224 protein-coding genes, 5 tRNA genes and 1 other RNA gene (2 of these 230 running past the window's edge) are annotated in these 224,509 nt (G+C 57.2%); 121 read left to right on the top strand and 109 right to left on the bottom strand.

All coding sequences use genetic code 11. The features are described from left to right. Positions 1-399, bottom strand: the 5' portion of a protein-coding gene (locus tag ACR0A1_RS09150; protein ID WP_480867169.1) for a response regulator. 318 nt of this gene lie to the left of the window's left edge; the window shows 399 of its 717 coding nt (coding positions 1-399); it begins with the start codon at positions 397-399; its stop codon lies beyond the left edge, outside the window. Positions 400-533: 134 nt separating this feature from the next. Here ACR0A1_RS09150 and mce point away from each other — a divergent pair, with 134 nt between their 5' ends. Continuing rightward, positions 534-938, top strand: a complete 405-nt coding sequence (gene mce, locus ACR0A1_RS09145) for a methylmalonyl-CoA epimerase (protein ID WP_170420613.1) — start codon at positions 534-536, stop codon at positions 936-938. A 5-nt stretch (positions 939-943) separates the two neighbouring features. Continuing rightward, the gene (locus ACR0A1_RS09140) at positions 944-1,219 is read left to right on the top strand and encodes a DUF1467 family protein (protein ID WP_170392343.1); all 276 of its coding nucleotides are present in this window, start codon (positions 944-946) and stop codon (positions 1,217-1,219) included. 1 nt (position 1,220) lies between these two features. On the opposite strand, the gene ACR0A1_RS09135 is transcribed toward ACR0A1_RS09140, so the two are convergent. The 3 genes from ACR0A1_RS09135 to ACR0A1_RS09125 form a co-directional block, all read right to left on the bottom strand. Next, positions 1,221-1,919 (bottom strand): EI24 domain-containing protein, encoded by a 699-nt coding sequence (locus ACR0A1_RS09135; RefSeq protein ID WP_170401754.1) that lies wholly within the window; start codon positions 1,917-1,919, stop codon positions 1,221-1,223. Next, positions 1,916-2,494, bottom strand: coding sequence for a nitroreductase family protein (locus tag ACR0A1_RS09130; RefSeq protein ID WP_170512462.1), 579 nt, complete (start codon positions 2,492-2,494; stop codon positions 1,916-1,918). The genes ACR0A1_RS09135 and ACR0A1_RS09130 overlap by 4 nt, the downstream gene beginning before the upstream one ends. Before the next feature lie 136 nt (positions 2,495-2,630). After that, positions 2,631-2,879 (bottom strand): hypothetical protein, encoded by a 249-nt coding sequence (locus tag ACR0A1_RS09125; protein WP_170392337.1) that lies wholly within the window; start codon positions 2,877-2,879, stop codon positions 2,631-2,633. A 121-nt stretch (positions 2,880-3,000) separates the two neighbouring features. Between ACR0A1_RS09125 and ACR0A1_RS09120 the strand changes: the two genes are divergently transcribed. The 5 genes from ACR0A1_RS09120 (at position 3,001) to ACR0A1_RS09100 (ending at position 4,934) form a co-directional block, all read left to right on the top strand. After that, the gene (locus tag ACR0A1_RS09120; RefSeq protein WP_170420619.1) at positions 3,001-3,702 is read left to right on the top strand and encodes a M48 family metallopeptidase; all 702 of its coding nucleotides are present in this window, start codon (positions 3,001-3,003) and stop codon (positions 3,700-3,702) included. Continuing rightward, on the top strand, positions 3,702-4,070 hold the full coding sequence (locus tag ACR0A1_RS09115; RefSeq protein WP_480867165.1) for a YigZ family protein: 369 nt from the start codon (positions 3,702-3,704) through the stop codon (positions 4,068-4,070). Before ACR0A1_RS09120 ends, ACR0A1_RS09115 begins: the two co-directional genes overlap by 1 nt. Positions 4,071-4,138: 68 nt before the next feature. Continuing rightward, the gene (locus ACR0A1_RS09110) at positions 4,139-4,390 is read left to right on the top strand and encodes a DUF6455 family protein (RefSeq protein WP_170420623.1); all 252 of its coding nucleotides are present in this window, start codon (positions 4,139-4,141) and stop codon (positions 4,388-4,390) included. Between the two features lie 18 nt (positions 4,391-4,408). Further along, positions 4,409-4,672, top strand: a complete 264-nt coding sequence (locus ACR0A1_RS09105) for a DUF6455 family protein (protein ID WP_480586821.1) — start codon at positions 4,409-4,411, stop codon at positions 4,670-4,672. Between the two features lie 4 nt (positions 4,673-4,676). Beyond that, positions 4,677-4,934: a DUF6455 family protein gene (locus tag ACR0A1_RS09100; RefSeq protein WP_170512454.1), complete on the top strand. Its 258-nt coding sequence runs from the start codon at positions 4,677-4,679 to the stop codon at positions 4,932-4,934. A gap of 3 nt (positions 4,935-4,937) precedes the next feature. On the opposite strand, the gene ACR0A1_RS09095 is transcribed toward ACR0A1_RS09100, so the two are convergent. After that, the gene (locus ACR0A1_RS09095) at positions 4,938-5,180 is read right to left on the bottom strand and encodes a CDGSH iron-sulfur domain-containing protein (protein ID WP_480867162.1); all 243 of its coding nucleotides are present in this window, start codon (positions 5,178-5,180) and stop codon (positions 4,938-4,940) included. A 215-nt stretch (positions 5,181-5,395) separates the two neighbouring features. Between ACR0A1_RS09095 and ACR0A1_RS09090 the strand changes: the two genes are divergently transcribed. Beyond that, on the top strand, positions 5,396-5,584 hold the full coding sequence (locus ACR0A1_RS09090) for a hypothetical protein (protein WP_255611743.1): 189 nt from the start codon (positions 5,396-5,398) through the stop codon (positions 5,582-5,584). 135 nt (positions 5,585-5,719) lie between these two features. Beyond that, complete coding sequence (locus tag ACR0A1_RS09085) at positions 5,720-6,076, top strand: diacylglycerol kinase (protein ID WP_170420629.1); 357 nt, start codon at positions 5,720-5,722, stop codon at positions 6,074-6,076. 16 nt (positions 6,077-6,092) lie between these two features. Here the strand turns inward: ACR0A1_RS09085 and rimO are convergent, their stop codons facing one another. After that, on the bottom strand, positions 6,093-7,490 hold the full coding sequence (gene rimO, locus ACR0A1_RS09080; RefSeq protein WP_480867160.1) for a 30S ribosomal protein S12 methylthiotransferase RimO: 1,398 nt from the start codon (positions 7,488-7,490) through the stop codon (positions 6,093-6,095). Positions 7,491-7,583: 93 nt separating this feature from the next. On the opposite strand from rimO, the gene ACR0A1_RS09075 reads away from it, so the two are divergent. Next, entirely contained in the window at positions 7,584-9,512 is a 1,929-nt protein-coding gene (locus tag ACR0A1_RS09075) for an AsmA family protein (protein WP_480867158.1), read from the top strand. 51 nt (positions 9,513-9,563) lie between these two features. Here ACR0A1_RS09075 and ACR0A1_RS09070 read toward each other — a convergent pair whose 3' ends face one another. The 4 genes from ACR0A1_RS09070 to ACR0A1_RS09055 are packed head-to-tail and all read right to left on the bottom strand — an operon-like array spanning position 9,564 to position 14,138. After that, entirely contained in the window at positions 9,564-11,060 is a 1,497-nt protein-coding gene (locus ACR0A1_RS09070) for a phosphomannomutase/phosphoglucomutase (protein ID WP_480867157.1), read from the bottom strand. Positions 11,061-11,075: 15 nt separating this feature from the next. Further along, positions 11,076-11,909: a 3-deoxy-8-phosphooctulonate synthase gene (kdsA, locus tag ACR0A1_RS09065; protein ID WP_170564054.1), complete on the bottom strand. Its 834-nt coding sequence runs from the start codon at positions 11,907-11,909 to the stop codon at positions 11,076-11,078. Positions 11,910-11,914: 5 nt separating this feature from the next. Then, positions 11,915-13,501 carry a KpsE/RkpR family capsule polysaccharide export protein gene (locus tag ACR0A1_RS09060; RefSeq protein ID WP_480867155.1) on the bottom strand — a complete coding sequence of 529 codons (1,587 nt, stop codon included), beginning with the start codon at positions 13,499-13,501 and terminating at the stop codon, positions 11,915-11,917. Continuing rightward, positions 13,479-14,138 carry an ABC transporter ATP-binding protein gene (locus tag ACR0A1_RS09055; protein WP_170392311.1) on the bottom strand — a complete coding sequence of 220 codons (660 nt, stop codon included), beginning with the start codon at positions 14,136-14,138 and terminating at the stop codon, positions 13,479-13,481. The genes ACR0A1_RS09060 and ACR0A1_RS09055 overlap by 23 nt, the downstream gene beginning before the upstream one ends. 208 nt (positions 14,139-14,346) lie before the next feature. Here ACR0A1_RS09055 and ACR0A1_RS09050 point away from each other — a divergent pair, with 208 nt between their 5' ends. Both ACR0A1_RS09050 and ACR0A1_RS09045 read left to right on the top strand, forming a co-directional pair. Beyond that, positions 14,347-14,934 carry a uracil-DNA glycosylase family protein gene (locus ACR0A1_RS09050; protein ID WP_480867153.1) on the top strand — a complete coding sequence of 196 codons (588 nt, stop codon included), beginning with the start codon at positions 14,347-14,349 and terminating at the stop codon, positions 14,932-14,934. Continuing rightward, entirely contained in the window at positions 14,927-15,715 is a 789-nt protein-coding gene (locus ACR0A1_RS09045; RefSeq protein WP_480867151.1) for an SseB family protein, read from the top strand. Before ACR0A1_RS09050 ends, ACR0A1_RS09045 begins: the two co-directional genes overlap by 8 nt. 9 nt (positions 15,716-15,724) lie before the next feature. Here ACR0A1_RS09045 and yghU read toward each other — a convergent pair whose 3' ends face one another. Further along, the gene (gene yghU, locus ACR0A1_RS09040) at positions 15,725-16,600 is read right to left on the bottom strand and encodes a glutathione-dependent disulfide-bond oxidoreductase (protein WP_170625217.1); all 876 of its coding nucleotides are present in this window, start codon (positions 16,598-16,600) and stop codon (positions 15,725-15,727) included. Between the two features lie 242 nt (positions 16,601-16,842). Between yghU and ACR0A1_RS09035 the strand changes: the two genes are divergently transcribed. After that, on the top strand, positions 16,843-17,361 hold the full coding sequence (locus ACR0A1_RS09035) for a YHS domain-containing (seleno)protein (protein WP_170401708.1): 519 nt from the start codon (positions 16,843-16,845) through the stop codon (positions 17,359-17,361). A gap of 61 nt (positions 17,362-17,422) precedes the next feature. Here ACR0A1_RS09035 and ACR0A1_RS09030 read toward each other — a convergent pair whose 3' ends face one another. Beyond that, positions 17,423-18,085, bottom strand: coding sequence for a J domain-containing protein (locus ACR0A1_RS09030; protein WP_170401705.1), 663 nt, complete (start codon positions 18,083-18,085; stop codon positions 17,423-17,425). 203 nt (positions 18,086-18,288) lie between these two features. Then, complete coding sequence (gene metF / locus ACR0A1_RS09025; RefSeq protein ID WP_170401700.1) at positions 18,289-19,155, bottom strand: methylenetetrahydrofolate reductase [NAD(P)H]; 867 nt, start codon at positions 19,153-19,155, stop codon at positions 18,289-18,291. Positions 19,156-19,249: 94 nt separating this feature from the next. On the opposite strand from metF, the gene ACR0A1_RS09020 reads away from it, so the two are divergent. Beyond that, positions 19,250-20,155, top strand: a complete 906-nt coding sequence (locus tag ACR0A1_RS09020) for a LysR family transcriptional regulator (RefSeq protein ID WP_170420656.1) — start codon at positions 19,250-19,252, stop codon at positions 20,153-20,155. Positions 20,156-20,226: 71 nt separating this feature from the next. Here ACR0A1_RS09020 and ACR0A1_RS09015 read toward each other — a convergent pair whose 3' ends face one another. After that, positions 20,227-20,586 carry a hypothetical protein gene (locus tag ACR0A1_RS09015; RefSeq protein ID WP_170420658.1) on the bottom strand — a complete coding sequence of 120 codons (360 nt, stop codon included), beginning with the start codon at positions 20,584-20,586 and terminating at the stop codon, positions 20,227-20,229. A 215-nt stretch (positions 20,587-20,801) separates the two neighbouring features. Here ACR0A1_RS09015 and ACR0A1_RS09010 point away from each other — a divergent pair, with 215 nt between their 5' ends. Continuing rightward, entirely contained in the window at positions 20,802-21,587 is a 786-nt protein-coding gene (locus ACR0A1_RS09010) for an inositol monophosphatase family protein (RefSeq protein WP_170392295.1), read from the top strand. Between the two features lie 59 nt (positions 21,588-21,646). Here the strand turns inward: ACR0A1_RS09010 and bhcD are convergent, their stop codons facing one another. From bhcD to bhcA, 4 genes are all read right to left on the bottom strand, one after another. Continuing rightward, complete coding sequence (gene bhcD, locus ACR0A1_RS09005) at positions 21,647-22,612, bottom strand: iminosuccinate reductase BhcD (RefSeq protein WP_480867148.1); 966 nt, start codon at positions 22,610-22,612, stop codon at positions 21,647-21,649. A gap of 72 nt (positions 22,613-22,684) precedes the next feature. Next, positions 22,685-23,848: a 3-hydroxy-D-aspartate aldolase BhcC gene (gene bhcC, locus ACR0A1_RS09000; RefSeq protein ID WP_480867146.1), complete on the bottom strand. Its 1,164-nt coding sequence runs from the start codon at positions 23,846-23,848 to the stop codon at positions 22,685-22,687. Between the two features lie 11 nt (positions 23,849-23,859). Further along, positions 23,860-24,831 (bottom strand): beta-hydroxyaspartate dehydratase BhcB, encoded by a 972-nt coding sequence (gene bhcB, locus ACR0A1_RS08995; protein ID WP_480867144.1) that lies wholly within the window; start codon positions 24,829-24,831, stop codon positions 23,860-23,862. An 11-nt stretch (positions 24,832-24,842) separates the two neighbouring features. Continuing rightward, on the bottom strand, positions 24,843-26,033 hold the full coding sequence (gene bhcA, locus ACR0A1_RS08990; RefSeq protein WP_480867142.1) for an L-aspartate--glyoxylate aminotransferase BhcA: 1,191 nt from the start codon (positions 26,031-26,033) through the stop codon (positions 24,843-24,845). Positions 26,034-26,235: 202 nt separating this feature from the next. On the opposite strand from bhcA, the gene ACR0A1_RS08985 reads away from it, so the two are divergent. After that, entirely contained in the window at positions 26,236-27,057 is an 822-nt protein-coding gene (locus ACR0A1_RS08985; RefSeq protein WP_170625223.1) for an IclR family transcriptional regulator, read from the top strand. 7 nt (positions 27,058-27,064) lie between these two features. Here the strand turns inward: ACR0A1_RS08985 and ACR0A1_RS08980 are convergent, their stop codons facing one another. Both ACR0A1_RS08980 and putA read right to left on the bottom strand, forming a co-directional pair. Further along, positions 27,065-27,808 (bottom strand): rhomboid family intramembrane serine protease, encoded by a 744-nt coding sequence (locus ACR0A1_RS08980; RefSeq protein WP_170732976.1) that lies wholly within the window; start codon positions 27,806-27,808, stop codon positions 27,065-27,067. A gap of 42 nt (positions 27,809-27,850) precedes the next feature. Continuing rightward, a complete protein-coding gene (gene putA / locus ACR0A1_RS08975) occupies positions 27,851-31,249 on the bottom strand; it encodes a bifunctional proline dehydrogenase/L-glutamate gamma-semialdehyde dehydrogenase PutA (protein ID WP_480867139.1) in 3,399 nt (1,132 codons plus the stop codon). A gap of 103 nt (positions 31,250-31,352) precedes the next feature. Here putA and ACR0A1_RS08970 point away from each other — a divergent pair, with 103 nt between their 5' ends. Together ACR0A1_RS08970 and ACR0A1_RS08965 are read left to right on the top strand one after the other, a co-directional pair. After that, positions 31,353-31,829 (top strand): winged helix-turn-helix transcriptional regulator, encoded by a 477-nt coding sequence (locus ACR0A1_RS08970; protein WP_170401672.1) that lies wholly within the window; start codon positions 31,353-31,355, stop codon positions 31,827-31,829. Between the two features lie 40 nt (positions 31,830-31,869). Further along, positions 31,870-32,430, top strand: coding sequence for a tetratricopeptide repeat protein (locus tag ACR0A1_RS08965; RefSeq protein WP_170594629.1), 561 nt, complete (start codon positions 31,870-31,872; stop codon positions 32,428-32,430). 61 nt (positions 32,431-32,491) lie between these two features. Here ACR0A1_RS08965 and ACR0A1_RS08960 read toward each other — a convergent pair whose 3' ends face one another. After that, entirely contained in the window at positions 32,492-34,381 is a 1,890-nt protein-coding gene (locus tag ACR0A1_RS08960) for a PhoX family protein (protein ID WP_170392275.1), read from the bottom strand. A gap of 142 nt (positions 34,382-34,523) precedes the next feature. Continuing rightward, positions 34,524-36,056 (bottom strand): hypothetical protein, encoded by a 1,533-nt coding sequence (locus ACR0A1_RS08955; RefSeq protein ID WP_480867137.1) that lies wholly within the window; start codon positions 36,054-36,056, stop codon positions 34,524-34,526. 135 nt (positions 36,057-36,191) lie between these two features. Here ACR0A1_RS08955 and ACR0A1_RS08950 point away from each other — a divergent pair. Further along, a tRNA-Gly gene (locus ACR0A1_RS08950) sits at positions 36,192-36,265 on the top strand. Here ACR0A1_RS08950 and ACR0A1_RS08945 read toward each other — a convergent pair. After that, positions 36,234-36,428: a hypothetical protein gene (locus tag ACR0A1_RS08945; protein WP_170392271.1), complete on the bottom strand. Its 195-nt coding sequence runs from the start codon at positions 36,426-36,428 to the stop codon at positions 36,234-36,236. The genes ACR0A1_RS08950 and ACR0A1_RS08945 overlap by 32 nt on opposite strands. Between ACR0A1_RS08945 and ACR0A1_RS08940 the strand changes: the two genes are divergently transcribed. The 3 genes from ACR0A1_RS08940 (at position 36,422) to ACR0A1_RS08930 (ending at position 41,228) form a co-directional block, all read left to right on the top strand. Further along, the gene (locus ACR0A1_RS08940; protein ID WP_170392269.1) at positions 36,422-38,242 is read left to right on the top strand and encodes an ABC transporter transmembrane domain-containing protein; all 1,821 of its coding nucleotides are present in this window, start codon (positions 36,422-36,424) and stop codon (positions 38,240-38,242) included. The two genes, ACR0A1_RS08945 and ACR0A1_RS08940, sit on opposite strands and share 7 nt — an antisense overlap. 160 nt (positions 38,243-38,402) lie before the next feature. Beyond that, complete coding sequence (locus ACR0A1_RS08935; RefSeq protein WP_480867134.1) at positions 38,403-40,292, top strand: acyl-CoA synthetase; 1,890 nt, start codon at positions 38,403-38,405, stop codon at positions 40,290-40,292. A 12-nt stretch (positions 40,293-40,304) separates the two neighbouring features. Beyond that, positions 40,305-41,228, top strand: coding sequence for an alpha/beta hydrolase (locus ACR0A1_RS08930; RefSeq protein WP_480867132.1), 924 nt, complete (start codon positions 40,305-40,307; stop codon positions 41,226-41,228). A 6-nt stretch (positions 41,229-41,234) separates the two neighbouring features. On the opposite strand, the gene ACR0A1_RS08925 is transcribed toward ACR0A1_RS08930, so the two are convergent. The 14 genes from ACR0A1_RS08925 to ACR0A1_RS08860 all read right to left on the bottom strand — a co-directional run bounded on the left by ACR0A1_RS08925 (position 41,235) and on the right by ACR0A1_RS08860 (position 56,328). Beyond that, complete coding sequence (locus tag ACR0A1_RS08925) at positions 41,235-42,071, bottom strand: alkaline phosphatase family protein (RefSeq protein ID WP_480867130.1); 837 nt, start codon at positions 42,069-42,071, stop codon at positions 41,235-41,237. A gap of 162 nt (positions 42,072-42,233) precedes the next feature. Further along, entirely contained in the window at positions 42,234-43,871 is a 1,638-nt protein-coding gene (locus ACR0A1_RS08920; protein ID WP_480867128.1) for an ABC transporter ATP-binding protein, read from the bottom strand. After that, positions 43,868-44,683: an ABC transporter permease gene (locus tag ACR0A1_RS08915; protein ID WP_170402849.1), complete on the bottom strand. Its 816-nt coding sequence runs from the start codon at positions 44,681-44,683 to the stop codon at positions 43,868-43,870. The genes ACR0A1_RS08920 and ACR0A1_RS08915 overlap by 4 nt, the downstream gene beginning before the upstream one ends. Further along, entirely contained in the window at positions 44,683-45,639 is a 957-nt protein-coding gene (locus ACR0A1_RS08910) for an ABC transporter permease (RefSeq protein ID WP_170392259.1), read from the bottom strand. The genes ACR0A1_RS08915 and ACR0A1_RS08910 overlap by 1 nt, the downstream gene beginning before the upstream one ends. A gap of 15 nt (positions 45,640-45,654) precedes the next feature. After that, positions 45,655-47,241, bottom strand: coding sequence for an ABC transporter substrate-binding protein (locus ACR0A1_RS08905; RefSeq protein ID WP_170401652.1), 1,587 nt, complete (start codon positions 47,239-47,241; stop codon positions 45,655-45,657). A gap of 334 nt (positions 47,242-47,575) precedes the next feature. Further along, positions 47,576-48,679, bottom strand: a complete 1,104-nt coding sequence (locus tag ACR0A1_RS08900; protein ID WP_170732971.1) for a DUF4147 domain-containing protein — start codon at positions 48,677-48,679, stop codon at positions 47,576-47,578. Continuing rightward, positions 48,679-49,116, bottom strand: a complete 438-nt coding sequence (dtd, locus tag ACR0A1_RS08895) for a D-aminoacyl-tRNA deacylase (RefSeq protein ID WP_170512407.1) — start codon at positions 49,114-49,116, stop codon at positions 48,679-48,681. Before dtd ends, ACR0A1_RS08900 begins: the two co-directional genes overlap by 1 nt. Before the next feature lie 22 nt (positions 49,117-49,138). Then, positions 49,139-49,807 carry a nitroreductase gene (locus tag ACR0A1_RS08890; protein WP_480591941.1) on the bottom strand — a complete coding sequence of 223 codons (669 nt, stop codon included), beginning with the start codon at positions 49,805-49,807 and terminating at the stop codon, positions 49,139-49,141. 63 nt (positions 49,808-49,870) lie between these two features. Then, positions 49,871-50,962: a TFIIB-type zinc finger domain-containing protein gene (locus ACR0A1_RS08885; RefSeq protein WP_170392249.1), complete on the bottom strand. Its 1,092-nt coding sequence runs from the start codon at positions 50,960-50,962 to the stop codon at positions 49,871-49,873. 35 nt (positions 50,963-50,997) lie between these two features. Next, positions 50,998-52,146 (bottom strand): SPFH domain-containing protein, encoded by a 1,149-nt coding sequence (locus tag ACR0A1_RS08880; protein WP_480567274.1) that lies wholly within the window; start codon positions 52,144-52,146, stop codon positions 50,998-51,000. A 22-nt stretch (positions 52,147-52,168) separates the two neighbouring features. Next, positions 52,169-53,140 (bottom strand): DUF2927 domain-containing protein, encoded by a 972-nt coding sequence (locus ACR0A1_RS08875; RefSeq protein WP_170512426.1) that lies wholly within the window; start codon positions 53,138-53,140, stop codon positions 52,169-52,171. After that, the gene (locus ACR0A1_RS08870) at positions 53,140-54,330 is read right to left on the bottom strand and encodes a toxic anion resistance protein (protein ID WP_170392243.1); all 1,191 of its coding nucleotides are present in this window, start codon (positions 54,328-54,330) and stop codon (positions 53,140-53,142) included. Before ACR0A1_RS08870 ends, ACR0A1_RS08875 begins: the two co-directional genes overlap by 1 nt. A gap of 29 nt (positions 54,331-54,359) precedes the next feature. Then, a complete protein-coding gene (locus ACR0A1_RS08865; protein ID WP_170401630.1) occupies positions 54,360-55,274 on the bottom strand; it encodes a 5-bromo-4-chloroindolyl phosphate hydrolysis family protein in 915 nt (304 codons plus the stop codon). 175 nt (positions 55,275-55,449) lie between these two features. After that, complete coding sequence (locus ACR0A1_RS08860; protein WP_480867123.1) at positions 55,450-56,328, bottom strand: pseudouridine synthase; 879 nt, start codon at positions 56,326-56,328, stop codon at positions 55,450-55,452. Here ACR0A1_RS08860 and ACR0A1_RS08855 point away from each other — a divergent pair. Continuing rightward, entirely contained in the window at positions 56,327-56,779 is a 453-nt protein-coding gene (locus tag ACR0A1_RS08855) for a nucleoside deaminase (RefSeq protein ID WP_170420696.1), read from the top strand. The genes ACR0A1_RS08860 and ACR0A1_RS08855 overlap by 2 nt on opposite strands. Here the strand turns inward: ACR0A1_RS08855 and ACR0A1_RS08850 are convergent. After that, positions 56,776-57,942 carry a M24 family metallopeptidase gene (locus ACR0A1_RS08850; RefSeq protein ID WP_480867120.1) on the bottom strand — a complete coding sequence of 389 codons (1,167 nt, stop codon included), beginning with the start codon at positions 57,940-57,942 and terminating at the stop codon, positions 56,776-56,778. The genes ACR0A1_RS08855 and ACR0A1_RS08850 overlap by 4 nt on opposite strands. Continuing rightward, positions 57,942-58,634 (bottom strand): metal-dependent hydrolase, encoded by a 693-nt coding sequence (locus tag ACR0A1_RS08845; protein ID WP_170392232.1) that lies wholly within the window; start codon positions 58,632-58,634, stop codon positions 57,942-57,944. The genes ACR0A1_RS08850 and ACR0A1_RS08845 overlap by 1 nt, the downstream gene beginning before the upstream one ends. Before the next feature lie 57 nt (positions 58,635-58,691). Here ACR0A1_RS08845 and ACR0A1_RS08840 point away from each other — a divergent pair, with 57 nt between their 5' ends. After that, positions 58,692-59,375 (top strand): ceramidase domain-containing protein, encoded by a 684-nt coding sequence (locus tag ACR0A1_RS08840; RefSeq protein WP_170392230.1) that lies wholly within the window; start codon positions 58,692-58,694, stop codon positions 59,373-59,375. 30 nt (positions 59,376-59,405) lie between these two features. Here the strand turns inward: ACR0A1_RS08840 and ACR0A1_RS08835 are convergent, their stop codons facing one another. After that, positions 59,406-59,969, bottom strand: a complete 564-nt coding sequence (locus ACR0A1_RS08835; RefSeq protein ID WP_170512391.1) for a DUF4202 domain-containing protein — start codon at positions 59,967-59,969, stop codon at positions 59,406-59,408. Positions 59,970-60,123: 154 nt separating this feature from the next. After that, a complete protein-coding gene (locus ACR0A1_RS08830; RefSeq protein ID WP_170401611.1) occupies positions 60,124-60,282 on the bottom strand; it encodes a hypothetical protein in 159 nt (52 codons plus the stop codon). A 224-nt stretch (positions 60,283-60,506) separates the two neighbouring features. Here ACR0A1_RS08830 and gatC point away from each other — a divergent pair, with 224 nt between their 5' ends. The 5 genes from gatC (at position 60,507) to rnpB (ending at position 64,204) form a co-directional block, all read left to right on the top strand. Further along, positions 60,507-60,794 carry an Asp-tRNA(Asn)/Glu-tRNA(Gln) amidotransferase subunit GatC gene (gatC, locus tag ACR0A1_RS08825; RefSeq protein ID WP_170392224.1) on the top strand — a complete coding sequence of 96 codons (288 nt, stop codon included), beginning with the start codon at positions 60,507-60,509 and terminating at the stop codon, positions 60,792-60,794. Between the two features lie 3 nt (positions 60,795-60,797). Continuing rightward, positions 60,798-62,285 (top strand): Asp-tRNA(Asn)/Glu-tRNA(Gln) amidotransferase subunit GatA, encoded by a 1,488-nt coding sequence (gene gatA, locus ACR0A1_RS08820; RefSeq protein ID WP_480752401.1) that lies wholly within the window; start codon positions 60,798-60,800, stop codon positions 62,283-62,285. A gap of 41 nt (positions 62,286-62,326) precedes the next feature. Then, the gene (locus ACR0A1_RS08815) at positions 62,327-63,031 is read left to right on the top strand and encodes an excalibur calcium-binding domain-containing protein (protein ID WP_170512388.1); all 705 of its coding nucleotides are present in this window, start codon (positions 62,327-62,329) and stop codon (positions 63,029-63,031) included. Further along, on the top strand, positions 63,015-63,686 hold the full coding sequence (locus tag ACR0A1_RS08810; RefSeq protein WP_480503508.1) for an N-acetylmuramoyl-L-alanine amidase: 672 nt from the start codon (positions 63,015-63,017) through the stop codon (positions 63,684-63,686). Before ACR0A1_RS08815 ends, ACR0A1_RS08810 begins: the two co-directional genes overlap by 17 nt. A 124-nt stretch (positions 63,687-63,810) precedes the next feature. Next, an RNA gene (gene rnpB, locus ACR0A1_RS08805) (RNase P RNA component class A) lies at positions 63,811-64,204 on the top strand. Between the two features lie 6 nt (positions 64,205-64,210). Here the strand turns inward: rnpB and ACR0A1_RS08800 are convergent. Then, the gene (locus ACR0A1_RS08800; RefSeq protein WP_170392216.1) at positions 64,211-64,543 is read right to left on the bottom strand and encodes a GYD domain-containing protein; all 333 of its coding nucleotides are present in this window, start codon (positions 64,541-64,543) and stop codon (positions 64,211-64,213) included. 380 nt (positions 64,544-64,923) lie between these two features. On the opposite strand from ACR0A1_RS08800, the gene rpmG reads away from it, so the two are divergent. Continuing rightward, positions 64,924-65,091 (top strand): 50S ribosomal protein L33, encoded by a 168-nt coding sequence (gene rpmG, locus ACR0A1_RS08795; RefSeq protein WP_010441901.1) that lies wholly within the window; start codon positions 64,924-64,926, stop codon positions 65,089-65,091. A gap of 207 nt (positions 65,092-65,298) precedes the next feature. Next, entirely contained in the window at positions 65,299-65,805 is a 507-nt protein-coding gene (locus ACR0A1_RS08790) for a membrane lipoprotein lipid attachment site-containing protein (protein ID WP_170392214.1), read from the top strand. Between the two features lie 294 nt (positions 65,806-66,099). On the opposite strand, the gene ACR0A1_RS08785 is transcribed toward ACR0A1_RS08790, so the two are convergent. The 8 genes from ACR0A1_RS08785 to ACR0A1_RS08750 all read right to left on the bottom strand — a co-directional run bounded on the left by ACR0A1_RS08785 (position 66,100) and on the right by ACR0A1_RS08750 (position 75,008). Further along, positions 66,100-67,155: an ABC transporter ATP-binding protein gene (locus tag ACR0A1_RS08785; RefSeq protein WP_170392212.1), complete on the bottom strand. Its 1,056-nt coding sequence runs from the start codon at positions 67,153-67,155 to the stop codon at positions 66,100-66,102. Beyond that, complete coding sequence (locus tag ACR0A1_RS08780; protein WP_480867116.1) at positions 67,155-68,402, bottom strand: MGH1-like glycoside hydrolase domain-containing protein; 1,248 nt, start codon at positions 68,400-68,402, stop codon at positions 67,155-67,157. The genes ACR0A1_RS08785 and ACR0A1_RS08780 overlap by 1 nt, the downstream gene beginning before the upstream one ends. 5 nt (positions 68,403-68,407) lie before the next feature. After that, positions 68,408-69,616: a carbohydrate ABC transporter permease gene (locus ACR0A1_RS08775; protein WP_170512380.1), complete on the bottom strand. Its 1,209-nt coding sequence runs from the start codon at positions 69,614-69,616 to the stop codon at positions 68,408-68,410. Beyond that, complete coding sequence (locus ACR0A1_RS08770; RefSeq protein ID WP_480867114.1) at positions 69,616-70,848, bottom strand: carbohydrate ABC transporter permease; 1,233 nt, start codon at positions 70,846-70,848, stop codon at positions 69,616-69,618. Before ACR0A1_RS08770 ends, ACR0A1_RS08775 begins: the two co-directional genes overlap by 1 nt. A 57-nt stretch (positions 70,849-70,905) precedes the next feature. After that, complete coding sequence (locus ACR0A1_RS08765; RefSeq protein WP_170420724.1) at positions 70,906-72,261, bottom strand: extracellular solute-binding protein; 1,356 nt, start codon at positions 72,259-72,261, stop codon at positions 70,906-70,908. Then, the gene (locus ACR0A1_RS08760) at positions 72,258-73,415 is read right to left on the bottom strand and encodes a LacI family DNA-binding transcriptional regulator (RefSeq protein ID WP_480867112.1); all 1,158 of its coding nucleotides are present in this window, start codon (positions 73,413-73,415) and stop codon (positions 72,258-72,260) included. The genes ACR0A1_RS08765 and ACR0A1_RS08760 overlap by 4 nt, the downstream gene beginning before the upstream one ends. A gap of 441 nt (positions 73,416-73,856) precedes the next feature. Then, positions 73,857-74,594 (bottom strand): Bax inhibitor-1/YccA family protein, encoded by a 738-nt coding sequence (locus ACR0A1_RS08755; protein ID WP_010441904.1) that lies wholly within the window; start codon positions 74,592-74,594, stop codon positions 73,857-73,859. 195 nt (positions 74,595-74,789) lie between these two features. Further along, the gene (locus tag ACR0A1_RS08750; RefSeq protein WP_170512406.1) at positions 74,790-75,008 is read right to left on the bottom strand and encodes a YjiS-like domain-containing protein; all 219 of its coding nucleotides are present in this window, start codon (positions 75,006-75,008) and stop codon (positions 74,790-74,792) included. 127 nt (positions 75,009-75,135) lie between these two features. Between ACR0A1_RS08750 and ACR0A1_RS08745 the strand changes: the two genes are divergently transcribed. After that, positions 75,136-76,014 (top strand): LysR family transcriptional regulator, encoded by an 879-nt coding sequence (locus ACR0A1_RS08745; RefSeq protein WP_170392200.1) that lies wholly within the window; start codon positions 75,136-75,138, stop codon positions 76,012-76,014. Here ACR0A1_RS08745 and ACR0A1_RS08740 read toward each other — a convergent pair. Then, positions 75,998-76,966 (bottom strand): NADPH:quinone oxidoreductase family protein, encoded by a 969-nt coding sequence (locus ACR0A1_RS08740; protein WP_480867109.1) that lies wholly within the window; start codon positions 76,964-76,966, stop codon positions 75,998-76,000. The genes ACR0A1_RS08745 and ACR0A1_RS08740 overlap by 17 nt on opposite strands. 337 nt (positions 76,967-77,303) lie before the next feature. On the opposite strand from ACR0A1_RS08740, the gene ACR0A1_RS08735 reads away from it, so the two are divergent. The 3 genes from ACR0A1_RS08735 to ACR0A1_RS08725 all read left to right on the top strand — a co-directional run bounded on the left by ACR0A1_RS08735 (position 77,304) and on the right by ACR0A1_RS08725 (position 79,960). After that, on the top strand, positions 77,304-77,675 hold the full coding sequence (locus ACR0A1_RS08735; RefSeq protein WP_170343628.1) for a helix-turn-helix domain-containing protein: 372 nt from the start codon (positions 77,304-77,306) through the stop codon (positions 77,673-77,675). A 44-nt stretch (positions 77,676-77,719) separates the two neighbouring features. Further along, positions 77,720-78,511 (top strand): histidinol-phosphatase, encoded by a 792-nt coding sequence (hisN, locus tag ACR0A1_RS08730; protein ID WP_170401576.1) that lies wholly within the window; start codon positions 77,720-77,722, stop codon positions 78,509-78,511. A gap of 114 nt (positions 78,512-78,625) precedes the next feature. After that, the gene (locus ACR0A1_RS08725; RefSeq protein WP_480752409.1) at positions 78,626-79,960 is read left to right on the top strand and encodes an 8-oxoguanine deaminase; all 1,335 of its coding nucleotides are present in this window, start codon (positions 78,626-78,628) and stop codon (positions 79,958-79,960) included. Positions 79,961-80,022: 62 nt separating this feature from the next. Here ACR0A1_RS08725 and guaD read toward each other — a convergent pair whose 3' ends face one another. After that, entirely contained in the window at positions 80,023-81,315 is a 1,293-nt protein-coding gene (gene guaD, locus ACR0A1_RS08720; protein ID WP_480867107.1) for a guanine deaminase, read from the bottom strand. 138 nt (positions 81,316-81,453) lie between these two features. Between guaD and mgtE the strand changes: the two genes are divergently transcribed. From mgtE to ACR0A1_RS08695, 5 genes are all read left to right on the top strand, one after another. After that, positions 81,454-82,848 (top strand): magnesium transporter, encoded by a 1,395-nt coding sequence (mgtE, locus tag ACR0A1_RS08715; protein WP_170563935.1) that lies wholly within the window; start codon positions 81,454-81,456, stop codon positions 82,846-82,848. Then, positions 82,845-83,411 carry a 5-formyltetrahydrofolate cyclo-ligase gene (locus tag ACR0A1_RS08710; protein WP_480867105.1) on the top strand — a complete coding sequence of 189 codons (567 nt, stop codon included), beginning with the start codon at positions 82,845-82,847 and terminating at the stop codon, positions 83,409-83,411. Before mgtE ends, ACR0A1_RS08710 begins: the two co-directional genes overlap by 4 nt. 112 nt (positions 83,412-83,523) lie before the next feature. Continuing rightward, the gene (locus ACR0A1_RS08705; RefSeq protein ID WP_170512362.1) at positions 83,524-84,336 is read left to right on the top strand and encodes a TIGR00282 family metallophosphoesterase; all 813 of its coding nucleotides are present in this window, start codon (positions 83,524-83,526) and stop codon (positions 84,334-84,336) included. A 91-nt stretch (positions 84,337-84,427) separates the two neighbouring features. Further along, positions 84,428-86,206 (top strand): SLC13 family permease, encoded by a 1,779-nt coding sequence (locus tag ACR0A1_RS08700; protein ID WP_480867103.1) that lies wholly within the window; start codon positions 84,428-84,430, stop codon positions 86,204-86,206. Between the two features lie 96 nt (positions 86,207-86,302). Then, positions 86,303-87,049 carry a YbaY family lipoprotein gene (locus ACR0A1_RS08695; RefSeq protein WP_170625249.1) on the top strand — a complete coding sequence of 249 codons (747 nt, stop codon included), beginning with the start codon at positions 86,303-86,305 and terminating at the stop codon, positions 87,047-87,049. Here the strand turns inward: ACR0A1_RS08695 and ACR0A1_RS08690 are convergent, their stop codons facing one another. The 4 genes from ACR0A1_RS08690 to ACR0A1_RS08675 form a co-directional block, all read right to left on the bottom strand. Further along, positions 87,050-88,711 carry an FAD-binding dehydrogenase gene (locus ACR0A1_RS08690; RefSeq protein ID WP_480867101.1) on the bottom strand — a complete coding sequence of 554 codons (1,662 nt, stop codon included), beginning with the start codon at positions 88,709-88,711 and terminating at the stop codon, positions 87,050-87,052. A gap of 11 nt (positions 88,712-88,722) precedes the next feature. Beyond that, a complete protein-coding gene (locus ACR0A1_RS08685; RefSeq protein ID WP_480867099.1) occupies positions 88,723-89,580 on the bottom strand; it encodes a bile acid:sodium symporter family protein in 858 nt (285 codons plus the stop codon). Positions 89,581-89,652: 72 nt separating this feature from the next. Further along, positions 89,653-90,387 (bottom strand): glutamine amidotransferase, encoded by a 735-nt coding sequence (locus tag ACR0A1_RS08680; RefSeq protein WP_480867097.1) that lies wholly within the window; start codon positions 90,385-90,387, stop codon positions 89,653-89,655. A 16-nt stretch (positions 90,388-90,403) separates the two neighbouring features. Beyond that, positions 90,404-92,176, bottom strand: a complete 1,773-nt coding sequence (locus ACR0A1_RS08675) for an SLC13 family permease (RefSeq protein ID WP_480867635.1) — start codon at positions 92,174-92,176, stop codon at positions 90,404-90,406. A gap of 110 nt (positions 92,177-92,286) precedes the next feature. Here ACR0A1_RS08675 and ACR0A1_RS08670 point away from each other — a divergent pair, with 110 nt between their 5' ends. Both ACR0A1_RS08670 and ACR0A1_RS08665 read left to right on the top strand, forming a co-directional pair. Continuing rightward, a complete protein-coding gene (locus ACR0A1_RS08670) occupies positions 92,287-93,027 on the top strand; it encodes a YebC/PmpR family DNA-binding transcriptional regulator (protein WP_170392173.1) in 741 nt (246 codons plus the stop codon). Positions 93,028-93,199: 172 nt separating this feature from the next. Next, the gene (locus ACR0A1_RS08665; protein ID WP_480503498.1) at positions 93,200-94,474 is read left to right on the top strand and encodes an MFS transporter; all 1,275 of its coding nucleotides are present in this window, start codon (positions 93,200-93,202) and stop codon (positions 94,472-94,474) included. On the opposite strand, the gene ACR0A1_RS08660 is transcribed toward ACR0A1_RS08665, so the two are convergent. Then, positions 94,471-95,364, bottom strand: coding sequence for a LysR family transcriptional regulator ArgP (locus tag ACR0A1_RS08660; RefSeq protein ID WP_170392170.1), 894 nt, complete (start codon positions 95,362-95,364; stop codon positions 94,471-94,473). The genes ACR0A1_RS08665 and ACR0A1_RS08660 overlap by 4 nt on opposite strands. Positions 95,365-95,448: 84 nt before the next feature. On the opposite strand from ACR0A1_RS08660, the gene ACR0A1_RS08655 reads away from it, so the two are divergent. From ACR0A1_RS08655 to ACR0A1_RS08630, 6 genes are all read left to right on the top strand, one after another. Continuing rightward, positions 95,449-96,048 (top strand): LysE/ArgO family amino acid transporter, encoded by a 600-nt coding sequence (locus tag ACR0A1_RS08655; RefSeq protein WP_480562391.1) that lies wholly within the window; start codon positions 95,449-95,451, stop codon positions 96,046-96,048. Positions 96,049-96,088: 40 nt separating this feature from the next. After that, positions 96,089-97,021 (top strand): DMT family transporter, encoded by a 933-nt coding sequence (locus tag ACR0A1_RS08650; protein ID WP_170392166.1) that lies wholly within the window; start codon positions 96,089-96,091, stop codon positions 97,019-97,021. Positions 97,022-97,078: 57 nt separating this feature from the next. After that, entirely contained in the window at positions 97,079-97,651 is a 573-nt protein-coding gene (gene betI / locus ACR0A1_RS08645) for a choline-binding transcriptional repressor BetI (protein WP_170392164.1), read from the top strand. Next, positions 97,648-99,156: a choline-sulfatase gene (gene betC, locus ACR0A1_RS08640; RefSeq protein WP_480867093.1), complete on the top strand. Its 1,509-nt coding sequence runs from the start codon at positions 97,648-97,650 to the stop codon at positions 99,154-99,156. The genes betI and betC overlap by 4 nt, the downstream gene beginning before the upstream one ends. An 88-nt stretch (positions 99,157-99,244) precedes the next feature. Next, entirely contained in the window at positions 99,245-100,903 is a 1,659-nt protein-coding gene (gene betA, locus ACR0A1_RS08635) for a choline dehydrogenase (protein ID WP_480867091.1), read from the top strand. 133 nt (positions 100,904-101,036) lie between these two features. Continuing rightward, positions 101,037-101,276 (top strand): HP1242/YdcH family protein, encoded by a 240-nt coding sequence (locus ACR0A1_RS08630; protein WP_170392158.1) that lies wholly within the window; start codon positions 101,037-101,039, stop codon positions 101,274-101,276. 56 nt (positions 101,277-101,332) lie between these two features. Here ACR0A1_RS08630 and ACR0A1_RS08625 read toward each other — a convergent pair whose 3' ends face one another. Further along, the gene (locus ACR0A1_RS08625; protein WP_480867089.1) at positions 101,333-102,733 is read right to left on the bottom strand and encodes a helix-turn-helix domain-containing protein; all 1,401 of its coding nucleotides are present in this window, start codon (positions 102,731-102,733) and stop codon (positions 101,333-101,335) included. A gap of 64 nt (positions 102,734-102,797) precedes the next feature. Then, positions 102,798-104,003, bottom strand: a complete 1,206-nt coding sequence (locus ACR0A1_RS08620; RefSeq protein ID WP_170512337.1) for a multidrug effflux MFS transporter — start codon at positions 104,001-104,003, stop codon at positions 102,798-102,800. A 181-nt stretch (positions 104,004-104,184) separates the two neighbouring features. On the opposite strand from ACR0A1_RS08620, the gene ACR0A1_RS08615 reads away from it, so the two are divergent. The 3 genes from ACR0A1_RS08615 to ACR0A1_RS08605 all read left to right on the top strand — a co-directional run bounded on the left by ACR0A1_RS08615 (position 104,185) and on the right by ACR0A1_RS08605 (position 106,715). Next, positions 104,185-105,717 carry an acyl-CoA carboxylase subunit beta gene (locus ACR0A1_RS08615; protein WP_480867087.1) on the top strand — a complete coding sequence of 511 codons (1,533 nt, stop codon included), beginning with the start codon at positions 104,185-104,187 and terminating at the stop codon, positions 105,715-105,717. Positions 105,718-105,745: 28 nt separating this feature from the next. After that, complete coding sequence (locus ACR0A1_RS08610) at positions 105,746-106,225, top strand: DUF6497 family protein (RefSeq protein ID WP_480867085.1); 480 nt, start codon at positions 105,746-105,748, stop codon at positions 106,223-106,225. 136 nt (positions 106,226-106,361) lie between these two features. Further along, on the top strand, positions 106,362-106,715 hold the full coding sequence (locus tag ACR0A1_RS08605) for a hypothetical protein (protein ID WP_170512369.1): 354 nt from the start codon (positions 106,362-106,364) through the stop codon (positions 106,713-106,715). Positions 106,716-106,801: 86 nt separating this feature from the next. Here the strand turns inward: ACR0A1_RS08605 and ACR0A1_RS08600 are convergent, their stop codons facing one another. Next, entirely contained in the window at positions 106,802-107,953 is a 1,152-nt protein-coding gene (locus ACR0A1_RS08600; protein ID WP_170401530.1) for a DcaP family trimeric outer membrane transporter, read from the bottom strand. Positions 107,954-108,603: 650 nt separating this feature from the next. Here ACR0A1_RS08600 and ACR0A1_RS08595 point away from each other — a divergent pair. Together ACR0A1_RS08595 and ACR0A1_RS08590 are read left to right on the top strand one after the other, a co-directional pair. Then, positions 108,604-108,807 carry a hypothetical protein gene (locus ACR0A1_RS08595; RefSeq protein ID WP_170392147.1) on the top strand — a complete coding sequence of 68 codons (204 nt, stop codon included), beginning with the start codon at positions 108,604-108,606 and terminating at the stop codon, positions 108,805-108,807. Between the two features lie 117 nt (positions 108,808-108,924). After that, entirely contained in the window at positions 108,925-110,970 is a 2,046-nt protein-coding gene (locus tag ACR0A1_RS08590) for an ATP-binding protein (protein WP_480867082.1), read from the top strand. A 76-nt stretch (positions 110,971-111,046) separates the two neighbouring features. Here the strand turns inward: ACR0A1_RS08590 and ACR0A1_RS08585 are convergent, their stop codons facing one another. Further along, entirely contained in the window at positions 111,047-111,493 is a 447-nt protein-coding gene (locus ACR0A1_RS08585; protein ID WP_170392143.1) for a DUF4174 domain-containing protein, read from the bottom strand. A 170-nt stretch (positions 111,494-111,663) separates the two neighbouring features. Between ACR0A1_RS08585 and ACR0A1_RS08580 the strand changes: the two genes are divergently transcribed. The 7 genes from ACR0A1_RS08580 (at position 111,664) to ACR0A1_RS08550 (ending at position 117,930) form a co-directional block, all read left to right on the top strand. Continuing rightward, positions 111,664-112,479, top strand: coding sequence for a hypothetical protein (locus tag ACR0A1_RS08580; protein ID WP_480867080.1), 816 nt, complete (start codon positions 111,664-111,666; stop codon positions 112,477-112,479). Next, positions 112,476-114,602 (top strand): methylmalonyl-CoA mutase, encoded by a 2,127-nt coding sequence (scpA, locus tag ACR0A1_RS08575; protein WP_480867078.1) that lies wholly within the window; start codon positions 112,476-112,478, stop codon positions 114,600-114,602. Before ACR0A1_RS08580 ends, scpA begins: the two co-directional genes overlap by 4 nt. Positions 114,603-114,711: 109 nt before the next feature. Next, positions 114,712-115,314: a VOC family protein gene (locus ACR0A1_RS08570; protein ID WP_170401518.1), complete on the top strand. Its 603-nt coding sequence runs from the start codon at positions 114,712-114,714 to the stop codon at positions 115,312-115,314. Next, entirely contained in the window at positions 115,311-115,835 is a 525-nt protein-coding gene (locus ACR0A1_RS08565) for an N-acetyltransferase family protein (protein WP_480867076.1), read from the top strand. Before ACR0A1_RS08570 ends, ACR0A1_RS08565 begins: the two co-directional genes overlap by 4 nt. A gap of 9 nt (positions 115,836-115,844) precedes the next feature. Further along, positions 115,845-116,525 carry a molecular chaperone DjiA gene (locus tag ACR0A1_RS08560; RefSeq protein ID WP_170392133.1) on the top strand — a complete coding sequence of 227 codons (681 nt, stop codon included), beginning with the start codon at positions 115,845-115,847 and terminating at the stop codon, positions 116,523-116,525. A gap of 3 nt (positions 116,526-116,528) precedes the next feature. Next, a complete protein-coding gene (locus ACR0A1_RS08555; RefSeq protein WP_480867075.1) occupies positions 116,529-117,521 on the top strand; it encodes an endonuclease/exonuclease/phosphatase family protein in 993 nt (330 codons plus the stop codon). Between the two features lie 49 nt (positions 117,522-117,570). Next, complete coding sequence (locus ACR0A1_RS08550; protein WP_480867073.1) at positions 117,571-117,930, top strand: hypothetical protein; 360 nt, start codon at positions 117,571-117,573, stop codon at positions 117,928-117,930. Here ACR0A1_RS08550 and ACR0A1_RS08545 read toward each other — a convergent pair whose 3' ends face one another. From ACR0A1_RS08545 to ACR0A1_RS08525, 5 genes are all read right to left on the bottom strand, one after another. Next, a complete protein-coding gene (locus ACR0A1_RS08545) occupies positions 117,931-119,475 on the bottom strand; it encodes a Ppx/GppA family phosphatase (RefSeq protein WP_170732939.1) in 1,545 nt (514 codons plus the stop codon). A gap of 50 nt (positions 119,476-119,525) precedes the next feature. Next, positions 119,526-120,215 (bottom strand): HdaA/DnaA family protein, encoded by a 690-nt coding sequence (locus ACR0A1_RS08540; RefSeq protein ID WP_170392125.1) that lies wholly within the window; start codon positions 120,213-120,215, stop codon positions 119,526-119,528. After that, a complete protein-coding gene (locus ACR0A1_RS08535; protein ID WP_170392915.1) occupies positions 120,216-121,289 on the bottom strand; it encodes an AI-2E family transporter in 1,074 nt (357 codons plus the stop codon). 90 nt (positions 121,290-121,379) lie between these two features. Further along, the gene (locus tag ACR0A1_RS08530; RefSeq protein ID WP_480867071.1) at positions 121,380-122,354 is read right to left on the bottom strand and encodes an isopenicillin N synthase family dioxygenase; all 975 of its coding nucleotides are present in this window, start codon (positions 122,352-122,354) and stop codon (positions 121,380-121,382) included. Then, on the bottom strand, positions 122,354-123,751 hold the full coding sequence (locus ACR0A1_RS08525; protein WP_480867069.1) for an FAD-dependent oxidoreductase: 1,398 nt from the start codon (positions 123,749-123,751) through the stop codon (positions 122,354-122,356). Before ACR0A1_RS08525 ends, ACR0A1_RS08530 begins: the two co-directional genes overlap by 1 nt. Before the next feature lie 132 nt (positions 123,752-123,883). Here ACR0A1_RS08525 and proS point away from each other — a divergent pair, with 132 nt between their 5' ends. Continuing rightward, on the top strand, positions 123,884-125,224 hold the full coding sequence (proS, locus tag ACR0A1_RS08520) for a proline--tRNA ligase (protein WP_170609413.1): 1,341 nt from the start codon (positions 123,884-123,886) through the stop codon (positions 125,222-125,224). Between the two features lie 30 nt (positions 125,225-125,254). Here proS and ACR0A1_RS08515 read toward each other — a convergent pair whose 3' ends face one another. Then, positions 125,255-125,611 (bottom strand): hypothetical protein, encoded by a 357-nt coding sequence (locus tag ACR0A1_RS08515; protein WP_170563856.1) that lies wholly within the window; start codon positions 125,609-125,611, stop codon positions 125,255-125,257. Positions 125,612-126,003: 392 nt separating this feature from the next. Between ACR0A1_RS08515 and ACR0A1_RS08510 the strand changes: the two genes are divergently transcribed. Further along, positions 126,004-127,290 (top strand): lipoprotein-releasing ABC transporter permease subunit, encoded by a 1,287-nt coding sequence (locus tag ACR0A1_RS08510; RefSeq protein ID WP_170594717.1) that lies wholly within the window; start codon positions 126,004-126,006, stop codon positions 127,288-127,290. Continuing rightward, complete coding sequence (locus ACR0A1_RS08505) at positions 127,283-127,969, top strand: ABC transporter ATP-binding protein (RefSeq protein WP_170392116.1); 687 nt, start codon at positions 127,283-127,285, stop codon at positions 127,967-127,969. The genes ACR0A1_RS08510 and ACR0A1_RS08505 overlap by 8 nt, the downstream gene beginning before the upstream one ends. On the opposite strand, the gene ACR0A1_RS08500 is transcribed toward ACR0A1_RS08505, so the two are convergent. Continuing rightward, positions 127,953-128,390 carry a DMT family transporter gene (locus ACR0A1_RS08500; RefSeq protein WP_170818768.1) on the bottom strand — a complete coding sequence of 146 codons (438 nt, stop codon included), beginning with the start codon at positions 128,388-128,390 and terminating at the stop codon, positions 127,953-127,955. The two genes, ACR0A1_RS08505 and ACR0A1_RS08500, sit on opposite strands and share 17 nt — an antisense overlap. A 97-nt stretch (positions 128,391-128,487) precedes the next feature. On the opposite strand from ACR0A1_RS08500, the gene ACR0A1_RS08495 reads away from it, so the two are divergent. Beyond that, positions 128,488-128,895, top strand: coding sequence for a c-type cytochrome (locus ACR0A1_RS08495; RefSeq protein ID WP_170392112.1), 408 nt, complete (start codon positions 128,488-128,490; stop codon positions 128,893-128,895). Between the two features lie 5 nt (positions 128,896-128,900). Here ACR0A1_RS08495 and ACR0A1_RS08490 read toward each other — a convergent pair whose 3' ends face one another. Both ACR0A1_RS08490 and ACR0A1_RS08485 read right to left on the bottom strand, forming a co-directional pair. Beyond that, entirely contained in the window at positions 128,901-129,587 is a 687-nt protein-coding gene (locus tag ACR0A1_RS08490) for a hypothetical protein (RefSeq protein ID WP_223116794.1), read from the bottom strand. 42 nt (positions 129,588-129,629) lie between these two features. Further along, the gene (locus ACR0A1_RS08485; RefSeq protein WP_170512305.1) at positions 129,630-130,292 is read right to left on the bottom strand and encodes a DNA-3-methyladenine glycosylase I; all 663 of its coding nucleotides are present in this window, start codon (positions 130,290-130,292) and stop codon (positions 129,630-129,632) included. 334 nt (positions 130,293-130,626) lie between these two features. Between ACR0A1_RS08485 and ACR0A1_RS08480 the strand changes: the two genes are divergently transcribed. The 6 genes from ACR0A1_RS08480 (at position 130,627) to ACR0A1_RS08455 (ending at position 137,710) form a co-directional block, all read left to right on the top strand. Beyond that, positions 130,627-131,577, top strand: coding sequence for an ABC transporter substrate-binding protein (locus ACR0A1_RS08480; RefSeq protein WP_170392106.1), 951 nt, complete (start codon positions 130,627-130,629; stop codon positions 131,575-131,577). 10 nt (positions 131,578-131,587) lie between these two features. Further along, positions 131,588-132,637 (top strand): betaine/proline/choline family ABC transporter ATP-binding protein, encoded by a 1,050-nt coding sequence (locus ACR0A1_RS08475; protein WP_170401466.1) that lies wholly within the window; start codon positions 131,588-131,590, stop codon positions 132,635-132,637. Next, positions 132,634-134,697: an ABC transporter permease gene (locus tag ACR0A1_RS08470; RefSeq protein ID WP_480867065.1), complete on the top strand. Its 2,064-nt coding sequence runs from the start codon at positions 132,634-132,636 to the stop codon at positions 134,695-134,697. The genes ACR0A1_RS08475 and ACR0A1_RS08470 overlap by 4 nt, the downstream gene beginning before the upstream one ends. Positions 134,698-134,802: 105 nt before the next feature. Continuing rightward, the gene (locus tag ACR0A1_RS08465) at positions 134,803-135,468 is read left to right on the top strand and encodes an NnrU family protein (protein WP_480867063.1); all 666 of its coding nucleotides are present in this window, start codon (positions 134,803-134,805) and stop codon (positions 135,466-135,468) included. 72 nt (positions 135,469-135,540) lie between these two features. Further along, on the top strand, positions 135,541-136,077 hold the full coding sequence (locus ACR0A1_RS08460) for a DUF2478 domain-containing protein (RefSeq protein ID WP_170625269.1): 537 nt from the start codon (positions 135,541-135,543) through the stop codon (positions 136,075-136,077). 160 nt (positions 136,078-136,237) lie between these two features. Beyond that, complete coding sequence (locus ACR0A1_RS08455; RefSeq protein WP_170465084.1) at positions 136,238-137,710, top strand: glycosyltransferase family 39 protein; 1,473 nt, start codon at positions 136,238-136,240, stop codon at positions 137,708-137,710. A gap of 86 nt (positions 137,711-137,796) precedes the next feature. Here ACR0A1_RS08455 and ACR0A1_RS08450 read toward each other — a convergent pair. Further along, positions 137,797-137,880 (bottom strand) — tRNA-Tyr (locus ACR0A1_RS08450). 116 nt (positions 137,881-137,996) lie between these two features. Here ACR0A1_RS08450 and rlmB point away from each other — a divergent pair. The 5 genes from rlmB (at position 137,997) to ACR0A1_RS08425 (ending at position 140,904) form a co-directional block, all read left to right on the top strand. Further along, on the top strand, positions 137,997-138,770 hold the full coding sequence (rlmB, locus tag ACR0A1_RS08445; protein WP_170392093.1) for a 23S rRNA (guanosine(2251)-2'-O)-methyltransferase RlmB: 774 nt from the start codon (positions 137,997-137,999) through the stop codon (positions 138,768-138,770). A gap of 12 nt (positions 138,771-138,782) precedes the next feature. Further along, positions 138,783-139,058, top strand: a complete 276-nt coding sequence (locus ACR0A1_RS08440) for a hypothetical protein (protein ID WP_255612144.1) — start codon at positions 138,783-138,785, stop codon at positions 139,056-139,058. 175 nt (positions 139,059-139,233) lie between these two features. Beyond that, a complete protein-coding gene (locus tag ACR0A1_RS08435; protein WP_255611718.1) occupies positions 139,234-139,605 on the top strand; it encodes a YHS domain-containing (seleno)protein in 372 nt (123 codons plus the stop codon). A 291-nt stretch (positions 139,606-139,896) separates the two neighbouring features. Further along, a complete protein-coding gene (locus ACR0A1_RS08430) occupies positions 139,897-140,367 on the top strand; it encodes a CoA-binding protein (protein ID WP_480867060.1) in 471 nt (156 codons plus the stop codon). Between the two features lie 120 nt (positions 140,368-140,487). Next, a complete protein-coding gene (locus ACR0A1_RS08425; protein ID WP_170392087.1) occupies positions 140,488-140,904 on the top strand; it encodes a VOC family protein in 417 nt (138 codons plus the stop codon). A gap of 47 nt (positions 140,905-140,951) precedes the next feature. On the opposite strand, the gene ACR0A1_RS08420 is transcribed toward ACR0A1_RS08425, so the two are convergent. The 3 genes from ACR0A1_RS08420 to hisF form a co-directional block, all read right to left on the bottom strand. Further along, positions 140,952-141,506: a hypothetical protein gene (locus ACR0A1_RS08420; protein ID WP_170563819.1), complete on the bottom strand. Its 555-nt coding sequence runs from the start codon at positions 141,504-141,506 to the stop codon at positions 140,952-140,954. Between the two features lie 69 nt (positions 141,507-141,575). After that, positions 141,576-141,893 (bottom strand): phosphoribosyl-ATP diphosphatase, encoded by a 318-nt coding sequence (locus ACR0A1_RS08415; protein WP_170392083.1) that lies wholly within the window; start codon positions 141,891-141,893, stop codon positions 141,576-141,578. Beyond that, positions 141,890-142,651 (bottom strand): imidazole glycerol phosphate synthase subunit HisF, encoded by a 762-nt coding sequence (hisF, locus tag ACR0A1_RS08410; protein WP_170563816.1) that lies wholly within the window; start codon positions 142,649-142,651, stop codon positions 141,890-141,892. Before hisF ends, ACR0A1_RS08415 begins: the two co-directional genes overlap by 4 nt. Positions 142,652-142,771: 120 nt before the next feature. Between hisF and ACR0A1_RS08405 the strand changes: the two genes are divergently transcribed. Then, on the top strand, positions 142,772-143,218 hold the full coding sequence (locus ACR0A1_RS08405) for a DUF302 domain-containing protein (protein ID WP_480439179.1): 447 nt from the start codon (positions 142,772-142,774) through the stop codon (positions 143,216-143,218). A gap of 1 nt (position 143,219) precedes the next feature. Here ACR0A1_RS08405 and hisA read toward each other — a convergent pair whose 3' ends face one another. Beyond that, a complete protein-coding gene (gene hisA / locus ACR0A1_RS08400) occupies positions 143,220-143,939 on the bottom strand; it encodes a 1-(5-phosphoribosyl)-5-[(5-phosphoribosylamino)methylideneamino]imidazole-4-carboxamide isomerase (protein ID WP_170401433.1) in 720 nt (239 codons plus the stop codon). Between the two features lie 134 nt (positions 143,940-144,073). Here hisA and ACR0A1_RS08395 point away from each other — a divergent pair, with 134 nt between their 5' ends. Then, a complete protein-coding gene (locus ACR0A1_RS08395) occupies positions 144,074-144,475 on the top strand; it encodes a DUF2147 domain-containing protein (protein WP_170563813.1) in 402 nt (133 codons plus the stop codon). Between the two features lie 3 nt (positions 144,476-144,478). Here ACR0A1_RS08395 and hisH read toward each other — a convergent pair whose 3' ends face one another. Both hisH and hisB read right to left on the bottom strand, forming a co-directional pair. Then, positions 144,479-145,117 (bottom strand): imidazole glycerol phosphate synthase subunit HisH, encoded by a 639-nt coding sequence (gene hisH, locus ACR0A1_RS08390; protein ID WP_480867057.1) that lies wholly within the window; start codon positions 145,115-145,117, stop codon positions 144,479-144,481. Next, on the bottom strand, positions 145,118-145,705 hold the full coding sequence (hisB, locus tag ACR0A1_RS08385; protein ID WP_170563807.1) for an imidazoleglycerol-phosphate dehydratase HisB: 588 nt from the start codon (positions 145,703-145,705) through the stop codon (positions 145,118-145,120). A gap of 154 nt (positions 145,706-145,859) precedes the next feature. Between hisB and ACR0A1_RS08380 the strand changes: the two genes are divergently transcribed. Continuing rightward, positions 145,860-146,099: an Lrp/AsnC family transcriptional regulator gene (locus ACR0A1_RS08380; protein WP_170325761.1), complete on the top strand. Its 240-nt coding sequence runs from the start codon at positions 145,860-145,862 to the stop codon at positions 146,097-146,099. Here the strand turns inward: ACR0A1_RS08380 and ACR0A1_RS08375 are convergent. The 3 genes from ACR0A1_RS08375 to ACR0A1_RS08365 all read right to left on the bottom strand — a co-directional run bounded on the left by ACR0A1_RS08375 (position 146,096) and on the right by ACR0A1_RS08365 (position 147,230). Next, positions 146,096-146,962 carry a GNAT family N-acetyltransferase gene (locus ACR0A1_RS08375; protein ID WP_170512318.1) on the bottom strand — a complete coding sequence of 289 codons (867 nt, stop codon included), beginning with the start codon at positions 146,960-146,962 and terminating at the stop codon, positions 146,096-146,098. The genes ACR0A1_RS08380 and ACR0A1_RS08375 overlap by 4 nt on opposite strands. An 85-nt stretch (positions 146,963-147,047) precedes the next feature. Then, positions 147,048-147,122, bottom strand: a tRNA-Gly gene (locus ACR0A1_RS08370). Between the two features lie 33 nt (positions 147,123-147,155). After that, positions 147,156-147,230 (bottom strand) — tRNA-Gly (locus ACR0A1_RS08365). Positions 147,231-147,348: 118 nt separating this feature from the next. On the opposite strand from ACR0A1_RS08365, the gene ACR0A1_RS08360 reads away from it, so the two are divergent. Then, a complete protein-coding gene (locus tag ACR0A1_RS08360) occupies positions 147,349-147,531 on the top strand; it encodes a hypothetical protein (protein WP_480752436.1) in 183 nt (60 codons plus the stop codon). Positions 147,532-147,537: 6 nt separating this feature from the next. Here ACR0A1_RS08360 and ACR0A1_RS08355 read toward each other — a convergent pair whose 3' ends face one another. Further along, the gene (locus tag ACR0A1_RS08355; protein ID WP_480867054.1) at positions 147,538-147,921 is read right to left on the bottom strand and encodes an MAPEG family protein; all 384 of its coding nucleotides are present in this window, start codon (positions 147,919-147,921) and stop codon (positions 147,538-147,540) included. Between the two features lie 71 nt (positions 147,922-147,992). Then, positions 147,993-151,430, bottom strand: a complete 3,438-nt coding sequence (locus ACR0A1_RS08350) for a pyruvate carboxylase (RefSeq protein WP_480867052.1) — start codon at positions 151,428-151,430, stop codon at positions 147,993-147,995. Between the two features lie 293 nt (positions 151,431-151,723). Between ACR0A1_RS08350 and ACR0A1_RS08345 the strand changes: the two genes are divergently transcribed. Then, positions 151,724-154,180: an ATP-dependent helicase gene (locus ACR0A1_RS08345; protein WP_480867050.1), complete on the top strand. Its 2,457-nt coding sequence runs from the start codon at positions 151,724-151,726 to the stop codon at positions 154,178-154,180. Positions 154,181-154,183: 3 nt separating this feature from the next. On the opposite strand, the gene ACR0A1_RS08340 is transcribed toward ACR0A1_RS08345, so the two are convergent. Both ACR0A1_RS08340 and ACR0A1_RS08335 read right to left on the bottom strand, forming a co-directional pair. Continuing rightward, positions 154,184-154,474: a DUF1330 domain-containing protein gene (locus tag ACR0A1_RS08340; RefSeq protein WP_170401405.1), complete on the bottom strand. Its 291-nt coding sequence runs from the start codon at positions 154,472-154,474 to the stop codon at positions 154,184-154,186. Between the two features lie 374 nt (positions 154,475-154,848). Continuing rightward, the gene (locus ACR0A1_RS08335; protein WP_170563787.1) at positions 154,849-155,073 is read right to left on the bottom strand and encodes a DUF1127 domain-containing protein; all 225 of its coding nucleotides are present in this window, start codon (positions 155,071-155,073) and stop codon (positions 154,849-154,851) included. Positions 155,074-155,973: 900 nt separating this feature from the next. Here ACR0A1_RS08335 and mraZ point away from each other — a divergent pair. From mraZ to ACR0A1_RS08285, 10 genes are all read left to right on the top strand, one after another. Then, entirely contained in the window at positions 155,974-156,477 is a 504-nt protein-coding gene (gene mraZ, locus ACR0A1_RS08330; RefSeq protein ID WP_170401403.1) for a division/cell wall cluster transcriptional repressor MraZ, read from the top strand. 4 nt (positions 156,478-156,481) lie between these two features. Next, positions 156,482-157,474, top strand: a complete 993-nt coding sequence (rsmH, locus tag ACR0A1_RS08325) for a 16S rRNA (cytosine(1402)-N(4))-methyltransferase RsmH (RefSeq protein ID WP_480867633.1) — start codon at positions 156,482-156,484, stop codon at positions 157,472-157,474. Continuing rightward, entirely contained in the window at positions 157,471-157,839 is a 369-nt protein-coding gene (gene ftsL, locus ACR0A1_RS08320; protein WP_170591276.1) for a cell division protein FtsL, read from the top strand. Before rsmH ends, ftsL begins: the two co-directional genes overlap by 4 nt. Further along, a complete protein-coding gene (locus tag ACR0A1_RS08315) occupies positions 157,836-159,623 on the top strand; it encodes a peptidoglycan D,D-transpeptidase FtsI family protein (RefSeq protein WP_480867047.1) in 1,788 nt (595 codons plus the stop codon). The genes ftsL and ACR0A1_RS08315 overlap by 4 nt, the downstream gene beginning before the upstream one ends. Before the next feature lie 22 nt (positions 159,624-159,645). Beyond that, positions 159,646-161,127 (top strand): UDP-N-acetylmuramoyl-L-alanyl-D-glutamate--2,6-diaminopimelate ligase, encoded by a 1,482-nt coding sequence (locus ACR0A1_RS08310; RefSeq protein WP_480867045.1) that lies wholly within the window; start codon positions 159,646-159,648, stop codon positions 161,125-161,127. Beyond that, complete coding sequence (locus ACR0A1_RS08305; protein WP_480867044.1) at positions 161,124-162,542, top strand: UDP-N-acetylmuramoyl-tripeptide--D-alanyl-D-alanine ligase; 1,419 nt, start codon at positions 161,124-161,126, stop codon at positions 162,540-162,542. The genes ACR0A1_RS08310 and ACR0A1_RS08305 overlap by 4 nt, the downstream gene beginning before the upstream one ends. Beyond that, positions 162,542-163,624, top strand: a complete 1,083-nt coding sequence (gene mraY, locus ACR0A1_RS08300) for a phospho-N-acetylmuramoyl-pentapeptide-transferase (RefSeq protein WP_170392049.1) — start codon at positions 162,542-162,544, stop codon at positions 163,622-163,624. Before ACR0A1_RS08305 ends, mraY begins: the two co-directional genes overlap by 1 nt. Further along, a complete protein-coding gene (locus ACR0A1_RS08295) occupies positions 163,621-164,151 on the top strand; it encodes an AAA family ATPase (protein WP_170512270.1) in 531 nt (176 codons plus the stop codon). The genes mraY and ACR0A1_RS08295 overlap by 4 nt, the downstream gene beginning before the upstream one ends. A gap of 13 nt (positions 164,152-164,164) precedes the next feature. Then, positions 164,165-165,559 (top strand): UDP-N-acetylmuramoyl-L-alanine--D-glutamate ligase, encoded by a 1,395-nt coding sequence (gene murD, locus ACR0A1_RS08290; RefSeq protein WP_480867631.1) that lies wholly within the window; start codon positions 164,165-164,167, stop codon positions 165,557-165,559. 112 nt (positions 165,560-165,671) lie between these two features. Next, positions 165,672-166,046, top strand: coding sequence for a glycine zipper family protein (locus ACR0A1_RS08285; RefSeq protein ID WP_255611713.1), 375 nt, complete (start codon positions 165,672-165,674; stop codon positions 166,044-166,046). Here the strand turns inward: ACR0A1_RS08285 and ACR0A1_RS08280 are convergent. Beyond that, entirely contained in the window at positions 166,043-167,221 is a 1,179-nt protein-coding gene (locus ACR0A1_RS08280; RefSeq protein ID WP_170594759.1) for a BaiN/RdsA family NAD(P)/FAD-dependent oxidoreductase, read from the bottom strand. The two genes, ACR0A1_RS08285 and ACR0A1_RS08280, sit on opposite strands and share 4 nt — an antisense overlap. A gap of 193 nt (positions 167,222-167,414) precedes the next feature. Here ACR0A1_RS08280 and ACR0A1_RS08275 point away from each other — a divergent pair, with 193 nt between their 5' ends. From ACR0A1_RS08275 to ACR0A1_RS08195, 17 genes are all read left to right on the top strand, one after another. Then, positions 167,415-167,750 (top strand): cupin domain-containing protein, encoded by a 336-nt coding sequence (locus ACR0A1_RS08275; protein WP_170392042.1) that lies wholly within the window; start codon positions 167,415-167,417, stop codon positions 167,748-167,750. A gap of 252 nt (positions 167,751-168,002) precedes the next feature. Continuing rightward, positions 168,003-169,166, top strand: coding sequence for a putative lipid II flippase FtsW (gene ftsW / locus ACR0A1_RS08270; RefSeq protein ID WP_170392040.1), 1,164 nt, complete (start codon positions 168,003-168,005; stop codon positions 169,164-169,166). Continuing rightward, complete coding sequence (locus ACR0A1_RS08265; RefSeq protein ID WP_480867041.1) at positions 169,166-170,263, top strand: UDP-N-acetylglucosamine--N-acetylmuramyl-(pentapeptide) pyrophosphoryl-undecaprenol N-acetylglucosamine transferase; 1,098 nt, start codon at positions 169,166-169,168, stop codon at positions 170,261-170,263. The genes ftsW and ACR0A1_RS08265 overlap by 1 nt, the downstream gene beginning before the upstream one ends. Continuing rightward, entirely contained in the window at positions 170,260-171,666 is a 1,407-nt protein-coding gene (gene murC, locus ACR0A1_RS08260; protein ID WP_480867039.1) for a UDP-N-acetylmuramate--L-alanine ligase, read from the top strand. The genes ACR0A1_RS08265 and murC overlap by 4 nt, the downstream gene beginning before the upstream one ends. Positions 171,667-171,670: 4 nt before the next feature. After that, complete coding sequence (locus tag ACR0A1_RS08255) at positions 171,671-171,919, top strand: DUF2484 family protein (protein WP_170512262.1); 249 nt, start codon at positions 171,671-171,673, stop codon at positions 171,917-171,919. Further along, positions 171,916-172,182, top strand: a complete 267-nt coding sequence (locus tag ACR0A1_RS08250) for a DUF2484 family protein (protein WP_170392032.1) — start codon at positions 171,916-171,918, stop codon at positions 172,180-172,182. Before ACR0A1_RS08255 ends, ACR0A1_RS08250 begins: the two co-directional genes overlap by 4 nt. Positions 172,183-172,205: 23 nt before the next feature. Further along, on the top strand, positions 172,206-172,499 hold the full coding sequence (locus ACR0A1_RS08245; RefSeq protein ID WP_170392030.1) for a hypothetical protein: 294 nt from the start codon (positions 172,206-172,208) through the stop codon (positions 172,497-172,499). After that, on the top strand, positions 172,496-173,422 hold the full coding sequence (murB, locus tag ACR0A1_RS08240) for a UDP-N-acetylmuramate dehydrogenase (protein WP_480867036.1): 927 nt from the start codon (positions 172,496-172,498) through the stop codon (positions 173,420-173,422). The genes ACR0A1_RS08245 and murB overlap by 4 nt, the downstream gene beginning before the upstream one ends. A 102-nt stretch (positions 173,423-173,524) precedes the next feature. Next, the gene (locus tag ACR0A1_RS08235) at positions 173,525-174,448 is read left to right on the top strand and encodes a D-alanine--D-alanine ligase (RefSeq protein WP_480867628.1); all 924 of its coding nucleotides are present in this window, start codon (positions 173,525-173,527) and stop codon (positions 174,446-174,448) included. Then, positions 174,436-175,440, top strand: coding sequence for a cell division protein FtsQ/DivIB (locus ACR0A1_RS08230; RefSeq protein WP_170401363.1), 1,005 nt, complete (start codon positions 174,436-174,438; stop codon positions 175,438-175,440). Before ACR0A1_RS08235 ends, ACR0A1_RS08230 begins: the two co-directional genes overlap by 13 nt. An 8-nt stretch (positions 175,441-175,448) precedes the next feature. Continuing rightward, positions 175,449-176,783 (top strand): cell division protein FtsA, encoded by a 1,335-nt coding sequence (gene ftsA / locus ACR0A1_RS08225; RefSeq protein WP_480867627.1) that lies wholly within the window; start codon positions 175,449-175,451, stop codon positions 176,781-176,783. Further along, positions 176,770-177,189, top strand: a complete 420-nt coding sequence (locus ACR0A1_RS08220; protein ID WP_480867033.1) for a hypothetical protein — start codon at positions 176,770-176,772, stop codon at positions 177,187-177,189. Before ftsA ends, ACR0A1_RS08220 begins: the two co-directional genes overlap by 14 nt. A 348-nt stretch (positions 177,190-177,537) precedes the next feature. Beyond that, positions 177,538-179,139: a cell division protein FtsZ gene (ftsZ, locus tag ACR0A1_RS08215; RefSeq protein WP_480867031.1), complete on the top strand. Its 1,602-nt coding sequence runs from the start codon at positions 177,538-177,540 to the stop codon at positions 179,137-179,139. A 214-nt stretch (positions 179,140-179,353) separates the two neighbouring features. Further along, positions 179,354-180,274, top strand: coding sequence for a UDP-3-O-acyl-N-acetylglucosamine deacetylase (gene lpxC, locus ACR0A1_RS08210; protein ID WP_170420844.1), 921 nt, complete (start codon positions 179,354-179,356; stop codon positions 180,272-180,274). Positions 180,275-180,400: 126 nt separating this feature from the next. Beyond that, positions 180,401-181,264: an outer membrane protein assembly factor BamD gene (locus ACR0A1_RS08205; protein WP_170392015.1), complete on the top strand. Its 864-nt coding sequence runs from the start codon at positions 180,401-180,403 to the stop codon at positions 181,262-181,264. Positions 181,265-181,300: 36 nt separating this feature from the next. Further along, positions 181,301-182,950: a DNA repair protein RecN gene (recN, locus tag ACR0A1_RS08200; RefSeq protein WP_480867028.1), complete on the top strand. Its 1,650-nt coding sequence runs from the start codon at positions 181,301-181,303 to the stop codon at positions 182,948-182,950. Positions 182,951-183,042: 92 nt separating this feature from the next. Continuing rightward, complete coding sequence (locus tag ACR0A1_RS08195) at positions 183,043-184,728, top strand: chloride channel protein (RefSeq protein ID WP_170392011.1); 1,686 nt, start codon at positions 183,043-183,045, stop codon at positions 184,726-184,728. On the opposite strand, the gene ACR0A1_RS08190 is transcribed toward ACR0A1_RS08195, so the two are convergent. Continuing rightward, entirely contained in the window at positions 184,729-186,099 is a 1,371-nt protein-coding gene (locus ACR0A1_RS08190) for a DUF3179 domain-containing protein (protein WP_480867026.1), read from the bottom strand. Between the two features lie 190 nt (positions 186,100-186,289). On the opposite strand from ACR0A1_RS08190, the gene speB reads away from it, so the two are divergent. Further along, entirely contained in the window at positions 186,290-187,261 is a 972-nt protein-coding gene (gene speB / locus ACR0A1_RS08185) for an agmatinase (RefSeq protein ID WP_480867025.1), read from the top strand. Positions 187,262-187,291: 30 nt separating this feature from the next. Here speB and ACR0A1_RS08180 read toward each other — a convergent pair whose 3' ends face one another. The 8 genes from ACR0A1_RS08180 to ACR0A1_RS08145 form a co-directional block, all read right to left on the bottom strand. Then, positions 187,292-188,512 carry an aminopeptidase P family protein gene (locus ACR0A1_RS08180; protein ID WP_480867023.1) on the bottom strand — a complete coding sequence of 407 codons (1,221 nt, stop codon included), beginning with the start codon at positions 188,510-188,512 and terminating at the stop codon, positions 187,292-187,294. 160 nt (positions 188,513-188,672) lie between these two features. Next, entirely contained in the window at positions 188,673-189,884 is a 1,212-nt protein-coding gene (locus tag ACR0A1_RS08175; protein WP_170392003.1) for an ABC transporter permease, read from the bottom strand. Positions 189,885-189,889: 5 nt separating this feature from the next. Next, positions 189,890-191,164 carry an ABC transporter permease gene (locus ACR0A1_RS08170; protein ID WP_170392001.1) on the bottom strand — a complete coding sequence of 425 codons (1,275 nt, stop codon included), beginning with the start codon at positions 191,162-191,164 and terminating at the stop codon, positions 189,890-189,892. A gap of 70 nt (positions 191,165-191,234) precedes the next feature. Next, positions 191,235-192,326 carry an extracellular solute-binding protein gene (locus tag ACR0A1_RS08165; protein WP_170391999.1) on the bottom strand — a complete coding sequence of 364 codons (1,092 nt, stop codon included), beginning with the start codon at positions 192,324-192,326 and terminating at the stop codon, positions 191,235-191,237. 101 nt (positions 192,327-192,427) lie between these two features. Further along, the gene (locus tag ACR0A1_RS08160; RefSeq protein ID WP_170401347.1) at positions 192,428-193,528 is read right to left on the bottom strand and encodes an ABC transporter ATP-binding protein; all 1,101 of its coding nucleotides are present in this window, start codon (positions 193,526-193,528) and stop codon (positions 192,428-192,430) included. Between the two features lie 132 nt (positions 193,529-193,660). Beyond that, a complete protein-coding gene (locus tag ACR0A1_RS08155; protein ID WP_170594782.1) occupies positions 193,661-194,374 on the bottom strand; it encodes a maleate cis-trans isomerase family protein in 714 nt (237 codons plus the stop codon). Further along, on the bottom strand, positions 194,371-195,516 hold the full coding sequence (locus ACR0A1_RS08150; RefSeq protein ID WP_480867019.1) for a M24 family metallopeptidase: 1,146 nt from the start codon (positions 195,514-195,516) through the stop codon (positions 194,371-194,373). Before ACR0A1_RS08150 ends, ACR0A1_RS08155 begins: the two co-directional genes overlap by 4 nt. Further along, a complete protein-coding gene (locus ACR0A1_RS08145) occupies positions 195,513-196,556 on the bottom strand; it encodes a pyridoxal-phosphate dependent enzyme (RefSeq protein WP_480752458.1) in 1,044 nt (347 codons plus the stop codon). The genes ACR0A1_RS08150 and ACR0A1_RS08145 overlap by 4 nt, the downstream gene beginning before the upstream one ends. A gap of 329 nt (positions 196,557-196,885) precedes the next feature. Between ACR0A1_RS08145 and ACR0A1_RS08140 the strand changes: the two genes are divergently transcribed. Further along, positions 196,886-196,971 (top strand) — tRNA-Leu (locus tag ACR0A1_RS08140). A gap of 3 nt (positions 196,972-196,974) precedes the next feature. Here the strand turns inward: ACR0A1_RS08140 and ACR0A1_RS08135 are convergent. Together ACR0A1_RS08135 and ACR0A1_RS08130 are read right to left on the bottom strand one after the other, a co-directional pair. Continuing rightward, positions 196,975-197,982, bottom strand: coding sequence for a GmrSD restriction endonuclease domain-containing protein (locus ACR0A1_RS08135; protein WP_480867017.1), 1,008 nt, complete (start codon positions 197,980-197,982; stop codon positions 196,975-196,977). Then, positions 197,979-198,563: a hypothetical protein gene (locus ACR0A1_RS08130; RefSeq protein ID WP_480867016.1), complete on the bottom strand. Its 585-nt coding sequence runs from the start codon at positions 198,561-198,563 to the stop codon at positions 197,979-197,981. The genes ACR0A1_RS08135 and ACR0A1_RS08130 overlap by 4 nt, the downstream gene beginning before the upstream one ends. A 122-nt stretch (positions 198,564-198,685) precedes the next feature. Here ACR0A1_RS08130 and ACR0A1_RS08125 point away from each other — a divergent pair, with 122 nt between their 5' ends. Next, positions 198,686-199,780 carry a DNA cytosine methyltransferase gene (locus ACR0A1_RS08125; RefSeq protein ID WP_480867014.1) on the top strand — a complete coding sequence of 365 codons (1,095 nt, stop codon included), beginning with the start codon at positions 198,686-198,688 and terminating at the stop codon, positions 199,778-199,780. Here ACR0A1_RS08125 and ACR0A1_RS08120 read toward each other — a convergent pair. Both ACR0A1_RS08120 and ACR0A1_RS08115 read right to left on the bottom strand, forming a co-directional pair. Then, positions 199,777-200,544, bottom strand: a complete 768-nt coding sequence (locus ACR0A1_RS08120; RefSeq protein WP_480867012.1) for a hypothetical protein — start codon at positions 200,542-200,544, stop codon at positions 199,777-199,779. The two genes, ACR0A1_RS08125 and ACR0A1_RS08120, sit on opposite strands and share 4 nt — an antisense overlap. A 300-nt stretch (positions 200,545-200,844) precedes the next feature. Beyond that, the gene (locus ACR0A1_RS08115; protein WP_480867010.1) at positions 200,845-201,069 is read right to left on the bottom strand and encodes a helix-turn-helix domain-containing protein; all 225 of its coding nucleotides are present in this window, start codon (positions 201,067-201,069) and stop codon (positions 200,845-200,847) included. Positions 201,070-201,143: 74 nt separating this feature from the next. Here ACR0A1_RS08115 and ACR0A1_RS08110 point away from each other — a divergent pair, with 74 nt between their 5' ends. Continuing rightward, positions 201,144-201,635: a hypothetical protein gene (locus ACR0A1_RS08110; protein ID WP_480867008.1), complete on the top strand. Its 492-nt coding sequence runs from the start codon at positions 201,144-201,146 to the stop codon at positions 201,633-201,635. A 125-nt stretch (positions 201,636-201,760) separates the two neighbouring features. Here the strand turns inward: ACR0A1_RS08110 and ACR0A1_RS08105 are convergent, their stop codons facing one another. From ACR0A1_RS08105 to ACR0A1_RS08080, 6 genes are all read right to left on the bottom strand, one after another. Then, positions 201,761-202,195 (bottom strand): hypothetical protein, encoded by a 435-nt coding sequence (locus ACR0A1_RS08105; protein ID WP_299668175.1) that lies wholly within the window; start codon positions 202,193-202,195, stop codon positions 201,761-201,763. A 108-nt stretch (positions 202,196-202,303) separates the two neighbouring features. Next, positions 202,304-202,807: a hypothetical protein gene (locus ACR0A1_RS08100; protein ID WP_480867006.1), complete on the bottom strand. Its 504-nt coding sequence runs from the start codon at positions 202,805-202,807 to the stop codon at positions 202,304-202,306. A gap of 89 nt (positions 202,808-202,896) precedes the next feature. Then, positions 202,897-203,466, bottom strand: a complete 570-nt coding sequence (locus ACR0A1_RS08095) for a hypothetical protein (protein ID WP_480867004.1) — start codon at positions 203,464-203,466, stop codon at positions 202,897-202,899. Then, positions 203,456-204,016 carry a hypothetical protein gene (locus ACR0A1_RS08090; RefSeq protein ID WP_480867002.1) on the bottom strand — a complete coding sequence of 187 codons (561 nt, stop codon included), beginning with the start codon at positions 204,014-204,016 and terminating at the stop codon, positions 203,456-203,458. Before ACR0A1_RS08090 ends, ACR0A1_RS08095 begins: the two co-directional genes overlap by 11 nt. Before the next feature lie 543 nt (positions 204,017-204,559). Then, positions 204,560-206,449 (bottom strand): primase-helicase family protein, encoded by a 1,890-nt coding sequence (locus ACR0A1_RS08085; protein WP_480867000.1) that lies wholly within the window; start codon positions 206,447-206,449, stop codon positions 204,560-204,562. A 414-nt stretch (positions 206,450-206,863) separates the two neighbouring features. Continuing rightward, positions 206,864-207,115 (bottom strand): helix-turn-helix transcriptional regulator, encoded by a 252-nt coding sequence (locus tag ACR0A1_RS08080; protein WP_480866998.1) that lies wholly within the window; start codon positions 207,113-207,115, stop codon positions 206,864-206,866. A gap of 561 nt (positions 207,116-207,676) precedes the next feature. Here ACR0A1_RS08080 and ACR0A1_RS08075 point away from each other — a divergent pair. The 3 genes from ACR0A1_RS08075 to ACR0A1_RS08065 all read left to right on the top strand — a co-directional run bounded on the left by ACR0A1_RS08075 (position 207,677) and on the right by ACR0A1_RS08065 (position 210,160). Further along, positions 207,677-208,687: a class I SAM-dependent methyltransferase gene (locus ACR0A1_RS08075; protein WP_480866996.1), complete on the top strand. Its 1,011-nt coding sequence runs from the start codon at positions 207,677-207,679 to the stop codon at positions 208,685-208,687. Positions 208,688-209,001: 314 nt separating this feature from the next. Then, positions 209,002-209,592: a 2OG-Fe(II) oxygenase gene (locus ACR0A1_RS08070; RefSeq protein ID WP_480866994.1), complete on the top strand. Its 591-nt coding sequence runs from the start codon at positions 209,002-209,004 to the stop codon at positions 209,590-209,592. Between the two features lie 16 nt (positions 209,593-209,608). Next, entirely contained in the window at positions 209,609-210,160 is a 552-nt protein-coding gene (locus ACR0A1_RS08065; protein WP_480866993.1) for a 2OG-Fe(II) oxygenase, read from the top strand. A 382-nt stretch (positions 210,161-210,542) separates the two neighbouring features. Here ACR0A1_RS08065 and ACR0A1_RS08060 read toward each other — a convergent pair whose 3' ends face one another. From ACR0A1_RS08060 to ACR0A1_RS08050, 3 genes are all read right to left on the bottom strand, one after another. Next, positions 210,543-211,685, bottom strand: coding sequence for a tyrosine-type recombinase/integrase (locus tag ACR0A1_RS08060; protein WP_480866991.1), 1,143 nt, complete (start codon positions 211,683-211,685; stop codon positions 210,543-210,545). Positions 211,686-211,902: 217 nt separating this feature from the next. Next, a complete protein-coding gene (locus tag ACR0A1_RS08055) occupies positions 211,903-212,400 on the bottom strand; it encodes a hypothetical protein (RefSeq protein ID WP_480752459.1) in 498 nt (165 codons plus the stop codon). Then, positions 212,393-213,154 carry a response regulator transcription factor gene (locus ACR0A1_RS08050; protein ID WP_170391977.1) on the bottom strand — a complete coding sequence of 254 codons (762 nt, stop codon included), beginning with the start codon at positions 213,152-213,154 and terminating at the stop codon, positions 212,393-212,395. Before ACR0A1_RS08050 ends, ACR0A1_RS08055 begins: the two co-directional genes overlap by 8 nt. 613 nt (positions 213,155-213,767) lie before the next feature. On the opposite strand from ACR0A1_RS08050, the gene ACR0A1_RS08045 reads away from it, so the two are divergent. The 6 genes from ACR0A1_RS08045 to ACR0A1_RS08020 all read left to right on the top strand — a co-directional run bounded on the left by ACR0A1_RS08045 (position 213,768) and on the right by ACR0A1_RS08020 (position 222,711). Then, positions 213,768-216,215 (top strand): hypothetical protein, encoded by a 2,448-nt coding sequence (locus ACR0A1_RS08045; RefSeq protein ID WP_170391975.1) that lies wholly within the window; start codon positions 213,768-213,770, stop codon positions 216,213-216,215. Between the two features lie 128 nt (positions 216,216-216,343). Next, entirely contained in the window at positions 216,344-218,290 is a 1,947-nt protein-coding gene (locus tag ACR0A1_RS08040; protein ID WP_480866989.1) for a type I secretion protein, read from the top strand. A gap of 36 nt (positions 218,291-218,326) precedes the next feature. Further along, positions 218,327-220,633 carry a type I secretion system permease/ATPase gene (locus ACR0A1_RS08035; RefSeq protein WP_480614725.1) on the top strand — a complete coding sequence of 769 codons (2,307 nt, stop codon included), beginning with the start codon at positions 218,327-218,329 and terminating at the stop codon, positions 220,631-220,633. Between the two features lie 3 nt (positions 220,634-220,636). After that, positions 220,637-221,977 (top strand): HlyD family type I secretion periplasmic adaptor subunit, encoded by a 1,341-nt coding sequence (locus ACR0A1_RS08030; protein ID WP_170391969.1) that lies wholly within the window; start codon positions 220,637-220,639, stop codon positions 221,975-221,977. Positions 221,978-222,049: 72 nt separating this feature from the next. Then, on the top strand, positions 222,050-222,442 hold the full coding sequence (locus ACR0A1_RS08025) for a rhodanese-like domain-containing protein (RefSeq protein ID WP_170391967.1): 393 nt from the start codon (positions 222,050-222,052) through the stop codon (positions 222,440-222,442). 83 nt (positions 222,443-222,525) lie between these two features. Further along, positions 222,526-222,711 (top strand): hypothetical protein, encoded by a 186-nt coding sequence (locus tag ACR0A1_RS08020; protein WP_170391965.1) that lies wholly within the window; start codon positions 222,526-222,528, stop codon positions 222,709-222,711. Here the strand turns inward: ACR0A1_RS08020 and ACR0A1_RS08015 are convergent, their stop codons facing one another. Beyond that, the gene (locus ACR0A1_RS08015) at positions 222,712-223,470 is read right to left on the bottom strand and encodes an alpha/beta fold hydrolase (protein ID WP_170401328.1); all 759 of its coding nucleotides are present in this window, start codon (positions 223,468-223,470) and stop codon (positions 222,712-222,714) included. A gap of 89 nt (positions 223,471-223,559) precedes the next feature. Between ACR0A1_RS08015 and ACR0A1_RS08010 the strand changes: the two genes are divergently transcribed. Further along, the gene (locus ACR0A1_RS08010) at positions 223,560-223,934 is read left to right on the top strand and encodes a hypothetical protein (RefSeq protein WP_170391953.1); all 375 of its coding nucleotides are present in this window, start codon (positions 223,560-223,562) and stop codon (positions 223,932-223,934) included. 69 nt (positions 223,935-224,003) lie between these two features. Here the strand turns inward: ACR0A1_RS08010 and glyA are convergent, their stop codons facing one another. After that, positions 224,004-224,509 carry the final stretch of a serine hydroxymethyltransferase gene (gene glyA / locus ACR0A1_RS08005; protein WP_170594798.1) on the bottom strand. The gene runs 790 nt beyond the window's last position, so 506 of the gene's 1,296 nt are visible here — the last part of the coding sequence; its start codon lies off the right edge, out of view — the gene reads right to left on this strand; its stop codon occupies positions 224,004-224,006.

Below are 224,509 nucleotides of genomic sequence, written 5' to 3'. Positions count from 1 at the left end.
TATGGAGGTCTGGAAATAAGCGACCGAGGTCAGGGGTTTGGCCAGAAACCCATCTGCACCTGCGCGTCTGGCGATAACCTGCATGCTGTCATCGCCAGACAGCCCGAGAATGACACCGATGCGGGGTACAGCGTGGGTCATTTCGGCTATCAGGTCAGCGCCGGACCCGTCAGGAAGACCCATATCGACGATCAGGACCGAGGGACGATAGATTTGCAGATGGCGCCGCGCTGATTTCAGACAATCCGCACGACGGATACGCGCACCGCTATGCAAGCACATCAATCGTATTGCATCGCACGCATAGCGGCTGTCTTCGACCACAAGGATTGTTTGGCCCAGCAGCGGTCGCATCTTGGTGGCCAGCGCTGGAGAGGCGAAAGGTCCCGAATCGTCCATGGCAGAACTCCTGTTTAGCAGATGCCTCACGCTAGGAACTTCTGGCTAATACAGGGTTAACGACGATTTGGCGCACTTGTCCTTTGGGTATACTGCCCCCATAACCGCTGCAACGCAGAATGAAGGAGAGTCCCATGATTGGTCGCCTGAACCACGTAGCCATTGCTGTTCCCGACCTAGAGGCCGCATCGGCCCAGTATCGCAATGCGCTTGGCGCCAAAGTCGGCGCTCCACAGGATGAGCCGGATCATGGGGTCACCGTGGTCTTTATTGAACTACCCAACACCAAGATCGAATTGCTGTATCCGCTGGGTGAGAACAGCCCGATCAACGGGTTTCTGGAAAAGAACCCATCAGGCGGCATCCACCATGTCTGCTATGAGGTCGAGGATATCATCGTAGCACGCGATCATCTGAAAGAGACCGGCGCGCGCGTTCTGGGATCGGGTGAACCCAAGATCGGGGCGCATGGCAAACCGGTGTTGTTCCTGCACCCGAAGGATTTCAACGGCTGCCTCGTTGAGCTGGAGCAGGTCTGAAGTCGATGACCATTACCGCCGCTCTGGTTCTTTTCGCTGTAATTTGGTTTCTGACCTTGCTGATTGTTCTGCCTGTGCGCATCAAAACGCAGGGGGATCTGGGGGATATTGTTCCGGGCACTCATGCGGGTGCGCCGGAAGTCCATCACATGAAGAAGAAGCTGTGGATTACCACCGGGATATCGGTGGTGCTGTGGGCGATCATTGCAGGCATCATTATCTCCGGCGTAATCAGCGTACGCGATTTCGATTGGCTGAACCAACTGGAACCGCGCGAGTAGCTCAGGTTCGGCTACCCGACAGACCGTGATAAATATGCGTGAAAGTCGCCGCTCCTAGGATCGGGATCAACAGGTTGACCAATGGAACAGAGAGCGGGACCGCCATAAGAATACCGGCGACCCAAATGGTTGTCGCGTGCTTCGCGCGCAGCTTTCGCGCCCCCTCGCGCCCCAGTCGGCGCATCGCAGCCAGGGTGAAATATTCTCTCCCCAAAAGAAACCCGTTCATACCCCAAAAGATAAACAACGCGAATGGCGTGAAGAGTGCATAGAGGATCAATGCCAACAGGTTGGCAACGATCAGTACTCCCAGAAAACTGAGCGTATCCCTTAGCGCATCGCCAAAGGGGATGCGCTGAGCCGGCGGCAGACCGGGGTAATGCTTATCCTCAACCGCCTGTGCGACCTCATCCAGAAACATCGAGGTGATGGCTGACGCAACGGGGACCATCAGAAACACCGACAGCACCATCATCAGCAGGAATGATGACACGCTGAGCAGGTCGTTCAACCATGTCACCTCACCCAGTATTGGCAAGGTGGCCTGATCGCCGACCAGCGCGTTGATCAGCCACAAAAATCCGGCATAGGCAGCCACCAACAACGCGAATGTCAGGCCAACACCCAACAGAAGTACCTTGCGGAATCTTGGGTCGCCGATCTGTCCCAGCGCCTGTAGAAACGACTGGATGATGATCATTCGGAAACCCATTGGGTTAGTGCCGCCACATTGGGGCGCGGTCGTTCGGGAGGGGTCGTACCTTCGGTTGCGATATGGATAAAGCCTGCAATCTTCTCGTTTTCGGCCAAGCCAAGCCCCTGTTCGCAAAACTCGCGATCATGCGATTGCCAGCCGGACAACCAATTGGCCCCCCAACCTGCGGCCAGCGCTGCGTTCAGAAGAGCCAGACATACCGCACCCGCTGAATAGGTCTGTTCAATTGCCGGTATCTTGTCAGAAGGTTTCTGCACCTCAATAACAGCAACCGCCAAATGGCCCATTTCGAATTGGCTGCGCGCCTTGGCGATATCTTCGGGCGATTTTCCCAAGGCGAGACCACAAGTTTCTGTAAGATCTGCAAGGCGTTGCATGGCCCCATGCTCGACAACAACAAAACGCCAGGGTTCCAGCTTTCCATGGTCCGGGCTGCGCGCTGCAGCAGTTAGCAGCGGCCTCAGCTCTTCCCGGGTCGGGGCCGGGGATACTAGCGTTTTGGCCGGACGAGACCGGCGCGCGTGCAGAAAATCCAGCGCAGCTTGGTTCTTCAGGGTCATATGTTAACTTCCTTCACATGGCAGTCTGTATGTCGGAGGCATACTGTTCTCTTTCAAGGGCAAACTGCTCATCAAAAGGCGACAAATTCAATCTGAATTGCTGCTTGTGATCAGACGCAAGATCCAAAAGGAACCACTAGTCTTTGGTGCTCTCGGACTCACGTATCTGATAAACGCCCTCGGGCAAATCCAGCGCAGCGGCCAGATCGCGTACCTGCTCTGGTGACAGGGTAATCTTCTGAATCTGATCGGTCCGCGGGTCCAACTGCTCAAGTGTGACGCATTCAGCGAAGTTGTTGATGACGACATCCTCTTGCAAAGGCTTTGCGCCTTCGTCCACCAGCGTAATCACCGTCGAGTCGAATTCGTGTTCAATTGAAAACATGTGTGCAGAGTGCAGGGCATAAGATCGCAATGCAACCCGTTGCAAGCTGTAATCGGCTGTGGCCCGGCCTTAAATGCCGCGCTATGCTTGTCTGCCGACAGAGTGACCGAAAGGAATGTGAATGCGCCGTCTTGCCCTGTTGCTGGTGATGCTGTTGGCGGCTTGCGATATGTCGCCTGTTATCGCGATCCCGGCCGATCAATGGCAGCCATCGTCATCAGAACAAAAGGACAGGGCGCGCGTATTCGAGCAGGTCAGCCGGGCTGTCGGAACGACCGCAAGCCGGGAATGCCGCCGCCAATCGAGGACTGCCAATTGTGATTTTGTGATTTTGGTTGATCTCTCGTCAAAGGCCCCAGCGAATGCGTTTCAGACCTTGGACAAGGATGGGCGGCCGCTAGTCGTTTTTACACAGCCGATGATCGATGCAACGCAGAACGCGGACGAGATGGCCTTTGTCATGAGCCATGAGGCCGCCCACCATATTTTGGGTCACATCGCCCGGCAGGCGCAGAACGCCAAAGAGAGCGCGCGGATATTCGGTGAACTCGCGCGCAATCAGGGCGCGGACGATGCAGGTATTGAGCGCGCACAGGCGCTGGGCGCTGAGGTCGGGGTGCAGAACTACACGCGTGAGTTCGAATTGGAAGCGGATCGTCTGGGGACACAGATCACTTACGCGGCGGGGTATAACCCGCTGGCCGGGATGGCTTTCTTCCAACGCATTCCTGATCCGGGTGATCGTTTCCTTGCCACGCACCCTCCCAATGCCCAGCGGGTCGAAGTTGTGTTGCAAACGGCGCGGGAACTGGGATTACGATAATGGTCAACTTAACCCGATTGGGTGTCGTTCTCAGTGATCGCGGGTCGAAATATGCTGTGACGGGCGCGGGGGTCACCAGTCGTGCTGATGTCGATGCGGTACTGGCGAAACTGAAATCCGACAAGGCATATGCGAAGGCAACTCACAACACGTGGGCAGCCATCTTGCCAAACGGTGCGCTCAAGGCCGATGACGGAGAGTCTGGCGCGGCAATGGTCATTTTGCGGATGATGGAGCGGGCCGAGCTGACGGATCACGTAATCATCGTGACACGCTGGTACGGTGGCAAGAAGCTGGGCGGGGACCGCTTTCGCCGTGTGCAGGACGCCACGCGGGCCTATCTTGACCAGCTGGCAACCGGGCATTGACCTGAGTCAAGGGCACTGTGCGGGGCATGCGTTACCCTTTCCATAGAGTGAATGGAAAAGGAAACCGCATGTCTGATCGTGAAACGCTGCGACGTCACGCCGACCTTGTAGATCGGATGGCCACGACGCTGGGCGTAGATTTGCAAGAAGTTGCCATCGAAGGGGCCTTACAGTTCGACGAAATCTCGGACGCGGTATTGCGGTGCACGGAATGCCCGAATCCGGGCCATTGCAAGGCGTTTCTGGCCAAGAACCTGACAGCGCCCGACACACCTGAATACTGCCGCAATCACGAGCTGCTGAACAGGCTCAAGCCGTAACGCCAAAAGGGGGGTACCGTGCCACGACTTGGACGGATCATGACCCATTTTCGCCTTGTATTGCGAATGGCACAGGCGACGGGAGCCGACCTTGCCACCGCACATCGCGACGGGCACCTGAGCCAACAGGAATGGGCAGATATGGTTCAGCTCTGCCGCGGGTGCGAATGGGCGCGGGCATGCCCAGACTGGTTGAACGAGAACGAAACGGCGGAAAGCGCGCCCTGCACCTGCCCAAACCGGCACAGGTTCGCCACCTTGAGGGTCAGCAAGCAAAGGTGATCAAATGGATCGAACATCACTGGGCGAGATCGAAAAACACTTTTGGCTGACACGCTCGGTCGCGCGATCCTTAGGGATTTCTCTGACCGAAGCAATGGCCGAAGGGAAACTGACACCTGCCGACTACGCTCAGATGGTGACCCGATGCCGGGGCGCAATATGCGACGAACGTTGTCAGATATGGCTTGCCGCACAACAAGGAATGGCTGAGAAAGCACCTGATTTTTGTGCCAATGCTCAGGTTTTGAACGACTTGACCTGACTTTCAGAGCTTATTGTGCGTTCCGTCGCACAACGGCGGATTGGCGCAGTGCTTGCAGCCACAGAAGAAGACCTTCTTGCTGGCATCAGCAGTATATTTTACGGGTTCAAACGACGTATCTTTGTGCGAACCGTCGCAAAATGGTTGCCGCTTGGACTTGCCACAGGCGCACCAGAAATAGGTTTTTCCTTCGGTCACTTCGGCCGGATAGGGCGATTTCTGGGCGATGATCGGGGCGTCTGACATGTGGCTACTCCGTCTTTGGCTGATGTCGAATTCAAAGTTTAGGGCTCTTTGTCAAAAAAGGTAGACTGCGAATGAAAACCCGCCTTCCAGCGTGGTTTCGCCTTTATTCACGAATGCGTTATCGATTCGGTTGCCATATGAAATTCTTGGTCCTATTCTGATACCGGCCCCGAAAAACTGGGCAATATCAGAAAAGTAATAGAGGATTGATGGACATGAAACTGAAATTTGCTGCTATCTGCGCCACGGCCGTTGTATTGACTGCGTGCTCGCAGCAAGAGGAACCGACCCCGGTTTACATCCAGCCCGACTATGACAAGTTTGGTACACCCAGTTGCTCGGCAGGCTATGAACTGGCCACAACCGAAGCAGGCCAGACCGTATGTAACCCGGTCACCCAATAAGTATTAAGCAGGCGGTTCTGATCGCAGGGCCGCCTGCACACCTCTAAAAAGAACACCGCCCTCGAGGCGGTTTTTTCTTGCCTTTCTGCTGTGGGTCGCGGACGTCTTCTTGCAGGACGACTGATCGGAAACCCCATGCGCAAATTCTTTGACCACCTAAAGGATCGTACCCGCTGGAGCTGGCAGGGCCTGGCTGCAACCTGGCGGCAAGAGTATTCGTTTCGTGGGTGGGTTTGGGCCAACCTGATTTCGGCTTTATTGGCGCTTGCACTCCCTCTAGGTACGGCAGAACGGGCGCTGATCCTTGCTTTGGGCATTCTGGTCTTGGTGGCCGAGTTATTTAATACGGCCATCGAGCGTGCCGTCGATCACACCTCGACCGAGCACCACGCGTTGGCGGGGCAAGCCAAGGATGCAGCAAGTGCAGCGGTGGCGTTGTCTGCAGTCGCTGCCGGAGTGGCGTGGATTGTGATTTTGATCGGCTTGTTCTAGGGACAGACGCCTTTCGTTACGCCGAGGGGTGCAAACGCCCCCACAAGTCGTATTCTCCGGCTTCATCTACCTCGACCGTGACGATATCCCCGGGTTTCAGGCCTTCGAAGCCTTCGTCGATAAACAAGTTACCATCGATTTCTGGAGCATCGGCCTTGGTGCGGCAGGTCGCGGCCTCTTCATCCACCTCGTCTACGATGACATCGAGTTTTTGGCCAACCTTTGCTGCAAGCTTGGCCTCAGAAATGGCCTGAGCTTTCTCCATGAAACGCTCCCATCGCTCTTGCTTGACCTCGGCCGGGACATGATCCGGCAGGTCGTTCGAGCGGGCGCCATCGACATTTTCGTACTGGAAACAGCCGACACGATCCAACTGCGCTTCGTCCATCCAGTCCAGAAGCGTCTGGAACTCTGACTCGGTTTCTCCGGGGTAGCCGACGATGAACGTGGACCGCAAAGTGATATCCGGACAAATAGCGCGCCAGTTGGCAATCTCGTCCAGAGTTTTTGCCCCTGCGGCAGGGCGGGCCATGCGTTTCAGAACATCGGGATGCGCATGTTGGAATGGAATGTCGAGATACGGCAGCACATTGCTACCCGCATCTGCCATCAGCGGGATCAAATCGCGCACATGGGGGTAGGGATAGACGTAATGAAGCCTGACCCACGCATCGAACTGGCCCAGTTCACGCGCCAGATCGGTGATATGGCTGCGCACCTCCCGATCTTTCCATGGGTTCACGTCATACTTACGATCCAGCCCATAGGCCGAGGTATCCTGTGAGATCACAAGCAGTTCGCGCACGCCGCTGTCGACCAGTTTCTCGGCCTCGCGCAGCACTGCATGGGCCGGGCGGCTTGCGAGTTTACCGCGCATGTCGGGGATGATGCAAAACTTGCACTTATGATTACAGCCCTCGGAAATCTTGAGATAGCTATAGTGGCGCGGGGTAAGTTTGACGCCCGAAGCGGGCAGCAGATCGACATAAGGGTTTGGGTCGGGTGGTACGGCTGCATGTACTGCGTCCAGCACCTGTTCGTACTGATGCGGTCCTGTAACCGCCAGAATGCGCGGATGGTGTTCCCGGATATAGTCAGGCTCAGCCCCCAAACAGCCGGTCACAATGACCTTGCCGTTTTCAACCAATGCCTCGCCAATTGCGTCCAGCGACTCGGCCTTGGCGCTGTCCAGAAACCCGCAGGTATTCACAATAACGGCATCAGCACCCGTGTAGTCCGGCGAAATACCGTACCCCTCGGCCCGCAACCGGGTCAGGATGCGTTCGCTGTCAACCAGCGCTTTTGGACAACCCAGCGACACCATTCCAAGGGTCGGTTGGCCACGGCGGGGTGTCTCGGCGATCCGGGCCTCTGGGGCTAGATCGGGGCGGAGGTTCGGTGGGTTCTTGCTCATGGCCGGGCATATAGAGGGGAAAGCTTCCCCTTGCAAATCCCGCCCGCTCGGGGCTGACTTGAAACAGAGCAGAAAGGCCGGAAAGGCAGACCCATGAAGTGGCTCATTCGTTTTCTATTTCTCATCGTTGCAGCCTTCGGGCTGGTCATTGGTGCCTTGCTGCTGATGCCAGGCGAAAAACTGGCGACAATACTTGCTGAACAAGTAAAGGCGCAAACAGGCCGCGATCTCGAGTTGACCGGTGACGTCAAACTGTCATTTTGGCCGGTATTGGGGATGGAAACCGGCCCTGTGACATTTGGCAATGCGCCTTGGGCCGGGCCGGAACCGATGCTTAGCGCCCAAAGCCTCGCGGTTGGGGTCGATGCCTCGGCGTTGTTGTCTGGGAATATCCGGATCAAACGGGTGTTGGCCGATAGCCCGGTTCTACGCCTTGAACGCGCCGATGGGCGCGGCAACTGGGAGCTGCATCAGCCAGGTAACTCCTCGCAAACGGGCGCTACGGCGCAAGCCGTTGAAAGCCGACCCATCACGCTCGAGCGGTTGGAACTGACCAATGCGCGCCTAATCTATCTTGAGAATGGCGCGGTTAGTATGGATTTTGCCGATGTCGATCTTTCGGCCCGCTGGCCTGACGTGGCGGCCCCAATGGAAATGCAAGCCAGTATGTCCGTCCCCGGAGGCAGCGTCGCAGTGGACCTTACCATCCCCGACTTGCCCGCATTTTCCAGCGGCGCTGTCACGCCGTTGCAGCTGAGCCTAACCGCGCCTGGCGGAGATATTCAGTTCTCGGGCCGGGTGAATCTGGCCGGCGAAATGGATGGCAAGACGACGGTCACGGCCAAGGACACTCAAAAGATGCTGGCCGCGTTTGGTCACGGAGGAGTCACCGTGCCCGAGGGACTAGGACAGGTCGCGAGCGTATCCGGGCAGATGACCTATACCCGGGACGGGCGGATTTCATTGCGCAACATGATCGCGGTTCTGGATCAAAACCGGCTTGAGGGCGAAGCTGACATCCAGATTTCAAATCCGCCCCAGATGACTGCGCGTCTGAACGCAGGCGATCTCGACTTATCGAAAGTAAGCGGAGGCAACGCTTCTGACGGCACCTCAGATACGGAAGGGTGGTCAAAAGCCCCAATTGATGCGTCGTTTCTGGCGCTGGCAAATGGCAAGATCCGCTTGCAAGCCACTTCGATTGCGGTTCCGGGTATGACCTTTGGGAAAAGTGATCTGACACTCAGCCTTGATCGGTCGCGGGCTATATTGCAGATGCACCCGGCCTCGCTGTTCTCGGGGCAATTGAACGGCCAGGTGGTCGCCAATAATCGCAACGGTCTGTCGGTTGGTGGAAATCTGAAAGCCGCCAATATCGATATCAACGAAGCGCTCGAAACGCTTGGGGATATCAAACGACTTTCGGGCACCGGTTCAGGCAATCTTGAATTTCTGGGCGTCGGACAGAGCGAAGATCAGATCATGCGATCGCTCAGCGGTAAAGGAGATATCGAGGTCGGGCGGGGCGTTATCTCGGGGCTGGATCTTGACCGCCTTATGGGGCGGGGAAAGGGATCGGGTGGTACGACCGTATTCAACAGCCTTACGGCCAGCTTTACGATGAAGAATGGCGACTTGACCAACAAGGACCTGTTGATGCAGCTGGATAATTTCCGGGCGGACGGTACGGGCCGCATTGGCTTAGGAGCTCGCGATATCGATTATCTGTTCACACCAGTCGCCCTGCGCGCCAACTCAGGGCAAGGGATATCGGTACCCGTCCGAATTAAAGGTCCGTGGAGCGACCCGTCGATCAAGCCGGACCTTACCAAAGTCATTGAGGCGGCAGCCGAAGGCAAAGTTAAAGAACTGGAAGACGACGCAAAGAAGAAGGTTTTGGAAAAGGTTGGTAAAGAACTGGATACCACGGTGACGGATTCCGGTCACATCGAAGACGCGCTGAAGAACAAGCTTGAGGATGAGGCCAAGAAAGGCCTGCTCAAGCTGTTTGGCGGGGATTGATCTAAGCGCGATAACAAAGGGCGCCGAAATGGGCGCCCTTCATAGTGTCATTTAGATTGTCTGATCGTATTCGCCCACGCCGGGTTCAGTTCGAATGACGGCGTCGATATCTGCGAAGATCGCGCGCATTTCATCCTCGCTTTCGCTGCTTTCGCAGACGACGACCAGATTGGGTGTATTGGATGATGCGCGAACGAGGCCCCAACTGCCATTGTCCAGAATGACCCGGGCTCCATTGACGGTCACGACCTCTTTGATAGCCCGCCCTGCGAAGTGTTTGCCGGCGTCGGCCTTGGCAACCAATTTGCCGACCAGGCGCTGCAGTATATCGTATTTTTCTGTATCTGCTGCGTACGGAGACATGGTGGGTGTCGACCATGTCCTTGGTAGTGCTTTCCGAAGGTCTGACATGCTTTTGTCCGGGTTGCGGTCCATCAGTTTGCAGATTTCCACCGCCACGCGCATTCCGCAGTCGTATCCGCGCCCGACCGGTTCCGCCAAGAAATAGTGTCCCGATTTCTCAAACCCAGCCAGCGCACCGATTTCCTTGACGCGGCGCTTCATATGGCTATGGCCGGTTTTCCAGTAGTCGGCTTTGACCCCAAGCGCTTGCAACTCGGGATCGCTGGCGAACAGACCGGTGGATTTCACATCGGCCACAAAGGTCGAACCTGGATGCAGCTTGGCCAGATCACGGGCCATGATGACGCCGACCTTATCGGCAAATATCTCTTCGCCTTCGTCATCCACAACACCGCAACGATCGCCATCCCCATCAAACCCTAGCGCCAGGTCCGCGCCGCTGGATTTGACCGTGTCGGCCATGTCATGCAGCATTTCCATGGCTTCCGGGTTCGGGTTGTAATTTGGGAATGTGTAATCCAGCCGTGTGTGGCTGGGCACAACCTCAACCCCGATCCTTTCGAAAATCTCGGGCGCGAAGGCGGCGGCGGTGCCGTTTCCGGTGGCGCAGACCACTTTCAGCGGACGTGACATTCTGAAGTCACCGACCAGATCGTCGATATAGGCTTCTTTCACACCGTCGACGAATTCATATGACCCGCCCGGGCGCGCGACGCCTTCCCCATTCAAGACGATGTCGCGCAGTTCCGACATTTCGTCAGGGCCGTGGGTCAGTGGGCGGTCAAAGCCCATTTTGACGCCGGTCCAACCGTTCGGGTTATGGCTTGCCGTGACCATCGCAACCGCCGGTACGTCCAGGTGGAATTGCGCGAAATACGCCATCGGGCTGAGCGCTGGGCCGATATCTTTCACCTGAATACCCGCCTGCATAAGCCCAACGATCAGCGCGTTTTTGATCGACAGGGAATAATCGCGATAGTCATTTCCCACTGCAATCACGGGTTCGATCCCGCGTTTGTGCATCTGTGTGCCCAGACCCAAACCCAGGGCCGTCATGCCTGGCAGATTGATCTCATCGGGGTATTTCCACCGCGCGTCATATTCGCGAAAGCCCGTGGGCTTGATCATCGGATCGCGCAGAAAGCTCCAGGTGTTTGGGGTCACCTCAGGCAAAGGCTTGGTCATCACAAATCTCAATCGTTAAATCTGAATTGGGTTTTCTTTGGCCAGCGCATCAAATCGCATCAATGTGTCAACCAGATGGCCCATCTGATCCAAAGGGATCATGTTCGGCCCATCTGAGGGGGCGGTGTCGGGATCCTGATGGGTTTCTATGAAAACAGCCCCGACGCCCAGAGATACAGCGGCGCGCGCCATCACTGGCGCAAACTCACGCTGTCCACCCGAGGAACCACCTTGGCCGCCGGGCTGTTGCACCGAATGGGTCGCGTCCATGACGACCGGATATCCGGTTTGCGCCATCTGTGGCAGCGATCGCATGTCCGCGACCAGCGTATTGTAGCCAAACGAAGTTCCACGCTCGGTCAGCAGGATGTTCTGATTGCCGGTGCTTTCGATCTTAGTGACGATATTCGGCATTTCCCACGGGGCAAGAAACTGCCCTTTTTTTACGTTGACCGCTTTGCCGGTATTGCCCGCCGCCAGCAGCATGTCCGTCTGACGACACAGAAACGCAGGGATTTGCAGAATATCGACGGCCTCAGCCGCAATCGCGCATTGCGCTTCGGTATGGACATCGGTCAGTACCGGTATGCCCATGGTCTTGCGGATATCTTCCAGCACCTGCAGCCCGGAATCAATGCCCATGCCGCGCTTGCCGGACAGCGAGGTCCGGTTAGCTTTGTCATACGAGGCCTTGAACACATATTGCGCACCTGCGGCGTCGCATGCCTCTTTCATGGTGCCGGCGATCATTTGGGCGTGATCGGCGGTTTCAAGCTGGCAAGGGCCGGCAATGATGGTCAGCGGAAGGTCGTTGCCAACCGTCAGGTCGGCTATTTTTACATGTTTCATGAGTCTTACGAGGATACCTGTTCACGAAGGACCGACGCGGTAAGCGAGATCATCAGGTAGATACCAGCAAATAACAGGAATGCCAAAATCGTATTTTCGAACTTGCGCGGATAGCTGGGCTCCTGGCTGGCGACCGGGTTCACCGAGACGGTCAGATACCGCACTTTTCGATTGGCCTCGGTCCGTGTAGCTTCCATTTGCTGCATTGCCGTTTGCAGCATCATGTCACGCGCCGCCAGATCGGCCTGAGCCATCTGGATTCGCACGCTCAAACGCGCCAGCGAATTTTCGCCCGCCGACACATCCAGCATCTCGGCATTCAACTCATCAAGGACCGCTTGCAGCCGCGCGATATCCGCCCGTGTACCATCCACCTTGGCTTGGTTGGGGCGCGTATTATCGAGAAGCGCGGCCAATTGTAGTTCTTTGTCCTGCAGCTCGAATTCGAACTGATCGATCCTTCCTCGCAGGCTGGCGATCACACTTTGCGGGTCCAGTATCGCACCTTGTAGCTGCAGTTCGATCAGGTCTTCCTGAGCCTGTCTGCGTGCCTCTTGCGCAGCCTCAAAACTCGCCAAGGCATCGCGCATCTGGTCTTCGCGTTTCAATTCAGTCAGACCATTGATGGTCTCTTCCGCGTAAGAGATAAGCCGCCTGGACAAATCGACCGCTATCTCGGGGCTCGGCGCTGCGACCTCCATTCGGATGACGCCGTCACTAGGATCATATCCGATTGTGATCATACGCTTATAAAGCTTGTAGGTTTCTTCAAGCGTCGCATCAGCCGGCAATCGTTGGATCGGGTCTATCCAATCCTGCCGAAAAAACTCAGTAAATCCGACATCACGCTCAAGCCGTTCCAATGCATCCTTGGATTCCAGAAATTCCTGAGTGGACACGGAATCCTGCGCCGTCGCAAACTGCGTGCCCGCCAGAAATCCACCGAACGAGGCACCGCCGCCATCCGCTTGCAGGATCGAAAACACCGAGTCGCTGGCATACATCGGCGTCGCCACGCGATAGAAATAGTAGCCTACGATGAACGTTGGAATGAATACGAACACCGTCAATCGTGCGAATAACCCGGCAAGCTTGCGGCGTCGGCGGCGGGCGATGTCTTTCTGAATCTGCCCGATTTCATATTCACGGCGTTCAGCCGGGCTGAGTTCCGGCCCCGGCAGGTTCCTCTGCGAGTCCCTGGTCGTTTGCGGCAGGTGAATCTTTATATTGTCTTGCGCGGCGTCATCACCAGTTGGCTTGCCTTTGTCGGGAGCTGCCAGATCAAGCAGGTTTGTGCGCTGAAACGGATCAATTCCTTTCTTTCGTAACAGCCGGACCGCATCGTAGTCAGACGTCGCCGCCAGCCCGTTCTTGTGCGCCAGACGCCGCGCGACGCGCAATTGCCTCCCTGTCAGACCTTCGCGTTTGATCGCATCCAACTCGTTGCCCGGTTGCTGAGTGTCGTCAGCCGAGTCTGTGCCTTGGGTCGCCTTTCGGATGCGCGAAATGGCGTCCGAGCGTGCCTCGGCAGTGCCAGAACCGTGTGCCGTGCGGTCGGGATTGTATTTCCTAGCCTTGGGTTTGGTAGTCATAGAGCTGCTTTGCCTCTTCCAAGGTTTCAAACATGTAAAGCTGGCCGTCTACCAATACCGCAGCCTGCCGCGCGAATTTTTCAAGAAGCGAAGGGTTGTGCGATACGATCACCAAGGTTGTCGTGCGCAGCTTCTCTTTCAGAATGTCGCCCGCCTTCTTGTTGAACTCGACATCGGTTGTCGAGGGCATCCCCTCATCGATCAGATACATATCGAAATCCAGGGCCAGCATCAGTGCAAATGTAAACCGGGCCCGCATTCCGGACGAATAGGTTCCCAGCGGCTGGTCGAAATACTCACCCAAGTTGCACAGCCATTTGCAGTAGGCTTCGACATAGTCGGGATCCATGCCGTAGATCTTCGCGATATAGCGTGCGTTCTCCAGCGCGGACAGGCGCTTGGCCACACCACCTGCAAAGCCCATGGGGAAGGATACGCGGCAGTCGCGCCGAATCACGCCTTCGTCGGGCTTTTCCAGCCCTGCCATCATGTTGATCAACGTGGTCTTGCCGGTTCCGTTCGGGGCCAGCACGCCAAGAGATGTTCCAAGCTCGACCCGGAACGAGACCCGATCCAGAATCACCTTGCGGCGGGTTCCGGTCCAGAAAGACTTGCTGACATTTTCGAATTCCAGCATGTGCGGCCTGCAGATCGCTCGGGGTTTTGACGGTTTGAGGATCGGTGTGCTACCGATCCATGTTGGCCACATTATGTCGAAATATGAAACAAATGATCAATGCGCATCCGCGTTCATGACATTGATGTGTTGCAAGGACGGTTTCATTGGCTCGAGGATAGATGATGCCTATCTTCATCGATGAACATTGCAAAAGCCTGTTGATCCGATGAATTCGCTGATTGAGGACATCCAAGCCTGCTGTTTGTGTGCGGACAGGTTCGCGCAGACCGCGACTGCGCACCAGCCGCGCCCGGTGGTTTGGTTTCGCCCCGGTGCGCGCATTTTGATCGCAGGTCAGGCACCGGGCGCGCGCGTCCATGCTTCAGGGAAGCCTTTCACCGACCCTTCGGGTGACCGGTTGCGGGATTGGCTGGGACTGGATGAGAACGCATTTTATGACCGTTCGCGCGTATCCATCGTGCCGATGGCGTTTTGCTTCCCCGGATACAATGAGCGCAAGGCCGACCTGCCTCCGCCGCCGATATGCGGGCGCACCTGGCATGACAAAGTGATGGCTGCGTTGGGAGAAGTACCGTTGACGATCCTCGTCGGGGGTCATGCCCATAAATATCATCTTGGCGTGAAAACACCGGTCACCGAGACTGTTAGTCTTTGGCGAGACCATGCGCCGCGCGTCTTTGCCTTGCCTCACCCGTCCTGGCGCAATACGGCTTGGCTGAAGAAAAACCCCTGGTTCGAGGCCGAGCTGTTGCCGGTGCTACAGAAACGGGTGAATGAGGTTCTGAATGACTGAAGCCACAGCTTTGGATGCTGCACATAACTCCATGCAGGCGGCCCCGGAAGACGACAACGCTCGACTACGCTTTTTCGAAAGACTGGCCGATAGCGAGCTGTTCCTGATGCTGACCGAGGAAGCGAAGGATGAAAGCATTTCGCCCGAGCTGTTCGATGTGGCGGATGGTCGTTTTGTTCTGGTGTTTGATCTTGAGGAACGAATGGCTGCATTTGCGGGTCGACCGGTCCCCTATGTCGCTCTGTCGGGTCGTGTTCTTTCAGGGATGTTGTCGGGGCAGGGGGTCGGGCTGGGTCTGAACCTTGATGTTGCACCGTCGTCGATGTTGATCCCCGCTGAAGCGCTCGGTTGGTTGTCTGACACGCTGCAGCATGGTCCAAAGGAGGTGAAGCAGCGACTTGCCGAATTCTATCCGCCCTCCGGTTTGCCAGATGTTCTGTTGACCGCGCTTGATGCAAAGTTGGCGACGGCTGCAGGTCTGGCTGCAGCGGCGTTTCTGGTTGGAACAAGGACCGAGGATGGGGGGCAGGGTCATTTGTTGGGTTTTGTTTCGGCGGTCGAAGGCGCGCAGCCAGCGCTTGCACGCGCCGTATCCGAGGCATTGACCTTTTCGGGGATCGAGGCCGGAGCGCTGGATGTTGGCTTTTTTGAAGTGCAGGATCCGGCTACCTCTGCCTTGGCAAAGGTTGGGCTGCGGTTCGATTTGCCCCAGCCTCAAGCGCCCCAAATGGAAAGGGCCGCGCCGGGCAGTGATCCCGAGCGGCCCCCAATATTGAAGTAGCGCAGGACGTTAATCCGCCGCTTCCAGTTTATCCTGCGTGCGGGTCTCAAAATCGCTGGCGTCATGGCGTTCGTGCAACTGCGTATGCGGCTCTCCAAACGCACGATTGACCATCCGGCCGCGCTGAACGGCGGGGCGAGCATCGATGGCTTTGGCCCACCGCATCACGTTTTCATAGCTTTCGACATCCAGGAATTCTGCCGCATCGTATAGACGGCCCAGAACAAGCTGCCCGTACCACGGCCAGATCGCCATGTCGGCGATCGTATAGTCCTGACCTGCAATATAAGGCTTATCGGCAAGTTCCAGTTCCAGCACATGCAACTGGCGTTTGGCCTCCATCGCGAAACGGTCGATCGGATATTGCCATTTCTCAGGCGCATAAGCGTAGAAGTGGCCAAAGCCACCGCCCAGATATGGCGCGCTGCCCATTTGCCAGAACAACCAGTTCATCACTTCTGTCCGCTCGGCACCGCTGGCGGGCAGAAACTCACCGAATTTCTCAGCGAGATGCAGCAAGATGGAGGCGCTCTCGAAAACGCGCACAGGTGTTTCACCTGAATGATCCCACAGCGCCGGTATCTTCGAGTTAGGATTGGCCCCGACAAAGCCCGAGCTGAACTGATCACCTTCACCGATGTTGATCAGCCACGCATTGTATTCGGCCCCGGAATGGCCCAATGCCAAAAGCTCCTCCAGCATGACCGTAACCTTGACGCCGTTTGGGGTGGCGAGCGAATACAGTTGAAGCGGGTGCTTCCCGACCGGAAGATCCTTTTCGTGGGTCGCACCAGCTATGGGCCGGTTTATATTGGCAAAGCGTCCTCCGCTTTCGCTGTCCCAAGTCCAGACCTTTGGGGGTGTGTAAGTGGATTGTTCGCTCATCTTTTGCCTTTCTGCATCATTTGGCCAAAACGCGCCGCCTTCACAGCTAATATTGCAAAACTCAAAGTCCAACCCCGGATGTGGCGAGATATTTGTAACATTGCGCCTCGTTCACCTCACAAAACCCCTCTGGTTTTCACAGCGGCGCGAGGGGGTCTTCGCGCCGGGCCAAAATTACCTATTGTTTGACCAGACCCGCAGTTCGGGTGACCAGAAACCGTAAGGACATGAGGACCAATCACATGAAACGCTTTGCGCTGACCCTTGCCGCGACGCTGGCTTTTGCCGTGCCCGCGTTCGCCGGAGAACAATATGTTGATGGCACCGGATTTGCCGTATCGGGATACGACGTTGTTGCTTACCGCAGCCTGGATCAGGTTCCTGTAGGCCAGTCGCAACCCGAGGCTGTTCGCGGTCGGGCCGACATCACCGCAGACTATAATGGTGTTACCTGGGCGTTTGCGACCGAAGAGAACCGTGACAAGTTTCTGGAAAACCCGGCCTTTTACGCACCGCAATATGATGGCCATTGTGCATACGGCGTGTCGAAAGGCGGCAAGGTTCCGGGCAACCCAAATCTGTGGCGTATTGTCGATGACAAGCTCTATCTGAACATCACTGATGTTGTTGTTGGTTTCTGGGAAGAGGATGTTCCGGCCAACATCGACCTGGCGGAAGGCAACTGGCCCGGAATCGAAGGGGATGCCGCTTCGACCAGCGTGATCCCGAAATTCACATCAGAAGGCCCGATTTCCAACTGATTCCGATTAATGAAAGAAAGCCCGGCCACTAAGGCCGGGCTTTTTTCGCTGGCGGGTTCTCTCACCCCGCCAACTCGAACATATCCCGCATGTGTTGATCCGCTTCGAACCGTATTGTTACACTCTTGGCACCGGGAAATTTCCTCTCGCGTATCGGGTCAGGAATGACAATCTCACCGGAGCCCGAGCCCTTGGACCGAAAGGTCAGAATCTCTGTTTCTGACTTGCGGTAGCCGGAAAGGACCGAGGTTGGCAATGCAACGCGGTTAGACCCTTCGCAGACTGACGATGCAACGAAGTAGGTAAGATCGCGCCCGAAGCATCCGATTGCATCAGGAACATGGTCCGAAGATTCGCGGGCGCTTTTGGCGGCGTCCGGTTCACCTAGTTCCGATAAATCCTTCAGCGCGCGTTCGGGTTTTAACAGATCGTGACAAGCTTTGATTTCATCTGCGGCCAGTTCGATTACGCGTTTCTTCAGACGAGGACGGCGCGGTGTAGAAGAATCTAAACCGTTTTTGCGTGTCATCCCTTCTTTACGCAAAAAATCATAGGCTGATTTAGCATCCGAAAAACCGGAATAATCACCGTCGGTATGATCAGGATGATCGTGGAACGCGATTTTGCGCCAGGCTTCACGAATCTCGTTTGCGTTTGCATTTGGGGGCAGACCAAGAACCTGCAACGCTTCGGCCCGAGCCTGTACCTTGCTCACTGGCTTCATACTCAAAACACTCATTAAAACTACAACGGGGTCAGATTGCCATTGATCACATTTTTGTCAAATTTTTTCAGGAATTAGACTGAGGTAGGGCAACAGTTGACGGGTGCATATCGAGATTGTCGCCTGCGCAGCGGTTGTCGCAAATGAGCATGGCAGACGACTGCCATGCCCGGCGATACAGGGCAAACGCAAAAACTGTGGGATCAGGCGACGTTCTGCAATTCGGTCTGGGGTGTAATGCCCAGGGCAAAGCAAACATCCCGAGTAAGCTCAGGTCGGTTGAGCGTATAGAAATGCAGTTTGTCCACGCCGCCTTCTATCAGGTCCGAGCAGAGTTCGGTGCATAGCGCCGTCGCAAGAAGATCTTCGCGATCGTCCCGGATTGCTTTGTCAAATGCGTTCTCGATCCAGTCGGGAATGTGGGCGCCACAGCGTTTTGCAAAGTTACGCGCACCCTTCCAGTTCTCGATGGGAAGAATGCCCGGTACGATAGGCTTGTCGATCCCCGCTTTTTCGCAGGCATCGCGAAACCGGAAGAAGGTTTCAGCCTCGAAGAAGAATTGGGTCAACGCCTCGTCCGCGCCCGCATCCAGCTTGGCCTTTAACCAATCCACATCAGCGCGGGCATTGCGTGCTTCTGGATGTTTGTCCGGATAGGCGCCGACACGGATGCTGAACATCTCGGTCTCGGCCAGTGCAGAAATCAGTTCTACCGAGTTGGTGAATCCATCAGGGTGGGGGGCGAACCGGTCTTGACCTTTAGGGGGGTCGCCACGCAGGGCAACGATATCCTGAACGCCTGCGCGCGCGAATGTGTCTGCGATCTCAAGCGTCTCCTGACGCGAGGCATCGACACAGGTCAGATGCGCAGCAACAGGCAGCCCCGAGGATTTGTGCAAGGTTGCAACTGCATCACGCGTCAACTCACGTGTTGTACCACCAGCACCATAGGTCACCGATACAAACCGTGGGTTCAGCGGCGCCAAGGTCTGAACCGTATCCCAAAGGCGAAACGAGGCCTCCAGAGTCTGCGGCGGGAAGAACTCGAATGAAATCTCAGGCTTGGTCATGGTGGCCTCGTAGCTGTCATTTATGCCCTTGTGCCATCAGATGCATTGTGAGACAAACTCATATTGTTCAACAACAACATGAGTTGCGTGAGTAATGCATATCGAATTTCGCCACTTACGGACGATCAAAGCCATCCACGAATGCGGTGGGCTTGCGCGTGCAGCTGATCAGCTAAACATCACGCAATCCGCACTAAGTCACCAGATCAAGGGGTTGGAAGATCAGGCCGGGGTCGAGCTGTTTTTACGTCGATCCAAGCCGATGAAGTTGTCGGCAGCTGGTTTGCGGCTGCTGCGTCTCGCTGAACAAATTCTGCCTCAGGTCGAGGCGATGCAGGATGAGTTTTCATCGCTGCGCGACGGTCGCACCGGTCGGATGCACATTGCGATCGAATGTCACGCTTGTTTCGAGTGGCTGTTTCCGGTGCTTGAAGCTTTCCGTAAATCCTGGTCAGACGTTGATGTGGATATCCGCCCGGGCCTTGCATTCGACGCGTTGCCCGCCTTGCAGAAGGAAGAGGTTGATCTGGTGGTGTCCTCAGACCCCGAAGATCTGCCGGGTGTCGAATTTGTCGAACTCTTTGACTACCAGGCCGTATTTGTCGCGGCGTCTTCGCATCCATTGGCTGAAAAGCCCTATATCGAAGCTGAAGATTTCCGAGGTCAGACACTGATTACCTACCCGGTCGAACGAACCCGGTTGGATGTTTTCAGTCAGTTGCTGATCCCGGCCCGGGTCGAGCCGGCCTCGGTCCGGCAGGTCGAACTGACCGCAGTAATATTGTTGTTGGTCGCCTCGAACCGGGGCATCTCAGTTCTGCCCGATTGGGTGGTGCGCGAAGTGAAGTACAACTCTGATTATGTCACACGTCCTCTGACCAAGCAGGGCGTTACCCGCGGACTATACGCTGCAGTGCGTTGCGACGACCTTGAAAAGCCCTTTGTACAAGAGTTGGTAGAACTCGCACGAGCCGAAGCACACAAGCTGCAGGCACAGTAGCCTGCAGCATGCATGGAATTAACTTGTTAAACCAAGCCAGAAAACTCTTCAACAACACGGCTTCAATTTTACTAGCAAGCTCCGTAGCACCGTCGAAAGACCTCCTTGTCAAGCGCGGTTACCAGAACGCATACTCCGCTGGGTACAGGGCCAATAAAGCAAATCTTTAAACAAGCTTTCACTACCGTCCCATCGGGAATCCAGCCCGGCACTTTGAAGCATTCCTCAATGTCCACAATTGGAATTTTCAGACAAACTTTTCCATCTTCGACGGTTACCGAAATGCAGACTTCACCTACAATGAGCGGAGAAGCACCAAGCACTGCGTCCTTTGATGAACGCGCTGCTATGTTTTGTTCATCAAAATTGGCGCGCCCAGTTTCGATAAGTTGGTCAATTTCTCTTTGGGGAAACTCGTGATACGTAGCCATATGAGATCTCCTTAGAATTGCATCACAGTGATTTGTGCGAGTTCAATGTGCGGGCTGGCAGACGGACCAGAGCGATTCGACCTCCAGCGCGGATCAACAATTGCCTAACGACGAATAGCTGTCAGTGTCCAATTTCACATTGAACATCATTCCTCTTGGCAAGGGCGCGTTGCCCCAGTATACGCGCGGCTTGACTGGACAGGAGCCTTTGGAAAATGGTTGGCAGTGCAAATCTCAACATCATGATCAAGGCCGCGCGTAAGGCGGGGCGTTCTCTGGTCAAGGATTTTCGTGAAGTCGAGAACCTGCAGGTGTCGATGAAAGGTGCGGGCGACTTTGTGTCGAAGGCCGATATCGCGGCCGAAGCCATCCTGAAAGAGGAATTGCTGGGTGCCCGTCCGACCTATGGTTGGCTGGCCGAAGAGGGCGGCGCGATTGACGGCGAAGACCCGACTCGTCGCTGGATCGTCGACCCGCTGGATGGGACAACCAACTTCCTGCACGGGCTGCCGCACTGGGCCGTTTCAATCGCGTTGGAACATAAGGGCAAGATCGTTTCGGGTGTGATCTATGACCCTGCCAAGGATGAGATGTTCTTTGCTGAAAAAGGCGAAGGTGCGTGGATGAACGACATGCGCATCCGTGTGTCGGGCCGCCATCGCATGATCGAGTCGATCTTCGCGACAGGTCTGCCATTCGGTGGCCGTTCGGATCTGCCTGCGACCTTGCAGGACCTCGCCCGTCTGATGCCTGCCTGTGCTGGTGTTCGTCGCTGGGGTGCTGCCGCGCTGGACATGGCCTATGTGGCCGCCGGTCGTTACGAAGGCTTTTGGGAGCGTCGCCTGAACGCCTGGGATCTGGCCGCAGGCATCATCATCGTGAAAGAGGCGGGCGGCTTTGTTCAGGCGCTGAACCCCGAAGGCAGCGTGCTTGAGGATGGCGAAGTGATCTGCGCCAATGAACCGATCTTTGACAATTTCGCAAAGGTAATTCGGGGCTGATATTCAACCCCGGTCATTTGATCATGGTACGCGCGTCCGGTCCGGGCGCGCGTTTTGGTTTAGAAGTCGACCTCGATCGCGATCCCTTGCTGGACCGCCAGATCAACTGCCGCGCTGGCCACCGCAAGATCTTGCAGCCCCACGCCAGTACCGTCGAACACGGTCACCTCAGCCTCGGACACACGCCCGGAATGGGTGCCGTTGATGACCTCTCCGATCTGCCGGATATCGCCTTCGGCTTTCATTCCGGCAGCCACGGCATGCTGGCTTTCACCCAATGTCACGGCCTGCGCGACCTCGTCGGTAAAGACGCTTGCGCGGGCGATCAGGTCTGTGGCAACCTCTTGTTTGCCGACGGTATCAGTGCCCATACATGCGATGTGTGTGCCGTCGGAGACGTGCTCGGACATCAGTGTTGGCGCGAAGGAGGAGGTGATGGTGACAATCACGTCCGCCTGCGCCATGCCGGGCAGATCCACAGCCTCAAAAGGCAGCCCCGCTTCAGCCGCGACCTTTTCGAGATTTGGCAGCATTTCTGGATGCAAGTTCCAGCCTATGACTTTCTCAAAGTCCCGCTGTTCCAATGCCGCGCGCAATTGGAATGTCGCCTGATGCCCGGCGCCAACCATTCCGATCACCTTGGCATCCTTGCGTGCCAAATGGTTGATCGAAACCGACGAGGCTGCAGCCGTGCGCAGCGCGGTCAGCAGGTTGCCCCCAACGATGGCCCGAACGCGACCCGTATCTGGATCAAACAAAAACACGGTGGATTGGTGATTGATCAGCCCGTGCGTTTCCAGATTGTTTGGCCAATACCCGCCTGCTTTCAGGCCAAGGTTCATGCCCGCGCGATCAAACCCGCCCTTGAATCCATAGAGCGCATCCGCATGACCTATGGCCTCGCGCACGACCGGGAAGTTGTAGGCATCCCCAGCCGCCATCGCGGCAAACACTTGCTCAACCGCAGTATAGCTTTCCTGTCGGCCTAACAGAGCGCCGATTTCCTTTTCAGGAACGATGATCATCGCGTTTGTCTTTCTTTTTGATGGCATTAGTAAGGGCGGTGCTAAACGTCCGCCCTTGCATTCATCTGTAATTCAATAGGCCTTGCCACGGGCAGAGACCGGCCAAAGCGCTTCAACCTTGCCGCCGCGCACACCGACGTACCAGTCATGAACGTTGCAGGTCGGGTCACAGTGGCCGGGCACCAGCCGCAGCTTGTCGTTAACCTTCAACACTCCATCCGGGTCGCCAATCACGCCGTGTTCGTCCGAACACTTCAGGTATTCCACATCGTCCCGCCCAAAGATGAAGGGCAGGCCGCTATCGACGGATTGCGCCTTCAGGCCCGCATCGCAGATTGCCTTGTCCGCTTTGGCGTGGCTCATCACGCTGGTCAGAATGAACAAGGCGTTTTCCCATTCACCCTGATCGATCCGTTGACCGTCCTTGTCCAGAATCCGACCGTAATCAGCATCCATGAAGGCATAAGAGCCGCACTGCAGCTCGTTATAAACGCCCGAGTTGCTTTCGAAGTAATAAGACCCCGTACCGCCGCCCGAAACCAGCTCGCATTCGATCCCTTCAGCCTTCAATCCGTCGACGGCATCCTTGACCATGGCGATTGCGGTATCCAGTTTTTCTTTGCGCGCCTCATACGTATCCAGATGCTGCATCGCGCCTTGATAGGCCTGAATGCCGGTAAATTTCAGGTTGGGGGCGGCCTCAACAGCCTTGGCGATTTCGATCACGGCGGGGGTCGTGGTGACACCACAGCGGCCCGCGCCGCAGTCGATCTCGACAAAAACCTCCAATTCAGTGCCATGCTCAGCGGCAGCAGCAGACAGGTCAGCGACGTTGTCCACATCGTCGACGCAAACGATTGTGCGTGCACCAAGCTTCGGCAGGCGCGCCAGTCGGTCGATCTTGGCCGGGTCCCGCACTTGGTTCGAGACCAGAATGTCTTTGATGCCGCCGCGCGCAAATACCTCGGCCTCAGACACCTTTTGGCAGCAGACGCCGACTGCGCCGCCCAGTTGTTCCTGCAATTTCGCGACGTCCACGGATTTGTGCATTTTGCCATGCACCCGGTGCCGCATCCCATGCGCCTTGGCATAGTCGCCCATCTTCTTGATGTTACGCTCGAGCGCGTCCAGATCAAGGATCAGGCAAGGCGTCTGGATTTCGGATTCATCCATGCCGATCGCGGCAGGGATGTCATAGCCAACTTCGAATTGATCGATATTCATGGGTTTGTTCATCCTGTTTCTCCTTACCCTTTCAGCCAGGGCAGCTTATCCAGATCCACGTTGCCGCCGGTGATGATGACGCCGACGCGTTTGCCCCGGAACGTGTTGGGGTTCTTGAGAATGGTGGCCAGCGGGACCGCCGATGACGGCTCCATCACCACGCGCAAGTATTTCCAGGTGAGTTTCATTGCGTCGATGATCTCTTGCTCGGACGCGGTGAAGATGTCGGTCACATTGTTCGACACAAAGTGCCAAGTGTTTTCCTTGAGCGGCACCAACAGCCCGTCCGCCACCGTTTTGGGGGCATCGTCCGCAATGATATGACCCGCTTTGAAGGAACGGTACGCATCGTCCGCCTGCTCAGGCTCAGCCGCATAGATCGCGGTTCCTGGTGCAAGGTTCGAGACCGTCAGACAGGTGCCTGAGACCATCCCGCCACCGCCGATTGGCGCAATCACTGCATCCAGGCCATCGGTCTGCTCAAGCAATTCAGCCGAACATGTGGCCTGACCAGTGATAACACGAGGGTCGTTGTACGGGTGCACGAACTCTCCGCCTGTTCGGGCCTGCACCTCGGCAAACGTTGCCTCGCGGGAAGAGGTGGATGGCTCACATTCAGTGATCGTACCACCAAAGCGTCGTACCGCGTCTTTCTTGGCCTGCGGCGCGGTGCGCGGCATCACCACATTGCATGGAATGCCCCGGCGACCAGCCGCATATGACAGCGACAGGGCGTGGTTCCCGCTTGAGTGGGTGCAGACACCCTTGGTCGCCATTTCATCGCTTAGGCCGAAGACCGCATTACTGGCACCGCGCACTTTGAATGCACCTGCTTCCTGAAAGTTCTCGCATTTGAAGAACAGCTGTGCGCCGGTCAATTCATTCAGATAGTCCGAGGTCATTACCGGTGTGCGTCGGATGTGCGGCCCGATCCTTTCGTGCGCAGCCTGTACGTCGGCATAGGTCAGTTCGGCGACGGGGATTTGATCCAACATGACTGTCCTTCCTAAGCTGCGGCTTTTGCGTGGCTGGTTGAGCTGGCGCGATAGAATTCCTGCGCCGCAGCAACCCCGCTCCCAAGCTTCACTGGGTAGTTCAGATCGGCCATGGCCATCTCGACCGTGGCCAGCCCCGACAGGACCATAACATCGGTCAGGCTGCCCAAGTGGCCAATACGGAACGCTTTGCCATTCAACTCACCCAGACCAATGCCGAAGGATACCCCATAGGTGTTGAAGGCATGGTCAGTCAGTTCGTTGCTGTCGAAACCTTCGGGCACAAAAATGGCGCTGACGGTGTCCGAGTAGAGGTCAGGAGATTGTGCGACCAACTTCAGGCCCCAGGCCACAGTCGCGTGGCGCACACCTTCGGCAAGGCGAGTGTGGCGGGCATACACATTGTCCAACCCTTCCTCGAACAACATCTTAAGGCTTTCGCGCATGCCGTAGATCAGCTGCAGCGGCGGAGTATAGGGAAAGCCGCCAGACGCATTTGCCGACATCATATCACGGAAATCAAAGAAGGTGCGTGGCAGTTGCGCGGTCTCTATCGACGCCAGTGCCTTGGGGCTAACGCATAGGATTGCCATGCCGGTGGCCAGCATGAACCCCTTTTGCGACCCCGAGACCGCAATATCCACGCCCCACCGGTCAAACTCGAACGGCATTGAGGCCAGAGAGCTCACGCAATCCACAAACATCATGGCCGGGTGATGTGCCGCATCCATCGCATTGCGCACAGCGCTGATATCGGAACGCACACCTGTCGCGGTTTCGTTATGCGTCACCAATACGGCCTTGATTTCATGCGTTTTATCCGCGGACAGGATGGCCTCGAACCTGTCGGCTGGCGCGCCTGCTCCCCATGGGCATTCAACAATCTGAACGTCCAACCCGTGTCTTTCGCACAGATCGATCCAGCGATGGCTGAAGACGCCGTAGCGGGCGACAAGAACCTTGTCACCGGGGCTGAGCGTATTTGTAATAGCTGCCTCCCAACCGCCCGTTCCGCTGGCTGGAAAAGTGACGATCTGGCCTTCGGTGGTTCCAAAGACCTGTTTTGTATCCTCCAGTACCGGGGCGAAGGTTTCAACGAAGTCCGGGGCGCGGTGGTCTTGCGTCTGAACCTGCATGGCAAGGCGCAAACGATCAGGAATATTGGTTGGGCCTGGGATAAAGACCGGGTTTTGATGCGACATAACTCAATCCTCTGCTTTGGGCCCAAGTGTCGCTTGAACGGTTGCTTGTTGCAATTTTCTTGAAAAATATTTTCATTTTATCTGTTAAATTGATAAGGTGCTGAAACGGATAGGAATTCAGTTTATCAAAATGATCTCTGAGAATTCCGGGCCAAAAAAATTGGTTCGAGTTTTCGGGGGGAATCCGAAGGTCAGGTGAGAAATGGAAACGCAAAAGCGGCCGCGCGGCAGACCCAAATCGCTGTTTAAAGAAAGTTCGGCCGGGACCATGCAATCATTGGATCGGGCGCTGGGCGTACTGACCACTGTTGCCCGGCTAGAGCGCGTCGCGCTGAGCGATCTTGCCCGCGAGGTTGATGTTCCGACAGCCACCACGCATCGCATTCTGGTGACACTGCAAAAACACGGGTTCGTATCTTTTGATGAGGAACGGCAGGAATGGCTGGTCGGAATCGAAGCCTATCGGACCGGTGCGTCTTTTCTGCGGCGCAAGAGCGTTCTGGAAATCGGCAGGCCGATCCTGCGGCGTCTGATGCAAGACAGCGGTGAGACCGCAAATCTGGCCGTACCCGATGGAGCAGAGGTGGTCTTTGTCGGGCAGGTCGAAACTCAGAACCCCATCCGGGCCTTCTTTCCACCCGGTGCGCGGACGCCCATGTATGCGTCCGGTACAGGAAAGGCTATTCTCGCTGCGTTGAGCGAAGAGAGTTTAGGCAAAGTTCTGGGCCGGGTTGATCCGGTTGCTTTCACTGAAAATACGAAGTTGCCCGCTTCGGGCCTGTATGCAGATCTGGCTGAAACTCGTACCCGAGGTTGGTCTTACGATCACGAAGAACGGTATGAAGGTATGTCTTGCATTGGTGCGGCCATCTTCAATGACAGGGCTGAGCCTTGCGCCGGTATCTCGGTATCCGGACCCACCGTAAGGTTCAGCCGAGAACACGCGCCCGAGTTGGGCGATCTGGTCATGCGCGCGGCGCAAGAGATCACCCACCTGAGCGGCGGTAGGCTACCCAAGAGCTGACGCTTGATTATTTGCGCGGCACTCTGGGGATGCGTGATTGCGAGAGTTTGTACTTGTGTTCCGGATGCGGTGGATGGCCGTGGGTGCGGTTCCAGAACCCAGTCCCTCCGCGCCTGAGCCATAGGGGGATGCACAGGATCAGCCCAACAAAGAACCCTCCGGTATGCGCCCAATAGGCAACGCCACCTTCATCGGGATTGCTGGCCAGGCTGCCAAGGAATTGCAGGCCCAGCCAGACACCCAGCATGATAAAGGCCGGGATGGTAAAGATCCGGATATAGACGATCAGAATCAACAAGATATCCACGCGCGCTTTTGGGAAAAGCAGAAGATAGCCGCCCATGACACCGGCGATCGCTCCGGACGCGCCAATTGTTGGCACCACCGAATCCGGTGCCGAAATGACGTGAATCAGCCCCGCTCCGATTCCTGCCAGCAGATAGAACACGAGAAACAGCACATGCCCCATTTCGTCTTCGAGGTTGTCGCCGAATATCCACAGAAACAGCATGTTTCCCGCCAGATGCATCCAGCCCCCATGCAGGAACATTGACGTCACGAGTGTCTCGAACCCATAGCCGTCAGTTATCCGGGCAGGAATGACCGCGTAGTCAATATAAAGCTGATTGATCAGCCGCGCATTCTCCATGACACCCACATAGCTGAGGAAGATCAGTATGTTCGCAGCCATAAGGGCATAAACAACAAACGGAGTACGCCCCGAAGGGTTATGGTCTCGGATCGGAAACATGGCGCGACGCTGGGCTTTTCGCCGCCCAGCGTCAAGGTCCGGTTATGCCGCACCTCCCAGAAGGGCGGCGTTGCCTCCGGCGGCGGTGGTGTCGACACAGACATGGCGTTCCCCCAGCACCCGCGCACGGTCGGGCTGCCCGGGGATCAGCGGGATGATCGGGCCATCGCGCCGGGCCAAATGCTGCTCGATATGGCGGGCAGAGTCGTCGTCGCCCCACCACAGAACGCCCGAGAAACCGGTCAGGTTTTCAAGCCGGTGCAGATCCAGCATGCCCGTCATACGGATCGCTGTGCCGCCCAACGCTTTGACCGCATCCGCCTGAGCCTTGGCGGCCTCGTCCCCCGGACCCATGCACAAAAGCGGGGAGCGGGAATATTCGGTCAGGCGGTTCGATTCACCGGTGGGGCCAGGCAGCGATTGGGTGCTGGGCGTTGCAGGTTGCCCTTCGGACGCACCTGGTTCAGCCGAACTGTCCCAGCGTCCCGAAGCATTCTGCCGATCAGGCGCGCAGAACCGTGCCATATAGTTCGGACCGCCCGCCTTGGGGCCGGTGCCGGACAGACCTTCGCCACCGAAGGGTTGCGAGCCGACGATTGCGCCGATCTGGTTGCGGTTGACGTAGATATTACCGGCATGGATCGCCTCGGTCACATGCTGCACCCGGTCGTCGATCCGCGTGTGCAGGCCGAAAGTCAGGCCGTATCCCGTGGCATTGATATCCGCAATGACCTTGTCGATATCTTGCGCCTTGAACCGGACGACATGCAGAACCGGACCGAACACCTCGCGCTCTAGCGCCGAGATACCGGGTATCTCGATCAGGGTCGGTGCGATAAATGTACCCTCAGGAGGCGTTGTCATCTCCTTCAGTACCCGTCCTTCTGAACGGGCCTGGGCCACGTGGTCCGCGATGATTTGCCGGGCTTGCTCGTCAATGACCGGGCCGCAATCAGTTGATATCAGCCAAGGATCGCCCACATGCAAAGCGTCCATCGCCCCTTGCAACATGGTCAGAACGTCCTCGGCAATGTCCTCTTGCAGATAGAGGCAGCGCAGGGCCGAGCACCGCTGGCCTGCCGATTGGAACGCGCTTTCGATAATCGACTGCACGGCTTGTTCCGGCAACGCGGTGCTGTCTACGATCATCGCGTTCAGGCCGCCGGTCTCGGCGATCAATGGCGTGCCCGGACGCATATGCTGTGCCATGGCGGATCGGATTTTCAACGCGGTCGCGGTCGAGCCGGTAAAGGCCACGCCCGAGACGCGTTCATCCGACGTCAACGCCGCGCCCACTTTCGGCCCACCCGGAAGCAGTTGCATCGCATCGCGTGGAACACCTGCTTCGTGCATCAGCTGAACTGCGCGATGGGCGATCAGTGGCGTTTGCGGGGCAGGTGCTGCCAGCACGGCATTGCCAGTGGCCAACGCAGCCGATATCTGCCCGGTGAAGATCGCCAGAGGGAAGTTCCACGGGCTGATGCAGGTGAATATTCCGGCGGGTTTGGCGGCAGGAATATTGGCGGCGTAGTAGCGCAGGAAATCAACCGCTTCGCGCAGCTCGGCAACTGCATCGGGCACAGATTTTCCGGCTTCGCGGGCGAGCAGGGCAAACAGCTCTCCAAAATGCGCTTCGTAGAGATCGGCTGCTTTATTTAGAATGTCAGCGCGCTTCTCGGCTGAGGCCTGCCATGGGCAAGCGCTGGCCAACGCCAGTTCCACGTCTTCGGGGCTGGCCGCAGCAACCGAACCGGGGCGATCCTGCGGTTGCGCAGGATTGATCACGGGAGTGTCTGCCAAAGGCTGTGCATCATCCGACAATAAGGGGCGGGCGTACCAATGATGGGCGCGGAAGGCGTCGCGTGCGATGTCAATCTGGTCCAGCGTCGGCGTATGGTGCAGATCAAAGCCTTTCGAGTTTGGGCGTTCCGGTGCGAACAACTCAGGCCCGGTTGGCAGCGGTTTGCCAGGTGTTTGAACGGCCACGAACGGATCTGCGGCAACGGTTTCTGGGGCGACTTCCTCATCAACGATCTGATTGACGAACGAGGAATTTGCCCCGTTTTCCAGAAGGCGACGTACCAGATAGGCCAACAGATCCCGATGCGCGCCGACCGGAGCATAGATACGGCAGCGCGAGGTCCGCTTGTTGCGCACGATCTGATGCAGGGTCTCACCCATCCCGTGCAGGCGCTGGAATTCGAATGGCTGGCCGTCCGCCATATGTAGGATGGCGCTGACCGTATGGGCGTTATGCGTGGCAAATTGCGGATAGATACGGTCGGTCATTCCCAGCAGTTTGCGGGCGTTGGCGATATAGGACACATCCGTCGCCGCCTTATCGGTGAAGACCGGAAAACCATCGACGCCCTCGACTTGCGCGCGCTTGATCTCGGTATCCCAATAAGCGCCCTTGACCAGCCGTACCATCAGCTTGCGGTCGTGCCGCTGGGCCATCTCATAGAGCGTATCCAGCACCAACCCGGCGCGTGGGCCGTAGGCTTGCACGACGATGCCGAACCCGTCCCAACCGGCCAGTGCAGGCTCTGCCATAACTTCTTCGATCACCTGCAGCGAGAGCGACAGGCGATCTGCCTCTTCCGCGTCAACGTTCAGTCCCATGCCCGCCGCCTTGGCCAGCAAAGCCAGCGCGCGCAGCCGGGGCACCAGTTCGTCCATCACCCGTTGTTCCTGTGCCAGCTCATAACGGGGGTGCAGGGCCGACAGCTTGACCGAGATGCCCGGATTTTCGCGAATGTCTTTATGGGTGCAGGCCTCGGCAATAGCGGCGATCGCGCGCGAGTAAGACAGGTGATAGCGGGCAGCATCGGCCTCGGTCCGTGCCGCCTCGCCCAGCATGTCGTACGAGTAGGTATAGCCCTTATCTTCCATTCCTTTGGCGCGCTTCATGGCGGATTGAATGGTTTCGCCCAAAACGAACTGACGCCCCATTTCTTTCATCGCACGACCAACGGCGGTGCGGATCACTGGTTCACCCAGCCGCTTGATGGCCCCGCGCAGCGCGCCGACGGGCGAGGATTTGTCTTCGTCCAGGACCCGGCCTGTTAGCATCAACGCCCATGTCGACGCGTTCACCAGTGACGAGGATGATTGTCCCAGATGTTTTCCCCAGTCTGACGGGGCGATCTTGTCTTCGATCAGTGCGTCAATGGTATCCGCATCTGGCACACGCAACAGCGCTTCGGCCAAACACATAAGCGCAACGCCTTCATCAGTGGATAGGCCGTATTCAGCCAGAAACACTTCCATCATGCCAGGCGACGTGCTTGAGCGGATGTCGCGAACCAGCTGTGCTGCAGCCTCGCAAATGGCCGTTCGGTCGGCCTCTGACAGCTTGGCCTGAGAGATCAGCGCGTCCAGTACAGTGGACTGGTCGGCATAAGTTTGGGTGTCGATTTTGGTGCGTAGGCTGTGTGACATGTGTACTCCGGGGCTTTTGCCTAATATAACCGCCTATAGTCAGGAGAATGGACCGAATTTTCTCAAATTCTGGTCGAATTGACTGAAATATAGGAGCCTGATCATGCAAAACGACTTGTCCAGCCTTGATCGCTTTGACCGTGCGATCCTTACGGCATTAGCTGAAGATGGCCGCATCTCAGTGACGGACCTTGCGCGCAGGATCGGCTTGTCAAAATCGCCGACACAGGCGCGGCTCAAGCGGCTTGAGGCTGACGGGATCATCACAGGCTATCGCGCCATGTTGGACCCGATCCGTCTGGGCCTTGACCATGTGGCCTTTGTCGAGGTGCGTCTCACAGATACTCGTGAAAAAGCACTGGCCGAGTTCAATGCAGCGGTGCGCAGAGTTGCTGAGATTGAACAGGCTCATATGATCGCGTCCAACTTTGACTATCTGCTTAAAATCCGGACCCGATCGATGACGGAATACCGCACGGTGCTAGCCGAGAAAATCTCATCCCTGCCGCATGTTGCCAACACCTCCACCTTCGTTGCGATGGAGGCGGTGAAAGAAACCGGGTTGCTGGCTCCGCTATAAAGCAGTTGACCTAAACGACTGATGGATCAGGTTAGAGAGGATGAAAAACGTACTCATCGTTGCCATACTCGCTGGTTCTGCCGCTCAGGCTTCTGCAGATTGCCCGGTTGCGCCGGATCATATTTCTGGCGTCGACGCCCTGATTGCGCAAGCCCAAACCGCGTCGTCTGAGCGCGAGGCGCGGGGCATTTCGGGACGGATGTGGCAACTCTGGACCGATGCGCCGGACGCCCGATCTCAAACCCTGTTGGATCGCGGGATGTCTCTGCGCGAGTCTTGGGATTTGACCGGTGCGCTGGCCGAGTTTAACGCTCTGGTCACTTATTGCCCGGATTATGCCGAGGGGTACAATCAGCGGGCATTCGTCAACTATTTGCAGCAGGATTACGGTGCGGCCCTGATCGATCTGGATCGGGCCATTGAGCTGTCCCCGAACCATGTAGCGGCGCTTAGCGGGCGGGCATTATCGCTGTTGGGTCTCAAGCGGCTGGACGAAGCGCGTACGGCGCTGAACCATGCACTCGAACTGAACCCGTGGCTTTCAGAGCGTGCCTTGCTTGCGCCGGGCGGGTTGCTTGATCCACCGGGTGAGGATATTTGAATTGAGACGAAAAAGCGCCCCGGAACCAAAGTTCAGGGGCGCTTTTGATGCAAGGGCTTGTTTAGCCGACCAGCCCGTTGTCGGTGCGTTTGATCGCAATCACCGACGAACGCGGCGTACCGCCATCGGGCCAATTGCTGCCCGGATGCTGGATGCCAACAAACATGGTGCGCAGGTCGGTCGACCAGGCCAGACCGGTGACTTCACAGCCATTCGGGCCGGTCATGAAGCGCACAATCTCCCCGGTCACGGGATCGCCAACTAGCATCTGGTTATTGCCGTTTCCTGCGAATTCTTCCTCGTTGTCATCATTCCCGTCTGTCTGAATCCAGACCAGACCGGTCGAATCGATGGCCATGCCGTCGGGTGAGTTGAACAGGTTGCCTTCGTTCACATTTGCCGATCCGCCACGGTTATCCGAATGAACAGTTGGGTTTCCGGCCATGACATAGAGATCCCAATCAAAGCCAGTGGCCGCGTGATCTTCATCCGCTGGACGCCAGCGCACGATCTGGCCGTATTTGTTGGCCTCGCGCGGGTTAGGGCCGTTGACTGCAGTGTCATCGCCCCCAGCATTTGGCTTAACTCCACGGTTCTTGTTGTTGGTCAGGCAGCAATATGCTTCGACCGCAACAGGGCTTGAGGCCACCCATTCCGGGCGGTCCATTGTGGTGCCGCCCGCAGCCGATGCGGCCATACGGGTAAAGATCAGAATTTCGGCCGCGTCCATGCCGGTTGTTTCCGGCGTCAGCGGCAGCCATTCGCCGCTCATGTCGTCATTGAACTTGGCGACATATAGCGTGCCGTCATTCAACAAGCCCTGAGTGTCGACACCGGGCGCATAGGCCGCGTTCGAGACGAACCTGTAAAGATACTCGCCACGTTCATCGTCGCCCATATAGACCACGACACGACCGTCCGCAGCCAGCGCGACCTCAGCATTTTCATGCTTGAAGCGACCAAGGCCGGTGTGCTTGACCGGAGTGCTGTCGGGTTTGGTCGGGTCGATTTCAACGATCCAGCCTGCGCGGTGCGGCTCATTGGGGTTTTTCGAGGTGTCGAAGCGGGGGTCAAACAGTTCGTAGCCATTCCAGCTTTCGGCTTTGATGCCATAGCGTTTCATGCCGTCCGCGACCTTCTGATCGTAGCTGGCATTCTCGTCAGAGGAACCAAAGTAGCCGTTGAAATTTTCTTCGCAGGTCAGGTAGGTGCCCCACGGTGTCTTGCCGGAACCACAGTTGTTCATGGTGCCCAGCGACGCGGTTCCTGTCGGATCGGCCTCGGTCTTCAGTAGGTCATGACCAGCGGCGGGGCCGACGATCTTCATTGGAGTGTTGTGGTGGATCCGGCGGTTGAAGGGGCTGTCCTTAACGACCGCCCAGCCCGCAGGGCCTTCCTTGATCTCCATTACGGTCACGCCCTGGATGTTCTGCAACTTCAGAACTTCATCGGCACGGGTTGGAACACCTTCCTGCGCGGCAGGCAGGTTGATCTTGCGGTTCGGGTACTCGTGGTTGATCGCAATCAGCTCGTGACCCCGGAACGAGAATGTCTCCATCCCATCCGTATTCTCGCCAAAAACCTTGTCCGAGTTTTCAACCTTACCGCCATCGGTCAAATCGTATCCATCGGCCTCGGAAAACAGCGGATCACCCCAGCGCATTAGCATCTTCCACTCATAACCTTCCGGAACGTGGACTGTCCCATCGGTCTGGGCGGGAATCGGCGTGAAGGCAAAGCGTTGTGCATCGACCGCCTGTGCTGAAGTTGAGCCCAACAAACCAGCGCCCATCGCCGCAGCGCCCGACCCAAATGCCACAACTCCTGACAGGAAACCCCGTCGCGAGATAGCGCTTTCAACCACGCGGTCGAAGTCGTGTTCATCCGGGCGGGGGAAGTGCAACTCATCCCAATCGTCGGCGGAAAGGGTGGTGAGATCGACGTCTGTCATGGATAGCTCCTGGCTGTCTGAATTGGGTTTTGGTGAACAGCGTATATTCACGTAACATGACAGTTTGTTTTCAAACCGCAGGTTGAGTTATTCTCCATTTCGAAAACATCAGTTCAAAACAGGTAGTTTTCAATTGCTCCGCTCAATTTGGGTTGGCTGAGAACACTTGATATCCGCCCTCGTTGGCGAAAATAAGATTGATATCCCAGCCCGCAGTCTTGAAACTGTCTTCGATACGTCGCCAAAACGGTCGATCCAGAACAATGATGTAATCAATCTTACGTTCCCGCCCCAACACATCAAATGCTCGCCATCGTTCTTTACCATTCGAGGGGGCAGTGAATTCCTCGTGAAATTTGATCGCGGAAGGCGACTTCAAGCCGACAAGATCAACGAACCGAATGTTTTGATTCGAGACTGTTGAGGCGATCTTCCAGGGTATAAAGCCTGCGTCGTGAACACCTACTACAGAATTCGACGGTAAATTCTCAGTCATCCATTCCGCTGTAATAAGACGCTCTTCGCTACCCGATTTCCATTGTATGGTGTAGACTGGCCAACTGCTTGTCGCAAAAGCGTATACCGACAGGAGGGCACCGATCACAAAGACCGGGGCCGAAGAAACTTGACGCGCCGTCAGGACCGCTGTCCAAGATGCAATTGCAATTGGTAGCAACGGATACAGGTAGCGGAAATCGTTGTGATACAGAGCACCCGGTAGTTTCAGAGCTGATGAGAGCACAAAAATTCCGAAAAAAGCTAAGGCAACCCAGCCTCCCCTAAGGAATGGTGCGAAGACCAAGCCCGAGAAAACCACAAGCAGATTGGTCTCGACCACGGCGCGCAGAGCGACCATCAGTCGACTAGAGAAAACTTCACCTTTCTCTGCAAAAAAAGCCTCTTTCGCGCCGGCGGTATCAGGCCAAACACTGCCTAGAATCAGAACGCTCACAAGTGCCAAGATTATGTAGGCGGATGCGGAAATGAAAAAAATCTTGACGCAGTACGCGTAGTTGATCGGCTTCACGACGATGATAGAAATGAACAAGAGAGCAGAAAGAACGTAAAACTCCGGTCTGATAAAAGGCATTATGCCAATCAATATCGATAGCGCGACGTGGCGATTGGTTTGGCGTAGAAAAAAGGCCCAAGTGATGGCTGCCATTGCCATACCAGTCTCTAGGCCATTCATAAGGTGGAGCCACGCGAATCCTAATAAGAGACCCGCAATCGACCCAGATGCTGCAACAATCCGAGAGCCTGACACGGAACACAGTAACAACCATAACCCAATCATATATGCGCCGGCGCTTAGAACGCTCAAGGCCAAGCTGGCCTCTGGTGTAGTGGTGAATTGCGATAAAAAGGCCAGCACGAGAAAATGAACCAAGCTACTTGCGCCGGTCGGACCATCATTGCCGTAAAGATCTGAGCGCCCCGAAAGAAACAGATCCACGTTTCCGATTGTTATATAGGCATCATCCAAAGGCATCCATACGGGCGACTGCTGCGAGAGTGTCAACACGATCAGGCAAGTGAACACTAAGGCTGGGATAAGCATACATAGTGTTTTTCTCCAGTGTGAGTTAGATGCCGGAATCAAGTTACTTCCCTTGCATTTGGTGGTGACCCAGATCTGTTTTCCATCGCTAATTAACGACCATTGAATTGCCACGACTTCCCTTTTTGCCGCCCATCTGAAAATTTCTTGAAGATCGTGTCATTGATGTCGTGCGCCGTATCTGAGGCTGAAAACACAACTTCGCGCTTGACGATGGTTGGTACATAAAATAATCAGCGCAAGCACTGAGCGGGTATAGCTTAATGGTAAAGCCCCTGCCTTCCAAGCAGGCTATGTCGGTTCGATTCCGTCTACCCGCTCCAACTCAGCCCCTCCATCTCTAACATTCCGGTCGAATGCGTCAAAAGGCCCGGATCGTGCGCCGAATTGCGCCCAAAGCTTGACCCCATTGTCCCACGCCGCCATGAAACGTTGATTGACGCCTGATAAGGGCTGCGACCAGAATACAAGGGCCAGATATGGCAAGAACACGCTCCGCCAATCCAGCAAATGCACAAGCGCCCGGCGCCTACGATGAACGGGCTAGGTCTAAAAAAATTGGCGTGCTGCGGTCATTGTGGCCGTTTATGAAGCCCTATCGACTGCTGATGATCGGCGCGACACTGGCGTTGATCCTGACGGCCAGCATGACGCTGACATTGCCCTTGGCTGTGCGGCGTGTGGTCGACAATTTCCGCATCGAAGATGGTGATTTGCTTGAATGGTACTTTCTGGCCGCCCTCGGTATTGCCGGGATTCTCGCCGTGGGTACGGGTATTCGCTATGCTTTGGTGACCCGGTTGGGTGAACGTGTGGTGGCCGATATCCGAAAGGCGGTTTTTGACCGCGTGATCGGGATGAGCCCCGAGTTTTACGAGCGCATCATGACCGGCGAAGTTCTGAGCCGGATCACCACCGACACAACGCTGATCCAATCGGTGCTGGGATCGTCTGTGTCCATCGCGCTCCGCAATCTTTTGATGTTCGTCGGCGGACTGGTGCTGATGCTGCTGACGTCGGCCAAGCTGACTGGGATGGTGTTGCTGCTGATTCCGCTGGTGGTTGTGCCAATATTGGTACTGGGCCGCAGGTTACGGGTGATCAGCCGGGAAAATCAGGACTGGATTGCGGCGTCCTCTGGAAATGCCGGCGAGGCGTTGGGTGCGGTGCAAACCGTGCAGGCTTTTACTCATGAGGACGCCAGCAGGACGCAGTTCGGAGAGATGACAGAAACTTCGTACGAAGTTTCTCTGCGTCGGATCCAGACCCGTGCGATTCTGACCGTCATTGTGATCTTTCTCGTCTTCTCGGGCATCGTTGGCGTGCTGTGGATGGGTGCGAATGATGTGCGTAACGGGGTTATGACCGAGGGCGTGTTGATCCAGTTTGTGATCTATTCGATCATCATGGCGGGTTCAGTCGCGGCGTTGTCCGAAATCTGGAGCGAGTTGCAGCGCGCTGCAGGTGCGACGGAGCGTTTGGTCGAGCTGCTGAACGCTGAGGATACCGTCAATGATCCGTCGCAGGCCAAGGATTTGCCTGTACCCGTACGCGGAGAGATACGTTTTGACGATGTGACATTCCACTATCCCGCGCGCCCGGACGTCGTTGCGCTGGATCACTTGTCACTTCAAATCAAACCCGGGGAGACAGTGGCCTTTGTCGGCCCGTCTGGTGCGGGCAAGACAACAGTCATCCAGATGATTCAGCGGTTCTATGATCCCGATGCGGGACAGGTCAGCCTTGATGGGCTCGACCTGCGCGAGTTGAACCGTGACGACTTCCGTCAGCACATCGCGCTGGTCCCGCAAGACCCCGTGATCTTTGCCGCTTCGGCGCGCGAGAATATCCGCTTTGGCCGTCTGGACGCCTCAGATGCCGAAGTCGAGTCCGCCGCCCGAGCCGCTGCCGCGCATGAGTTCATCTCGGCTTTGCCCGAAGGGTATGACAGCTTTGTAGGCGAACGGGGCGTAATGCTGTCGGGTGGTCAGAAGCAACGTATCGCGATCGCACGTGCCATCCTGCGCGACGCACCGGTGCTGCTGCTGGACGAGGCGACCTCGGCTTTGGACGCAGAAAGCGAACGTGCGGTGCAGGGTGCGGTCGATAACATGAGGGCAGGGCGCACCACTCTGATCGTGGCGCACCGCCTGGCGACCGTTAAGAAGGCAGACCGGATTGTCGTGCTGGAAGCCGGGCGCATTGTGGCGCAGGGTACCCATAACGATCTGGTGGCGCAGGACGGTTTGTATGCCCGCCTCGCACGCTTGCAGTTCACCGACGGGGTGGCTGCAGAATAAAGTGACGCTCCGGCACATCTCGTTTCGCCGTAGCGTCATTCTACATATTCCCGGACCTGATCGCTAAGCCCTTGCTTGCGCATGGTGTGTTTTGCTTCCATCTTGGAGGTGACAAACAAGCCTGTGCGCGACACGGGAGACAGATCAGGGGAGGAGCCACATGGCCTTTGTGGGATTGGAAGACAAGGCGCGCATCGAGCAGGAGATGACGTGGGAGGATCGGGATGTACCCGTCACCTTCCACCAGCTGTTGTCGCGGACGGCGGGCAAGTTCCCGAACCACAAAGCGATCAGCTTTCAGTTGTTGTCTGGACCGAGTGACAAAGCTGAGACGCTGACATGGTCCGAACTGCTGGGAAAAGTCAACCAAGCGGCCAATCTGTTCCGTTCCCTTGGCATCGGAGAAAACGATGTGGTGGCTTATGTGCTGCCCAACTGTAACGAGACGCTGGTCACCATGATGGGCGGTGCGGTGGCCGGGATCGTGAACCCGATCAACCCATTGCTGGAGCCGGAGCAGATCGCGGCGATCCTGCGTGAGACCAAGGCGAAGGTCGTGGTCACGCTGAAATCCTTCCCCAAAACCGATGTAGCCCAAAAGGTTGAAGAAGCAGTACGCCACGCTCCGGGCGTCAACACGATCCTTGAGATCGACCTGAATCGCTATCTGACGCCGCCAAAATCCTGGCTTGTACCATTCCTGCGCCCAAAGATGGGCGACAAGGAAAAGCTGGCCCATGCGGATTACAAGAACTTCATTGATGAGCTGAACAAGCAGCCTAAGACGCTGAACTTTGAGGACAGCCAGGAAGATCGCGTGGCGTGCTATTTCCACACGGGTGGCACAACGGGCATGCCGAAAGTAGCGCAGCACAAATATTCGGGCCTTATCTACAATGGCTGGTTGGGGAACACGCTGCTGTTTGACGAAAACGACGTCATCATGTGCCCTCTGCCGATGTTCCATGTCTTTGCGGTGCATGTCATCGTAATGGCGGCGGTGTCGTCTGGTGCACATGTGGTATTCCCGACGCCTGCGGGGTATCGCGGTGATGGCGTATTCGACAATTTCTGGAAACTGATCGAACGCTGGAAGGTTTCGTTCATCATCACGGTGCCGACGGCGATCTCGGCCAAAATGCAGCGTCCTGTGGATGCGGATATATCCAGCGTGAAAACGGCCTTTTCGGGATCAGCTCCGTTGCCGGTCGAACTGTTTCGTCGGTTTGAAGAAGCGACGGGTGTCACCATTGTCGAAGGCTATGGCCTGACCGAGGCGACTTGTCTGGTGTCATGCAACCCCGTGGATGGGGAAAAGAAGATCGGCTCGATCGGCATCCCGTTCCCCTATACGGACGTCAAAATCCTGCAGGACGGGCCGGATGGACCAGACGAGTGCGGCACTGACCAAATAGGTGAGATCTGCATTTCGAACCCCGGCGTTTACGCGGGCAACACGTATACCGAAACCGATAAGAACACCAACCTCTATCATTTCGACAAATACCTGCGCACAGGCGATCTGGGACGGTTTGATGAGGACGGTTATCTGTGGATCACTGGTCGCGCGAAGGACCTGATCATTCGCGGCGGACACAATATCGACCCTGCTGAAATCGAAGAGGCTTTGCTGGGCCATGACGCGGTCGCCTTTGCCGGGGCCATCGGTCAGCCCGATGCGCATTCGGGTGAGGTGCCTTGCGCCTTTGTTGAACTGGTCGAGGGGGCCTCGGTCACCGAACAGGAGCTGATGGACTATTGCAAGGTTCACGTTCACGAACGCGCGGCGCAGCCCAAGCATATGACCATTCTGGACGAGTTGCCGAAGACCGCCGTTGGCAAGGTCTTCAAACCCGATCTGCGCAAGCAGGCCATCACGCGCATCTACAACGGTGCTTTGGACGCCGCAGGCATACCAGCGCGGGTCGTTTCGGTAATCGATGATAAGAAGCGGGGTCTTGTCGCGCAGCTTGACGCGAATGGGTCTTCCGAGGACGATGTCTCAAAAGTGTTGGGTTCGTTCACCCAGCCGTGGGAGTGGTCTGAATAATCCGGAGGAACAATGGACTATGAACGTCTGATCGACGAGGAGACCTGGGGTTTCATCCGGCGCACAGCCGAGAGCTATCCCGATGATACGGTAGAGATGTCCATTGCCGACCAGCGCCGGGTCTATGATGCGATGTGTCAGGACTTCCGCCAGCCGCGCCCGCCTGGCATCGAGGTGTGCGACAGGTCTGCCGACGGCGTACCTGTTCGCATCTATACCGCCGGTTACCCCACCCGGACCGTCGTCTACATTCATGGTGGTGGGTTCGTCGTGGGGGGCTTGGACAGCCATGATGACGTCTGTGCGGAACTCTGTTCCCAGACGGGCTATCGGATCGTTTCGGTCGACTATCGATTGTGCCCCGAGCATCTGCACCCGGCGCAGTTTCAGGACAGCTGGACCGCGACGAACTGGGTGGTTCAGGAATACGGCGATCCGATCGTGCTGGCCGGTGACAGCGCGGGTGGCAATCTGGCAGCAGCCGTTTCGCACCATGGCCGGGGGCGGCTGAAAAATGTGCTGGGGCAGGTCCTCATCTATCCCGGCTTAGGCGGAGATATGTCGCAGGGGTCGTATATCGAACATGCCAATGCCCCGCTGCTGACACTGGACGATATCCAGTTTTATGAGACTGTTCGGTATCAAGGTACCACGCCCCAGAACGATCCTACCTATGCACCGTTGCATGACGTTGATTTCTCGGGGCTTCCGCCGACGGTGGTGGTGACCGCCGATTGCGATCCGCTGCGCGATGACGGGCAAGCCTATTGCGACCGGATCACAGCCGCAGGTGGGCAGGCCCATTGCATCAACGAGGCGGGTTTGGTCCACGGATATCTGCGCGCCCGAACATCGGTCAGGCGCGCCGCGGACAGTTTTGAGCGGATTTCCGTGGCGATTGAGGCTTTGGGGCAGGGGATTTGGTCTTACGACTGAACCGCGTCAGGTCAGGAACGGCTTGGCTTTCATTGTGTCCGCCAACGGCGCGCCCATGCGCTGTAGTATGGTTGGTGCAAGCTGAAGCTGGTCTATCACGGTATTGGGATCAGGGCCTTGGGCCTCACCAAAGTAATAGAGCGCCGTTTCCTGCTGCAACGGGCTGCGCCCTCCGTGATGGCCACGTTCGTCTTGGCCATGATCAGCCGTCACGATGACGTCATAGCCCAACTGCTGCCAGCGCGGAATGAACGGAGCCAGCATTTCGTCCATGACAAAACAGGCATGGTCCATCTCGGCGCAATCGTGGAAGAAACGATGCCCCATACTGTCCAATGTGCAGGTGTGCAGGATGCCATAATCCAGCCCAAAGCGCAGACACAGGTTGGTCAGTGAGGCAAACAGATCGACATCACTGGGCGTCATCTGGTTCGCTTTGCCATATCCCGTCATCGAATGAAATCGACCATGGTTGATGGTCAGGCTGTCGGGCTCGTCATATTCAACATCCCGGACGTAGTCGAAGGGGTGGCGATTGAAGAACTGAGACCAATAGCTGTGGGTGACCGCGCCGGTTACACCTCCTGCCTCACGCACCTGACTGAACACATCCTTATGGCTTAGTCGGAAGACGTTGCCGTTGCCTGTACAGCCATGCTCTTGCGGTGTGACCCCGGTGTGGATCGACGCATAGCAGCTGGCAGAGGTCGAGGGCAGCACAGAGCGGAGTTTCCAGACCCGGGCAGCACCGCTGTCGACCCATCCTTCAAGATTGCCAAACAGTCGACGAAAGTTGCGCCAGGGAACACCGTCAAGGATGATCAAAAGCAGTTTGCGGTCCATGTTCGGGCCCTTGTCTCTGAGTATTCGTTCAGGCGAACCTATGAGATTCGTCCGGTTATGGCTGCGCATTTGCGCCCCAAATAGCAAAATCCCGACGTCTGTTTGTGTTCACAGCGCCGGGAATTTGAATGGTCTTCGGTGTTTCTATGATAAGGGCGCGGATCAGTTCCCCGCGCTCTCCATTTTGCGGTGAGCGACAACCTCTTCCAGCCAGCCAAGATGCATCTCAGGCACCGAGCTAAGCAGCAAGTCTGTATAGTCGTCGAATGGAGGGCTTAGCACCTGACTCTTGGGACCGTAGCGAACCACCCGACCCTGGTACATCACCGCGATACTATCGCTGATCGCACGGACTGTCGCCAGATCGTGGGTGATGAACAGGTATGCCACATCCTCGATCTTTTGCAGATCCAGCAGCAGCTTGAGGATACCGTCCGCGACCAACGGGTCGAGCGCCGAGGTGACCTCATCACAGATGATCATCTTTGGCTTGGCTGCCAGCGATCGCGCGATACAGACACGCTGTTTTTGACCACCTGACAGTTCCGCCGGATAACGATCGATGAACTTCTCGCCCAGTTCGATCTCATCCAGCAGCTCAACGATCCGCTTGCGTTTCTCGGCGCCGCGCATGTTGAAGTAGAACTCGAGTGGGCGGCCGATAATCGTACCGACGGTCTGACGCGGGTTCATTGCCACGTCGGCCATCTGGTAGATCATTTGCAGCTCACGCAGGTCTTCACGCGTGCGGCCTTTCAGATCAGAGCTGAGCTTGCGGCCCGCAAAGGTAATCTCACCATCGCGGGGCGGAAGAAGCCCGGTGATGACCCGTGCCAGCGTAGACTTGCCCGACCCGGATTCACCCACAACCGCCAGTGTCTGCCCCGGATGAAGCTCGACGTTGACATTATGCAGCACGTCGAAGTTCAAGCCTTTGTAGCGCGCGGTGATACCATCGACGCTCAGCACGGGTTCAGGAGTTGGTTTTTTCTCTTCGTGCTCGATTGAGCGGACCGAAACCAGCGCCTGTGTGTACTCTTCTTGCGGGCGGTTGATGATCCGATCGGTATTTCCGTATTCGACCGTATCGCCCATCCGCAGCACCATGATGTCATCACTGACCTGGGCCACAACTGCCAGATCATGGGTGATATACAAGGCGGCAACGCCCGAGTCGCGAATGGCGTCTTTGATGGCCATCAGCACATCGATTTGGGTAGTCACGTCCAGTGCCGTGGTAGGTTCGTCAAAAACCACCAGATCAGGCTCAGGGCAAAGCGCCAGCGCCGTCATGCAGCGCTGCAGCTGTCCGCCCGAAACCTGGTGCGGGTAACGATCACCGATATTGTCAGGGTCGGGCAGACCCAGCTTGGCAAAAAGCTCACGCGCGCGGGCTTCAGCCTCTTTGCGCGAAAACTTCTTCTGCTCAACTGCGGCCTCGACCACTTGATCCATGATCTTCTTTGCGGGGTTGAACGATGCGGCGGCGGATTGGGAAACATATGTTACCTCACCACCGCGCAGTTTGCGGATATCCCCATGAGATGTCTTGAGGATATCACGCCCGTTTACCCAAACCTCGCCCCCGGTGATTTTCACACCGCCACGGCCATAGGCCATTGAGGCCAGACCGATGGTAGATTTGCCAGCCCCGGATTCGCCGATCAGACCCAGCACCTTGCCTGGCGCGAGGTCAAAGCTGACCCCGTGCACGATCTCGATGTCATGGGGCTTTTCACCCGGCGGATAGACGGTCGCGCCGATTTTGAGGTCGCGGACCTTGAGAAGGACATCACTCATCCCCGGCCTCCTTTCAGCGATGTGGTACGATTCAGGACCCAGTCAGCCACCAGGTTGACCGAGATTGCCAGCGTCGCAATGGCCACAGCGGGATAAAGCGCTGCGCCGATGCCATAGACGATGCCATCCTTGTTTTCTTTCACGATACCGCCCCAGTCAGCCAGCGGTGGCTGGACGCCCAGTCCCAGGAACGACAGGGTCGAGATGAACAGAACCATGAAGATGAACCGTAGCCCGAATTCGGCCACAAGTGGCGACAGCGCATTGGGCAGGATTTCCCGGAAGATGATCCAGGCGCGCCCTTCGCCGCGCAGCTTGGCGGCTTCAACATAGTCCATCACGTTGATGTCCACCGCTACGGATCGCGATAGACGATACGGGCGAGTGGCATCCAGTAAGCCCATAACAAGGATCAGGATCGGGACGGTCACCGGAACGATGGCCAGAATGACCAGTGCCAGGATCAGAGTCGGGATTGACATGATCAGATCCACCGTACGGCTGAGCGCCTGATCAGCCCATCCGCCCAGTACAGCAGCCAGCAAGCCCAGCGACGTACCGGTCAGAAAGCTGAGCAGCGTCGCCGCTGCCGCGATGAAGATTGTCGTGCGCCCGCCATAGATCATGCGGGTCAGCAGATCGCGACCGATATTGTCAGTGCCTAGCAGATGTTCGGGGCTGCTCGGCTCCCAGACGTCGCCGACGACTTCTGCCATTCCATAGGGTGCAATCAACGGGGCGGCGATCGCCACAAAGAAATAGGCGAAGGTGAAGATAAGGCCAATCAGAGCCGAAAGAGGAATGTTCTTTATCATTTCGGATGCCTCAGTCTTGGGTTGGCAAGGATCGACACGATATCTGCAACCATGTTCAGACCGATATAAACGGCCGCAAACACCACGCCGCAGGCCAGAACAACCGGCACATCACGTTTGGTCACGGCATCCACAAGGTATTGCCCCATACCTGGATAGACGAACACAACCTCGACCACGACAACACCCACGACCAGATAGGCCAGGTTCAGCATGACGACGTTCACGATCGGTGAAATCGCGTTGGGAAAGGCATGGCGGGCAATAACCTGAAATGTGCTGAGGCCTTTCAATTCAGCGGTTTCGATATAGGCCGATTGCATGAGGTTCAGAATGGCCGCGCGCGTCATGCGCATCATCTGTGCCAGCACGACCAGCGTCAGAACAAAGGCAGGTAGCGCGATTGCATTCAACTTTTGTCCAAACGACATAGAATCATTGATCATCGCAAGCGACGAGAACCATCCCAATTTCACTGAGATATAGTAGATCACCACATAACCGATCAGAAATTCGGGGATCGAAACCGTCGTCAGGGTGATGGCTGAAATCAGTTTGTCGGGCCAGCGATTGCGGAACCGCACGGCAAGCAGCCCCAGAAAGATTGCAAGCGGTACGGAAACTATTGCTGCCACGCAAGCCAGGAACAGAGTGTTCCCAAGGCGTTTTCCAATACTCTCGGAGATATCAAGTTTGTTGGTCAGGGATTGACCCAGGTCACCCTGAAGTATGCCGCCCAACCACTCGAAATAGCGTGTAAGGGCAGGGCGGTTCAGGCCCATTTCTTCGCGTAGGTTTGCCAAGGCCTCTGGAGTTGCGGACTGCCCCAGGACGGCTTGCGCGGCGTCTCCGGGTAGGGCTTCGGTTAGGCCGAAAATCAGGGCCGAAGCGCCGAGCAGCAAAAGGAGTCCCAGCGCCAGGCGCTGGGAAACCAATTTGATGATGGGATGCATTATCCGTAGCCCGTTTTAGACGAACCACATTTTGCGGGATATGTTGCCGTTCATCATCTCTTGCGTCGGGTCAGATTCCCATCCGTCCAGTTGGTTGCTGATGCCCTCGACAAAGTCGTTGAACATCGGGCAGATCAGGCCGCCTTCGTTGCGGACCATTTGACCCATCTGGCTATAGATGGCTTTGCGTTTCTCAGGGTCGAGTTCCGCCTTTGCCGCGAACAATAAGTCGTCAAACGCCTGAACCTTAAACCTCGTGTCATTCCAGTCTGCGGTCGACAGATATGCAGTCGAGTACATCTGGTCCTGAACCGGGCGGCCGCCCCAATAAGACGCACAGAAGGGTTGAACGTTCCAAACCTCGGACCAGTAGCCATCATTGGGCTCACGCTTGATTTCAAGCGGAATTCCAGCCTGTGCTGCAGTCTGCTGGAACAGAGCAGCAGCATCTACAGCACCTGGGAACGCACCATCGGCAACGCGCAAAATAATCGGAGAGCCATCATGTCCAGATTTCTTATAGTGCTCTGCAGCCTTTTCAACGCTGAACTCGCGCTGTTCGATGGTTTCATCAAACAATGGATAGGCTGAATTGATCGGCATATCATTCCCGATCGAGCCATAGCCGCGCAGAACTTTGTCAACCAATTCCGCGCGGTTGATGGCGTACTTCAGTGCGGTGCGCAGTTCATTGTTATCAAACGGAGCCGTGTCGCAATGCATGATGAAGACATAGTGACCGCGACCAGCGGTTGAATGCACCGTCAGGTTAGGCGCACGGCCCAACAGGTCGGCAACTTTGGGTTCAACGCGGTTGACGGCGTGGACCTGTCCGGACTGCAGTGCAGCGGTCCGTGCCGTCGCATCGTTGATCACAACAACTTCTACGCTGTCAAAATTGCCGAAATCGCTGTTCCAGTGGTTTTCGTTCTTGGTGAACAAGTGACGGACGCCGGGTTCGTCCACTTCTAGTTTGTACGGGCCGGTGCCGATACCTGCCGCAGGATTATCCATGCCGCCATCGGGCTGAATGATTAGGTGATAGTCGGCCATCAGATACGGCAGGTCGGCGTTCGGCTCGGTCAGTGTGACTTGGAAATTATCTCCATCGGCCTTCATCGACTCGATGCCTTTCATGATGCCCAAGGCACCTGATTTGGAATCTTCGTTCGAGTGACGCTGCATAGTTTTCAGCACGTCTTCGCTGGTCATGGTCTTGCCGTTGTGGAACTCGACCCCTTGACGCAGCTTGAACGTCCATACTTTGGCGTCTGCACTTCCTTCAACGCTTTCAGCCAGGCGCGGTTCGATGGTTCCGTCGGGCGCCACTTCGACCAGTTGGTCTCCGAACTGCTTGCCGTTCTGGAACGGGACTGAGCTTGCGTAGGTTGCTGGATCAAGTGAGTTGGTCGATTCACCACCCTGCAAACCGAATTTCAGATCGCCGCCCTTTTTCGGACCAGCGGCACGTGCGGCGTCGGCAAACATAGTGCTTGCCATTGCGGCCGAGACACCCAGTGCCGCTGCTTTACCCATGAATTCACGGCGGGTCAGCTTTCCAGCTGTGACCTGCTTTGACATGTGAGTGAGTTGTTCGTTCATCCAGATTTCTCCCAGTTGATAGGATGTTCAGCCCGTTGGTGGGCTTTTTATTGACGCATGAGTCAACTTAGGTGCAATTCAGGGCAGCGGGCAAGTGCAAATCTCTTGAAATAATGGGGAGGTTCCGCCTTTGATCGCGCCAGATGATCTTGTTATGAGCCTTTGGAAATCCAAAACCCCTTATTACTAACTACTTACTCTGACCTGAACAAATTATCCGATAGTTGCCTGGTCAGTTTAGCATGAACTTTCGTTCCACAGATCAAACGCCATTCCGGCCTTTAAGTGATTCTATCTGGTGGGTTTTTCGGATGGGCGGAGTCAGGGTCTAGGATCAGTTTTTTATTGCAACAATCAGATCCATTACGTTTGTGCCTGTGGGTCCCGTGACCAACAGCGCCCCCGCCTTGTCGAGGAAACTGCCGCTATCTGCATTGTCCAGATACGCTTGCGCCTTATCAGACCAAGTGTCGCCGGTAACGATGGCGCCTGCTGCATCTGTTGGCCCGTCGGTGCCATCTGTTCCTCCGACGATGACGGTCAAATCAGATTGCCCTGCGATTTCGCGCGCGAGTGCCAGAGCAAGGGCCTGATTACGCCCACCGCGCCCTGGCGCATCAGGTAGGACCACGGTTGGTTCGCCGCCAAATACCATGGCGCCCTTGGGCATATTCCGCAGCCGATCTCCTAATTTAGCTGCAACCGAGAGATAGTCATCGTGCATCGCTTCTTCGTTGTCGAGGACCTTGATGCCTGAGTTCTCAGCCGCAAATGCTGCGGCGTCGCGCGCGTGTGCGTTTGATGCGATTATCGCGGTGTGGGCAGAAAACTCCGGTTCGTCGGGCAATGACCCGATACCGGAGCCAATAACACCCAGATCATCACCCGGGACGTCCGAGATCGCCAGAACGATCACGCTTTTCCCCGAGAATGCCGACAACAAACCGCCACCCTTGATCCGGGACAGCTTGCGCCGTTCCGTGTTCATTGCACCGATGTCGAGACCTTCACTCAGCAGTCTTTGGTTGAGGGCCTCAAGATCATCCAATGTCGTACCGGCCACGAGGTCCTCGGCAAGCGAAGAAGCCCCTCCCGAAACTAGCAGAAGCAGCTTGCTGTCGGGTTTCATCGCCTCAACCGTTTCGCGCAATGCCTGCCCACCCTTCAGACTGCGGGCATCGGGAACCGGGTGTGCAGCTTCAATCACCACAATATGCTTAGGCAGGTCGTGGCCATGACCATCCTTGGTAACCACCAGAGTGGGCACTGGGCCAAACCGTTCGACGGCGGCACGGGCCATGGCCCCTGCGGCTTTTCCAACGGCCAATATCTGATCTGGGGCTTCGATCGCCTGAGTGGCCTCCAGCGTTGCGCGATATCCATCAACCGCCGCCACACCTGCGCGCCAAATGTCCTGTGCCTTTTGCGAACTCTGCATCAGCTTTCCATCCAAATTGTGACTGGTCCGTCATTGACCAACTCTACCGCCATGTCAGCTCCGAACGCACCTGTCTCAACCGGAATGCCCCGCGATGAAAGGTTGTGTACAAACGCCTCGTAGAGGTGTTCGCCCTCAGCCGCCGGGGCGGCCCCGGAAAACCCAGGCCTGTTTCCACGCGATGTGTCAGCTGCCAAGGTGAACTGGCTGACCACCAGGGCCGAGCCCTCAATGTCCAATATCGACCGGTTCATCTTTCCTGCGTCGTCCTTGAAGATACGGAGCTTTGCGATCTTTTCAGCCAATTGATCAGCTTGTGTCTCTCCATCCCCCTGCATCGCACAAACCAGAATCATCAATCCGGGGCCCGATCGCCCGATGACTGTTCCATCGACTTTGACCGAGGCACTGGAAATTCTTTGAAGTAAGGCGCGCATCTGCAGGTCCTGTATTCTATTGCTATTCGTGCCAATCGATCACTTCATCCAGCGCGGCACGTTCCGTTCTGAACGCGTTCGCCGGGTGATCCATATCCGCATATCCGAACGAAATCGCGCACAGAATCAAGCGATCTTCTGATATCCCGAAATAACGGTGAAGAAATGCGCCATGTGCCGCTACCGCTGCCTGCGGGATACAAGCCACACCCAGGGCCTGCGCCGCCAGTGAAAATGCGGTCACGAAGCCACCACAATCCATCGCGCCGTAAGGGCCCAGTTCAGCCGGGCTGGACAGTATGGCGCAATGTGGGGCGCCGAACAGAGCATAGTTTTCCATCATCTGTTGCGCCGAAGCCCTGCGATCACCTTTTTCGATACCAACCGCTTTGTAGAGGGCCCAGCCACAGGCGCGACGGCGCTCTTGATAAACACCGGAGTAGCCGGTTGGAAAGGGTAGGTCCGGAGTAGGCGCAACGTGCGAAGCTTCGTGTTGCAACGCGTCCCGAAACTGGTCTGTCTCGGCCCCGCTGGTGATGACGACCTGCCAGGGTTGCGCGTTGCACCAGCTTGGAACACGCGCAGCACTGGCGACGATCTGTTCAATCTGTTCGCGCGGCACCAGGTCCGTGCGAAAGGCACGGCAAGAAAAACGATCGGCCAAGAGCGCGTTCAGAGCGTCAAGGTGCAATTCAACATCTCCTTTCAGGCATGCCGAGGAGTAGGTTCCATGAGCGTGCTCTGCTTATCAGCGTTATTGCTGTCCAGTTGCCACCAGATACCCGACGCCGGCCGCAACGAGAAGGCCCAGAACCACGGCGATCGTAATCTTGATTGCGGACCAGGGACGCTCACCCTGAACGCGGCCGGTCCGGCCATTGACCACAAAACGATAGGTCTGGCCGCGGTATTTGTAGGCCGCCATCCAAACCGGCAAGAGGATGTGTTTGAATGTGACATCTCGCACTTCGGTGTCGACAGCGTGAATGCGCTGACGATCGCCTCCGATATCAAACCGCACGTCACGCTCGATCACCCGTGCCATATGTGCGCGGGCCTCTTGATAACCTTCTCGCAGTTCGACCGTGTAAGCCTCGGCGCGGAAACCGGCCAGATATTCCGGCTGGTATGGCTCAAGCGCAGGCAGGTCCCATGGCTCCAGCGCATCGGTATAGGATTTGGGCAGCGATTGTGATGCCAACACCAGAACATCGTCAAAGAACCGTGCAACCCGTCCGGATTTTGGCGTCCAGCGCACTTTGGGAACCTGTTGCTGCACGCGCTTTCCATCGCGCATGACGGTTCGGGTTTCGTAATACACCACACCGCGTTCCCCACGATAGCTCGACTTGGTATCAGCGTCGAAGGTCCAATACGGGACATAAATGCCCTGCATCTTGCGTCCCTTTCGGGCGTATTCCTTCAACCCGTTGGGTGCAAACCACAGTCGGCCCAGCCAATCCCCCATTGCCTTGTGGGCCGAGCGTTCATCCAGTGCAAACGGCAACACTCCGCGGGGTTTGATATGGCGGCTAACGCCTGTATCGGTCACTACCGGAGTGGCACAGAACGGGCACTCCGCAGCATGGGTGTTCGGATCAAACTCAACCTGAGCCGCGCAGTTCGGACAGGTCAGAACACGGGTTTCTTCAATCTCGCTGTCAGGCAAGCGATCCGCGATGGCGGCGTCGAAATCCAGCTCTCGCAGACTCGCACCACCCCATGGGCCAGCACCGATCGTTCTGGTGTTGCCACAATGATCGCAGGTCAGCGTTCCGTCACCGGGATTGAACCGATAATCCGCCCCGCATTGGTCACAGGGGAAACGGTGTTCGTCTTTCGCCATGACAGAACCTCGAAATCAGGTTACCAAATGTCAGATCACGCGCCCGGAGGCGGCGGCGGTAAAATCGTGAACAGCTGCGCCAACTCCTGCACGTCGCCTGCCTTCTTCCAGCCGTCCTGTCCGGCGGTCCAAACGTGGGTCTCGCGCGTTATCTCACCATCGGTCGCCATTCGGCCCATCTTGGCCTTGGAAAACGGCCCGCTGGTCTGGCCATCCTCCGCGATATGCCACACGTGCTCGACGGGTGGCGGGGGTGGAGGTGCCGCAGGCGCTGCGGCTTGCGGGGCAGCGGGGGCGGAACCGCCCCAAGGGCCGCTTGGTTGACCCGCTGCCATGTTCGACATCTGCTGTGCCATCGCCATACCCATTCCCATGCCAAGACCGGCGCCCATGCCGCCGCCCTGACCGGGATTGTTGGCCGCTGCGGTCATCGCTTCAGCTGCGGAATACTGCGTGAACTTGCCCAGATCGCCCGCCAACCCCATCGATGTGCGCTTGTCCAGCGCGGCCTCGACCGCTGGTGGCAGCGAGATGTTCTCGATGTAGAACTCGGGCATGCTCAAACCATATCCGTCCAGCACCGGTGACACCTCGGCGGCAATCAGTTTGCCCAGATCGGCCGTGTTCGCCGCCATATCGAGAACTGGAATGCCCGAGCCTGCGATGACGCGGCTGAATTCCTGCACGATGATGTTTCTGATCTGAAAGCTGATCTCGTCCATGGTGAATTCACCATCGGTACCGACGATTTCGACCAGGAATTTCGCCGGGTCCTTGACCCGCACCGTATAGGTGCCAAATGCCCGGATGCGCGTTGGACCGAACTCAGGATCGCGCAGCATGATCGGGTTTTTCGTGCCCCATTTCAGGTCATTGAACCGGGTCGTGTTGACGAAATAGATCTCGGACTTGAACGGAGACTGAAAGCCGTGATCCCAATGCTGCAGCGTCGTCATGATCGGCATGTTGTTTGTCTCAAGCATGTAGAGACCTGGGGTGAAGACATCCGCCAACTGACCCTCATGCACAAAGACCGCCGCTTGACCTTCGCGCACGGTCAGCTTGGCGCCGTATTTGATCTCGTGTCCTTCACGCTCGAACCGCCAGACCATGGTGTCGCGCGTATCGTCGACCCAGTGGATGACATCTATGAATTCACCGGTCAGAAAATCAAAAATTCCCATTGGATTTCTCCTGTCTTCGGGGTCAGAGCGACTGCCCCATCAATTCGCGTGCAATGATACGGACCACTGGCCGCGCTTCGTCAGCTGTCATGCCTGGCTTGAGGCGCGGGTCGTATAGAATGGTTAGTAGTTTTTCATCATGGCTTGTGAGCAGGGCGAACTCGTCGTCATCGTTGAAGATTGATGGCCGGGCAGACGGGCTGTCATTCGGCAGCCCCAATCCCTGAGCGATCTCTTCGTGGACGCAACTCAGGCGCACCAGATCGGGATGTTCCGCCCGGATCAGGGCAACAGCCCGGGTATATGTCTGTGGCGCGCTGTTCGACGCCGAAGCGAATACAAAGCAATAGAAAGAGCGCGGCAGTTTGTCGAAGAGGTCAAGTTGTGCCTGCCCTATGCCCGGGATCAGTTGTCGCAGCCGGGCTTGCACATATGCGGTATCATCTTCACCCGCCACGAAGACGTGGAAATTTGCATTCCGGGTGGTGGTTGAGACCGGGTGTCCAGTGAGCCGCGACAAGCGGTTGGCGTATGCGTCAATTCGGGCGGTCTCTTGTTGGCGGACTTCAGGTGCAACCGATGGACCAAACTCGGGCTTTATGCGAACCGGCGACGACCAGCGACTAAGCTGTCGGCTGGTGCGACTGCTGCCGCTGGCAACGGCTTGCCCCGGATATTCATTATAAAACGCTATGGTCTCAAAGTTCCGAGCCAGATCATCGGCATCATAGGGCGTATCAGGGCCACCGCCATCGGTTCTCAGCAACCCGCGCGTCAGCAAGTTGTTTTGTACGCTTTCATAGTATCGCGCGAGATCAAGGCTCGCTGGTGAGGGCGCTTGATATGCATTGCTCAGGCCTTGCGGCTGGGCAGGTTGAGGTTCAGGAGCGATCGTCGTCGTCAATGCCTCATCGCAGCCAGCAAATGCCAGCAGCGACAAGCCCAATACTGCAATCTTAGCGCGATGAAATGGCCGCACGCCCGCTGTTTCCATTATCCGGGAACAGCCGTTCCGGCATTGTCGCCGATCCCGTCCTGTCGCGCCTTGGCCGAGGCGAGCGTGTCGCGCAATTCGGCCTCCATCTTCTTCAGTTCTTCCTCGGCTGCGGCGCGTTTGGCCTTGCCTTCGTCTGCAATGGCGAGGCTTTCGTTGATGGTGCCGATCAGGTCTGCATTGGCTTGTTTGACGGCTTCGATATCGAAGACGCCACGCTCCATCTCTTCGCGGATCATTTTGTTGGATTCGCGCAAGTTGGCGGCGTTCGAGGTCAGCAATTCATTGGTCAGATCATTGGCATCACGTACGGCAGCGGCGGCCTCGGCACTGCGCTGTATGGTGACAGCTTGTGCCAGCTGGGTTTCCCAGAGCGGTACTGTGTTGACGAGGGTCGAGTTGATCTTGGTCACCAGTGACTTGTCATTTTCCTGCACCAGACGGATGGAGGGCAGCGATTGCATCGTCACCTGACGGGTAAGCTTCAGGTCGTGGACCCGGCGTTCCAGATCATCGCGCGCGGCACGCAAGTCGCGCAATTCCTGCGCTTTCATCACCTGTTGGTCTTCGGGCGCGGCCTGAACCTCGGCCTCTTTTTCAGGAATGTCGTGGCTGTCCAGCTCGGTCAGCTTCTCCTCTCCCGCTGCGATGTACAGTGCGAGTTCGTCGTAGAACTCCAGCGTTTTTTCGTACAGCAGATCCAAAGACTTGATATCTTTCAGCAGTGTATGCTCATGCCCCAGAAGATCATCTGTGATCCGGTCGATCTGGCTTTGAACGTCTTCATACTGCGCTGTGAACTTGGCAAAGGGCGCGGCGCGGCCCAGTAGTTTTTCCCACCAGCTACGCTCGCGACGTACATCGAGTTCGCTGACTGAAAATCCGCGGATCGTTGTTACGATGTTGCGAAGACTGTCACCCGCCGGGCCCACATCCTTGTTGCGGACGTCGGCCAGCATGGCCTGACTGATCTCTTGCAATTCCGCCTGTGCGGATGATCCGAACGAGACGATCGAGTTTGTGTCGCCCATATCGATCTCACCCATCCGCTTACGGATTTCGGCGCCCACCGGTTCGTCGGCCTCTTCCAGCGGGACAATCTCGGCCTGCGGCTCGGGGAGGGCGACCGCGGTGACTTCCTGCACCAGCGTTTCAGCCTCGACTGCCTTGTTCTTGATCTCATCGGACATGGGGTAATCCTCGCTTACATAAAAGCCGGTCAGTCCAACCGGACGCCTTCGCGCTGCAACCGGTCGCGCAGCACATCAATTTCAACCGTCAGATCACTGCGGTCATCCAATAGCATCTTTCGCGTCCGCGCCGCGAAATTCTGTTCAAGATCGTCCAGCAGGGCCGAGTAATCCGCCAGCGCCTGCGCATCGCGGGTACGGGCATAGACGTCCGAAAACTTCACCGTCGCATCGCGTGCGCCTTGCAAATAAACAGTTAGATATTTCCGGGCACCAGCCAGATCGCGCGGGTCTTCCTCGACCGTGCGAAACAGATCGCGGGCTGTATCCTGAAAGCGTTCGACCCGCGCTTCGATCCGGCGGTCACCTGCGCGTTTTATTGCATCTGTCATTTGGGTCAGATGGGTTTCGGCGTCCTCGACCACGCGTGCGACACGGTCCTGCTGGAAGGTGTCGACACCCTCCATTCCTTTGTCCTTCATTGGGTCGAGGCCGAAGGAAACCGAATGTAGAACCGTTGCAGCGGCGCCAAACAGGATGGGGGCCAGCAGGCTTACCTGTGATGCTGTTTCGGCGTCCAGAAATTCGGTCCGGTATGAGGCTAGCGCCGCCCCCAAACCGGTCAGAACGCTGGAAAATATCTTGCGGGGAAACGCAGGTCTGCGTGCGGTGCGGCGGGCGTTGTAAGCGGATTCGGCCCTTAAACCTTCGCGCAGCAGAAACGCGGCAGCGGTCAGTAGCCCTGCCGCAACCAGGCCTATGGTCATTCCGATCGCGCCATCGTTCAGAGACAGAAACACCAGTGGTATCGCCGGGACAAACAGGATGTTCGCGCGTGCACCTGCCGGTTCGACACGGGCACCATCGAATTGGCCACGCGATGGCTGATCCTGCGAGGAAACATCGCCTTCTGGGCTGAATTTGCCGCCGTACCGTTTGGCCATTTCGCTACAGGCCCCCCAACAGACCGGTGCAGACGCCGAACAACAGCACCAACAGGGCCGCATAGGCCAATTTTTGTACTCCGGTCCCGGACATGGCGCCCCCCAACTGTGACCATCAGGGAAAATTTAGGCGATACGAGGGCTTGGCGCTAGGGGGAAGGTTGAATAACCCGCGTCACTTGCGAGGTTTCTTGCCGATTGCTGGTCTTTTGCGCTGCGGTCGAGCAGGGCGTTTGGCCGGGGGTATTCCGCTATCCTCAGCATCCAGCCCCAGTTGGTCGCGCATGACACGGCGGCGGATTTCTTCAACCTCGCCGGGTTTCAGCTTGCCCAGTTGGAATGGGCCGTAAGAAACCCGCAAAAGCCTGTTCACCACATAACCGATATCTTCGATAGCGCGGCGGATTTCGCGATTCTTGCCTTCGCGCAGGCCGATGGTCAGCCAAGCGTTCGCGCCCTGTTGACGGTCCAGTGTCACGGTCATGGGTTGAAACCGCTCACCATCGATTACCAGGCCTATGCGCAGCGGTTCGAAATCCTCGTCTTTGGGGCGTCCATTTACCCGCACCCGGTATTTGCGTAGCCATCCAGTTGAGGGCAGTTCCAGCTTGCGCTTGATGCCGCCATCATTAGTCAGCAGCAGCAATCCTTCCGAGTTCAGATCGAGCCGCCCAACGCTCATGACCCGGGGCATATCCTCGGGCAGGTCGTCAAAAATCGTCTTGCGACCTTTTTCGTCACGCGCCGTCGTCACCAGTCCCGGTGGCTTGTGATAGAGCCACAGGCGTGATGGCTCGGGTTCGGAGACCGGTTTGCCATCGACGGTAATCCTGTCCTTGGCGGTTACGTTCAGCGCAGGGCTGTTGATCGCCTTGCCATTCACGGTCACACGTCCGGCTTCGATCATGCGTTCAGCTTCGCGGCGCGAGGCGACACCGGCGCGGGCCAGCACTTTGGCGATCCGGTCGCCGGGAGGAGGGGTATTGGTCATCCTCCGGCCATAACCCATCCCGGCGGCTTGCGAAAGACGGGTTTCTGAGGCAGTCAGAGGCATGAAGTTCAGATCCCACATGAAACAGGCGCTGGAACAGGCACAGGCGGCAGCAGACCGAGGTGAAGTACCGGTCGGCGCGGTGATCGTCGCGCCCGACGGGCAGGTGGTGGCCGCAGATGGGAACCGCACCCGCGAGTTGAATGACCCCACTGCCCATGCTGAGATTCTGGCTCTGCGCGCCGCATGTGCCGCGGCCGGGTCCGAGCGTTTACCCGATCATGACCTTTACGTAACCCTTGAGCCTTGTGCCATGTGCGCCGCAGCGCTGGCCGCAGCCCGCATCCGGCGCATCTACTACGGCGCTTCCGATCCGAAATCTGGCGGTGTCGCGCATGGCGCGCGCGTGTTTTCACACCCACAGGCCCACCATCGACCCGAGGTCTATGACGGCATTGCCGCCGAAGAGGCTGCCGCGCTGCTGAAACGCTTCTTCGCGGCGCAGCGCGGTTAAGTTTTTACGACCATTTCACGTGGGATATCAGCCAGGGGCTTGCCCCCATCTGACGTCACCACAAAGCTTTCGGTAGTCGCCAGTCCCCAGTCTGGGGTCCAGAGGCCGGGCATTAGGTGAAAGGTCATATTCTCTTGCAATTCCGTCGTGTCACCGGGTCGCAGGCTCATGGTGCGCTCGCCCCAGTCGGGCGGATAGCTGAGCCCGATGGGATAGCCGGTGCGGTTGGCTTTGACATACCCCGCGCGGGCGAAACTGTCATAGACACAAGCCGCGACCTCTTCGCAGGTGATGCCAGGGCGTGCGGCGGTCATTGTGTCGTCGATAGCGGTTAGAACGGCAGCTTCGGCCCGGCGGATATCATCCGGGGGATCACCCAGAAACAGGCTGCGACTGGCGGGGCAGTGATAGCGTCGATAGCAGCCGGAGATTTCGAAATAGGTCGCCTCATCCCGCGCCAGAGGTCGGTCGTTCCAAGTAATGTGCGAAGCAGAAGCCTCACGACCGGAGGGTGCAATCGGCACGATAGCAGGGTAATCTCCGGCTAGGCCGGGCAGTCCGGCGATGCCTGCCGCCTGCACTTCGGCGACAAGTTGGTTTTTGGGCATTCCTTCCTGATATGCGTCACGCAGAACACCGTGCATATGTGCGGTCAGCTGACCCGCCTTGCGCATCATTACGATCTCGGCATCGCTTTTTACGGCGCGCTTCCAATTCACAAGCCCTGTGGCATCAATCAATGCACCGAAGGCGCGTTCGAGGATGCGGTGACTGGCGGCTGAGTAATAATAGTTATCCATCTCCACGCCGATACCAGAGGTCCAGCCGCGATCCCGCAACGCAAGGACGAGCGCGTCGACCGGATGGTGGTCCGGGTGTTGCACATGCTCTTCGGGCCAGTCCAGCAGGTCCCTCGGGTCCAGCCAGGTGGTCTGCGCGGCCCCCGCTTTGTCCTGCGTTCTGCCCCACCAAAGGGGCGATCCGCTGGCGGGCAGGATGACCATCTGCGGTACGTAAAAGCTCCAACCGTCATAACCGGTGAGCCACGCCATGTTCGATGGGTCCGTGATCAACAAGGTCTCGATACCCTGTTGATCCATCGCAGAACGGGTCTTGTGAATGCGGTCAGCGTATTCCTGCGCGCTGAAATCAGACGCGGGCATCAGAGAGAAATCGCCTGCATGACCTCGGGCTCGATTACATCGACACCGGGTAACCCGTCAGCCAATTCCTGAGCCGATTGCGCGAGAATCGGAAAGGTCTTGTAATGGCACGGGATCACTGTCTTGAAATTGAAATACCGCTTGGCAGCATAGGCAGTGCCCTTCATGTCCATGGTAAAGTGGCCGCCTGCCGAAAGGATGCCGATATCGGGTTTGTAATAATCACCCATCCACTCCATGTCGGCCATAATGTCGGTATCGCCCGAGAAATAGAGCATACGGTCCTCGGACGCGATCATATAGCCGACCTCGGTTCCACCCGTGCGCAGACCATCAGGCGTCGAGAAGGTCGAGCTGTGCGAGGCAGGCACCATCGTTAATTTGACACCGTTTAGGTCAACAGTGCCACCTTTGTTGAATCCGACCGTTTCAATACCTTCAGCCTCGGCCCAGTAGCCCATCAGGTCGTATTGCCCGACCACGGGCACGTTTAGATGTTTGGCCAGCGGCAGCACATCGACGACATGATCGAAATGAGTATGAGTCAGCAGGATATGCGTCGCGCCCGCAACGGCTGCGTCATGCTGATCTTCGGGCAAAGACGGGTTGCCCGTCAGCCAGGGATCGATCAATAGAACTTGTCCTGCTGTTTCGATGCGAAAGCTGCCATGTCCCAGCCAAATGATATCCATAGAGAATCCTCCCATTTTCCGCTTGGAGTCAGCCTAGCATCGGCTATGTAAAAATCTATGGATTGGACGCAGTATGTTGATGGATATTGTGAGCGGCTCTCGCCCGCGTATTGGGCCGAGCCGATAAACGCGATTACCAATGCGGCCTTTCTTATTGCTGCATTTGTGATGTGGCAAAGGGCGCGCGGGCAGGGCGCACCGTTGGCGATGGCTTTGGTTGTCATATTGGCGATGATCGGAATTGGCAGCTATCTGTTCCATACCCATGCGCAGGTTTGGGCGGCGATCTTGGATGTGACGCCAATTCTGCTGTACATCCTCGTTTACATCTACGCAGTGAATCGCGATGTCTGGCGGCTGAGCAACAGATACGCGCTGGGTTTGACCGCGCTGTTCTTTCCATACGTGGCGCTGACGATCCCGCTATTCCAGTTGGTGCCTGGCCTTGGTGGCTCGGCGGCATACGCCCCAGTTCCTCTATTGATTCTGATTTATGCGGTCCTGTTGCGCCGGAAAGCCCCGGACACTGCGCGTGGGCTGACAATAGGAGCAACTGTCCTGATTACCTCGATCACCTTTCGATCACTAGACACTCCAATTTGCGGGTATCTGCCAACGGGGACGCATTTTATGTGGCACATTCTGAATGCAGTTATGCTGGGCTGGATGATTGAGGTTTATCTGCGGGCGATCCGAAATCCACCTGCCGGAGCTGCGGTGGCTGCAGGATCAGGGCATTGATCAGAACCACCTAAGCATCTTCCTGATTGGTTAGTCCCTGAACGCAGCAGCCAAAGCCTCGGGCAGATCAAATTCAGCCAATACGCGCGCGCGGCCTTCGGCTGACATCTTGAAAGCCGTTTTTTCAACAATGCGCTGGATTTTTTCGGCGGAGTGCTTGGCGGCAAAAGGTTCAAAGTACCATTTCAGAAAAACGAAACAGATCACGTCCTCAAGCGCCTGTACCTCGGCATTGCGCTTGATCCCCTGTTTGCGCAGCATTTGCCCGACGGCTTCTATATCGTCCGCACCATATTCAGCCTGTTCCATGAATCCTTGCACAACGTCAGCGTGATATACGCCTTGCGCCTTCCTCCAGGCCAGATACCCTGCACGTCCTTCGGGGTATTCAGTGCGCTTTAGCTTCCAGCGTTCGACATGCTGACCACGTGCGGCGATCTGTAAAGCATCCGACGCATCGGGAAATAGCCGATCCAGCTCTGCGCTCATGCGTTGGCCATAAAGCAGTTCGACCGGCTGACCGTCCTCTATATTAGGGTCTTGCGCATTTGCTGCGTCAATTGCGTCCAGAACGGTTTGCTTGCGTGTGCTCATTCTCTGCTCCGTTAGCTCGCCTGAACTGCACCTGACGGGTGGTTCGGCGTTTGGTCCAAGACCATGCTAACGAGTTGTTGGAATGGGTGCAGCAGTCAATTGTAAAAAGCGCCGGATCGGGAGGGGGCATACCGATCCGGCGCGCAGGTCAGGGTTATTTGCCTGCCTGGGTGTGGTCCCTCGTCACGGGCTCCGAAACAGGCGCGGGGAAGCTAAGGTTTCGGGTCAGATTGTTCATATCGATACCCAAAGCCAGGGCGGGCGAGGTCAGAACCAGAGCGGACAATATGAAGGCGGGAAGAAGGGTTTTCATGAGGTGTCTCCGATTTCTCGTTGCGTCACGATATTGAGGTGAACTGTTCGGTTCATTTTTTCAATGGCAAAACTGAACTAATCGGTTTACTTATTTGCATATCAGCCATTCAAATATGCATGGCAGCTGGCGATATTGGGTTTGAATCCGCGTCTGCCGCCTGTCGCTCTTGCGAGTGTTGCGGCAGGCAGGTAAACGCCCCCTAACGTAGATGAGGGTTTCCGATGTCGATTGACCAAAGCACCGCCGCCAAGGTGGCCAAACTGGCCCGGATCAAGGTCGAGGATGATGCGCTGCCTGCGCTGGCGTCCGAGTTCAACAATATCCTCGGGTTTATCGAGCAACTGAACGAAGTGGATGTCGAAGGCGTCGAGCCGATGGTCTCGGTCGAGCCGATGCGCCTGAAGCGTCGTCAGGACGTGGTCACCGATGGAAACCAGCAGGACAAGGTCCTATCCAACGCCCCCGATGCGCGCGAAGGGTTCTTCGCTGTTCCAAAAGTTGTGGAGTAAGTCATGAGCGAACTGAACAAACTGGGCCTGGCCGAGGCCCGCGATGCGCTGCGTGCCAAAGAAGTGACCTCGGTCGAACTGACCGAGGCCTGCCTCAAGGCCATTGACGAAGCCGACGCGCTGAACGCGTTTGTCCACAAGACGCCCGAGATCGCGTTGGAGCGCGCCAAGGCGGCGGATGAGCGGATCAAAGGCGGCGACGCGCCTTCGATGTGCGGTCTGCCGATCGGCATCAAGGACCTGTTTTGCACTAAGGGCGTGCCCTCGCAAGCGGCCTCGAAAATTCTCGAGGGGTTCAAGCCCGAATACGAATCCACCGTGTCGCAACAATTGGCGGATGCTGGTGCTGTGATGCTGGGCAAGCTGAACATGGACGAGTTCGCGATGGGTTCGTCTAATGAAACATCCGTTTACGGCAATGCGGTCAGCCCGTGGCGGCGCGGCAATGACGATGCGCAGCTGACACCCGGCGGCTCGTCCGGTGGCTCAGCCTCGGCTGTCTCGGCTGACCTGTGTCTGGCCGCGACCGGTACCGATACCGGCGGTTCGATCCGCCAGCCTGCTGCTTTTGTCGGCATCACCGGCATCAAGCCAACCTATGGTCGTTGCTCGCGTTGGGGTATCGTGGCCTTTGCGTCTTCGTTGGATCAGGCTGGACCGATGACCAAGAACGTCCGTGACGCAGCGATCATGCTGGAAACCATGTGCGGTCATGACCCCAAGGATTCCACCAGCGCCGAGCTGGCCGTGCCAAATTTCGAGGCAATGCTGACCGGCGATATCAAAGGTAAGAAAATTGGTATCCCCAAGGAATACCGCATGGACGGCATGCCCGCCGAGATTGAAAAGCTTTGGGCCGATGGCACCGCTATGCTGAAAGACGCAGGCGCCGAAATCGTCGATATCTCGCTGCCGCATACCAAATACGCGCTGCCTGCCTATTACGTGATTGCTCCTGCCGAGGCGTCGTCGAACCTCGCCCGCTATGACGGTGTCCGTTATGGCCGCCGAGCACAGCTGGCGCAGGGCGATGGCATCACCGAGATGTACGAAAAGACCCGCGCCGAAGGCTTCGGCCATGAGGTCCAGCGCCGGGTGATGATCGGCACCTACGTGCTGTCTGCAGGCTTCTATGACGCCTACTACAACCGCGCCCGCAAGGTCCGCACCCTGATCAAGAAGGACTTCGAAGATGTCTTTGCCGCAGGCGTTGATGCGATCCTGACCCCGGCAACGCCGTCGGCCTCGTTCGGTCTGGGCGAGATGACCGAGGCTGATCCTGTTCAGATGTACCTGAACGATGTGTTCACCGTGACAGTGAACCTCGCTGGCCTGCCCGGTATTTCGGTTCCTGCTGGTCTGGACAAACAGGGCCTTCCGTTGGGTCTGCAGCTGATCGGCCGTCCGTGGGAGGAAGGCGATCTGCTCAACACCGCCTACGCGCTAGAGAGCGCGGCTGGGTTTGTGGCCAAGCCCGGAAAATGGTGGTAATCCTCAAACCTGACACGGCAATAAAGAACCGGAGCAGCCAAATGCGCAAATTGCTTCTGATCCCGGCCCTTGGGCTGATCGCGGCATGTGATACCGTTACCCCTGTTTCGGGTACCGGTTTCAATACGCCGGAATATCAGGCGCAGCGCGAGGCCGAACTGGCCGGGCAGGGTCTGGCCGGTAATCCGCTTGCGCCACCCGAGGCGGTTTCAGAGCAGCCGCTCTCGGCGCAGGGGGCTGTTGGTGCCGTACCAACAGGCGACGCCTCTGACATCGCCAACCAGACGGCCATTGCCTTGGCGAATACGTCGGGTCAAGAGACGCGCGTCGCGCCTCTGACTGCAACAAACAACCCAAGTATCTCTGATGAACAGGATTTTGAGGCTGTCTCAAACCGTCGCAGTATCGATGCCGACGCCGCTCGTATCGAACAGAATCGGCAGTCTTACGAGGTCGTCGCCCCTACTGCCGTGCCCGAGCGTGGCTCTGACGGGCAACCCAATATCGTGCAATACGCCCTGAGCACTTCGAACCCCATCGGTACCCAGTTGTACAGCCGAGCCGGATTTAACCTGCAGGCCAAGGCACAGCGCAACTGCGCTCAGTTCGCCTCTCCTGATCAGGCGCAGATTGAGTTTCTGTCGAATGGAGGCCCCCAGCGTGACCGCAAAGGGCTGGATCCGGATGGCGACGGTTACGCCTGCGGCTGGGACCCCAGCCCGTTCCGCAGTGCCGTCAACAACTAAGCTCTCCCCCATCTGGCACCCATCGCCCAATTTCGGCCCCCGTCGGGATGGGCTGTCACCCAAGCTGATCGTGCTGCACTACACCGCAATGGAGAGCGCTGCTGCCGCGCTTGAACGTCTCTGCGATCCGGGTCCCGAGGTCTCCGCCCACTACCTGATCGGTCGTGACGGTGCGCTATGGCAGCTTGTCCGAGAGGAAGATCGCGCTTGGCACGCCGGGGCAGGGGAGTGGCAAGGGCAAGCCGACATAAACTCCCGCTCGATCGGGATCGAGCTGGACAATGGCGGAGATCACCCGTTTGCCGAACCCCAAATGCGTGTATTGGAACAGCTTTTGCCCGAACTCATGCAGCGTTGGACCATCGCGCCAGAGGGTGTGATCGGGCATTCCGACATGGCACCGGGCCGCAAGTCCGACCCCGGCCCCCGGTTCGACTGGCAAAGGTTGGAACACCAGCGCCTTGCCGCTCGGCGTGGTACTGCCCTCGAACCGAACGTCAACTTCCGCGAGCTGGCGCAGAACCGGGGCTACACAGCGACAAGCGACGAGAAGACGCTCCTAAATTCCACGCGCCTGCGCTATCGCCCGTGGGCCTCCGGCCCCTTGCACCCCGATGATCTCAAAGCGCTCTGTCCACTCCCAAGATCAACCTGATCCGCCCTTCATCTGGCCAAAAATATCTCGGGGATGAATTGGCCGCAGGCCAAGAAGGGGCTGGCCCCTTTAACGTGCCAACCACCCTTGACGCCACCTTGCACAGAGCCTACCCAACCCACGCGCGGAGGGCCGGATGGCCGCTGGGGTCGTAAGGCCCGAGAGGAAAGTCCGGACTCCACAAGGCAACGGTGCCGGGTAACGCCCGGGCGGGGAAACCCGACGGAAAGCGCCACAGAAATCAGACCGCCACACACGTGTGGCAAGGGTGAAACGGTGGGGTAAGAGCCCACCGCGCCGCTGGCAACAGTGGCGGCACGGCAAGCCCCACCGGGAGCAATGCCGAATAGGGTCCCCGCGCGGGCCGGTCGGTGCAAACCGATACCGCCGCTAGGCACGCCTTGGCCGAGAGGGACCGGGTTGGTAGCTCGAGCCGCGCAGCAATGCACGGCCTAGAGGAATGGTCATCGAAGGGGGCAACCCTGGAACAGGATCCGGCTTACAGGCCCTCCGCGCATATCCTGTTACCCGCCCGGAGGTGTGTAGGTGCCGCCAAGTGCTGCAGCTTTTTCGGCGACGGCAACAAATTCCTGCGCCGACCATGCGCGAACGGTCTCGATCCTCGAAACCGCACCCGTGCCCGCGACGGCCATGCCAATTGCCACAGCATCACTGCCTTCAGGCAGTTCGCTGATAACGACGACATCATTGCCTCCGGTGGTTATATAAAATGAGATCAGTCTGCCGCCTGCTTTCTCAAGCAAAGCCTTGACGGGACCGGTGCGATCTTCCGGTTTTGCCAACATTCCTTTGACCCCATCTTGCGAATAAGACGCATAGGTAATGAAAACAGGCATATTTCTCTCCCTTGGTTGCAGTTTATTCGGAGCGCTAAAAGCGGCCGACTCCCTGGCCGTGTCGCGTGCAGGATTGCGCGCAAACCGGAAAAGACCCGGCCAAGTAGACAGCCGGGCGTTGCTATAGTTGTGAGCGGTGTTGTCTGCCGGAATTTACATCCGGCACGGTATTACCTAAGTCCGTAAAACGGGCTTCGAAGGTTCCGGCGACACTATCACAGAATCGTGAGCGCTCCAAATCGACTGCTCTTGAAGCCGTGTCAGGAATTGTTCCCCTAACGCGGCGAATCCGGTTGACTTGGGCGCATGAGCGGTTAAAAGCGCACGCTCATAAGGATTCAACCGAAAGGCCCCTGCCTTTTCGGACGCAGGAGATAACCATGGCGAAGCCGACGACAATCAAGATCCGTCTGAACTCGACCGCGGGCACGGGCCACTTCTACGTGACCAAGAAGAACGCGCGCACCATGACCGAGAAAATGACCATTCGTAAATACGATCCGGTCGCTCGGAAGCATGTCGAGTACAAAGAAGGCAAGATCAAGTAATCTGCCCTCTGACATACTTTTTGAAGAAGGACTCTGCCATGCAGGGTCCTTTTTTGTATTGTTTTGGGGTATCTCTTGGTCGGCCTAAACCAAGCAGGGGCGTTGCAGGGGCGCATCAGAGGTTTGGGTGTTCTGAATCTCAGCGGCTTGCTTTTTCTAATCCCCTGCCGCTACGCTTCAGCAACCCTTTCCAAAATGTTGACCGCCATGAAAAAAATCTTGTTGCCCGCTCTTGCTGTTCTGACATTGTCAGCCTGCGAAGACCCCTTTAACCGCGAAGGTGTTGGTTTCACCGGGATTGATGGTGAACCGCGCACAGTGTCGGATGTGAAAGGCGCCGTAGCCTTTTTGCCGCCAGAAACCAACATCCCGGCGGAACTGGCCAAGCTACCAACGGTCCAGGTTACATCGGACAAAGCCGAGCTTGAAAAGATCGCGGGTGTCGCAATCGATAATGGCGGTCGCTCAGATGCGAATTCAGTTCAGCTCACTGGCAGTGATACCAATCTGTACCTGAGCAATGTCAGTGTAAACGGTCAGTTGTTCGGTGTCCTGCGTACGGAAAACAACTCCACCAAAGTTGATACATCGGTGGGCTCGGCCTTTGGCGCTCAAACGGAACGCTTTACCGGATGCTTGCCCGCAGGTGATGTATACCGCAAGGGTTCGTCCGAGCGCAGTTCGGGTTTTGCAGTGCCGCTGAACTGCCGTTAATTTAGCTTACACAATCTAAGTAAAAGCCCCCGCCATTGGCGGGGGCTTTCTAGTTTCAGTGTTTCTGCAAGTCTTACGAGGCACTGAACAAGGGCTCAAACCCAGCACCGGTCATTCAATCCATGTGACACACCGGGCGATGATCACGCGAGTTCAGAGGCCCCCGCCATCCGTTGGCATCCAAGCAAGCGCTATGCGTGTTCTCTATTCCGCCTCACCGCCAAAGAATAATCAGTGGTGAAACTCTGCCCAGATCAGCAGAACTGTTTAACCTCAACTGATAGGAAGCAACGTTCATTGCTCTACCAATGCCTGCCCATTCTCGTCAAAGAAATGAAGTTTGTCGGTGGGAAAATGCAGGCCGATCTTTGCCCCAGGCTTTAGAGCGGTGTCCCCATTTAGGCGCACGGTAACCTTCTCTTCGGCGCCGCAATCCACGATCAGGAAGGTATCTGCCCCCAGATACTCAATCACCTCGATGATGCCATCACATTGCCCATCGCCCGATGATACAACATCGATGTGTTCGGGGCGAATGCCGAGTTTGCTTGCTACACCCGAGCGCGCGAAGTCGCCGCCTCTGCCATGTTCCAGAGTGTAGCCATCGTTCTGAGTCGTGCACGGCAATATGTTCATTTTGGGGCTGCCAATGAACTGTGCGACAAACAGGTTGGCAGGGCGTTCGTAAAGCTCGCGGGGTGTGCCGACTTGCGCGATCTTGCCGTACTCAAGCACGACGATGCGGTCGGCCAATGTCATCGCTTCAACCTGATCGTGCGTTACGTAGATCATAGTGCGCTTTAGGTTCTGATGAAGTTTCGCGATTTCGTAACGCATTTCGACACGAAGCGCTGCGTCAAGATTCGAAAGCGGTTCATCGAACAGAAACGCCGTCGGGTCGCGCACGATAGAACGACCAATGGCAACGCGCTGCCGCTGTCCACCGGACAGGTCCTTGGGGCGACGTTCCAGAAAAGGTCCCAGCTTGAGAACCTCGGCGGCTTTGTTGACCTGCTCTGCTATCTCGGCCTTCGGAACACCCGCGACCTTAAGTGAGAACCCCATATTTTCGGCTACCGTCAGGTGGGGATAAAGCGCATAGGACTGGAACACCATCGTCAGGCCCCGCTTGGAGGGTGGGTGATCCGTGACATCATTTCCGTTGATTAGTAGCGATCCGCGCGAGATATCTTCAAGCCCACCGATCATGCGAAGCAGGGTGGATTTTCCACAGCCCGATGGACCGACGAAGACGATGAATTCACCTTCATCAATCATTAGGTCAACGCCTTTGATGACCTGGGCCGAGCCAAACCACTTTTCGACGGATTTTAGTTCGATGCTGCCCATTAGTTCCTCCCTGCCCAATGCAGCCAAACCGCGGCTGTCCAGGTGAATGAATTCCCTCCGGCAGGGCTGCCGGTCAGAGGATCGTAGTATTCAGCGAAGCCGTTTGTTGCGATCAGCTGCGACGTTTTCTGGCGCAGTGCCTCGGCTTCTTCGAGGTGCCCCATATCCGCCAATCCAAACCCGATCAGCATATTCATGAACCCCCAAGTGGGACCCCTCCAGTACCTGCGTTGGTCGAAGTTGGGCATCGCGGGGTCATAGCTGGGAACTGGAAAGGGTACTTTTGCAAGCGTCGCCTGCAGGCGCTCCAGCATGTGCTGTGAATCAAGTCCCCCAAACCAGCAAAGATACGACGCGTTTGAGATGCTTCCGGCCCAATCACCAGTCAGCGCATCACGCGAGTCGAACGAGCTCAGCGTTTCGTTCCACAAAGATCGCGCGCCCGCTTCGAGCCTTTGAATGTCGCTACTTAGTCCATCCGCAGCAATTCCAAGCCTTTCGCTGATCCCCTGCAGATCGCGCGCGGCGCGCAGAGTGATAAATGTCATCGTCGGATCTGCGACTCGGAAGGGATTCAGGCTCAGCAACTTCTGTTGATCCCAGTCGGCCTGACAGCCGATCTGAACCAATTTGATATAGCGGTCATAGTCGTATTTGGTCGGTCGGTCTGCACTGTTGACGTGGCTTGTGTCACGACGCTGGTAGTCTCCGACACCTGTGGGATCTACGCCCTCCATTGCTTTGTCCCAGTCCGGTGCATTGTCGCGACCAGCTTCCCACGGATGCGTGGTGCAGACCGCGCCGTGTTCGTCGAGTCGCCATTTCATGATCCAGCGATGCCACGCCAGCAGAGATGGGAAGAGCGCGCGAACGCGGTCCGCGCCTGCATCGCCATCTTTTTCCCAGATCTTCCGCGCCACAGTTGCAGCCACCGGGGGCTGAATGATGCCTGAGGACGGGATCGGCCCGTGGCCACCCCAGACATCCGGGCCGGGGTAATATCCGTCATCCTGTTTGTGGAACAGGATATGCGGCACCATTCCATCATCCCACTGGCCCGAGAACAGTGTTTCAAGTTCCACCCAGGCTCGATCAATGTCGAACTCGGCAAAACCAAGCGCCGCAATCGCGCTGTCCCAATTCCATTGATAGGGGTAAAGCCCTTCGGTCGGGATGGTGTAGCCGCCGCGATCATTGGCAACCAGAATGTTGCGCGCCTCGCGGTCGGGGTTTGTATGTTGGTTCATCTCAGTCATCCTTTGACGGACCCCGCAGTCAGGCCCTTAGTCATGAAACGTTCAAGTCCCAGGAACAGCGCCATGATCGGAACGGTGGCGATCACCGCACCGGCCATCAGATGCTGTCGGGGAATTTCCGAGGAGTTCAGCATCGTGACGCCTCGGGTCAGGGTAAATTTCGAAGGGTCGTCCAGCAGCATGAAGGCCAGCAGGAACTCGTTCCAAGCGATCATGAAGACGTAGAGCGAGACCGACGCCAGCGCAGGCAGGCTAAGCGGCAGCGTAATCTTCCAAATCACTGCCAGCCGCGACAGCCCATCCATGAGACCGGCCTCTTCCACCTCAGTCGGCAAACCACGGAAATAACCTTGCAGCATGTACAGCGCGACAGGGATCGTCGTGACCGGGTAGATCATAACGATGCCAAGGATCGAGTTGCGCAGCCCGGTCAGCGAGAATGCGATATAGATCGGCAATGCCAGAACAATCATCGGCACCATGTAGATCAGCAGAATCGAGCGCGAGAACGCCTTTTGCCCTGAGAAACGGAACCGCGCCACCGCATAGGCTCCGGGGACGCTGAACAGCAGGGTGATAAAGACCGTCAGGACCGAGACGTAGAGCGAGGTCCAAAGATAGGTGCCGAAGTTGAAATCGCGAAACAGCTCGGTATAGCTGCGAAACAGAGCGGTGCCTTGTGATAGATCTACCGAGAAATCCAGCGGGTTCTGCAACAGGGCCTGTTGCGACTTCAGGCTGGTCATCACCATCACATAGAACGGAATGATCACGATCGCCGTGAAGAAGATATAGCCAAAGCCCGTGCAGAACCGGATCACGGCCTCTTCGTACTCGTGGCGGGTGAGCTCGCCGAACGGTGTCTCTTTCAGGATTGCGGCAACGGATAGGTGCATCACGACCGCCATCGCCACGACGGTGACCAGTATTGCCTGCAGGGATGTGTCAGAGCCGATCAGGACAGGCCCGACTCCGGTCAGGCAAGACAGGCCTAACAAGGCGGATACACCCAGTCGGGCCGGTGCGCGTTGCGCCGAGAAGCGGACATACACCAGACCGGCAATAGCCCCCCATATCAAGCAGAGCAAGACCTGTGGCCGGAACGCAGCCCCGGTCGAGAATGACATGGTGATGGCGACAGTAGTGGCGATCACCACCAGCCAGAGCGCGCCTAGAATCGGGGCGGTTATATACCCTTTGCGCATCACAAACCCTCCTCACGGCTGATGAAGCGGAAGAAGACGAAGCTGAAGGCAATCAGGCACATCAGGATCACAACGGCCACCGCTGCGCCTGCGCCGATGTTCGAAATCGCAAAGGCCTGTTCATAGACATTTACGGTCAGAGTACGGGTGCCGGCATTGCCGCCGGTCAGCAGGAAGATGTCGTCGAACTTGTTAAACGTCCAAATGAAACGCAGCAGGAACAGTACCGACAGGATGCCCAGTAGTTGCGGGATGCTCAGTAGCCAGAATTTCTGGAATGGTGAGGCTCCATCCATATCTGCTGCTTCATACATGCTGGAGTCGATTGATTGCATCCGCGCCAGAATGAACAGGAACGACAGCGGGAAATAGCGCCAGATCTCGAACACTGTCACCATGATCAGCGCCAAAGGGCGTTCCCCGAAGAAGTTGATCGGTTCACTGCTTAGTCCCATCTGCACCAACAATGCGTTGGCAGAACCCGAGAACGGGTCGAACAAGGTGACCCATGTGAAGGCCACAGCGATGACCGGCGCCACATAGGGGAACAGATAGAGGCCGCGTATGAACCCTTGTCCTTTGAAGCTTTTGTTCAGCAACAAGGCTGCAAACAGGCCCATCACCAAAGCTCCAATGGTGCCGACCACGGTGTAGAACAACGTAACCCACAGCACGCCCCAGAACTCGTCTCCATCAAAGACACGGGCGTAGTTTTCCAGACTGAATTCAAGGTTGGTCAGGACGCTGGGTCCGCTCCCGGTCACGCCGGGCTCTGATCCTTCGAGCAGCTCTTCGAAAGCGTCCGGATCTCCGTCCAAGGTGACCGGAATACGGATGCGTTCGCGTTGACCGCCTTCCAGTGTGCCGAAATCGCAGAACAGGTCTTGCCCGTCCAGAACACAGGGACTTGCAACTTCGCGCGCCGTCACGCCGTCCGGTAGAACATCTGTCAGGGTGACGCCGACAACGGCGATGTCCTGACTTGAGTTGCGGACGCGGTATTCAATCCGCAGATCCTCGCCAGATCCGCGCAAGCTTTCACGCACCACAGGTGCAGGCGGACGAAGGTCAGACAGGGTGAAGGGCTTGAAGCTGATCCAGAAGATCGCCAGCAAGGGCAGGATCACCACAAGCGATACACTGATCACTGTCGGAGCCAGCAGCGTCCAGGCCAGACGCGCCTCGCGTTTGGCTAGCGCCCCGGTTCCGGTCGGTGGGGTGGCCGAAGACATGGGATACCTCGAAGGGTTGGGTGCAGCGGCGTAATCGCCGCTGCATGTGTCACAAGGTTACTGAACCTTCGCGAGCTCGTCGTTCATTGCGGCCACTGCAGCGGCGGCATCGATTTCATCGTCGATATATTGGCGCACGACCCGGTTAATTGCCTGGCTGTTGATCATTTTGGACGCCAAAGCCAGCTGGCCTTCAGCAACGCCCCAGCGCTGCGCCACGTCCAGACCGCCGACGATCTCATCGATCATCGCCTGATCATACAGCTCGCCCAACGGGGCTTTGCGGTCCACGCCTACAGGCAGCTCTGCCCATGCTTCCGAGAACGCGGTCGGGTTGTCAGCATTACCGCGACGGACCGGGAACTTGCCCTCGGGTGCGATCGCCAGTGTTTGAGTATAGCCGTCGTCCATGGCGAATTTCACGAACTCCATCGCCGCGTCGGTGTCGGCGTCGTTGGTGATGCCAAAGTAACGAACGTCACCCCAAGCCGCGCCATCCGGGTTCGATGGGCCCGAGAAGTTAGTGACGATACCGGTCTTCGAGGCCAGATCGCGCGAGGTCGGATCATCGTTGATCGTCGGCGGGGCGCTGTCGCGCAGACCGGCCAGTTCGTCAAGGATGAAGGGCGACCAGATGATCATCGCTGCTTTGCCATCAAAATACAGCTCGCGCGATTGTTTCCAGAATAGCTCACCCGGGGGCGAGGCTTTCGAGATCGCCTTGTAGAAATCCAATACCTCTATGGTCTTGGCTTCATCCAGCGGTTGGAAGCCGTCCGCGCCAACAGGGGTCACGCCATTGGCGAGGAACACATGCTCCAAAACCTGACTCATGAAGTTTTCATCAACTTTGGTTGCAGCAACGAAACCGTACATCTCGGGCGGGTTGTGCAACTGCTCCAGCGCAGCGACGACGTTGGCGAATGAGTTCGGGGCCTCAAGGCCAGCTTCATCAAACAGGTCTTTGCGGTAGACAACCATTTGAGTCCATCCATCGACCGGTACCGACGCGGTTTCGTCGTTGAACGCCGCCATACCAAGCGCGCCGGGGGCGAAGGTGTCGGCGCCCAGTTCTTCGATCACTTCGGTGGCGGCTTCGGTGTCCAAAATGCCCGCTTCAGCCCATGGCAGGGCATATTGCAGCGGATGATAGACCACATCTGGCAGGTCTCCGGCGGCAAATGCTGCTGTGGCGCGTGTACCCAGATCACTTTCGGTGACCGGGATAACCTCGACCGTGGTGCCGGTTTCAGCCTTGAACTGGTCAGCCATTTCCTGTTGCTTGGCCAGCCGCTCGGGCTGTTCTTCGGTGGTCCAGAAGCGGATCGTATCCGCCTGAGCGGACATCGCCGCCAATACTAGCGCAAGCGATGTTCCAAGCATCATTCGAGATGCTAAAGGTGCAAGTTTCATAGTCGGTTTCCTCCCCGGTTATGATCTTTTGAAAGTTGAATTTTTCGGGCCAGTTCCTCGGCTGTAACGCTTGGTGGCCCGTCGGAATTGCGTTCGATCAGAACGGCCTCACTAATCTCACGCAGATCTGTCGGTGCTTCACCGCGAGTCTGACTGATCAGCATCGTCGCAAGGCGTTCTCCGGCCCGCTTAGAATCGACGCTGAACGTGGTTAGACCAGGGCTGACATATTGGCATTCAGGGATGCCGTCATATCCCAAAATTGATACATCTTGCCCGACCTCGAGGCCCAGTTCTGCACAGACCGAGTAACACCCCAGCGCAGCAAGATCTGTTGCAAACACTATTGCAGTAGGTGGGTGATTCAGCGTCAAAAGCGCGCGTGCCTCAACCGCACCCTCCTCGCGCGTACGAGCACCTTCCCGGAACAACTCGGGATCGGCAGGCAAGCCCGCGATCTTGAGACCTTCGAGATAACCGTCACGGCGCAGATGGCTGTAGTTGAATTTCGGATCGCTACCGACATAGCCGATACGCGTATGGCCAAAATCGACGAGCCGACCGACCGCATCACGGGTTGCAGATTCACCCGAAATGTCGAACCAGGATGTCTCATCCTGCCAGTCCGCCTGCCCATACCCCGTGCGGCCATACATGATGAAGGGAACCTTCAACTCTTGCAGGTATTTCACCCTCACATCGTCGACCTCGGTCCGGGGCAGAATGAACCCATCGGCTTTGCGCTCTTCGACAAGCCGCCCCAATACATCAAGCATATCTTTTTCGGACTTCGCCGTAGAAATCGTCATCGTCCAGTCGGATGCGCTCGCCGCTTCGCATGCTCCGGCCAGAAAATCCTGAAGAAATGGGTTATGCCGGTCTGGTTCTTCGCTGTTGATGACCATGGCAATAGCGCGCACCCGCCCGGTTCGTATCGCCTGCGCATGGCTGAGTGGGCGATAGCCCATCTTTCGCGCCGTGGTTTCAACGCGCTTTCTCGTGGATTCCGAGATGTCGGTATATCCATTCAGGGCGCGGGACACCGTGCTCTTAGAAAGCCCAAGATGATCGGCCAATTGATCCAGTTTTACCCTGCCGGGGCCAGAATGACTCCGGGGGCGAGACTGCGGTTGCTGGAGACTTGGATTCGTCATCATTCTTCTATTTGTTTTCTCCGAAACCGGTTTCGGCAATCAAAATTATGAAATTCTTTGATTGGATCGACCAAGTACACGAACGTTCCAATGGCGAAAGGCGCTGACGAACGCATATGCAAACTTGCAAACGCGGCTTTCAGAGTGGTGCAAAATTAGGGTTGCGCCAACATGGTTGACTGCCGACTGCTACAGTGACTGCAGGCTGATCATTGTTCGCGGAGCTTTGATGGGAATCGGTGAATTGAGCATGAGGACTATGCGTAAATACGGGCGACTATCCGGCTTTGAGGGCGTGTAAAAATTGTGGAGGCAAAATAAACTAGTCGGAACATCATGCGAATTCACCAAGGCTTGGTATGGGCTTTTGAAGAGCAACATAAAAAAGCCCCGCTTAGCGGAGTGCTAAGCGGGGCTTTCTGTATTCTGTTGGAAGCAGTTTTATTCTCTGTTGCCCAGTAGTTGCAGCAGGAACATGAACATGTTGATGAAGTCCAGATACAGGTTCAATGCACCCATGATCGCCGCTTTGCCAAGCCATTCCTGATCGCCAGCATGAGCCATCTGCAGATAGGTGGTTTTGATCTTCTGCGTGTCATAGGCGGTCAGGCCGGCAAAGATCAGCACACCCAGGATCGACACTGCGAACATGATCGCAGGCGACTGCAGGAAGATGTTGATAACCATCGCGACGATCAGGCCAATCACACCCATCATCAGGAAGGTGCCCATGCCGGACAGGTCTTTCTTGGTCACATAACCGTACAGCGAAAGACCTGCAAACGCGATCGAAGTCACCAGGAACACCTGCGCGATCGAGATGCCGGTGAATGCTACGAAAATCCAGCTCAGCGACAGGCCCATCACGGCTGCAAATGCATAAAAGAACAGCTGTGCGCCGGACGCCGAGAGGCGGTTGATGGCGGCGCCAAAGCCAAACACCATCGCCAAAGGTGCAAACATCACAATCCAGCCCAGGATATTGGGGCTCAGCGTGACCGGATCACGGAAGATCGACAGCAGCTGCGGGCTCGAGCCCACGGCCCATGCCACGGCAAATGTGATCAGCATGCCTACGGACATCGTGCCGTAGACTTTGTTCATATGGGCGCGCAGGCCCTCGTCTATCTCGGCAGCGCGCGCGCCGGACGCCGTCCGGATCGTGTCGAATTGTGCCATATAGGGGTCTCCCTTCAATATTCTGTTCGCAGCCCACGGATGCGAGCCGGTTTCCCGCTAAATATCGGAGAGTGTGGCCCTCGTTTCAAGGGTTTTAAGCCTGAAACTCAGCAAAACTGTCGGCAATTTTTGCAACTGTCGCCAAAAAACCGGCGGCTTGGTCGCCAAATCCCTCAAGCCGCCGGTATTTTCGAATTAATACAGATGTTTGTGCCAGCTGTCGGGCGCGTCCCAGAACGGGCGCTCTGCTTCGTTCCGCGCGTCTTTGCGTGAAACGCCGATGTCATTCAGTGCATCATCATCAAGCTGGGCGAGGGCGCGCCGCTGACGAGCGAGGTTAAACAGGTCAAGTATCCGAGCACCAATCGCCTTACGCTTGATGCGACGATGAGTTGAGATGGCTATATGGGTCATGATCATTGCCCTTTCCTGATTGTTTGATGAAACATAGCGCTTCAATCAATTTCCTTGATCTATATGGAGTAGTCTGACATATTTTGGAAATGAATGTTTATGACGAGTCTCATAAGGAATCTTGAACATGCGAAATCTGGACATCACTACATTGCGGTCTTTCGTAGCTGTTGCTGACCATGGAGGCGTGACGCGTGCCGCTGGATTTCTTCACCTCACGCAATCTGCAGTCTCAATGCAGCTCAAGCGGCTGGAAGAGCTTTTGGGGCTGGAATTACTGGATCGGTCCGGTCGAACCATCGCGCTAACGGCGTCCGGAGAGCAATTGCTGGCATACGCACGGCGAATGATTGCGTTGAATGATGAGGTAATCGGGCGGCTGACGGATCAGGCGTTTGAGGGCGAGGTCGTGCTAGGCGTACCGCATGACGTCGTTCATCCGTTCATCCCGCGGGTGTTGAAGCGTTTCAATGCCAGCTTTCCCCGGGTCAGCGTGAACTTGGTAACGTCCAATACGCGGCACTTGAAAGAAGAGTTCGCCCGCGGAAGCTTCGATCTGATTGTGACTACGGAATCGGGCGCGGGCGAAGGTGCCGAAACCCTGCACCATATGCCTTTGCGTTGGGTTGGCGCGCTGAACGGATCTGCCTGGCGCCAAAAGCCTTTGCGGCTGGGGTTTTGCCGGAATTGCATTTTCCGCCCGGTCGCGACAGCGGCGCTGGATGATGCGGGAATCGAATGGGATATGAGCATCGACAGCGATTCCGACCGCACCGTTGAAGCCACCGTCAGCGCTGATCTGGCTGTGGGAGTTTTGCTGGAAGGCACCCAGCCCAGCCATCAGGAACTGATTGACCATGCCGGGGTGCTGCCGGATTTGCCTGTACAGTTCATCAACCTCTATGGTGCCGAGCGGGTACGTGAGGAATACGTGTCAGAGCTTGCGAACCTACTGCGCCAAAACTTCAATCATCCAACGGCGCAGCCGCTTAAAGTGGCGAGTTGACGCGGATCACCACTTTGCCGGTGGATTTGCGATCGCGCAGCAGTTCCAAACCTTTTGCTGCGTCCTGCAAGGGCAGGACGTGGCTGATATGAGGCTTTATCCGGCCCTCTGAGTGCCAGCGGAACAAGGTGCTGAAGCTGTCGTGCACGATCTCGGGCCGGAAATTCAGATAGCCGCCGATATATACGCCGATCACGGTCAGGTTCTTGACCAAAAGATGATTGGCTGGAACCTGTGGCACCTCACCTCCGGCAAATCCGATCGGTAACAAGCGGCCTTCCGGGTTGGTCGCGCGGAAGGCGGCCTTGAAGACATCTCCACCAATCGCATCGTAGACCACGTCAGCACCACCCAGAGCGAGAACGCGGTCGCGCAGGTCTTCGCTTGCGTCAAGCAGATGGTCTGCACCAGCTTTTTGTGCCACGGCCAATTTGTCCTGCCCGCGGGCTTGGGCGATGACTGTCGCACCCATCTGTTTTCCGATTTCAACTGCGGTCAATCCCACGCCACCGGCAGCACCGGTGACCAGTAGGGTCTCGCCCGGTTGCAGTCGCGCCCGGTGCGCAAGAGCAATATGGCTGGTGCCATAGGCAATTTGGATCGCGGCCGCGTCTTCGAAACTCATGGAATCTGGAAGGGGAATTGCCCGGTCCGCATCAAAAACGCCTGATTCGGCCAGGCCGCCTTGACCCGAATAGACTGCAACACGATCACCCAACTTCAAATGCGCAGCATTGTTTCCAATTTCGGTGACAATCCCCGCAATCTCCATACCCAGCGTAAACGGTGCTTCGGGGGTGTCCTGATACGTGCCTTTCTGCATCAGAAGGTCTGCAAAGTTCAGGCCGCAGGCGCGGATTGCGATACGAACTTGGTTCTCTTGCAGCGGTACTTCGCGTGTTTCGCGTAGCTGAGCGGGTGCCCCTTTGGTCTCGATACGAAATGCCTGCATCATTGGTCTCCGCTCTTTTGTCGCCATAGGCCGTTTGGCTTGACCGTTTGTCAATTCCATTTGCAATCTTCACAGCGTTAAACTGAATAGGGTGGATCAACAGTTTCCCATTTGGAAACTATTAATCTCTATGTTGGCCGTACAACCACAAACCACTGTTCGAATTCTCTGATTCAACCAGCTTGAAAAAATAACGGATTGCGGCAATATTGTACTATGGTGCTGTTCGGGGGGCACGATCCGAATTAGGGAGTTCTTAAGCAGCGACCCGCTAACTAAGCGGCGATGGCTGCTGTCGCGGTTTCCCGGACAGGTGTTTGTGTAAAGGAGACTACCAATGACCCATCACGTCGATGTCCATGTGGGCAAACGCGTCCGGCATCGCCGCTGGCTGATTGGCATGACTCAGCAGCAGTTGGCGCAGCAAGTTGGTATCAAGTTTCAACAAATCCAAAAATACGAAACAGGGGCCAACCGGATAAGCGCATCGCGTTTGTGGGACATTGCCGAAGCGTTGGATGTTCCCGTTAGCTTTTTCTTCGAGGGTCTTGAAGAGGCTCAGAAGTCGGATGCAGACAAGAAATCGGTTCCTGCGGATTTGATGGGTGACAAAGAAGCGCTTGATCTTGTTCGCTCGTATTATGCGATCCCGGAAAACCAGCGTCGCCGCCTGTTTGAACTGGCACGCGTGCTGAGCGACGTCGCCTGATACAAGCGCTTGACTTCGCGGGGTGTGGGGCGCACGGGTAAGCAATGCAAAACACCCTACGAAGCGATCTAGAGATTGCCGAAGAAATGGCCGACGCTGCGCGGGCGGCCATTCTGCCGTTTTTCCGCCAATCTAACCTGAAGACAGACAACAAACTCGATGCCGGTTTTGATCCGGTGACAGCCGCTGATCGCGAAGCAGAAAAAGCAATGCGTAGGGTGCTGGCTGATCACCGGCCTGAGGACGGTATCCTGGGGGAAGAGTTCGGTCATTCCGAGGGAACAAGCGGACGAGTTTGGGTGCTGGACCCAATTGATGGCACGCGCGGTTTCATAAGTGGTACGCCCACATGGGGTGTTCTGATCGCCCTAAGCGATGAGACTGGACCGAAGCTTGGTGTGATCGATCAGCCCTATATCGGCGAACGTTTTATCGGAGATAAAGAGCACGCCTTTGTCAAAGGCCCTTTGGGACGCACCGAACTTGGGACGCGTGACACTCGATCTCTGGACCAGGCGATCATCTTCACCACCTTCCCGGAGGTTGGCAGCGCGGTCGAGGCCGCCGCCTTCAAGGCGGTTTCTCAGAAAACGAAGCTGACACGCTATGGGATGGATTGTTATGCCTACGCGTTGCTCGCTGCAGGTCAAACTGATCTTGTGGTCGAGGCTGGATTGAATTCCTACGATATCCAGGCCCCAATCGCGGTGATCGAGGCCGCGGGTGGTATTGTGACGGATTGGCAGGGTAATCCGGCTCACAATGGTGGGCGTGCGCTCGCTGCAGCCAATACTGAGATTCATGCGGCAGCGCTAGAAATTCTGAAGCAATACTAAACGGGTTGCCGACCCTTCTTTGCGACTTTAAACTGATCACGGCTGGTTCTTACGCCCGTTTTCCACCAGCCCATCACTCCATGCATGAGACGGGCAGTATGCGGGAGTGCGAAAATGACAGAATTTCTGATCCGTAACGCCGATATGATCCTGACGATGGATGATGATCGGCAAGAGCTTGCAGGCGCTGATCTGCTGGTTCGGGATGGTAAGATAGCCCAGATTGGCCACCGCCTTACGAGCGATGGCGAAATACATGATGCCACTGGGTGTGTTGTGACCCCCGGTCTGGTGAACACCCATCACCATCTCTACCAAACGCTCACCCGCGCGGTTCCCGGCGGGCAGGACGCTTTGCTGTTTGGTTGGTTGCGAACGCTCTATCCCATCTGGTCCCGCTTTGGTCCTGACGAGATGTTTATATCTGCCCAGATCGGATTGGCCGAGATGGCACTGTCCGGCTGCTCGCTTAGCTCTGACCACCTTTACCTATATCCCAATGGCGCGCGGCTTGAACACACGATCCATGCAGCGTCAGAGCTGGGGCTGCGTTTTCATCCCACGCGTGGAGCTATGAGCATTGGCGAAAGTGATGGTGGACTGCCTCCTGATGCTTTGGTCGAATCCGAGCAGGCTATTCTGGAGGATATGATCCGCGTAGTAGATGCCTATCACGACCCATCTGAGGGTTCGATGTGTCGCGTTGGTTTGGCGCCATGTTCGCCGTTCTCGGTTAGTCGGGACCTGATGCGCGATGCCGCGCTGTTAGCGCGCGACAAAGGTGTGATGCTGCACACCCATCTGGCGGAGAACGATGAGGATATAGCCTATTCTCAAGATCAGTTCGGCTGTAGACCCGGCCAATACGCCGAAGAATTGGGCTGGACCGGTTCGGATGTCTGGCACGCTCATTGTGTCAAGCTGGATGGCGCCGAGATTGACCTGTTTGCACGTAGCCGAACCGGCGTTGCGCACTGTCCATGTTCCAATTGTCGTCTTGGTTCAGGTATCGCGCCAGTCCGAAAAATGCGTAATCAAGGCGTGCCAGTCGGGTTGGGTGTGGATGGATCAGCCAGCAACGACAGCGGCAATCTGATGGCCGAGGCGCGCCAGTCTATGCTGCTGCAACGAGTCGCAAACGGCGCTGACGCCATGTCGGCCCGTGAGGCGCTTGAGATCGCCACCCGAGGCGGGGCGGATGTGTTGAATCGGCCCGATTGCGGCCGGCTTATACCCGGTAAACGAGCTGATATTGCCATTTGGGACGTGCAAGGAATTGAAAGTGCAGGCAGTTGGGACCCCGCTGCGCTCCTTCTGGCCGGACCGACGCGTGTCAAACACCTCTTTGTCGAGGGACGCCAGATTGTTCGTAACAGTCAGATCGCCACGATCGACCTGCCAAGGGTCATAGAAACCCAGAATCTTCTGGCACGCGCGCTGGCAGAATAGCGGATCCGCTCTTCATCTGGCTAAAAATACCTCCGCCGGAAGCATGGGCCATAGGCCCATTCCTATCGACCACAAACAGCTCGTCCGGCGATCCAGGTATCGGTTACGGCACGGTCATCACCCATCATAATGGTCGGGAACACCGCTTCCCAAAGATCATCAGCATGAGCTTCGCGCTGGGCGATAGCAGGAGTCGATGCGAGGTTCAGCACCGCCAGATCGGCCTCCATGCCCACGGCGATGTTGCCAATACGGTCATCCATCCGCAGGGTACGAGCCGATCCCACCGTTCCAAGCCAAAGCAATTGCGAGGGGTGCAAGGGATGGCCTCGCAATTGACCAATCTCATAGGCCGCAGCCATTGTGCGCAGCATTGAAAAACTTGAGCCGCCTCCGGTGTCGGTGGCCAAGCCCACGCGGTGCCCTGAGTGAATCAGACCATTCATGTCAAACAGGCCAGAGCCGATAAACGTGTTTGATGTGGGGCAGTGGATCAGAGCTGCATCTACCTCGCGCAGACGATCCCGCTCTCGGTCTTCCAGATGGATCGCGTGCCCATAAAGGCCATTTCCGCCCAGCAATCCGAACTGCTCGTACGTATCCAGATAGTCGCGCGTGTCGGGGAACAGGGATCGGACCCATTCGATCTCATCGGTCTGTTCGCTCAGATGGGTTTGCATCAGGCAGTCGGGATGCTCGGCCCAAAGCGCGCCCATCGCCTCCAGCTGTTCTGGCGTCGATGTCGGCGAAAATCGTGGAGTGATGGCGTAAGATATGCGATCAACCCCATGCCACTTTTCAAGCAGAGCTTTGGACTGGTCGTATCCGGTTTGTGCAGTATCTCGCAGCCCCTCAGGCGCATTGCGATCCATGCAGGTTTTACCCGCGACAACCCGCTGCCCACGCGCCTGCGCGGCGGTAAAGAAGGCATCAACACTCTCTGGATGAATGGTGCAAAAGCTGCACATGGTTGTGGTGCCATGGGCTGCGGTCAGGTCTAGATATCTGTTTGCAATTTCAGCGGCATAGGCGGGGTCGTCAAACTTCATCTCTTCAGGGAACGTGTAGCTGTTCAGCCAATCGATCAGCCGCTTTCCCCAGCTCGCGATCATTGCCGTCTGCGGATAGTGGACATGAGAATCCACAAATCCCGCCATGATCAGCTGATCGCCATAATCCTTAATGTTGGCTTCGGGATGCGCGTCAGACAGGTCGGACGCCTGGCCCAGTGCCGCGATGCGGCCATCTTCGATCAGGACGGCTTGGTGAATTTTGGTCGCATCGGTGGGCTCACCTTCGAACGGTGATCCGTTGAAGCTAAGCACACGTCCCTTCAGAAGCGTCTTTTGCGCCATTTGTTCTGTTCTCCGCCTGTTTTGGACCGCCAACCAGCATAGGGGCGCGAAAGATGCGGGTAAATTGGACCATTGTCATTGTTTTCCGGTAGCTGCTTCTTCTATCTAGGGGCAATCGACAAGAAAGAGGGGCAGCGCATGACGACAGGCAACGACGAAGCCAGACCCGATCAGCCCCGCGATGAGGACGCCTATGCGCTGGACCCGCGAACCGTTGCGGCCATCCTTTATGCGGTTGATGTCGAAGACCGTGCCAAGCTGATTGAGCTGATGGAGCCGCTACACGCGGCCGATATCGCTGACCTTCTGGAACAGATCAATCCTTACGACCGTGCGCGCCTGATCCGGCTGTATGACAAAGAGTTCGACGGCGATATCCTGTCGGAGCTCGACGAGTCAGTTCGGGAAGAAGTGATCAATGTCCTGAAACCGGACGTTCTGGCCGAAGCCGTTCGGGATATGGAAAGTGATGACGTTGTTGACCTTCTGGAAGACCTTGAAGAGCCGCAGCAAGAAACCATCCTGGGCGCGCTTGAAGACTCCGAACGCGTCGCGGCAGAACAAGCCCTATCTTATCCAGAAAACTCTGCTGGCCGCCTTATGCAGCGCGAGGTGGTCATGGCGCCCGATCACTGGACCGTGGGGCAGGCCATCGATTTCATGCGTGCCAACGACGATTTGCCGGAACAGTTCTATCACGTCATACTTGTTGACCCGCGATTGAAACCGGTTGCTCAGGTCACGCTGGGCAAGTTGATGGCAACCCGGCGCGAGGTGCCGCTGCAGGACATTGCCGAAGATGAATTCCACACCATCCCCGTCGAACAGGATGAAGAGGACGTGGCCTATGCGTTCAATCAGTATCACCTGATTTCGGCTCCAGTCGTGGATGGCGACGGTCGTTTGGTCGGTGTCATCACCATCGACGATGCGATGGTGGTCCTGGACGAAGAATACGAAGAGGATATGCTGCGTCTTGCGGGCGTCTCGGATGAAAGCTCTCTGTCCGATAGTGTAGCGGCAACCAGTAGGCGCCGCTTGCCTTGGCTTGGTGTCAATCTGGTTACCGCGATTTGCGGATCGCTGGTGATTTCTCAGTTTGAGGCCGCGATTGATCAACTGGTGGCGCTCGCGATCCTGATGCCGATCGTCGCCTCGATGGGGGGCAATGCCGGGACCCAATCACTTACCGTTGCAGTGCGGGCGTTGGCAACACGCGACTTGACCGGCTCGAACGTAGGGCGCGTGATCCGGCGAGAACTACTGGTGGGAATGCTCAACGGGCTGTGTTTCGCTATCGTGTTGGGAACCGTCGGGATGATGTGGTTCGACTCCCCGCTGCTGGGTGTCGTGATCGGATCTGCGCTGGTCGTGAACATGATCATCGCGGGCTTTGCTGGTACGGTAGTACCGGTCGTGCTGGACCGTCTGGGTGTTGACCCGGCGCTGGCGTCAGGAACCTTTGTGACCACGACAACGGATGTCATGGGGTTCTTCATCTTTCTGGGGCTTGCCAGCGTGGTGCTACTGTGACCGAGACAACCGATCTGACCGAAATCAAAGCCGCAGCGCGCAAGGCGGCATTCGCGCGACGCAAGGTAGCGTTTGATATGCGCATCCCGGGCGCGGCCGGGCGCTTGTCCGAGGTTCTGGCGGGGCATCGCGGTGTTCCCATGTCCGGCTACATGCCGATCCGCACCGAAATCGACCCGCTGCCTGCAATGGCCGAGGCTTCTGCATATGGCCCAGTGGGCGTGCCTGTCATTCAGGCCGCAGGGCAGGCGTTGCGCTTCTCTCGATGGACGCCTGAGGGCATACTGAAAGATGGACCTTTCGGGGCAAAAGTGCCCGAGGTCGATGATTATTTCGACCCGGAGATCCTGATCGTGCCATTGGTTGCCTTTGATGCGAAGGGTGGCCGCTTGGGGTATGGCGGCGGCTTCTATGATCGCACGCTTGAAGGGTTGCGCGCCAAGCGCCCGACGCTGGCCATAGGATTTGCCTTTGATGCGCAGGAAGCCGAACATCTGCCGCTGGAGCCAACTGATCAACCACTCGAAATGGTGATTACTGAAAGCCGGGTGCTAACTTTCTAATTTATCCCTCGCTATGCGCGATCGCGATTTCCTTTACATTGGCAGGCTTCAGGCTGAGTGATTGTTTGCTTCTGCCTTGTTATTGCCACTTCCAGCCCCTAGGACCGCAATCATGAGGATTTTGTTTCTTGGTGACGTAATGGGGCGCTCGGGTCGCGCCGCGATCCAGCAGCATCTGCCACGCCTGCGTGACGAATGGCGGCTGGATTTTGTCGTTGTCAACGGCGAGAACTCCTCGAACGGAATGGGGCTGAGCGGGGACCACGCCAAGCTGCTTTTGGACGCGGGGGCCGATTGTATCACCTTGGGCGATCATGCTTTCGACCAGAAAGACATGCTGCAGTTTATTGAGAAAGAACCTCGCATCGTGCGTCCGTTGAATTATGCCAAAGGGGCACCGGGGCGGGGGCATCGACTGTTCACCGCGCCGGGCGGTCGCAAGGTTCTGGTGGTGCAGGTGTTAGGGCAGGTCTTCATGAAACGCCCCTTTGACGATCCCTTTTCAGCCATTGAACCGATCCTGAAATCGCACCCACGCGGCGGCCAGGCGCAGGCGATCATCGTCGACATGCATTGCGAGGCAACGTCCGAGAAGATGGCGATGGGCCATTATTGCGACAAACGCGCGAGTCTTGTGGTTGGGACGCATACGCACGTTCCAACGGCAGATGCGCAGGTATTGCCGGGCGGTACAGGATATCTGACCGATGCCGGAATGTGCGGCGACTATGACTCGGTCATCGGAATGGACAAACAGGAACCGATGCGCAGGTTCATAACCGGGATGCCCAAGGCGCGGTTTACGCCTGCGACCGGTGAGGCGACCTTGAGCGGAGTTTTTGTCGAAACCGATGACCGCGATGGAAGCGCAAAATCCGTGCAGATGATTCGTGTTGGCGGGCGGTTGCAGCAGTCTACACCCTGAAAAGCACGTCAGACTTGCCCCGCCGCACGCAATACGTGAAACTACCTACTAGGCGCGTATGCCAGATCAGGGTTCGGACAGAATACCAAGAATGCAATTCCTTCAACTGACAGAGATGGGCAGCGCAATTCTGGCGCTGATGATCGTAGCGGGCATGTTCATCATGTTTCTGCGCGAGGTCTATCCGACCGAAGTTGTCGCAATCGGCGGGGCGGCCCTGATGCTGGCAACCGGTATCCTGCCCTATCAAAGTGCGCTTGCAGTCCTTTCGAATCCCGCGCCGTGGACCATCGGCGCGATGTTCATCATCATGGGTGCCTTGGTGCGCACCGGAGCGCTTGATGCCTTCACCTCGCTCGCGCAGAAGCAGGCGCAGGTGAACCCTCGGTTTGCTATCGGGTTATTGATGGCGTTTGTCGTCGTCGCTTCGGCGGTGGTGTCGAACACACCGGTTGTCGTTGTAATGATCCCGGTCTTTATCCAGATCGCCCGCACGCTGAACGTTTCGGCGTCCAAATTGTTGATCCCGCTCAGCTATGCGGCGATCCTTGGGGGTACGCTGACGCTGATTGGCACCTCGACTAACCTGTTGGTCGATGGTGTGGCCCGCGCCCAGGGTATGACGGCGTTTTCAATCTTCGAGGTTACCCCGCTGGGCATCGCGCTGGTGATCTACGGTATGGTGTACCTGCGCTTCATTGCGCCACGACTGCTACCCGAGCGTGACAGCATGGCTGAGATGCTCAGCGACCGGTCCAAGATGAAGTTCTTTACTGAGGCGGTTATCCCACCCGACAGCAATCTGATCGACCGCGAAGTGACCGGCGTTCAGCTGTTCAAGCGCCCCGGAGTGCGTCTGATCGACGTGATCCGGGGGGATGACTCGCTGCGGCGGAACCTCAAGGGGGTGACGCTGAAAGTGGGCGACAGGGTAGTTTTGCGCACCGAGATGACCGAATTGCTGAGTCTTCAAAGCAACAAGGAACTCAAGCGCGTGGATCAGGTCTCAGCCGTTGAGACCAAGACAGTTGAGGTTCTGATCACGCCGGGCTGCCGAATGGTCGGTCGAACGCTTGGTGCGATGCGGTTACGTCGCCGATATGGTGTCTACGTCCTGGCGGTTCATCGCAGGAACCAGAATATCGGGCGTCAGTTGGATGCTTTGACCGTGCGCGTCGGGGATACGCTGCTGTTAGAGGGCTCGCCTGCGGATATCCAGAAGCTGGCCGCCGATATGGATATGGTCGATGTTACGCAACCTTCGGCACGAGCGTTTCGCCGCAGCCATGCGCCCATAGCCATCGGTGCGCTGGTCGGGATCGTCGCCCTGGCGGGGTTGGGCGTGGCACCGATTTTGCTGTTGTCGATCTTCGCCGTTGCTGTGGTTTTGCTGACCCGATGTATCGACGCGGATGAGGCGTTCTCATTTGTCGAAGGCCGATTGCTGGCCCTGATCTTCTCCATGCTCGCAATTGGGGCTGCGCTCGATAAATCGGGCGCGGTTACACTGATTGTCGAAGCGGTTGCACCGGCGCTGGGCATGTTGCCACCTTTCTTGATCATATGGGCCGTATATCTGTTGACCTCGGTGCTAACCGAATTGGTTTCGAACAACGCCGTGGCGGTGGTGGTCACTCCGATCGCGATCTCTCTGGCTCAGGCTGTAGGAATTGATCCGCGCCCGCTGGTGGTCGCGGTGATGGTGGCGGCATCGGCATCCTTTGCGACGCCGATTGGCTATCAGACCAACATGATGGTGTATGGCCCGGGTGGGTACAGATTCACCGATTTTCTGAAAGTTGGTGTGCCGCTGAACCTGACTGTGGGTCTGCTGGCGTCACTTCTTATTCCGTTCATCTGGCCGCTCTGACACTGGCACGGATTCGCCGACCTGGTGTTTCGGGCCTTGTAAATGTCGATATCGTCACAATCTTTTTGCCTAAGATGAATGTGAAAGGATGGGATCATGCCTTTTCCGAAACTCGGGCAGGCCATTGTGGCCGGAGCAATCGTATTGGCCTTGCTGGGCAGCCAAAGCTCGGCAGGAACAGTCACTGGCACGGCAACCTACCGTGAACGGATCGCCCTGCCACCGGATGCGACGCTATTTGTCGAATTGCAGGATATCTCTCGGGCCGATGCGGCAGCGGTCACGCTGGCGGCGCAACGCTATGCGTTGAACGGAGTGCCCTCGGAATTTGAGCTGACTTTTGATGACGCGCTGATCCGCGAGGGTATGACCTATGCAGTACGCGGATCGATCTATCGCGGGGGTGAGCTGTTGTTTACGACGGATACGGTCCATCCCGTGCTGACCAACGGCGAAGGCAATTCGGCAGATCTTGTGCTGGTGCAGGCCGGTGCTCAGAGCCCCGCGACCCTGGAAGGGACCGAGTGGACAGCCATCGGTATCGGTGGAACCGTGCTCGATACAAAACGGCCGCCCCAGCTTTCCTTCGCCCAAGGTGGTGCGTTCGGTGGCACGGGCGGTTGCAACCGGTTTTCCGGGCAAGCCGAGATCACCGGCAACAGCCTTGAGTTTCCAGACAATATGGCCGCGACTTTAATGGCGTGCCCGCCAGAACTGGACGAGGTCGAGGATCAGTTCTTTGCCGCCCTGCAAAACGTGACGAGCTATGCCGTTGCCGGCGACAGCATGGTTTTGCTCGATGCTGCAGGTGAGCCTATACTGAAATTCGTGCGCACCCAGTAATCAGACCACTGCGCGGGACCTTCCTGCGTTGCGACCCGAGAAGATGCAACCGCCCAGGAATGTGCCCTCTAGCGCGTTGTACCCGTGATAGCCGCCGCCGCCAAAGCCCGCGACCTCTCCGGCTGCAAACAAGCCAGGGACGATTTGTCCATTGGCGCCGATCATCTGACTGTCCAGATTGGTCTGCAGCCCGCCCAATGTCTTGCGGGTCAGTACGTGCAGCTTGACCGCGATTAGCGGGCCGTTTGATGGATCGAGGAACTTGTGCGGTTTGGCCGTCCGGATCAGCTTGTCGCCCCGATAATTGCGTGCGGCAAGGATGGCCATCATCTGGGCGTCTTTGGAAAACGGATTGTCGACCTGAGAATCCCGTGCCTCGATCTGGGTGCGCAAATGCGTCTCGTCTATCAGACCTCCGCCTAATTGGTTCATGCCGCTGACCAATTCAGTCAGCGTGTTGGCGACGACGAAATCCTCGCCCTTTTCCTTGAATGCCTCGACCGGGCCAGTCGCCTTGGTGCCAGACAGGATGCGCTGACGGATCACCTCTTTCCAGCTGCCCGAAGTGAAATCCGGGTTCTGCTCGGACCCCGATAGCGCAAATTCCTTTTTGATGATCTTCTGGGTCAGAACGAACCAGCTATATTCATATCCGGTTTTCAGGATCTCTTTCAGCGTTCCCAGCGTATCGAACCCCGGCAAGCAAGGGGGGTGCAGGCGATTGCCGCGCGCATCGAACCACATCGAACTTGGGCCGGGTAGAATACGTATACCGTGCGCGGGCCAGATCGGATCCCAATTGCGCACACCTTCAGTGTAATGCCACATTCTGTCGCCGTTGATGACATGTCCGCCAGCTTTCTCGCTGATCGGGATCATGCGGCCATCGACATGAAACGGAACGCCAGCCACCATATCTTTGGGCGGTTCACCCAGCCGGTCGCGGGGCCAGTTCTGTCTCACCATCTCAAAATTCCCACCGATCCCACCAGAGGTGACAATAACCGAAGGGGCATAGACTTCGAATTCGCCTACTTCGTCCCGGTTGGTCTTGCCACCTCTTTGAATTCCGTCATCGGCCAGGACCTCCCCTGACACGCCTTTGGCAGAACCATTTTGCATAATGATGTGGCTGACTTGGTGACGGAACTTCAATTGGATCAAGCCGGCGTCGAAATGCGCGCGGACGCGGCGGATAAAATGCTCAAGTACACCTGGGCCGGTTCCCCAAGTGATGTGAAAGCGAGGGACCGAGTTGCCATGGCCGTCCGCATAAGAACCGCCGCGTTCGGCCCAGCCCACGACGGGAAACCAGCGCAGCCCCATTTCATGCAGCCACGGACGCATTTCACCTGCGGCGAACTCGACATAGGCTTCAGCCCATTTGCGGGGCCAGTTGTCTTCATCGCGGTCAAACTGCGCGCTGCCCATCCAGTCGCGCAGGGCCAGATCGTGGCTGTCGCGGATGCCCATGCGGCGCTGCTCGGGGGTGTCGATCATGAACAGGCCGCCGAGGCTCCAAAACGCCTGTCCACCCAGAAAATGCTCGGGCTCCTGATCCAGCACGATCACCCGCTTGCCCCGGTCGCCCAATTCAGCCGCCGCCGAGAGGCCCGCAAGGCCGCCTCCGATCACGATCGCGTCTGCGGTGTTGTTGGTCATCGGATGTCCTTTCAGCGGCTGCGGAACCAAAGGATGAAGGGGGTTACGACCACATACATCGTGATACCATAAACGGCGGCAGGAACGGCAAGTGGGCTGAAGCCGGTCGTGGTGCCGGTGATCAAAGCTGCCAGCGTAATTCCCATCGCCGAATTCTGAATGCCAGTCTCGACCGAGATCGTTTTCGCCTCACTCCATGTCAGATTGGCGATGCGCGCCAGCCCCAGACCGATCAGCAACAGCGCAACGTTCAACGCGATTAGAGCTGCCCCAATCGAGCTGAGGTTTTGGATGAAGAACTGCCAGTTTCCGGCCAGTGCCGCCGCGACGATCAGCACGAACAGTATCGATGCGAGCGTCGAAAGCGGGCCGTCGACCCGAATGGCGAGCCCCCTTGCAAAGTGACGTATGGCGACACCAATGGCGACTGGTAGGGTCGTGATCAGGAACAGCGCGGTGGCTAGTGCGCTGATCGAAACTTTGGGTGCGGCCTCGCCCATGAAATGATCTATGGACCATGCGGCCAGAATGGGGACGGTCACGATGGACAGCAGGCTGATCACCGCTGTCAGGCTGACCGACAGCGCCACATCACCTTTGGCAAATTTTGCGAGGATGTTGCTGGTGACCCCACCGGGGCAAAAGCTTAAAAGCATGACACCCACGGCGATTTCAGCGGGCAATCCGAACAGAGTGACCGTCGCGAAGGCAGCCATTGGTATCAGCACAACTTGACTGATGGCGCCGATGGCGAAGGGGTACCCCCGCGCCAAAACCCGGCGGAAATCGGAGGCTTCTAGCCCGATCCCCAGTGACAACATGATAATGGCCAGCGAAATGGGCAGGCCAACGTTGATAAGCAGGTCCAAGAACAACTCCTCCCAAAGTCATTCGGGCCAGCCTATGCGAGGGGTCGTAGATCAGGCAACAACGCCGTTGGGTCACCCGTAGCGTTGAGCAAACCGGCGCAGGATTTCACCCGGCTCCGTAACGTCTGCGGCATGGCACATATCGATCAAGCCTTGCGCATCCTCCGGCGGAAAATAGCCGTGATCCTTGTAGATGTTGATCCGCTGCTCAAAATCTTTGGCGTCCGCTTCGGGGTGGAATTGGGTGGCATAGACATTCTGCCCCCAGCGGATCATCTGAAACGGGCAGGGGTCAGACGCTACCAGATGAACGCAGCCATCCGGCAGTAACTGTACGGCTTCCTTATGTCCCACAAACGCTTCAAATTTCGGCTTTAGGCCTGCGGTCAAGGGGTCTTGGGCGCCATCCTCTGTCAGACGGCAGTCGGACGGTCCGACCGGTTCGCCAAATTGCCGTTTGCTGACATCTCCGCCCAAATGTACCGCGAGAATACCCAAGCCATAGCAGCAGCCGATGAACGGGTGATCTTTCGCAGTGATCTGGGGCATCAGTCCCATGATCGCGCCTTCGATCTTTGCATCCAGCGCGGATTTGGTGGTCGGATCGTCGCTGACGCAGCCGGGACCCCCACCCACGATGACACCAGCGTAATCGACGACATCCAGACCTTCGGGCAGGTCTTCGCAATCCAGCCGGATGCGATGAGTTTGCGCAGGGCTCAGCCCGGTTTTGTCCAGGATCGAGGCATATTCGGCATCCGATGCATCGGTTTCCGGGCGCAGTTGCAGGATCAGAAAGCGTTTCATAGGCAGCCTTTAGCCATCAAAGCGGCCAGAACACAAGGATCGCGGGGATCGAGACCGCGATGATCAGGATTTCCAGCGGCAACCCCATGCGCCAGTAATCGCCAAAGCGGTATCCTCCGGGACCAAGCACCAGCGTATTGTTCTTGTGCCCAATGGGCGTCAGAAACGCGGCAGACGCCGCAACGGCCACCGTCATCAGAAACGGATCGGGCGACACCTCAAGCGTGCGCGCCATCTGAATGCCAACCGGGGCGGCGACAATGGCGGTGGCTGTGTTGTTCAACACATCGGACAGGGTCATCGTCACGACCATCAGTACGGTCAGGATTGCCCAGACGGGCAGGCCGTTGGTCAGCTGAATCAAGGCGTTGGCGATCAACTCGGTTCCGCCCGAGGTTTCAAGCGCGCTGCCCAGTGGGATCATTGACCCCAGCAATACAACCACCGGCCATTCGATGTGGTTGTAGATATCCGCAATCGGCATGATCTTAGTCAGAACATAGGCTACGACCACGAACCCCAGTGCGATCGGCAGATAGATCAGCCCGATACTGGCCGCCAACACGGCTGCCGCAAACAGGCCGATGGCAAGCCAGGCTTTCTCATTCGCGGTTACATTCAAGCCGCGCTCGGCCAAGGGCAGGCAGCCGAGCCACTCGGTGACATCGGGTGCTCGGTCGCGCGGGCACAGCAGCAATAAGATGTCGCCGGGCTCGACCTCGGTTTTGCGAACCTGACTGGTGATCCGGCGCCCTTGGCGTGAAATGCCCATCAGGACTGTACTCTGTCGCCAGGCCAGTCCTAACGCCTGCGCAGTTCGCCCAGTGATGCGCGCGCTTTCGGGGACAACGACTTCAACCACTTCCAGCCCTTCGCCTTCGGCAGTCAAAACCTCCTGCCGACGGGTGTCCGAGAAATCCAGATTGAGCGCGGCGCGGAACTCATCCAGCGCTTCGGGGCGTGCTTCCAGAACAAGCGCATCGCCTTCATGCAGGGTTGCGTGGGTTGATCGACCATAGCGTCGCTTTCCGTCCCGGATCAGGCCGATGATAGCGACGTCAGATTTCTCGGCGGCCTCATATAGCTCACTGACCCGTTTCCCGATATGGGGCGATTCAGGCGGGATCGTCAGTTCGGCGATGTATTCGGCCAAAACTTCCGAGGTTTCTTCCTGCGCACCGCGATTGGGGATGAGGCGCCAGCCGATCAGCGCGACGAACGCCAGCCCCGCAATTGCAGCCAACCCGCCCACCGGTGCGAAATCGAACATGTGAAACGGTTCGCCCAGCGTTTCGGCCCGGATCGAAGCGATGATGATATTTGGCGGCGTACCGATCAGCGTGGCCATCCCTCCCAGGATCGTCGCAAAGCTGAGCGGCATCAGGCTAAGGCCGACCGGGCGCCCCGCTTTGCGCGCGGTCTGGATATCGACTGGCATCAGTAGCGCCAGCGCCGCGACGTTGTTCATGAAGGCCGACAGGATCGCCCCGATGCCGCCCATTAGCGCGATATGTGCGCCCAATCCGCGCGATGCATCGACCAGCGTGCGCGTGATCATGAACACTGCACCCGAGCGCACCAGACCGGCAGAAACCACCAGCACCAACGCCACGATGATCGTGGCCGGGTGCCCGAACCCGGCAAAGGCATTGTCAACGGGCACCACACCCAGCGTGACCGCGATCATCAAGGCGGTAAATGCTACAAGGTCATAGCGGAAACGCCCCCAGAGCAGCATTCCGAAAACGGCGATGAAAAGGGAAAAAAGAATGATCTGATCTGTCGTCATACCGCCACCATAGTCACGGGCGAAGACAGGGCAAGCCACTGTCTTGATCCTTTGCCCCGCAAACGTCTATATGAGCGCCAAACACGCAATCACGATGACGAGGACGCACCATGGCAGGCCACTCCAAATGGGCCAATATCCAACACCGCAAGGGACGTCAGGACGCCGCGCGGTCCAAACTGTTTTCCAAGCTGTCGAAAGAGATCACGGTCGCCGCCAAGATGGGCGACCCAGATCCCGACAAGAACCCGCGCCTGCGTCTGGCGGTGAAAGAGGCCAAGTCGAATTCGGTGCCCAAGGACGTGATCGACCGTGCGATCAAGAAGTCCGTAGCAGGTGAGGGCGATGAATACGAAGAAATCCGGTATGAGGGCTATGGTCCCAACGGTGTGGCCGTGATTGTTGAAACGATGACCGATAATCGCAACCGTACCGCCTCGACTGTACGTTCGACCTTTTCGAAGAATGGTGGAAACTTGGGTGAAACCGGCTCGGTCGGGTTCATGTTCGACCGCAAGGGCGAAGTTGTGTATCAGGCAGACGCAGGCGATGCGGATACGATTTTCGAAGCCGCGATCGAGGCCGGGGCAGAGGATGTCGAAAGCTCGGATGACGGTCACATCATCTGGTGCGCAGATACGGATCTGAACGATGTGTCAAACGCGCTGGAAGAGGCGCTGGGCGAATCCGAATCCACCAAGCTGGTCTGGAAGCCGACAACGACGACCGAGTTGGGTCTGGAAGACATGCAAAAGCTGATGAAATTGGTGGATGCATTGGAAGACGACGACGACGTTCAGCGCGTGACCACTAACTTCGAAGCGACCGACGAGGTTATGGCGCAGCTCTGATGTATCGGACACACGCCAGATGAACCAAACCCGGCCCAGCGGCCGGGTTTTTCTGTTGCAGCTGCGCGTTTTACACAAGCCTTGGTCCTGAAGCCTCTTGCGATTAAACTCAGATCATTGAGGCTGAAGGACCTGAAAGGCAACCGTAGGCACATCATGCAGAGCATCGCAAATGGCGAGTAAATCGACTGATCCGGCCCGACGAAATGTCCCGGTTCTGGCTAGCCAAAGTATCCTTTCCCAGGTGGCGTGGACTTTGGGCAGCCCGTCTATCGTATTGCCATTCCTTGCGGTCTCGCTGGAGTTACCGATGTTCCTTGCCGGCGCATTGGTGTCGATCCGCATGGTTGGCAGCATGATCTCGGACGTGTTTTTCGCCCGCTCCATTGCTGCGCAGGCGCGGAAGAAACGCGGGATTGCCCTGACCGAGATCGGAATTGGCGGTTGCCTTCTGATGGCCCTTTTGATCGCGGCCACCGGCAGTGTCTCATTGACGGCCATTGCCTTTGTGATCGCCTTTTTCATGATTGGGCTTATTGAAGAAAGCCAATCCCTGATGCTGTCTGACTTGTTGGGCGATCATCTGAAATCGAAATCCCGGATGGTTATCCGTTATCTCCAATTGGGCGCGGGAGGTCTTTGTGCCATCGGCTTGGTGTTGCTGATACACGAGATCACGAAAGAGTACCCGCCATTCTCGCGGCATTCCGCGGTGATTGCGGCCTCGGTCGTGTTTTTCTTGTTTTCAGCATTATGCATTCTCGGCATGGCCGAGATCGCCCCCGATGAGTCCTGTAATGGAAAACCCAAAGGTGCAGGGCGTCAATCGCTGCAGAACATCATCTCCGGCATCGTAAGTATGTTCGAACAGCCATGGTTCCGGCGCTATATGGCTCTGCGGCTTCCTTTGGTTGTCGTGTCGCTGTCGGTTCCGTTTTTTGCGCTCATCGCTGCCGAGGCACATCACAACTCGGCCAAGGGTTTGACGGCCATGATCATCTCATCCGCGTCCGGCTATCTGGTCTCGGCACCCTTGTGGCAACTGGTGAACATGAAATCACACCGTACCGTGATGGTCGCGGGCAACTTGTTGGTCGCAGTGACAGGGATCGTTTTGTTGGCGTTCCACTATGCCGGTATCGATCACGAAGTTCACTTGCACGCCATTGCCCTGTTTGTCGTCTCGGTGGCGACAACTGGAATTTCCAGTGCGCGCCAGCTGTATTTTTTAGATGTTGCGCCCAAGGAACAACGTATTCAGGGCGCAGCAGCCATCAAATCCATCTGCAGACTCGCTGCCGTTGCACTGTCTGCAATTTTGGCTGCGGTTGCACATATGCACGAGGTTGCCGCTGCCATCGTGTTTATCGTGCTGGCCAGCATCTGGGCGGCATTTAGCTGTTACCGCATCGCGAAACCGCAAAAGGCTGCAGAGTCGCAGGCCTAATGTGCCGCTGGCGCGATCAGTTGCTGCGTTGCCGCGCGGCGTACCGCTTGGGTCAAGGGTGCAAGGGCAGGGGCAAGGACGCGCCCGATCTGCCAGGTCAGTTCGATATCGAGCGGCGCATCGGGGATTACTTCGCAGATCTGCCCATTTGCGATCGCTCTTCTTACAAGGCTTTCGGGGTTCATACCCCATCCTAATCCGGCGATTGCCGCGTCAACAAAGGCATTTGTGGACGGCAGAAAGTGAGACGGTGGCGAAAGACGGCTGCCTGTCTGGGCATATATCCAGGATTTCTGCAGATTATCCTTGCGGTTAAAGGTCAAGCAGGGGGCCTGTGCCAGGGATTTGGCGGAAACCCCATCAGAAAACCACCGTTGCATGAAGCCGGGGCTCGCGGTCGGCAAATAGCGCAAAGTGCCCAACGCAATGGCATCGCATCCGGTAATGTTTTGACCACCCACCGTTATCGCCGCACTTACGTCGCCACGCCGCAGCCAGTCAGCCGAATGGTCCTGATCGTCAATTACAAGGTCGAACAGTATGTCTTCGGCGCGCGCCATCGCGTCGATAAACCACGTGGCCAGACTGTCAGCCGGTAGCGCGACGCGAACCCGTACCGGACCTTCACGCTGATCCAAAGTCAGCTCTCGCGCCAGCTTTGCCTCCAACAGGCCGATATCTTCGGCATGACGGGCGATCCGCAGACCCGCCGGAGTGCCGATGCATGGGGTGCCGCGATGAATAAGGGCCGCACCAACACGATCCTCCAGCGCCTTGATCCTCTGCGAAATAGCCGACGGGGTGACGGATAGCTCTGCGGCTGCGGCCTCAAAGCTGCCGTGTCGCAAGATCGCCGCCAATGCTGATAGCTGATGAGGATCGAGGAGCATTAGAGTTACTTAATCTGGGTAATCATCATTAATTTGATAGATTCATACCGGCCATGTAGTCAACGAGCATCGACAGGAGGCTGCATGTTCCCATCAATGATTGCGGGGTTTGCCCTGAGTTTTAGCCTTATATTGGCGATAGGCGCTCAGAACGCCTTTGTTCTGCGCCAAGGCCTGCGGCGCGAGCATGTCTTTGCACTGTGCCTGACCTGCGCAGTGTCTGACGCGATACTGATCGGGGCGGGTGTTGCAGGGTTCGGCACCCTGGCTCAGGCCGCGCCGTGGTTTGAAACGGTGATGCGCTATGGTGGGGCAGTGTTTCTGATTTGGTACGCCCTACGAAGTTTTGGGTCTGCCTGGCAAGGTGGGGCGGTGATGGATACCGCAACAGGGCAGCACACCAGTCTGCGTGCGGCCATGCTGACCGTGCTGGCCTTCACTTGGCTCAACCCCCATGTATATCTGGATACGGTCGTATTGATCGGGTCGATATCGGCCCAATATCCAGATCGCATGGGGTTTGCGATAGGGGCGATGACTTCGAGTTTCGTTTTCTTCTTTTCGCTCGGCTACGGTGCCAGAGTGCTTTCACCGATTTTTGCCCGCCCGCGCGCATGGCAGATTCTTGATTTTATCATCGGAATCGTGATGCTTATGATCGCGTTGAAACTTGTTATCATGTGAAGGGTTGTCCCGGATCAGAATTCGGTGTTCAACCGTTTGTATGACCTCACCTAATGATCAGCACCGCCCGCTTGTTGGCATGTTTTGGATGCTTGCGGCCGGGCTGTCCTTTGTGGGCATGAATGCGCTGGTGAAGGTGCTGGGAACCAGCATGAACCCCATTCAAGCGGCATTCTTGCGCTATGTCCTGGGTCTGGTGTTTCTTTTGCCCGCAATCCGGGCGATCCTCGGAACTCCATTGACCCCGCGCAATCTAACGCTGTTTGGACTACGCGGAATGGTCCACGCCATCGCCGTCATGCTGTGGTTTTTTGCGATGACGCGCATCCCCCTCGCCGAGGTGACCGCGATGAATTACATGACACCTATCTACGTCACGGTGGGTGCGGCACTGTTCTTGGGTGAAAAGCTAGCTTTTCGTCGTATCGCCGCGATTGGGGTCGCTGTGATCGGAGTAGTGATCATCCTGCGCCCGGGCTTTCGCGAGATTTTGCCCGGTCACATAGCGATGCTGGGGGCTGCACTAGCGCTTGGTGGTTCCTATCTGCTGGCCAAAGTGATGGTCCGTGATATCCGTCCCTCAGCCGTTGTTGCCCATCTTTCGATATGGGTCACCATCGCGCTTATCCCTTTCGCCGTCGCGGTTTGGGAGCCGCCCAGCCTGCGCGATCTTGGTATACTTTTCATCGTCGCCAGCTTTGCGACTGCGGGGCACTATTTCATGACGCTTGCATTGCAGGCTGCCCCGGTGGCCGTGACCCAGCCGGTGACGTTCCTGCAGCTGATCTGGGCCACTTTGCTCGGCGCTTTGGCCTTCCATGAACGCATCGACATCTGGGTAATTGCAGGAGGCACTCTGATCCTGGCTGCCGTCAGCTTCATCACCTGGCGTGAAGCCGTGCTGAGCCGTGGCGGCACACCGCCGCAAGGTTCTGAGACCCCACCGGCGAAACCAAGAACCGTTATTGATTGACGAGTCAATAAAAACCGCTTAGCCTTCCTTGCACTCAGGTATGGCGAAGAGGCGAAGATGCCAAAACTCGGAATGGAGCCGATCCGGCGGGACGCGATCGTCAAGGCGACGATCGCCGAGCTTGGCGCGCAAAAATCCCTTGATGTCACCGTTAGCCAGATCGCCAAACGCGCAGGTATGTCCAGTGCATTGGCGCATCATTACTTTGGGGGCAAAGAACAGATATTCCTAGCCGCGATGCGGCGTATCCTGACGGATTTTGGATCTGAAGCGCGCGCACAACTCAGCACGGCAGATCCGGAAGAGCGCGCACAGGCCATCATTCGCGCCTGTTTCGCGCCATCATGTTTCACACCGGATGTTATCGCAGCTTGGATGACTTTTTATGTTTTGGCGCAAACCAACGATGATGCGCTGAGGCTCTGGCAAATCTATCAGGCACGCATCCGCTCGAACCTGATCCATGCGTTGCGCCCACATATGAGTGACCCGAGCGAGGCTGCCGAAGGTATGATCGCGCTGATCGATGGTTTGTACATCCACTCTGCACTGAATTCCCCACAAGAGCCGCAGCGGGCAGTCACCCATGCGCTGCGGGTACTGAGAGTTTTCCTAGAGGCCGAAAAATGACAAAGCCGAATATTCTGATCCTGATGGTGGATCAGCTCAACGGGACCCTCTTCCCCGACGGTCCTGCAGAATGGTTGCATGCGCCGAACCTGAAGAAGCTGGCGGCAAGATCAACGCGTTTCGCAAATGCCTACACTGCCTCGCCGCTCTGTGCTCCGGGACGTGCGAGCTTTATGTCGGGTCGACTGCCATCGCGCACTGGCGTCTATGACAACGCCGCCGAGTTCAGCAGCGATATCCCGACCTATGCCCACCACCTTCGTCGTGCAGGATATTACACCTGCTTGTCCGGCAAGATGCACTTTGTTGGCCCAGACCAGTTGCACGGGTTCGAAGATCGTCTGACTACTGATATCTACCCGGCAGATTTCGGTTGGACGCCGGATTATCGTAAACCCGGTGAGCGCATCGACTGGTGGTATCACAATATGGGCTCGGTCACTGGGGCAGGCATTGCCGAGATTTCCAACCAGATGGAATATGATGACGAGGTCGCTTATAACGCCAAGGCCAAGCTATATGACCTTGCACGCGGCAAGGATGATCGCCCCTGGTGTGTGACCGTCAGCTTCACGCACCCACACGATCCTTACGTGGCGCGACGCAAGTACTGGGATCTGTATAAAGATTGTGAGCATCTTGAGCCACAGATCGCGGATCTGGGATATGACAATCAGGACCCGCATTCCAAACGTATTTTCGATGCCAATGACTGGCGCAGCTTCGACATAACGACCGAGGATATTCGCAAATCCCGTCGCGCCTATTTCGCCAATATCTCATATCTGGATGACAAGATCGGTGAGATACTGGAGGTTCTGGAAACGACGCGTCAAGAGGCGATCATACTGTTCGTGTCCGACCACGGCGACATGCTGGGTGAGCGCGGGTTGTGGTTCAAGATGACTTTCTTCGAAGGCTCTTCCCGCGTGCCGCTCATGATTTCGGCCCCCGATCTTCCAGTTGGTCGCATCGATACACCAGTTTCGACGATCGACGTGACACCGACGCTTGGTACGTTGGCGGGCGTCGATATGGCTGAAATCTCACCTTGGACGGATGGTGAGGATCTTGTGCCTTTGGCAAAGGGCACAGACCGAACCGCGCCGGTTGCAATGGAATATGCCGCCGAGGCCTCATACGCTCCTTTAGTCTCTTTGCGTTATGGCAAGTGGAAATACAATCGCTGTACATTGGACCCCGATCAACTGTTCGATCTCGAGGCTGATCCGCATGAGATGGAAAATCTCGCTGGCCTGCCCGAACATGCAGGCACCTTGCAAACACTGCGTGCTAAATCCGAGGCGCGATGGGATTTGGATCGCTTTGATGCCGATGTGAGGGCCAGCCAAGCCCGGCGCTGGGTGGTTTACGAGGCATTACGGCAGGGTGGCTATTATCCTTGGGATTACCAGCCTCTTCAGAAAGCGTCTGAACGGTACATGCGCAATCATATGGACCTGAACGATGTCGAGGATAGCCAGCGTTATCCGCGTGGCGAGTAATCCTTTACATTTTTGAAATTGCACCCGTCGGAAGTGCGGAGATTTTTCGTCGAAAAATCTTGCCCCGAAGGTGAACGGAGACACGAATATGGAAGCAGATTTTGTCATTGTTGGCGCCGGTTCTGCTGGTTGCGCGATGGCTTACCGTCTGAGTGAGGCCGGAGCTTCGGTTCTGGTGATCGAGCATGGCGGCACTGACGCCGGACCCTTCATCCAGATGCCTGCCGCCCTAAGCTATCCGATGAATATGTCGCGATATGACTGGGGCTACAAATCCGAGCCCGAACCGCATCTGAACAATCGTCAACTTGCTTGCCCCAGAGGCAAGGTGATCGGAGGGTCGTCTTCGATCAATGGCATGGTCTATGTGCGCGGTCACGCTCGAGACTTTGACACCTGGGCCGAGATGGGTGCAGATGGATGGTCTTACGCAGATGTGCTGCCGTACTACAAACGCATGGAAACCTGGCATGATGGTGGCCATGGCGGTGATCACACTTGGAGAGGTACGGATGGACCTCTGCACGTGTCGCGAGGGCCTCGTGAAAATCCGCTGTTTAAGGCGTTCGTCGATGCAGGTCAGCAGGCTGGATATGAGGTCACTGGCGACTATAACGGTGAGAAACAAGAAGGTTTTGGGCCGATGGAGCAGACCGTCTGGAAAGGACGGCGCTGGTCGGCGGCGAATGCGTACCTTAGGCCAGCGCTCAAGCGGCAAAACTGCGAAATCATCCGGGGTCTTGCGGCGCGCGTGATTATTGATTCTGGGCGCGCATCCGGGGTCGAATTGATACGGGGTGGCAAACGGGAAGTGATCACAGCGCGGCGCGAGGTTGTATTGGCGGCTTCGTCTATCAATTCGCCTAAGTTGCTGATGCTTTCGGGGGTTGGACCCGCGGCGCACCTGGCTGAGCACGGTATCAAAGTGGTCGCCGACCGCCCTGGCGTCGGCGCCAATCTGCAGGATCACCTAGAACTTTATATCCAACAGGCCTCGATACAACCGATCACGCTATACAAGCATTGGAACCTGATCAGTAAGGGGATGATCGGGGCGCAATGGTTGTTTACCAAAACCGGCCTTGGCGCATCGAACCAGTTTGAAAGCGCCGCCTTTGTGCGTTCGAAACCGGGTGTGGAATATCCTGACATACAATATCATTTTCTGCCGATGGCGGTTCGCTATGACGGGCAGGCGGCAGCCGAAGGGCACGGATTTCAGGCGCATGTGGGGCCAATGCGGTCGCCCTCGCGCGGCGCTGTGACTCTGCGATCTGCCAAAGCCGAAGACGCGCCGGTGATCCGGTTCAACTACATGAGCCATGATTCGGATTGGGAAGACTTCAGAACCTGCATTCGCTTGACCCGAGAGATCTTTGGACAGCAGGCGTTCAAACCCTTTGCCGGTAAAGAGATCCAACCGGGGGCGGAGGTTCAGTCGGACGATGAGCTAGATGCCTTTATCGCCGAGCATGCCGAAAGCGCCTATCACCCTTGCGGGACTTGCCGCATGGGCCGTGCGGATGACAAGGATGCCGTTGTCGACCCGCAAGGGCGTGTGATTGGGGTGGATCGATTGCGCGTCGCCGATAGCTCGATTTTCCCGCAAATCACCAATGGCAATCTGAACGCGCCGTCGATCATGGTGGGTGAAAAGATGTCGGACCATTTGCTGCAGAAAGACCCTCTGCCCAAAGCGAACGACCAACCCTGGATAAGTCCGAGATGGGCAACGGCACAGCGCTGACACATCCAAAACCCACGGCGTGCATTTATACTGAAAGCTGGTTGATTGCGCTCGGAATTTGATCGGCGTCAAAGCGGAGTGCGACAGTCATGTTTAGCCTTGGGATGTAACGCTGAAACAAGGAGCCAACTGGATGTCTCATACCCCGCATGAACTGGCTGAAGAGTTCCCCGACAAGCTCGAAGTGATGAGCCAGCTCAAGCAAACGGATGCGCATTTTGCCCGACTTGCGGATGAGTATCATGAGGTCAACCGCACCGTGCATCGGGCTGAAACCAATGTTGAGCCGATGGAGGAATTGGCCGAGGTTGATTTGCGAAAGAAACGCGCGGCGCTCAAGGACGAGATCTGGGCGATCTTGTCAAAAAGCTAAGGATTAGGCGGGGGCTCTGCCCCCGGACTCGCAGGATATATATGGCCAGATGAAGGTCAGGTGACCTCATAAGGCAGGGTGCCGCGGCTATGGGCGTCGATGGTCAGGCGGCGCTCTAACGGTGGGACCGATCTTTGGTGGCAGGTCTGGCGCTCGCAGATGCGGCAGGATATGCCGATGGGCTCGTAAGCGCTCGCGTTGTTTATGTCGAGATTATCGGCGTAGACCAATGCTTCGGCATGACGAACCTCACATCCCAAGGCGATGGCATAGCGGCGGACAGGAGCACCGAACGAGCCTCCGGATTTTGAAACATCACGAGCCAATGAGATATAGCGGACGCCATCCGCTGTCTCGGCTAGCTGTTGCAGGAAATGACCCGGGGTCTCGAATGCCCGGTGGACATTCCAGAGTGGGCAGGCGCCGCCGAAGCGGGCGAATTGAAGCCGCGTGGCTGAATGTCGTTTAGTGATTGTGCCCGCCTGATCCACGCGGACGAAGAAGAAGGGAATTCCTTTTGCACCGGGGCGCTGTAGCGTGGACAGGCGGTGCGCCACCTGTTCAATCGACGCCCCGAACCGGTTGCTGAGCAGCTCCAAATCGTGCCGATAGTCCTGCGCTGCGGATAGGAAAGCGCCGTAAGGCATCAGCGAAGCCCCGGCAAAATAGTTGGCGAGGCCAATCTTGGCGATGGCGCGGGCCTCATCGCTTTGGAAACGGGCGAAATCTAGCGTTGCTTCAAGCAGCTTATCCTGACTGATCAACGCCACCTGCAGCAGCAGTTGGAAGACCTGCGTTTGTGGTGCAGCGCGCGAGGAAAGGCGCAGGGTTTTGTCACCAGCATTGTAGCTGCGTAAGGTTTCTGTGTCGGCGAAAGTGACGTGAATGCCGCGTTCTGACAGGCTGTTCAGGGCGACTTGCCGAATATCGCTGGTTTCATCGGCGCGGCTGGCGAAGCGTTCGGCGGCGCGGTCAACGGCGTCAATATAATTGTCGCAGTAGTGAAAGAAATCGCGCACCTCTTCCCATGGGCTGGCCTGAATACGGGCATCCTCGCGGCCCAATGCCTCGTCGAGCGAGGCGAGGCGTTCATGGGTCTGGCGATAGGCGCGGTGTAACTCGATGAACGCGCGTGCAAGCGCGGGCGCATTTGAAGCGGTGAGCCTGAGATCAGCCAGAGGGGGCGCCGTTTCGGCGAACACCGGATCGGCCAGTGCTTCGCGCATATCCGAAACCAATCGTTCGCTATCCCCTGTGCTGAGTTCGGTCACATCCATACCAAACTCTTGCGCTAGTGCCAGAACAACGGTCGTCGAAATCGGCCGGTTGTTATTCTCCATCTGGTTCAAATAGGGCAGTGAAACGCCCAGTTTTGCGGCGAAATCCTTCTGCGTGAGGGTCAGGCGTGTGCGCATTTCGCGCAGCTTGGCGCCAGCGTATAATTTCTGAGTGGCCATGGCGGTTCTTTGCAGCTTTACTGAATCTGCAGGCTAACTTTGCAAACCCTGTCGCGCAAGCCGTCTACAGACCCAATTGCCGTTCGCGCCAGATAACAACGCTGATTGCGCAGATTGCCAGGGCGGCGGTTGCCAGCATCAGCCAAAGCAGAGGCATCGCGCCTGTCTCATGCGTCAGCAATGCGCCCGCCAATGCGCTGAGTGCCGCGCCGCCGCCCAACATGATCGCACCGCTCAAACCAGAGGCAGTAGCCGCAAGATGCGGGCGGACCGAAAGCGATCCGGCGGTTGCATTCGGGATCGCCATGCCGTTACCCAACCCGACGAAGGTCATCAGGCCAAAGAAGCTGAGCGCCGTTCCCAAATCCACTAGGAACAACAAAGCTGATAGGGCCACGCCAATTGCATTCAGCCAGCATCCCCAGCGCACCATGCGGTTGACGCCGAAGCGAACCGAGAATCGACCGCTGATGAAGTTGCCGAAGAAATAGCCAATCGCAGGCGCACCAAAGTAGATGCCGACCTCGGCGGCTGTCATGCCGAACACTTCGGTCCCGATAAATGGTGCGCCCCCGAGATAGGCAAAGAACGCGCCTGAAGAGAAAGCTGAGGACAGGGAATAGCCCCAGAAGCGGGGTGATCTCAGCAATTCAGGATATTCGCGAAATTGCTGCATCAGTGTTTTGCCGCTTGCGGCTGCGGTTTCGCCAAAATCTTGGTAGGTCAGCACCAACGCTAGCGCCGCAAGGGCAAAGGGTAGCCAGAAATTGGCTTTCCAGCCAAAAGTTTCTTCGAGAAGCCCGCCAACTGCAGGGCCGATCATCGGGACAACTGCCATTCCCATGGTGACATATCCGAGCATCGAAGCAGCCTGGTCCTGTTCGTACATGTCCCGCACAGCCGCACGACTTAAGACAATACCAACGACAATGACGGCCTGAAACATTCTGAAAGCCAGAAAGGTCTCGACATTTGGGGCGTATATACACCCCAGCGTTGCCAGCAAAAAAAGGGCGAGTCCCCACAGCAGTACAGGCCGACGTCCGGCCTTATCGGCGATGGGTCCTATTAAGATTTGCAGTGCCGCGTTGACCAGAAGATAAAGCGCGATCGAAAGTTGCATCACCTTGTAATCAGTCTGAAAATACGTCGCCATAAAGGGAAGGCTGGGCAGATACAGATTCATGCTCAGCGCCGACAATCCTGACAACAAAACGAGTGTTGCAAGCGTGGGGGGCGTGCGGCTGACAGAGGGTGAACTGAACTGCATGGTTTACCTTTAGACCCTGATCGCGCGAAATGCCATCGGCAGTTTGGCTTGTTGTGTTAATTAACAGATTTGCAGTTATCTCAAATAGTGTTGCCAAATATTTGCAAATTTGCCGAAAACTTCTTTGGCCGCCGATCCCAACTCGTTATGGTCGCGCAAATTCTCTTGGGAGACTACCGACATGAAAGACATCCTTTCCGAGCTCGAAGGCCGTCGCAACAACGCGCGATTGGGTGGTGGGCAAAAACGCATCGACTCGCAACACGCCCGCGGAAAGCTGACGGCACGCGAACGGATCGAGTTGCTGGTAGACGAAGGCAGCTTTGAAGAGTTTGACATGTTTGTCAGCCATCGCTGCACTGATTTCGGAATGGAGAAACAAAAGCCTGCTGGTGATGGGGTGGTCACAGGCTGGGGTACGATCAATGGTCGAATGGTCTACGTCTTCAGCCAGGACTTCACCGTATTCGGTGGCTCGCTGTCAGAAACCCATGCGCAGAAGATTTGCAAGATCATGGACATGGCAGTTCAAAACGGAGCGCCGGTGATCGGGATCAACGACTCGGGCGGGGCGCGGATTCAGGAGGGCGTCGCTTCATTGGCCGGATATGCTGAGGTGTTCCAGCGTAACATCATGGCCTCAGGCGTCGTGCCACAGATCAGCGTGATAATGGGGCCGTGTGCAGGTGGTGCGGTTTACAGTCCTGCAATGACCGACTTCATCTTCATGGTCAAAGACACCTCGTACATGTTCGTGACCGGCCCAGACGTTGTGAAGACCGTCACCAATGAGGTCGTGACGGCGGAGCAACTGGGAGGGGCTTCGACCCACACCAAAAAGTCGTCGGTCGCTGATGGCGCGTTTGAAAACGATGTGGAGGCGCTGGCCGAGGTGCGCCGTCTTGTCGACTTCCTTCCGCTCAACAATCGCGAGAAACCGCCGGTTCGTCCGTTTTTTGACAGCCCTGACCGGGTCGAGACATCGCTGGATACGCTGATCCCGGACAATCCGAACACGCCGTACGACATGAAGGAACTGATCACCAAAGTGGCGGATGAGGGTGATTTTTACGAGATTCAGGAAAACTACGCTAAGAACATCATCACCGGTTTTATCCGGCTTGAAGGGCAGACCGTGGGCGTCGTGGCCAACCAACCCATGGTATTGGCAGGATGTTTGGACATCGATAGTTCCCGAAAAGCGGCCCGGTTCGTGCGGTTCTGTGATTGCTTTGAAATCCCGATCCTGACGCTTGTTGATGTTCCGGGCTTTCTGCCGGGCACTTCGCAGGAGTATGGCGGCGTGATCAAGCACGGCGCGAAACTGCTATTTGCTTATGGCGAAGCGACCGTGCCAAAGGTCACCGTAATCACGCGTAAGGCCTACGGTGGCGCGTATGATGTTATGGCCTCCAAACACCTGCGCGGCGACTTCAATTATGCGTGGCCCACGGCTGAGATCGCGGTGATGGGTGCAAAGGGCGCGACCGAAATCATCCACCGCGCCGATCTCGGCGATTCCGATAAGATCGCACAACACACTCAGGACTATGAGGACCGGTTCGCAAATCCCTTCGTTGCGGCCGAGCGCGGCTTCATTGATGAGGTGATCATGCCACAATCGACCCGCCGCCGTGTATCACGTGCATTTGCGAGCCTGCGCGGCAAGCAACTGAAGAACCCTTGGAAAAAGCACGACAATATCCCGCTGTAAATGCCCGCCGAGGAGGCCCGAGCCGTAAATGCCCCGATTGACCGGACATAAGACCGTGCAGGTTGCAACCACTCTGCACGCTCCCCCGGAGGAAGGAAACCGCCGCTGGCGGATCCGGGGATGCGCCGGGGTTTTTACGTTGCTGGTCGGAGTAGGTTCGGCGCTGGCCTCAAACCTGCTGCCCGTGCCATCGGGTCAACCGGTCGAGCTTAGCGATGTGCTTCTGGACACCAATCCGGGTGAGCTTTGGGTGCGGTTTCGATTCATTGCACCCAAGATCGGATCGACTGCAGGTCGTATCACATATGATGTCGCCGTAGTCGACATGGAGCATTTGTGTGAAACACTGGCGGTGCCTTATGTGGCCCAGCACGAATTGCAGCCTGCCCGGATTGTGATTTCGTTTTCGGACAGACCGGTAGCGTTCGGCACCTCCGAACCTGACGCAACGCAGTTCTTCGAAGCCTACCGGCTGGATCAATCCCGGTGTATCTGGGAGGGGCTCTGACCATGAACCAACAATGTCACAGTCTCAGAGTGTCCCGATACAGTGATGCAGCTCTGGAGGTTCGCATGATCACTTCAATCCCGCAGGCATGTCCGATGGCCTGCCATATCTGGAACTTGTCCGTTGAGGTTTCGCAATGCTGAAACATCGCGGTTTCCCCGGACGTTTGCCCGGAACAGACTTCCAGTTCACCATTCGGCGGGCCAATCCCAAGGGCGTTACGCCGCTGACCCAGCGAGAACGCTTTCGCGATCGCAAACCCGCCGACAAGCGCGCAGATGTCGCGTTTATCGAGGCGTTATGGGCGCATTTTGGTGATCAGCCCTTTGAGCGAGGCAATCTGGACGCGGGCCGTCTAAGTTGGCTGTTCGGGCGTGAGGTTGTCGCCGCCGAAGACCCGTTTGATCCTGCAAGCTATGATGCTCTGCTGGTGATCAATCTGGACGCCGCGCGCCAATCTTTCCCTGACGTGTTCGACGGAGCGCGCTGATTGTGACCGGGGCTGCCGCACATAACACTCAGATGATCAGTGACACTGGAACCCTGCCCGCTAATGGGCAGGGTAGGCTGTTTTCATCAGAAGTTGAGTTGCGCGGCCAACTGGACACGATTGCCGTCGAATGTGTCGCCGGAAATTGTGTCGTTCCGCTCGCCATAGATGTATTCGGCGCTGAGCGTCAGGTTGTCTGTCGCCTTGTAAAAGGCATTGACGTGGATCGTCTCAAGCTCAGTGAACGACAAAGTACCGGTCGATGTAGGCAGGTCGTAGTCTTCCTTGCCATAGGCGATGCCGACGTTCCATTTGGAACTCAGGTCCTGACGGAATTCGATGGTGTAGCCATCAACATCGTTGGCCTGACCCCCGACGACTGCGTCGCCCAAGCCGATCAGGTAGGGGCCAAGTGCCTCGCCGTTGACATAGTTGACCTGGAACAACCCACCTTCCCACGGTCGGATCGAGCCCGACAAAGAGAAACCGGTCTGATCGACCTCGACGTCGCCGGATTGCGCCTTGCCGTAGAGCGCCGAGGCACGAGCGATGTATTTGCCATCGTTGTATTCGACCGAACCAGTCAGCACAGGATCATCCGAATCCGAGCCGCCGACGTTTTCTTCAACGGAAACGGCGAAGGTGGTATTCGATCCGATATTGTTGGTGTAGCGCACCTGCGGTACGCGCGCGAAAGCGATCCCGACCGGCCCGTTAAATTCCACCGAGGTCGGGTAGGTGTCCAGAGGTTGGAAATTGGTCCAGTATTGTCCGATCAGCCATTGTTCCCCAATTCGGATATTGGCATGACGAATTCGGAATTCGGCGGTTCCGTCCGAGCCGAAGGCATCGACTTCGATCTGGCCCTGAATGTCACCGATTCCCGAAGGCGTGCTGGTGCGCAGCCCGATACGAGACTGACGGACTGTGGCGCCAAACGTTCCATCCGTCTCGGCCGAGGGTTCACCAATCACGTTTACGAATGCGGTGTCGCCCTGATCGTATTCGAAGTCATAGAAGAAGTCGGCTTTGACATAACCGTAGACGTCCAGAGTGGTGTTGCCGATCTGCAGATCCCCAGTGCCAGACCCGGGATTGGAGGATTCCAGCGCTTCGACCCGGGCGCGCAGTGCAGCCAATTCAGCCTGAGTTTGTGCATCTTGCGCCAAGGCTTGCATACCGGTCACGGAAAGCGCGCTGGCAGCAAGCAGGCTGGCGGTTTTACCCTTTGTTATCATATGGATAGTTCCTTGTGTGCGAGTGTGCAGGGGCACCGTTCCACGCAACTGAATTCTTGGGAAATCACCAAGTTGAGAGAAGATGCTCTCAATTTTTCAAGCAAAAGTGTCGGTAGACATGTGACGTTTCACACTGCGGTGAAACCGGAATCTAAGTTACTGTCACCGGAAGGATTTTTGCGTGAGTTTGTAGTGATGTTGCGTGAGGTGCCTCGCGCACTGCCTCGCTACAAGTCTTCGATTTGTAACAGGAACGTGACGGATTTCAGACGTAGTCGTCGCTGTCCGGGCGATTACGACGTCGGCGCAAATCTGCGTGGTGCCGCGCTGGATGGGCAGGTTTCAGCCGGAATCTCAGATGGAAACAATAACTGGTTGGCGGCCAGAATTGTGCTGTGCACAGTGATTGGGCCGTGCGGCTCTACTTTGCCTGCGTCGCACAAGCACCTACTATTCCGTACCCCTTCCTTCCGCGGGCAGGCTTGTGTTCCCCACAGAGTTCTGTCCGCGGTTTTCTTTTTGTCAGGTTTGGACAAAAAGCGGCAAAAACCTGCGCAATTCGCAAGTTTGTGGTCCGTGTTATTGCATAACAAGGCGCGAAATCGGCATCTGCTCTCAAAGACTGCAAAAAATCTAGAAGGGCAGAAACCATGCGAATCAAACGAATTTCTCTTGCGTTGGCAACCTGCGCGGGTTTGGCGGCCTGCGGTGGCTCGACCGGCGAACAGGCGATCCTTGGCGGCGGTGCGGGGGCTCTGGGGGCGGCGGTCCTCAGTGCAGATCCGCTGCTTGGGGCGGCAGTCGGGGCTGCGGGCAACGTGCTTTACTGCAAGACCCAGAACAACTGTAACTAAAGCTGAATTTAACGGGGCTGGAAAAGTCCCGTCCGTCATTGCGCATCACGCCGTCGTGGGGTCAACGCCCCGCGGCGGCGTTTTGCGTTTCCAGAACATCAAGCCAAAGGACGTTCCATGTTCAACAAGATCCTGATCGCAAACCGGGGCGAGATTGCCTGCCGGGTCATCAAGACCGCCCGCAAGATGGGCATTGGCACGGTTGCCATCTATTCAGATGCTGACAAGAACGCCCTGCATGTTTCAATGGCGGATGAGGCCGTGCATATCGGCCCGCCGCCTGCCAACCAGTCATACATCGTCATCGACAAGGTGTTGGATGCCATCCGTAAAAGCGGCGCGCAGGCGGTCCACCCCGGTTATGGCTTTCTGTCCGAGAACTCCAAATTCGCCGAGGCGCTGGATGCCGAAGGCGTCGCCTTTGTCGGCCCCCCGGTCGGTGCGATCGAAAGCATGGGGGACAAGATCACCTCGAAGAAGATCGCGCAGGAGGCCGGGGTTTCGACGGTGCCCGGTTACATGGGCCTGATCGAAGACGCCGATGAGGCAGTGAAGATTTCGAACGACATTGGCTATCCGGTGATGATCAAGGCCAGCGCTGGCGGCGGTGGCAAGGGCATGCGGATTGCGTGGAATGACGAAGAGGCGCGGGAAGGTTTCCAGTCATCCAAGAACGAGGCCGCGAACTCCTTCGGCGACGACCGGATTTTCATCGAGAAATTTGTGACTCAGCCGCGCCACATCGAGATTCAGGTGCTCTGTGACAGTCACGGCAATGGCATCTATCTCGGGGAACGCGAATGCTCGATCCAGCGCCGGAACCAGAAAGTTGTGGAAGAGGCGCCATCGCCGTTCCTTGACCCTGAAACCCGCAAGGCGATGGGCGAACAGGCGGTCGCGTTGGCCAAGGCTGTGAACTATGCCAGCGCCGGTACGGTCGAGTTCATCGTGGATGGCGAAAAGAACTTCTACTTCCTCGAAATGAACACCCGCCTGCAGGTGGAACACCCGGTGACCGAACTGATCACTGGTGTCGATCTTGTCGAACAGATGATCCGTGTGGCCGCTGGTGAAAAACTGTCGATCACGCAGGATGACGTCACCCTGACAGGCTGGGCGATTGAAAACCGTCTTTATGCAGAGGACCCGTATCGTGGCTTCTTGCCCTCGATTGGCCGCCTTACCCGTTATCGCCCGCCGCAGGAGGTCGCAGCAGGCCCGCTGCTTGTGAATGACAAATGGCAAGGTGATGCGCCTAAAGGGGATAGCGCTGTGCGTAACGATACCGGCGTCTATGAGGGCGGCGAGATCAGCATGTATTACGACCCGATGATCGCCAAGCTGTGTACCTGGGCATCGACCCGCGAACAGGCGATTGAGGCGATGCGCGTGGCGCTGGACAGTTTCGAAGTCGAAGGCATCGGTCACAATTTGCCATTCCTGTCAGCGGTCATGGATCACCCGAAATTTGTAAGTGGTGACATGACGACCGCTTTCATCGCCGAGGAGTATCCGGACGGGTTTGAAGGCGTCGACCTTCCCGAAGAAGATCTGCGTCGCATCGCAGCCTCGTGCGCTGCCATGCACCGGGTTGCCGAAATCCGTCGCACCCGCGTATCGGGCCGGATGGACAACCATGAAAGGAAAGTCGGCAAACGTTGGAATGTCGCTCTGCAAGGGCAGGATTTCAGCGTCAATGTTAAGGCTGACAAACAGGGCGCGACTGTCAAATTCAAAGACGGGTCAGCTCTGCGTGTGTCCTCTGACTGGACGCCGGGTGACCAACTTGCGGTGTTGGACGTGGATGGCAGCCCGTTGGTCTTGAAGGTTGGAAAGATATCGGGCGGGTTCCGTATCCGAAACCGAGGGGCTGACCTCAAGGTACATGTGCGCACCCCGCGTCAGGCCGAACTGGCCCGCCTGATGCCCGAGAAGCTGCCGCCTGATACATCGAAAATGTTGCTCTGCCCAATGCCGGGCTTGATCGTGAAGATTGATGTGGAAGTAGGTCAGGAGGTGCAGGAAGGTCAGGCACTTTGTACCGTTGAGGCGATGAAGATGGAGAACATCCTGCGCGCCGAGAAAAAGGGCGTTGTCTCCAAGATCAACGCGGGCCCCGGCGACAGTCTGGCCGTTGACGATGTGATCATCGAGTTCGAGTGATGATGCGCGCACCTGCGACATATCTTTCAAGGTTCCCAGCGGCTTCCGCCGGGATCTTGAGGCATGTCGCAGGTGCTCAGCCGCCCTCACGTCGTTCGCGGATTTCGCGCTCGCGCAAAGGCGTCTTGTCAATGGATCGGCCAATCTCACGCACGCTCCATGGGCTGGGTTTGCGCAGTTTGACGACACCATCCTTGTCGACAAACACCATCTGGAAACCACGCGGTCGCAGTTTTGATCGGATCGATGATCGCGCCGCCGGATCAGTATCGGTCAAGACAATCACGTCGCGATCCCGCATTGCGTCTTCTCCTTCGAGTAACATGTCGATCTGCTGCTGGAATCTTGGGTCTGCCGGGGTGTCGGCAAAAACGACGATCGGGCGATGCGTCCAGAGAAAATCGCTTAGATCGCTGTCAGCTACTGGACGAACAAAGCTGTCATCCGCAGGGGCAGTCGCGTCGGCGGCCAAGGCGGCCAACGGGAATAGTGCCGAGAAAACAAAGGCAAGCGTGCGTGTCATGAGGCCTCCTGTTGTGATGAATATAGCCTCTGCCGGGGCGAATGCGACTGACGAAATGCGTGTGATCACCAAAAATTTGCTTCGTGGACGCCGCACCCACCCATGCGTAATTATCAATTTGCCTACAAAACGCGCCGTTCCCGCGGCCTTCGCGTTGGGAGAGTAGGCCGATGGAAGTGATCCTGCATTGTGGCGCGCATCGGTGTGCAAGCACCAGTTTCCAGAACTATCTAAGCCGGAACGTGCAGGTCCTTGCAGATCAAGGTCTGGCGTATTGGGGGCCGGAGCGAACACGCTCCAATGGCCTCAACAGCTTGAACAAATTGACGCCTGAGGTCTGTGATGGATTACGCCGCGAGTTGGACGTATGTCAGCAAGACGGCGCGACGCAACTGTTGGTCAGCCAAGAGAATTTCGTGGGCTCGATGGAGCGCAATATTGCCTTTGCCTCGCTCTATCCCGGCATGCTGGAACGCGGGCAGCTTTTGGCAAGGGCATTTGATGGTAGAGTCACTAAAATTGCTTTGAATATCCGCGCGTTGGATATGTATTGGTCTTCCGTGGCCGCCTATAAGTTCAAACGCGGCAGCGCCCCCATCGAACCAGCAAAGTGGAAACGCATCGCGCAAAGCAAGCGGAGCTGGCGCGACGTCATCACCGATATAAGCCACGCCTTCCCGGGCGTCCCGTTGCTTGTCCTGCCGTTCGAGGAATTTGCAGGTCATCAACAGGTACAGCTTGAGGCGCTGACGGGTCGCACCGCGCCCGAATTCAGTGACGGCCTTGCGCTGAATGCGGCACCCAAACCTACGCCCCATGGTCTGAGCGCTGAACAGGCGATGAAGCTTTGGGCTGATTATGCCGATGATCTGGAATGGCTTGCCTCGGGTGCCGATGGGCAGGCTGAACTGATCTGCCGAACAGATAGCAATGCGCGCGGGGTCGCCCCCGCCGAAACCAGAATTGAACAGAGGAAATCGACATGACCGACACCAACGACTGGCAGGTGCTGGCCGAAAAAGAGCTGCGCGGCCGACCTTTGGGCGATCTGACCAAAGAGACGCTGGAAGGCATCGACGTCAAACCGCTTTACACTCAGGAAGACACGGCTGATCTGCCGCATATGGGCTCGCTTCCGGGCTTCGGGCCGTTTACGCGCGGCGTCAAAGCGACGATGTACGCGGGCCGTCCGTGGACGATCCGTCAATATGCAGGCTTCTCGACAGCTGAAGAATCGAATGCGTTTTACCGCCGCAATCTGGCAGCCGGCCAGCAAGGTGTCTCGGTCGCCTTCGATCTGGCGACGCACCGGGGGTATGACAGTGACCATCCTCGCGTGGTGGGCGATGTCGGTAAGGCCGGTGTGGCCATCGACAGCGTTGAGGATATGAAAATCCTGTTCGACGGCATCCCGTTGGACAAGGTTTCAGTCTCAATGACGATGAACGGGGCGGTGATCCCTGTTCTGGCCAGCTTCATTGTTGCGGGTGAAGAGCAGGGGCATGACAAATCCGTGCTGTCGGGCACCATTCAGAACGACATTCTGAAAGAGTTCATGGTGCGTAATACTTACATCTACCCGCCCGAGCCATCGATGAAGATCATTTCGGACATCATCGAATACACCTCGAACGAGATGCCCAAGTTCAACTCGATCTCGATCTCTGGCTATCACATGCAAGAGGCTGGCGCGAACCTGGTACAGGAATTGGCATATACGCTCGCCGATGGCCGCGAATATGTGCGTGCTGCGACGCAATCGGGTATGGACGTGGACAAGTTCGCGGGTCGTCTGTCGTTCTTCTTCGCCATCGGCATGAATTTCTTCATGGAGATCGCGAAACTGCGTGCCGCGCGCACCCTATGGCATCGCGTAATGACCGAGTTTGGTGCGAAATCCGAACGGTCGAAAATGCTGCGGACACATTGCCAGACATCCGGTGTTAGTCTGCAGGAGCAAGATCCCTATAACAACGTGGTCCGTACCGCCTATGAAGCCATGAGCGCGGTTCTGGGCGGCACCCAATCGCTGCACACCAACGCATTGGACGAGGCGATCGCGCTGCCAACCGATTTCTCAGCACGTATCGCGCGAAACACGCAGCTGGTGTTGCAAGAGGAAACCGGCGTGACCGATGTGGTCGATCCGCTGGCGGGCTCTTACTACGTCGAAAGCCTGACCAACGAGTTGGTCGAAAAAGCCTGGGCTCTTATGGAAGAGGTCGAGGAAATGGGCGGTATGACCAAGGCCGTTGCCAGTGGCATGCCCAAGCTGCGGATCGAGGAAAGCGCTGCGCGCCGTCAGGCCATGATCGACCGGGGCGAAGAGGTTATCGTTGGGGTCAACAAGTATCGCAAAGAGCAAGAAGACCCGATCGATATTCTGGACGTCGATAACGTGGCCGTGCGTGAAGCTCAGGTCGCGCGGCTGGAGCGTATCCGTGCAACGCGCGACGAGGCGGCTTGCCAACAGGCGCTAGACGCCCTGACAAGAACCGCCCGCGAGGGAGGCAACCTGCTTGCCGCCGCCGTCGAGGCCGCCCGAGCCCGCGCATCCGTAGGAGAGATCAGCATGGCAATGGAGAAAGAGTTCGGTCGCCACCGTGCCGAAGTGAAGACCCTGGCCGGTGTTTACGGTGCGGCCTACGAGGGTGACGAAGGTTTTGCCGCGATTCAGAATTCCATAGAAGAATTCGCCAAGGCCGAGGGGCGTCGCCCGCGTCTGCTGGTGGTCAAGATGGGGCAGGACGGCCACGATCGAGGGGCCAAGGTGATTGCCACTGCCTTTGCCGATATCGGGTTTGATGTGGATGTCGGCCCTCTGTTCCAGACGCCTGCAGAAGCCGCACAGGACGCGGTGGACAATGATGTGCATGTGATAGGGATCTCTTCGCAGGCTGCGGGGCATAAGACATTGGCGCCTCAGTTGGTTGAGGAACTGAAAAAGGCAGGGGCTGAAGACATCATAGTCATCTGCGGTGGGGTCATTCCGCAACAGGATTACCAGTTCCTTTACGATCACGGTGTGAAGGCGATCTTTGGTCCGGGAACGAATATCCCTGATGCGGCACAAGACATCTTGCGTTTGATCGGTGAAGCTAAGTCCTGACACCGGGGCCTAGATTTTTCGTACGAAAAATCTTGTGACTTCGCCCCTTTGCGGAAAACATGCGACCAGACCCAAATGGTCTGGTCGTTTGTCATCAGGAGGCGTCTTCATGTTACTGGATCATCTGGCTGTTGCGGGCGAAACGCTTGAAGAAGCTTCTGACCATATCGAACAGGCGCTGGGCGTACGGCTTCAGGACGGCGGCAAGCATGAAAAATTCGGGACGTATAATCGACTTTTGGGCTTGCGGGATGGGCTCTATCTGGAGGCGATTGCGATCGACCCCGAAGCCTCCAAACCGCAAAGGACGCGCTGGTTCGATCTGGACCGGTTCACCGGATCACCCCGCCTGACCAACTGGATTTGCCGGGTTCCGGATATCGAAGCGTCACTGACCGTTTTCCCCGACGGCGTCGGACAACCTATCGATCTGAACCGAGGCGCGCTGCGCTGGCGTATGGCAGTCCCCCCAAATGGACGTCTGCCATTTGACAACCTCTTTCCGGCGCTTATCGAGTGGAAGGGTGATCTGCATCCGGCACAAATGCTTCAGGACAGTGGCTGCCGGTTACGCCGCCTGATTGTGTGCCATCCGGATGCAATCGACTTAGCCAAAGGTCTGGGGGCGTTGGAGTATGTCGCGTTTGACAGCGGCCCGGCTGCATTGCGCGCTGAAATCGAAACACCGCACGGGTTGCGCGTGCTGGAATGAACATCCGGCAGGCCAGAGCCCAAGATGCACCTGCGATTGCGGCGATAGCAAACGTGATTATCCGTGATACGCTGGTCACTTTCACCACCGATGAACGCAGCGTTGAAAGCGTGGTGGCAGAGATCGAAACCAGAGGTCCCGCCTTCTTGGTCGCCGAGCGCAGTGGTGCCGTCGAGGGGTTTGCGACCTATGGCACCTTCCGCTCGGGACCGGGATATGCGCAGTGCCGCGAACATTCGATACAGTTGGCACCCGAAGCCAGAGGCCAGAATGTTGGCCGTTCGTTGATGGAGGCTCTTGAAGCCATCGCGCGGGAGGATAACGTGCATGTCTTGGTGGCGGGCATTTCATCGGCCAACCCCGCAGCCATCGCCTTCCATAAGGCAATTGGCTTCAAGCAGGTGGGACGCATGCCTGAAGTGGGGTTCAAATGGGGGCAGCGGCTGGATCTTGTCCTGATGCAGAAAATACTCGGCCCGCAGTCATCTGTCGCACCTGACAGTCGTGACAAGGCACGCTAGGGTGCGCCCATGTCGATTTGGTCCAGAATAGCCGACGCGCTGAACGCGCTTGCCCAGGGCGAAAGCCTGACTGCGGTGTTTGAGAAACTGCGCACGCCGCCAGAACGTTCGGTGGCCTTTGCGATTGCTGTTGTGGCGCTTGGCGCCAAGATGGCCAAGGCCGACGGTCAGGTGACGCGGGATGAGGTGACGGCTTTCCGTGAAGTGTTCCAGATCGCGCCCGAAGATGAAGACGGGGCGGCCAAGGTCTTTGACATGGCACGGACAGACGTTGCTGGATATCAGGACTATGCCCGCCGGATTGCCCGCATGTTCGCCGAAGATAGCACCACCCTGTGCGATTTGATGGAAGGGCTGTTTCACATTGCCATGGCGGACGGGTTCTACCATCCGAACGAAAACGAGTTTTTGGAAGAAGTCAGCCGCATTTTCGGCCAGACCGACGCTCAGTTCATGGCCCTGCGCGCGCGTTTCGTACCGGATGCGCCGAAAGACCCCTATACTGTTCTGGGCGTTCCCCGCGACGCTCCTCTGACCGAAATTCGCAAGGTTTGGCGGCAACTGGTGCGAGAAACTCATCCCGATGCGATGCTGGCACGCGGCGTTCCGGAAGAGGCGGTGCGGCTGGCCGAGAAAAAGATGATCGACATCAACCGCGCCTGGGATGAAATCAATGGCGCTCGGGTCTGATCCGTGCGGTTGGCGACCTACAATATCGAATGGTTCGCCAACCTGTTTGATCGCAATGACAGCCTGATTGTCGATGACAGCTGGTCAGGGCGTCACGATGTGACCAAGGCCCGGCAGGTTGAGGCGATCGCAAAGGTGCTGACGGCGATTGATGCCGATGCGATGCTGATCGTCGAAGCCCCCAACACAGGCAAGTCTCAGAATACGGTCCGTGCCTTGCAGCGATTTGCCGAGGCGTTCGGTCTGCGTACAAGCCATGCAATCATGGGATTTCCCAATGATACACATCAGGAATTGGCCCTGCTTTATGATCCCGAAATTCTTACAGCCAAACACGACGCAAGGGAGGCTGAGAACGCGCCGCGTTTCGATGCCGAGTTCCGGATCGACCTGGATGTGGATGCGACCGAGGATCTTGTTCGGTTTTCAAAGCCTCCGATGGAATTGGCGATCCAAACAACCTCAGGGCAAGAGTTTCGACTGATCGGGGCGCATCTGAAGTCCAAAGCGCCCCATGGCGCTGCGTCGCGGGATGAGATGATACGAATTTCGATTGCCAATCGCCGTAAGCAGTTGGCGCAGGCGGTATGGCTGGGTCGACGGGTCCGACATCATTTGACGGAGCAAGAGCCGGTGATTTTGCTGGGCGATCTCAATGACGGACCCGGACTGGATGAGTTCGAACACCTCTTCGGTCGATCGTCGGTCGAGATATTGTTGCAGGCGGGGCTCTATGATCCTCATGCAGCAAGGGCATTGGAACTGCGCCCCGGTTCCGTCCCAGCAACTGCACGATTTGCGCGGCCGAATGAGGGACGGTATCTTGAGGCGTTGTTGGACTACATCATGATTAGCGAGGATTTGCGCGCCCACCGCCCGAACTGGCGCATCTGGCATCCGTTTCGCGATGCCGCCTGCTGGGGCAACCCCGAGCTGAGGGATGCCTTGCTAACCGCATCCGACCACTTCCCGGTGACGTTGGATATCGACCTCTGACCTTTCAACACTCGGCACGCTCGCTTATATTCAAGCTATGCTACGTCTCATGCTGATCAGCGCTGTTTGTACCGCCTTGGCCCTGCCTGCCCAAGCACAGAACGATTCAGGTAAGTCGCTGATGGAGCGGGGTGCCGAGTTGTTTCTGGAAGGCTTGCGGCAAGAGATGGAGCCCACGATCGAAGACCTGCGTGGATTTGCGGACCAATTTGGTCCGGCTTTGCAGTCTTTCATGCGGGAAATGGGTCCGGCGCTGGCTGAGTTGGCTGCTCAGGTGCAGGATTGGAGCGCGTATGAATCGCCCGAGATGTTACCAAACGGCGACATTATCATCCGCAAGAAGCCCAAAGATCAGCCCGAAGAAGTTGTGCCGGAAGAAGAGACTTCTAACGGTTATACCGATATCTGATTATCCGCGAATGATCACTTTGGGTTCTGATTTCAGCGCGCCGGCCAACGAGTTAAAACGGGCCTCGGCGACTTCGTTGAACAATGCGCCCGCCGATTTGGGCAGACGCAGTTCGAGCTTTTGTTTTTTGGGATAGTAACGCATCTTGCCCATGGCTGCGTCGTGCTGCATCCAAAGCATCGCTCCGAACCGTAGTGCTTTGCCTAGGATTTCGGCCTGTTCTTGGCCGCGTTCTTCGAGCAGTTCGTAAAGCTCGGTAAAGCGGCTCCCTTCACGTTTGTTGCGATATCGGTGTTGCAAAGCGAGCCCGATAAAGATCCGCTCGGAATGTTTGATCCCGCTCATGTTGGCGCGGGTGACATATTCGAAACAAGCCTCGGCCCGGTAATCTGGATGCGCACGCCAACTGACGTCGTGCAGCAGACAAGCTGCCTTGATCAGGCGCAGCATCGGTTCCGGCGCCGAACGGAACAAGGGCATTACAAAATCGAACAGGTGTTTGCCGAAACCGGGCAAGCGCGCGTCTTTCGCTTCGGCAAACCGGCAGGCTTCGATCAAAGGATCCCGGTCGCGCAGGCGTTGCGGCATCTGTTCATACAGCAATCCTTCGCGGATGCCGTAGCTTGAAATCGCGATGTCCTTTGGTTTGAACGTGCGGATCAGGCGTGAAAGCACATCCATTGCATAGGGGATCAATGCCATACGCGATCCCGACACACCGGCCAATGCGCGCAATTCATCAGGATCATTCTGTTCGATGAACTTGATGGTCTCGCGTACCTGACTTTGTGTCATGCGGTATTCGTGCAGCACGTTCAGCGGATAGCCTCGGCGCAACATGTCCAGACGTGCGAAGGCGCGCCAACTGCCGCCGACCAGAAACAGCCGATCACGTTGAGGGCCCATCCGGTCGCGCATCTCTTCCAGCGTCTTCTTGATATGCTCCTTACGCGCCCGGCGACCGCCTTTGATATCGCGCAGCTTGAGCGGCCCCAGGGGCGAAGTCATGCGACGTCCGACCTTGCCGCCTCCGATCTCAGCGAGTTCGACGGACGAGCCACCGATGTCGCAGATCAGCCCATAAGCTCCGGGCCAACCCAGCAGCACGCCCTGAGCTGAGAGCCGTGCTTCTTCCTCGCCATCGACAACGTTGATGATCAGGCCGGTTTCGGCTTTTGCCTGCGCGCAGAAATCCGGTCCATCGCTGGCCTCGCGCACCGCAGCGGTGGCGACAGCGTGCAGGGCGGGCAGGCCGAGGTCTCTGGCAAGATGCTGAAACCTGTGCAAGGCAGCCAGCGCCCGTTTGCGACCTTCAGGGTTCAGTCGGCCGGTCTCTGACAGGCCGGCGCCCAGTTCGCACATCACCTTTTCATTGTAGAAATAGGCCGGTGAGCGCGCCGCGCCGTCAAAAATCACCATCCGGACCGAGTTCGATCCGATATCGACAACCCCGACCCGGGAAAGTGCACGGGCGCCCGGATCTTCGAACAGCGGCCTTCCGAACAGCCCGTGATCCGGGAAATCAGTCTCGGCAATCTTGGTCATGGTGTCCCCAGGTCTTTTGCGCGACAGGATGCGAGATCACCCTTGTCCGGTCAATTGCAGGCATCCGATTGTTCGGCTTCTGTGTTCAATAGACGCACCGCCAGCGCACGGGTGATGTCGCGTTTTTCGGTCAGCGCAATTTCGTCCAGCTGTTCGACGACGCGGGCGGCGGTTTCAAAGCTGCGATTCATGTGCTTGACCAGATAGGCTATGACATCAGGCCCCGGATTGAGCTGCCGGTCGGTGAATAGCTTCGCCAGCACTGCGCCCAGCAACGCATCGTCCGGTCCTTCAAGCGACACATGATGCGCACCTTCGGCCCGGCTTTGCAGATCGGCCAGCGGCAGATGCCACAGTTTCGGCGTCGTGCGCCCGGTCATCAGCAAGGCGTGGCCCTCGGCCAGAACCAGATTGTGCAAATGGAACAGAGTTTTCTGCTGCTCGACGTCCGCCGCGATTACTGGCACATCTTCGACCGCCACCGGACCGCGCGCCAGGTCCGGCACGTCGTCATATCGAAGCGCGGCGGCTTGTACGATTCGACCGCCGGTCTCGCCGGCCCAGACATGCGCCAGATGGGTCTTGCCCGATCCTGCAGGGCCGCTCAGCACCAGTTTGTTGCCAGGCCACGAGGTGGCAGAGATCATCGCAACAGCTAGCGCATTAGCAGGCGAGACGAAAAAGTCTTCGCGGCCCAAGGCAGTCTTGGACGGCAGATCAAAGCTGAGCTGCATGGCCATTTATTCGTCTTCCTGATTGAGCCCTTCAAGCCCGGTATATAGGCGGCTGTGCAGATACTGCTCGGTCGCAAACCGTGCCAGCACGCCCAAGGCAGCCGCTACAGGTACTGCGATCAGCATTCCAACAAAGCCGAACAGCGCGCCGAAGACCGACAAGGCCAGCAGCAGCCAGACCGGGTGCAGGCCCACCGAACTACCGACGAGTTTGGGCGTCAGGAAGTTGCCCTCGGTCACCTGTCCGATAGCAAAAATACCGGCGACCAAACCGATATGTGCCCAATCCCCCCAGAACTGAAACAGGGCCAGGCCTATGGCCAGGGTGCCTCCGATCAGGGCGCCCAAATAGGGGATGAAGGTTACCAGTCCTGCAATGAAGCCGACGATCAGGCCGAATTGCAGACCGACCAGCATCAATGCGACAGCATAGTAGGTGCCGAGGATCAGGCAGACGGTACCCATTCCACGCACGAATGAGGCAAGAACGGCGTCGATTTCACCAGCAAGTCGTTTGATCGTGGGGGCGTGATCACGCGGCAAGAGCTCTCCGATCCGGGTGATCATGCGATCCCAATCCATCAGCAGATAAACCGCGACAACCGGTACGATAACCAGCAGGACGACGACATTTATTGCTGAACCCAATGAGGCCAGAACGGTTTGCAGCACATCGCCGGTTTTTGATTTCAGCGTCTCGCCAAATGACACCAGCATCTGGTGGGTATTTGATTCGCGATCGAGCAAAGCCGGGAATTGTTTCTCAATAAAGGCGCGCAGTTCTTTAAAAAGGCTTGGCAAAACATCAATCAGATCCAGTAGCTGTGTGATCAACGCGGGCACAACCATGAGAATCATCAAAACAAAACCAAACACGCCGACAACGGTAATGATCCCGGTCGCAGCCATGCGCGAAAGGCCGAGTGTTTCCAGGCGGTCCGCAACGGGATCAAGGAAATATGCAATCGCACCACCGATCACAAAGGGCAGCAAGACATCGCCCAACAGGTACAAAAGCAGCACGAAAACAGCGGCGGCAATGCCCCAGTATCTAAGCTGATCCTTCACCGGCAAGGCCATGGCGCAATCCCTCGTTTGCACAGCATTGCCGTGTTCTTGGCCCATGACGCCCGGCGATGCAAGCGGTTCATGGCGCGCGATTTTTATACCCTAGTCTGTCAGAGTACCCAGTTCCGGTGTCTCACCTGTGGCCATTTCATCAGGCCAGTTGGTGCGCCAGATTTCCGCCGACCAGTGTCCGCAATGTACCTTCGGGCGATCAAAGCCGGGCAGGGCAGGCAGCAGTGGCGCAACCACCACATCGTGGCGCGGAACGGCGAAATAAGGGAAGGAATAGCGTTCACGCCCGGATCGATTAACCACGCGATGCGGGGTCGATTTCAACCGCCCGCCCGACCACAGTTCCAGCATGTCGCCGATATTGACCACGAAGCCGCCGGGCGGGCAGTCCGGTGTGATCCAGCCGCCGGTGCGGGTCTGCACCTCAAGTCCTCCGACCGGATCGGGAGCGATTATTGTCAGTGCGTCGGTGTCCTTATGCGGATGAATTCCATAGCCACGCTCATCCGGGGATTGTGGCGGATAGTGTAGCAGGGTCATGTTGGTCATCGGGTCGCGGAAGGCGTCGCGTAGTGTGTTGGGCGGGATTTTTAACCCCACTTCCAATGCACCCAGCAAAAGACCTGTTACGCCATCAAGCTGTAGCCAGTAATCCAGTATTACCGCGCGGGCCTGGGGCACTTCTCGGGGCCAGATATTCGGGCCGTAAAGTGCGCATTCAACCCGGATCGGCGCATCTTCGGCTGCTTCGAAATGCAGCTTGTACCCTTCGTACTTATCCGCCGCGCCCGAGCCGTCATTGGGCGTGAAGAACCCCATCGGAATGTACCCACGATAGTTTTCGCGGGTGATGGCCTGATCCCATTTTTGGGCCTCGTCGATATCAAAGATCGCACTGACACACTCGCGCACCTGCTCGATGTGCTCAGGCGTGATGCCTGTCCCTGTGATCGACAGAAACCCGATGCTGGTGCAGGCATCCATGATCTGCGCGACCGTTGCTTGATACAGCGGACCAGAAGGATCAGTCAGCGGGCTGATATCTATGGTCGGAATATGCTCCATTAGGTAATTCTCACGCCTTGCCGTTCCAGTTCCTGATGCACAGGAGCAAGGTTCATACTGTCGAGCTCCTGATTGCTTTTCAGCGATAAGGCCGCCGCGATCCCTGCGCCCTGACCCATCACCGCGCAGCAGGACATGTTGCGCGTCGCGGCGTGAGCGACCCGATCCGCGCCATGGGACCGTCCCGCAACCAACAGGCCCTTGATCCCTTTGGGCAGCATCGAGCGATACGGAATCTGCATATATCGCCCCGTGGTCGGCAAGATCAGAATGCCGTAGCCATCGATGAATTCAGGGTAGATACCGATGGAATCCTCGAACCGGCCCTGATGTCGGGCATCGGTTTCGGTCATGTTGTAGACGGCATCGATCTTGCGCGTATCCCGAATGCCGATGGTCATTCCGAAATTGCGTAGACGTGCGTTTTCGCAACCCGGCATGAAACGGCGGAGGGCATCAATGGCCAGCATCGCCTGTCGGCGGCCTTCGATTTCACCAAAGGTCAGGCTTTCGGGGTCGGTTCCATCGATCTGGTCCATATGAATCAGGTTCATATAGGTCAGTTCTCCGGTATCGTGCATCGCCCCCCAGGTCCCCGCGATCGTGTTCAAATGAGCCGGTATCAGGCCCTCATCAATCGCCTGCTGGAAGGGTTTCTTGACGAAGGGCGAGAACATGTCGTCCTCTTTGCCCGAGGTTTCGATATTCCATTCGCCTCCGCCACCCCAGTCTTTATAGGTCTGCGGGTCGGCTTTGACACCTTCAATAAAGGCCCGTTTGTCGACACCGGCCAGATGGAACATCACTGAGGCCGCCATCATGTCCTCGCGTGGCGTCTTGTGCGTCGGGGCGCCCGCGCGATGCGCTACATCTGCATCCCCTGTGGCGTCGATGACAACCTTGGCCAAGATCGCCTCACGCCCCGCTTTGGATTCGGTAATCACCCCAGTGATGCGATCCCCCTCCATGATCGGGGCGACGAATTGCCGGTGCAACATCGGATGGACGCCAGCCTCTTCAACCAGCTTGTCGGCCACCAGCTTGAAGCCCTCGCTGTCCAGTTCGTAGCTGAGCGATTGGCTTTCAGGCACTGCTGCACCCATCTCTTTGGCGCGGGTTTCGAACTCCATGCCGATGCCTCCGGCCTCGACAGTTTGTTCGTGGCGATACCAGGCAAAGCCTTCGACACCGACTGCCGTAATATTCCCACCCATGCAACCGAACCTATCCATCAAGGAAACTTCGGCCCCAGCGCGTGCGGCAGCCAGCGCTGCTGACAATCCAGCGGGGCCCGAGCCCACAACCAATACGTCTGTCTGGTGAACAACGGGGACCTGGCGGGCGGGTTCGGTGATTGTTTGCATTGCTGCCTCGCGGTTGAACGTTTGCGCCAACATTGAAAACCCCGGCGTTGCGGTCAATCAAAAAACCGACTGAGCATGGGTCGCAAAACACCGATGTGCGATTGCCCCCGGCTAGGCTTTGGAATAATCACCTTGCAGCGAAATTCTCACCCGTAAGGTTACGTTATGCGCCTCAGCCGTTACTTTCTGCCCGTTCTCAAGGAAAACCCCTCGGAGGCTCAGATCGTCAGCCACCGGCTGATGCTGCGTGCCGGGATGATCAAACAGGCCGCCGCCGGGATCTATTCCTGGTTGCCATTGGGCTTCAAAGTTCTGCGCAAGCTGGAGAACATTGTGCATGAAGAGCAGGCGCGGGCTGGGCACATCGCGATCCAGATGCCGATTCTGCAATCAGCCGACCTGTGGCGCGAATCCGGTCGTTATGACGACTATGGCCAGGAAATGCTGCGCATGCAGGACCGCCATGGTCGCGATATGCTGTACACGCCAACCGCCGAGGAACTGGTGACCGACATCTTCCGCGGCCACGTGAGCAGCTACAAAGACCTTCCGCTGACGCTCTATCAGATTCAGTGGAAGTTCCGCGATGAAATCCGCCCACGTTTCGGCGTGATGCGGGGGCGCGAGTTCTACATGAAGGACGGATACAATTTCGATCTGACCAAAGAAGACGCGCTGCACGCCTATAACCGCCACTTGGTCAGCTATCTGCGTACTTATGAGCGGATGGGTCTGCAAGCCATCCCGATGCGCGCTGATTCTGGACCTATCGGCGGTGACTACACGCATGAGTTCCTCGTACTGGCCGATACTGGCGAATCCGAGGTCTTTTATGACAGCGCGGTCACCGATCTGACCTTCGGCGATCGTGAGATCGACTATGATAACCGCGAACAGTGTCAGGCGATCCTCGAAGAGTTCACTTCTAAATACGCCCGCACGGACGAAACCCACGACGAAGCCCTGTTTGACCAAATCCCCGAAAACCGCCGCCGCGTGGCGCGTGGTATCGAAGTGGGGCAGATCTTTTATTTTGGCACCCAGTATTCCGAAGCTCTTGGAGCGACTGTGCAAGGCCCGGATGGCAAGCCGGTTCCGGTTCACATGGGCAGCCACGGCATCGGCGTTAGCCGCCTGATCGGTGCGATCATCGAAGCCAGCCATGACGACAAGGGCATTATCTGGCCCGAAGGCGTGACTCCATTCCATTGCGGCATTGTGAACTTGAAGCAAGGTGATGAAGAGGCGGACGCGGCGTGCGATAAACTCTACAGCGCGTTGACTGCGCTGGGGCTTGAGCCGCTTTATGATGATCGGAATGAACGGGCAGGGGGCAAGTTTGCCACCATGGACCTGATCGGTCTGCCGTGGCGCATCACAGTGGGCCCGCGTGGTCTGAAAAACGGTGTGGTCGAACTCACCAGCCGCCGTACCGGCGAAAGTGAGGAACTCAGCCCCGAAGAGGCCGTCACCAAGATCGCAGAAATCTATGAGGGCATCGCCTGAACAAGGCGGTGCAACGTTCGGCGGTTTAGCTCAGGAAGCTGAGGTCGGACGTGCGGTCAGGAAATCGCCGTCCGCTTCGCTGCCGCGTGCGACCACGATCGGGCGACCAAAGCGGCGTACAAGTTCCGCCAGTTCGAAGCCCAGAAACCGCAATCCACAGACGCGTTCGTCAGTGGTGCGATCCGTGATGCACAGCCGCCCCTGCCGGAAAGCAAGGCGATAGCCTTTGTCCCGCAGTATGTCGGCCAAACCGGCCCAGCTTGCTGCGCTTGTGAAAACTGGCCTGATCGCTGCCCGCAACAATGCGGCGCTTTCGCAATCCAGTTCTGTTGCTGCTGAACGGGCAGTAATCGGGCCCGTACCTTCCATATGTTCTTGAATACCCATGAGCGTGCCTCCGCCCTTAAACTCTTAAAACGTGTCCCCCACACAAATAGGGTGACAAAGTTTCTCACACTAATCAATTTGTGAAACAATATTTCGCACCTGAATGTTGCGATTGTGACTCAGTCGGGTGCTGATATCTCACATTGACTTCATAACTGAAACAATAAGCCCTTGTCTGTGAAGGGGTTCACAACCATTGGTATAATTTGCGGCCAGTGATTTCTCGCGCTGCCGCTGATGAGTTGGCGCTTGGGGCAAATGATTCGTTTCTAACTGTTCTTTTCGCCCCTTTATCGGGCGCAGTAACGCCGAACCGGTGTCCGCACGATAACTGGCTTGACCATCCGGCGAAATGTCGAAAGGGTCGCGAAAAATCTGAACCCGAGGCAGGAATGGCCAAATCTCCCCCGCCCTTTGCCCCTTTCGAATGGAAAATCGCCTGGCGATACCTCCGTGCCCGTAGGGCCGAAGGGGGCGTTAGCGTGATGACCTGGATCTCGCTGATCGGGATTACGCTCGCTGTGTTCGCTCTGATCGCGACGCTGGCTGTTCGGTCCGGATTCCGGTCAGAATTCGTGGGCACTATTCTTGGGGCCAACGCACATGTCACAGTGTATTCCGCCGGAGAAATCGATGCGCAGGGGCGGCTAGACCGCACCATCACGGAATTCGATGGAATGGCCGAGCGGATCGCGCAGGTGCCGGGGGTCGAACGGGCAGCACCGCTTGTCAAAGGTCAGGTGCTGATCACCAATGCGGACCGCAGTTCAGGCGTGCAGGTCTTTGGCATTCGTCCCGACGATCTGGCCGGGTTGCCCGGTATTGCAGAAAGCGAAGAGGCCTATGGTGACCTGTCACGGTTCCCGGACGGCATCGCCATCGGCTCGGGGGTGGCGCGGGCCATCGGGGCGACGGTGGGGGATCGGGTCAAACTGACCTCGCCCAACGGTGTCAAAACCGCATTTGGCACATCTCCCCGCGTGAACGCTTATGAGGTGGTCTATGTCTTTTCTGCCGGGCGCTATGACATCGACCGCACGCGCGTCTACATGCCGTTTGCCGAGGCGCAAAGCTTCTTCAACCGTGAAGGCGTGGCGGACGAGATCGAAGTGATGGTCGAGCGCCCCGAAGAGTTGACCCCGATCCTGATTCCGATCCTTGAGGCCGCAGGTGAGCGCAGCCAGATCTGGACTTGGCAGGATGCCTCTGGAGGATTCCTGCGGGCGCTGGAGGTCGAAGACAATGTGATGTTCATCATCCTGTCGATCCTCGTGCTGATTGCAGCAATGAACATCGTCTCGGGGTTGATCATGCTGGTGAAGAACAAAGGGCGCGACATCGGTATCTTACGCACCATCGGGCTCAGCGAAGGATCAGTGCTGCGGGTGTTCTTCATTTGCGGGGCCTTTACGGGAATCATCGGAACAGCGATGGGCGTCGTACTGGGCTGCCTCTTCGCTATCTATATCGATCCGATTTTTTCCTTCGTGAACTACGTCATGGGTGGCGGCGTCTGGGACCCGTCCATTCGCGGCATCTACGCATTGCCCGCCGAATTGCACCTGTCTGACGTCATGAAAGCGATAGGGCTGTCACTTGGCCTGTCTTTCCTTGTCACCTATTTCCCGGCTCGTCGCGCAGCGCGGCTGAACCCGGTTGAGGCGCTGCGCTATGAGTGATGTGACTTTAAGGCTCAGCGGTCTGACCAAGACCTATCTGCAAGGCACCCCAGGAGAGGTGCAGGTTCTGCGCGGTGCCGATCTGGAGCTGCGCGCGGGTGAGGCTGTGGCATTGGTTGCGCCATCCGGGGCGGGCAAGTCGACCCTGCTGCATATCGCGGGCCTGCTGGATATCCCGGATACCGGCGAAGTCGAAGTCGCAGGGCAGGGCGCGACGGGCAAAGGGGATCGCACGCGCACAGCGATCCGTCGGCGCGATGTTGGCTTCGTCTATCAGTTCCACCATCTGTTGCCTGAGTTTACGGCGCTGGAGAACATCGTGTTGCCGCAACTGGCAAACGGTGCTTCCGAGAAAGCAGCGCAAGCCCGTGCGATGCAGTTGCTTGATCGCGTTGGCGTCGCTCCGCGCGCAGATCACCGGCCAGCAGCCTTGTCGGGCGGAGAGCAACAGCGCGTGGCCTTCTGCCGGGCACTGGCAAATCAGCCACGTGTGCTGCTGGCGGATGAGCCAACCGGCAATCTGGACCCCGATACCTCGGATCAGGTGTTTGCGGCCCTTATGGCGCTGGTGCGGGATGAAGGGCTTTCGGCGCTGATCGCGACGCATAACCTTGATCTGGCGGCGCGGATGGACCGGATGTTGCGGCTGGAAGGGGGCGTGCTCAGGCCAGCTGAGTGATGGCGACCCCGATTGCCATTACTGCAATGCCTCCTGCCCGCATGAATGTCAGCGGCGTAACCTGAGCGCCGAACAGACCGAAATGGTCAATCGCAGCTGTGCTGATCAACTGGCCGAGCAAGACGAAAAACACCGCATTGCCCACGCCAAAATGTGGGGCCACATGGGTGATTGATAGCACATAGAAGGCGATTAATACGCCGCCCAGCAGCAGATGTTTGGGGGCTTGGGTGAGTTTGGCAAAGGCATCGGATCCACCGAGTAACAACAGCGCCAGCGCTGAAGCGACAAAGGCGATCGCGAACAGGACGACGGCGGCCGCATTGGGTGAGCCGATCAACCTGCCCAAGGCTGCATTCAGCGCGGCGAGGATGGGAACGCCGATCCCGGCGGCCAGCATGATGGCTGCGTATTGTGTCATTGCCTTTTGTCCCTGCGCCTATTTCGTTGATCTGGATCATTGCGTCAGCGCGACCTCCCGGCAAGTCTCGAATTGCAAGGCAGGAGGGAGAAAAGTGATGATCCGATCAATACTTGGCGCGGGCGCGCTGACTGTACTTACCATGATACCACAGGCCTCTTCAGCTCAGGACGTGGAGACCGGGGCCGAGCTGTATCAGCACTATTGCGCTACCTGTCATGGACTGGATGCAACAGGGCATGGGCCAATGGCCGGGGTGCTGGTGATCCAGCCGACAAACCTGAGAACGCTGGCCGATGCAAATGGTGTATTTCCGACAGCGCGCGTCGTAGCGCGGATTGACGGGCGCGAACCGTTGGTTAGCCATGGCAGCCCGATGCCGGTTTATGGCCCCTATTTCGAAGGTAACGACACCGCGATCAAAACGCCGGAAGGGCAGCCAATCCTGACCAGCAAGCCAATCGTGGATCTAGTGGCTTACCTGAAGACCCTGCAAGTAAACTAACAAGCTCAGCGACAGATACCATTAATCTCTGCGCCCGCCCAGGGTATCAGGACGGAGCTTTCGCGCCTGCTACCGGGCAATTTCGAGACTTCGAATTGGGCGCTTAGCATATCGTGCAGACGCTTGGTTCGAGGTGCGTCGGGGTCGAGCGCCCGGCAGCAAACATATTCCTCGACGATGGCGCCCTGCTGTTCGTAGCCATAGGCCAGAAAATCGGGCGAAGTATCAAGGTCGAACAGGTAAGGATCGTCCTTCCGGCCATGCTCTGCCGCAGCGCGGAACGGGTGATAACCAGTTGTCTTGCGATTTTGCCACTGCCAGACATGGGTTAATTCATGCGCAAGCAACATTGCCCCGATCAGGTTCACCTGATCGGGGTACTGGCTCATGTAGTCGTCCAGATACCAGTCCTTCGTGAAGTATACATGATTGAACAGCGCAACGCCCGCGGGTTTGCCGGTCACGGTTTCCTCTTTGACAGGTGGTAAGATTCGTTCACGGCAGGCAACCCGAGGGCGGGCTTTGCGGGTAAATGTAACCGCTGCGACGGGGGCACCCTCTACCAATCGCACACGATCCAGATTCAATGTGTCTCCGTGGATTTTACTGACAAATGCGCGCTCGTGATCGGTTAGAGGTCGACCACAGGCTACAAATAGAAACAGCAATGAAATCAACAGGGGGCGGATCATGGCATTGAGCCTAATGCGGCAGCTCGGCGCTGCAAGTCGTTTTCAAAGGCTCATCGCCAGAACCCGGCTGATTTCCGTCAGCGATCGCCCGGATTGTCCCATCCATGTATTGAACGCGGCCTGCACCGCGGCCATTGCTTTTTTGGAGGTTGCAGGTTTGTCGATAACGCCCTCAGCGATCAGACGAGCTGTTACATCTTGGGACAGAATAAAGCTGTCCCGACCGGCAAATCGCATAGCATACTGCGCCGAAGCACCGCCAAGCCGCGATCCGCGCTTGGCGAGCATCTGTAGCAAACCGACATAATCCTGTGATGGCCACCCGCCCAGAATTTGCCCGACGCCACCTTCCGCGCGGAGTTCTAGCAGAAACGCGGCATTGTCGCGCACTGTGGCAATCTTAGTTCCGTTGCGGACAATGCGGGTGTCCTGCAGCAGTGCGTCGAATTTCTCGTCATCCATGAATGCGCAGCGTCCAATGTCGAAGCCGTCAAATGCCGTTTCGAATCCGTCCCACTTCGATTCGATCACTTTCCAGTTAAACCCTGCCTGGAACACGGTTTTCGTAATAATCGATAACCAGCGATCATCTGACATCGCCACCAATTCGGCGATTGGTTTAGGCTTGCTTAGCTTGCTTTCCAGTTCGGCGGGGCCGCCGTGGCGATCAGCCGATATCTGGTAGATCTTTTCAAAGTGACGCATCTCCCAGACCCTCCCTTATCCAGATGCTGCCTTATTAAGAAGATTTGACAAGGCAAATCAGATCTTGAGATGAAGCGCGTGTTTTATATTGACTAGTCAATCAATATCTTTGACGGTTCCGAACTGACGGTGTTAAGTGTGTGTATTGCCGAGTGGAGCAGCAGGGATGGGTTGTGTTTTCACGCTTGATGAAGCGCGTCGGACCCGGAACAACTGTTCCCTTTCCTTTTTCGGCTAAACTTGTGCATGTTGCGAAATGTGCTGTGACCACAAATGATCCTGGGCGGGCTCGATATCGCCATGGGGCAAACGTAAAAAACAGGGAGTTGTTGTTATGAAAAAGCTAAGCGTGAGCTTTTTGGCTATCGCAGTGGCCGGGGCGGCCCATGCCGCAGATATGGGCGCGGTCGATGAACCGATCAAGCTGGCGATCAACGAATGGACCGGTCAACATGTGACCACCCATGTGGCGGGTGAGATGCTGAAGGCTGCCGGTTATAACGTAGAATACGTGACCGCCGGGATGATGAATCAGTTCCAGGCGTTGGCCGATGGGGACATTGACGCGACATTGGAAATCTGGTCGTCCAACGTGTCCGACGAATATGCCAAGAAGATCGACGAAGGCACCGTTGTTGAAATCGGCGATCTGGGGCTTGATGCCAAGGAAGGCATTGCCTACCCGGCACATGTGGCGGAGCTCTGCCCGGGCCTGCCTGCGTGGGAAGCGCTGAAAGAGTGTGCGCAAGTTTTTGCTACGGCTGAAACTCTGCCCGGTGGCCGTCTGGTCGATTACCCAGCGGATTGGGGTACGCCCGGCGCGGATCGTATGACCGGTCTTGAATTGCCGTTCAAAGCGGTCCCCGCGGGTTCCGAGGGCGCTTTGATCGCCGAATTGCGCGCCTCGACCGAGCGCAAGTCGCCGTTGCTGATCACCTTCTGGCAGCCACATTGGGCGATGTCGGCATATGACGTACAGTTTGTCGAACTGCCTGCAGGCGAAGAGGCGTGCTTTAACGATCCGTCTTGGGGCCCGAACCCCAACGCAGTGAATGATTGCGATTTCTCGCCGTCACGTATCTTCAAGGCCGGTTGGAGCGGCATGGCAGACAAGTGGCCCGCTGCCTATGAAATCCTGACTAACTATCAGCTTTCGGTCGAAGACCAGCAGCCAATGATGGGGGCGATCGACGTAGATGGTGGCGCGGTCGAAGAAGTCGTCGCGGCTTGGATGGCCGAGAATGAAGACAAATGGCGCCCCGTCGTTGACGCGGCAACGCAGTGAGTCCGCTTAAGTGACTGAAGCGAATACGCCAGCCATCGCCTGCCAGAATCTCTGGCAGGTGTTTGGCCAAGGTGCCGACAAAGCTCTGACCGACGCGCTGTCTCGGTCAGGGAGTGACGCTGACAAAGCCGCCGCCGATTTGCGCGAACTGGGGTTTATCCCTGCTGTTCAGGATGCCAATTTCGAGGTCAAAGAAGGCGAGCTTTTTGTCATCATGGGTCTGTCCGGCTCGGGCAAATCAACGCTGATTCGTTGCATTTCGCAACTTCTGCCCGGTACGGGCGGCGAGATCCGTGTGGATGGCGAGAATGTCATCGGCGCATCGAAGAAGACCCTGACTGAACTAAGGCGCAAGAAGCTGGGCATGGTTTTCCAGCATTTTGGCCTGTTCCCTCATATGACCGTGGCCGAAAACGTGGCTTATCCGCTGCGTGTGCAAGGCGTCGGTAAAAAGGAACGTTTGGCGCGTGCGCAGGAAGTAATCTCGCTGGTCGGCTTGGAAGGCCGCGAAGATAGCTTTCCCCGGCAGCTTTCGGGTGGTCAACGCCAACGCGTAGGGATCGCGCGCAGCCTTGCGGTGAATCCCGATATCTGGTTTCTGGACGAGCCGTTCTCGGCCCTTGATCCTTTGATCCGCCGCCAGCTGCAGGATGAATTCCTACGCATCCAGGCGACGTTGAAGAAATCCATCGTCTTTATCACTCACGACATTCAAGAGGCGCTGAAACTGGCCGACCGCATCGCCATCATGCGCGATGGCAAGATCGTTCAGATCGGCACGCCGACGGATATCGTGCTGCGTCCGGTAGACGACTACGTGCGCGAATTTTCTAAGGACGTGGCCAAAGGCCAGCATGCTAAGGTTGCTTCGGTCATGCGTGATGATGCTGAGCGTGGGCCGGATGATCCGGGCCTGACCACATCCATGACGCTCGACGCGGCGCTCGCACATTGCATGGAGCTGTATGAACCCGTGCCCGTCCGCGATGCAGACGGCAATATTGTCGGTACGGTTCATCCGTCCGATCTCGCCGCAGCTTTGCAGGTGGATGAAGCATGACCGCTGTGACGGATATCCCCGCGCGGCAGGCCCGCCTGACGGCTGGGACGCAGGCCGCGCTGATTGCCCTTGTCGTTGGCGCGGTTTGCCTTGCGCTGGAAGGCGTCGCCCCATGGCTGGTCACATGGCCCAAAGAATGGGAACTGCCTGCAACGCAATGGGTTGGTGCGTTTCTCGACTGGTTTCTGAATGGCATTAAACCGGCGATGCGGTTGTTTTCGGACCTGATGACTTATCCGATGAATGCTGCAAACTACGTGCTTGGCAGCACGCCCTGGCCGATCTTGATTGGGGTCGTCACTGCGCTGGGTTGGTATCTGGGCGGTCTGCCGATGGCGGCGCTGGGGTTCTTTGGCCTCAGCTTCGTTCTGGCTTCAGGCTATTGGGCCGAGAGCATGAATACGCTGGCCCTTGTCGCCGTATCTGTCCCCGTGGCGCTGATTATGGGCGGGGCTATCGGTATTCTTGCCAATGAAGTGCCACGTGTGAAGGCCTTTGTTCAGGCCGTGCTCGATATCATGCAGACGGTGCCGACCTTTGCCTATCTGACGCCGCTGCTGCTTCTGTTTGGCTTCGGTCCGGTGGTTGGCCTGATCGCCTCGGCCATCTACGCCGCGCCACCTATGGCTCGCAACGTTATGCTGGGGCTGGAACGGGTAGAGCCCGAAATCAAAGAAGCTGCGATCATGTCCGGTGGGACGCGCTGGCAGCAGCTCTTTCAGGTCGAAATTCCTGCTGCCACGACTCAGATCATGGTTGGTGTGAACCAATGCCTCATGGCCGCGCTGTCGATGGTGATCATCGCCGCCGTCATCGGCGGCTTCAACGACATCGGCTGGGAAGTTCTGTTAACCATGCGCAAGGCGCAGTTCGGTGAATCCCTCATGGCCGGTTTGGTCATCGTTGTCTTCGCAGTGATCATCGACCGGATGAGCGGCACTTTGGCGACCGAGCGCAAGCGATATGACAGCCGCGTTGTCTGGGCGATGCTGGGCTTTGCAGTGCTGTTTACCGCTGCCTTCTGGTCCCGGTTGCCGAACCCGTCTGACCTTACAGTTCTGGACCCGATGGCCGAGGCGATTGACACCGGCCTGACCTCATTTACGCAGGCTAACGGGCCTTGGCTGGACGCACTCAAGAACAACTCTCTGTTCTATGTGTTGTTGCCCTTGCGGATCGGTCTGGACCAGGCTGTACTACCGTTCACCTGGGGGTTCCAGTGGACCCCGAGCATGAGCTGGGGTCTGTTCGCCGCCGGTGCGGCTATCGCTCTGCTGATGGCATGGCGCGGGCATCTGACCGGCGGTCTGATCGTTCTAATCCTGATCGGAATGCTGGAAACCGGCATATCAAACCTGCCTTGGCCGTTTGTCCTGACGGGCGCGGCTGCGCTGGGTTGGGTCGCGGGTGGCTGGCGTCTTGCGGCGCTGTCGGTTGGGCTGCTGTGTACCATCCTCGTTTCAGGCCTGTGGGAGCGGGCACTCCTGTCGCTCTACCTCAGCGGTGCCGCAGTGTTTTCCTGCGCAGTGGTCGGAGGGCTGATCGGTCTTGCCAGCGCAGTTTGGGGCCCGGTCTGGAAAGTGGTTCGCCCGATCTGTGATATGCTGCAGACGATCCCACTGTTTGTGTTCCTGATCCCGGTTCTGATGGTGTTTCAGATCGGTGAGTTCTCGGCCTTCCTGGCGATCTGCGCCTACGCCATCGTCCCGATGATCCGCTACACGCGACACGGGCTGGTCAACACACCCGAGGAAATGATGGAAGCCGCAATCTCCAGCGGCGCGACCGAGTGGCAGATCATGCGCGACGTCCGCGCGCCCTATGCCGCACCGACCATCCTACTGGGGCTGAACCAGACCATCCTCTATGCCTTCGCCATGCTGGTGATAGCGGCACTGATCGGGACAACCGGTCTGGGCCAGTCGATTTATCTGGCGCTGGGGCAGGCGGATGTGGGGCTTGGCATCTCGGCCGGTGCCGCCATGGCGATTTTAGCACTGATCGCTGATCGTATGGTGCAGGGTTTTGCCGAGGAACGCCGCAAGGCGCTGGGCCTGTAAGACAGGGCAGGGGCGGGTAACCGCCCCTTTGCCCTCACTTGATTTCGGACAAAGACCAGCGCGCTGTCACGGCCTAAACCGGGCGCAACACGTTCGGAGATTACGATGACTGGTTGGGGCCTCTTCCTCGCAGCACTTGCCACATTCCTTCTTAGCCACATGATTCCAGCACGCCCCGCAGTGCGCGGCTGGCTGATCGGTACGATGGGAAAGCGCGCATATTTCGCCAGCTATTCAATGATTTCGCTAGCAGTTTTGGCCTGGTTGATCATCGCCGCCGCAAACGCACCCTATGTCGAAGTGATCCCGCCGCTTCCAATCTTTCGCTGGGTGCCTTTGCTGATCATGCCTATTGTCTGCTGGTTGGCCATTGCGGGCCTGTCGATCCGGAACCCGTTCTCATTCGGAGGGCTGGGGCACCGTCCGTTCGATCCCGAAAACCCTGGAATCCTGCGCACGACGCGTCATCCGATACTTGTGGCGTTGATGCTATGGGCTTTGGCACATCTGTTGGCCAATGGAAGCCTGTCGCATGTCATCTTGTTCGGCTTGTTTGCTGGATTTGCGGTGATGGGCATGGCGCTCATTGATCACCGCACCGCGCGCAATTTGGGGACGGAATGGGTACGCCTTTCCCGCAATACCGCGCGCCTGTCACTCAGCGCGCCCCGCCCTTGGCCCAGCCTTTGGGTCTGGTTGATTGCTATGGCTTCTTACGCGGTTCTCCTCCACCTGCACGCATCTGTGATCGGGCTTTCTCCATTGCCTTAATGGATGAAGGTGGTCGGACAAGCCGGCGCGTGCTATCTGAAACGTCATCGACTGAAATCTGAGGTCCAAAAAATGCATCTGGCCTATGTAACGACAACCGATCGCGGTGCGACTGACCGCCTGCTTAGCGAATTTGCGGATGGTCTTGTGCTGGTCGGAACACCGATTGCCGGGGTTGTGCAGACCAACACCGAATGTGCCGACGGATATAAATGCGATATGGATCTGAAAGTCTTGCCGACCGGGGAAACCATTCGCATCTCACAATCTCTTGGCAAGAACGCTCGGGGTTGCCGTCTGGATCCGGCTGAATTGGAACGGGCCGTCGGCCTCGTGACGCGGTCGCTTGAGGATGGCCCTCAATTGCTGATCATCAACAAGTTCGGAAAGCACGAGGCGGACGGGCGGGGTTTTCGCCCAATTATCGCCGACGCACTAGAGCGTGAGATTCCCGTCTTGGTGGGCGTCAATAAATTGAACATTGAAAAGTTTCAGGAATTCGCCGGCGGCATAGCCGAGGCGCTTGGCCCCGATGTCAGCAGCCTGACTGAGTGGTTTGACAAAATATCCCAAACTGACGTTCAACCCGCCGCGGCATCAGGCGGCTGAAGCCCAGGCATCCATCTGCTGAGCTGCGCGCATTGTTTCTCGCGCGCCCAACTGCCGCAAAAATGGTGGACTTGAGCCCACACATCGGGTCTAGCTTCGGTCAAAGTTGCAATCCGGCGGCCAGATATCCTGGGCGAGTGCCGACGAAATGGGCTTATCCATGATCGAAGATCAGTGCGTCTCAGATGAGCGATCTCTGGAAGCCGCTTGCGGGGTCGATGACCCGGCAGCGAAGCAATCCCGTCTCGATGGGTTGATGTCGACAGATCGCTTCTGGTTAAGCATAGTCACGGCTTACTTTCTGCTTCATGTCGTATTGCGAGTTGCAACCGGCGGCGCGCTTGGTCTGGATGAGGCTGAGATACTTCTTGATGCGCGCCGCTTGGAATGGGGCTACGGCCCGCAACTGCCACTTTACGCCTGGCTGCAATGGGGCATCTTTCAGATAACCGGTCCCGGCATATTAGGGCTGTCACTGCTGAAGAACGGGATGCTGCTGGCGACGGTTGTCACGCTGTACCTGACCATACGAACCCGTCATGCGCCACTGTGGGCAGGGCTGTCGGTCCTGTCACTTCTGATGCTCTATCAGTTTAGTTGGGAGGCGCAACGCGCGCTGACGCATACCGTTCTGGCCAATCTCTGCTCGGTTCTGACCTTCGCGGTGATTTGGGGGCTAATTCGCAAACCGACGACTTGGGGATTCGTCTTGCTGGGCGTAGTCGTGGCAATGGGAAGTTTGTCAAAATACAACTATGCGATCGCGCTGCTGGCCATGTTGCTGGCGGCTTTCAGTGCATCTGAGACGCGCAAGCCTCTCTGGTCGCCTCGACTGCTGCTTTCGTTGGGTGTCGCCGCATTGCTTGTCACACCACCGGTGCTATGGGTTCTGAACAATCCCGAACACGCATTTGCAAGCGCGCGCAAGTTGGACATGAGCAGCGATGGCCCAACCACATTGATCGCGCTGCAAGGCTTGGTTGAGTTGGCCTTGGCGTCGGCTGGGTTTGTATCGCTCTTGCTGATCGTACTGGGCGTCCTTTGGTCGATCTATCTCAGGCAAGGGGTGGCCGCCAAAGGTGATGATCTGAGGCGATTGATGACGCGTACTCTGGTCTGGGCGTTGTTACTTATGGCGGCTGTAGTGCTTGTGAGCGGAAGCACCAACGTAAAGGATCGCTGGCTGCAACCGATATTGATTTATGCCGGTCCCGTACTGTGTTTGTGGCTACTACCCAGAACAGGTCGTAAAGGCGTAAGGCGATTTGCCCAGGTCAGCGCCGTTCTGGCGGTGTTTATTGGACTGGCGATGCTGCATCACAATCTGGCAGGGGATGCCAAACGCGCGGCCCCTTTCGCTACTTTGACCTCTGAGATAATCGCGCAAACAACGCCCGAAAGTGCAATTGTTGCTGACAATTGGATTTCCGGAAACATGGCCTATTTTGCGCCCGATCATCCTGTTTACAGCGATCGGGACCCGCGCGCGCCAAATGCTGCTCTTCGGGTTTGGGAATCGGCTCGAAATGTCCCGAAGGACGTCGACCCAGCACAGGTGAAAATCTTGGTTGCGCCATACCGCTTTGACAACAACGAAGAGATGACGCTGTCATTTGGACCTGTGTCGCAATAGCGCGGGGACCATGGAAGTTGACATCGAACGTTGCTATCACCCAGATATCGGCCTGAACGAATGGCTCAATTTTTTCGGTGAGTAAGTGGTGGGCGACCCTGGAATCGAACCAGGCGTGCGTCTCCGCGAGGGAGTTACAGTCCCCTGCCACACCTTGCGGCCTGTCGCCCACTGTCAGGCGTTGCACCTGACGTGGAGGCGTGATTACTAGCGCGTCTAAAGGGCGTCAACAGGAAAATACCGCTTTGACGCAGGAAACCGAATTCCCGGCCCGGAGGCCCGTATCATGAAGAAACCAAAGTGGGTCGTTGAGAAGGAACAGGCGCGCAAAGCGGCTGCGGCAGAAACCGTCTGGCTGTTCGGTTTACACGCCGTACGCGACGCGCTGATGAACCCGAAACGGCAGAAGCTGCGCCTGATTGTGACGCGCAATGCCCGCGACAAACTGCTGGAAGCTATTGAATTTGCGGAGATTGTACCCGAGATGGTTGATCCGCGTAAATTTACCGCACCGATTGATCCGGGATCGGTTCATCAGGGCGCGGCACTTGAGGTCAAGCCGCTGGAATGGGGTGGGCTTGCCGAAAATTGTATCGGGCAGGAAAACCCACGTGTGCTTCTGCTGGACCGGGTGACAGACCCACATAACGTCGGGGCGATTCTACGCTCGGCAGAAGTGCTGGGCGCCAGCGCCGTCATTGGCACCCGCCACCATTCAGCGCCCGAGACCGGCGCTTTGGCAAAAACTGCCAGCGGCGCGTTGGAACGACAACCCTATCTACGCGTGCGCAATTTGGCCGATACGATCATCGAGCTGCAGAACATGGGGTATTTAGTCCTGGGTCTGGATGGTGAGGCCGAGCAGACGATAGAAGCCACGCTGGGCGACAAGCGTGATCGCCCGGTGGCGCTGGTGCTGGGGGCCGAGGGGCCCGGGTTGCGGCAGAAAACCAAAGAAACCGTCGATCAATTGGTAAAAATTGACGCGGCGGGGGGATTTGGTTCTCTAAACGTCTCAAATGCCGCGGCTATCGCACTATATGCATCCAAACCCAGATGACAGGAGGCCCCCATATCCACTCCACATAAAATTGCCACCTGCTGCTATTGCGGTACCCGTGCCGCATTGGTTCTTCGGGGAAAGCAACAGCACGAGCTGAGTTGCGCAAGCTGCGGCGCACCCCTGCATAATCTCAAGATGGTGCCAAAAGCCAAACTGGCAGATCGGCCGATCAAAAGTTACCAGCCGGCACAGAAGCACAAAAAATACAAAAAGAAGAAAAAGCGGGGCCTGTTCTCAAAGGTGTTGGACGAAGCCTGGGACGTGATCGAAGACGTTTTCGATTAACAACCGCACGCCCGTTCACATCGGCGTCATGGGGGTTTCAGATACGGTTTGAAATATGCATCTTGAAGCCCTCTAACCGCAATCCAGTGAATCACCTATGTTGTCTCGACGTTCCTTCTTGATCAGTCTCTCTTGTACCCCGTTTGCCTCTGTCGTCGGTGCGCAGGAAATGCCCATGTTCTACGTGGACGATGGGATGGCGGTCTCAGGCTATGATGCGGTTTCTTATTTCAAGGCTGGAGCACCAGAGTTGGGTCAGCCCGACATAGCGCTGATGTGGAAGGGTGCGATCTGGCGGTTTGCGTCAGAGGAAAATCGCGATCGATTTGAACGCAATCCGCGCGCCTATGCCCCGCAGTTTGGTGGTTACTGCGCCTATGCGATGGCGAAAGGTCTGCTAAGCAGTACCGATCCCATGGCATGGCAGATTGTGGATGGGCGGTTATATCTGACCCACTCGGAAGCGATCGAACGTATCTGGGAACGCGATGTCACCAATTACATCCGCGAGGCCGAGGGGCATTGGCCTGCGGTTCTTTACCAATAAAGCCTATTGCTCTTGGCTTAAGATCGGCGCGCGGCTTATGTAACGAGCCGTTCTGACCATGATCGCCGAAGGAAATGCGCACGGTTTCATTCGGCGGCATTCCGCCTTTTGTGATGTGTCATCACAAAAATGCGCGCGACCTCTTTTTTTTAGAAAACTCATGCTTAAATGTCACAGTGACCGCGGAATGGAACTGCCGCGGGTCATTTCACTGTCCCTCGTTCCAACAACTGGCGCTCAGGAGTTTCCTGGGCGCTTTTTTCTTTGCATGCGCTTGCTTATGGTGTGCTCATGAATGACTACTCCGACGATGTTCTGACCCAAATCCTTAGGCGCACCAAAGTGGTTGCGGTGGTTGGGGTTTCAATGAACCCGGTGCGGCCCAGCTATTACGTGGCGCGGTATCTGTCGCTCAAGGGATATCGGGTGATTCCGGTCAATCCGGGCCATGCAGGCAAGATGCTGTTTGGCCAGACGGTGCAGGCTTCGCTGTCCGATATTCCCGAGCCCGTCGATATGGTTGACATCTTTCGCCGCTCCGAGGCCGTGCCACCCATTGTCGACGAGGCGCTGGATGCGTTTCCCGACTTGCGCACCATCTGGATGCAGATCGGAGTTGAACATGCCGAGGCCGCTGCTAAAGCGCAGGCCCGCAATATCGACGTAGTCATGAACCGCTGCCCCAAGATCGAATATCAGCGCTTGTTTGGCGAACTGCGTATGGGTGGGTTTGCGACTGGAGTGATTTCGTCCAAGCTGTGACGGCCCTGACGTTTGTGTCTACGTCCCGGCCTGAATTGAACAGAAATGGTGCATTTGTTGAGGGGGAGGTCCAATTGACCTATACCCATTCAGCAAACCAATAAGACAGGACCATGCGGAATGATTGCTTATGTGACTGTTGGTGTTGACGATATCACGCGTGCCGAGCGGTTTTATTCGGCGTTCCTGCCCGCCCTTGGTTATGCGTTGGAGCGGTATCACGGAGACTTGAGCTATGCGCTGCCAGTGCCGCCGGGGCAATCCCCGGTTCAGCCCGAGTTCTATGTAAAATCACCCTTTGATGGAGGCGCGGCTTCGGCTGGCAACGGGTCCATGGTGGCGTTTGAGGCGCGCACCCAACAGCAGGTTCGCGACCTTCACGCCGCTGCGCTTGCCGCAGGCGGGTCTGACGAAGGCCAGCCGGGCTTTCGCGCCTCGTATGGTCCGAATTTCTATGTCGGCTATCTGCGCGATCCTCAGGGCAACAAAATCGCGCTGTTTTCCAGCAATCCAAACGAGCCTGGGCGCGACGGGTAACGCTTTCGTCGGGTCGCTGTGGCGCTTCGATCGCTGCCCGCAGAAGCTCAGTCTAACAGGCTGGATGCTTGTTCCTGTCGCCGCTTTTCCAGAACCACTTCGCGTGGAACCCACTCGTAACGGGTGTCCTCAACCAGGGGCGACCAGAATAGCACTCCGCCATAGCGCCAGGGATCCAAGACGACGCCTTCGTACATGCTCTCTCCCTTGCGGCTGATAATGGCAGTGCTGTGGTCGATGCGGAACGGGTTATCCGCGTTGGCGATGGCGCGGTGCATTTCCAGAGTGCGGAACTGCTCCTGATCCAGTCGCCGCTCAATATCTTCAGCCCAGTGCCAGCACAGACCACGCGGACGCAGACCCTTGTTGACCTTGGCGTTATGGATAAGCGGAGGGTCGGTGATCTCGTATTCCTGCGCCAGTTGCGCAGTATAGGCATAGGCGATGCGGGCGGCGCGGGTGGCCTCTTCCGGGTCGATATCGGGGCCGAGGCTTTGGATTTCAGCCGCCAGCCGCTGGACCTCATCTCCGGAAGACGGGGGAGGGGTGGCACAGGCGGCGAGGGTGGCAAGCGCTGCCGCGAACACCAAAGCTCTGATCATCTGCGCGTCCTTTGCCTCAATGCACCCGAAGCCGAAGTATAGCGGGCCGGGTCATCGCACGAAACCCGCTTAGTCTTTTGGTCGGGATGCCTTTTCCGTGATGCCGCTGGTGCCCTGTCGACGGGCCAGTTCGCCCAGCACATCATCCAGCGCAACATCGCGCGCAGCCAGCATCACTAGCAGGTGATAAAGCACATCAGCCGCCTCGGAGGTCAGTTTTCCCCTGTCCCCTTTGGCGGCTTCGATGATTGCTTCAATGGCTTCTTCGCCGAATTTCTCGGCACATTTCTCGGGACCTTTGGCCAACAGCTTGGCGGTCCAGCTGCTGTCTGGATCTGCCCCTTTACGGGCCTCAATCGTAGCCGCCAGATCGTGCAAAATACTCATGTCAGCCTCATCGGAATGCCAGCGGCGGCCATATGCTCTTTGGCCTCGTGGATGCTGTATTCGCCGAAATGGAAGATCGAGGCGGCAAGCACCGCGCTGGCCCCACCTTTGGTCACACCTTCGACAAGATGGTCCAGATTGCCCACGCCCCCGCTGGCGATGACCGGCACTTCCACCGCGTCACTGATCGCTCGGGTCAGGGGCAGGTTGAACCCGGCCTTGGTGCCATCGCGATCCATCGAGGTCAGCAGGATTTCCCCCGCGCCCTTGGCGACGACGGTTTTGGCAAATTCAACGGCGTCGATGCCTGTTGGTTTGCGTCCGCCATGGGTGAAAATCTCCCACTTGCCGGGGCTGACCGTCTTGGCGTCAATGGCACAGACAATGCATTGGCTGCCGAACTGATCCGCTGCTTCGGCGATGACGTCCGGATTCGCGACGGCGGCCGAGTTAAAGCTGACCTTATCAGCCCCCGCCAGCAACAGGGCCCGCACGTCATCTTTGGTGCGCACGCCACCACCTACAGTCAGAGGCACAAAGCACTGCTCTGCCGTGCGTTGGACCACATCGAACATCGTGCCGCGGTTCTCATGCGTCGCATGGATGTCCAGAAAGCAGATCTCATCCGCTCCGGCGGCGTCGTATGCCTTGGCCGATTCCACGGGGTCACCAGCATCGCGCAGGCCAACGAAATTCACACCTTTGACCACACGGCCATCGGCGACATCCAAACAGGGAATGATGCGGGTTTTCAGCATGGGCTTTCCTTTGCTCGGGGCACCTGTACCGGCAAAGCCCCGCCGATGCCAGACTTGTGATTGTGATCTGTCGCGAAGCCATGGAAATTAGGGGTGAAATTTATGAAAAGGATTACGCAGATGCGACAACTTCTTTTGGCTTCAATTCTCACATTCGGAGGCGCCCTGTCCGCCATGGCTGACGACATCATCAAAGTGGAAACCAACAAATCCGTGGCCGAGGCGCTGGACGCGCTGGAAGCCGCCGTGGGCAATGCGGGCGCTACCGTGTTTGCCCGCGTGGATCACGCGGCGGGGGCGGAAAAGGTCGGAACGCCGATCCCGGCCAATCAGGTGCTGATTTTCGGCAACCCGGCTCTGGGCACTCCCGCCATGCAGATCGACCCGCGCGCGGGGCTGTTCTTGCCGCTGAAGGTGCAGGCCTACGAAGACGCAAACGGACAGGTCTGGCTGGCTTATGAAGATCCGAAAGAGACGATGGACGAGCTCGACGAAGTCGAGAAATCCCCCGTCATCGAAAAGATGCGCGGCGCTTTGGCGAAACTGACGGCCGCCGCTGCTCAATAACTCAGTTCAGGGCGCGAATGGCCTCTTTTAGGTCAATCGCGCCATCATATAGCGCGCGGCCAGAGATCGCGCCGTTCAACTCGACGCCACAATCGCGCAGGGCGATCAGGTCGTCCAGTGAGCTGACGCCGCCCGAGGCAATCACCGGAATCGAAACCGCCTGAGCGAGCGCCGCCGTGGCTTCGATATTCGGACCCTGCATCGCACCGTCGCGGTTGATGTCTGTATAGATGATCGCTGCCACGCCAGCGTCCTCGAAACTGTGCGCCAGATCGGTGACCTGTACGTCGGTCTCTTCGGCCCAGCCCTTGGTGGCAACCATGCCGTTTCGTGCATCTATACCGACGGCTACCTTGCCCGGGAAGGCTTTGGCAGCTTCGCGCACCAGATCAGGGTTTTCGACTGCGACGGTGCCCAGAATCACCCGTGCCAGACCTTTTTCGATCCAGGTCTCGATTGTGGCCATGTCCCGGATACCACCACCCAACTGAGCGGGCACGTCACAGGCTTTCAGAATTGCCTCAACGGGTGCCGCATTAACAGGCTCCCCGGCAAAAGCACCGTTCAGATCAACCAGATGCAGCCACTCGCAACCAGCCTCGACAAAGGCGCGGGCCTGCGCAGCAGGGTCTTCGTTAAAGACCGTCGCCTTATCCATTTCACCACGCAGCAGGCGCACGGCGTTGCCGTCTTTCAGATCGATGGCGGGGTAGAGGATCATGTCGGGCGGCCCTATATCACTGTTACACGCGCGGGATATCGCACAGGCAGGGCAGGGGCGCAACGCGACGCTAAGTCATTCTTGCCCGGTGCCGAACGGCAGGTCAGACTGACCGGAAAGACAGGGAGATAACCATGAAGACATATTCTCTTGCAGCGGTCTTCGCTGCGATGGCCACCACCGCCTTTGCAGCCGATCCGGTAGACGGGCTGTGGAAGACCGCTCCGGGTGACACGGGCGGCTATTTGCATGTGTCGATTTCGGAATGTGGCAGCGCCATCTGCGGCACTATCGACAGCGCATTTGATGCCCAAGGTAACCAACAGCTGGAGTACGAAAACCTTGGCAAGCAGATCATCTGGGACATGATCCCCGAGGGCAACGGCAGCTATGACGACGGCAAAATCTGGGCCCCGGATCGCGACAAAACCTATAGCTCGAAAATGACGCTGGACAGCCAGAACAAGCTGACCGTCAAGGGGTGTGCCGTGGGTGGTCTGGTCTGCCGGGGGCAGGTCTGGACGCGGGTGCAGTAAACCTCAGGGCTTCCAGGTTAGGAAATTGCCGATCATACGCAGGCCGACGTCCTGGCTTTTCTCAGGGTGGAACTGCATCCCAACCATCGTGTCGCGGCCAATCACGGCCGTGACCTCTTGCCCGTAGTCCACATAGGCCAACCGTTGCGCCGGATCTATCACCCGGAAGTGGTAGGAGTGCACAAAATAGGCGTGATCGCCTGATTTTATCCCGTCAAAGACCGGATGGTCGCTTTCCAGAATCAGATCGTTCCAGCCCATATGTGGCACCTTGAGCGCGCTGTCCGAGGGCTCGATCTTCACAACATCACCTGCGACCCAGCCCAGACCATCGGTCGCGGAGTATTCATGGCCCTTGGTCGCCATCAGCTGCATTCCGACGCAGATGCCCAAAAACGGGCGGCCTTTCTGCTCAACGGCTTCTACCATAGCGTCATAGATGCCTTTGTGGCCGCGCAACTCGGCGGCGCATGCCGGGAAAGCGCCATCACCGGGCAGAACCAATCGATCAGCCCGCGCGACAACATCTGTATCCGATGTCACGACGACCTCGCCCGCATCCAGTTCGCGGGCCATCCGTTGAAACGCCTTCTCCGCCGAGTGCAGGTTACCGCTCTCGTAGTCAATGATGGCTGTCAGCATCTACAGCGCGCCCTTAGTCGAGGGAATCGCATCTGCCTTGCGCGGATCGGTCTCGACCGCATCACGCAAAGCACGGGCAACGGCCTTGAAGGCGGCCTCGGCAATGTGGTGGCTGTTGAAACCATGCAACTGATCGATATGCAGGGTGATCCCGCCATGGGTGCTGAGCGCCTGAAAGAACTCGCGCACCAGTTCGGTGTCGAATGTGCCAATCTTTTGCGTCGGTAGATCCACGTTCCAGATCAAGAACGGACGGCTCGAGAGATCCAGCGCACAACGCACCTGTGCGTCATCCATCGGCAGGTGGCATTCTCCGTACCGACGAATACCTTTCTTATCCCCTAGCGCCTGCGTCAGTGCCTGACCCAGCGCAATCCCGGTGTCTTCGACCGTGTGGTGGTCGTCGATGTGGTAATCACCCTTGGCACGGATCGTCATGTTGATCAGCGAATGCCGCGCCAATTGATCCAGCATGTGGTCAAAGAACCCGACGCCGGTCTGGTTGTCATACTGGCCGGTGCCGTCCAGATTGACCTCGACCGAAATCTCGGTTTCGGCGGTCTGACGGCTGATCTTAGCGCTGCGCATGGGCGAATTCCTTTTGCTACAGGCGCGCTTATAGACCCGGATGGGCGACCTATCCAGACCGCTTTAAGCCTTCGTTGCAAACTGTTGCAGGGGATTGCACCCGGACGCGGCCCGTGCCAGCCTGCGGGCAACACGAACCAACAAGGCCCGGCCCATGTCCACCTGCGTTTTCATCCAGATCCGTTGCAAACCCGGTACCACCTACAAAGTCGCCGAAGAGATCGCGCTGCGTGAAATCCATTCCGAACTGTATTCCACAAGCGGCGAATACGACCTGCTGCTGAAGCTCTACATCCCCGAAACCGAGGATGTGGGCCATTTCATCAACGAAAACCTGCTGGTGATTCCCAATATCGAACGCTCGCTGACCACGATGACGTTCAAGGCGTTCTAGCCCAGTTCAAACGTCGTGATGCCATATATCCGGTCAAGGTCGATGTCTGGCGCGTGACTGGAATACATGCGCCCCGTTTCAAATACCTTGGTCAGCCCCAACTGTTTGGCCAATTCCATGGCTTGTGCGTTTGGATTAGGCTTGTCGATGAATACCTCGGCCTTTGCCTGATCGGCGGGTAGCGTCGTCAGAAGGGAAACCAAAAGCGCCTGCGCGATTTGTGGATTGTTGGCAAACAGAGGCCCGACCTTGTACCCGCTCAGGCAGCGCCGCAACGTTGCATAGCCTTTGATCCGCCCATTTTCCTCAAACACCCGCGAAACGTGGCTGGGTGCCTCCAACCAGCCGCGCAAGAACGTGTCGCGCGCGGCGGGGAACAGGCCTCGGTCATACGACTTTAGATCATCGGTTAGTGCGTTGATTGGACGAACCCGAGTGTCCTCCACGCGACCCAGGGCATCCAGGATGCCGCCGACGGTGCCCGCGAATCGATAATTGTCATACGCCAGTTCAAAACCGAATTTCCGATAGTTGTCCTGCTGTTCGACCACACCATCCATGCCCATGTTACGATCCTGGCAATGTGCCTTGACCGCTTCGGCGACCTGCAATCCGTATCCCGAGCCGCGAAACTCGGGACGCACGATGTAGAAGCCAAGAAATGCGTAGGCATCATCGTAGTTCACGGCGGATGCGGACGCGATCATCTGGCCGTCCAGGAAACCGCCCTTGAATCCTTCGGGGTCCGAACTGCGAAAACAGACCGCGTCGTGCAGCCCGGGGTTCCAGCCTTCCTGTCCCGCCCAATCTACAGCGGTTTGAAGTTCGTCTGCTGTTAAGGCGCGAATGACGTAATCGGGCATATCCGCATCTCCGTCGTAATTTCATGTGCAGCAAAGATGCCGCAGCAATCGCGAAAGAACCAGCATGTTCGGAGAGTTTGGTATCTGGAGCGGGCGAGGCGATTCGAACGCCCGACCCTAACCTTGGCAAGGTTATGCTCTACCCCTGAGCTACGCCCGCATCAGATACTTATATGGTCCGTAGACCTCTCAATGGAGCGGGCGAGGCGATTCGAACGCCCGACCCTAACCTTGGCAAGGTTATGCTCTACCCCTGAGCTACGCCCGCGCCGTTGAGTGAGGAGGGATGTATAAATTCCCACACGAGGCTGCAAGCGGAAAAACACAAAAAACGGCAAAAATCTTTCGACGGAAATTCGGGGCTGCGGTGTTCAAGAGATATAGCAATGAACGAAATAAGGGATTGGGCAGAGGAAATGAAAGATATTGCAGACATTAAAATGGCGGCATTGGCGGCGCTGATTGTTCTTACCACCGTGATCTACAGTCAGAGCGATCAAACACTGGCAGAGGCGCAGCCTAGCCTCCCGCATGCTCCTTTGATCGAGACACAGGTTTTGACGGGCTAAACGTTCTCATACAGCCAGAACAAGATTCGCCATGGCCGCCAGCAATATGGCCGTAAAGGTCAGACCCATTCCGATCTGGCGCAGGATGATGATCTGTGGGGTCTTGCCAAAACCATAAGCGTGCAGAAGCCTGCCCGCCAAAAGTAACATCCCCAGCAGGTTCACAAGCCAGTCGCCAGCATCTTGCAGTTCGACCATGGCGATAAGCAGCAAAGCAAAGGGAGCGTATTCGGCGCAGTTCGCATGCGTTCGCATTGCCTTGATCATGGCCTTGTCGCCATGATCCCCGACCGATATTTTGCCCACCCGGCGTTGCCGAATGACATTCACGCTGAGTGCGACGTACAGAAATGCGATCAACGCGGCGTAGATCGGGGTGATGGTCAGCATGCGGCCTCCTGATGTTGAAAGGGCCGCCCGGTTCCCCGAACGGCCCTTATTAGCTTAGAAGGCTAAACCGGTTATTCCAGTTCGACCAGCAGATCCTTGGCGTCGATTTGACCTCCGGGCTGGACGTGAACGGCCTTGACCACCGCGTCGCGCTCGGCGTGGATACCTGTTTCCATCTTCATCGCTTCGATGGTCAGCAGCAGATCGCCTTCTTTGACTTCTTGACCTGTGACAGCGGCAACAGTTGCAACGACACCCGGCATTGGCGCGCCGATATGGTTGGGGTTACCAACTTCGGCCTTTGGCCGCTGAGCGGTTGATGCTTTCACCAAACGGTTCGGCACGCGGATCACGCGGGGCTGACCGTTGAGTTCGAAGAACACGCGAACCTCGCCATTCTCGTCCGTCTCGCCGATGGCCTGACAGCGAATCTCCAGCGTCTTGCCGGGATCGATCTCGGCGGTGATCTCCTCGCCCGGCTCCATGCCGTAAAAGAAGGTACGCGTGGGGAGGGTACGGACCGGGCCATAAGTGCGGTGACGGCCCATATAGTCGAGGAACACCTTGGGATACATCAGATATCCGTTCAGGTCCTCGTCATCGATCTCTTTGCCCTCAAGCTGTTTGGACAAATCGGCGCGGGTGGCCTCGAGATCGACCGCTTCGACATGCTTGCCGGGGCGTTCGGTGTTGGGGGCCTCGTCCTTCAGGACCTTCTGGATGATTGTATCGGGGAACCCGCCCGGAGGCTGACCCAGATTGCCGCGCATCATATCCACCACCGAGTCGGGGAAGGCGACATCAGTGTTCGGGTCTTCGACCTGCGCACGTGTCATGTTCTGGCTGACCATCATCAGCGCCATGTCACCGACCACCTTGGACGACGGCGTCACCTTGACGATATCGCCGAACATCTGGTTCACGTCCGCATACATCTGAGCAACCTCATGCCAGCGCTCTTCCAGCCCAAGCGAACGCGCCTGTGCCTTGAGGTTGGTAAACTGACCACCAGGCATTTCGTGCAGATACACCTCGGAGGCCGGGGCCTGCAGGCTGGACTCGAAGGCTGCGTATTGGCCACGCACCGCTTCGAAATAGTCGCTGATCTCGCGGATGGCTTTGATGTCCAGCCCGGTGTCTCGCTCGGTATGGCGCAACGCCTCGACCACGGTGCCGAGCGTTGCCTGAGAGGTGTTGCCGCTGAAACTGTCCATCGCGCAATCCACCGCGTCCACGCCGGCCTCGGAGGCGGCCAGAATGGTGGCGCTTGCAATGCCTGCGGTGTCATGGGTGTGGAAGTGGATCGGCAGCCCGACCTCTTCCTTCAGTGCCCGGATCAGGATCTTGGCGGAGGCCGGTTTCAGAAGCCCCGCCATATCCTTCAGGCCCAGCACATGTGCGCCCGCGTCACGCAGTTCCTTGGCCATGCCGACATAGTATTTGAGGTCATACTTGGCGCGGTCCGGGTCCAGAATATCGCCGGTATAGCAAACGGTGCCTTCACAGATCTTGTTGTTTTCGATCACCGCGTCCATGGCGACGCGCATGTTCTCGACCCAGTTCAGCGAATCGAACACGCGGAACACGTCGACACCCTTGGCCGCCTGACGCACAAACTCCTGCACCACGTTATCGGGATAGTTGGTATAGCCAACCCCGTTCGCCCCGCGCAGCAGCATCTGGGTCATCAGGTTCGGCATCGCCTCACGCAGATCACGCAGGCGCTGCCAAGGGCATTCCTGCAGGAAGCGATAGGCGACATCGAAGGTAGCACCGCCCCAGCATTCGACGCTGAATAGCTGCGGCAAGTTCGCAGCATAGCTGGGTGCTACTTTGATCATATCGATCGAGCGCATCCGGGTTGCCAGCAGCGATTGGTGCCCGTCGCGCATGGTGGTGTCGGTGATCAGCAGCTGACGCTGCGCCTTCATCCAGTCAGCAACCGCCTGCGGGCCTTTTTGCTCCAGCAGGTTGCGGGTGCCCATCTGCGGTTCGGCCTTGGGCGCGGGGGGCCTGGCCTCTTTCAGGTCGAGGCGCGGCATCGGGCGATCCTTGGTTTCGGGATGCCCGTTCACAGTGATGTCGGCGATATAGTTCAGAACCTTGGTGCCCCGGTCGCGGCGCTTCTTGAACTGGAACAGGTCCGGTGTCTCATCGATGAATTTGGTGGTGTATTCATTCGACAGGAAAGTCGGGTGCTTTAGCAGGTTTTCGACAAATGCGATGTTGGTGGAAACACCGCGCACACGGAATTCCCGCAGCGCACGGTCCATCCGCGCAATCGCCTTTTCTGGCGTTGGGGCCCAAGCGGTCACCTTGGTCAGCAGCGAATCGTAATACCGCGTGATCACCCCGCCTGCATAAGCGGTGCCGCCATCCAGGCGAATGCCCATGCCGGTGGCCGAGCGATAGGCGGTGATGCGGCCATAGTCGGGGATGAAGTTGTTTAGCGGGTCCTCGGTGGTCACGCGGGTCTGCAGCGCGTGGCCGTTCAGGCGAATGTCGGACTGCGTGGCCTTGCCGGTGGCCTCGGTCAGGGTCTTGCCCTCGGCGATCAGGATCTGAGCCTGCACGATGTCGATGCCGGTGACTTCCTCGGTTACGGTGTGTTCCACCTGCACGCGCGGGTTCACTTCGATGAAGTAGAACTTGCCGGTGTTCATATCCATCAGGAACTCGACGGTGCCCGCGCATTCATAGTTCACATGGGCGCAGATACGGCGGCCCAGCTCGCAGATTTCGGCGCGCTGTTCTTCAGTCAGGTACGGGGCAGGCGCGCGTTCCACGACCTTCTGGTTGCGGCGCTGGACCGAACAATCGCGTTCATAGAGGTGGTATATCTCACCGTGCTTATCGCCGAGAATCTGCACCTCAACATGGCGGGCACGGGTGATCATCTTTTCCAGATAGCCCTCACCGTTGCCAAAGGCGGCCTCGGCTTCGCGGCGGCCTTCCAGCACTTTCTCTTCCAGCTCATCCTCGGACAGGATCGGGCGCATCCCGCGTCCGCCACCGCCCCAAGACGCTTTCAGCATCAGCGGATAGCCGATCTCGGCTGCCTCGGCCTTGATGGCTACCATGTCGTCGCCCAACACCTCGGTCGCCGGGATAACCGGAACGTCGGCGGCAATCGCCACTTTCCGAGCGCTAGCCTTGTCGCCAAGCGCGCGCATGGTCTCGGCCTTTGGTCCGATGAAGGTGATGCCGTTCTGAACACAGGCATCCACGAAATCCGGGTTTTCGGACAGCAAACCGTAACCGGGGTGGATCGCATCTGCGCCGCTTTCTTTGGCCACCCGGATGATCTCGTCAATCGACAGATACGCCGCAACCGGTCCCAGATCTGCGCCAATGCGATAGGCCTCATCCGCCTTGAACCGGTGCAGGCCCAACTTGTCCTCCTCGGCAAAGACCGCGACGGTGCGCTTGCCCATCTCGTTGGCTGCCCGCATTACACGGATGGCAATCTCGCCGCGATTGGCAATCAGGATTTTCTTGAAGTCTGTCATTTCAGGTCCCGGTCTTAATGGCTGTGGCCTTGTGCATAGGCGGACAATACGGCCTCGTACATATGTAGTTCTGGGTAGAACCGGCATGTTAACGCTCGCAAACGCCGCCCTTTTGCGCAAACTTATTGCACATGCTGCATTGCGGCATCAATCCCCCGTGGGAAAGAGCAAATAATGCCCGTTTCTCCGAATATCCTCGCTGCGCCCTTTGGAGGGATGATTCTATTTGATTTGAGTGAACAAGCCGTGAACAAACCCTTTCCCTCCGCGCCCATCCGACGTAGTTTAGAGCCATGAGCAGTTTTGACGAAATGGACGCCTTCGAAGGCGCATCGCTGTCGGCGCGGGCGATGCCTGCGACTACGGCTGAGTACCTCAACGATCTCAACCCGGCGCAGCGCGAAGCGGTTGAGCGGCTGGATGGTCCGGTGCTGATGTTGGCTGGTGCGGGCACGGGCAAAACAAAAGCTCTGACCGCTCGGATCACCCATCTGCTCAGGACACATAGGGTGCGCGAGAATGAGATTCTGGCGGTGACCTTCACCAATAAGGCCGCGCGAGAGATGAAAGAGCGGGTAGGGCGGATGCTGGGCCGACCCGCTGAGGGGATGCCGTGGCTTGGCACCTTCCACGCAATCTGCGTCAAGCTGCTGCGTCGCCATGCGGAACTGGTCGATCTGAAATCGAACTTCACAATTTTGGACACTGACGATCAGAAACGGCTGCTGAAACAGCTGACTCAAACCGCCAACATTGACGACAAGCGCTGGCCCGCTCGGATGCTGGCCGGGATCATCGATGACTGGAAAAACCGAGCGCTGACGCCCGACAAGGTGCCTGCTGCGGATGCGGGGGCCTATAATCACAAGGGCATCGAGCTTTATGCCCAATACCAGACCCGCCTACGCGAGCTGAATGCGGTAGATTTCGGCGATCTGTTGCTGCACATGGTCACGATTTTCCAAACCCACCCGGACGTGCTGGAGCAATACCAGCGCTGGTTCCGTTACATCCTTGTGGACGAGTATCAGGATACCAACATCGCTCAGTATCTCTGGCTGCGCCTGCTGGCCGGAGGACATAAGAACATCTGCTGCGTCGGCGATGACGATCAATCGATTTATGGCTGGCGTGGAGCTGAGGTCGGCAACATCCTGCGGTTTGAAAAAGATTTTCCGGGCGCTCATGTGGTGCGGCTGGAGCAAAACTATCGCTCAACTCCGCATATACTCGCCGCAGCGTCCAACGTCATTCGTGGCAATGAAAGACGTCTGGGTAAGGAGCTTTGGACCGCAGAGAAAGAGGGCGAAAAGGTTCATCTGATCGGTCATTGGGATGCCGAGGAAGAAGCGCGCTGGATTTGTGACGAGATCGACGCGATGCAAAGCGGTACCCGTGGAATGCGGCCCATTGAGCTAGATGAGATGGCAATAATGGTTCGTGCGACCCACCAAATGAAAGTGCTTGAGGATCGGTTTCTAAAAATCGGAATGCCATACAGAGTTATAGGCGGGGTGCCATTTTATCGCAGATTGGAAATCAGAGATGCGATTGCTTACTTCCGAGTCGTGGTTAGCCCTGACAATGATCTGGCTTTCGAGCGGATTGTTAACACTCCAAAGCGTTTTTTGGGTGCAAAGGCGCAACAAACCATTCAGCTCATCGCTCGTGAAGAAGGAAAATCACAAATCGAAAGTGCACGCATCGCGGTTGATCGGGGCTTGATCAAGGGCAAAGGTGCTATTTCTTTGCGAGAGCTGCTTGACGGGCTTGAACGCTGGAATGCCAAGACTCGCGGTTCGCTAATTGAAATTGATGACGATTCGGTGATTGATGACGGTGCCACACCGATACGATATGGTGAGCCTGATGTATCACATGTTGAGCTTGCTCAGATCATACTTGACGAAAGTGGCTACACAGAAAGCTACCTAAAGCCTCTTTCCGATGATGAAATGAAGATGGCGCAAAGACCACAGCGCAAACCACGTGATCATGAGGCTGCCGGACGGTTGGAAAATCTGAAAGAGTTGGTCAATCACCTGGGTGATTTCGAGAACCTGCAAGGATTTCTCGAGCATGTAAGTCTAGTTATGGATAACGATCAGGACAAAGATGAGCCGAAGGTCTCGATTATGACACTTCATGCAGCCAAAGGCTCGGAATATCCGGCAGTTTTTCTTTCGGGATGGGAGGAGGGGCTATTTCCTTCTCAACGCTCAATGGACGAGTCAGGAATCAAGGGCCTCGAAGAGGAGCGACGTCTCGCGTATGTTGGTATCACGCGTGCCAAAGAGATCTGTACGATATCCTTTGCTACAAATCGTATGATTTTTTCAGGAGAGTTCAGAGGACTGCAATCGATGATACCGTCCCGGTTCATCGATGAGCTGCCTGAAGATCATGTGGAAGTGCTGACGCCTCCGGGTCTCTATGGTGGTGGTCAGACCACCGCCGGTATCGAAACCCGCGCAGCCGAGGCGAGTGTCTATAACTCTCCGGGCTGGAAGCGGATGCAGGCGCGGCAGGGGCGATATGGCATGTCTCAGCCAAAAGAAAGCCGGAATACTGTGATTGATGCGACAGCCGTGGCCAGCTTTACGCTGGGCGAGCGAGTGTTTCACCAGAAATTCGGCTATGGCGCAGTGATCGGCATCGAAGGTGACAAAGTCGAGGTCGATTTCGACAAGGCAGGGGTCAAGAAAGTGGTCTCGCGCTTTCTGACCAACAAGGATGACGTGCCGTTCTGAAGCTTACAACCCTTCGACCAGCACAAGATTCGCCGTCGCCGTTTTTTGCCGGATCTTGGCCAATTCGACATAGTCCGGATCGTCCTTCCACGCGTTTGCGGCAGCCATATCCGGAAACTCCATCAGGACGATCCCATCTTCTTCCCAACTGCCTTCGATCACTTCAACGGGTTTTGAGGATACGGTTAGAAGCCTTCCGCCATGCCGGTCAAAGATCGGCATGAATCCTTCGAGGTATTTCTGGTACCCATCCGGGTCATGAATGGAAATCTGGGCGATGAAATAAGCGGCCATGGGAGACTCCTGACAAATCGTTCACGACCCCAGCCTACATCTTGTGCGCAAAAAACGAAAAACGGCGGTTCCCAGGGAGGAGGAGGGGAACCGCCGTTCTTTTCTACATCAGGGCAGGGAGGAGGAAGCCCCGATGTATCCGAACCCGGGTTTGATCCCGGTATGAGGAAGACGCGGCGACGTCAGGGAGGAGGAAGACGTCGCCGCGCGCTTTCAACATCGAGGCAGGGAGGAGGAGAGCCCCGATGTATCAGGTTCCGGCGGTCAGGGCCGGTATTAGGTGCGGCAACGTCAGGGAGGAGGAGAGACGCTGCCGCTGAAATACAGGTCCGAAAGGGAGGAGGACGGACCTGATCTCGGTGTTCTTGTTGCGCTTACCGCGCGATCTGCTCTTCGGTGGCCTGTTGGGCCAGCCGGCGGATCATCGAGCGGTGCAAGCCCAGATCAGCCAATTCCCGATCTGACAGTCCCGACAATTCGTTGACTGTCTGACGGTACAGGCGATAACGAGCAACCCGGGTTTTCACGGTCTCAACCAGCATTGAGATTCCATTTGCCGGTGTGCCTTTCAGAGCTGTTTGTGTGCTTGCGACTGCCATCTTCATGATCCGTTCATTCTTACTGTTGCCGGCATCGTCCGGCGTTTGCTTAAGACTGAAGATAGGCAAATGCTGCGATTGCACAATAGTTCGCGTCGTCAATGCTGCTATGCAGCAAATGCATGGATTGGCAGGATAATCCGGTACGCCCCAATAATTGCCTTTAAAATACTGGTTTTCACGTGCGGTTGACGTTTCGTGTGTCCAGACCCTGTGATGGTGACCGCTTATCTATTGAGCGGAATTGGTGTTTGTTTGGGCATGTTGTGTCAACTCAGGAGGGGGCAAATCTTCTCGCCGCAGGTCCGGCGCCTGGGGTGATGGTGCTATGGGAAAGCATGGGTCGCCTATGGGAATGGCCTGTAAAAGGACCGCGATTCGTCCTCTTCGGCTGTCATTCATGGGTGTCTGCGCCAAATAATGCATAATTCTAAAAATTATTGGGAATTCATGGGAGGAATAATCTAGGCGTCAATTCTTACATATTTAGTGTTGTTGAGCATCGGGGGCACAATTTGTGGCATATCTGATCCAAGTTTCGATTGTATTAGTCTTGATCTGAAGCCTGCATCACGCCTCTCTATGCAAATTTCCTATTGATTTCCATGAATTCCCATGGCATCCCTTGTGTACCCGATGAGGGCGAGGACAGTTAAGGGGCGCCAAACGACCCCGAACCAAAAATACAAAAACAGGTTTCATACAGGCATCTCGCTTTCATCACTTAACAGATCCGGCGCGCGGGCGAGCAGACATCCCCCCAGGTGGCGCGCGCAGCTGGACATCCCGCAAAGCGGGTCAATGCGGCGGGTTGATCAGTGGCAGCAGATCAACCCGCCGTTTTACTTCCGGGGGGAACGTGAATTTTGAGGTGGGGCGCAAGCGAAAGGGACAGTCGTCTTGGCGCGCAGGTTTAGAGGCGAAAGCCAGCATAAGGTGGATACGAAGGGCAGGGTCTCGATCCCGGCCTCGTTTCGTCGTGTGCTTGAGGCCTCGGACCCCAGTTGGCAACCCGGTGACAATCCTGAACTCGTGATTGTCTATGGCGACCACCGCCGCAAATACCTTGAATGTTACACCATGGAAGCGATCGACGAGGTGGATGCCAAGATCGATGCGCTGCCGCGAGGCTCGATGCAGCGTCGGATGCTTCAGCGGATGTTCCATGGTCAGTCCTTCCCGACCAATGTGGACGAAACGGGTCGTTTGGTGCTGCCCGCAAAGCTGCGCAACAAGATCGACCTTGAAAACGAGGCGTTCTTTATCGCCGCCGGTGATACCTTCCAGATCTGGAAGCCCGAGACATACGAGGCCGAAGAACTGGCCACCACCGAGGAATGGCTGGACGATCTGCCAGATGACTTCGATCCGATGCAGTATCTCGATGGCATCGGGGATGGGTGACGGCATGGCCGGCGCTCAGACCTCATCGGACAAACCTCATATCCCCGTACTGCTGCGCCCGTTGCTGGCCGCTGTGGCGCCGGTATCCGGTGCCTGGCTGGACGGCACATTCGGCGCAGGCGGCTATACTCGTGCGTTGCTGGAGGCCGGGGCCGAGAAAGTCATTGGCGTCGATCGCGACCCACTGGCATTTGAAATGGCCGCTGACTGGGCTGGGGAATATGGTGACCGGCTGGTGATGCAGCAGGGCGTGTTCTCTCGCATGGATGATTATGCACAGGACCTGGATGGCGTGGTGCTGGACCTTGGTGTCTCATCCATGCAGTTGGATCAGGCTGAACGCGGTTTTTCCTTCATGAAAGACGGTCCGTTGGACATGCGGATGAGCCAAGATGGTGAAAGCGCAGCTGATCTGGTGAATACGGCAACCGAGACGCAATTGGCCGACATCCTGTTCCATTTCGGTGAGGAACGCGCCAGTCGTCGTATAGCAAAGGCCATCGTCAAGGCGCGGGCCGAAGAACCGATCACAACAACTCTGCGGCTGGTCGAGATTATCGAATCCTGCCTGCCGCGCCCCAAACCGGGCCAATCGCACCCGGCGACGCGCAGTTTTCAGGGGCTACGGATCGCGGTGAACGCAGAATACGAAGAACTGTTTCAGGGGCTTATGGCCGCCGAGCGCGCTTTGAAACCGGGGGGGCAACTGGCCGTTGTGACTTTCCATTCCATAGAAGACCGGATGGTGAAGCGGTTCTTCCAATCGCGCGCGGGCAAAACCGGACGCGCCAACCGTTATGCGCCTGAGATGGAGCAGGAGAAGCCGCAATTCACACTCAAGACCCGCAAGGCCGTTGGGCCGGATGAGCAGGAACTTGAAGAAAACCCACGTGCACGCTCTGCAAAATTGCGTGTCGCGATAAGAACGGATGCCCCAGCAGGGGAAATTGAGGCCCGGGCCATCGGCATGCCGCAATTGGGGGGAAGGGCAAGATGAAGAGTATTCTGTATGTGTTGACTGCACTATCCGTGTTCGGGCTGGCGCTTTGGGCTTATCAAGAGAACTACCGCACGCAGCAGGTGCTGAAGGAAACGCAGTCGCTGCAAGGCCAGATCGGTATGGCGCAGGCGCGACTCGCCGTGCTGAATGCTGAATGGGCCTATCTAAACCGGCCTGATCGTTTGCGTGAGCTGGCGGACTTGAATTTCGAACGTCTCAGCTTGCTGCCTCTGCGGGCTGAGCAGTTTGGTCGCGCCGATCAGATTTCCTATGGCGAGGACCCGGATCTGCCCATCGTCGACCCGCTTGAAATACAGGAAGTCACTGACATTCAGGCACTGATCGAGGTGCAGGTTCCATGACCCGTACACCACTTCGCCCTCTGGCCCGTATCCTCGACGCCCGTGCAAAGGGTGAAAACCCCAAGGCGATTGAACGAGAGAACATCCGCAAACGCCACGAAGACATGAAAGACCGCGCCCGCGCCCGCGCCGAGGGCCGCCTGTTGGTGTTGGGTCTTTTCTTCTTTTGCGCCTTTTCAGTCGTAGGCTTTCGTATGGGCGTTCTGGCGACATCCGAGGCGCAAGAACCATTGGCAAGTGCGCCGGGGGCCTCCATCGCCATGCAGCGCGCCAATATCGTGGATCGCGAAGGCCGTATTCTGGCGACCAATCTGGACACCTATTCTGTCTATGCGCAGCCACCGTTGATGATTGACCCGATCGCCGCAGCCGAGCAACTGGTCGCTATTTTCCCTGATCTGGAAAAAGAGCGTTTGGTCAAAGACTTCACCGGTAAGCGAAAATTCCTGTGGATCAAGAAGCGCATCTCGCCCGAGCAGAAGCAGGCGGTGCATGACATCGGAGATCCCGGCATCCTGTTCGGCCCGCGCGAAATGCGGCTATATCCCAATGGCAGACTCGCGGCGCATATTCTGGGCGGCTCGGGCTTTGGCCGCGAAGGTGTCAGCGCAGCTGAGGTGATCGGCGTAGCTGGCGTCGAAAAACAGTTCGACGGCTATCTGCGCGACCCGGCCAACGGCAACAAGCCGCTGCAACTGTCGCTGGATCTGACCGTTCAAGCGGCGGTAGAACAAGTGCTTTATGGCGGCATGAAGATCATGAACGCCAAAGGAGCCTCGGCGGTTTTGATGAACGCCCATACGGGCGAGGTCGTCTCGGCCGCGTCGTTGCCGTCTTTTGACCCCAATGACCGTCCGCGCCCCCCGACCTCGGGCTTTGATCCCTCGGACAGCCCGCTGTTCAATCGCTATGTACAGGGTGTCTATGAGCTGGGTTCGGTGTTCAAGATCTTCACCGCCGCGCAGGCGGTGCAGCTGGGTCTGGTGAACTCCAACACCATCATTGACACTTCCGGCCCGATGAAAATCGGGCGCTTCCCGATTGGCGAGTTTAACGGCAAGAATTATGGTGAGATCAGTGTCTCGGATGTAATCAAGTACAGCTCGAACCGAGGCACCGGGCGGCTGGCCTTGCAAATCGGGGCCGACCGGCAACAGGATTTTCTGAACGCGCTAGGCATGTTCGACCCAACGCCATTCGAGATTGTCGAGGCCAAGGGCGGGCAACCGCTCAAGCCCAAGAAATGGGGTGAGTTGAGCACCGTGACGATTTCTTATGGCCACGGCCTTTCGACCAGCCCCATGCATCTGGCCGCTGGTTACGCAGCGATTGCCAATGGCGGGTACTATGTCAGCCCCACGATCCTGCGCCGCTATGGCCCGCAATACGGCCCTCGCGTGATGTCCGAAAACACCGCCAAGCAGGCGCAAAATATGCTACGCAAAGTGGTCACGGATGGCACCGCCAGCTTTGGTGATGTCAAAGGGTACGACGTGGCGGGAAAAACCGGTACTGCCGATAAACCCAAGCCGCGTGGCGGGTATTATGAGGACAAGGTGATTGCCACCTTCGCCACCATCTTCCCGGCTTATGATCCGAAATATGTGCTAATCGTCACGCTGGATGAACCGTCCATCGTGGCCTATGGCGAAAAGCGCCGCACGGCGGGTTGGACTGCCGTTCCCGTTGCTGCCGAACTGATTGGACGGGTGGCGCCGCTATTGGGTCTCAGACCCCGGCTTGAGCCTGAGGCGCGCGCTGCTATAACGCTGACCTCAAATTAGGCTGTCCAGCGAAAGGTGGGTCATGGGCAATCGGTCAAAGAAACTCAGCGAACTGGCCCTGACCGCACGGGGAGGGGCCAATCCCGAAATCACCGGTCTGGCTGTTGACAGCCGCGAGGTCAAAGACGGTTTCCTCTTTGCAGCCCTTCCCGGCACCCGAGTCCATGGTGGAGACTTCATCCAATACGCCTTGCGCATGGGGGCCGCCGCGATCCTGACGGACGCGAAAGGGGCCGAGATCGCCACCGACGAACTGGCCGCATCCGATGCTGCGCTGATCGTCACGGAAGACCCCCGTCAGGCACTGGCAGGGGCCGCCGCCCTATGGTTTGGCGCGCAACCGCAGACTATCGTGGCGGTCACCGGCACCAATGGAAAAACCTCGGTCGCCAGTTTCGTCCGCCAGATCTGGACCGAGCTTGGACTTGCCGCCGTCAACCTAGGCACCATTGGGGTCGAGGGCGCATGGACTGCGCCGCTGGCCCATACAACACCCGAGCCGGTCACTCTGCACCGCTGTCTCGCCGAAGCTGCCGAAAATGGCGTGACCCATGCGGCGATGGAGGCCTCCTCGCACGGGCTTGAACAGCGTCGCTTGGACGGGGTGCATCTGACCGCTGCCGGTTTCTCGAATTTCACGCAGGATCATCTGGACTATCACGACACGTTCGAGGCCTATTTCGCAGCCAAGGCGGGTCTGTTTGATCGTGTGCTGCCCGAAGACGGGGTCGCTGTGGTCAACCTTGGTGATCCCAAGGGTGCTGAGATGCGCAAGATCGCCGAGGCACGCGGCCAGAATATCATCACCGTGGGCCCTGAGGGTTCTGATCTTTGTCTTCTGAATCAACGCTTTGACGCGACCGGGCAGGATTTGCGCTTTTCATGGAAAGGCAAGGCCTATCAAACCCGCCTGAATCTGATCGGCGGCTTTCAGGCCGAGAACGTTTTGCTGGCTTGCGGATTGGTCATCGCGGCGGGCGAGGACCCCGACCGCGTGTTCGAAACCTTGCCGCACCTGATCACCGTGCGCGGACGGATGCAGCTGGCTGCCACCCGCGACAACGGCGCGGCGGTGTTTGTCGATTACGCGCATACGCCGGATGCCGTGGCCACTGCACTGAAGGCGATGCGCCCGCATGTCATGGGACGTCTGATCGCCATTGTTGGTGCAGGCGGTGACCGAGACGCCACTAAACGCCCATTGATGGGGCGGGCCGCTGCTGAAAACGCCGATCTGGTCTTTGTTACCGATGACAACCCACGCAGCGAAGACCCGGCCACCATCCGCGGTGCTGTCATGTTGGGCGCACCCGAAGCCACGGAAGTCGGCGACCGGGCCGAGGCCATCCTGCGCGGCATCGACGCGCTGCAACCGGGCGACGCTCTGCTGATTGCGGGCAAGGGACACGAAACCGGCCAGATCGTCGGAGATCAGGTCCTGCCCTTTGACGATGTGGAACAGGCCAGTATCAGCGTTGCCGCGCTGGACGGGAGGGTCGCATGACGCTCTGGACTGCAGCCGAGGCCGCAGAGGCCACCAACGGGCGCGCCCCCACCGATTGGCAGGTGAACGGCGTCTCCATCGACACGCGCACCCTGCAGCCGGGTGACCTGTTCGTTGCGTTGAAGGCTGCCCGCGACGGCCATGATTTCGTCGCCCAAGCGCTTGAAAAAGGCGCAGGCGCAGCGCTTGTGTCGCATATTCCCGAAGGCGTGCCCGAAGATGCACCGCTGTTGATCGTCGACGATGTGCAGACGGGTCTAGAGGCGTTGGGGCAGGCGGCTCGCGCCCGGACAGGTGCGCGCGTGGTGGGGGTGACTGGCAGCGTGGGTAAAACCTCGACTAAGGAAATGCTGGCCAGCATTCTGGAGACGCAAGGCAAAACTCATGCCAGTGTCGCCAGCTACAATAACCATTGGGGCGTGCCTTTGACGCTGGCGCGAATGCCGCGCGACACCGAGTTCGCGGTGATCGAGATCGGCATGAATCATCCGGGCGAAATCGCTCCGCTGGCGCGTCAGGCGCAACCGCATGTGGGGCTGGTGACCACAGTAGCCGCCGTCCACCTCGAAGCCTTCGACTCGGTTGCGGGTATTGCTTTTGAAAAGGCTGCGATCTTCGACGGGCTGGCCGAGGGCGGCACCGCTATCGTCAACGCCGATATCGAACACGCGGGCATCTTGCGCGACTGCGCCGCTGCGCATGGTGCAAGGATCGTCGAATTTGGCCACAAGGCGCGGGACTATGCCCTGACCAACGTGCTCCAAGGCCCTGACTCGGTGCGGGGACACGGTATTGTCGGCGGAGCAGACATCACATTCGATGTCCAATCCGCGGGAACTCACTTTGCTATGAATGCGCTGGGCGCTCTGGCGGCCTGTGTCGCGCTGGGGGTCGATCTGGATCAGGCGATTGCCGGTCTGCGCGGCTGGTCTCCGGTCATAGGGCGCGGTGTGCGCGAGGTGATCGCGCTGCCAGATGGTGGGCAGATTGAACTGCTCGATGACAGCTACAACGCCAATCCAACCTCGATGGAGGCCGCTCTCGACGTGCTGTTTGCGTCGGCGGGCAAACGCAAGATCGCGTTTCTGGGCGACATGAAAGAGCTTGGTGCGCAAGAGCAGGCGATGCACGCCGCCATGGCCGAGGTGCCTGCGATGGCGCATGTCGATCATGTTCATTGCATCGGCCCTTTGATGCAAGCGCTGCATCAGGCTCTGCCCGAGGGCAAGCGCGGGTTGTGGACGGAAACCAGCGATGAGATGGCCGCCCATCTGCCGGAATTGATCCGTAGCGGCGATGTAGTGATGGCCAAGGGCTCTCTCAGCATGGCTCTGGCACAGATCGTTGACGGTCTGCGGCAAATGGGGCATGGCAGCGCGCCAGAGAGCCGCCGTATTGTGAGAAAGGTTTTGTAATGCTCTATTGGTTAACCGCCCTGTCGGACGGAGGGGATTTCTGGAACCTCTTCCGCTATATCACCTTCCGGGCGGGGGGCGCCTTTCTGACTGCGCTGATCTTTGGGTTTTTGTTCGGAAAACCCTTGATCAACGTATTGCGCAAACGGCAAGGCAAAGGTCAACCGATCCGCGATGACGGCCCCGAGGCGCATCTGTCCAAGGCTGGAACCCCTACCATGGGCGGTCTGCTGATCGTGGGCGCTCTGGTCACGTCGACCCTGATCTGGGCGCGCTGGGACAATCCATATGTCTGGATGGTACTGTTCGTGACGCTGGCCTATGCGGCCATCGGCTTTGCGGACGATTATGCCAAGGTCTCAAAGCAGAACACCAAGGGCGTTTCCGGTAAGATGCGGTTGGCGCTGGGGATCATCATCGCCGTGCTGGCGTCACTCTGGGCGACGCTGCACCATCCCAGCGATTTGCAAAACCAGCTGGCTCTGCCGGTGTTCAAGGATACGCTGATCAATCTTGGCCTTTTCTATATCCCCTTTGCGGTGATCGTAATTGTGGGTGCGGCCAACGCGGTGAACCTGACAGATGGTCTGGACGGGCTGGCGATCATGCCCGCGATGATCGCGGCCTCGACCCTTGGTGTAATTGCCTATGCGGTTGGGCGGGTCGACTTTACCGAGTATCTTGATGTTCACTATGTACCTGGGACCGGTGAAATCTTCATCTTCACTTCAGCGCTGTTTGGCGCGGGGCTGGGATTCCTGTGGTACAACGCCCCTCCGGCGGCGGTTTTCATGGGTGATACCGGATCACTGGCTCTGGGTGGTGCGCTGGGCGCGATTGCCGTGGCTACCAAACACGAGTTGGTATTGGCAGTCGTGGGCGGGCTGTTCGTGGTTGAAGCTTTAAGTGTGATCATCCAGGTTCTTTATTTCAAACGGACCGGAAAGCGGGTGTTCCTGATGGCGCCGATCCATCACCATTATGAGAAAAAGGGCTGGGCTGAACCCACCATCGTGATCCGGTTCTGGATCATTTCACTGATCTTAGCGATGATCGGGCTGGCGACGCTGAAAGTCAGATGAGCCCGCGTTGCGTCGTGCTTTCTGGATGCTCCGGTGGTGGCAAATCAACACTGCTGGAGGAGATGGCCCGACGCGGATATTCAACAGTTTCCGAGCCGGGTCGTCGTGTCATTGCCGAGGAAAGACAAGGTGGTGGTCGCGCTCTGCCTTGGGTCAACTCCGAGGTATTCTGCCGCCGGATCATTGAACTTGCGATATCAGACTTCAACAATGCCAAAGATGATCTTGTGCTATTTGATCGTTCGGCATTGGACGCGCTGATTTGGTTTGATCGAACCGTTACACCGTTGGAGACCAAAGTGCGTGAACAGATACTGCACTTGGGCTACGACCCATGCGTGTTTCTCTTTCCTCCTTGGCCTGAGATATTCGAACAGGATGATGACCGGCGGCACAACTTGGCCGCAGCTATTGCGGAATACGATGCTTTGTGCGACCGGTTACCAGACTATGGGTTCGTAATAGAAAACGTTCCAAAAGGGCCGGTCTCTTGGCGGGCGGACTGGCTGGAAGAGCGGCTCGGATAGAAGGTGTATGGCAATGATCCCGGTCAAAGGGTTTTCAGGGCAGAAAGTAGCGGTTCTGGGGCTAGGTCGGTCGGGTCTGACCACCGCACGAGCGCTGCGCGCTGGCAAGGCTGAGCCGATCTGCTGGGATGACAACCCCGCCGCGCGTGAAGCGGCAGAGGTCGAGGGATTCTCGTGTGTCGATCTGCGCCGCCACGGGGCGTTTGACGATATTGCCGCACTAATTGTCTCGCCCGGCATCCCTCATCTCTACCCCGCGCCGAACCCGGTTGTGGCCGCTGCGTTGGAAGCCGGAGTTCCGGTCGACAATGATATAGGTCTGTTCTTTCGCTCTTTCGCAGGCCCTGAATGGAACAACTACGACATCCCACCGCGCGTCATCGCGGTGACGGGATCGAATGGCAAATCAACCACCGCTGCGTTGATCCAACACATCCTGACCGAGGCCGGGCGCGACTCGCAACTGGCGGGTAACATCGGGCGCGGCGTGCTGGACATCGACCCAGGTGGCGATGGATCGGTTGTGGTACTGGAGCTATCGAGCTACCAGACCGAACTGGCCCGCGCACTGACGCCGGATGTGGCGGTTTTCACCAATCTTTCACCTGATCACTTGGATCGACATGGTGGAATGGGTGGTTACTTTGCCGCCAAACGTCGCCTGTTCGCCGAAGGCGGCCCGGACCGCGCCGTGATCGGCATCGATGAAGCCGAGGGCGCGTTTCTGGCCGGGCAACTGGCCGAGGGGCCGTCGGATGACCGGGTGATCCGCGTCTCGGTGGCGCGCAAGCTGACCGGGGCGGGTTGGCAGGTCTTTGCCCGCAAGGGTTTCCTGTCGGAATACCGCAAGGGCCGTCAGGCCGGATCGATCGACCTGCGTGAGATCAAGGGCCTGCCCGGTGCGCATAATCACCAGAACGCATGTGCTGCCTATGCCGCCTGTCGCTCATTGGGCCTTGCGCCGCGCGTCATAGAAGATGCGCTGCACAGTTTCCCCGGTCTGCCGCATCGTAGCCAGATCATCGCCGAGGCGGATGGCGTGACCTATGTGAACGACTCGAAAGCTACCAACGTAGATAGCGCCCTCAAAGCGTTGAGCGCGTTCAAGAAGATACGTTGGATCTGTGGCGGGCTTGAGAAAGAAGGCGGGCTTGAGGCGCTGAACGGGGCAGGGGACCACGTAATCAAGGCCTACGTCATCGGGCGTGAGGCGGCGAGCTTTGCAATGCAGTTGCAGGCCGATGCGCAAGTCTGCACCACTATGGAAGCGGCGGTTATGCAGGCCATGGCCGATGCGCAGCCCGGTGAAACCGTTCTATTGGCACCTGCTGCGGCCAGTTTCGACCAGTATGACAACTTCGAACAACGTGGCGATGACTTCGTGGTTCAGGTTAAAAAACGCCTCTGAAAGCAATGCGTTTGCAATAGATCGCCGGTTCGGCGAAGCTGTGGGCCTATCTGCTTGACGCACTGCCTGCATTGGTTTTTGCCTTCAGGAAATTCAACACGAGGTCATGAATATGCCAAACCGTAAACTTCTTCTGGTCGTTCCAGCGCTGCTGGCTGCTGCGGCTTGCACCAATACCGGGGCCAACTATCAGCCCGTGATCGATGGCCCAGTAGGCCCGAACTACAACTCGGACCTGTATCAGTGCCAGCAACTTGCAGCCTCGCAGGCCAGCGTTGACGGATCGACCGCAGGTAATGCCGCAATCGGCGCCGCAGGTGCTGCAGCCGTCACCGGCATCGTTCAGGACAGCAGCGACAACCTGGGTCGCGCCGCCGTTGCCGGTGCGTTGGTTGGTGCAGGTGCTGACGTGATCAACAAGAACCAGAACAAGGAAGTCATCGTGCGCAACTGTATGCGCGGACGGGGTTACAACGTCGTAGGCTAACGGCTTGCGATGGCACTTCCGGCGGCGTGGCCCGAGGACCACGCCCATTGGAAGTTGTAACCGCCAAGCCAGCCGGTGACATCCACCGCTTCACCAATGACATAGAGGCCGGGGACATCCCTGGCCTCCATCGTTTTGGACGACAGCCCGTCAGTGTCGATTCCGCCCAGAGTGACCTCGGCGGTGCGATAGCCCTCGGTGCCCGACGGCGTAAGCCGCCAGTTGGACAATGCGGCGATCAGTTCCGACAGCGCCGTGTCGGACTGATCCGCAAGATTGCCCTTCATCGGGATATGGTGTGCGAGGTATTCCACCAGACGCGTGGGCAGGTGGCGTGCCAATTCGGTGGTCAGCGCCTTGCGCCCAACAGCCTGCCGCTGATCGCGAAGCAGATCGTATAAAGGCAAATCGGGGATCAGGTTGACCCATATTGCCTCACCCTCGCGCCAGTACGAAGACAATTGCAGCACCGAAGGACCGCTCAACCCGCGATGGGTGAACAACAACGCCTCGTCGAAACTGCTGTGCTCGTTTGACAGTCGAGCGGGCAAAGAGACGCCGGACAAATCCTTGAACCGTCCGTCCGAGAAGGTGAACGGCACCAGCGCCGCCCGTGTCTCGGTTATCTGCAGCCCGAATTGCTGCGCGATGTCATAGGCCAACCCCGTTGCGCCCATTTTGGGGATCGATTTGCCACCCGTGGCCAGAACCAGATTGCAACAGGTCAGAGGGATATGCTTGCCATCGCGTTCGACATCCAAAGCGAAACCGCTTTCGGTTTTGCGCAAGTTGCGCAGCGACGTCTGCACCCAAAGCTCGGCCTCGGCCTTGGCCATTTCATTCAGCAGCATCTGGACGATCTGTTTCGAAGACCCGTCGCAGAACAATTGCCCAAGCGTTTTTTCATGCCATGCAATGCCATGGCGATCGACCAGTTCGATGAAGTCCCACTGTGTATATCGCGCCAGCGCTGATTTGCTGAAATGTGGATTCTGAGACAGGAAATTGCCCGGTCCCGCATACATATTGGTGAAATTGCATCGTCCACCACCCGAGATGCGGATCTTTTCTCCGGGAGCTTTTGCATGGTCGATCACCAGCGCTTGGCCACCGCAATGGGCTGCGCACATCATGCCGGCCGCGCCAGCACCGAGGATGATCGTCTCGAAATCCATATGCTGCGCATGGCGTGGATTGTGAGCGATGGCAAGAGCGCAGACCAAAACGGTGTGGGTTTGGCCCACAGAATTTCTCAGCGGCACTTGGGTTTGTGCCATATGGTATGTGGATTTTTAGTCGTAGTGCATTCTGACATGCTAGGCTCTGTGCTAATGCTTGCCGGTTAGATCCATTTAAAGGGATAAAAATATGCGCTTTCCAAACTTCATTACAGACTTTCCAAGACTAGACGTGCCATTTCCCGAAGACGTCGTGCAGACGGCAGTCATTCGATCTGATGCTGGTTTGGTTGCCTTTTTTACTTTTCTTAAAGAAATGGAACTCCCACTACATTCACATGGTGCCCAATGGGGTACGGTGGTGGAAGGAGAAATTGAACTCACCATTGGCGGAGAGACGAAAGTTTATCTGCCCGGCGACAGTTATTCTATCCCAGCCGGAGTGGAGCATGGCGGGCGCATCAAGGCGGGTTCCCGAGTGATCGATGTGTTTGAAGAGCCTGACAGATACCCCATCAAAGACTGACGATTTACTTTTTAAACAATGACGTTGGGCGCGGTTGATATTGTGATGAACTTAAGCCGTGTCTCAACTTGCCGTCGATCAGAACAGGCAGCATGCGCTGCTTGAATGCATGCGCGTTTGTCAACGGCGGCTCATCGTTCCGGAATTCCAGTTCTGCCTGTCATTCTGCTAGCCCAAATGTAAAAATCCCTGTAGACTCGCAATCAGATCCCGAAAACGGGACGTTAACGAGGCAGATAGTGGCGGTATCTCATGACTGAGATGGTGTATGGCGCGGTCCAGGACCAGCGCGGCGAACCGATTCTTCCGAAGTGGTGGCGAACGATTGATCGCTGGACGATGTCCTGCGTCCTGATCCTGTTTGTCATCGGGCTTTTGCTGGGGCTAGCCTCGTCGCCGCCACTAGCGGGGCGTAACGGGTTCGATCCTTTCCACTATGTAGAACGTCAGGCGATCTTTGGCGGGCTGGCGCTGGTTGCGATGCTGCTGACCTCAATGATGTCGCCGACACTTGTGCGGCGGCTGGCGATTCTGGGCTTTCTGGCCTCGTTCGTGGCGCTGGCCTTCCTGCCGGTCTTCGGTACAGACTTTGGCAAAGGCGCGGTGCGCTGGTATTCGCTGGGTTTTGCCTCGTTGCAGCCATCCGAGTTCCTCAAGCCCGGTTTTGTCGTGGTGGCCGCATGGCTGTTGGCCGCATCACAGGAAATCAACGGCCCGCCGGGGCGGTTGTGGTCCTTTGCACTGTGTATGTCCATCGTGGCAATGCTGGTGATGCAGCCCGATTTCGGGCAGGCCTGCCTTATCCTTTTTGGTTGGGGTGTGATGTATTTTGTTGCCGGAGCCCCGATGCTGCTGCTGGTCGGCATGGCCGGGGCGGTCGTTCTGGGCGGCATGTTTGCCTATTCCAATTCCGAGCACTTTGCCCGTCGTATCGATGGTTTCCTTAATCAGGAACTCGATCCGACCACCCAGCTTGGGTATGCCACCAATGCTATCCGCGAAGGCGGTCTGTTCGGCGTCGGCGTGGGTGAGGGGCAGGTCAAGTGGTCTCTGCCTGATGCGCATACGGATTTCATCATCGCGGTCGCGGCCGAAGAATACGGGCTGATTCTGGTGCTGATTATCATCGCGCTGTACTCGCTGATCGTTGTGCGTTCGCTGCTGCGGCTGATGCGCGAACGCGACATGTTCATCCGTCTGGCTGGCACTGGTCTGGCCTGCATGTTTGGCGTGCAGGCTATGATCAACATGGGCGTCGCCGTGAGACTTCTGCCCGCCAAGGGCATGACGTTGCCCTTTGTCAGTTATGGCGGATCGTCCCTGATTGCAGGCGGCATCGCGGTTGGCATGTTGCTGGCCTTCACCCGAACCCGTCCGCAGGGCGAGCTGGGCGACATTCTGCGCGGACGAGGCTGATGGGCAAACCTTATCTACTAATCGCAGCAGGTGGCACCGGGGGCCACATGTTCCCCGCGCAGGCGTTGGCCGAGGCGATGCTGCAGAAAGGCTGGCGTGTGCGCCTGTCCACCGACCCGCGCGGAGCGCGCTATACCGGCGCGTTCCCCGCAGACGTCGAGATTGTCGAGGCATCCTCGGCCACCTTCGCCCGAGGCGGATTAGCGGCCAAGATGTTGGTTGGACCCAAGATTGCTGCTGGAGTCACTGGCATGGCTGTGCAGATGATGCGTGACAAGCCGGATGTGGTGGTGGGCTTTGGCGGCTATCCGTCGATACCGGCGCTGGGCGCGGCCATCCTGCTGAAGCTGCCGCGTATGATCCATGAACAAAATGGCGTTCTGGGCCGAGTAAACCAACTATTTGCCACCCGTGTGGCTGAAGTGGCCTGTGGTGTCTGGCCCACCGATTTGCCTGAAGGGGCCAAGGGCATACACACTGGTAACCCGGTTCGCGCCTCCGTTCTTGAACGCGCTGCTGCCCCCTATATCCCGCCTGGGGAGTACCCGATGTCCGTCCTGGTGATGGGCGGCTCTCAGGGCGCACGTATCCTCAGTGACGTGGTGCCGGGGGCCATCGCTGCGATGCCTGAATATCTGCGCGGGTATATCCGCGTCTCGCATCAGGCCCGCGATGAGGATGGTGAACGGGTCAAGGCCTTTTACGCCGATCACGGCATACGCGCCGATGTACAGCCTTTCTTTGACGACGTACCTCGCCGTATGTCCGACGCGCAGCTGGTTGTCAGCCGGTCAGGTGCCTCCAGTATCGCCGACATTTCCGTGATTGGCCGCCCGTCGATTTTGATCCCGCTTGCCACGGCTGCCGGAGATCATCAAACAGCCAATGCGCGTGGATTGGTTCAGGCAGGCGGTGCGATCATGATCCCCGAAAACGCCCTTGACGTTCCCGCGCTGACACAGCAAATGAACACGGTTCTCACCAACCCCGAAGCCGCACAGCAAATGGCCCATGCCGCGCTATCGGTCGGGGCACCGGACGCCACCGAGCGTCTGGTCGCCCTTGTCGAGCAACTGGCGCAGAAGGAGACCTCATGAATCCAGCAACCAAACTGCCGCAGGACGTTGGACCGATCCACTTCGTGGGCATCGGTGGGATCGGGATGTCGGGTATCGCAGAGGTGCTTTTGAACCTTGGCTACCGTGTACAAGGTTCGGACTTGAAAACCTCGAAGATTACTGACCGGCTGGTTGGGCTGGGTGCTGAGATTTTCGAAGGCCAGTGTGCCGAGAACTTGCAGAACGCCGCCGTGGTCGTGGTCTCAACTGCGATCAAACCGGGGAACCCGGAACTGGACGAGGCACGCGCGCAGGGCCTGCCCGTCGTCCGTCGCGCCGACATGCTGGCGGAACTCATGCGCCTGCGCTCGAACATTGCCATCGCCGGAACTCACGGTAAGACCACAACAACCACTATGATGGCGGAACTGATGGTCGCCGGCGATTTCGATCCCACCGTCATCAATGGCGGCATCATCCACGCCTATGGCAGCAACGCGCGCATGGGGCAGGGTGAATGGATGGTGGTTGAAGCGGATGAGAGCGACGGCTCATTCAATCGCCTACCTGCAACCATAGCCATCGTCACCAATATCGACCCCGAGCATATGGAGCACTGGGGCGATTTCGACCAACTGCGCGACGGGTTTTACGAGTTCGTCTCGAACCTGCCGTTTTATGGCTTGGCCGTCTGCTGCACAGATCATGCCGAGGTGCAGGCGCTTGTTGGCCGCATCTCCGACCGCCGCGTGCGCACCTATGGTTTCAACGCACAGGCCGATGTGCGGGCCGAAAACCTGACCTATAAGGGTGGCGTCGCCCATTTCGACATCCATTTGCGCCACGAAGACAAGGTGATTGAGGGCTGCACCTTGCCAATGCCCGGCGACCACAATGTCTCTAACGCGCTGAGCGCCGTGGCCGTGGCCCGTCATCTGGGCATGAAGGCCGGTGAAATCCGCGACGCGCTGGCCAATTTCGGCGGCGTCAACCGCCGTTTCACGAAGGTTGGAGAAATTGACGGCGTCACCATCATCGACGATTACGGCCACCATCCGGTCGAAATCGCCGCCGTTCTCAAGGCCGCACGTCAGGCCACCGAGGGCCGCGTTATCGCCGTCCACCAGCCGCACCGCTATTCGCGCCTCTCCAACCTGTTCGACGACTTTTGTACCTGCTTCAACGACGCTGATGTGGTCGCCATCGCCGAGGTTTTCGCTGCAGGTGAAGACCCGATCGAAGGAGCCAGCCGTGACGATCTTGTGCAGGGCCTGATCCGCCACGGCCACCGCCACGCGCGCGCGATCTTGAACGAAGAAGACCTGGCCCGCCTTGTCCGTGAACAGGCCCGCCCGGGCGATATGGTTGTCTGCCTCGGCGCAGGTACGATCAGTACCTGGGCCAACGGTTTGCCTGACCGGTTAATCGCCAAAGCGAGCTAACCTCGTGGCGCTATCGCTCATACTCGCCTGCGTCTGGGTCTTCGCTTCCACCATTGTGGCGATGCTGCCGATGCACCTGCAATTCCCGCCGGGTGTTGTACTGTTTGCCAGCGCGCCTGCTCTGATTCTGTGGCTGAGTTTAGACTATGGCTGGTTCGTCGGAATCCTGGCTGCTGGCGGTTTTGTTTCGATGTACCGCAACCCGATCCGCTACTACTGGCGCAAGTGGACGGGTAAAGAGGTGTCGGAATGAACTGGTCGATTGCGCTTGCCGGTCTGTGGGGTGTTGTCGCCAACGTGTTGGCGATGTTGCCCAGCAAGGACAACCATTGGCGGCGCGCCTATTTCCTGATCGCCGTTGGCGTCCCTATCCTAGGCTATGTCACCTATGAAAATGGTCCATGGATCGGGCTGCTGGTTCTGGCTGCAGGTATGTCAGTTCTGCGTTGGCCGGTGATTTACCTCACCCGTTGGACAAAGGCGAAAATGCAGGGCATGAAGGCGGCGAACAAGTAACTGGCCATTTTCAGGAGGCCCCCATGGTCGACATCGCCACTTTCGCCTATTTGCCGCTGATTACCCTGATCCTCGGGACGCTTGCGGGTTTTGTCGCCGCGCGCTGGATCGGCCTAAAGGCACTGCTGTGGCTGATCGGGCTGACCTCGGCCCTTGGTCTGGTACTGATCATAATGCTGGCCAGTGTCGGCACCGGGGAAGAGGAACAGGCGTTCGGCCCCTTCGTCTGGCTGACCGGTGCGGTCCTGCCCTTCCTGTTTGCGGTGATCATGGGTGGAGTAGGCGGGCGCAGCCTTGCATCGCGGGAAGGCGCATGAGCGAACTGCCCGACGTCCGTGGCCGCTTGTCCGCGGCGCGCTCTCTTTCCGAACTCACCTGGCTGCGCGTCGGCGGACCTGCGGATTATCTGTTTCAACCCGCCGATACCCAAGACCTTCAGTCGTTTCTGCGTGATCTGCCTGCGGATGTTCCCATCTTTCCTATGGGTGTCGGATCCAATCTGATCGTCCGTGATGGTGGTCTGCGGGCGGTGGTGATCCGATTGGGGCGCGGATTCAATGGTATCTCGGTCGACGGCAATACCGTCAGCGCGGGTGCCGCCGCGCTGGATGCGCATGTGGCGCGTAAAGCAGCGGATGGAGGTGTGGACCTGACTTTCCTGCGCACGATACCAGGCTCGATCGGCGGGGCCGTGCGCATGAACGCGGGCTGTTACGGCAGCTATACGGCGGATGTGCTGCAAAAGGCTACCGTGGTCACCCGCGCCGGAGAGATCGTGGACCTGACCCCGCAAGACCTCAGCTTCCGCTATCGCCAGTCCGACCTGCCCGAAGGCGCGGTGCTGATCTCGGCGACGTTTCAAGGCCCCTCGGGCGATCCAGCTGAGCTGCACGCTCGCATGGAGGCGCAGCTAAAAAAGCGCGACGAAACTCAACCCACCAAGGACCGCAGCGCCGGGTCGACCTTCCGTAATCCAGCCGGGTTCTCGTCGACTGGGCGAGCGGACGATGTGCATGACCTCAAGGCGTGGAAAGTGATCGATGACGCGGGTATGCGCGGGGCCACAAAAGGTGGCGCGCAGATGAGTCTCAAACACTCGAATTTCATGATCAATACAGGCGACGCCACCGCCGCAGACCTCGAAGGTCTGGGCGAAGAGGTGCGAAAAAAGGTTTACGAAACAAGCGGCATCACGCTAGAGTGGGAAATCATGCGGGTCGGTGATCCGCTGGAAGAATAAAGCCCCGACCGTCAGACCAAAACAGGCAAATTCAGGCGACGGATCAAAGGCATAAACGCAGTACGGACCACTACATAAGGTCCGGGGACATTGAGGCGCACATTGGGTATGTCGAGCAGGACAAACCCCAAAGTGGCGGTATTGATGGGCGGCCCCTCGGCGGAACGCGAGGTGTCTCTCAGCTCTGGGCGCGAATGCGCAGCCGCCCTTAAGGGAGAAGGCTTTGAAGTGGTCGAGCTGGACGCAGGTCCGGACCTCTGCGCGCGCCTATCAGACATCAAACCGGATGTGGTTTTCAATGCCCTGCATGGCCGCTGGGGCGAAGACGGCTGTGTGCAGGGCCTGCTGGAATGGATGCGCATTCCCTATACGCATTCCGGTGTGCTGGCCTCGGCGCTGGCGATGGACAAACAGCGCAGCAAAGAGGTCTATCAGGCCGAGGGCCTGCCCGTCACGCCCAGCGTGATTGTGCCTAAGGTTGAGGTGGTCGAGGTCCATGTGATGGAACCGCCTTATGTGGCCAAGCCTAATAACGAAGGCTCCAGCGTTGGCATCTATATCGTGCATGAGAATGCCAACGGTCCCCCGCAGCTGGGTGAAGATATGCCCGACCTTGTCATGGTCGAGAAGTATATTGCGGGTCGCGAACTGACTGTCACCGTGATGGGCGACCGCGCCCTGACCGTGACCGAGATCATGACCGATGGCGGCTGGTACGACTATGACGCCAAATACAAGCCCGGCGGCTCGTGGCACGTGCTGCCTGCCGACATCCCGCAGGATATCTTTGACCGATGCATGGACTATGCGGTTAAGGCGCATAATGCGCTGGGGTGTCGCGGCGTGTCCCGCACCGATTACCGCTGGGATGACAGCAAGGGTGCCGACGGGCTGTTCCTGCTGGAAACCAACACCCAGCCCGGCATGACGCCGACTTCGCTGGTGCCCGAACAGGCCGAGCATCTTGGCATCAGTTTCGGCCAGCTCTGCGCCTGGATGGTGGAGGATGCCTCATGCGACCGCTGACCGCCACCCGCGCGCCGGTGATCCACCGGACCAAACCGTTGGCGGGGCCGGATGCCGATTTCACCGCCGCGCCAAGGCCCGAGCCCAAAACCGAACCTAAGCTGCATTTGCGCGGGGCGCGTCTTTTTGGCCGCGCGCGCAACGTGGACCCCGCGCCCTCGCGCCTCAGCTACCGCTTTCAGCGCTGGATGCTCACCCCCGGCATCCGGCGCGGGCTAAAAATTGGCCTGCCGGTTCTGACCGTCGTTGGTTTGGTGGGTGGCTTCTTTGCCGCCGAAGAACGTCGTGAGGCGGTCAGCACCTATATCGCCGACATCAAGACCTCGATCCAGGAGCGCCCCGAATTCATGGTCAACCTGATGGCCATCGACGGGGCAGGAACCGCACTGTCTGAGGATATCCGCGAGATCGTGCCGCTCGATTTCCCGCTCAGTTCGTGGGATCTGGATGTGGAGTTGATCCGCGACACCATCACCGGGCTTGACCCGGTGAAATCGGCAACCGTACGCATTCGCCCCGGCGGGATTCTTCAGGTTGATGTGGTCGAACGCCAGCCGGTCATCGTCTGGCGCACCCGAGACGGGATCGAGCTATTGGATGAAACCGGAGCCCATGTTGACCGTGTTTCAGCACGCGCCGATCACGCAGCCCTGCCACTGATCGCAGGGAAGGGCGCGAACAAACATGTCCCCGAGGCGCTGCAAATCCTGACCACTGCCCGCAGCTTGGGCGACCGCGTTCGCGGTTTGGTGCGCGTTGGCGAACGGCGCTGGGATCTGGTGCTGGATCGCAACCAGCGCATCATGTTGCCGACCGAACGTCCGGCGCGCGCGCTGGAACGTGTGTTGGCGGTGAACGAGGTTCAGGACCTTCTGGAACGTGACGTGGCCGTGGTCGACATGCGACTGGGGCAGCGACCGACCATCCGAATGAACAAAACGGCCAGCGAAGACTGGTGGAACACAAAAGTAGATGTGAGTAGCGGGCAGTAACGACCATGATGACCGATCTTTATCAGTCCCAAAGGGCTATGCGGCAGATGCGCCGACAGGCAATGCAACGCGGTGTAGTTGCTATCCTGGATGTCGGCAGCTCCAAAATCGCTTGCCTTGTATTGCGCTTCGACGGGACGGGGCGGTTGTCCGAGGATAACTCGATCGGCTCGATGGCCGGACAAACCGGTTTCCGGGTCATTGGCGCTGCGACCACCCGTTCGCGCGGGGTGCAGTTCGGCGAGGTTACCGCGATGCAGGAAACCGAGCGCGCCATCCGCACCGCGCTGCAGGCGGCGCAGAAGATGGCCGATATCCGCGTCGATCACGTGATTGCATCCTTCTCAGGGGCGAACCCGCGTTCCTACGGGCTGGATGCGCAGGTTGATCTGGAAGGCCAATTGGTTACCGAAGCCGAGGTCGGTCGTGTCCTGAACGCCTGCGACGTGCCCGATTACGGCGAAGGGCGCGAGGTACTGCATGCGCAACCGGTGAATTTCGCGCTCGACAACCGCTCGGGACTAATCGATCCGCGTGGACAGTTGGGGCAGAGCCTTGCAGTGGATATGCACATGCTAACCGTCAATGCGGTGGCGATCCAGAACATCGTCCGCTGCATCAAGCGCTGCGATCTGGAGCTGGCAGGGATTGCGAACTCAGCCTATGTCTCGGGCATTTCCGCATTGGTCGAGGACGAACAGGAGTTGGGCGCGGCCTGTATCGATCTGGGCGGCGGCACCACCAGCATCTCGATCTTCATGAAGAAACACATGATCTATGCCGATTGCGTGCGCATGGGCGGGGATCACGTGACCAGCGACATTTCGATGGGCCTCGGCGTGCCCGCAGCGGTGGCCGAACGGATCAAGACCTTTAACGGTGGCGTTCACGCGACCGGAGCCGATGATCGCGACCTGATCGACATCGGTGGCGATACTGGCGATTGGGAGCATGACCGCCGTACCGTGAGCCGTGCCGAGTTGATCGGCATCATGCGCCCCCGCGTCGAGGAGATTCTCGAAGAGGTGCGTACTCGTCTGGACGCTGCTGGTTTCGACCACCTGCCAAGCCAGCAGATCGTTCTGACTGGTGGTGGCAGCCAGATCATGGGGCTAGACGGGCTTGCCAGCCGGATTCTGGGTCAGCGTGTTCGTTTGGGCCGCCCGCTGCGTGTTCATGGCCTGCCGCAATCCGCGACCGGGCCCGGTTTTTCTTCGGCAGTGGGGCTTAGCCTGTTTGCAGCCCATCCTCAGGACGAATGGTGGGATTTTGAGATCCCGGTCGACACCTATGCCGCGCGCCCGTTCAAGCGCGCCGTGCGCTGGTTCCGTGACAATTGGTAATGCCCTGCGTGGTGCAGCCGTTGGCGCGGCCCTTGGGCCCGCTGCGGCCCCGGCTCAAACCCTTATTACGCCCGAGGCGTTTCTGAGCGCCGTCGTTGGCAAAACGATCACCTTCCATGAAATCCGAAGCGGTATGTTGGTCGGGACCGAGGAATTCCTCAGCCCGTCTCTCTCGGTCTGGCGGATGGAGGGGCGGGGCTGTGTCTATGGCCAGATCACCACGCCAAATGGCCAGATCTGTTTTCTGTACGATGATGCGCCCGATGGCCTGCCAGTCTGCTGGTGGCCCTACCTGTACAATGACCGGCTGATGGTGCGGCTGGCGCGCTTCGTCGGCAGCGAAACGCAAGAGGTCCGTAGCATCTCTGAAGATGGCCTGAATTGCCCAAGTGCCCCGGTAGGCTAAAGAAATCAGTTGCGGCAACTGCCAAATTGCCGCAAAATAAGGTTCAAGGCCCGGCAGAGGCCCAGCGGCAGGACATTGAGCAGTTTTCCGCGACCAAACGAGTGACTAAAAGTTTTCGCATCCCCTCAAGGCGGGTGGGGTCTTTCCGTGTGTAGTGGCGCATGAGCCTTTCGCCGCAACATGTCGCGGTAACAGCGAAATGCCGCTGTTTGCTGCCTTATTTCCTCCATATTTTGTGGATTCGTGCGATTTTTCTGGTGACGTTTCCGAAATGACACAGTAAAATCGACTGTGGATAGGTCAGAAAAACCGCATTTTGCGGCAACATAAAAAACAGGCGGACAGAGCATGACATTAAATCTTTCGATGCCCGGGCACGACGAACTCAAGCCTCGGATTACCGTATTTGGCGTTGGCGGCGCTGGGGGCAATGCTGTCGACAACATGATTGAAAAACAGCTGGACGGCGTTGAATTTGTCGTCGCCAACACAGACGCACAGGCGCTGCAGCAAAGCCGTTCGTCGGCGCGGGTGCAGCTGGGCGTCAAAGTCACCGAAGGGTTAGGTGCAGGTGCGCGTCCGACCGTGGGTGCTGCAGCAGCTGAAGAAAGCATCGAACAGATCGTCGATCACCTAGCGGGTGCACATATGTGCTTTATTACCGCCGGCATGGGTGGCGGCACAGGCACCGGCGCAGCCCCGATCATCGCGCAGGCAGCGCGGGAGCTGGGTGTCCTGACCGTTGGAGTTGTCACCAAGCCCTTCCAGTTCGAAGGCGCCAAGCGTATGCGGCAGGCCGAAGACGGCGTTGATGCGCTGCAGAAAGTCGTTGACACGTTGATCATCATTCCGAACCAGAACCTGTTCCGTCTGGCCAACGAAAAGACCACATTCACTGAGGCGTTTTCGATGGCCGACGATGTCCTGTATCAAGGCGTCAAAGGCGTGACCGACCTGATGGTGCGTCCGGGTCTGATCAACCTCGACTTCGCCGACGTTCGAGCCGTGATGGACGAGATGGGCAAGGCGATGATGGGTACAGGCGAAGCCACCGGTGAAGATCGCGCCATTCAGGCAGCCGAGAAGGCCATTGCCAACCCGCTGTTGGACGAAATCAGCCTCAAGGGTGCCAAGGGTGTGCTAATCAACATCACCGGTGCGCACGACCTGACCTTGTTCGAACTGGACGAGGCCGCCAACCGCATCCGCGAGGAAGTGGACCCGGAGGCCAATATCATTGTCGGTTCGACCCTCGACACCGAGATGGAAGGCGGAATGCGCGTTTCAGTCGTTGCCACCGGTATCGATGCCAGCGAGAAAAGCGAAGATGTACCGGTCGCCCGCCGTTCGATGTCGGCTCCGCTGACACGCACGGTTTCGGCAGAAGACTCCACGCCTGAACAAATCGCTGCAGATGAGGCCCCGGCTGAGGACAACATTGCGCCCACGCTCTTCGAGTCCATCGAAGATGTCGAGTTCAATGAAGGCTGGCAAGACGAACAACCCGCTGCCGAGCAGGAAGATGACGGGCTGCCTCCGCCCGCCTATCAGCCTCAGGTTGCGCAGTTCGAACCGCAACCCGAAGTCGAAGAGACAGTCGACTCCTACGACGCACCGTGTGCCCAGACCCCCGGTACACCGTCTCCGGAAGCGATGCAGCGGTTGCAGGCCGCAGTTCAGAAAGTACCTTCGAACCGGCTGCGTCCGACGCCTGAGGCACCTCGCGAACCGGCCCCTCAGCCGCAGCAAGCGACCGAGGATCGCCCGCGTTTTGGCTTCAACCGATTGATTGACCGGATGACCGGCCATGCGGCCGATACGCCCGCTCAACCGGTACGCCAACAGCCTGCGATGCGGTCGGTTGACGCAACGGCACCTGTTCAGGATGAAGCCGATCCTGATCAGGAGCGCATCGAAATTCCCGCCTTCCTACGGCGTCAGGCCAACTGATCGCGGTAACAAAATCATCCCGAAGGGCCGCCATCGCGCGGCCCTTTTTTGTGGAAACACAAGGTGTTGAGCTGGTGTAAGCAGGGATTTGCCGATGTGTCACATTCATGTTTCATTCGGTTGCAAAAGGTGAGTTGAGCCTCAACGCCCCCTTCCTTAGTTGAGGGTGCATCACAGCCCCTGATAGGCTGGACACAACTCACCGAGGCTCACATTGCAACATACGCTCAAATCTTCAGTCACGTTTGTTGGCACTGGGCTGCATAGCGGCAAGCCTGCGACGATGGTTCTGAAGCCTGCAGCGGCAGGTCATGGAATCTGGTTCAAACGGACTGATATCGAGCTGGGCAATGCGTTGATCCCCGCTATCTATGACGTTGTTGAGCGGACGCCTCTTTGCACACGATTGGTTAACGATGCGAATGTGTCGGTATCGACTGTGGAACACATCATGGCGGCACTTGCCGGATGTGGTGTCCATAATGCGCTGATTGAAATCGACGGTCCCGAAGTCCCGATCATGGATGGTTCGTCCGTGGCCTTTGTTCGGGGCATCATGGCCAAAGGCGTTCGTCGTCAGGCTAGTCCGGTACTGGCTTATGAAGTGCTCAAACCCGTCTCTGTTGAACGCGAGGGCGCAAAGGCATCTATCGCGCCTGCGGAAGGTCTGGAGATCGAGTTCCACATTGATTTCGAAGATGACGCCATCGGAAGCCAGACAAAAGTTTTGGACATGCGCAATGGTTCGTTTGCGCGTGAACTCTGCGACAGTCGCACGTTTTGCCGCCGCACAGATGTCGAAGCGATGCGTGAAAACGGATTGGCCTTGGGCGGCACATTGGACAATGCCGTAGTCGTACAGGGCGACGAAGTCCTGACCCCGGGTGGCTTCCGTCACACGGATGAAGCGGTGCGCCACAAAATGCTGGACGCTCTGGGTGATCTCTATCTTGCAGGCGGTCCGATTCTGGGGCGCTTTGTCGGCGAGAAGTCGGGGCATTCGATGACCAACACATTGCTGCGCAAACTGTTCGAAACACCGGGCGCTGTGCGACCGATCCTTTGTACCCCTGAACAAGCCGCGCGTCTGCCCGGCCAGGGCCTTGTGCGAAGCGAAATCCCGCAGGTTGCGTGATCTGATCAACTCTGACGACATTTGCGCCATGAGGGTGGATAAGGCGTTTTGCACTGGAATTTTATGTGCTAGACCGAGGCCCGATCAGGGGTAATTCCCGCTAAGTAGACGACAAGGATGGGCGGAATGGTTGGCAGCAAAGCGGCAGTCAGAATCGCAGGTGCGCTTCTTCTGGCAGCAACTTTGACGGCATGTGGTAATGCCGGAGGTCTGTTTGGTAACCGTGGGGCAGACCGCAGCCAAAACCTCGAAGGTTTCACGCCTGAACAGATTTACACCCGCGGTGAATACGAACTGTCGCAGAATCGCTCGGACGACGCGGCTTGGTATTTCTCTGAAGTAGAGCGGCTTTATCCTTATTCCGATTGGGCGAAACGTGCGCTGATCATGCAGGCGTTCTCATTCCATTCGGACCAGAACTATGAAGAAAGCCGCGCCGCCGCGCAGCGATATATCGATTTCTATCCCACTGACGAAGACGCCGCCTATGCCCAGTATCTTCTGGCGCTTAGCTACTATGATCAGATCGACGAAGTGGGTCGTGATCAGGGGCTGACCTTTCAGGCACTGCAGGCGCTGCGCACGGTGATCGAAGTCTACCCAGACAGTGAGTATGCCACATCTGCCGTACTGAAATTCGACCTTGCCTTCGACCATCTGGCTGGCAAAGAGATGGAGATTGGGCGTTATTATCTGCGTCAGGATCACTTCACTGCGGCAATCAACCGATTCCGCGTGGTGGTCGAAGATTTTCAGACCACATCTCATACCGCCGAGGCGCTCTATCGCCTGATCGAGGCGTATCTGGCGCTGGGACTGGTGGACGAGGCGCAGACCGCGGGTGCGATTCTGGGTTACAACTATCAGTCCTCGGAATGGTACGACGCGGGGTACACGTTGCTGACGTCGCGTGGTCTCGATCTAAAGAGCCGAGGTAACAATTGGCTCAGCACGATCTATCGCCAGACCGTCAAGGGTGAGTGGTTGTAACGGCCATGGCTAAAGGCTTGGGACGCTAAAGACCCGATGCTGCGCGCCCTTGATATCCGCGACATGCTGATCATCGACCGGCTGGAGCTGACGTTTCAGCCGGGCTTGAATGCTTTGACCGGTGAAACCGGCGCGGGCAAGTCGATCTTGCTGGATTCGCTGGGATTTGTGCTGGGCTGGCGAGGGCGCGCCGAGCTGGTTCGTCAGGGGGCCGCACAGGGCGAAGTTGTGGCCGAGTTTGAACTGCCTGACGATCACCCTGCCCATTCGATTCTGGCCGAGGCGGGTCTGCCCGGTGGCGAGGAGCTGATCCTGCGCCGCGTCAACACGGCCGAGGGACGTAAGACTGCATGGGTCAATGACCGCCGTTGTTCGGGCGAAGTGTTACGGGCGCTGTCGGATACTTTGATCGAACTGCACGGCCAACATGATGACCGAGGCCTGCTGAACCCACGCGGGCATCGCGCAATGCTGGATGCCTATGCCGGGGCAGGGGATCAGTTGGCCGCCGTGCGTGCCGCATGGGGCCAGATGTCCATCGCCCGCAAAGCTCTGGCGCAGACTGAGGCAGCGCTGGAGGCTATGCGTGCCGAGGAAGAGTTCCTGCGTCATTCCGTTGCCGAGTTGGATCAGCTTGACCCGCAGCCGGGCGAGGATGCAGATCTCGACGCCCGCCGCCGCATGATGCAAGGGGCCGAACGGATTCGCGACGACGTGGCCCGTGCCTTTGCCTTGCTGGACGGCGACGGGGCCGAGGGCGCGATGGCCGATGCCGTGCGCTGGCTGGAAGGCGTGTCGGACAATGCGGGTGGCCAGTTAGAAGGCCCCATTGCGGCGCTGGGTCGCGCCCTTATCGAACTGGGCGAGGCGCAGGACGGCGTCAACGCCTGTCTGCAAGCGCTCGATTTCAACCCAGCGGAACTGGAACAGGCCGAGGAACGCCTCTTTGCCATTCGCGCGCTGGCACGCAAACACGATGTGGCCCCCGATGATCTGGGCACCTTCGCCGATACCTTGCGCGACCGCCTGAACCGGCTGGATGCGGGTGACGCCGACCTCAGCAACAAACGCGCTGCTGTGGACGCGGCACAGGCTGCGTATGACAACGCGGCCACCGCGCTTGGCGAAACGCGCCGTAAGGCCGCCAGTGCGTTGGACACCGCAGTAATGGCTGAACTCGCGCCCCTGAAAATGGAACGCGCCGTGTTCCGGACCGAGATCACCGCGACCGACCCGGGCCCCGAAGGCATCGACGCGGTGGCCTTCACCGTCGCCACCAACCCGGGGGCGCCGTCAGGGCCGCTCAACAAAATCGCCTCGGGCGGCGAACTCAGCCGCTTTCTGCTGGCGCTTAAGGTCTGCCTAACGGGCGAAGACAGTGCCCGCACGATGATCTTTGACGAGATTGACCGTGGTGTCGGCGGTGCTACGGCGGACGCGGTGGGCCGCCGTCTGGCCGCACTCGCGCAGGGCGGGCAGGTGCTGGTCGTCACCCACTCGCCGCAAGTGGCCGCACGGGCGGCGCATCACTGGCGGGTGCAGAAACAGGTCACCGGCGATCAGACCCTGTCCACCGTGATCCCGCTGGCCGACCCCGACCGCGTCGACGAAATCGCCCGGATGGTCGCAGGCGACACCATTACGGATGAGGCACGTGCCGCTGCCCGTGCCCTGTTGGATGCATGACGCGCATTCTGTGAGCATCTTGTCGTGAACCGACTTTTCTAAGGCGCGCGCGTGGCTTACTAAGGGTCAGGCGACCACCCCAACGAGGGCCAATGACCCAATCGACCCGCACCGTGCTGCGCAATCAGCTCAATCAAGCCCTCTCGGCGCTGCGGGATGCATGGCGGGTAATGCTTCATCGTGGCCCCAGCCAGATTCAGTTCTGGTTTATTGCTCTGGTCATCGGGATCGCTGCAGGCTTCATGGCGCTGGGATTCCGGATGGCGATCTCGTCGTTGCAGGCTTATCTCTACAACACCGAAGATATCCTGTTCCTGCACAGCCATGCTGAGAAGCTGCATTGGCTCTGGATTTTCCTTACACCTGTGGTCGGCGGGTTGGTCGTCGGGATCATCCTGAACAGGTACACCGATGATGGCCGTGTGCGTTCGGTAGCTGATGTGATCGAGGGTGCGGCCATCACTGATGGACGGGTCGAAAAGAAGGCCGGTATCGCATCTTTTTTCGCTTCGCTGATCACGCTCAGCTCTGGCGGATCCACGGGGCGGGAAGGACCTGTTGTGCATATGGCCGGGGTCATCTCGACTTGGGTCAGCGACCGTATCCACGCCGACGGCATCACCGGGCGCGACCTATTGGGTTGTGCTGTGGCCGCTGCTGTTTCGGCCAGTTTCAACGCCCCCATCGCCGGGGCCTTGTTTGCGCTTGAGGTTGTGCTGCGCCACTTCGCCGTTCATGCCTTTGCGCCCATTGTCATCGCCTCGGTCGCGGGGACCGTGATCAACCGGCTGGCTTATGGTGACGTGACCGAATTCACGCTGGATACGCCCGGGTCGTTGCAATTCTATGTCGAGCTGCCCGCCTTCCTGATCCTAGGCCTGATTTGCGGGCTGGTCTCGCTGCTGCTGATGCGATCGATCTTCTTCGCCGAGGATATCGGCACGCATATCCAAAACCGCTTGTCTCTGCCGCGCTGGCTGCGCCCCGGTGTTTCGGGCGCGATGCTCGGCCTGTTGGCGGTCTGGTTTCCGCACATCATCGGCGTGGGATACGAAACCACGATCCGTGCCTTGACCGGGGACCTCGTGCTGACGACCGCGATCCTGTTCGCGGTCATCAAAACCGTCGCAGTGGCGATTACCATGGGCGGTCGCATGGGTGGTGGTGTGTTTTCCCCTTCATTGATGATCGGAGCGCTGACCGGGTTGGCCTTCGGCCTGATCGCCACCGGATTGCTGCCAGATGTGTCAGGCACCCATACGCTCTATGCCTTTGCCGGGATGGGCGCGGTGGCTGCCGCGGTGCTGGGCGCACCAATCTCGACCACGCTCATCGTGTTTGAATTGACCGGAGACTGGCAGATCGGCCTCGCCGTGATGGTTTCGGTCTCGATGTCCACTGCGCTGGCCTCGCGCCTTGTGGACCGGTCCTTCTTCCTGACCCAGCTGGAACGACGCAATGTGCACCTTGCCGCCGGGCCGCAGGCCTACTTGCTGGCAATGCTGCGCGCAGGCGCAGTGATGCGCCCGCTGGGGGACGCGCGTTCGATCTCCAAGGAAGACGCGCAGGCATTGATCGAACAAGGCCTATGCGTCAAGGCCAGCGCCACGCTTGAGGCCGCGATGCCATATTTCGACCGCGATGACATCCCTTGCATCCCGGTGGTGATCATCGACAAGGACGGCTGTGAAAACCCCGTTGGCGCGCTCTATCACATCGACGCGCTGAAAGCTTACAACCGCGCGCTGGCCGCCACAGCGGCCGAGGAACATTCTTGATCAGCGTCCGTAAACGCTGGCTGCGTCGCCCAGATAATTGTCCCAGGCAAACCAATACGAGATATGTCCCGCGACGCGCGGCAACTCTGCGCCATCCGGGCCAATCAGTGCCTCTTCGGTGACGCGCCACTTGTTGCCCGTTTCGTCCAGCAGCCCGCCATCGGTGGTCGCGCGGAACTGGCGCGATCCACGCTCGTAGGCGCGCACGCTGCGCTTGTCCGGGTCGCCCATCAGCATCAGTGCCCGCCCGCCAATCGCATCGTTGATCACCGGCTTGCCTTTGAACGCGTCCAACGGCCACGCCCGCGCCGCGCCGAACTGGCGCACGGCGAACACGTAGTCCTTCTGGCGATGCCGACTTTGATCGACCAAGGCCGGGAACATCAGATCGGGTGAGGCAAAGTAATCGCGATACACAACGCCCGAGCCATAGTTGCGCCGATGACCGGTGCTGAGCGACAGCACCTGCGTATCCGGATGCGACGCCTTCCAGCTGTCCCAGCGGGTGATCACCACAGGACGCTGCTTCAGCTCGATCCCACTGTTGACCAGCGGTCCGACCACGGGCTTACCTGTGTACTGGTTCCATAACGAATGCGTCTCACGGTCGAACATCAATTTGTTCGACCGATACAGGAACCCGGACGAGCCAAATACAAACGGCTTCCGCCGCCCCTCGACCTGCGTTTCAAACAAAATCCCTGATCCGCACAGCGTACAATAGGCCAGTGCTACCGGAACGCCTCCGATCACCTCGTTGAACATCTCGTGCCAGCCCATGATGCGCAGCGGATAAGCGCGTACATCGCCGTTGATCGAGACGCCAAAGACCAGATCGTCGTCTTTCATGTAGTCCGCCCGCGCCGCCGGGATCAGCTTGGGATTGTCCAGCGAAGGGATACCGTCCTTGAGCACACCACCCCAACTGATCTCTTCCAGCCGAATCTTCATCTTGTCGCGTTGCAAATACTCGGGTTTCAGGAAAACGTCGAAGTTCTGATCGATGCCCAAAAGAACTTCGCGTTTGAACGGTATCAAAGATGGATGAGGTACAATCTGAGCGTTCCGTTCTTGCCATAGCATCCATTCGAACCAGTCTGTGCCGTGGCGCGCGCCGCTCAACGCTTCCATGACTTTGGCAATGTCTCGCTCTCGCCGTCTACCATAGCGCATCGCCGTCAGAAGCGCGGGCACAACGTCCGGTTTGCCGCGCGCGGTCAGGAACGCCATCCCGGATTCGAAATCGGTCCGACCGCCATACAAAGTTGAACGTACGGCATCGTAAACAGGGTCATCCTGCGCCCAAAGAGCGCGAGGTGCTACAGCGCTTGCCCCCAACAGGCCGACAAAGCTGCGACGTGGAATCGACATGGCATCCTCCGATCGGGTTCATATTCGATCTTGCCTGCAAAGCAGATCACATACACGCAACACTCGCGTGAGTGGCTCGAAATTCTGAAGCTGCACGCCGGGCATCTCGACATTGGTCTATCCTGAGCACAAGATGCTGCTGCGATTGATGTCATCGAACGTGACAGTGGCAATGAAAGAGGAAATACCCATGCAAGACCATGGTTATAAGGCGGGGCGACTAAACCTGCCTTTTGTCGGCATCTCAACCTTCGCCAAATCTCCATATGTTGAGAATTGGGATGAGATAGAGGCGGATATCGCCGTTCTCGGCGCGCCCTTCGATTTCGGGACCCAATGGCGACCGGGGGCGCGGTTTGGACCTCGGGCCGTGCGCGAAGCCTCGACCCTGTTCAGTTTCGGCCACGCTGGGGCTTATGATCACGAAGATGACGCAACCTATCTGGATGGCTCGGTGCGGATCGTTGATCTGGGGGACGCGGATATTATCCATACCAAGACCGACGAGAGCCATGCGAATATCGCCTTGAGTGTGGGCAAGATCCTGAAAGCAGGGGCCTTGCCGGTGACAATTGGCGGGGACCATTCGATCAACATCCCCTGTATCAATGCCTTCGCCGAGGATTGCGCGCAGAACGGCCCGATCCATGTGGTGCAGATCGACGCGCATCTGGATTTTGTCGATGAACGCCACGGGGTGACCGCCGGGCACGGAAACCCGATGCGGCGGGCGATTGAGAAAGACTATGTCTCAGGTATGACGCAGCTGGGCATCCGCAATGTCTCATCCACCGCGAAGGAAGGCTATGACGACGCCCGTGCGCGCGGGTCGGACATCCTGTCTGTGCGGCAGGTGCGCAAACTGGGGGCCGAGGCAGTGCTGGCGCGTATCCCGCAGGGGGCACGGTATTACGTAACGATAGATATCGACGCCTTCTGTCCTTCGATTGCCGCGGGCACCGGGACGCCCAGCCATGGCGGGTTTCTCTACTACGATGTACTGGAAATTCTACAGGGTCTGGCCAAACGCGGGGATGTTGTGGGCATCGATCTGGTCGAAGTCGCGCCTGCTTACGACCCGACGGAAAGTACCCAGATTCTGGCAGCGCAGCTGTTGCTGAACTTTCTCGGCTTCATCTTTCACGAACGCAACCAGCGGTAGTAGGTGGGGCCATCAGCCCCACCCGTTTTCTTATGCCCCGATGATGTTGTGGCCGGGACCATAGGGGAAGCCGGTGATATTCTCGGCGCCGTCTTCACCAACCACAAGGATGTCGTGCTCGCGATAGCCGCCCGCGCCGGGCTGGCCTTGGGGGATCCACAGCATCGGCTCGATCGAGACGACCATGCCGGGTTCCAGCACCGTGTCGATATCTTCGCGCAGCTCCAGACCGGCCTCGCGCCCGTAATAGTGGCTGAGGATGCCGAAGGAATGGCCATACCCGAACGAGCGGTATTGCAGCAGGCCCTCATCCGCGAAGAAGCGGTTGATCTCAGCCGTGATGCCCGAGCAGGTCGCGCCGGGTTTGATCAGGCTCAGGCCCAGTTCGTGCGCCGCGACATTGGCCTTCCACAGGCGCAGGCTGTCGGCGTCGGGCTCGCCCAGGAACAGGGTGCGTTCCAGCGCGGTGTAATAGCCCGAGATCATCGGGAAGGTGTTCAGCGACAGGATATCGCCCTTTTGCAGCGCGCGTTTGGTGACAGGGTTATGTGCGCCGTCGGTGTTAAGTGCCGACTGGAACCAGACCCATGTGTCGCGGTATTCGGCATCCGGGTAGGCGCGGGCGATTTCCTCTTCCATCGCGTCGCGTCCAGCCATGGCGATCTCGATCTCGGTGGCGCCTTCACGGATAGCTGCGTGAATGGCGGCCCCACCCACGTCAGCGGTGCGCGCGCCGCCTTTGATCAGCTCGATCTCTTCTGCGGATTTCACCATGCGGGCAAACATCGTGTCAGGTGCGATATCGATCAGTTCCGGTCCGCCCAGCATGTCCAGCGCCGTGTTGCGCGCCGCCAATGTCATGTGGTCGCCTTCGATCCCGATCCGTTTGGCCCCGCCGATCAGGCTGGCCACTGCGCGCCAGTAATTGTCGCGCTTCCAGTCGGTGTAGATGACGTTGTCCTCAACCGAGCGCCGCCACGGTTGGCCCGCGTCGATGTTTGCCGAGACAGTGGTGCAAGCGTCCTGTGTTACCACGCAGCCGTAGGGGCGGCCGAAAGAGCAGTACAGAAAGCCGGAATAATAGGCGATGTTCTGCATCGAGGTCAGCAGGACGGCGGGGATGTCATGCTTGGCCATGATTGCGCGCAGGGCGCCAAGGCGGCGGTCGTATTCGCCCTTGCTGAACGGCAGGGGCGCCTTGTCGCCATTGTGGCAGGTGAAGAATTCGGGGCGTTTTGTTGTGTCTGTCATGACTTGGTCTCTCATCATTGCCGGGCGGCAAACCCGGCCACTTGTCCCGGCGTTCAGGACAGGCGGTCTCGGGGTCCGAGAGCCGATCATCCCAGTGCGTCCGCGACGCCATCGCGGCTGGGATGAACAGGTGAATCGTTAGATCAGACCTAGGCCTGCGTCAAGCGGGGGAAAGGCCTCGCAGGCGCTCGGACCGACGGCGCAGCAGCTCGACCGTGGTCAGCAGCGCAATCGAGATCACCACGAGGATCGTGGCCACCGCCAGAATGGTTGGGCTGATCTGTTCGCGCAGGCCGGTGAACATCTGCCATGGCAGCGTTTTTTGGCTAGCCGAGCCGACAAACAGTACCACGACCACCTCGTCGAATGAGGTGATGAAGGCAAACAGGCCGCCTGAGATCACACCCGGCAGGATCAAGGGCATCTGAATCTTGAAGAATGTCCGCACCGGACCCGCGCCCATATTCGCAGCCGCCCGCGTCAGCGAGCGGTCAAAGCCCACTAGCGTTGCGGTCACGGTGATGATGACGAATGGAATACCCAGAACGGCGTGAGCGAGGATCACTTTCACATAGCCCACAAAGTTCTTGTTCATGCCCAGTGTTCCCTCCATGAAGCGGCCGATATCGCTGTAGAAGAAGAACATGCCTGTGGCTGAAATGATCAGCGGCACGATCATTGGCGAGATTAGGATGCCCATGATGGCGCGGCGGCCTGGAACGTGGCTCTGGCTGAGGCCAATGGCCGCCAGCGTGCCCAGCGAGACCGAGATGATCGTCGCAATCGGCGCAATGATGAGTGAGTTCTTGAAGCTGCGCTGCCATTCATTGTTGGTGAAGAAATCGCGGTAGTGCTTGAGCGAGTACCCTTCCGGGTCCAGACGCAGCATTTCAGGCGTGAAGGTAAAAAAGTCCTGCGCGTTGAACGAAAGCGGCAGAACCACGAGGATCGGGGTGATCAGGAACACGAAGATCGCGCCGCAGATCACCCGGAACAAGTAGTGATAGAACACTTGCTTCGCGGTCAAATAGGGCAACAGTTTTTGGCGATATCGACCTTCGTACAGCCAAAAGATAAACCAGACGAAAAACCATCCACCCAACAGGCCCAGAACGCCGCCCATTGGGCCAGAGAACAGAAAACCGACGATGCCAAAGCCAAGGATATTGATCCAACGGGCCAGTTTTTCGTTCTTGAGTATCGTGATGTAAACCCAGGCCACAGCGGCGATCAAGGCTGCACCGCCAATGATGCCGAGGAAGACCGAGCCATTGCCCGCGCCGACAAAGATACCGGCGAAGGCGCCTGCCAGCGCAACGCTTGGCAAGACCATGGACAAAGGTTTGCGGGATATCGGAGTAAGTGCGGCCATGTCGATTATCCCAGCTTCACGTTATCAATGCCGACAATCTTGTCGTAGCACCAGTAGAGCAGCAGTACGACGCCCAGAAGGATCGTTCCCAATGCCGCGGCCAGCCCCCAGTTCAGCGAGGACGAGATGTGATAGGCAATCCGGTTCGAAATAAAGACACCTTTGGTGCCGCCAACGATTTCAGGCGTGATGTAGTAGCCGATCGCCAGAATGAACACGAGGATTGAACCCGCGCCAATGCCAGGAATGGATTGCGGGAAGTAGATGCGCCAGAATGTCGTCCAGTTGGTCGCGCCCATGGATTTTGCGGCGCGGGTGTACGAGGGCGGTATGGTTTGCATCACCGAATACATGGGCAGGATCATGAACGGCAGCAGGATATGCGTCATAGCTATGATCGTGCCGATCTGGTTATTGATGATCACCAGCCTGGCGTCGTCGGCCACCAGTCCCAGCCAGACCAATGTTTCATTGATCACGCCCTGTTGCTGCAACATCACCTTCCACGCCGAGGTTCGCACCAACAATGACGTCCAAAAGGGCAACAACACGAGGATCATCAGCAGGTTCGACACCCGCATCGGAAGCGTCGCCAGCAAATAACTGACCGGATAGGCCAGCAGGATACAGGACGCGGTGATCACCAGCGACATGAACAAAGTGCGCCCGAACAGCTTGATCAGGATCTGCTTGTCCTCGGGCTGCGCCTGCGCGCCCTCGGGCGTGCGGCGCATGTCCACAGCGTTCAGGAAATAGCCATTGGTGACAGCGGGCGAATGCGTCTTGATAACCGCCCATGTCTGCGGTTCACCCCAGCCGTCGTGAATCTCGATGACCTGGTCTTTGAACGGCCCATCGGTTTCGGGGTCCAGCTTACCCATTTTCCGACCCGAGCGGCGGAACATCGAAGACATGCCTGTCTCTTCATAGTTCAGACGCGAACCCAGCCGGGTGTGTGTCTTGTTATCGACGGCCACGACCATGTCGCGGACAAAGGCGTCATAAACGGCCTCGTCGGGCAACTCGCCGCTGGTTTCATCCCAGCTTTGCAATGCTTCGACCGTCAAGGGCAGTGTCTCTTGTACGATGCTGTTTTCCACGGATCGGAACAGCATCGCCGCAATAGGCACGATGAACGAGAACATAACGAACAGCAGCAGTGGGGCGACCAGCATCAGGGCCCGCAGCTTTTGCCGTCGCAGAGACCGGGCCAGCGATTGCTTGAGTGGCGTGCCGTCCGCGGCCAGCATGGGACCAGTATTTTGGGTGGCGTCAGTCATCGTTACCCCTTGGGTATTTTTGGGGTCGGGGGCGATAGGCCGCCCCCGACAATCTCAGGAGATCAGACGCTTATTGCGCCAGCCAAGCCTGGAATTTGGCGTCGATATCGTCGCGGTAATCCGCCCAGAACTCGTAGTTGTACAGGAACGTGTTCTTGGCGTTTTCCGGATCGGTCGGCATGTGTGGTGCCATGTCGATGCCCAGATCGGCGTGCTGACCCACCAGCGGTGCAGAGGAGGCACGAGCCGGGCCGTACGAGATGTACTTGGCCTGATCTGCCAGACGCTGCGTGTCAGTTGCGAACATGATGTAGTCCAGCGCGCGCTGTTGACGCTCTTCGCTCAGGCCAGCCGGAATGATCCAGCCATCAAGATCGAATACCTGAGCATCCCACAGCATCGCTACCGGCTGCTTTTGTTCTTCGATCACGCTGAACAGGCGACCGTTATAGGTCGAACCCATGACAACTTCACCATCAGCCAGCAATTGTGGCGTGTCGGCACCGGCAGACCACCAGACGACACTGTCCTTGATAGTGTCCAATTTGGCCAAGGCCTGGTCCTGACCTTCAGCAGTGGCCAGAACGTCGTAGACGTCGTCTTTTGCAACGCCGTCACACAGCAACGCCCATTCCATGTTGTTGATCGGGCGCTTTTCCAGCGAGCGCTTGCCGGGATAGGCTTCAAGATCGAATACTGCGCAGATGTCGGTTGGCGGAGTATCACCGACCAGATCTGTGCGATAACCGAAAGTGGTTGAATAGACGATCTGCGGGATAAAGCAGTCGCTGACCAGAAGGTCACCGAAATCTTCGGAGGCAGGCGTGCCATCGGGGGCAGGGGCCAGTTGAGTGTCGAAATCGATCTCAAGTGCCAGACCTTCGTCGCAGAGGCGGATCGCGTCCGCCGCAACCACATCAACCACGTCCCATGTGATGTTGCCCGCTTCGTTCATCGCGCGCAGTTTGGCGACGGCCTCGTTCGAGCTGTCATCATTCAGGATGGTGACGCCGGTCTTCTCCGAATAGGGCTCGTGATAAGCCTTGAGCTGCGATTTGGAATAGGCGCCGCCCCACGAGACGATGGTCATCTCTTCGGCGGAAACGCCGCCAGCCGCTGTCGCAATAGCAGCTGCTGTCAGCAGTGTTTTTGTAGTTTTCATGTGTTACTCCCAGTACTTCCCGTTTGTTGTTTGGTCAGCTGACGCACGGGTTTTCGCCAGCTGGTCCCTCGGTAAGCCACGTTTGTATCGCGCGGCTTGGTCTATGCGTCGAGCGCACGACAATCCTTTGCAAGCCAGCCGATCTCGATTTCCTGTCCGGGATTCAGACGGATGGCGTCGGGGGCATTCCGTGTTTTGACGATGAACTCGTCATTGCCCGCCACCGACATGCGGAAGCGGAACACGTCGCCCATATAGATGAATTCCTTGACCGTTGCTTTCAGCGTATGTGCATCGGCATGCAGTCGGTCTTTATTGAATTCTACGCGCTCGGGCCGGATCGAGACCTTGGTACGTTCGCCCGGATTGTGCACGTTGATCGGCACCGCATCGATTTCCGAGCCGTCATCCAATTGCACAAGGCAGGTATCTCCATCGATGGATTTAACAACACCTTCCAGGGTATTGTTTTCACCGATGAATTGCGCCACGAAACTGTTGTCGGGTTCTTCATACAGCTGATCCGGCGGGGCCAGTTGCTGAATGCGGCCATCGTCAAACACCGCAACACGGTCGGACATGGTCAATGCCTCGGTCTGGTCGTGGGTCACGTAGACGGTGGTAATGCCCAGTTCATGCGCCAGACGGGTGATTTCGAACTGCATATGCTCGCGTAGTTGTTTGTCCAACGCACCCAGCGGTTCGTCCATCAACACCAGTTCGGGCTCGAAAACCAGCGCACGTGCCAGTGCGATCCGTTGCTGCTGACCACCCGACAACTGCGCGGGGCGACGATTGCCGAAGGCACCCATCTGCACCATGTCCAGCGCGCGTTTGACTTTCTCCTCGCGCTCGGACTTGCCCAGCTTGCGGACTTCCAGCGGGAACGAAAGGTTCTCGGCTACAGTCATATGCGGGAACAGAGCGTAGTTCTGGAACACCATCCCGATGCCACGTTTGTGCGGAGGGATATTGTTGATGGGTTTTCCATCCAGAAGAATCTCGCCATGTGTGGCGGTTTCGAATCCGGCAAGCATCATCAGGCAGGTCGTCTTACCTGATCCGGACGGCCCGAGCATGGTCAGGAATTCGCCCTTTGGCATTGCCAGGTTGAGATCTTTGACGACGAGGTTCTCGCCATCATAAGACTTTTGAACGCGTTGAAATTCAACAAACGCGGCGTCGCTATTTGTGTCGGTCACAAGACCCCCTGTTGCGTCAAATGATTACCCGGTTGGTCCGGGCCTCATTGATCTTCTCGTGCATTGATGACGAGGCTAACAAATGGTCGCAAGCCCGTAAAGCAATTGGAGTCGCGTAAACGCCGCATTTGCCTAATTTTGCGACACGTTCAGTTGTTTCATATGCCAGGCCAAACTCTGGTTGCTTGACAGGACAGGCTTGCCGATCTGCGCTTCGATCCTTGGGATAGCCGTCAGTGTCCGAAGGTTCGTACAACTAAGGAATACGGCGTCGACTGTTGAATCTCTTCCCAGTCGCACGGCGGCATCGACCACGGAATCGGTTGAGATCCGCACAACTTTGGCTTCTTCGGATTCGCCGAAAGTGCCAAACACATCCATCGAGATGCCTTGTTCTGCAAACGCGCGTCGCAACGGAGTGTTTACTTCTTCGATGTAAGGCGACAGCAGTGCAAATTTTGAGACGCCCAAATGTCTCGCGCAGGCGGAGGCTGCCCGCAACGGGTTGGTGACGGTCGCTGTATTACAGGTCTGCATGACCATCTGCTCAACCCGATCCGAGCCGATAACCGAACTGGCTGACGTACATCCATAGCCAACAACTCGATAGGGCCGCGCCTTTGGCAGCAGATCAGCCGCTGCAGGCAAGTCGGTCTCCATCTGCGCCAGCGTGTCGGTGTTAACCTCGGCCCCGCTGGGAATGCGGCTGACATAAAGAGGGCTTTTGTCATCGATAAAAAGGCTACGAAACTCAGGTTCGATTGTCTCGTCAGTCTGTAAAACGATCAGCCCCATTGGTACGGCCGAGGGATCGTCAGGATCCAGTGTGTACGGCAACGTGCTCATATCTCGGCAATCTCCGGTCCTATCCGGGGGCTGAGGAATTCGGGCGCGCCTTCGGTTATCAGGATGTTCTCTTCGTGCACGAGAATTTTGCCATCGACCGCAATACCCGGTTCAAGCGTCAAAACCATTCCTGGTTGCAGTTCAGTATGATCATCCGGAATAAGCGAGGGCGATTCGGTCAACGACATTCCTAACCCGTGGCCCAGACGCCCTGCATCGGTTCCCGCGCTGCCATCGGTGAGTATGGTGTTCATCGTATGAAAAAGCTGAGAAGCCGTCACGCCTGGGCGGGCTTGATCAAACGCTGCATCCGAAGCCTCGACCAATCTGGCATGTGCATCGCGTACCGCCTTGCTCGCTGGGCCGACGGACCAATTGCGATCATAGTCGCAAAAATAGCCATCGTGGACGAGGCCGGTGTCGAGCATCAGCACATCGCCTATACGAAGCGGGGTCTGTGTCGCGGGTGAGATTACATCCGAGTACCCGCCTTGCTCGGCCCCTCCGGCCAGATAGGGCACCCAGTCGGCACCCTCTTCAAGGCAGAGTCTCTGAAAGTTTCGAAATATCTGATCCAGCGGTGTCCCTGCTGAGGCAATCTCGGGCACTCGTGCAAAGGCGTGGGCACCAATCTGACAGGCAGTTCGAATCTTTGCGATCTCGGCGTCAGATTTCACCATCCGCAGCGCCCGCAGGATGCCATGGTCACCCGTAATTTGGCGCGCTCCAATTGCGGATTCGAGATGCCTTAGATCGGCCAGTGGCATCCTTACATGGGTCTCATGCCCGTCGGGGCAGCCGATTGAGGCGTTTTCAGGCGTCAACTCTCTCAGTGTATCGGCCAGCAGGGATACCCCATCATCTTCAAGGTCGGGTGCACTCCAGGTTCGAATGTCGTCGATCCATGTCTGCGCCATCAATGCAGCACCGATGGATGGGATTACTGCAACCGGCTTGCCAGAAATCGGAACGATCAGAAACCAAGGCCGCGTTGGGCTTTCCCAGAAACGGGTCAGATAACCTGTGAAATAGCGAAGCTGGGGCTCAGTCGTAAGCAACAGGGCCGATAGACCGGTTTCTTGCATCCGATGCTGGGCGCGCGCAACGCGGGTCGCGAATTCCTCTGGTGCGAAACCTCTCATGCAGGTTGCTCGCTCAAGATGCAGAGCACTTTGGAATTCGGTCCAATACCCAGTTCACTACGGATCGCGTCGTTCAGAACGGCCGCAATGCCAGCACCGCCCGAGGCGCTGGTTTCCAACCCGGCCTTCGCCATGGCCGGAAGCTGTGCTTCGACAGTGTCATCCTCGATTGTCAGAAACAGATCGGCATCTCGGGCCAAGCCGTTCAAGGCGATCAGCGAGGGCTCTTTGCAATCCAGTCGCCCCATGATGCTGTCGGGCCCGTCAGCAAACACACAATGCCCCGCTTCGATACTGGCCTGCAGCGCCGGGGCAGAGGTTGGCTCGACAACAATGATCTGCGGAGCATCTCCCCAAACGACCCGCGCATAGGCAGCGACGGCTCCGGCCATGCCGCCAACACCGGCTTGCAGAAGAACGTGCGTTGGTGCCTCAGTACATTGCTCGGCGGCTTCGACCGCCATTTGCAGATACCCTTCCATCAGCAAGTACGGTAGTTCAGTATACCCCTCCCAGGAACTGTCCGAGAGCAAAGTCCAGCCATTGTCCTGCGCCGCCTGACTGGCTGCTTCCATGCTGGCGGCGTAATCAGCACCCGCCCGGACCACTTGTGCGTTTTGAGCGCGCAGGCGATCTGCAAAGCTTTCTGGAACTGTTTCTGCGATGTAGACAACTGCATCAGCTCCGAAAGTGCGCGCGCCCGCGGCCATGCTCATCCCGTGATTGCCTGCGCTTGCCGTAACATAGGTGCGCCCTTTGAGCGTGTTACCATCTGGCGTGACCGAGATGTCATTCGCTTCGCAGGCGATCACATAAGCCGCACCCAGCGCTTTGAACGATCCCAGGCCCATACGGCTTCGCTCATCTTTAACCCAGAGATTCGCGACGGGTGCCAGCGCCGATGCATTCACAAGGGGCGTTTCGACAAAGTCAGGGCAGAAGAATCGATGCCGGCCCAACCCATCTGTCTCTACGGAGGGATAAGGGGCCTGATCCGAAAGCTTAGAACCACCTCGAAACGGGTTACTGACTAGTTTCATCGCTCGCTCCCTGATCTTGTGTTGCGCCGACGTGAACGAATTGGCCGAAGGCTGTCAAGCTCGGCCTTGATTCAGCAGGATTGTGTTCATGTTCTGCATGCATCCCTGGATCTGATGAATGAGTATCTTTTCAATCGTTTTGGTTGGTTGTAAGTGTCTGCACACGACATCGGCGCGGTGAGACAAAACTTCGACGATGATGTGCGGGCGTGATGGAATGGTAGACATATCGGACTTAAAATCCTTCGCTTCCGCCCGCAAAGCGCATTGTATTCATAGCCTTGTGGCCGTATGGAGTTTTTCAGGCCCGAAATAGGCCCGACACGCTTGCCCGCGTGGTGGAATGGTAGACACAAGAGACTTAAAATCTCTGGGCCGGAAGGCCGTGCCGGTTCGAGTCCGGCCGCGGGTACCAGCGCTAGTCTTGCGCAAGAATTATTTCTCTCAGAATACGCCCCCTGGTTGCTCGCACGAGTCTGTCGTTTGTAGACTGAAGCGTTGCATTCAGGTATTCGCCAGCAGCGCCTGTGTGTGCGTCTTCGCTTCCACGCAAGGCATTGACTGATTGAAAAAAAGCGGCGAGACGGCTGCCAACTGCCTGTTCGTCAAGGGGTTGTTGTTCTCGATTTATTATGCGGTCGACTTCAATAAACAGTGTGTAGAAATCTGCTTTTCTCCACGCGCGGCTATCTCTGTCGAAGCCCATTTGAGCAATGCTGGAAAACGTAGAAGAAAACCGAGCTTCGAGAGCTGGTGCTTCAGTAAATTGTTCGTCAAAGCGCTCGAGGTAGTCTTCGACTTCATCGTCGCGATGGAAATAGTCTGAGAGCATCGTTGTTGCTAGAGAGGCAATGAACGATACATCTTTCATTCGTCTTATGTCAGCGGCGCTGAAAATTTTGTGTTCAGCCAGGAAGTCATCAAGTGCAATCCGCTCGCAGAATTGTTTGAATTCCCCAATGTACGCGGCATTGAAACGCTCCATGTCATTGAGGTCATATGAAGTTGCATTCATACGTTGAAATACCTCCCGCACTTCGTCGAGGCCAATAATTCCAAGGTTACGCACTGAAACGTCGTAGTTCAGGAAATCTCTCTTCTGATCGTCTTCAAGCTGCCTATATCTGGTAATCGACTGCGTCCGAGCAAACGGTTTAACCCCTCTGAAGTACTCATCTATCGTCCTAAGCCTTTGCTGGCCGTCTACCAAGAGCTCGGTCGCGTCTCCGGTCTGGGTATCGACGTCACCGGATGCAACGTAGATCTCGGGAAATGGGTAGCCGAGGAGTATTGTTTCGATAAATGCAATTTTATCCTTGTTGGTCCAAACTGCTCGTCTTTGAAAATCTGGCGAAGGTTGAAGGCTACCTTCGCGGAGTGCCTTTAGTACCGCTGAGATTTTTCTACTTTCTGGTGCTGTTCTCATATCTTATCCTCAATAAAACGCCGGCATTTGTCTAAAGACGAGTGAATGTATCTCTCGAGAAACGTTTCATCGTAGTAGATACCAGCGTTGATCTTATATCCCCCATACAGTCCAGATGCCTGTAGCCTGCGAAAAAAGTCGAACCATTCGTCCGAAGCAGCAAAACCTGACCCTGTTGGCAGCATGTCAGGTCGAAGCCAGCCACGGAATAAATAGAGGCGAAACTGCTCGGCCTTTCTCCAATCGCTGTGGTCTTCCCAATGGCTCAAAGCGAGCTGCCAGTATTTGTTGAAGAGAGTTTTGGAAATGATTGCCACATCAATGTCCGAGTTTCCGAAGTGGGAAAACGTAGGTCGCTGTGGTTTTTGAACTATGGTGAAACCCAGTCGCGCTGAACCCACTATCAGAATGTCTCGTATTGAAACGGAAAACTGATCTGAAACTTCTCGTCGAAGCTGAGCTTCGGCTTGATGTTGCAAGCCAGCACAGTCACCTGAGTAGTACCAGCGGTCGAGCATTGATGCATTGTTCAGCGATCCGATGTCTGCTCTGAAGGCAGCAATCCGCGCATCATAGGACATTAATATACGGCATCCATCAATTGATATTGTATTAAAATCAGGCGTTCCAGTGCCAGCTAACCCGTGTTATCTTGTGTCACAGTAACGTATGCAGCGCAAGATATGGAATTCTCGGAGGACTTGTGAATATAGTCGATCTTTTTTCCTGCGGCGGCGGAATGTCCTCCGGTTTTGTTAGTCAAGGCTATAGAACAATCGGTGCAGTTGATCTTGAGGTTGCAAAACCTAGCCACGGGGTCGGAGCTACATTCTGCAACGACACATACGAACGAAACTTGGGTCTTCGGCCGATGTCGGCCGATCTAGCCGATACCGGGCCTGATGATGTCGCGACTCACTTCGGATTTGGCCCGAGCGACGTAGACGTACTCATTTCTTGTGCTCCTTGCACTGGATTTAGTCAGAAACAAAGCCGCAATCATATTCACGACGATAGACGGAATAAGTTGGTAGAGAGAGCGGCTGTCTTTGCCGCGGCCTGGCGCCCGCGATATATTGTGATAGAGAATGTCAAAGAACTATTGCGAGGCCGTCACAAGCATCACTTCTATGCATTACACAGAGATCTTTCGGATCTGGGATATGACGTCTTCGCCGAGATACACGACCTTAAGAAATTTGGCTTGCCCCAAAGCCGTATCAGGTCACTCATCGTGGCAAAGCTGGATGGCAACTTTCATCTACAAATACCTGAGACCAGCTTGCGTTCTGTGCGGGACACGATTGGGCATCTTCCTGCGCTTGCCGCTGGCGAAACCCACTCAGAAGACCCAATGCACGTTTGCCCACGTATCAGTGGTCGCTCGCTCGAACGGATGCAGGCAATTCCGAAGGATGGGGGAAGCTGGATTGATTTGACGGAAGATCAAGCACATTTGCGTATCCCAAGTATGAATGTTGAAAAACCAGGTTCATTCCCCGACGTGTACGGTCGACTTGCGTGGGACAGGCCCGCTCCAACTATCACACGCGAGTGCAGCCATCCTGGAAATGGCCGCTACAGCCACCCTGAACAGGACCGACTGTTGTCGGTCCGAGAAATGTCTCTCCTTCAAGGCTTTCCGTCCAACTATTACTTCGAAGGTTCACTATCCTTCAAATACCGACAGATTGGCGACGCAGTGCCTCCGATGATTGCTTCAAAGATCGCGAAATCAATTTATGAAGATGCCAACGGTCGGGGTGCTATGCCCAATCAACTGAGAATGGCGATCTAACCAGGTCTGTTGAGTTCCCACCATGCATGAAGTGGGCACAATTCAACATCAAGACCCGAAATGGTCACTTTCTCAACACTACCATCCAAGACAATCCGGAAAGCTTTGCGGCCGTTCAACATTACATTGGCGCCAGTTCCGCCCGCTGCTGAAAGTTCTTTAAAGTCGTCTACGGTGAGATGCTCGACCATAGCCAGAACGTCTTTAGGGATCTCCCGCAGATCATATCGCACTTTCCGCTCATCGCCGTAGCTTCGAAGAATGAAGATTCGCTCGTACTCTTTCAAATGCGAGAGCACGCGTTGGCGTACTTGATCTGGTGCGTCTGCCCGACTCTCAAGGTCCCGGATCCAGCGAGCTTCCATCAGTTTTGAAATCGTGATGGACTTTGTGTTAAGCCCCTTGGCTGCTTCGGTTTTTAGAGAGTGAAAGTGACCGTCCACTTCTAGATCAGCACCCCGGTGTGTCATGTCCTCTGTTCTTTTGGCATAATGCCCGGTTCGGAGAAATGAATGTTCCAGGATGTGTTCGAAATTTTCCTTCTTTAGCGGGACAGCACTCGATGCATGGTGAGCTGCAAGACGCGTGGAAAAGTACTCGAACGCGCTGGGGTCCAGAAAGTCTGTAAGCAGGTGTTCGTGTTCCTGTCCTTCTGCAAACTTTTCGACGATGCTCCTCAAAACTTCAATCTGGATCGGCGTCAACTTTTTCAGCGCCACAATTAGGTTTTCAAGGTTTCTTTGGCTGTCAGATTGATCGCTCACTATTCTCACCAAGTTATTGATTTTGGAGGAATATCAAGGCAATATCTCGTAAGGTCAAGATAAAGATATTGGTTGCTCTGAAGTTATATGAGAATGGCTGCTACCACGTCATTATGCTTGTCAATTTTAACAAATTGAAAAAATCCACGCTTAGGCTCCTCATCGTTCCGTGGACGTAAAACGACAGAATTGTTGTTTCTGTTCTTGTCTGCAAATTCCGACAGTGAACCAGTTTTCTGTGTGGCACTTCTCGGCAGATTCAAGGTTTCAATTCACTTAGCTTGCAAATTGCCCAATATTCTAATTAGTTAGTATTTCGACAGCATCTACTCCAAGTGCTTCACACCAGTGCTTGAACTCGATGACGTCAAGACGCCGCTCACAACCTTCGACCTTAGCAACGAAGGACTGCGGCTTCCTCAAGGCGTCAGCGAGTGCCTGCTGGGTCATGCCGACCGAAATGCGCTGATCGCGCAGTCGCTTGATGAGCGACCTATACTCGTCGTCGTAGATGCTCTTGGCCACCCGCACGTTCCATTTGACTGCCCGTACAGGTCGCGGTAATCCCGAAACAGAATTATCCCAAAATAGGATAAACCATGGAACGGAACGGCGGGCTGACCTCGACGCAGAGGGGCAAGATCGCGGAACTGCACGTGGCGACGGCGCTGATGTCACAATCCTCAGGGCGCCTATCACCGTTCGAGCCGCTCTCGGACGACCACGGCATCGATCTCGTCGTCCTCGACAAGGAGAGCGGCCGCGCGCTTCCCATTCAGGTTAAGGCATGGCTCCTAGATCCCGAGAAGCCGGTCAGGACCGTCCAATTCGATGTACAGAAAACCACTTTCGGCAAGGGCAAGCCGGGCGTGCTGATCTGCGTCGTGGTGAAGAAGGAAACGTTGGAGATAGCCATGTCCTGGCTCATACGTATGGCGGAGATACCGTCCATTGCGACCGACAAGCCCAATAAGTTTGCCCTGGCTCCGAGCATCGCCGAAGGTTCTAGAGACAAGTACGTACCCTACAGGCACTTGACCATCGCATCATTGACTGAGGCGGTAGAAGCCGAACTCCAGAACGACTGCTGATATCATCCCATTGGAGGGAATAGCCCCGGCGCACGGTTAAAACGCCGGGGCCACGTCGTCGCGGGTCGGTTAAGATGCGGGAGGAGGCCGCAGCAGAGGGTGCCCTGCATCCCGCGATAACGTCTCTAGGTTCGTCTACCTCGAACGACTTCGATCGCATCCGGAAGGCTCAGCAGCCTCCCGCTCCTCGCGCTGCGAACTTGCTCCTCCTGTGCCCGTCGCATCGTCTCACGGTCCGCTGTCTTAGTGTCGAGCCCCACCTTTAGGGCTCTCGTCTCATCGCTGTTCCTGACGGCCAGATCGAACTCAATATCCTCGTGGCTCAGTGGCAGCTTTTCGGGCTGGAAGCCAGCGGTGCCGCCGAGCGCATGTTCCGTGAGCTCCGGATGCGCCTCGCAGACGGCCTCGTAAGCTTTCAGATAGGGCTCTCCTGTCTTATCCGAGCGGGCCGCTGCGAGGCGATCCAGTTCGCGATTAGCATCGACGGCGACCGTCTGCGCCGCCTTGTTCAGGCACTCGATGACCTGTCCTCTGGTCTGTAGGTGGATGTCCTTAGTCACGTTCTCTCCTCCATTTCGTATAGTTCCGGAGTATTTTGGAGTGCATAGCCGAAAAGTGGCTATCGGCGCCCAAACGCGAAACTGCATCCGCGCTTTTCGAACCGGCACTCAACGTCTAACTGCGGGGTAAATCGATGCGAGGGGTTTTATGCTTTTGCTCGTACCCGCCACCGGACGAAGGCCGATCCGTTTCGCGAGTGGGCGCGCGCGATCCCAGAAGGCCGCGACCAACGCTCCGGTTCTCGCGTGACCGACGATCACCGGTCTCTTGCCGCTGCCGTCGCCGGTGAGCTTCTCGAGCCTCGCGACCTCCACCGAAAGTTCCTCGAGCGCCTCAAATGCTTTGCAGGCATCCGACAGCGCCTGGTCGAATGAATCGGCCCACTTGTGCTGACCATTTCTGGCGTCCGTGAGTTTTTTACGTGCGTTCGTGAGTGCCTGTGCCTCTCGCGTTCGCGCTTTTTCGCGCTCGACCCGGTCGGCCTCCTCGCGCTCCATGGCGTCGAGCTCCGCCTCGACCGATCGGCGCTCGTCCTCGGCCATCTCCCTAACGAGCGCTTCTCGCGCCGCGTTCCTATCACTCAGAATTAAGCCTCTGGCCTGTTCGAACATCTTTTTTAGCCTCCTCTTAGCCTGCACTCACTGTGCTGGGTGTCGTCGCGAGATGTAGACCAGCAGTTCGACCCGAGCAGCCAATTGCCTCAGGAAGCGACCATGGGTGTCCTGGCGATGCGCTCACAGATGGCGCGCCGCTGGCTGGACGAGAGGCGATCATCGCTGGCTATACGTCGAACGGCCTGTTCACGCTGGGTCTCATCTGCGAACCGAGCGGCACAGCATCCAACGGCGGCGCCGTCGTCGGTTCGAGTCGTCGTGGCGGTCAGTAGCGGAGAGGGCGCGCTGTCAAGCCAGGCGTCGTCGGCCAGTGCCTCGACGACCTGCCAATCCGGTGGCTCGACGAACTCGACGGAGATGACTGCGTGGACCTCGGGGGACGAGAGGACCGGCGTGTCCGTCACGTGTTCCAGCAGGCGGCGGCGATCAGCTACGGTAAGCGAGCCATCGGCGGCAAGGCGACGGGCCTGACACAGTCGCGCCGCCGCATCGCGGTAGGGCAACCTGGGTTCGGATCCGCCGATTTCCTCGAACAGGTGCTGAGCGTCCGCTGCGGCCCGGCAAGTCAGGCCTTCGTCGGTAAGCAGCACCGTACCGTCGTCGAACAACACCTCGACCGATACCGCAGGTCCCTGTTCTGCGACTCTACTCGACATCGGTGCCCAGGTCCTCGTATTCGGCGAGTATCGCATCCACGTCTATCGGGGCACCCGAGACAAGCTTGGGCGCGGACGGGGCCACGACGTTGTTCTGGATGGCGACTGTCGCCGCCTCGTTCACGCCGCTTATCCTCAGGCCGATGAGGCGTACCGCGATCCTCGGGTCCACGTTCGAACAGTCGAAGCGCATCACCGGCTCGAAGTCCTCGTCAAGTTCCGCTTCGCCCGTGTCGGGGTCTATTGCGGGGACCCAGCGGCCTGTGCCCATGTGGAGCGCCGTGGCGATCACCCTCTGCGTCAGCGTCTCCTCGAAGGTGTCGATGGCCTCGTCCCACTTGGCTGCAAATTCAGGGTCACGTCGCCGCCGCTCGTACAGGGAGCGCCGCGCCATGCCGGAGACGTTGGCAGCATAGGTGACCTGGCCAAACTCTGACAGCGCCGAAAGGAACCGCTCGTCCACGTCCGAAGGTATCTCGGAGCGCGTCGGGTACCGGCTCGGCGCATCAGCCTTTGCCGCTGGCCTGATCTGTATTGCAGCATTACCCATAGTTCACCTGTTTCGGGCCCATGGCAGGGCCTAGAAATTGACCACATGCAGGGCCTTGTTTCGGTTGGGCTTTTCGGTGCCCCAGACGGGACGAGGGATCCGGTGTCCTTAGGTCCTCGGCGAAATAAATTTGGCCGGTTCGTCTCAACCGCCTCGAACAGATATGCCAAGTGTTTCGGGCCAGCGATGCCAACGTTGCACAAGGGATGAGAGGTTCGAATGGAGCCACAGCATTGCTAAGTGCTGAAACCCACCCAGTCACTCATTAAGCAACTGACCCTTATTCGACTCTATGCTCTTAAAACTATTGTAAGAAATTTATCTTTGAGTAGCCTGAGTGAGTCGAGTAACCAATTTCGGAAATCAAATAGAAGATAGTTTGGATACATTTGACCTAGCCGGGCGCCGGTGAATGCCAAACCCGGCTGTTGCAATGCTTGCTGATTGCAGACTCGATTACTCAGGTTGCTCAATGGATGTGCCTGTTTTCGGACCTCCGTCGGCCTTCGGGACTGTTCGTGAATGACATCCGACCTATCAAGCTCAAGTTTCATCGCCCCAGTCTTCGGGCTCTTCGAAAGGCTCCCAGTCCAAAGGACCAGATCCCAGTAGCTCCTCGAAGTTCTGTCTGGCCTGGGCCAGTGGTGGCAGAACCCAGCCACGACGTCTTTCGGCACCGAAGCCGACGTTTCCGTTGATCTGATACTTGAATTTTTCCTTCAGCCACCTCCCGATTGCCGACTTGTCGGGGATGTGTGCTCGATACGGCAGTTGGTGATGGTATGAACGGAGATCGAATTCAAGCTCGTCCTTCATTGACGGTGATACCTCGCCGGTTGCTGAGGGCCAGCCCGGAATCCGAAGTTGGTCGAGGCCCCCTCGCTGGAGTACTGTTTCCCACCAGCCGAGCATTGGATTTCGCTGGGCAGTCAAAGCACGCTGCCTCCTGAGGGCATTCGTAACGGGGATATGTTCGTCGCCTCGCCACCCATTCACGTCAACACGCAGCAGTTTGGACATCATGCCTGCCAGAATAGCGCGCTTCACACGTCCTTGGCCTTCGAGAATACGACCAAATCCTATCCGGGACTTGAAGTCGGACACGGCTTCCGGCTCGGGTGAGAAGACTGCATAGCGCCGATCCCCAAACTCGACAGGTGCCGCCCAATCGTCGTTTGTCGCCATTACGATGTGAAGATGATTGTTTACCTCGAATGAATCGACACCTTTTGGTTCACACATGAAGGTTGGTTCCGTGATCAGCGACTTCAGTGTATTCTCCGCCTTTTTGTCTCCTGAGCACAATGCCTCATCGACGAACAGTGCGATCGTCTGTGATAAGTGATTGTTGAATTTACCGGTCAACTGTTCCGGTTGGGTCAACTGTTTTCCGTGCGGTGCGACAAGGCCAACGAGCGCTCGACCGAATGTACCCTTTCCTGAGCCCTTCGGGCCGGGAATTGATAGCACTACGCCTGCCGGTTCATTGGGATACTGAACCATCTTTGCTGTCCAGTTCATGACGAACTCATATTGCTCCATGTCGCCGCCACAGATGACGTCTCTAATGAGGTGATCCAGCGGAGACCAATCTGCAAGCGGATCCGGCTCGACCGAGAAGCCCCTGAACAAATTGAAGGTACGGTTGTCGCCATCGCCCTCACGGAAGCTGTGATTGGGATCAAAAGTTAGGTGCCGGTAGTGGCGACGATCTGTGTGGGTCGCCCAGGCAGTACCGATACCAATAAGTTTGGACTTCCCGTCTGGCTCTGGAACTTCAACCTTCTTTCTATCGAGGTCCTTTTTTACTGCGCTTTCTGAAAAGAACTTGACCTCCCGATGGCCCGTGGATGGATTCAACTGTTCTCGTCCCACCGAGTACCCCCCGTCTTTGGTTATTGTGAAGTACTCACGGTTAGTTCTTTGAATGACAGCCTCAAGCGTTGAGCCCTCCTCGGCATACTCACGTTCCAGCTCAGTCAAATAGTCGTTTCTCGGTTTGGAAGCCCAGCCTTCCAACATCTCGGCCCATTCCTCGTAGTACTCTACAAACCGCTTCACCACTTCAGGGTGGTTACCTTCTGGTTTCAATTCAAAATCAAACGCTAGATTGCGAAGGATTTCGGCTTCTCTCTCTGCCAATTGCGATAGCGTCTCGCCTGGAACCCCATCATCCCAACAGTCGTTGATAACATCGGCTGGTGGGCCCAGCCCATCCAGGTCTTCGCGAGAAACCTTCGCAAAGAATTCCAGTGTCGCATAGCGGGCGGCTGCGACTCCCGCAGAAGCGTCTCGTAGAGATCGAACCAAGACCGAAGCATCATGCCACAATGGCGAAGAGATCTGGAGGAATTCCTCAAAGTCTTCGGGCGAATAGGTGAACGGTTTCACTGGGATTGCCCTCCCGTCTTCACCTGAATCGAAAGCGGCCATTGTTTTGTGCTTTGGTAGATCAGATTTTGGTTGATCAAAAAGAATGATGGAAAATCGCAGTTTGGACTATTGCGCAAATATACGAATGAGAAGCCACGAACGGCATTGCTCAGGCCGCCCCAAAGCCCGTAAAATGAGGGTTCATGGCTTTGTGCTTTCGTGGCAGTATGTAACTCATGCATCGAATTGTTCCTCGGTGTAGATTTCGGCAACTGTCTGGCCCGCATCGTCCACAAAAGTCTGTGCGGGTCAGCCATGTCCGAACCGGTCTCGGCAGAATCAATGATCTGCCGTGTCAACCCCCCAGTAAACTATTACTTGGTGCGCAATGGTGGGGGCCTGTATCCTAGCAGTTCGAAATTCAACGAATTGCGTTTTGAGTAATCATTGCTCGGCTTACTGGGGAATGGAGTGCTATCGAAGCGACTCCTGACGGTGCTCATCCATGAAGGAGCGAAGGTCAGAGACTGAGTACATCACTCGGCGTCCGACACGGTGGACCGCAGGACCCTTCGCCTCCATGCGCCACCTGTCCAGGGTCTGTCGACTTACACGGATGAATTCGGCCGTCTCATCAATGTTTAGGTATTCGCGCCTTGGCACGATCGCGTCGCTGGCCGATATAAGTTCTTCAATGCGACCGAGGCGCTCGACTATCTGTTCCATTTGCTCACTCCGGGATCTCTAGTTCATGAGCATTGTGGAGGAATTCGAAGGCCACGTTGACCATCACTTCGCATCATTTATTCTAATGAGACTCTATTGGGTTTGCATTTATTGAGCGACTTTTTTTGGCTTTTGAACTACAATCCGCTGGTTTGGAACGGTTGATTTACTGAAAGCGGCACCTCGCTGCACCACAGACGAGCGTCCGATCTGCGGACCAACCTGCTGTCACTGCTCTAAGGTCGAATGACAGCTTTTGGAAAAGTGGGACGAACACGGTCGATTGGCTCTCCTCCAACTGGCGTCACCGCTCATGCCGCAGTATAACTTAATCAAATTTATTATCATGCCTCGACGAGGTCATTGTTCATGGAGAGCAGATTCCCCAAAGGGTTAAGAAAACACTCTACAGTGCACACAAAATTGCGGTCACCGAACTTAGATATCTCGAGCGTTATCCATTTTTTTCCTTTCCACAAAAGAGCAAGCGACCAGAGATCGAGCAATATGGGGAAGATACCGGCAATTATCGACAACCCTCAACTCTGAGAGAACCCAAAAATGGACGAAATCTATTTAGGTCTTACGACCAACTGGCAGGAGTTCTTGCAAAGATACAAGACCGAGCTCACTGAATCTGAAAAACAGCACCTGGCGCAAATATGTATTGCCATGGCAACTGGTCTATGTTGGGAGGATTTTCGGTCCGTAACAAAATTTTTTAAATCAACTGAGCAGCTCGGAATTCACATAATCCCAGCACATTACTATAGTCCACTGCCGATTCTTTCAGATTTGGATGACGAAGTGTTCGAAAGAAAGTTCAATGAGTCCTTGCTCCCCCAGGGCCTTGATAAAACCAAATTCGCAAACCACTTAGCGTCATTCAATCGATATATTTGTGAATTGCAGGGCTATTCGAAAAGGCCACGAAATCCACACCAATTCTATTGGAATAATTCGATGTTCTCTGCTCCTGACGCAATAATATATTATTCAATGATACGAAAAAATCAGCCTCAACACATTGTTGAAATTGGATCTGGGTTTTCTACCCTTATTGCTGTCGATGCTCTGGGCGCCAATGGATTTGGTGAAATTACTTGTATTGAGCCATATCCCAATGAATCGCTTCGGATTCTTGCGGAAGATAAGCGAATAAATCTAATTGAGGAGAAGGTGCAGAAAGTTCCAATATCCTTCTTCGATTGCTTGAAAAGAAACGATATACTATTCATTGATAGCAGCCATATCAGCAAAATTGGATCAGACGTAAACTATCAAGTATTCGAAATAGTTCCTTCACTCCAAATAGGCACATTAGTTCATATACACGATATATTCTTTCCTTCGGACATGCCTAGATATTGGATCGAGGAACTCAGCAATTTCTATAACGAGCAATACATCTGGACGGCATTTCTAATGGGTAACTTGTCATGGGAAGTAGAGTTTGCATCCAACTTCGTCTGCAACAACATGAAAGAGGAATTTAAGTTGCTTGCTGGTGACTTGGTCGACTCGAAAACTCCCAATGGCAGCAGTTTCTGGATCAGGCGTATGGCCACCTGATCCGTCCTCTGATGCTCCAATACTCCGCCCTTCGCCTAGAGCGTTAGGGAATAGGAATTGGTCCCGGTGGTGGAGGCGGTGGTGGGATCGGAATTGGCCCTGGTGGTGGTGGTGGTGGTGGAATAGGAATTGGTCCCGGCGGTGGAGGCGGTGGTGGAATCGGAATTGGCCCCGGTGGTGGTGGAACAGGTATAGAACTAGGTTTTGGATCGCCGCTTGGCATTGCAACATCTTCCCTAAAATATCGAAAAGTGATCAAATGCTAGCCAGATGCGAGCATTGGGTCAACGGCACAAGCGCCCTAGGAGAAAACAATGGAAATAGTCCCTTCTTTTAAGCTCCTGCAGGAGACTCACGAACACGATCTCGACTATCGAACTGTAGAAAAAGTGTTTGACGCCAACGAGTGTGCAAAGATCGTCAGTATGTCGAAGCATGCCGAGCCGATTGAAAGTCGCGTAAGTTGGGGCGATGAGGATGAAAACATCCGTAGCACTGATCTTTTTTGGATTTATCCAAACCAAGACAATTATTGGCTATTTGAAAGGGTTGCTGCGGCTACATCGACTTTAAACAAAGAATTCTTCAATTTCTCGCTCGACGGCAAATTGGCATCATTCCAACTAGGTAGGTATCGGCAAGGTCAAGGCTATGACTGGCACGCTGACTTGGGAAAGCTTGCGCCACGTCGAAAGTTGTCGGTTTCGATCCAACTCAGCGAGCCGGATGAATACGTGGGCGGAGGCCTCCAGTTTTTCCGTACAGAGAAAGACGTAGCTGAAGCTTCACGAGAACTCGGTTCAATGACAGTTTTCCCTAGCTTTTTGTTGCATAGAGCGGGCCGTGTAATTTCTGGTGAAAGACTGAGCTTGGTGACATGGCTTGAGGGTTCGCCATTTCGGTAGTGCTAAGGATTCAAGTATGTTGATCCAAATCGATGACTTCTTAGACGATGTAAACTGCGCAACGATTTGCAGTGCATATGACTCTCGATCAGAAGCGGCGACGCTACTCGATTATTGCGGTAATCCAATGGTGTACTGGCGCGAGTTTTCTGATTTGCCTGCGTCTATTCTGGTACGGCGTGTCGCTGAGACAGCGCGTCAGATTTGTTCTTTAGCCACATCTACTACGCTGTTCGTCGAGACGATTATGCTGTGCCGCTTGGAAAAAGGCGGAATGCATCCACTTCATGCAGACAACTGCATGCAAGATTCGAAAGGAACTTGGGTTCCAAACCACACTCCTGATCGTAAAGTGTCTTGCATTCTTTATCTCGGGCAAGAATTTAAGGGCGGAGAAATACGATTTGTAAACCAGGATAAAACGATCTCACCCAAAACCGGGCTCTTCGTTGCATTTCCAAGTGATGAAAAATATGCTCACGAGGTTTTCCAAGTACAATCTGGACTCCGATATACAGTCGCCATCTTTTTAACTGACGTCACAGGGAATTCTCTGCAAGGCTTTTAAACACTCCGGATAAACAATACTTTGGTCTACAGCAGTTCACTGTCTTAGGGTTCGACTTCTTAGATTGCTCGCCACAACAATTCTTCCGAAAGAAGGCGTTCATCGAAAGGTGAATTTGTCCCGCATATCAGACATAGCCACTCGGGCGGTTGTGGGGTAAAAAAACGTTCCTATTTGCAATATCGAAGCGATAGGTCATAAACTACTTATCTAATTGCGGAGACACCACCGCAACCACCCCAAGCAAAATGTCACGTAGTGTACGCCGACCATCGCCCAGTACGCAGCGCTCGTCACTTTGGGCTCGTAGCGGTATTTTGCTGAAGAACGAGGCGAGGTCATCTTTTCCTTTGAACGTCAGTCGCAATTTACAGCCCTGATTCTAGCCTCTCGATGAACCTCGATACGTTAGTAGGCGTGCACAGATACGTTCCTGACATTCGCGCAGATGCCCCTTCAGATGCGAGCGGGTCACATAGTTGAAAGAGACGTGAGCATTTGCGTGGTCCATCAGCATCGTCACTGATTGGAAGCCCACGCCAGCCTCTAGCGCATGGGTTCTGTAGGTGTGACGCATCTGATGCGGCGCATATGGAAATGACATTAGGCGCACCATTTGCTCAATGTGACCCGACTTGGAGGTCGTGGAGGGGAAGATGAATTGGCTTTCGAGAGGTTTCGTCAATTCTCGCACTTCACCGAGTTCCTGGATCATGAGACGTGGCAGGGGTAGTTGAAAGCTACGACCCGACTTGGCTCTCGGGATGAACAGGACCCCATCGTCCTCAAGGTGTTCCCATCGTACCGAGCGGGCGTTTGTAGAGCGAAGGCCGGTGGTCAGCATTAGTAGCCAACAGGCGCGACGAACGCGGTCCTCCATCGCATCCAACCCGCGCCAGAGCTGAGGCATCTCATCAGGGCCAACTGCCCAGTCACGCGCCCGCTCTTTGTTCATTCGCACGCCGCGCGTGACTGGGTTCGGCGGTAGATCGTGGGTGCGGGCAACGTCGTTCAACAGCAGCTTGAGCACTCGCATCGCGCCGTTAGCGCAATAGGGTCCAGATTTCTTTGTAAGTTGCTCGTGAAGAGACCTTACGGCTTCACGGTCTATCCGATCCGATGGCAGCTTGAGGAGGCCGCCGAGCGGACCGTCCACCTTCTGGCGGTACCATGAGACCGTCCGAGCACTTAGATCGGGTCGACCGTCAAGATATCGCTCAAGGGCCTCCGCAATGGTCGGCACAGCCACCTTCTTGGACCTCGGGTCGTCGCCACGTCGCAATGCCAGCCGGAGCTCTGCGGAGCGCTCCCTGGCGCTGCGCAGTGACACCTCGTCCGTCCTGCCGATCACTACGGACACGTACCGGTCGGTGCCGTCGTTGATGCGCCCCACATGCTTGTAGGAGATGCCGCGCTTGCCCACGACGAGCCTGAGGCCCTTCGCCTCGCTGTCGTAGATCTGAGCGCCCGGCGGGTGATCTTCGGCGAGCTGAGACACCTTGGCCTGTGTGAGTTTTGTTGTCATCTTTGATCGCCTCCTTAAGCCATGTTTCAGGCCATGTTTCGGGTAGGTCCTGAGAGGTCTCAGGACGCGCTATGAGACGATGATGCCTTGTTTTCTTGGTCTCGCGGACCCTCAATAGGTGCTATTAGGCTATAAAATATCTCGGAAGCAGTAACTTAAAATCCGAAGGCCTTAGTGCCGTGTGGGTTCGAGTCCCACCGCCCGCACCAGCACCATCTCAGACAGGGAAACCCAGTTGGGTGATCAATTTCCAGATATCCCTGTTGGCATTCGAGAGCTGAGTGACAACATCCTCGATTTCTTTCATTGCTTTGTCGTCAACTGTGTCTTCGCGACCAAGTTTGATGTCGGTCTTGCGATCAGCAATGCGCATCAGGATGGTCTTTGGATTTCCGCTTTCCTGATCGAAAGAATAGATGCAGTGATTGTACTTGTTTCGAATAGAGGACAGGCGCGACAACCGCTGGGTGTGTTCGAGAATCGGATCGCGGATTTCACGGAGGCGACCCTCCATCTTGGCGAGACGTTCGACCAGATCGATACGGGCACGTGTGGTGTTAAGCGTCAGGAATATGATGACCGCAACATCTTTGTTGGCCCCGGTCAGACCTGCGATCAGGTGGATCAGCAGGCTTTCAGTGTTCGTCCACATATAGTTGAGCCGACCCACCAACAGAATGAGCCGGTCGAACCGGGTTTCGAATGCCTCATCCAACGGGCGCGTTGCGCGCTTCGTTCGGCGCGACCTCAAAGTAGAAATGCGCAGCTTCAGTCCGGTTGCTCACATCGATCTTGCCCGAGACATTGTGCATATGCAGTTTGACGGTGTGTTCGGTGATGCCCAGATTCGACGCAATGGTCTTGTTGCTCTTGCCTTGCGATACCAGCCTCAGGACTTGCTTTTCGCGGCGCGTCAGCTTTGAGTATCGCAACAGTTTGTCAGGCGACCGGGTTCTGGTTGCAGGCTGTTTTTCGATAGGTGTGCCTGGCGCACTTTGTGTTGCGTTCATGCTGTCGGCCAGAAAGCAGGGCAGGTGCAGCTCTTCGTGCATCAGAAGCCGCAATATTGCGCGCCAAACATCCGGCGCCACGTTCATTGGCAAATACCCGACACTGCCGAAACGGGTACGATCCCAGCGTTCGAACAGAACCCGGGCCGGACTTTTCTTGCGATAGGCGAAGGCCAGACATCCTGTCTCGGCGAGCCGGGAATAATCAGCGGGCCGCGCCAACAGATCTTCGAGCATCATCTGATCCACGACAATGATGCGCTCGGAGGGAACTGAGTTCCCACTCTCAGCCAGCAGGTCGTCAAGGCTTTCATATCTTGATGCACGAACGCCAAATTCGCTTTGAACACTTCTCAGGGTTTGGTTCGAGTAGAACAATTCCTTGCCGATAAAAATGATCGACAGCTCTTCGGGATATTCAATCTGATCACGGGCGTCTTCTTGCAATGAAATATTCATTGATCTTCCCCCCACTAATACAAACGCCGCCCTCTGAAACTTTAAATCGGGCACAGAACTGGGTGGCGCGAAACATTAACTTTGAACTCAAATAGTACCTTATCATAGCTGAAAGTACGTGTTTCAGCAACCAAAGGCGGGTTCCGCAATACCGCGTACTAGAACCTTTGATCAGGTTTTTCGTATATAGTTTTAGCGTAACTTTATGAAATTTCAGGGTTAATAATCCTATATGTTTGCGCATGATTGTTTCTGAGGCAAATCTGGTGCGAAATACGCCAGATTTCGAAAAATATATATATTAAACAGCTAATTACGGAAAATAGCCCTTTCGGCCAGCTATGCACATCCCCTTATCGCTGCAACCATGCCCAAGCTTCAATTTGTGAAGTGATCTTAGACCTGACGTGCCTGCGGTCCGCGTATTTCTGCGAATTCTCCGTGGTCATGGAATCGGCTTAGCCGAGAAAGGGGGGCAAACCAAACAGAAGACCTTCACGGCCGCGCGAGTGTCCAGATTGACACGTTGCGCGCAAAGTCTGTTTCAAACCGCGCCTGTTACCGCTTTGTAGATGAATGGCGGTCTGGTGCTTCAGTAAAAGTGGAACTTATTATGGAACGCAGATTAGCTCCAATCACCGATGTCCAAGAAGTTATCGACGATCAGGATCCTGTTGTAGACGAACCGCAGCTGGAAGAAGAAGAGATGGCTGTTGAAGATTTGAACCAACAGCAACAGCAGCAGCAACAACAGCAGGGCGACGACAGCAACACCAACGGTGGTAACGACAGCAACACCAACGGTGGTAACGACAGCAACACCAATGGTGGTAACGACAGCAACACCAATGGTGGTAACGACAGCAACACCAATGGTGGTAACGACAGCAACTCACAGACCAATGGCGGTGACGACAGCAACACCAATACCGCGACCGTAGATATCGACTTCGGCGGCGGAGAGTGGATTCCGCGCGACGATGACAAAGTCGACGTTGATATTGAGGACGTCGAAGGTGATGTCGGCGACGTTATTACTGCCGGTGACGATGTAAATTACGATCCCGGCGACGACGTCAACATTGATATCTCGCAAGATGGTCCCGGAAATGATTTCGCGTCGATCAACCAGCAGTTTGCCAGCCTGGAAGACAATGACAGTTTGGGTACAGCAAGTGTCGAGAATTCAGGCGACTTCACACAAAGCGGTGACGCCAACGGCGGTGAAGCCTATGCTGAAGACGGTATCGACGTAAACAACGACGGTGGCTCCTCTGGCGATGGCGGCATGAGCTATGGTGGTGAAGCCTATGGCGACACCAATGGCAGCCATTCGCTGGCCTTTGGTGGTCATTCAGGAAATGCTGATAGCGCTGCGACAGGTGGAGATGGCGCATCTTCGGGTGATACCTATAACGCAAGCCTGGGTCTTGGTCATTCGAGTGCCAGCGCAGACGGTGACAGCACCGGCGGCGAAGGCGGCGCAGCAGACAGCGAGTCTAATGCCGACAACCACGGCGAAGCGAGTTCCGATAGTGACTCTACTGGTGGTAACGGTGGTAATGCCGGATCGATTGGCCTTGGTCTTGGTCTTGGTTTGTCCGGAGCGAACGCCGATGGCGATGCAGACGGTGGTGACAATACATCTGGGGCATTAGCTGCTGGCCTTGGTCTGGCAGGCACCGATGCTTCCAACGACGGTGCCGATGGTGGCGCTGGTGATGCCGATAACGATGGTTCGGCAGACAACTCTAGCGACGGAACCAACGAAGCCAACGAGTCTTCCTCTGGAGGCAATATTGGTTTGGGTCTGGCTGGCGCTGGCGCGATGGGCTGGAATGATGCCGATGGCGGTAGCGGTTCCGGCGGCGAAGGCTCCGGCGGCGAAGGCTCCGGTGGCGAAGGCTCCGGGGGCGAAGGCTCAGGCGGTGAAGGCTCAGGCGGTGAAGGCACTGGTGGCGAAGGCTCCGGTGGCAATGCCAATGGTGGCGACGGCACCGGCGGAGATTCCGGCTCGGTAGAAGAAGCCTTCCCATTCCCGGTACTCCTTGTGGAAGAGGAAGATCCTGACGGAGACGAAGAAGCTGCAGCAGCTGGTAACTCGAACGGTACCGGCGGAGACGGTGGTACTGGTGGTGCAGGTACCGGCGGTACGGGTACTGGCGGTACAGGTACTGGTGGTACGGGTACTGGAGGTACTGGTACTGGTGGCACAGGTACTGGCGGACCGGGTGCTGGCGGTACAGGAACCGGTGGTGCAGGCGGCGGCTACGTTGACACGGATGCGGATGCGCAAGGTGTTGGTGACCAAGATGCTGCCGGCCCTGTAATCACGCAGTCACCTGGTGATATCGATGGCTCTGCCGACAATGATCAGGACGTTGACGGTTCTGGTGGTAATGGTGGTACCAACACAAGTAATGGATCAGCAGACGCCAGCGGCGATGGAATGGCATCGGCCGAAGGTACTGGTGGCGCTGGCGGTACGGCCAACCCCGAGGCAAGCTCGGCCGGAAGCGGTGCTGGTTCAGCTGACGCAACCAACGAAGCCGGAAACGGCGGTGACTCTGAAGCATGGGCCGATTCAGCCAACGATGGTTATGCCGAAAGCCTTGCCGAAGCGATTGCCGGATACGGTGGAGATGCTTCGTCCGATAATGATGCGGACTCGATGGCTTCAGGTGATGCAACAGGTACTGCGATGTCAGGTGACGGCGGTGCCGGTGGTGCAGCGGCATCGACTGGCGGTACCAGCGGCGACGTCATGGGCTCGTCTACTGGTGGTGCAACCACAGGCGCAATGAACACCGGTGGTGAAGCATCCGGTGCATATTCGGGTGCCGGTGGTGCTGGCGGTAATGGCGGTACCTGGGGTTCGGATAATGGTGGCGATGGTATCGTCAACGGCGAGTCTTATGCATCCGCAGCAGCAGTCGTCGATACGAACGCGTTCAACCAATCGATCGTACAGGGTGCCAACGTGCTTGGTAACTCGGTCGATACGACCATGGTTGGCGGTTCGATGACCTCGACTTATTCGAGCGACGACACCGAGGTCTAAGACCAATTCGCGGGGGCCGCATTATCGGCCCCCGTTCAATGAAATCGCCGGGGCCGCGAAATGTGGCCTCGGCCCAGCAAATCCCGAACCGGAAATTTTAGTCGGCAAGGGGGTAAGGGATCATCGAAATGTCATTCGATAGTGTTACCGAAAAGATTGCACACTTTATTGGATCTTTTGATCTTACGATTGAAAAAGCCCGGTTGAGGGATCAGTACGAAGAGTTCACCGCCATGCGGCGCAAGGCGGAACTGGACGAACTGGAAGAACCCGCAAAGACCCGGATCAAGGCAGATCTTGAATTGGACCCAGGCAAATATGGTCCGCTTTCCTATCGGTTTGACACCCCCCCCGCCACTCCTGAACTTCCACCCCCAACCGACGGCCCTGAATTTGAAACGGTCGTTGTACTTGAACCACCACTCTCAGACGGTCCGCCGTTACCCGAAGCGACAACCGGCCTAGGTGCAACGTTTGTGATCGAGCAGCAGCTGGAGATTGTGACAGAGCTTATCGGGTCTGCTGTAACCTACACGTTCCAGACGATTTTCCTGCGCGACAATGACGTTGTCGGCGAGGGAGATTTCCGCGATGTCGATCAGTTGATCGCATTGGCCGAGGCGGCTGCGCAGGTCGCAGCATCGATGCACGCGTTTGCCGTGCCCTCGTTCTCGATCTCGGACTACTTGTCGGTTGAATACGTCGAGTCTTTGGCCGAAGCGATGTTGGCCCCAATCAATGTCGAAGTTGAAGGCGCGGTTGTTTATCAGTTCCACGGCGAAGACGCGATGGGCGTGATCGTCAATGGTGAGTATGTGGACGAAGCCCCGGAATGGGAAGATCTTCTGCCTGCGCATCATAGACCGGACGAGGAAGAAGAAGACGAAACGCCCGATATGATGCCCGCCGAATGGGCTCAGGACGAGGAAGACGAATTTGCCGAAGGTCACACGGTGATCGCAGGCGGCAACCTTGCGATCAACGAGATGAACGCAACTGTGGCCTGGGTCGATGCGCCTTATATTGCGGTCGGTGGAAAAGCAATCGAACTGGCCATGGTGAGCCAGGTCGCCGTTGTATCTGACACAGACAAAGGCACGAATGGCGGCTCGGGCACCAATGTGGTGCACTCGTCGACGATCGAGGTCGAAGGCAACTCAGCCCCTTGGCTTAAGAAAGGCTCAAGTGGAGACGATGCCCCGGCATATGTGCATGTTGATTGGATTACGACCGATCTGATCGTTGCAAATTTTGTCAAGCAGGACATCGATGCAACGGATATCGATCATATTGATGCCGAGATTAGCGCGACGACCACGCTGTATGCGTTGGGTGACAACGAGTTGATTGATGTCACCAATATTCTTCAACTTGGCAGTTATTATGACCTGATCATGATCGAAGGCGACATGATATCGGTCGATGCGTTTGTCCAGACGCACGTATTATTGGATGACGATGTGGTGATGGGCGGATTGCCCGGACCCATCGATGGATCGGACGAAAACCTGGTTATGAACGAGGTTTCTCTCAAGAAAGAAGGCGAAGATACGTATCAGGCGATGCACGACTCCATGGCCGACGCCATGACCATGGGCGAGGACGACATGGCAGCGCTGGAAGAGGCGCTAATGAACGATCCGATGTTTGCTGGCATGGAGCAGATGCGGGTCCTCAAGATCGATGGATCGCTGGTTCAGGTCAACGTGGCCGAGCAATCGACGATGCTTGCCGATCAGGATGACGTATATCTGAATGGTCCCCACGCGGACGAGACCGAGGTTCTGGCAGGCAGCAATGCGATGCTGAACGCCGCCAATGTAACCAAGGCCGGCGTGGATTCGGTTGTTATGGCTCAGGATGGGGCATTTTCTGACCTGCTACTGCATCAGGCAAGCCTGCTTGACATGCCCACGAATGAGGACATCGCCGAGATGACCAACGAGGCAATCGCCGCCATCATGGAAGAGGCGGGTATGCCAGGTCACGACAATGGCATTGGGCCTAACGGTAACGATCTCACGCCAAGCGAAATGGCGAATTCCTCCGATGGCCTGCAGACCATGCTGGCCTAATATTTCCTGATTTACGAGTGACCGGAAGGTTAGTTTATGTCGATCGTTTTTTCGTCGCGCCGCACCCGTTTTGCAAGTCCATTGGACCGGCACGGAGGCGGAGGCCCATTGACCCTGGAACCCCGAAATCGGGTAGCAAAACCAAATGAAAGTAAACTTGCAAAAACAGCGTCCCGCCTGCGTTTGACAAGTGATATGCAACTGGCGGAACCCGAAAGCAAACCAGAGACCCCGGAAGCAAGTGACACCCCGGTTGCCGGGCCCGCGAAACGATCGCGGCAATCAGAAGCGCCTCAGGCGACGACACAACCGGATAATCCGGGGCAGACCCAGGCAGAGCAGTTGGATCAAACATCACAACCGCGCGCTGGTTCTCCCCTTCGGCGCGCGTCGTCGCGGCCCGCGCAAGATAAGGATCCTGCGGGTGGCGACACTGGGGTGGCCGATACCGAAGCCCCCGATTGTGAAACCGCCGACCAATCGACTGCACGCATGACCCCCTCTGCGCCGTCGGATGGTAAAGACCGCATGGGCACCACGATCGAGGCCAAGGCCAACCAACCCTTGCTGCGCCCGGGGACGGGTGGTGGCGATGGCAAGGGGCCACCCCAAACATTCCACAAACGCACGCCGCCTGAAGATTTCCAGAAGACGCTGCGTACCTCACTGCGCGCGATTTGGCGCAATCTGGCCTTCGTGCTGGTACTGACCTGCGCGACCAACGTCCTGATCCTAGCGATCCCGATCTACCTGTTTCAGATCAGTGACCGGGTTCTGACTAGTCGCTCGCTGGATACGTTGATCATGCTGACGGCAATCGTTGCCGGAGCAGTCATTTTTCAAGCCGCATTTGATGCCGTTCGTCGGTTCATGCTGATGCGTACAGCGGTCGAGGTCGCCGCCCGTCTTGGGGCCCCGGTTCTTAGCGCTGCGGCCCATGCCTCGCTGCACGGCAACGGACGCGAATATCAGACACTTGGGGATCTGCAACAGGTGCGGGGCTTTCTGGTCTCGGGCACTCTGATCTCATTTCTGGATGTACCATTTGCACCGCTGTTCATCCTGATGATCTTTCTGGTGCATCCGCAACTTGGGATGATTGTGGTGACGACGGCCGTGATTCTGATGATCATCGCGCTGATCAACCAGAAAATGACCGCCAAGCCCTTTGCCAAGGCCAATCAGGCGCAATCAATGGCGAACCAGCATCTGGATTCAATGTCGCGCAACAGTCAGATCATCAACGCTTTGGCGATGATCCCCGAGGCAGTGCGCATCTGGGGGCGTGACACCGCACAATCGTTGACATGGCAGGTCAAGGCGCAGGATCGTAACGTGATCTTCGCGGCCATTTCACGTGCCGTCCGTCTTTTGACGCAGATCGGCATTCTGGGCTGGGGCGCATTTCTTGCGCTGCAGGGCGAAATTACCGGCGGTATGGTCATCGCCGCCTCGATCATCGCGGGGCGGGCTTTCGCGCCGATCGAAGGATCAATCGAGGGTTGGAATACCTTCCTGCTTACGCGCGGCGCTTTTGGGCGGATCAAGGCTCTGCTGTCGAACTCGGCCCTGCAATATGAAAAACTGCGCCTACCACGGCCTGAGGGGCGGTTGGATGTCGAACGCCTGCTGTATGTCCCAGGCGGCACCAAGCGGGTGGTTCTGAACGGGATTACCTTTGCGCTGAACCCAGGTGAAACTCTGGCGATCATCGGGAATTCAGGCGCAGGCAAAACGACACTTGGTAAAACGCTGGTGGGTTCGATCCTGCCGACCTCAGGCAGTGTGCGGCTGGACCTGATGGATATCCGCAACTGGGATCCCCGCCAGTTTGGCGAAAATATTGGCTATCTGCCGCAAGACGTACAGCTGTTCCCCGGCAGCATCAAAGACAATATTGGCCGGATGCGTGCCGATGCCACGGATGAGCAGATCCACGATGCCGCCGTTTTGGCCGACGTGCACAACATGATCGCTACACTGCCGCAGGGGTATGAGACGGTGGTTGCTGCGGACGGCTCACCTCTCTCAGGTGGCCAGAAGCAGCGTATTGCTTTGGCGCGTGCCTTCTTCGGCAACCCGCGTTTGGTTGTTCTGGATGAGCCGAACTCGAACCTCGACGTGGCAGGTGACAAGGCGCTTGCGCGCGCAATTCAGCAAGCAAAGGAAAGCAAGATCACCGTTGTGGTGATTACGCAAAAGCCGACTCTGTTGAATGTTGTCGACAAGATCATGCTGCTGACCGATGGGCGCGTGGCGCTGTTCGGGCAGCGCGAACAGGTGCTGGAACAGCTCAACGGGCCGCGCCAGCAACCGCCCGAAATACAGGGCAAGGGGGATTAAGCGATGAACGACGTGGCACGCACCGATGAAGGCGGTCTTTGGTACTCTGAGGTTCCGCGCTCGATCACCAAATTCATCGTGATTGGCTTTATCATGCTTATTGTCTGTTTTGGCGGCTTTGGCGTCTGGTCCTTCCGTGCACCTCTGGCCGCTGCAGTCATCGCGCAAGGCAGCTTTGTCGCGACCGGCCGCAACAAGATCGTGCAGCATTTGGAAGGCGGTATCATCGAGAACATTCTGGTCTCGGAAGGTGAATCTGTTCAAGCCGGACAGATCATGATGACTTTGGATCAGACCTCGGCCGAGGCGAGTGAACGCGAATTGTTCATTCGCAAACTTCGCCTTCAGGCCATGACCGAACGGTTGCTGGCTGAGCATAGCGAACAGGAAACCCTCGTGTTTTCGCCCGGATTGATCGAAGCATCGGACGACGTCGAGGTCATGACGATCCTCGACAATCAGAAACTCAGCTTTGATGTATCGCGCAAGACACTGCTGAACGATATTGCTTTGCTGCAGCGCAACATGGAGGCGTTGAAAATTCGTGCGTCAGGATTTGAAGCACAATTGGTCAGCATGGAAAGGCGATCAGAGATTCTCGAGGAAGAATACGAGACCAAATATTCGTTGTTTGAAAAAGGATTAGTGCGCAAAGGTGATCTGAATACGATCCGCCGGGTGCAGGCCGAAGCCGAAGGTCAATTGGCGCGTTTGCGCGCAGAAACGGCTGAGGTAAACCAGATGCTGCTGAAGTATGAAGAGCAGATTCTGCGCACCCGCTCAGCCTACCGCGAGGCTGCGCTGGACGAGTTGGGCGTGATTGAAGCCGATCTTGAAAGTGTGCGTGAAAAAGCCCGTCAGGCCCGTAGCGTTCTGGCCCGTGCCGTTGTGCGTGCACCGGTGACAGGCACAGTGGTGCGACTTCATCACCACACGCCGGGCGGGGTGATCGAAACTGGCGAACAGATTGCTGAGATTCTGCCCGCCGATGCGCCATTGATCATCGAAGCGCAGATCCCGCGTACCGAGATCGACAGCGTGGTCACCGGGCAGATCGCGACGGTGCGCCTAGTCGCGCTCAATCAACGGACAACCCCAGTGCTTGAGGGCGAGGTCTATTACGTCTCGGCTGACTCGCTTGTCGAGGATTCTGCCGGTATGCCGCAAGAGGTCTATCTGGCGCGCATTTCTCTGACCACGGAAGAGATGGGTCGCGTGCGGGGCTTCGTGCCGACACCCGGAATGCCCGCCGAGATCATGATCCAGACCGAGGAACGCACCTTTGCGGCCTATATCGCCAAGCCGGTGGTTGACAGTATGTCGCGTGCTTTCCGCGAACATTAAGGGTCTGAACGTCTACACCTTCAATTTTCTGCATGTTAGCCTTGCACGGATTCATTTCCTGGAGGGGCGCAAATGCCATTGACGGTCAAAGACATGATGCAAGCTGCAAACGCGGTGGTTGAGCGTATCGACGCCAGCCGGGCCAAAGAACTGATCGGGCAGGGTGCCTTGTTGTTGGATATTCGCGATGCGCCTGAACTGGAAAGGACAGGGCGCGCGGTCGGTGCGCATCATATCCCGCGCGGTATGCTGGAGTTTCGGGCCGACCCCGAGTTGCCTTCCCATGATGCAGAACTGCGCAGGGATCGGGTGATCATCCTGCATTGTGCGTCTGGCGGAAGGGCAGCGCTGGCTGGAAAACTGCTTAAGGAAATGGGATATTTACACGTCTACAATCTGGGTGGCTTTGCGGATTGGGTGAATGGCGGTGGTGAGGCGACCGGGCCCATGGATCGCGGGATGTAGCTACATATCTGACCCAAATCAAAGTCACACATATTCCGTTGCTGTAATGTAAAGGCCAGAAGCTTAAACACAGGATACTGGCCATGATACGCCTAGCAGCCACGCTTTATTCTTTGATCGCCACAGCCATCGCGGGTTCTGCCGTGATTGCGGTCCTAGCGGTTGGAATGGTGACCTGGATGGCCATCGTTTCCGCCGCAGCAGCAGGGGCGGTTGTTGCCGCGCCGGTGTCGTGGCTGGTGGCAAAACGCCTGTATCAAGGCGCTTGATTAAGCGTTAAAGAAGGTCCTGACTGCAGCTTCGAATTCGCGGGGTTTCTCGGCGTGCAGCCAGTGCCCCGCACCGGGAATTTTGGCGAAGCGAGCTGCAGGAAACAGGGTGCGAATCTGCTCTCGGTGTTCGGGCTGCACATAATCTGATGCTGCGCCGGACAGGAACAGAGCAGGGCCGTCCCAATGGGTCGAAATCTCGGGGAAGCCCATGATCTTTGGCATTTCGCTGGCCAGTACATCTAGGTTCAGCCGCCAGCGGCCTCCCTCAACATCCAAAGACTGCGTAAAAAAGCTCTGCAGCGCCTTTTCGACGCCCAGATCGGCCAGCTGTGCTTCGGCATCTGAACGACGCTGAACGCGGGACATATCGACCGCCCGCATTGCCTCGATGAATTGAATCTGGCTGTGGCTGTATGCCACTGGTGCGATGTCTGCGACGACCAGCTTGCGCACCAGATCGCCATATTCCAGCGCCAGCACCATCGAAGCTTTTCCACCCATGGAATGCCCGACGATATCGGCGATGCCGCCAACGCTGTCGATGACCTTTGCCAGATCATGCGCCAAATCCGGGTAGCCATGCTGAGCATCCCAAAAGCTGTAGGCGTGATTGCGCATATCGACCGCGATCACCTGTCTTTCGTCAGACAGTCGCCGCGCAATGACTCCCCAGTTGCGCGCCGAACCATAGAGGCCATGCGCTATCAGCAGGGGCGGATGATCGGTCGGGTCGCCATGGATGATCGTATTCAGCATGCTCCTGTGATACGCGTCACCGCGCGGAACAACCAGCCCCATTGTCGCCGGTGTGACGCGCGGCTACATTGTCCCGTCAGGAGGCGCCAATGACGCAGGAAATCGATATCCAGACCCGGATCGCAGAGACCATTCGGTTGCTGCGTAAAAAGCTTGGCGTGAAAGACAAGACCCTGATTGCCTCGGTCCGGCGCGCAAAGCGGCGTTTGCCGCGCAAGGTCTATAAACAGGCCTTGGTTCTGGCAGAGGCCGAGCAGATGGCCGAGCATCCCAAACTGCGGATGGTTTTGGATATGCCCCGGCTCGAAAAAGCGTCGGACGAGGTGCAAGGCCACCTAAACGCGATCAATCTGGCAGATCGACGTTGGGGATGGTTCCTGAGCTTTCTTGGTTCGCTTGCGTTGGGCCTGATCGTGTTGGCGGCGTTGGCTGTGTTCGTACTACGATGGCGCGGGTATATCTGACCGCTGCACACCTCAAAGAAAAACGGCGCCGATCAGGGCGCCGTTTTCTGTTCTAAGATCCGTATTGGATCAGAGATTCGGATAAAGCGGGTAGCGCGCGCAAAGTTCGGCGACTTCGGCTTTGACTTTGGCTTCGACCGCACCGTTTCCGTCTTCGCCATTTGCGGCCAGACCGTCGACCACTTCGATGATCCAGTCTGCGATTTGGCGGAACTCGGCCTCACCAAAACCGCGGGTGGTTCCGGCAGGCGAGCCCAGACGGATACCGCTGGTGATCGTCGGCTTTTCGGGGTCGAACGGCACACCGTTCTTGTTGCAGGTGATATGTGCCCGGCCCAAAGCTTTCTCGGTTGCGTTGCCTTTAACGCCTTTGGGGCGCAGGTCGACAAGAACCACATGGGTATCGGTGCCGTGGGTCACAGTGTCCAGGCCACCCTTGATCAGCTGATCTGAAAGAGCCTGCGCATTCACAACGACCTGCTTGATATAGTCCTTGAACTCAGGACGCAGTGCCTCGCCAAAGGCAACGGCCTTGCCAGCAATCACATGCATCAGCGGACCACCCTGAATGCCCG

The organism is Ruegeria sp. D6, from assembly GCF_056534365.1.
This window is presented reverse-complemented; position numbering and strand designations above follow the sequence as displayed.

Excerpts from the sequence above, each read along its gene's own strand:
- mce (WP_170420613.1), top strand. The coding sequence starts at position 534 with ATGATTGGTCGCCTGAACCACGTAGCCATTGCTGTTCCCGACCTAGAG.
- ACR0A1_RS09140 (WP_170392343.1), top strand. The coding sequence starts at position 944 with ATGACCATTACCGCCGCTCTGGTTCTTTTCGCTGTAATTTGGTTTCTG.
- ACR0A1_RS09135 (WP_170401754.1), bottom strand. The coding sequence starts at position 1,919 with ATGATCATCATCCAGTCGTTTCTACAGGCGCTGGGACAGATCGGCGAC.
- ACR0A1_RS09130 (WP_170512462.1), bottom strand. The coding sequence starts at position 2,494 with ATGACCCTGAAGAACCAAGCTGCGCTGGATTTTCTGCACGCGCGCCGG.
- ACR0A1_RS09125 (WP_170392337.1), bottom strand. The coding sequence starts at position 2,879 with ATGTTTTCAATTGAACACGAATTCGACTCGACGGTGATTACGCTGGTG.
- ACR0A1_RS09120 (WP_170420619.1), top strand. The coding sequence starts at position 3,001 with ATGCGCCGTCTTGCCCTGTTGCTGGTGATGCTGTTGGCGGCTTGCGAT.
- ACR0A1_RS09115 (WP_480867165.1), top strand. The coding sequence starts at position 3,702 with ATGGTCAACTTAACCCGATTGGGTGTCGTTCTCAGTGATCGCGGGTCG.
- ACR0A1_RS09110 (WP_170420623.1), top strand. The coding sequence starts at position 4,139 with ATGTCTGATCGTGAAACGCTGCGACGTCACGCCGACCTTGTAGATCGG.
- ACR0A1_RS09100 (WP_170512454.1), top strand. The coding sequence starts at position 4,677 with ATGGATCGAACATCACTGGGCGAGATCGAAAAACACTTTTGGCTGACA.
- ACR0A1_RS09095 (WP_480867162.1), bottom strand. The coding sequence starts at position 5,180 with ATGTCAGACGCCCCGATCATCGCCCAGAAATCGCCCTATCCGGCCGAA.
- ACR0A1_RS09090 (WP_255611743.1), top strand. The coding sequence starts at position 5,396 with ATGAAACTGAAATTTGCTGCTATCTGCGCCACGGCCGTTGTATTGACT.
- ACR0A1_RS09085 (WP_170420629.1), top strand. The coding sequence starts at position 5,720 with ATGCGCAAATTCTTTGACCACCTAAAGGATCGTACCCGCTGGAGCTGG.
- rimO (WP_480867160.1), bottom strand. The coding sequence starts at position 7,490 with ATGAGCAAGAACCCACCGAACCTCCGCCCCGATCTAGCCCCAGAGGCC.
- ACR0A1_RS09075 (WP_480867158.1), top strand. The coding sequence starts at position 7,584 with ATGAAGTGGCTCATTCGTTTTCTATTTCTCATCGTTGCAGCCTTCGGG.
- ACR0A1_RS09070 (WP_480867157.1), bottom strand. The coding sequence starts at position 11,060 with ATGACCAAGCCTTTGCCTGAGGTGACCCCAAACACCTGGAGCTTTCTG.
- kdsA (WP_170564054.1), bottom strand. The coding sequence starts at position 11,909 with ATGAAACATGTAAAAATAGCCGACCTGACGGTTGGCAACGACCTTCCG.
- ACR0A1_RS09060 (WP_480867155.1), bottom strand. The coding sequence starts at position 13,501 with ATGACTACCAAACCCAAGGCTAGGAAATACAATCCCGACCGCACGGCA.
- ACR0A1_RS09055 (WP_170392311.1), bottom strand. The coding sequence starts at position 14,138 with ATGCTGGAATTCGAAAATGTCAGCAAGTCTTTCTGGACCGGAACCCGC.
- ACR0A1_RS09050 (WP_480867153.1), top strand. The coding sequence starts at position 14,347 with ATGAATTCGCTGATTGAGGACATCCAAGCCTGCTGTTTGTGTGCGGAC.
- ACR0A1_RS09045 (WP_480867151.1), top strand. The coding sequence starts at position 14,927 with ATGACTGAAGCCACAGCTTTGGATGCTGCACATAACTCCATGCAGGCG.
- yghU (WP_170625217.1), bottom strand. The coding sequence starts at position 16,600 with ATGAGCGAACAATCCACTTACACACCCCCAAAGGTCTGGACTTGGGAC.
- ACR0A1_RS09035 (WP_170401708.1), top strand. The coding sequence starts at position 16,843 with ATGAAACGCTTTGCGCTGACCCTTGCCGCGACGCTGGCTTTTGCCGTG.
- ACR0A1_RS09030 (WP_170401705.1), bottom strand. The coding sequence starts at position 18,085 with ATGAAGCCAGTGAGCAAGGTACAGGCTCGGGCCGAAGCGTTGCAGGTT.
- metF (WP_170401700.1), bottom strand. The coding sequence starts at position 19,155 with ATGACCAAGCCTGAGATTTCATTCGAGTTCTTCCCGCCGCAGACTCTG.
- ACR0A1_RS09020 (WP_170420656.1), top strand. The coding sequence starts at position 19,250 with ATGCATATCGAATTTCGCCACTTACGGACGATCAAAGCCATCCACGAA.
- ACR0A1_RS09015 (WP_170420658.1), bottom strand. The coding sequence starts at position 20,586 with ATGGCTACGTATCACGAGTTTCCCCAAAGAGAAATTGACCAACTTATC.
- ACR0A1_RS09010 (WP_170392295.1), top strand. The coding sequence starts at position 20,802 with ATGGTTGGCAGTGCAAATCTCAACATCATGATCAAGGCCGCGCGTAAG.
- bhcD (WP_480867148.1), bottom strand. The coding sequence starts at position 22,612 with ATGATCATCGTTCCTGAAAAGGAAATCGGCGCTCTGTTAGGCCGACAG.
- bhcC (WP_480867146.1), bottom strand. The coding sequence starts at position 23,848 with ATGAACAAACCCATGAATATCGATCAATTCGAAGTTGGCTATGACATC.
- bhcB (WP_480867144.1), bottom strand. The coding sequence starts at position 24,831 with ATGTTGGATCAAATCCCCGTCGCCGAACTGACCTATGCCGACGTACAG.
- bhcA (WP_480867142.1), bottom strand. The coding sequence starts at position 26,033 with ATGTCGCATCAAAACCCGGTCTTTATCCCAGGCCCAACCAATATTCCT.
- ACR0A1_RS08985 (WP_170625223.1), top strand. The coding sequence starts at position 26,236 with ATGGAAACGCAAAAGCGGCCGCGCGGCAGACCCAAATCGCTGTTTAAA.
- ACR0A1_RS08980 (WP_170732976.1), bottom strand. The coding sequence starts at position 27,808 with ATGTTTCCGATCCGAGACCATAACCCTTCGGGGCGTACTCCGTTTGTT.
- putA (WP_480867139.1), bottom strand. The coding sequence starts at position 31,249 with ATGTCACACAGCCTACGCACCAAAATCGACACCCAAACTTATGCCGAC.
- ACR0A1_RS08970 (WP_170401672.1), top strand. The coding sequence starts at position 31,353 with ATGCAAAACGACTTGTCCAGCCTTGATCGCTTTGACCGTGCGATCCTT.
- ACR0A1_RS08965 (WP_170594629.1), top strand. The coding sequence starts at position 31,870 with ATGAAAAACGTACTCATCGTTGCCATACTCGCTGGTTCTGCCGCTCAG.
- ACR0A1_RS08960 (WP_170392275.1), bottom strand. The coding sequence starts at position 34,381 with ATGACAGACGTCGATCTCACCACCCTTTCCGCCGACGATTGGGATGAG.
- ACR0A1_RS08940 (WP_170392269.1), top strand. The coding sequence starts at position 36,422 with ATGGCAAGAACACGCTCCGCCAATCCAGCAAATGCACAAGCGCCCGGC.
- ACR0A1_RS08935 (WP_480867134.1), top strand. The coding sequence starts at position 38,403 with ATGGCCTTTGTGGGATTGGAAGACAAGGCGCGCATCGAGCAGGAGATG.
- ACR0A1_RS08930 (WP_480867132.1), top strand. The coding sequence starts at position 40,305 with ATGGACTATGAACGTCTGATCGACGAGGAGACCTGGGGTTTCATCCGG.
- ACR0A1_RS08925 (WP_480867130.1), bottom strand. The coding sequence starts at position 42,071 with ATGGACCGCAAACTGCTTTTGATCATCCTTGACGGTGTTCCCTGGCGC.
- ACR0A1_RS08920 (WP_480867128.1), bottom strand. The coding sequence starts at position 43,871 with ATGAGTGATGTCCTTCTCAAGGTCCGCGACCTCAAAATCGGCGCGACC.
- ACR0A1_RS08910 (WP_170392259.1), bottom strand. The coding sequence starts at position 45,639 with ATGCATCCCATCATCAAATTGGTTTCCCAGCGCCTGGCGCTGGGACTC.
- ACR0A1_RS08905 (WP_170401652.1), bottom strand. The coding sequence starts at position 47,241 with ATGAACGAACAACTCACTCACATGTCAAAGCAGGTCACAGCTGGAAAG.
- ACR0A1_RS08900 (WP_170732971.1), bottom strand. The coding sequence starts at position 48,679 with ATGCAGAGTTCGCAAAAGGCACAGGACATTTGGCGCGCAGGTGTGGCG.
- dtd (WP_170512407.1), bottom strand. The coding sequence starts at position 49,116 with ATGCGCGCCTTACTTCAAAGAATTTCCAGTGCCTCGGTCAAAGTCGAT.
- ACR0A1_RS08885 (WP_170392249.1), bottom strand. The coding sequence starts at position 50,962 with ATGGCGAAAGACGAACACCGTTTCCCCTGTGACCAATGCGGGGCGGAT.
- ACR0A1_RS08880 (WP_480567274.1), bottom strand. The coding sequence starts at position 52,146 with ATGGGAATTTTTGATTTTCTGACCGGTGAATTCATAGATGTCATCCAC.
- ACR0A1_RS08875 (WP_170512426.1), bottom strand. The coding sequence starts at position 53,140 with ATGGAAACAGCGGGCGTGCGGCCATTTCATCGCGCTAAGATTGCAGTA.
- ACR0A1_RS08870 (WP_170392243.1), bottom strand. The coding sequence starts at position 54,330 with ATGTCCGATGAGATCAAGAACAAGGCAGTCGAGGCTGAAACGCTGGTG.
- ACR0A1_RS08865 (WP_170401630.1), bottom strand. The coding sequence starts at position 55,274 with ATGGCCAAACGGTACGGCGGCAAATTCAGCCCAGAAGGCGATGTTTCC.
- ACR0A1_RS08855 (WP_170420696.1), top strand. The coding sequence starts at position 56,327 with ATGAAGTTCAGATCCCACATGAAACAGGCGCTGGAACAGGCACAGGCG.
- ACR0A1_RS08860 (WP_480867123.1), bottom strand. The coding sequence starts at position 56,328 with ATGCCTCTGACTGCCTCAGAAACCCGTCTTTCGCAAGCCGCCGGGATG.
- ACR0A1_RS08850 (WP_480867120.1), bottom strand. The coding sequence starts at position 57,942 with ATGCCCGCGTCTGATTTCAGCGCGCAGGAATACGCTGACCGCATTCAC.
- ACR0A1_RS08845 (WP_170392232.1), bottom strand. The coding sequence starts at position 58,634 with ATGGATATCATTTGGCTGGGACATGGCAGCTTTCGCATCGAAACAGCA.
- ACR0A1_RS08840 (WP_170392230.1), top strand. The coding sequence starts at position 58,692 with ATGGATTGGACGCAGTATGTTGATGGATATTGTGAGCGGCTCTCGCCC.
- ACR0A1_RS08835 (WP_170512391.1), bottom strand. The coding sequence starts at position 59,969 with ATGAGCACACGCAAGCAAACCGTTCTGGACGCAATTGACGCAGCAAAT.
- ACR0A1_RS08830 (WP_170401611.1), bottom strand. The coding sequence starts at position 60,282 with ATGAAAACCCTTCTTCCCGCCTTCATATTGTCCGCTCTGGTTCTGACC.
- gatC (WP_170392224.1), top strand. The coding sequence starts at position 60,507 with ATGTCGATTGACCAAAGCACCGCCGCCAAGGTGGCCAAACTGGCCCGG.
- gatA (WP_480752401.1), top strand. The coding sequence starts at position 60,798 with ATGAGCGAACTGAACAAACTGGGCCTGGCCGAGGCCCGCGATGCGCTG.
- ACR0A1_RS08815 (WP_170512388.1), top strand. The coding sequence starts at position 62,327 with ATGCGCAAATTGCTTCTGATCCCGGCCCTTGGGCTGATCGCGGCATGT.
- ACR0A1_RS08800 (WP_170392216.1), bottom strand. The coding sequence starts at position 64,543 with ATGCCTGTTTTCATTACCTATGCGTCTTATTCGCAAGATGGGGTCAAA.
- rpmG (WP_010441901.1), top strand. The coding sequence starts at position 64,924 with ATGGCGAAGCCGACGACAATCAAGATCCGTCTGAACTCGACCGCGGGC.
- ACR0A1_RS08790 (WP_170392214.1), top strand. The coding sequence starts at position 65,299 with ATGAAAAAAATCTTGTTGCCCGCTCTTGCTGTTCTGACATTGTCAGCC.
- ACR0A1_RS08785 (WP_170392212.1), bottom strand. The coding sequence starts at position 67,155 with ATGGGCAGCATCGAACTAAAATCCGTCGAAAAGTGGTTTGGCTCGGCC.
- ACR0A1_RS08780 (WP_480867116.1), bottom strand. The coding sequence starts at position 68,402 with ATGAACCAACATACAAACCCCGACCGCGAGGCGCGCAACATTCTGGTT.
- ACR0A1_RS08775 (WP_170512380.1), bottom strand. The coding sequence starts at position 69,616 with ATGCGCAAAGGGTATATAACCGCCCCGATTCTAGGCGCGCTCTGGCTG.
- ACR0A1_RS08770 (WP_480867114.1), bottom strand. The coding sequence starts at position 70,848 with ATGTCTTCGGCCACCCCACCGACCGGAACCGGGGCGCTAGCCAAACGC.
- ACR0A1_RS08765 (WP_170420724.1), bottom strand. The coding sequence starts at position 72,261 with ATGAAACTTGCACCTTTAGCATCTCGAATGATGCTTGGAACATCGCTT.
- ACR0A1_RS08760 (WP_480867112.1), bottom strand. The coding sequence starts at position 73,415 with ATGACGAATCCAAGTCTCCAGCAACCGCAGTCTCGCCCCCGGAGTCAT.
- ACR0A1_RS08755 (WP_010441904.1), bottom strand. The coding sequence starts at position 74,594 with ATGGCACAATTCGACACGATCCGGACGGCGTCCGGCGCGCGCGCTGCC.
- ACR0A1_RS08750 (WP_170512406.1), bottom strand. The coding sequence starts at position 75,008 with ATGACCCATATAGCCATCTCAACTCATCGTCGCATCAAGCGTAAGGCG.
- ACR0A1_RS08745 (WP_170392200.1), top strand. The coding sequence starts at position 75,136 with ATGCGAAATCTGGACATCACTACATTGCGGTCTTTCGTAGCTGTTGCT.
- ACR0A1_RS08740 (WP_480867109.1), bottom strand. The coding sequence starts at position 76,966 with ATGCAGGCATTTCGTATCGAGACCAAAGGGGCACCCGCTCAGCTACGC.
- ACR0A1_RS08735 (WP_170343628.1), top strand. The coding sequence starts at position 77,304 with ATGACCCATCACGTCGATGTCCATGTGGGCAAACGCGTCCGGCATCGC.
- hisN (WP_170401576.1), top strand. The coding sequence starts at position 77,720 with ATGCAAAACACCCTACGAAGCGATCTAGAGATTGCCGAAGAAATGGCC.
- ACR0A1_RS08725 (WP_480752409.1), top strand. The coding sequence starts at position 78,626 with ATGACAGAATTTCTGATCCGTAACGCCGATATGATCCTGACGATGGAT.
- guaD (WP_480867107.1), bottom strand. The coding sequence starts at position 81,315 with ATGGCGCAAAAGACGCTTCTGAAGGGACGTGTGCTTAGCTTCAACGGA.
- mgtE (WP_170563935.1), top strand. The coding sequence starts at position 81,454 with ATGACGACAGGCAACGACGAAGCCAGACCCGATCAGCCCCGCGATGAG.
- ACR0A1_RS08705 (WP_170512362.1), top strand. The coding sequence starts at position 83,524 with ATGAGGATTTTGTTTCTTGGTGACGTAATGGGGCGCTCGGGTCGCGCC.
- ACR0A1_RS08700 (WP_480867103.1), top strand. The coding sequence starts at position 84,428 with ATGCAATTCCTTCAACTGACAGAGATGGGCAGCGCAATTCTGGCGCTG.
- ACR0A1_RS08695 (WP_170625249.1), top strand. The coding sequence starts at position 86,303 with ATGCCTTTTCCGAAACTCGGGCAGGCCATTGTGGCCGGAGCAATCGTA.
- ACR0A1_RS08690 (WP_480867101.1), bottom strand. The coding sequence starts at position 88,711 with ATGACCAACAACACCGCAGACGCGATCGTGATCGGAGGCGGCCTTGCG.
- ACR0A1_RS08680 (WP_480867097.1), bottom strand. The coding sequence starts at position 90,387 with ATGAAACGCTTTCTGATCCTGCAACTGCGCCCGGAAACCGATGCATCG.
- ACR0A1_RS08675 (WP_480867635.1), bottom strand. The coding sequence starts at position 92,176 with ATGACGACAGATCAGATCATTCTTTTTTCCCTTTTCATCGCCGTTTTC.
- ACR0A1_RS08670 (WP_170392173.1), top strand. The coding sequence starts at position 92,287 with ATGGCAGGCCACTCCAAATGGGCCAATATCCAACACCGCAAGGGACGT.
- ACR0A1_RS08665 (WP_480503498.1), top strand. The coding sequence starts at position 93,200 with ATGGCGAGTAAATCGACTGATCCGGCCCGACGAAATGTCCCGGTTCTG.
- ACR0A1_RS08660 (WP_170392170.1), bottom strand. The coding sequence starts at position 95,364 with ATGCTCCTCGATCCTCATCAGCTATCAGCATTGGCGGCGATCTTGCGA.
- ACR0A1_RS08655 (WP_480562391.1), top strand. The coding sequence starts at position 95,449 with ATGTTCCCATCAATGATTGCGGGGTTTGCCCTGAGTTTTAGCCTTATA.
- ACR0A1_RS08650 (WP_170392166.1), top strand. The coding sequence starts at position 96,089 with ATGACCTCACCTAATGATCAGCACCGCCCGCTTGTTGGCATGTTTTGG.
- betI (WP_170392164.1), top strand. The coding sequence starts at position 97,079 with ATGCCAAAACTCGGAATGGAGCCGATCCGGCGGGACGCGATCGTCAAG.
- betC (WP_480867093.1), top strand. The coding sequence starts at position 97,648 with ATGACAAAGCCGAATATTCTGATCCTGATGGTGGATCAGCTCAACGGG.
- betA (WP_480867091.1), top strand. The coding sequence starts at position 99,245 with ATGGAAGCAGATTTTGTCATTGTTGGCGCCGGTTCTGCTGGTTGCGCG.
- ACR0A1_RS08630 (WP_170392158.1), top strand. The coding sequence starts at position 101,037 with ATGTCTCATACCCCGCATGAACTGGCTGAAGAGTTCCCCGACAAGCTC.
- ACR0A1_RS08625 (WP_480867089.1), bottom strand. The coding sequence starts at position 102,733 with ATGGCCACTCAGAAATTATACGCTGGCGCCAAGCTGCGCGAAATGCGC.
- ACR0A1_RS08620 (WP_170512337.1), bottom strand. The coding sequence starts at position 104,003 with ATGCAGTTCAGTTCACCCTCTGTCAGCCGCACGCCCCCCACGCTTGCA.
- ACR0A1_RS08615 (WP_480867087.1), top strand. The coding sequence starts at position 104,185 with ATGAAAGACATCCTTTCCGAGCTCGAAGGCCGTCGCAACAACGCGCGA.
- ACR0A1_RS08610 (WP_480867085.1), top strand. The coding sequence starts at position 105,746 with ATGCCCCGATTGACCGGACATAAGACCGTGCAGGTTGCAACCACTCTG.
- ACR0A1_RS08605 (WP_170512369.1), top strand. The coding sequence starts at position 106,362 with ATGCTGAAACATCGCGGTTTCCCCGGACGTTTGCCCGGAACAGACTTC.
- ACR0A1_RS08600 (WP_170401530.1), bottom strand. The coding sequence starts at position 107,953 with ATGATAACAAAGGGTAAAACCGCCAGCCTGCTTGCTGCCAGCGCGCTT.
- ACR0A1_RS08595 (WP_170392147.1), top strand. The coding sequence starts at position 108,604 with ATGCGAATCAAACGAATTTCTCTTGCGTTGGCAACCTGCGCGGGTTTG.
- ACR0A1_RS08590 (WP_480867082.1), top strand. The coding sequence starts at position 108,925 with ATGTTCAACAAGATCCTGATCGCAAACCGGGGCGAGATTGCCTGCCGG.
- ACR0A1_RS08585 (WP_170392143.1), bottom strand. The coding sequence starts at position 111,493 with ATGACACGCACGCTTGCCTTTGTTTTCTCGGCACTATTCCCGTTGGCC.
- ACR0A1_RS08580 (WP_480867080.1), top strand. The coding sequence starts at position 111,664 with ATGGAAGTGATCCTGCATTGTGGCGCGCATCGGTGTGCAAGCACCAGT.
- scpA (WP_480867078.1), top strand. The coding sequence starts at position 112,476 with ATGACCGACACCAACGACTGGCAGGTGCTGGCCGAAAAAGAGCTGCGC.
- ACR0A1_RS08570 (WP_170401518.1), top strand. The coding sequence starts at position 114,712 with ATGTTACTGGATCATCTGGCTGTTGCGGGCGAAACGCTTGAAGAAGCT.
- ACR0A1_RS08565 (WP_480867076.1), top strand. The coding sequence starts at position 115,311 with ATGAACATCCGGCAGGCCAGAGCCCAAGATGCACCTGCGATTGCGGCG.
- ACR0A1_RS08560 (WP_170392133.1), top strand. The coding sequence starts at position 115,845 with ATGTCGATTTGGTCCAGAATAGCCGACGCGCTGAACGCGCTTGCCCAG.
- ACR0A1_RS08550 (WP_480867073.1), top strand. The coding sequence starts at position 117,571 with ATGCTGATCAGCGCTGTTTGTACCGCCTTGGCCCTGCCTGCCCAAGCA.
- ACR0A1_RS08545 (WP_170732939.1), bottom strand. The coding sequence starts at position 119,475 with ATGACCAAGATTGCCGAGACTGATTTCCCGGATCACGGGCTGTTCGGA.
- ACR0A1_RS08540 (WP_170392125.1), bottom strand. The coding sequence starts at position 120,215 with ATGGCCATGCAGCTCAGCTTTGATCTGCCGTCCAAGACTGCCTTGGGC.
- ACR0A1_RS08535 (WP_170392915.1), bottom strand. The coding sequence starts at position 121,289 with ATGGCCTTGCCGGTGAAGGATCAGCTTAGATACTGGGGCATTGCCGCC.
- ACR0A1_RS08530 (WP_480867071.1), bottom strand. The coding sequence starts at position 122,354 with ATGGAGCATATTCCGACCATAGATATCAGCCCGCTGACTGATCCTTCT.
- ACR0A1_RS08525 (WP_480867069.1), bottom strand. The coding sequence starts at position 123,751 with ATGTTGGCGCAAACGTTCAACCGCGAGGCAGCAATGCAAACAATCACC.
- proS (WP_170609413.1), top strand. The coding sequence starts at position 123,884 with ATGCGCCTCAGCCGTTACTTTCTGCCCGTTCTCAAGGAAAACCCCTCG.
- ACR0A1_RS08515 (WP_170563856.1), bottom strand. The coding sequence starts at position 125,611 with ATGGGTATTCAAGAACATATGGAAGGTACGGGCCCGATTACTGCCCGT.
- ACR0A1_RS08510 (WP_170594717.1), top strand. The coding sequence starts at position 126,004 with ATGGCCAAATCTCCCCCGCCCTTTGCCCCTTTCGAATGGAAAATCGCC.
- ACR0A1_RS08505 (WP_170392116.1), top strand. The coding sequence starts at position 127,283 with ATGAGTGATGTGACTTTAAGGCTCAGCGGTCTGACCAAGACCTATCTG.
- ACR0A1_RS08500 (WP_170818768.1), bottom strand. The coding sequence starts at position 128,390 with ATGACACAATACGCAGCCATCATGCTGGCCGCCGGGATCGGCGTTCCC.
- ACR0A1_RS08495 (WP_170392112.1), top strand. The coding sequence starts at position 128,488 with ATGATCCGATCAATACTTGGCGCGGGCGCGCTGACTGTACTTACCATG.
- ACR0A1_RS08490 (WP_223116794.1), bottom strand. The coding sequence starts at position 129,587 with ATGATCCGCCCCCTGTTGATTTCATTGCTGTTTCTATTTGTAGCCTGT.
- ACR0A1_RS08485 (WP_170512305.1), bottom strand. The coding sequence starts at position 130,292 with ATGCGTCACTTTGAAAAGATCTACCAGATATCGGCTGATCGCCACGGC.
- ACR0A1_RS08480 (WP_170392106.1), top strand. The coding sequence starts at position 130,627 with ATGAAAAAGCTAAGCGTGAGCTTTTTGGCTATCGCAGTGGCCGGGGCG.
- ACR0A1_RS08470 (WP_480867065.1), top strand. The coding sequence starts at position 132,634 with ATGACCGCTGTGACGGATATCCCCGCGCGGCAGGCCCGCCTGACGGCT.
- ACR0A1_RS08465 (WP_480867063.1), top strand. The coding sequence starts at position 134,803 with ATGACTGGTTGGGGCCTCTTCCTCGCAGCACTTGCCACATTCCTTCTT.
- ACR0A1_RS08460 (WP_170625269.1), top strand. The coding sequence starts at position 135,541 with ATGCATCTGGCCTATGTAACGACAACCGATCGCGGTGCGACTGACCGC.
- ACR0A1_RS08455 (WP_170465084.1), top strand. The coding sequence starts at position 136,238 with ATGATCGAAGATCAGTGCGTCTCAGATGAGCGATCTCTGGAAGCCGCT.
- rlmB (WP_170392093.1), top strand. The coding sequence starts at position 137,997 with ATGAAGAAACCAAAGTGGGTCGTTGAGAAGGAACAGGCGCGCAAAGCG.
- ACR0A1_RS08435 (WP_255611718.1), top strand. The coding sequence starts at position 139,234 with ATGTTCTACGTGGACGATGGGATGGCGGTCTCAGGCTATGATGCGGTT.
- ACR0A1_RS08430 (WP_480867060.1), top strand. The coding sequence starts at position 139,897 with ATGAATGACTACTCCGACGATGTTCTGACCCAAATCCTTAGGCGCACC.
- ACR0A1_RS08425 (WP_170392087.1), top strand. The coding sequence starts at position 140,488 with ATGATTGCTTATGTGACTGTTGGTGTTGACGATATCACGCGTGCCGAG.
- ACR0A1_RS08420 (WP_170563819.1), bottom strand. The coding sequence starts at position 141,506 with ATGATCAGAGCTTTGGTGTTCGCGGCAGCGCTTGCCACCCTCGCCGCC.
- ACR0A1_RS08415 (WP_170392083.1), bottom strand. The coding sequence starts at position 141,893 with ATGAGTATTTTGCACGATCTGGCGGCTACGATTGAGGCCCGTAAAGGG.
- hisF (WP_170563816.1), bottom strand. The coding sequence starts at position 142,651 with ATGCTGAAAACCCGCATCATTCCCTGTTTGGATGTCGCCGATGGCCGT.
- ACR0A1_RS08405 (WP_480439179.1), top strand. The coding sequence starts at position 142,772 with ATGCGACAACTTCTTTTGGCTTCAATTCTCACATTCGGAGGCGCCCTG.
- hisA (WP_170401433.1), bottom strand. The coding sequence starts at position 143,939 with ATGATCCTCTACCCCGCCATCGATCTGAAAGACGGCAACGCCGTGCGC.
- ACR0A1_RS08395 (WP_170563813.1), top strand. The coding sequence starts at position 144,074 with ATGAAGACATATTCTCTTGCAGCGGTCTTCGCTGCGATGGCCACCACC.
- hisH (WP_480867057.1), bottom strand. The coding sequence starts at position 145,117 with ATGCTGACAGCCATCATTGACTACGAGAGCGGTAACCTGCACTCGGCG.
- hisB (WP_170563807.1), bottom strand. The coding sequence starts at position 145,705 with ATGCGCAGCGCTAAGATCAGCCGTCAGACCGCCGAAACCGAGATTTCG.
- ACR0A1_RS08380 (WP_170325761.1), top strand. The coding sequence starts at position 145,860 with ATGTCCACCTGCGTTTTCATCCAGATCCGTTGCAAACCCGGTACCACC.
- ACR0A1_RS08375 (WP_170512318.1), bottom strand. The coding sequence starts at position 146,962 with ATGCCCGATTACGTCATTCGCGCCTTAACAGCAGACGAACTTCAAACC.
- ACR0A1_RS08360 (WP_480752436.1), top strand. The coding sequence starts at position 147,349 with ATGAACGAAATAAGGGATTGGGCAGAGGAAATGAAAGATATTGCAGAC.
- ACR0A1_RS08355 (WP_480867054.1), bottom strand. The coding sequence starts at position 147,921 with ATGCTGACCATCACCCCGATCTACGCCGCGTTGATCGCATTTCTGTAC.
- ACR0A1_RS08350 (WP_480867052.1), bottom strand. The coding sequence starts at position 151,430 with ATGACAGACTTCAAGAAAATCCTGATTGCCAATCGCGGCGAGATTGCC.
- ACR0A1_RS08345 (WP_480867050.1), top strand. The coding sequence starts at position 151,724 with ATGAGCAGTTTTGACGAAATGGACGCCTTCGAAGGCGCATCGCTGTCG.
- ACR0A1_RS08340 (WP_170401405.1), bottom strand. The coding sequence starts at position 154,474 with ATGGCCGCTTATTTCATCGCCCAGATTTCCATTCATGACCCGGATGGG.
- ACR0A1_RS08335 (WP_170563787.1), bottom strand. The coding sequence starts at position 155,073 with ATGGCAGTCGCAAGCACACAAACAGCTCTGAAAGGCACACCGGCAAAT.
- rsmH (WP_480867633.1), top strand. The coding sequence starts at position 156,482 with ATGGCCGGCGCTCAGACCTCATCGGACAAACCTCATATCCCCGTACTG.
- ftsL (WP_170591276.1), top strand. The coding sequence starts at position 157,471 with ATGAAGAGTATTCTGTATGTGTTGACTGCACTATCCGTGTTCGGGCTG.
- ACR0A1_RS08315 (WP_480867047.1), top strand. The coding sequence starts at position 157,836 with ATGACCCGTACACCACTTCGCCCTCTGGCCCGTATCCTCGACGCCCGT.
- ACR0A1_RS08310 (WP_480867045.1), top strand. The coding sequence starts at position 159,646 with ATGGGCAATCGGTCAAAGAAACTCAGCGAACTGGCCCTGACCGCACGG.
- ACR0A1_RS08305 (WP_480867044.1), top strand. The coding sequence starts at position 161,124 with ATGACGCTCTGGACTGCAGCCGAGGCCGCAGAGGCCACCAACGGGCGC.
- mraY (WP_170392049.1), top strand. The coding sequence starts at position 162,542 with ATGCTCTATTGGTTAACCGCCCTGTCGGACGGAGGGGATTTCTGGAAC.
- ACR0A1_RS08295 (WP_170512270.1), top strand. The coding sequence starts at position 163,621 with ATGAGCCCGCGTTGCGTCGTGCTTTCTGGATGCTCCGGTGGTGGCAAA.
- murD (WP_480867631.1), top strand. The coding sequence starts at position 164,165 with ATGATCCCGGTCAAAGGGTTTTCAGGGCAGAAAGTAGCGGTTCTGGGG.
- ACR0A1_RS08285 (WP_255611713.1), top strand. The coding sequence starts at position 165,672 with ATGCCAAACCGTAAACTTCTTCTGGTCGTTCCAGCGCTGCTGGCTGCT.
- ACR0A1_RS08280 (WP_170594759.1), bottom strand. The coding sequence starts at position 167,221 with ATGGATTTCGAGACGATCATCCTCGGTGCTGGCGCGGCCGGCATGATG.
- ACR0A1_RS08275 (WP_170392042.1), top strand. The coding sequence starts at position 167,415 with ATGCGCTTTCCAAACTTCATTACAGACTTTCCAAGACTAGACGTGCCA.
- ftsW (WP_170392040.1), top strand. The coding sequence starts at position 168,003 with ATGACTGAGATGGTGTATGGCGCGGTCCAGGACCAGCGCGGCGAACCG.
- ACR0A1_RS08265 (WP_480867041.1), top strand. The coding sequence starts at position 169,166 with ATGGGCAAACCTTATCTACTAATCGCAGCAGGTGGCACCGGGGGCCAC.
- murC (WP_480867039.1), top strand. The coding sequence starts at position 170,260 with ATGAATCCAGCAACCAAACTGCCGCAGGACGTTGGACCGATCCACTTC.
- ACR0A1_RS08250 (WP_170392032.1), top strand. The coding sequence starts at position 171,916 with ATGAACTGGTCGATTGCGCTTGCCGGTCTGTGGGGTGTTGTCGCCAAC.
- ACR0A1_RS08245 (WP_170392030.1), top strand. The coding sequence starts at position 172,206 with ATGGTCGACATCGCCACTTTCGCCTATTTGCCGCTGATTACCCTGATC.
- murB (WP_480867036.1), top strand. The coding sequence starts at position 172,496 with ATGAGCGAACTGCCCGACGTCCGTGGCCGCTTGTCCGCGGCGCGCTCT.
- ACR0A1_RS08230 (WP_170401363.1), top strand. The coding sequence starts at position 174,436 with ATGCGACCGCTGACCGCCACCCGCGCGCCGGTGATCCACCGGACCAAA.
- ftsA (WP_480867627.1), top strand. The coding sequence starts at position 175,449 with ATGACCGATCTTTATCAGTCCCAAAGGGCTATGCGGCAGATGCGCCGA.
- ftsZ (WP_480867031.1), top strand. The coding sequence starts at position 177,538 with ATGACATTAAATCTTTCGATGCCCGGGCACGACGAACTCAAGCCTCGG.
- ACR0A1_RS08205 (WP_170392015.1), top strand. The coding sequence starts at position 180,401 with ATGGTTGGCAGCAAAGCGGCAGTCAGAATCGCAGGTGCGCTTCTTCTG.
- recN (WP_480867028.1), top strand. The coding sequence starts at position 181,301 with ATGCTGCGCGCCCTTGATATCCGCGACATGCTGATCATCGACCGGCTG.
- ACR0A1_RS08195 (WP_170392011.1), top strand. The coding sequence starts at position 183,043 with ATGACCCAATCGACCCGCACCGTGCTGCGCAATCAGCTCAATCAAGCC.
- ACR0A1_RS08190 (WP_480867026.1), bottom strand. The coding sequence starts at position 186,099 with ATGTCGATTCCACGTCGCAGCTTTGTCGGCCTGTTGGGGGCAAGCGCT.
- speB (WP_480867025.1), top strand. The coding sequence starts at position 186,290 with ATGCAAGACCATGGTTATAAGGCGGGGCGACTAAACCTGCCTTTTGTC.
- ACR0A1_RS08180 (WP_480867023.1), bottom strand. The coding sequence starts at position 188,512 with ATGACAGACACAACAAAACGCCCCGAATTCTTCACCTGCCACAATGGC.
- ACR0A1_RS08175 (WP_170392003.1), bottom strand. The coding sequence starts at position 189,884 with ATGGCCGCACTTACTCCGATATCCCGCAAACCTTTGTCCATGGTCTTG.
- ACR0A1_RS08170 (WP_170392001.1), bottom strand. The coding sequence starts at position 191,164 with ATGACTGACGCCACCCAAAATACTGGTCCCATGCTGGCCGCGGACGGC.
- ACR0A1_RS08165 (WP_170391999.1), bottom strand. The coding sequence starts at position 192,326 with ATGAAAACTACAAAAACACTGCTGACAGCAGCTGCTATTGCGACAGCG.
- ACR0A1_RS08155 (WP_170594782.1), bottom strand. The coding sequence starts at position 194,374 with ATGAGCACGTTGCCGTACACACTGGATCCTGACGATCCCTCGGCCGTA.
- ACR0A1_RS08150 (WP_480867019.1), bottom strand. The coding sequence starts at position 195,516 with ATGAGAGGTTTCGCACCAGAGGAATTCGCGACCCGCGTTGCGCGCGCC.
- ACR0A1_RS08145 (WP_480752458.1), bottom strand. The coding sequence starts at position 196,556 with ATGAAACTAGTCAGTAACCCGTTTCGAGGTGGTTCTAAGCTTTCGGAT.
- ACR0A1_RS08135 (WP_480867017.1), bottom strand. The coding sequence starts at position 197,982 with ATGAGAACAGCACCAGAAAGTAGAAAAATCTCAGCGGTACTAAAGGCA.
- ACR0A1_RS08130 (WP_480867016.1), bottom strand. The coding sequence starts at position 198,563 with ATGTCCTATGATGCGCGGATTGCTGCCTTCAGAGCAGACATCGGATCG.
- ACR0A1_RS08110 (WP_480867008.1), top strand. The coding sequence starts at position 201,144 with ATGGAACGGAACGGCGGGCTGACCTCGACGCAGAGGGGCAAGATCGCG.
- ACR0A1_RS08100 (WP_480867006.1), bottom strand. The coding sequence starts at position 202,807 with ATGTTCGAACAGGCCAGAGGCTTAATTCTGAGTGATAGGAACGCGGCG.
- ACR0A1_RS08095 (WP_480867004.1), bottom strand. The coding sequence starts at position 203,466 with ATGTCGAGTAGAGTCGCAGAACAGGGACCTGCGGTATCGGTCGAGGTG.
- ACR0A1_RS08090 (WP_480867002.1), bottom strand. The coding sequence starts at position 204,016 with ATGGGTAATGCTGCAATACAGATCAGGCCAGCGGCAAAGGCTGATGCG.
- ACR0A1_RS08085 (WP_480867000.1), bottom strand. The coding sequence starts at position 206,449 with ATGGCCGCTTTCGATTCAGGTGAAGACGGGAGGGCAATCCCAGTGAAA.
- ACR0A1_RS08080 (WP_480866998.1), bottom strand. The coding sequence starts at position 207,115 with ATGGAACAGATAGTCGAGCGCCTCGGTCGCATTGAAGAACTTATATCG.
- ACR0A1_RS08075 (WP_480866996.1), top strand. The coding sequence starts at position 207,677 with ATGGACGAAATCTATTTAGGTCTTACGACCAACTGGCAGGAGTTCTTG.
- ACR0A1_RS08070 (WP_480866994.1), top strand. The coding sequence starts at position 209,002 with ATGGAAATAGTCCCTTCTTTTAAGCTCCTGCAGGAGACTCACGAACAC.
- ACR0A1_RS08065 (WP_480866993.1), top strand. The coding sequence starts at position 209,609 with ATGTTGATCCAAATCGATGACTTCTTAGACGATGTAAACTGCGCAACG.
- ACR0A1_RS08060 (WP_480866991.1), bottom strand. The coding sequence starts at position 211,685 with ATGACAACAAAACTCACACAGGCCAAGGTGTCTCAGCTCGCCGAAGAT.
- ACR0A1_RS08050 (WP_170391977.1), bottom strand. The coding sequence starts at position 213,154 with ATGAATATTTCATTGCAAGAAGACGCCCGTGATCAGATTGAATATCCC.
- ACR0A1_RS08045 (WP_170391975.1), top strand. The coding sequence starts at position 213,768 with ATGGAACGCAGATTAGCTCCAATCACCGATGTCCAAGAAGTTATCGAC.
- ACR0A1_RS08040 (WP_480866989.1), top strand. The coding sequence starts at position 216,344 with ATGTCATTCGATAGTGTTACCGAAAAGATTGCACACTTTATTGGATCT.
- ACR0A1_RS08035 (WP_480614725.1), top strand. The coding sequence starts at position 218,327 with ATGTCGATCGTTTTTTCGTCGCGCCGCACCCGTTTTGCAAGTCCATTG.
- ACR0A1_RS08030 (WP_170391969.1), top strand. The coding sequence starts at position 220,637 with ATGAACGACGTGGCACGCACCGATGAAGGCGGTCTTTGGTACTCTGAG.
- ACR0A1_RS08025 (WP_170391967.1), top strand. The coding sequence starts at position 222,050 with ATGCCATTGACGGTCAAAGACATGATGCAAGCTGCAAACGCGGTGGTT.
- ACR0A1_RS08020 (WP_170391965.1), top strand. The coding sequence starts at position 222,526 with ATGATACGCCTAGCAGCCACGCTTTATTCTTTGATCGCCACAGCCATC.
- ACR0A1_RS08015 (WP_170401328.1), bottom strand. The coding sequence starts at position 223,470 with ATGCTGAATACGATCATCCATGGCGACCCGACCGATCATCCGCCCCTG.
- ACR0A1_RS08010 (WP_170391953.1), top strand. The coding sequence starts at position 223,560 with ATGACGCAGGAAATCGATATCCAGACCCGGATCGCAGAGACCATTCGG.